At 68.0% G+C, this 223,492-nt stretch carries 217 protein-coding genes and 2 tRNA genes (2 of these 219 only partly in view); 74 read left to right on the forward strand and 145 right to left on the reverse strand.

What is annotated here, in order from left to right:
* Both XAN126_RS0113300 and XAN126_RS26355 read left to right on the forward strand, forming a co-directional pair.
* Positions 1-144, forward strand: partial view of an isovaleryl-CoA dehydrogenase gene (locus tag XAN126_RS0113300; protein WP_024279077.1) — the final stretch only. Its footprint begins 1,029 nt before the window's first position; only the last 144 of its 1,173 coding nucleotides appear in the window; its start codon lies beyond the left edge, outside the window; it ends in the stop codon at positions 142-144.
* Between the two features lie 167 nt (positions 145-311).
* A complete protein-coding gene (locus XAN126_RS26355) occupies positions 312-653 on the forward strand; it encodes a hypothetical protein (protein WP_024279078.1) in 342 nt (113 codons plus the stop codon).
* 79 nt (positions 654-732) lie between these two features.
* On the opposite strand, the gene XAN126_RS0113310 is transcribed toward XAN126_RS26355, so the two are convergent.
* The 5 genes from XAN126_RS0113310 to XAN126_RS0113330 all read right to left on the reverse strand — a co-directional run bounded on the left by XAN126_RS0113310 (position 733) and on the right by XAN126_RS0113330 (position 6,447).
* Positions 733-1,389 carry a TMEM175 family protein gene (locus XAN126_RS0113310; protein ID WP_024279079.1) on the reverse strand — a complete coding sequence of 219 codons (657 nt, stop codon included), beginning with the start codon at positions 1,387-1,389 and terminating at the stop codon, positions 733-735.
* 64 nt (positions 1,390-1,453) lie between these two features.
* Positions 1,454-2,254: a xanthine dehydrogenase family protein subunit M gene (locus XAN126_RS0113315; RefSeq protein ID WP_024279080.1), complete on the reverse strand. Its 801-nt coding sequence runs from the start codon at positions 2,252-2,254 to the stop codon at positions 1,454-1,456.
* Positions 2,255-2,263: 9 nt separating this feature from the next.
* The gene (locus tag XAN126_RS0113320; protein ID WP_024279081.1) at positions 2,264-4,642 is read right to left on the reverse strand and encodes a xanthine dehydrogenase family protein molybdopterin-binding subunit; all 2,379 of its coding nucleotides are present in this window, start codon (positions 4,640-4,642) and stop codon (positions 2,264-2,266) included.
* Between the two features lie 76 nt (positions 4,643-4,718).
* Entirely contained in the window at positions 4,719-5,237 is a 519-nt protein-coding gene (locus XAN126_RS0113325) for a (2Fe-2S)-binding protein (RefSeq protein WP_024279082.1), read from the reverse strand.
* Between the two features lie 145 nt (positions 5,238-5,382).
* Positions 5,383-6,447 (reverse strand): bile acid:sodium symporter family protein, encoded by a 1,065-nt coding sequence (locus XAN126_RS0113330; protein ID WP_024279083.1) that lies wholly within the window; start codon positions 6,445-6,447, stop codon positions 5,383-5,385.
* Between the two features lie 363 nt (positions 6,448-6,810).
* On the opposite strand from XAN126_RS0113330, the gene XAN126_RS0113335 reads away from it, so the two are divergent.
* The 8 genes from XAN126_RS0113335 (at position 6,811) to XAN126_RS0113370 (ending at position 14,495) form a co-directional block, all read left to right on the forward strand.
* Positions 6,811-7,728, forward strand: coding sequence for a branched-chain amino acid ABC transporter permease (locus tag XAN126_RS0113335; RefSeq protein ID WP_024279084.1), 918 nt, complete (start codon positions 6,811-6,813; stop codon positions 7,726-7,728).
* Complete coding sequence (gene livM, locus XAN126_RS0113340; protein WP_024279085.1) at positions 7,728-9,182, forward strand: high-affinity branched-chain amino acid ABC transporter permease LivM; 1,455 nt, start codon at positions 7,728-7,730, stop codon at positions 9,180-9,182. Before XAN126_RS0113335 ends, livM begins: the two co-directional genes overlap by 1 nt.
* The gene (locus tag XAN126_RS0113345; protein WP_024279086.1) at positions 9,182-10,117 is read left to right on the forward strand and encodes an ABC transporter ATP-binding protein; all 936 of its coding nucleotides are present in this window, start codon (positions 9,182-9,184) and stop codon (positions 10,115-10,117) included. The genes livM and XAN126_RS0113345 overlap by 1 nt, the downstream gene beginning before the upstream one ends.
* On the forward strand, positions 10,114-10,878 hold the full coding sequence (locus XAN126_RS0113350; RefSeq protein WP_024279087.1) for an ABC transporter ATP-binding protein: 765 nt from the start codon (positions 10,114-10,116) through the stop codon (positions 10,876-10,878). The genes XAN126_RS0113345 and XAN126_RS0113350 overlap by 4 nt, the downstream gene beginning before the upstream one ends.
* 1 nt (position 10,879) lies before the next feature.
* Positions 10,880-11,338 carry a DUF6867 family protein gene (locus XAN126_RS26360; RefSeq protein ID WP_024279088.1) on the forward strand — a complete coding sequence of 153 codons (459 nt, stop codon included), beginning with the start codon at positions 10,880-10,882 and terminating at the stop codon, positions 11,336-11,338.
* A gap of 124 nt (positions 11,339-11,462) precedes the next feature.
* Complete coding sequence (locus tag XAN126_RS0113360; protein ID WP_024279089.1) at positions 11,463-12,563, forward strand: branched-chain amino acid ABC transporter substrate-binding protein; 1,101 nt, start codon at positions 11,463-11,465, stop codon at positions 12,561-12,563.
* Positions 12,564-12,823: 260 nt separating this feature from the next.
* On the forward strand, positions 12,824-13,924 hold the full coding sequence (locus XAN126_RS0113365) for a branched-chain amino acid ABC transporter substrate-binding protein (protein ID WP_024279090.1): 1,101 nt from the start codon (positions 12,824-12,826) through the stop codon (positions 13,922-13,924).
* A gap of 157 nt (positions 13,925-14,081) precedes the next feature.
* Complete coding sequence (locus tag XAN126_RS0113370) at positions 14,082-14,495, forward strand: rhodanese-like domain-containing protein (RefSeq protein WP_024279091.1); 414 nt, start codon at positions 14,082-14,084, stop codon at positions 14,493-14,495.
* On the opposite strand, the gene XAN126_RS0113375 is transcribed toward XAN126_RS0113370, so the two are convergent.
* The 12 genes from XAN126_RS0113375 to XAN126_RS0113430 all read right to left on the reverse strand — a co-directional run bounded on the left by XAN126_RS0113375 (position 14,477) and on the right by XAN126_RS0113430 (position 24,255).
* Positions 14,477-14,935 carry a type II toxin-antitoxin system RatA family toxin gene (locus XAN126_RS0113375; RefSeq protein WP_024279092.1) on the reverse strand — a complete coding sequence of 153 codons (459 nt, stop codon included), beginning with the start codon at positions 14,933-14,935 and terminating at the stop codon, positions 14,477-14,479. The genes XAN126_RS0113370 and XAN126_RS0113375 overlap by 19 nt on opposite strands.
* A 1-nt stretch (position 14,936) precedes the next feature.
* On the reverse strand, positions 14,937-15,890 hold the full coding sequence (lipA, locus tag XAN126_RS0113380) for a lipoyl synthase (protein ID WP_024279093.1): 954 nt from the start codon (positions 15,888-15,890) through the stop codon (positions 14,937-14,939).
* 124 nt (positions 15,891-16,014) lie between these two features.
* Complete coding sequence (locus tag XAN126_RS0113385) at positions 16,015-16,293, reverse strand: GlsB/YeaQ/YmgE family stress response membrane protein (protein ID WP_024279094.1); 279 nt, start codon at positions 16,291-16,293, stop codon at positions 16,015-16,017.
* A gap of 94 nt (positions 16,294-16,387) precedes the next feature.
* The gene (lpdA, locus tag XAN126_RS0113390) at positions 16,388-17,803 is read right to left on the reverse strand and encodes a dihydrolipoyl dehydrogenase (protein ID WP_024279095.1); all 1,416 of its coding nucleotides are present in this window, start codon (positions 17,801-17,803) and stop codon (positions 16,388-16,390) included.
* The gene (locus XAN126_RS0113395; protein WP_024279096.1) at positions 17,796-18,431 is read right to left on the reverse strand and encodes a nucleoside 2-deoxyribosyltransferase; all 636 of its coding nucleotides are present in this window, start codon (positions 18,429-18,431) and stop codon (positions 17,796-17,798) included. Before XAN126_RS0113395 ends, lpdA begins: the two co-directional genes overlap by 8 nt.
* A gap of 98 nt (positions 18,432-18,529) precedes the next feature.
* The gene (locus XAN126_RS0113400) at positions 18,530-18,766 is read right to left on the reverse strand and encodes a DUF465 domain-containing protein (RefSeq protein WP_024279097.1); all 237 of its coding nucleotides are present in this window, start codon (positions 18,764-18,766) and stop codon (positions 18,530-18,532) included.
* Positions 18,767-18,913: 147 nt separating this feature from the next.
* On the reverse strand, positions 18,914-20,269 hold the full coding sequence (locus XAN126_RS0113405) for a pyruvate dehydrogenase complex dihydrolipoamide acetyltransferase (protein ID WP_024279098.1): 1,356 nt from the start codon (positions 20,267-20,269) through the stop codon (positions 18,914-18,916).
* 31 nt (positions 20,270-20,300) lie between these two features.
* A complete protein-coding gene (locus XAN126_RS27190; RefSeq protein ID WP_024279099.1) occupies positions 20,301-21,008 on the reverse strand; it encodes a class I SAM-dependent methyltransferase in 708 nt (235 codons plus the stop codon).
* A complete protein-coding gene (locus XAN126_RS0113415) occupies positions 21,005-22,396 on the reverse strand; it encodes a pyruvate dehydrogenase complex E1 component subunit beta (protein ID WP_024279100.1) in 1,392 nt (463 codons plus the stop codon). Before XAN126_RS0113415 ends, XAN126_RS27190 begins: the two co-directional genes overlap by 4 nt.
* Positions 22,397-22,401: 5 nt before the next feature.
* Positions 22,402-22,758, reverse strand: coding sequence for a hypothetical protein (locus tag XAN126_RS0113420; protein ID WP_024279101.1), 357 nt, complete (start codon positions 22,756-22,758; stop codon positions 22,402-22,404).
* Positions 22,759-22,768: 10 nt separating this feature from the next.
* Complete coding sequence (gene pdhA / locus XAN126_RS0113425) at positions 22,769-23,779, reverse strand: pyruvate dehydrogenase (acetyl-transferring) E1 component subunit alpha (protein ID WP_024279102.1); 1,011 nt, start codon at positions 23,777-23,779, stop codon at positions 22,769-22,771.
* 161 nt (positions 23,780-23,940) lie between these two features.
* Positions 23,941-24,255, reverse strand: a complete 315-nt coding sequence (locus tag XAN126_RS0113430) for a septum formation initiator family protein (RefSeq protein ID WP_024279103.1) — start codon at positions 24,253-24,255, stop codon at positions 23,941-23,943.
* Between the two features lie 124 nt (positions 24,256-24,379).
* Here XAN126_RS0113430 and recO point away from each other — a divergent pair, with 124 nt between their 5' ends.
* On the forward strand, positions 24,380-25,111 hold the full coding sequence (gene recO / locus XAN126_RS0113435) for a DNA repair protein RecO (RefSeq protein ID WP_024279104.1): 732 nt from the start codon (positions 24,380-24,382) through the stop codon (positions 25,109-25,111).
* On the opposite strand, the gene XAN126_RS28345 is transcribed toward recO, so the two are convergent.
* Positions 25,099-25,350, reverse strand: a complete 252-nt coding sequence (locus XAN126_RS28345) for a hypothetical protein (protein WP_155982305.1) — start codon at positions 25,348-25,350, stop codon at positions 25,099-25,101. The two genes, recO and XAN126_RS28345, sit on opposite strands and share 13 nt — an antisense overlap.
* A 293-nt stretch (positions 25,351-25,643) precedes the next feature.
* Here XAN126_RS28345 and parC point away from each other — a divergent pair, with 293 nt between their 5' ends.
* Positions 25,644-27,881 (forward strand): DNA topoisomerase IV subunit A, encoded by a 2,238-nt coding sequence (gene parC, locus XAN126_RS0113440; protein WP_024279105.1) that lies wholly within the window; start codon positions 25,644-25,646, stop codon positions 27,879-27,881.
* Positions 27,882-27,884: 3 nt separating this feature from the next.
* Positions 27,885-29,681 carry a chloride channel protein gene (locus XAN126_RS0113445; protein WP_024279106.1) on the forward strand — a complete coding sequence of 599 codons (1,797 nt, stop codon included), beginning with the start codon at positions 27,885-27,887 and terminating at the stop codon, positions 29,679-29,681.
* Between the two features lie 15 nt (positions 29,682-29,696).
* On the opposite strand, the gene XAN126_RS0113450 is transcribed toward XAN126_RS0113445, so the two are convergent.
* Both XAN126_RS0113450 and XAN126_RS0113455 read right to left on the reverse strand, forming a co-directional pair.
* The gene (locus tag XAN126_RS0113450) at positions 29,697-31,184 is read right to left on the reverse strand and encodes a sensor domain-containing diguanylate cyclase (protein WP_024279107.1); all 1,488 of its coding nucleotides are present in this window, start codon (positions 31,182-31,184) and stop codon (positions 29,697-29,699) included.
* A gap of 72 nt (positions 31,185-31,256) precedes the next feature.
* On the reverse strand, positions 31,257-32,399 hold the full coding sequence (locus XAN126_RS0113455; RefSeq protein WP_024279108.1) for an AI-2E family transporter: 1,143 nt from the start codon (positions 32,397-32,399) through the stop codon (positions 31,257-31,259).
* Between the two features lie 243 nt (positions 32,400-32,642).
* Between XAN126_RS0113455 and XAN126_RS0113460 the strand changes: the two genes are divergently transcribed.
* A complete protein-coding gene (locus tag XAN126_RS0113460; RefSeq protein ID WP_024279109.1) occupies positions 32,643-32,834 on the forward strand; it encodes a hypothetical protein in 192 nt (63 codons plus the stop codon).
* 102 nt (positions 32,835-32,936) lie between these two features.
* Here the strand turns inward: XAN126_RS0113460 and XAN126_RS0113465 are convergent, their stop codons facing one another.
* A complete protein-coding gene (locus XAN126_RS0113465; protein WP_024279110.1) occupies positions 32,937-33,734 on the reverse strand; it encodes a hypothetical protein in 798 nt (265 codons plus the stop codon).
* 183 nt (positions 33,735-33,917) lie between these two features.
* On the opposite strand from XAN126_RS0113465, the gene XAN126_RS0113470 reads away from it, so the two are divergent.
* The gene (locus XAN126_RS0113470; protein WP_155982306.1) at positions 33,918-34,241 is read left to right on the forward strand and encodes a hypothetical protein; all 324 of its coding nucleotides are present in this window, start codon (positions 33,918-33,920) and stop codon (positions 34,239-34,241) included.
* 190 nt (positions 34,242-34,431) lie between these two features.
* Complete coding sequence (locus tag XAN126_RS0113475; RefSeq protein WP_024279112.1) at positions 34,432-34,782, forward strand: cupin domain-containing protein; 351 nt, start codon at positions 34,432-34,434, stop codon at positions 34,780-34,782.
* Between the two features lie 82 nt (positions 34,783-34,864).
* Here XAN126_RS0113475 and rpsI read toward each other — a convergent pair whose 3' ends face one another.
* The 3 genes from rpsI to XAN126_RS0113490 all read right to left on the reverse strand — a co-directional run bounded on the left by rpsI (position 34,865) and on the right by XAN126_RS0113490 (position 36,452).
* Positions 34,865-35,344 carry a 30S ribosomal protein S9 gene (gene rpsI, locus XAN126_RS0113480; protein ID WP_038193505.1) on the reverse strand — a complete coding sequence of 160 codons (480 nt, stop codon included), beginning with the start codon at positions 35,342-35,344 and terminating at the stop codon, positions 34,865-34,867.
* 1 nt (position 35,345) lies between these two features.
* The gene (gene rplM / locus XAN126_RS0113485) at positions 35,346-35,807 is read right to left on the reverse strand and encodes a 50S ribosomal protein L13 (RefSeq protein WP_024279114.1); all 462 of its coding nucleotides are present in this window, start codon (positions 35,805-35,807) and stop codon (positions 35,346-35,348) included.
* Between the two features lie 198 nt (positions 35,808-36,005).
* Complete coding sequence (locus XAN126_RS0113490; RefSeq protein ID WP_024279115.1) at positions 36,006-36,452, reverse strand: PaaI family thioesterase; 447 nt, start codon at positions 36,450-36,452, stop codon at positions 36,006-36,008.
* Positions 36,453-36,551: 99 nt separating this feature from the next.
* Here XAN126_RS0113490 and XAN126_RS0113495 point away from each other — a divergent pair, with 99 nt between their 5' ends.
* From XAN126_RS0113495 to XAN126_RS27195, 3 genes are all read left to right on the forward strand, one after another.
* Complete coding sequence (locus XAN126_RS0113495; protein ID WP_029877155.1) at positions 36,552-37,376, forward strand: enoyl-CoA hydratase; 825 nt, start codon at positions 36,552-36,554, stop codon at positions 37,374-37,376.
* 54 nt (positions 37,377-37,430) lie between these two features.
* Entirely contained in the window at positions 37,431-38,501 is a 1,071-nt protein-coding gene (locus tag XAN126_RS0113500; protein WP_024279117.1) for a rhomboid family intramembrane serine protease, read from the forward strand.
* An 83-nt stretch (positions 38,502-38,584) separates the two neighbouring features.
* On the forward strand, positions 38,585-40,054 hold the full coding sequence (locus XAN126_RS27195) for a hypothetical protein (protein ID WP_155982307.1): 1,470 nt from the start codon (positions 38,585-38,587) through the stop codon (positions 40,052-40,054).
* 125 nt (positions 40,055-40,179) lie between these two features.
* On the opposite strand, the gene XAN126_RS0113510 is transcribed toward XAN126_RS27195, so the two are convergent.
* Positions 40,180-40,389, reverse strand: a complete 210-nt coding sequence (locus XAN126_RS0113510; RefSeq protein ID WP_024279119.1) for a DUF2842 domain-containing protein — start codon at positions 40,387-40,389, stop codon at positions 40,180-40,182.
* Between the two features lie 145 nt (positions 40,390-40,534).
* Here XAN126_RS0113510 and XAN126_RS0113515 point away from each other — a divergent pair, with 145 nt between their 5' ends.
* Complete coding sequence (locus XAN126_RS0113515; protein WP_024279120.1) at positions 40,535-41,617, forward strand: COX15/CtaA family protein; 1,083 nt, start codon at positions 40,535-40,537, stop codon at positions 41,615-41,617.
* Here XAN126_RS0113515 and XAN126_RS0113520 read toward each other — a convergent pair.
* Both XAN126_RS0113520 and XAN126_RS0113525 read right to left on the reverse strand, forming a co-directional pair.
* The gene (locus tag XAN126_RS0113520; protein WP_024279121.1) at positions 41,614-42,309 is read right to left on the reverse strand and encodes an LrgB family protein; all 696 of its coding nucleotides are present in this window, start codon (positions 42,307-42,309) and stop codon (positions 41,614-41,616) included. The genes XAN126_RS0113515 and XAN126_RS0113520 overlap by 4 nt on opposite strands.
* Entirely contained in the window at positions 42,296-42,736 is a 441-nt protein-coding gene (locus tag XAN126_RS0113525; protein ID WP_024279122.1) for a CidA/LrgA family protein, read from the reverse strand. The genes XAN126_RS0113520 and XAN126_RS0113525 overlap by 14 nt, the downstream gene beginning before the upstream one ends.
* 97 nt (positions 42,737-42,833) lie before the next feature.
* On the opposite strand from XAN126_RS0113525, the gene XAN126_RS0113530 reads away from it, so the two are divergent.
* Positions 42,834-43,733: a LysR family transcriptional regulator gene (locus XAN126_RS0113530; RefSeq protein ID WP_024279123.1), complete on the forward strand. Its 900-nt coding sequence runs from the start codon at positions 42,834-42,836 to the stop codon at positions 43,731-43,733.
* A gap of 91 nt (positions 43,734-43,824) precedes the next feature.
* On the opposite strand, the gene XAN126_RS0113535 is transcribed toward XAN126_RS0113530, so the two are convergent.
* The 3 genes from XAN126_RS0113535 to XAN126_RS0113545 all read right to left on the reverse strand — a co-directional run bounded on the left by XAN126_RS0113535 (position 43,825) and on the right by XAN126_RS0113545 (position 46,534).
* A complete protein-coding gene (locus XAN126_RS0113535) occupies positions 43,825-45,129 on the reverse strand; it encodes an O-acetylhomoserine aminocarboxypropyltransferase (RefSeq protein WP_024279124.1) in 1,305 nt (434 codons plus the stop codon).
* Between the two features lie 71 nt (positions 45,130-45,200).
* Positions 45,201-45,740 carry a CoA-binding protein gene (locus tag XAN126_RS0113540; protein ID WP_024279125.1) on the reverse strand — a complete coding sequence of 180 codons (540 nt, stop codon included), beginning with the start codon at positions 45,738-45,740 and terminating at the stop codon, positions 45,201-45,203.
* Between the two features lie 17 nt (positions 45,741-45,757).
* A complete protein-coding gene (locus tag XAN126_RS0113545; RefSeq protein ID WP_024279126.1) occupies positions 45,758-46,534 on the reverse strand; it encodes a TatD family hydrolase in 777 nt (258 codons plus the stop codon).
* Positions 46,535-46,685: 151 nt separating this feature from the next.
* Between XAN126_RS0113545 and XAN126_RS0113550 the strand changes: the two genes are divergently transcribed.
* Complete coding sequence (locus XAN126_RS0113550; protein ID WP_197024037.1) at positions 46,686-47,282, forward strand: biotin transporter BioY; 597 nt, start codon at positions 46,686-46,688, stop codon at positions 47,280-47,282.
* A 9-nt stretch (positions 47,283-47,291) separates the two neighbouring features.
* On the opposite strand, the gene XAN126_RS0113555 is transcribed toward XAN126_RS0113550, so the two are convergent.
* From XAN126_RS0113555 to XAN126_RS0113580, 6 genes are all read right to left on the reverse strand, one after another.
* The gene (locus tag XAN126_RS0113555) at positions 47,292-47,801 is read right to left on the reverse strand and encodes a hypothetical protein (RefSeq protein ID WP_024279128.1); all 510 of its coding nucleotides are present in this window, start codon (positions 47,799-47,801) and stop codon (positions 47,292-47,294) included.
* A 92-nt stretch (positions 47,802-47,893) separates the two neighbouring features.
* Positions 47,894-49,447, reverse strand: a complete 1,554-nt coding sequence (metG, locus tag XAN126_RS0113560; protein WP_024279129.1) for a methionine--tRNA ligase — start codon at positions 49,445-49,447, stop codon at positions 47,894-47,896.
* A gap of 58 nt (positions 49,448-49,505) precedes the next feature.
* Positions 49,506-50,537 (reverse strand): DNA polymerase III subunit delta', encoded by a 1,032-nt coding sequence (locus tag XAN126_RS0113565; RefSeq protein WP_024279130.1) that lies wholly within the window; start codon positions 50,535-50,537, stop codon positions 49,506-49,508.
* Positions 50,534-51,232 (reverse strand): dTMP kinase, encoded by a 699-nt coding sequence (gene tmk, locus XAN126_RS0113570; protein WP_024279131.1) that lies wholly within the window; start codon positions 51,230-51,232, stop codon positions 50,534-50,536. The genes XAN126_RS0113565 and tmk overlap by 4 nt, the downstream gene beginning before the upstream one ends.
* Positions 51,229-52,467: a D-alanyl-D-alanine carboxypeptidase family protein gene (locus XAN126_RS0113575; protein WP_038225174.1), complete on the reverse strand. Its 1,239-nt coding sequence runs from the start codon at positions 52,465-52,467 to the stop codon at positions 51,229-51,231. Before XAN126_RS0113575 ends, tmk begins: the two co-directional genes overlap by 4 nt.
* 198 nt (positions 52,468-52,665) lie before the next feature.
* A complete protein-coding gene (locus XAN126_RS0113580; RefSeq protein ID WP_081762636.1) occupies positions 52,666-53,526 on the reverse strand; it encodes a septal ring lytic transglycosylase RlpA family protein in 861 nt (286 codons plus the stop codon).
* A gap of 351 nt (positions 53,527-53,877) precedes the next feature.
* Here XAN126_RS0113580 and XAN126_RS0113585 point away from each other — a divergent pair.
* Both XAN126_RS0113585 and XAN126_RS0113590 read left to right on the forward strand, forming a co-directional pair.
* A tRNA-Ser gene (locus tag XAN126_RS0113585) sits at positions 53,878-53,967 on the forward strand.
* Positions 53,968-54,497: 530 nt separating this feature from the next.
* On the forward strand, positions 54,498-54,926 hold the full coding sequence (locus tag XAN126_RS0113590) for a hypothetical protein (protein ID WP_024279134.1): 429 nt from the start codon (positions 54,498-54,500) through the stop codon (positions 54,924-54,926).
* 31 nt (positions 54,927-54,957) lie between these two features.
* Here XAN126_RS0113590 and XAN126_RS0113595 read toward each other — a convergent pair whose 3' ends face one another.
* The 4 genes from XAN126_RS0113595 to XAN126_RS0113610 form a co-directional block, all read right to left on the reverse strand.
* Complete coding sequence (locus XAN126_RS0113595; RefSeq protein ID WP_024279135.1) at positions 54,958-56,052, reverse strand: TIGR03032 family protein; 1,095 nt, start codon at positions 56,050-56,052, stop codon at positions 54,958-54,960.
* A gap of 137 nt (positions 56,053-56,189) precedes the next feature.
* The gene (locus XAN126_RS0113600) at positions 56,190-56,993 is read right to left on the reverse strand and encodes an SDR family oxidoreductase (RefSeq protein ID WP_024279136.1); all 804 of its coding nucleotides are present in this window, start codon (positions 56,991-56,993) and stop codon (positions 56,190-56,192) included.
* Between the two features lie 81 nt (positions 56,994-57,074).
* A complete protein-coding gene (locus XAN126_RS0113605) occupies positions 57,075-58,229 on the reverse strand; it encodes an MFS transporter (protein WP_024279137.1) in 1,155 nt (384 codons plus the stop codon).
* A gap of 164 nt (positions 58,230-58,393) precedes the next feature.
* On the reverse strand, positions 58,394-59,362 hold the full coding sequence (locus XAN126_RS0113610) for a GlxA family transcriptional regulator (protein WP_024279138.1): 969 nt from the start codon (positions 59,360-59,362) through the stop codon (positions 58,394-58,396).
* A gap of 231 nt (positions 59,363-59,593) precedes the next feature.
* Here XAN126_RS0113610 and XAN126_RS0113615 point away from each other — a divergent pair, with 231 nt between their 5' ends.
* From XAN126_RS0113615 to XAN126_RS0113635, 5 genes are all read left to right on the forward strand, one after another.
* Complete coding sequence (locus tag XAN126_RS0113615; RefSeq protein ID WP_024279139.1) at positions 59,594-59,995, forward strand: MarR family winged helix-turn-helix transcriptional regulator; 402 nt, start codon at positions 59,594-59,596, stop codon at positions 59,993-59,995.
* Between the two features lie 131 nt (positions 59,996-60,126).
* Positions 60,127-61,308 carry an acetyl-CoA C-acetyltransferase gene (locus XAN126_RS0113620; RefSeq protein ID WP_024279140.1) on the forward strand — a complete coding sequence of 394 codons (1,182 nt, stop codon included), beginning with the start codon at positions 60,127-60,129 and terminating at the stop codon, positions 61,306-61,308.
* Between the two features lie 8 nt (positions 61,309-61,316).
* Positions 61,317-62,714 (forward strand): MATE family efflux transporter, encoded by a 1,398-nt coding sequence (locus XAN126_RS0113625; protein WP_051460602.1) that lies wholly within the window; start codon positions 61,317-61,319, stop codon positions 62,712-62,714.
* A gap of 476 nt (positions 62,715-63,190) precedes the next feature.
* The gene (lldP, locus tag XAN126_RS0113630; protein WP_155982308.1) at positions 63,191-64,882 is read left to right on the forward strand and encodes an L-lactate permease; all 1,692 of its coding nucleotides are present in this window, start codon (positions 63,191-63,193) and stop codon (positions 64,880-64,882) included.
* Between the two features lie 212 nt (positions 64,883-65,094).
* The gene (locus XAN126_RS0113635; protein WP_038226231.1) at positions 65,095-65,841 is read left to right on the forward strand and encodes an FCD domain-containing protein; all 747 of its coding nucleotides are present in this window, start codon (positions 65,095-65,097) and stop codon (positions 65,839-65,841) included.
* Here the strand turns inward: XAN126_RS0113635 and XAN126_RS0113640 are convergent.
* The 23 genes from XAN126_RS0113640 to XAN126_RS0113750 form a co-directional block, all read right to left on the reverse strand.
* A complete protein-coding gene (locus XAN126_RS0113640; RefSeq protein WP_024279144.1) occupies positions 65,838-66,467 on the reverse strand; it encodes a 2-dehydro-3-deoxy-6-phosphogalactonate aldolase in 630 nt (209 codons plus the stop codon). The two genes, XAN126_RS0113635 and XAN126_RS0113640, sit on opposite strands and share 4 nt — an antisense overlap.
* Before the next feature lie 17 nt (positions 66,468-66,484).
* Positions 66,485-67,390 carry a 2-dehydro-3-deoxygalactonokinase gene (locus tag XAN126_RS0113645; RefSeq protein WP_024279145.1) on the reverse strand — a complete coding sequence of 302 codons (906 nt, stop codon included), beginning with the start codon at positions 67,388-67,390 and terminating at the stop codon, positions 66,485-66,487.
* A 6-nt stretch (positions 67,391-67,396) separates the two neighbouring features.
* Positions 67,397-68,179, reverse strand: coding sequence for an amino acid ABC transporter ATP-binding protein (locus XAN126_RS0113650; protein ID WP_029877161.1), 783 nt, complete (start codon positions 68,177-68,179; stop codon positions 67,397-67,399).
* A gap of 262 nt (positions 68,180-68,441) precedes the next feature.
* On the reverse strand, positions 68,442-69,311 hold the full coding sequence (locus XAN126_RS0113655; protein ID WP_348550908.1) for a transporter substrate-binding domain-containing protein: 870 nt from the start codon (positions 69,309-69,311) through the stop codon (positions 68,442-68,444).
* 9 nt (positions 69,312-69,320) lie between these two features.
* Positions 69,321-69,974: an amino acid ABC transporter permease gene (locus XAN126_RS0113660; RefSeq protein ID WP_024279148.1), complete on the reverse strand. Its 654-nt coding sequence runs from the start codon at positions 69,972-69,974 to the stop codon at positions 69,321-69,323.
* A gap of 13 nt (positions 69,975-69,987) precedes the next feature.
* Positions 69,988-70,662: an amino acid ABC transporter permease gene (locus XAN126_RS0113665; RefSeq protein ID WP_024279149.1), complete on the reverse strand. Its 675-nt coding sequence runs from the start codon at positions 70,660-70,662 to the stop codon at positions 69,988-69,990.
* The gene (locus XAN126_RS0113670) at positions 70,659-71,837 is read right to left on the reverse strand and encodes a LacI family DNA-binding transcriptional regulator (RefSeq protein ID WP_024279150.1); all 1,179 of its coding nucleotides are present in this window, start codon (positions 71,835-71,837) and stop codon (positions 70,659-70,661) included. The genes XAN126_RS0113665 and XAN126_RS0113670 overlap by 4 nt, the downstream gene beginning before the upstream one ends.
* A 152-nt stretch (positions 71,838-71,989) precedes the next feature.
* Positions 71,990-72,466: a transcription elongation factor GreA gene (greA, locus tag XAN126_RS0113675; RefSeq protein ID WP_024279151.1), complete on the reverse strand. Its 477-nt coding sequence runs from the start codon at positions 72,464-72,466 to the stop codon at positions 71,990-71,992.
* 118 nt (positions 72,467-72,584) lie between these two features.
* Positions 72,585-73,082, reverse strand: coding sequence for a heme-binding protein (locus XAN126_RS0113680; protein ID WP_347881306.1), 498 nt, complete (start codon positions 73,080-73,082; stop codon positions 72,585-72,587).
* Positions 73,083-73,186: 104 nt separating this feature from the next.
* A complete protein-coding gene (locus XAN126_RS0113685; RefSeq protein ID WP_024279153.1) occupies positions 73,187-73,819 on the reverse strand; it encodes a response regulator in 633 nt (210 codons plus the stop codon).
* Positions 73,816-75,393, reverse strand: coding sequence for an ATP-binding protein (locus tag XAN126_RS0113690; RefSeq protein ID WP_024279154.1), 1,578 nt, complete (start codon positions 75,391-75,393; stop codon positions 73,816-73,818). The genes XAN126_RS0113685 and XAN126_RS0113690 overlap by 4 nt, the downstream gene beginning before the upstream one ends.
* Positions 75,394-75,547: 154 nt before the next feature.
* On the reverse strand, positions 75,548-76,456 hold the full coding sequence (locus XAN126_RS0113695) for a LysR substrate-binding domain-containing protein (protein ID WP_024279155.1): 909 nt from the start codon (positions 76,454-76,456) through the stop codon (positions 75,548-75,550).
* A 38-nt stretch (positions 76,457-76,494) separates the two neighbouring features.
* Positions 76,495-78,084: an alkyl hydroperoxide reductase subunit F gene (ahpF, locus tag XAN126_RS0113700; RefSeq protein WP_024279156.1), complete on the reverse strand. Its 1,590-nt coding sequence runs from the start codon at positions 78,082-78,084 to the stop codon at positions 76,495-76,497.
* 167 nt (positions 78,085-78,251) lie between these two features.
* Positions 78,252-78,815, reverse strand: coding sequence for an alkyl hydroperoxide reductase subunit C (ahpC, locus tag XAN126_RS0113705; protein WP_024279157.1), 564 nt, complete (start codon positions 78,813-78,815; stop codon positions 78,252-78,254).
* 304 nt (positions 78,816-79,119) lie between these two features.
* Positions 79,120-79,569 carry a MarR family transcriptional regulator gene (locus tag XAN126_RS0113710; RefSeq protein ID WP_051460869.1) on the reverse strand — a complete coding sequence of 150 codons (450 nt, stop codon included), beginning with the start codon at positions 79,567-79,569 and terminating at the stop codon, positions 79,120-79,122.
* 117 nt (positions 79,570-79,686) lie between these two features.
* Positions 79,687-80,391 (reverse strand): ABC transporter ATP-binding protein, encoded by a 705-nt coding sequence (locus XAN126_RS0113715; RefSeq protein WP_024279159.1) that lies wholly within the window; start codon positions 80,389-80,391, stop codon positions 79,687-79,689.
* Complete coding sequence (locus XAN126_RS0113720) at positions 80,388-81,170, reverse strand: ABC transporter ATP-binding protein (protein ID WP_029877164.1); 783 nt, start codon at positions 81,168-81,170, stop codon at positions 80,388-80,390. The genes XAN126_RS0113715 and XAN126_RS0113720 overlap by 4 nt, the downstream gene beginning before the upstream one ends.
* Positions 81,170-83,053, reverse strand: coding sequence for an ABC transporter permease (locus XAN126_RS0113725; protein ID WP_024279161.1), 1,884 nt, complete (start codon positions 83,051-83,053; stop codon positions 81,170-81,172). The genes XAN126_RS0113720 and XAN126_RS0113725 overlap by 1 nt, the downstream gene beginning before the upstream one ends.
* 264 nt (positions 83,054-83,317) lie before the next feature.
* A complete protein-coding gene (locus tag XAN126_RS0113730) occupies positions 83,318-84,514 on the reverse strand; it encodes an ABC transporter substrate-binding protein (RefSeq protein WP_029877165.1) in 1,197 nt (398 codons plus the stop codon).
* Positions 84,515-84,566: 52 nt separating this feature from the next.
* Complete coding sequence (locus XAN126_RS0113735) at positions 84,567-85,151, reverse strand: amino acid synthesis family protein (RefSeq protein ID WP_024279163.1); 585 nt, start codon at positions 85,149-85,151, stop codon at positions 84,567-84,569.
* On the reverse strand, positions 85,148-85,732 hold the full coding sequence (locus XAN126_RS0113740) for an amino acid synthesis family protein (protein WP_024279164.1): 585 nt from the start codon (positions 85,730-85,732) through the stop codon (positions 85,148-85,150). Before XAN126_RS0113740 ends, XAN126_RS0113735 begins: the two co-directional genes overlap by 4 nt.
* Positions 85,725-86,645 (reverse strand): UPF0280 family protein, encoded by a 921-nt coding sequence (locus tag XAN126_RS0113745; RefSeq protein WP_038226238.1) that lies wholly within the window; start codon positions 86,643-86,645, stop codon positions 85,725-85,727. Before XAN126_RS0113745 ends, XAN126_RS0113740 begins: the two co-directional genes overlap by 8 nt.
* Positions 86,646-86,703: 58 nt before the next feature.
* Complete coding sequence (locus tag XAN126_RS0113750) at positions 86,704-88,185, reverse strand: 6-hydroxynicotinate reductase (protein WP_024279166.1); 1,482 nt, start codon at positions 88,183-88,185, stop codon at positions 86,704-86,706.
* A 305-nt stretch (positions 88,186-88,490) separates the two neighbouring features.
* Here XAN126_RS0113750 and XAN126_RS0113755 point away from each other — a divergent pair, with 305 nt between their 5' ends.
* From XAN126_RS0113755 to XAN126_RS0113775, 5 genes are all read left to right on the forward strand, one after another.
* Positions 88,491-88,976, forward strand: a complete 486-nt coding sequence (locus XAN126_RS0113755) for a (2Fe-2S)-binding protein (RefSeq protein ID WP_024279167.1) — start codon at positions 88,491-88,493, stop codon at positions 88,974-88,976.
* Complete coding sequence (locus tag XAN126_RS0113760; protein WP_024279168.1) at positions 88,973-92,521, forward strand: molybdopterin cofactor-binding domain-containing protein; 3,549 nt, start codon at positions 88,973-88,975, stop codon at positions 92,519-92,521. Before XAN126_RS0113755 ends, XAN126_RS0113760 begins: the two co-directional genes overlap by 4 nt.
* Before the next feature lie 316 nt (positions 92,522-92,837).
* Positions 92,838-93,170 carry a ferredoxin FdxA gene (fdxA, locus tag XAN126_RS0113765; protein WP_024279169.1) on the forward strand — a complete coding sequence of 111 codons (333 nt, stop codon included), beginning with the start codon at positions 92,838-92,840 and terminating at the stop codon, positions 93,168-93,170.
* 18 nt (positions 93,171-93,188) lie between these two features.
* Positions 93,189-93,962 carry a ferredoxin--NADP reductase gene (locus XAN126_RS0113770; protein WP_024279170.1) on the forward strand — a complete coding sequence of 258 codons (774 nt, stop codon included), beginning with the start codon at positions 93,189-93,191 and terminating at the stop codon, positions 93,960-93,962.
* Positions 93,963-94,066: 104 nt separating this feature from the next.
* Entirely contained in the window at positions 94,067-95,266 is a 1,200-nt protein-coding gene (locus tag XAN126_RS0113775) for an amidohydrolase family protein (protein WP_024279171.1), read from the forward strand.
* Between the two features lie 5 nt (positions 95,267-95,271).
* Here XAN126_RS0113775 and XAN126_RS0113780 read toward each other — a convergent pair whose 3' ends face one another.
* The 7 genes from XAN126_RS0113780 to secG form a co-directional block, all read right to left on the reverse strand.
* Positions 95,272-96,198, reverse strand: a complete 927-nt coding sequence (locus tag XAN126_RS0113780; RefSeq protein WP_024279172.1) for a DMT family transporter — start codon at positions 96,196-96,198, stop codon at positions 95,272-95,274.
* 206 nt (positions 96,199-96,404) lie between these two features.
* Positions 96,405-97,775, reverse strand: coding sequence for a glutamate--cysteine ligase (locus XAN126_RS0113785; protein ID WP_024279173.1), 1,371 nt, complete (start codon positions 97,773-97,775; stop codon positions 96,405-96,407).
* Positions 97,776-97,949: 174 nt separating this feature from the next.
* Positions 97,950-98,816 carry a 3-deoxy-8-phosphooctulonate synthase gene (gene kdsA / locus XAN126_RS0113790; RefSeq protein ID WP_024279174.1) on the reverse strand — a complete coding sequence of 289 codons (867 nt, stop codon included), beginning with the start codon at positions 98,814-98,816 and terminating at the stop codon, positions 97,950-97,952.
* A 212-nt stretch (positions 98,817-99,028) separates the two neighbouring features.
* On the reverse strand, positions 99,029-99,346 hold the full coding sequence (gene sugE, locus XAN126_RS0113795) for a quaternary ammonium compound efflux SMR transporter SugE (RefSeq protein WP_024279175.1): 318 nt from the start codon (positions 99,344-99,346) through the stop codon (positions 99,029-99,031).
* A gap of 132 nt (positions 99,347-99,478) precedes the next feature.
* Positions 99,479-100,351, reverse strand: coding sequence for a VOC family protein (locus XAN126_RS0113800; protein ID WP_024279176.1), 873 nt, complete (start codon positions 100,349-100,351; stop codon positions 99,479-99,481).
* 224 nt (positions 100,352-100,575) lie between these two features.
* Positions 100,576-102,204 (reverse strand): CTP synthase, encoded by a 1,629-nt coding sequence (locus XAN126_RS0113805; protein ID WP_024279177.1) that lies wholly within the window; start codon positions 102,202-102,204, stop codon positions 100,576-100,578.
* A gap of 113 nt (positions 102,205-102,317) precedes the next feature.
* The gene (gene secG, locus XAN126_RS0113810; RefSeq protein ID WP_024279178.1) at positions 102,318-102,767 is read right to left on the reverse strand and encodes a preprotein translocase subunit SecG; all 450 of its coding nucleotides are present in this window, start codon (positions 102,765-102,767) and stop codon (positions 102,318-102,320) included.
* 454 nt (positions 102,768-103,221) lie between these two features.
* On the opposite strand from secG, the gene XAN126_RS0113815 reads away from it, so the two are divergent.
* Positions 103,222-104,037 carry an FkbM family methyltransferase gene (locus XAN126_RS0113815; protein WP_197024039.1) on the forward strand — a complete coding sequence of 272 codons (816 nt, stop codon included), beginning with the start codon at positions 103,222-103,224 and terminating at the stop codon, positions 104,035-104,037.
* 33 nt (positions 104,038-104,070) lie between these two features.
* Here XAN126_RS0113815 and XAN126_RS0113820 read toward each other — a convergent pair whose 3' ends face one another.
* The 4 genes from XAN126_RS0113820 to XAN126_RS26370 form a co-directional block, all read right to left on the reverse strand.
* Positions 104,071-105,369, reverse strand: a complete 1,299-nt coding sequence (locus XAN126_RS0113820) for an NCS2 family permease (protein ID WP_197024040.1) — start codon at positions 105,367-105,369, stop codon at positions 104,071-104,073.
* Positions 105,370-105,429: 60 nt separating this feature from the next.
* On the reverse strand, positions 105,430-106,071 hold the full coding sequence (locus XAN126_RS0113825) for a trimeric intracellular cation channel family protein (RefSeq protein ID WP_038226243.1): 642 nt from the start codon (positions 106,069-106,071) through the stop codon (positions 105,430-105,432).
* Positions 106,072-106,154: 83 nt separating this feature from the next.
* Positions 106,155-108,296 carry a sodium-translocating pyrophosphatase gene (locus XAN126_RS0113830; protein ID WP_024279182.1) on the reverse strand — a complete coding sequence of 714 codons (2,142 nt, stop codon included), beginning with the start codon at positions 108,294-108,296 and terminating at the stop codon, positions 106,155-106,157.
* Positions 108,297-108,488: 192 nt separating this feature from the next.
* The gene (locus XAN126_RS26370) at positions 108,489-111,992 is read right to left on the reverse strand and encodes a DUF3971 domain-containing protein (protein ID WP_024279183.1); all 3,504 of its coding nucleotides are present in this window, start codon (positions 111,990-111,992) and stop codon (positions 108,489-108,491) included.
* Positions 111,993-112,251: 259 nt separating this feature from the next.
* Between XAN126_RS26370 and XAN126_RS0113840 the strand changes: the two genes are divergently transcribed.
* Positions 112,252-112,725, forward strand: a complete 474-nt coding sequence (locus XAN126_RS0113840) for a peroxiredoxin (RefSeq protein ID WP_024279184.1) — start codon at positions 112,252-112,254, stop codon at positions 112,723-112,725.
* 101 nt (positions 112,726-112,826) lie between these two features.
* Here the strand turns inward: XAN126_RS0113840 and XAN126_RS0113845 are convergent, their stop codons facing one another.
* The 3 genes from XAN126_RS0113845 to XAN126_RS0113855 are packed head-to-tail and all read right to left on the reverse strand — an operon-like array spanning position 112,827 to position 115,581.
* Complete coding sequence (locus XAN126_RS0113845) at positions 112,827-113,603, reverse strand: heme ABC transporter ATP-binding protein (protein WP_024279185.1); 777 nt, start codon at positions 113,601-113,603, stop codon at positions 112,827-112,829.
* A gap of 2 nt (positions 113,604-113,605) precedes the next feature.
* A complete protein-coding gene (locus XAN126_RS0113850; protein WP_029877169.1) occupies positions 113,606-114,691 on the reverse strand; it encodes an iron ABC transporter permease in 1,086 nt (361 codons plus the stop codon).
* Positions 114,688-115,581, reverse strand: a complete 894-nt coding sequence (locus tag XAN126_RS0113855; protein ID WP_024279187.1) for an ABC transporter substrate-binding protein — start codon at positions 115,579-115,581, stop codon at positions 114,688-114,690. The genes XAN126_RS0113850 and XAN126_RS0113855 overlap by 4 nt, the downstream gene beginning before the upstream one ends.
* Positions 115,582-115,958: 377 nt before the next feature.
* On the opposite strand from XAN126_RS0113855, the gene XAN126_RS0113860 reads away from it, so the two are divergent.
* The 3 genes from XAN126_RS0113860 (at position 115,959) to XAN126_RS0113870 (ending at position 120,232) form a co-directional block, all read left to right on the forward strand.
* Positions 115,959-118,166 (forward strand): TonB-dependent hemoglobin/transferrin/lactoferrin family receptor, encoded by a 2,208-nt coding sequence (locus XAN126_RS0113860; protein ID WP_024279188.1) that lies wholly within the window; start codon positions 115,959-115,961, stop codon positions 118,164-118,166.
* Positions 118,167-118,207: 41 nt separating this feature from the next.
* Positions 118,208-118,543, forward strand: a complete 336-nt coding sequence (locus tag XAN126_RS0113865; RefSeq protein WP_024279189.1) for an antibiotic biosynthesis monooxygenase — start codon at positions 118,208-118,210, stop codon at positions 118,541-118,543.
* Between the two features lie 183 nt (positions 118,544-118,726).
* Positions 118,727-120,232, forward strand: coding sequence for a carboxypeptidase M32 (locus XAN126_RS0113870; RefSeq protein ID WP_024279190.1), 1,506 nt, complete (start codon positions 118,727-118,729; stop codon positions 120,230-120,232).
* 66 nt (positions 120,233-120,298) lie between these two features.
* On the opposite strand, the gene XAN126_RS0113875 is transcribed toward XAN126_RS0113870, so the two are convergent.
* The 3 genes from XAN126_RS0113875 to XAN126_RS0113885 form a co-directional block, all read right to left on the reverse strand.
* A complete protein-coding gene (locus tag XAN126_RS0113875) occupies positions 120,299-121,537 on the reverse strand; it encodes a M23 family metallopeptidase (protein WP_081762844.1) in 1,239 nt (412 codons plus the stop codon).
* 155 nt (positions 121,538-121,692) lie between these two features.
* On the reverse strand, positions 121,693-122,967 hold the full coding sequence (locus tag XAN126_RS0113880) for an alpha/beta hydrolase (RefSeq protein ID WP_024279192.1): 1,275 nt from the start codon (positions 122,965-122,967) through the stop codon (positions 121,693-121,695).
* A 101-nt stretch (positions 122,968-123,068) separates the two neighbouring features.
* Positions 123,069-123,728 carry a protein-L-isoaspartate(D-aspartate) O-methyltransferase gene (locus XAN126_RS0113885; RefSeq protein WP_024279193.1) on the reverse strand — a complete coding sequence of 220 codons (660 nt, stop codon included), beginning with the start codon at positions 123,726-123,728 and terminating at the stop codon, positions 123,069-123,071.
* A 141-nt stretch (positions 123,729-123,869) separates the two neighbouring features.
* Between XAN126_RS0113885 and recG the strand changes: the two genes are divergently transcribed.
* Both recG and XAN126_RS0113895 read left to right on the forward strand, forming a co-directional pair.
* On the forward strand, positions 123,870-125,963 hold the full coding sequence (recG, locus tag XAN126_RS0113890; protein WP_024279194.1) for an ATP-dependent DNA helicase RecG: 2,094 nt from the start codon (positions 123,870-123,872) through the stop codon (positions 125,961-125,963).
* 92 nt (positions 125,964-126,055) lie between these two features.
* Entirely contained in the window at positions 126,056-126,445 is a 390-nt protein-coding gene (locus XAN126_RS0113895) for a YbaN family protein (protein ID WP_024279195.1), read from the forward strand.
* A gap of 11 nt (positions 126,446-126,456) precedes the next feature.
* On the opposite strand, the gene XAN126_RS27200 is transcribed toward XAN126_RS0113895, so the two are convergent.
* From XAN126_RS27200 to XAN126_RS0113960, 13 genes are all read right to left on the reverse strand, one after another.
* Positions 126,457-127,635, reverse strand: coding sequence for a GGDEF domain-containing protein (locus XAN126_RS27200; RefSeq protein WP_024279196.1), 1,179 nt, complete (start codon positions 127,633-127,635; stop codon positions 126,457-126,459).
* 153 nt (positions 127,636-127,788) lie between these two features.
* Positions 127,789-129,612 (reverse strand): glutamine--fructose-6-phosphate transaminase (isomerizing), encoded by a 1,824-nt coding sequence (gene glmS / locus XAN126_RS0113905; RefSeq protein ID WP_024279197.1) that lies wholly within the window; start codon positions 129,610-129,612, stop codon positions 127,789-127,791.
* A 163-nt stretch (positions 129,613-129,775) separates the two neighbouring features.
* Entirely contained in the window at positions 129,776-131,125 is a 1,350-nt protein-coding gene (gene glmU, locus XAN126_RS0113910) for a bifunctional UDP-N-acetylglucosamine diphosphorylase/glucosamine-1-phosphate N-acetyltransferase GlmU (RefSeq protein WP_024279198.1), read from the reverse strand.
* A gap of 104 nt (positions 131,126-131,229) precedes the next feature.
* Positions 131,230-131,808 (reverse strand): flavodoxin family protein, encoded by a 579-nt coding sequence (locus XAN126_RS0113915; RefSeq protein ID WP_024279199.1) that lies wholly within the window; start codon positions 131,806-131,808, stop codon positions 131,230-131,232.
* 110 nt (positions 131,809-131,918) lie between these two features.
* Positions 131,919-133,055, reverse strand: coding sequence for a GTPase Era (gene era, locus XAN126_RS0113920; protein ID WP_024279200.1), 1,137 nt, complete (start codon positions 133,053-133,055; stop codon positions 131,919-131,921).
* Complete coding sequence (rnc, locus tag XAN126_RS0113925) at positions 133,055-133,792, reverse strand: ribonuclease III (protein WP_051460874.1); 738 nt, start codon at positions 133,790-133,792, stop codon at positions 133,055-133,057. Before rnc ends, era begins: the two co-directional genes overlap by 1 nt.
* On the reverse strand, positions 133,762-134,514 hold the full coding sequence (gene lepB / locus XAN126_RS0113930; protein WP_024279202.1) for a signal peptidase I: 753 nt from the start codon (positions 134,512-134,514) through the stop codon (positions 133,762-133,764). The genes rnc and lepB overlap by 31 nt, the downstream gene beginning before the upstream one ends.
* 157 nt (positions 134,515-134,671) lie before the next feature.
* Entirely contained in the window at positions 134,672-135,079 is a 408-nt protein-coding gene (gene acpS / locus XAN126_RS0113935; protein ID WP_024279203.1) for a holo-ACP synthase, read from the reverse strand.
* Entirely contained in the window at positions 135,076-135,846 is a 771-nt protein-coding gene (locus XAN126_RS0113940; RefSeq protein WP_024279204.1) for a pyridoxine 5'-phosphate synthase, read from the reverse strand. The genes acpS and XAN126_RS0113940 overlap by 4 nt, the downstream gene beginning before the upstream one ends.
* 26 nt (positions 135,847-135,872) lie before the next feature.
* Positions 135,873-138,083, reverse strand: coding sequence for a bifunctional (p)ppGpp synthetase/guanosine-3',5'-bis(diphosphate) 3'-pyrophosphohydrolase (locus XAN126_RS0113945; protein WP_024279205.1), 2,211 nt, complete (start codon positions 138,081-138,083; stop codon positions 135,873-135,875).
* A gap of 187 nt (positions 138,084-138,270) precedes the next feature.
* Complete coding sequence (locus XAN126_RS0113950; protein ID WP_024279206.1) at positions 138,271-139,245, reverse strand: quinone oxidoreductase; 975 nt, start codon at positions 139,243-139,245, stop codon at positions 138,271-138,273.
* A 68-nt stretch (positions 139,246-139,313) separates the two neighbouring features.
* Complete coding sequence (locus XAN126_RS0113955; protein WP_024279207.1) at positions 139,314-140,069, reverse strand: SDR family oxidoreductase; 756 nt, start codon at positions 140,067-140,069, stop codon at positions 139,314-139,316.
* Positions 140,066-140,821 carry a TerC family protein gene (locus XAN126_RS0113960; protein WP_024279208.1) on the reverse strand — a complete coding sequence of 252 codons (756 nt, stop codon included), beginning with the start codon at positions 140,819-140,821 and terminating at the stop codon, positions 140,066-140,068. Before XAN126_RS0113960 ends, XAN126_RS0113955 begins: the two co-directional genes overlap by 4 nt.
* Positions 140,822-140,993: 172 nt before the next feature.
* On the opposite strand from XAN126_RS0113960, the gene XAN126_RS0113965 reads away from it, so the two are divergent.
* The gene (locus XAN126_RS0113965) at positions 140,994-142,172 is read left to right on the forward strand and encodes a UbiH/UbiF family hydroxylase (protein ID WP_024279209.1); all 1,179 of its coding nucleotides are present in this window, start codon (positions 140,994-140,996) and stop codon (positions 142,170-142,172) included.
* A gap of 31 nt (positions 142,173-142,203) precedes the next feature.
* Here the strand turns inward: XAN126_RS0113965 and XAN126_RS0113970 are convergent, their stop codons facing one another.
* Both XAN126_RS0113970 and XAN126_RS0113975 read right to left on the reverse strand, forming a co-directional pair.
* Positions 142,204-143,160, reverse strand: a complete 957-nt coding sequence (locus XAN126_RS0113970) for an AEC family transporter (protein WP_024279210.1) — start codon at positions 143,158-143,160, stop codon at positions 142,204-142,206.
* 96 nt (positions 143,161-143,256) lie between these two features.
* On the reverse strand, positions 143,257-144,072 hold the full coding sequence (locus tag XAN126_RS0113975; RefSeq protein ID WP_024279211.1) for a gamma-glutamylcyclotransferase family protein: 816 nt from the start codon (positions 144,070-144,072) through the stop codon (positions 143,257-143,259).
* Between the two features lie 142 nt (positions 144,073-144,214).
* Here XAN126_RS0113975 and XAN126_RS0113980 point away from each other — a divergent pair, with 142 nt between their 5' ends.
* Together XAN126_RS0113980 and hspQ are read left to right on the forward strand one after the other, a co-directional pair.
* Positions 144,215-145,255, forward strand: coding sequence for a CoA ester lyase (locus XAN126_RS0113980; RefSeq protein ID WP_024279212.1), 1,041 nt, complete (start codon positions 144,215-144,217; stop codon positions 145,253-145,255).
* A 200-nt stretch (positions 145,256-145,455) separates the two neighbouring features.
* Positions 145,456-145,779: a heat shock protein HspQ gene (gene hspQ, locus XAN126_RS0113985; RefSeq protein WP_024279213.1), complete on the forward strand. Its 324-nt coding sequence runs from the start codon at positions 145,456-145,458 to the stop codon at positions 145,777-145,779.
* Between the two features lie 96 nt (positions 145,780-145,875).
* On the opposite strand, the gene XAN126_RS0113990 is transcribed toward hspQ, so the two are convergent.
* Positions 145,876-146,802 carry a peptidylprolyl isomerase gene (locus XAN126_RS0113990; protein WP_024279214.1) on the reverse strand — a complete coding sequence of 309 codons (927 nt, stop codon included), beginning with the start codon at positions 146,800-146,802 and terminating at the stop codon, positions 145,876-145,878.
* 383 nt (positions 146,803-147,185) lie between these two features.
* Here XAN126_RS0113990 and rpmF point away from each other — a divergent pair, with 383 nt between their 5' ends.
* Together rpmF and XAN126_RS0114000 are read left to right on the forward strand one after the other, a co-directional pair.
* The gene (rpmF, locus tag XAN126_RS0113995) at positions 147,186-147,371 is read left to right on the forward strand and encodes a 50S ribosomal protein L32 (protein WP_024279215.1); all 186 of its coding nucleotides are present in this window, start codon (positions 147,186-147,188) and stop codon (positions 147,369-147,371) included.
* A gap of 405 nt (positions 147,372-147,776) precedes the next feature.
* Positions 147,777-148,184, forward strand: a complete 408-nt coding sequence (locus XAN126_RS0114000; RefSeq protein ID WP_024279216.1) for a hypothetical protein — start codon at positions 147,777-147,779, stop codon at positions 148,182-148,184.
* 94 nt (positions 148,185-148,278) lie between these two features.
* Here XAN126_RS0114000 and phaR read toward each other — a convergent pair whose 3' ends face one another.
* On the reverse strand, positions 148,279-148,968 hold the full coding sequence (gene phaR, locus XAN126_RS0114005; protein WP_024279217.1) for a polyhydroxyalkanoate synthesis repressor PhaR: 690 nt from the start codon (positions 148,966-148,968) through the stop codon (positions 148,279-148,281).
* A gap of 298 nt (positions 148,969-149,266) precedes the next feature.
* Between phaR and XAN126_RS0114010 the strand changes: the two genes are divergently transcribed.
* Both XAN126_RS0114010 and phbB read left to right on the forward strand, forming a co-directional pair.
* Positions 149,267-150,445: an acetyl-CoA C-acetyltransferase gene (locus XAN126_RS0114010; protein ID WP_024279218.1), complete on the forward strand. Its 1,179-nt coding sequence runs from the start codon at positions 149,267-149,269 to the stop codon at positions 150,443-150,445.
* A gap of 223 nt (positions 150,446-150,668) precedes the next feature.
* Positions 150,669-151,391: an acetoacetyl-CoA reductase gene (gene phbB / locus XAN126_RS0114015; protein ID WP_024279219.1), complete on the forward strand. Its 723-nt coding sequence runs from the start codon at positions 150,669-150,671 to the stop codon at positions 151,389-151,391.
* Positions 151,392-151,463: 72 nt separating this feature from the next.
* Here phbB and XAN126_RS0114020 read toward each other — a convergent pair whose 3' ends face one another.
* Both XAN126_RS0114020 and XAN126_RS0114025 read right to left on the reverse strand, forming a co-directional pair.
* Complete coding sequence (locus XAN126_RS0114020) at positions 151,464-151,937, reverse strand: thioesterase family protein (protein WP_051460604.1); 474 nt, start codon at positions 151,935-151,937, stop codon at positions 151,464-151,466.
* An 88-nt stretch (positions 151,938-152,025) separates the two neighbouring features.
* Positions 152,026-152,937, reverse strand: a complete 912-nt coding sequence (locus tag XAN126_RS0114025) for a methyltransferase domain-containing protein (RefSeq protein ID WP_024279221.1) — start codon at positions 152,935-152,937, stop codon at positions 152,026-152,028.
* A 163-nt stretch (positions 152,938-153,100) separates the two neighbouring features.
* Here XAN126_RS0114025 and XAN126_RS0114030 point away from each other — a divergent pair, with 163 nt between their 5' ends.
* Both XAN126_RS0114030 and XAN126_RS0114035 read left to right on the forward strand, forming a co-directional pair.
* Complete coding sequence (locus XAN126_RS0114030; RefSeq protein WP_024279222.1) at positions 153,101-154,396, forward strand: glycerate kinase; 1,296 nt, start codon at positions 153,101-153,103, stop codon at positions 154,394-154,396.
* A gap of 261 nt (positions 154,397-154,657) precedes the next feature.
* Positions 154,658-155,278: a GNAT family N-acetyltransferase gene (locus XAN126_RS0114035; protein WP_024279223.1), complete on the forward strand. Its 621-nt coding sequence runs from the start codon at positions 154,658-154,660 to the stop codon at positions 155,276-155,278.
* A 139-nt stretch (positions 155,279-155,417) separates the two neighbouring features.
* On the opposite strand, the gene XAN126_RS0114040 is transcribed toward XAN126_RS0114035, so the two are convergent.
* On the reverse strand, positions 155,418-156,212 hold the full coding sequence (locus XAN126_RS0114040; protein ID WP_024279224.1) for an invasion associated locus B family protein: 795 nt from the start codon (positions 156,210-156,212) through the stop codon (positions 155,418-155,420).
* Between the two features lie 320 nt (positions 156,213-156,532).
* Between XAN126_RS0114040 and XAN126_RS0114045 the strand changes: the two genes are divergently transcribed.
* Positions 156,533-158,368, forward strand: coding sequence for an extracellular solute-binding protein (locus XAN126_RS0114045; protein WP_081762845.1), 1,836 nt, complete (start codon positions 156,533-156,535; stop codon positions 158,366-158,368).
* Between the two features lie 4 nt (positions 158,369-158,372).
* On the opposite strand, the gene XAN126_RS0114050 is transcribed toward XAN126_RS0114045, so the two are convergent.
* Complete coding sequence (locus XAN126_RS0114050; RefSeq protein ID WP_024279226.1) at positions 158,373-158,861, reverse strand: hypothetical protein; 489 nt, start codon at positions 158,859-158,861, stop codon at positions 158,373-158,375.
* Positions 158,862-159,308: 447 nt separating this feature from the next.
* On the opposite strand from XAN126_RS0114050, the gene XAN126_RS27790 reads away from it, so the two are divergent.
* Positions 159,309-160,154 carry an SH3 domain-containing protein gene (locus XAN126_RS27790; RefSeq protein ID WP_081762640.1) on the forward strand — a complete coding sequence of 282 codons (846 nt, stop codon included), beginning with the start codon at positions 159,309-159,311 and terminating at the stop codon, positions 160,152-160,154.
* On the opposite strand, the gene XAN126_RS0114060 is transcribed toward XAN126_RS27790, so the two are convergent.
* The 3 genes from XAN126_RS0114060 to XAN126_RS0114070 all read right to left on the reverse strand — a co-directional run bounded on the left by XAN126_RS0114060 (position 160,130) and on the right by XAN126_RS0114070 (position 162,301).
* On the reverse strand, positions 160,130-160,567 hold the full coding sequence (locus XAN126_RS0114060) for a type II toxin-antitoxin system HicB family antitoxin (protein WP_024279228.1): 438 nt from the start codon (positions 160,565-160,567) through the stop codon (positions 160,130-160,132). The two genes, XAN126_RS27790 and XAN126_RS0114060, sit on opposite strands and share 25 nt — an antisense overlap.
* Before the next feature lie 81 nt (positions 160,568-160,648).
* The gene (locus tag XAN126_RS0114065) at positions 160,649-161,950 is read right to left on the reverse strand and encodes a DNA polymerase IV (protein ID WP_024279229.1); all 1,302 of its coding nucleotides are present in this window, start codon (positions 161,948-161,950) and stop codon (positions 160,649-160,651) included.
* Positions 161,951-161,974: 24 nt separating this feature from the next.
* On the reverse strand, positions 161,975-162,301 hold the full coding sequence (locus XAN126_RS0114070) for a DUF3572 domain-containing protein (RefSeq protein WP_024279230.1): 327 nt from the start codon (positions 162,299-162,301) through the stop codon (positions 161,975-161,977).
* Positions 162,302-162,414: 113 nt separating this feature from the next.
* Here XAN126_RS0114070 and XAN126_RS0114075 point away from each other — a divergent pair, with 113 nt between their 5' ends.
* The 5 genes from XAN126_RS0114075 (at position 162,415) to XAN126_RS0114095 (ending at position 166,319) form a co-directional block, all read left to right on the forward strand.
* Positions 162,415-162,783 (forward strand): response regulator, encoded by a 369-nt coding sequence (locus XAN126_RS0114075; RefSeq protein WP_024279231.1) that lies wholly within the window; start codon positions 162,415-162,417, stop codon positions 162,781-162,783.
* 323 nt (positions 162,784-163,106) lie between these two features.
* On the forward strand, positions 163,107-163,646 hold the full coding sequence (locus tag XAN126_RS0114080) for an RDD family protein (RefSeq protein WP_155982309.1): 540 nt from the start codon (positions 163,107-163,109) through the stop codon (positions 163,644-163,646).
* Positions 163,647-163,725: 79 nt separating this feature from the next.
* On the forward strand, positions 163,726-164,475 hold the full coding sequence (locus XAN126_RS0114085; protein WP_024279233.1) for an arginyltransferase: 750 nt from the start codon (positions 163,726-163,728) through the stop codon (positions 164,473-164,475).
* Between the two features lie 32 nt (positions 164,476-164,507).
* Positions 164,508-165,179 carry a MarC family protein gene (locus XAN126_RS0114090; RefSeq protein WP_024279234.1) on the forward strand — a complete coding sequence of 224 codons (672 nt, stop codon included), beginning with the start codon at positions 164,508-164,510 and terminating at the stop codon, positions 165,177-165,179.
* 102 nt (positions 165,180-165,281) lie between these two features.
* Entirely contained in the window at positions 165,282-166,319 is a 1,038-nt protein-coding gene (locus XAN126_RS0114095) for a 3-hydroxyacyl-CoA dehydrogenase NAD-binding domain-containing protein (protein ID WP_024279235.1), read from the forward strand.
* Between the two features lie 96 nt (positions 166,320-166,415).
* On the opposite strand, the gene eno is transcribed toward XAN126_RS0114095, so the two are convergent.
* Positions 166,416-167,699, reverse strand: a complete 1,284-nt coding sequence (eno, locus tag XAN126_RS0114100) for a phosphopyruvate hydratase (protein ID WP_024279236.1) — start codon at positions 167,697-167,699, stop codon at positions 166,416-166,418.
* 284 nt (positions 167,700-167,983) lie between these two features.
* Between eno and queF the strand changes: the two genes are divergently transcribed.
* Positions 167,984-168,436, forward strand: a complete 453-nt coding sequence (gene queF / locus XAN126_RS0114105) for a preQ(1) synthase (protein ID WP_024279237.1) — start codon at positions 167,984-167,986, stop codon at positions 168,434-168,436.
* Positions 168,437-168,529: 93 nt separating this feature from the next.
* The gene (locus XAN126_RS0114110; protein ID WP_051460605.1) at positions 168,530-169,540 is read left to right on the forward strand and encodes a DUF1835 domain-containing protein; all 1,011 of its coding nucleotides are present in this window, start codon (positions 168,530-168,532) and stop codon (positions 169,538-169,540) included.
* A gap of 18 nt (positions 169,541-169,558) precedes the next feature.
* Here the strand turns inward: XAN126_RS0114110 and XAN126_RS0114115 are convergent, their stop codons facing one another.
* The 3 genes from XAN126_RS0114115 to dnaE all read right to left on the reverse strand — a co-directional run bounded on the left by XAN126_RS0114115 (position 169,559) and on the right by dnaE (position 175,007).
* Positions 169,559-170,572, reverse strand: a complete 1,014-nt coding sequence (locus XAN126_RS0114115) for an AI-2E family transporter (protein ID WP_024279239.1) — start codon at positions 170,570-170,572, stop codon at positions 169,559-169,561.
* Positions 170,573-170,651: 79 nt separating this feature from the next.
* Positions 170,652-171,476 (reverse strand): sulfotransferase family protein, encoded by an 825-nt coding sequence (locus XAN126_RS0114120; RefSeq protein ID WP_024279240.1) that lies wholly within the window; start codon positions 171,474-171,476, stop codon positions 170,652-170,654.
* Positions 171,477-171,542: 66 nt separating this feature from the next.
* Positions 171,543-175,007, reverse strand: coding sequence for a DNA polymerase III subunit alpha (dnaE, locus tag XAN126_RS0114125; RefSeq protein WP_024279241.1), 3,465 nt, complete (start codon positions 175,005-175,007; stop codon positions 171,543-171,545).
* A 148-nt stretch (positions 175,008-175,155) separates the two neighbouring features.
* On the opposite strand from dnaE, the gene XAN126_RS0114130 reads away from it, so the two are divergent.
* On the forward strand, positions 175,156-175,593 hold the full coding sequence (locus tag XAN126_RS0114130) for an EamA family transporter (RefSeq protein WP_024279242.1): 438 nt from the start codon (positions 175,156-175,158) through the stop codon (positions 175,591-175,593).
* A gap of 9 nt (positions 175,594-175,602) precedes the next feature.
* Here the strand turns inward: XAN126_RS0114130 and thiL are convergent, their stop codons facing one another.
* From thiL to groES, 12 genes are all read right to left on the reverse strand, one after another.
* Positions 175,603-176,598: a thiamine-phosphate kinase gene (gene thiL, locus XAN126_RS0114135; protein ID WP_024279243.1), complete on the reverse strand. Its 996-nt coding sequence runs from the start codon at positions 176,596-176,598 to the stop codon at positions 175,603-175,605.
* Position 176,599: 1 nt separating this feature from the next.
* On the reverse strand, positions 176,600-177,109 hold the full coding sequence (gene nusB, locus XAN126_RS0114140) for a transcription antitermination factor NusB (protein ID WP_024279244.1): 510 nt from the start codon (positions 177,107-177,109) through the stop codon (positions 176,600-176,602).
* A gap of 5 nt (positions 177,110-177,114) precedes the next feature.
* A complete protein-coding gene (gene ribH, locus XAN126_RS0114145) occupies positions 177,115-177,606 on the reverse strand; it encodes a 6,7-dimethyl-8-ribityllumazine synthase (RefSeq protein WP_024279245.1) in 492 nt (163 codons plus the stop codon).
* Between the two features lie 52 nt (positions 177,607-177,658).
* A complete protein-coding gene (locus XAN126_RS0114150; protein WP_024279246.1) occupies positions 177,659-178,273 on the reverse strand; it encodes a riboflavin synthase in 615 nt (204 codons plus the stop codon).
* Position 178,274: 1 nt separating this feature from the next.
* On the reverse strand, positions 178,275-179,423 hold the full coding sequence (ribD, locus tag XAN126_RS0114155) for a bifunctional diaminohydroxyphosphoribosylaminopyrimidine deaminase/5-amino-6-(5-phosphoribosylamino)uracil reductase RibD (RefSeq protein ID WP_024279247.1): 1,149 nt from the start codon (positions 179,421-179,423) through the stop codon (positions 178,275-178,277).
* The gene (gene nrdR, locus XAN126_RS0114160) at positions 179,420-179,950 is read right to left on the reverse strand and encodes a transcriptional regulator NrdR (protein ID WP_024279248.1); all 531 of its coding nucleotides are present in this window, start codon (positions 179,948-179,950) and stop codon (positions 179,420-179,422) included. The genes ribD and nrdR overlap by 4 nt, the downstream gene beginning before the upstream one ends.
* Positions 179,951-179,977: 27 nt before the next feature.
* Positions 179,978-181,291: a serine hydroxymethyltransferase gene (glyA, locus tag XAN126_RS0114165; RefSeq protein WP_024279249.1), complete on the reverse strand. Its 1,314-nt coding sequence runs from the start codon at positions 181,289-181,291 to the stop codon at positions 179,978-179,980.
* Positions 181,292-181,574: 283 nt separating this feature from the next.
* Positions 181,575-182,420 carry an energy transducer TonB gene (locus XAN126_RS0114170; protein WP_024279250.1) on the reverse strand — a complete coding sequence of 282 codons (846 nt, stop codon included), beginning with the start codon at positions 182,418-182,420 and terminating at the stop codon, positions 181,575-181,577.
* On the reverse strand, positions 182,417-182,923 hold the full coding sequence (exbD, locus tag XAN126_RS0114175) for a TonB system transport protein ExbD (RefSeq protein ID WP_024279251.1): 507 nt from the start codon (positions 182,921-182,923) through the stop codon (positions 182,417-182,419). Before exbD ends, XAN126_RS0114170 begins: the two co-directional genes overlap by 4 nt.
* A gap of 6 nt (positions 182,924-182,929) precedes the next feature.
* A complete protein-coding gene (gene exbB / locus XAN126_RS0114180; RefSeq protein ID WP_029877185.1) occupies positions 182,930-184,009 on the reverse strand; it encodes a tonB-system energizer ExbB in 1,080 nt (359 codons plus the stop codon).
* 390 nt (positions 184,010-184,399) lie between these two features.
* On the reverse strand, positions 184,400-186,031 hold the full coding sequence (gene groL / locus XAN126_RS0114185; protein ID WP_024279253.1) for a chaperonin GroEL: 1,632 nt from the start codon (positions 186,029-186,031) through the stop codon (positions 184,400-184,402).
* A gap of 107 nt (positions 186,032-186,138) precedes the next feature.
* A complete protein-coding gene (gene groES / locus XAN126_RS0114190; RefSeq protein ID WP_024279254.1) occupies positions 186,139-186,453 on the reverse strand; it encodes a co-chaperone GroES in 315 nt (104 codons plus the stop codon).
* A gap of 396 nt (positions 186,454-186,849) precedes the next feature.
* Here groES and XAN126_RS0114195 point away from each other — a divergent pair, with 396 nt between their 5' ends.
* The 4 genes from XAN126_RS0114195 to tgt all read left to right on the forward strand — a co-directional run bounded on the left by XAN126_RS0114195 (position 186,850) and on the right by tgt (position 190,221).
* Positions 186,850-187,128, forward strand: a complete 279-nt coding sequence (locus XAN126_RS0114195; RefSeq protein WP_029877186.1) for an usg protein — start codon at positions 186,850-186,852, stop codon at positions 187,126-187,128.
* Between the two features lie 236 nt (positions 187,129-187,364).
* Positions 187,365-187,967 (forward strand): exopolysaccharide biosynthesis protein, encoded by a 603-nt coding sequence (locus XAN126_RS0114200; RefSeq protein WP_024279256.1) that lies wholly within the window; start codon positions 187,365-187,367, stop codon positions 187,965-187,967.
* Positions 187,968-187,981: 14 nt separating this feature from the next.
* Positions 187,982-189,070 carry a tRNA preQ1(34) S-adenosylmethionine ribosyltransferase-isomerase QueA gene (gene queA / locus XAN126_RS0114205; RefSeq protein WP_024279257.1) on the forward strand — a complete coding sequence of 363 codons (1,089 nt, stop codon included), beginning with the start codon at positions 187,982-187,984 and terminating at the stop codon, positions 189,068-189,070.
* Positions 189,067-190,221 carry a tRNA guanosine(34) transglycosylase Tgt gene (tgt, locus tag XAN126_RS0114210; protein ID WP_024279258.1) on the forward strand — a complete coding sequence of 385 codons (1,155 nt, stop codon included), beginning with the start codon at positions 189,067-189,069 and terminating at the stop codon, positions 190,219-190,221. The genes queA and tgt overlap by 4 nt, the downstream gene beginning before the upstream one ends.
* Before the next feature lie 191 nt (positions 190,222-190,412).
* Here the strand turns inward: tgt and XAN126_RS0114215 are convergent, their stop codons facing one another.
* The 15 genes from XAN126_RS0114215 to XAN126_RS0114285 form a co-directional block, all read right to left on the reverse strand.
* Positions 190,413-191,303, reverse strand: coding sequence for a phytoene/squalene synthase family protein (locus XAN126_RS0114215; protein ID WP_024279259.1), 891 nt, complete (start codon positions 191,301-191,303; stop codon positions 190,413-190,415).
* 3 nt (positions 191,304-191,306) lie between these two features.
* Positions 191,307-191,687: an Mth938-like domain-containing protein gene (locus XAN126_RS0114220; protein WP_024279260.1), complete on the reverse strand. Its 381-nt coding sequence runs from the start codon at positions 191,685-191,687 to the stop codon at positions 191,307-191,309.
* 10 nt (positions 191,688-191,697) lie between these two features.
* Positions 191,698-192,792: a protein translocase subunit SecF gene (gene secF, locus XAN126_RS0114225; protein ID WP_024279261.1), complete on the reverse strand. Its 1,095-nt coding sequence runs from the start codon at positions 192,790-192,792 to the stop codon at positions 191,698-191,700.
* Between the two features lie 13 nt (positions 192,793-192,805).
* Positions 192,806-194,413 (reverse strand): protein translocase subunit SecD, encoded by a 1,608-nt coding sequence (secD, locus tag XAN126_RS0114230; RefSeq protein WP_024279262.1) that lies wholly within the window; start codon positions 194,411-194,413, stop codon positions 192,806-192,808.
* A 38-nt stretch (positions 194,414-194,451) separates the two neighbouring features.
* A complete protein-coding gene (gene yajC / locus XAN126_RS0114235; RefSeq protein ID WP_024279263.1) occupies positions 194,452-194,802 on the reverse strand; it encodes a preprotein translocase subunit YajC in 351 nt (116 codons plus the stop codon).
* Between the two features lie 293 nt (positions 194,803-195,095).
* Complete coding sequence (gene surE, locus XAN126_RS0114240) at positions 195,096-195,863, reverse strand: 5'/3'-nucleotidase SurE (RefSeq protein ID WP_024279264.1); 768 nt, start codon at positions 195,861-195,863, stop codon at positions 195,096-195,098.
* Between the two features lie 190 nt (positions 195,864-196,053).
* Positions 196,054-197,559 carry a serine--tRNA ligase gene (gene serS / locus XAN126_RS0114245; protein ID WP_024279265.1) on the reverse strand — a complete coding sequence of 502 codons (1,506 nt, stop codon included), beginning with the start codon at positions 197,557-197,559 and terminating at the stop codon, positions 196,054-196,056.
* Positions 197,560-197,769: 210 nt separating this feature from the next.
* Positions 197,770-198,579, reverse strand: coding sequence for a twin-arginine translocase subunit TatC (gene tatC, locus XAN126_RS0114250; protein ID WP_024279266.1), 810 nt, complete (start codon positions 198,577-198,579; stop codon positions 197,770-197,772).
* Complete coding sequence (gene tatB, locus XAN126_RS0114255; protein WP_024279267.1) at positions 198,579-199,088, reverse strand: Sec-independent protein translocase protein TatB; 510 nt, start codon at positions 199,086-199,088, stop codon at positions 198,579-198,581. Before tatB ends, tatC begins: the two co-directional genes overlap by 1 nt.
* Positions 199,089-199,148: 60 nt before the next feature.
* Positions 199,149-199,385: a twin-arginine translocase TatA/TatE family subunit gene (locus tag XAN126_RS0114260; protein WP_024279268.1), complete on the reverse strand. Its 237-nt coding sequence runs from the start codon at positions 199,383-199,385 to the stop codon at positions 199,149-199,151.
* Positions 199,386-199,452: 67 nt separating this feature from the next.
* On the reverse strand, positions 199,453-200,577 hold the full coding sequence (locus XAN126_RS0114265; RefSeq protein ID WP_245272255.1) for an ABC transporter ATP-binding protein: 1,125 nt from the start codon (positions 200,575-200,577) through the stop codon (positions 199,453-199,455).
* On the reverse strand, positions 200,561-201,304 hold the full coding sequence (scpB, locus tag XAN126_RS0114270; protein WP_024279270.1) for an SMC-Scp complex subunit ScpB: 744 nt from the start codon (positions 201,302-201,304) through the stop codon (positions 200,561-200,563). The genes XAN126_RS0114265 and scpB overlap by 17 nt, the downstream gene beginning before the upstream one ends.
* On the reverse strand, positions 201,301-202,125 hold the full coding sequence (locus tag XAN126_RS0114275; RefSeq protein ID WP_029877189.1) for a ScpA family protein: 825 nt from the start codon (positions 202,123-202,125) through the stop codon (positions 201,301-201,303). Before XAN126_RS0114275 ends, scpB begins: the two co-directional genes overlap by 4 nt.
* 48 nt (positions 202,126-202,173) lie before the next feature.
* Complete coding sequence (gene nagZ / locus XAN126_RS0114280) at positions 202,174-203,187, reverse strand: beta-N-acetylhexosaminidase (protein WP_024279272.1); 1,014 nt, start codon at positions 203,185-203,187, stop codon at positions 202,174-202,176.
* Positions 203,184-203,678 carry a DUF6653 family protein gene (locus tag XAN126_RS0114285; protein WP_245272256.1) on the reverse strand — a complete coding sequence of 165 codons (495 nt, stop codon included), beginning with the start codon at positions 203,676-203,678 and terminating at the stop codon, positions 203,184-203,186. Before XAN126_RS0114285 ends, nagZ begins: the two co-directional genes overlap by 4 nt.
* Positions 203,679-203,845: 167 nt before the next feature.
* On the opposite strand from XAN126_RS0114285, the gene XAN126_RS0114290 reads away from it, so the two are divergent.
* The 3 genes from XAN126_RS0114290 (at position 203,846) to XAN126_RS0114300 (ending at position 206,012) form a co-directional block, all read left to right on the forward strand.
* On the forward strand, positions 203,846-204,241 hold the full coding sequence (locus tag XAN126_RS0114290) for a YciI family protein (RefSeq protein ID WP_024279274.1): 396 nt from the start codon (positions 203,846-203,848) through the stop codon (positions 204,239-204,241).
* Positions 204,238-205,491: an RNA polymerase sigma factor gene (locus XAN126_RS0114295; RefSeq protein WP_024279275.1), complete on the forward strand. Its 1,254-nt coding sequence runs from the start codon at positions 204,238-204,240 to the stop codon at positions 205,489-205,491. The genes XAN126_RS0114290 and XAN126_RS0114295 overlap by 4 nt, the downstream gene beginning before the upstream one ends.
* A gap of 83 nt (positions 205,492-205,574) precedes the next feature.
* Positions 205,575-206,012 (forward strand): VOC family protein, encoded by a 438-nt coding sequence (locus XAN126_RS0114300; RefSeq protein WP_024279276.1) that lies wholly within the window; start codon positions 205,575-205,577, stop codon positions 206,010-206,012.
* Between the two features lie 24 nt (positions 206,013-206,036).
* On the opposite strand, the gene XAN126_RS0114305 is transcribed toward XAN126_RS0114300, so the two are convergent.
* Positions 206,037-207,938: an ABC transporter ATP-binding protein/permease gene (locus XAN126_RS0114305; RefSeq protein WP_245272376.1), complete on the reverse strand. Its 1,902-nt coding sequence runs from the start codon at positions 207,936-207,938 to the stop codon at positions 206,037-206,039.
* Positions 207,939-207,998: 60 nt separating this feature from the next.
* Positions 207,999-208,376: a metalloregulator ArsR/SmtB family transcription factor gene (locus XAN126_RS0114310; protein WP_081762641.1), complete on the reverse strand. Its 378-nt coding sequence runs from the start codon at positions 208,374-208,376 to the stop codon at positions 207,999-208,001.
* 149 nt (positions 208,377-208,525) lie between these two features.
* On the opposite strand from XAN126_RS0114310, the gene XAN126_RS0114315 reads away from it, so the two are divergent.
* The gene (locus XAN126_RS0114315; protein WP_024279279.1) at positions 208,526-209,134 is read left to right on the forward strand and encodes a TIGR00730 family Rossman fold protein; all 609 of its coding nucleotides are present in this window, start codon (positions 208,526-208,528) and stop codon (positions 209,132-209,134) included.
* Positions 209,135-209,744: 610 nt separating this feature from the next.
* Positions 209,745-210,542 carry a hypothetical protein gene (locus tag XAN126_RS0114325; protein WP_024279280.1) on the forward strand — a complete coding sequence of 266 codons (798 nt, stop codon included), beginning with the start codon at positions 209,745-209,747 and terminating at the stop codon, positions 210,540-210,542.
* 155 nt (positions 210,543-210,697) lie between these two features.
* Here XAN126_RS0114325 and XAN126_RS0114330 read toward each other — a convergent pair.
* The 4 genes from XAN126_RS0114330 to mgtE all read right to left on the reverse strand — a co-directional run bounded on the left by XAN126_RS0114330 (position 210,698) and on the right by mgtE (position 213,083).
* A tRNA-Arg gene (locus XAN126_RS0114330) sits at positions 210,698-210,774 on the reverse strand.
* 73 nt (positions 210,775-210,847) lie between these two features.
* Positions 210,848-211,153, reverse strand: coding sequence for an ETC complex I subunit (locus XAN126_RS0114335; RefSeq protein ID WP_024279281.1), 306 nt, complete (start codon positions 211,151-211,153; stop codon positions 210,848-210,850).
* Positions 211,154-211,267: 114 nt separating this feature from the next.
* Positions 211,268-211,522: a hypothetical protein gene (locus XAN126_RS0114340; RefSeq protein WP_024279282.1), complete on the reverse strand. Its 255-nt coding sequence runs from the start codon at positions 211,520-211,522 to the stop codon at positions 211,268-211,270.
* A 130-nt stretch (positions 211,523-211,652) separates the two neighbouring features.
* Positions 211,653-213,083, reverse strand: coding sequence for a magnesium transporter (gene mgtE / locus XAN126_RS0114345; protein ID WP_024279283.1), 1,431 nt, complete (start codon positions 213,081-213,083; stop codon positions 211,653-211,655).
* Between the two features lie 242 nt (positions 213,084-213,325).
* Between mgtE and XAN126_RS0114350 the strand changes: the two genes are divergently transcribed.
* Positions 213,326-213,724, forward strand: coding sequence for a hypothetical protein (locus XAN126_RS0114350; RefSeq protein ID WP_024279284.1), 399 nt, complete (start codon positions 213,326-213,328; stop codon positions 213,722-213,724).
* On the opposite strand, the gene XAN126_RS0114355 is transcribed toward XAN126_RS0114350, so the two are convergent.
* Positions 213,684-215,309 carry a glycosyl hydrolase family 17 protein gene (locus XAN126_RS0114355; protein ID WP_024279285.1) on the reverse strand — a complete coding sequence of 542 codons (1,626 nt, stop codon included), beginning with the start codon at positions 215,307-215,309 and terminating at the stop codon, positions 213,684-213,686. The two genes, XAN126_RS0114350 and XAN126_RS0114355, sit on opposite strands and share 41 nt — an antisense overlap.
* Before the next feature lie 137 nt (positions 215,310-215,446).
* Between XAN126_RS0114355 and XAN126_RS0114360 the strand changes: the two genes are divergently transcribed.
* From XAN126_RS0114360 to gltA, 4 genes are all read left to right on the forward strand, one after another.
* Entirely contained in the window at positions 215,447-216,025 is a 579-nt protein-coding gene (locus XAN126_RS0114360) for a hypothetical protein (protein WP_245272257.1), read from the forward strand.
* Between the two features lie 318 nt (positions 216,026-216,343).
* A complete protein-coding gene (locus tag XAN126_RS0114365; protein ID WP_245272258.1) occupies positions 216,344-219,043 on the forward strand; it encodes a glycosyltransferase in 2,700 nt (899 codons plus the stop codon).
* 98 nt (positions 219,044-219,141) lie between these two features.
* Positions 219,142-219,792: a molybdenum cofactor guanylyltransferase MobA gene (mobA, locus tag XAN126_RS0114370; RefSeq protein WP_024279288.1), complete on the forward strand. Its 651-nt coding sequence runs from the start codon at positions 219,142-219,144 to the stop codon at positions 219,790-219,792.
* A 169-nt stretch (positions 219,793-219,961) separates the two neighbouring features.
* On the forward strand, positions 219,962-221,272 hold the full coding sequence (gltA, locus tag XAN126_RS0114375) for a citrate synthase (protein WP_024279289.1): 1,311 nt from the start codon (positions 219,962-219,964) through the stop codon (positions 221,270-221,272).
* Positions 221,273-221,355: 83 nt separating this feature from the next.
* On the opposite strand, the gene lpxB is transcribed toward gltA, so the two are convergent.
* The 3 genes in view from lpxB to lpxA are tightly spaced (at most 3 nt apart) and all read right to left on the reverse strand, a layout consistent with a single transcriptional unit that may run on beyond the window.
* Positions 221,356-222,552, reverse strand: coding sequence for a lipid-A-disaccharide synthase (lpxB, locus tag XAN126_RS0114380; RefSeq protein ID WP_024279290.1), 1,197 nt, complete (start codon positions 222,550-222,552; stop codon positions 221,356-221,358).
* The gene (gene lpxI / locus XAN126_RS0114385) at positions 222,549-223,472 is read right to left on the reverse strand and encodes a UDP-2,3-diacylglucosamine diphosphatase LpxI (RefSeq protein WP_024279291.1); all 924 of its coding nucleotides are present in this window, start codon (positions 223,470-223,472) and stop codon (positions 222,549-222,551) included. Before lpxI ends, lpxB begins: the two co-directional genes overlap by 4 nt.
* Positions 223,473-223,475: 3 nt before the next feature.
* Positions 223,476-223,492: the 3' portion of an acyl-ACP--UDP-N-acetylglucosamine O-acyltransferase gene (lpxA, locus tag XAN126_RS0114390; RefSeq protein ID WP_024279292.1), read on the reverse strand. It continues 790 nt past the right edge of the window; the window shows 17 of its 807 coding nt (coding positions 791-807); its start codon lies beyond the right edge, outside the window; the stop codon is at positions 223,476-223,478.

Raw genomic sequence — 223,492 nt, forward strand, 5'->3', positions numbered from 1 at the left:
CAGACCCTCGGCGGCAACGGCTACATCAACGATTATCCCACCGGCCGCCTGCTGCGCGACGCCAAGCTCTACGAGATCGGCGCCGGCACCAGCGAAATCCGGCGGATGCTCATCGGCCGCCAGCTTTTCGACAAGACCGCCTGATACCGCCGCTGCGGCGAAGCTCCCGTCAGCGTGTCTGGCGGGAGGTCGACCGGCGGATTATCGTAGGGGCGGGTCTGCGCACCACGACGCCCCACGGTCGCGCGCTCGGCGGCGGAAGCAACGGCTCCCGTCGCCTGTCGAAGTGACGAACCGAAGGATGGAATGCCATGAAGAAGATCATTCTGGCCGCTACCGCTCTCTCTCTGGCTCTGGCCCCCGCCGCCGCTTTCGCGCAGGGCGTGGTGAAGGGTGCCGAGCAGGGCGCCAATGCCGGCGCTTCGGCCGGTGATAAGGCGGCTGGCCCGGTGGGCGCTGGCGTCGGCGGCACGGTCGGCGGTGTGGGCGGTGCGGTCGCGGGCGGTGTCGCCGGCGGCGTCAAGGGCACCGGTACCGGCGCGGCGCAGGGCGCCCGGGAAGGCGAGAAGGCCGCCGGCCCGGTGGGCGCGGTCGTCGGCGGCACGGTCGGCGCGGTCGGCGGTGCCGTGGGCGGCGTCATCGGCGTCAAGTGATCGCGCGTGAAGTGATCGCCACGTGATTGAATGAGAGGCCGGCGCGGGGCATCCTCTGCGCCGGCCTTTCTTTTTGTGGTCAGTCCGGTTCGCCGTAGCCGCCGCGCGGCCAGAAGGGCAGGCGCGCCAGCGCGTTGAGCAGGTAGGCATACATCCCCTGCCCTGGCGCGACGAGACTGATGAGCACCGAGAGAATCGCGGTCGCAATGAACAGCGGCAGCACGCCGCCGGCGGCGCTTCGCAGCGATCGGTGGCGCGGCTCCACGTCCAGATAGCGGATGGCGATGGTCAGAACGGCCAGCATGGTCATGTTGCCCGCATAGACCACCACCGCCGGCGCCAGCCCGCCATAACGCCCCACCAGCCCCGACGAGAACGGCACGGTGGTGACGAAGAACAGGAACAGCAGCGCAAGGCGCACCGTGTGCCGGTCCACGGTCTCGCTGGAGGGCCGGATCTCGATGCCGCTGCGCCAGAAAGCGCCGAGGACGAAGAAGGAAATCACATAGGTCAGCATCTGGTGCGACAGCGAGACCAGATGTGCCGTCAGTTCCGCCGCCGAGGTGAGCGGAAGGTCGTCCGGCAGGCGGATGTCCAGCACCAGCAGGGTCATGGCGAAGGCGAAGATGCCGTCGCTCAGAGCATCCACGCGCGCCTTGGGGAAACGGCCGCGCCGGAGGGGGCGGCCCGCCGGATCTGACGTGGCATCTGCGGTGAATTGCTGTTCGGAGCTCATGATGCCCGGCCTCGGCGCGACGGCTCATCGCCGCCGCTTCGCCTTAAGCCGGAGCGTGCCGCTGTCACCCGGAGATGGCGCCAACCGCCCGCTTGAGCATCACCTTGGCAAGCTGGGCGCGATACTCCGCACTGCCGTGCAGGTCGCTCATGAGGTTCGACGGGTCAAGCGCGAGGCCGGAAACCGCCTGGACGGTGAAATCCGAGCCGAGGATGTCCCCCGCCTCGGTCCACAGGAACACGCCGGACTGCCCAGCCCCCGTCACCGCCACCCGCACCTCGGCCGCCGTCTTGGCCACGAACACGCCGGCCATGGCATAACGCGAAGCCGGGTTGCGGAACTTGGCGTAGCCGGCCTTCTCCACCTTGGGGAAGTCCACGCGGGTGATGATCTCCCCCTCTCCCAGCGCCGTCTCGAACAGGCCGCGGAAGAAATCGGACGCGCCGATGGAGCGGCGGTCCGTCACCACGGTGGCGTTGAGCGCGAGCACGGCGGCGGGATAGTCGGCGGTCGGGTCGTCATTGGCGAGGGAGCCGCCGATGGTGCCCCGGTTGCGCACCGCCACGTCGCCGATCATGCCGGCAAGGTCCGCGAGCGCCGGGATGGCGGCCCGAACCAGTTCGGAAGCGGCGACATCCGCATGGCGGGTCATGGCGCCGATGGAGACGCCCTCCGTGGTTGTGCAGATGCCGGACAGCTCCGGGATGCGGGAGAGGTCCACCAGCGCGGTCGGCTGGGCGAGGCGCTGCTTCAGGGTCGGCAGCAGGGTCTGCCCGCCGGCCAGCGCCTTGGCCTCCGGATCGGCGGAGAGCAGCGCGGCGGCGGCGTCGATGGCGTCGGGACGCTGATAGTCGAAGGCGTACATGGCGTCCTCCTATTCCGCAGCAAGACGGGAAGCGCGCGCCTGCGCGATGGCCCACACCCTGGAGGGCGTGGCGGGCATGGGCACGTCCTCGGTGCCGAGCGCGTTGGTGAGCGCGTTGATGACGGCGGGCGGCGCGCCGATGGCTCCGGCCTCGCCGCAGCCCTTGATGCCGAGCGGGTTTGAGGGGCAGCGGGTCTGCGTCATGCCCACCGTGAAGGAGGGCAGGTCGCCGGCGCGGGGCATGGTGTAGTCCATGTAGGAGCCGGTCACGAGCTGGCCGTCCTCGTCATAGGTAACTCCTTCCATCAGCGCCTGGCCGATGCCCTGCCCGATGCCGCCGTGCACCTGCCCCTCGACGATCATCGGATTGATGATCTCGCCGAAATCATCGATGGCGACGAAGGACTTGATCTCGACGACACCGGTCTCCGGGTCCACCTCCAGCTCACAGATGTGGCAGCCGGCGGGGAAGGTGAAGTTGGTGGGATCGTAGAAGGCCCCCTCCTTCAGCCCCGGCTCGATCTCGGAGGTGGGGAATTTGTGCGCCACATAGGCGTTGAGGGCCACCTCGGCGAAGGCCAGCGAACGGTCGGTGCCGGCGACGGTGAATTTGCCGTCCTTGAACTCGATGTCCCCTTCCGAGGCCTCCAGCATGTGGGCGGCGATCTTCTTCGCCTTGGCCTCCACCTTGTCGAGCGCCTTCACGATGGCCGACATGCCCACCGCGCCGGAGCGCGAGCCGTAGGTGCCCATGCCGAACTGCACCTTGTCGGTGTCGCCGTGCACCACGCTCACCTGATCGATGGGGATGCCGAGGCGGGCGGAGACGAGCTGGGCGAAGGTGGTCTCGTGCCCCTGCCCATGGCTGTGGGAGCCGGTGAGCACCTCCACATTGCCCGTGGGGTTCACGCGCACTTCCGCGCTTTCCCACAGGCCGACACCGGCGCCGAGCGAGCCCACAGCCGCCGAAGGAGCGATGCCGCAAGCCTCGATGTAAGCGGACAGGCCAATGCCGCGCAGCTTGCCGTTGCGCTCGGATTCGGCGCGGCGGGCCGGGAAGCCCTTGTAGTCCGCCACCTCCAGCGCCTTGTCGAGGGAGGCGACGTAATCGCCCGCGTCGTAGCACATGATGACGGGCGTCTGGTGCGGGAAGGACTTGATAAAGTTGCGGCGGCGGAACTCGGCCGGGTCCTCCCCGCGCTCGCGCGCCGCCTTCTCCACGATGCGCTCCAGAAGGAACGTCGCCTCCGGCCGCCCGGCGCCCCGATAGGCGTCCACCGGGGCGGTGGTGGTGTAGACGGCGTCCACCTCGCAATAGATGGCGGGGATGGCGTACTGGCCCGACAAGAGGGTCGCATAGAGATAGGTCGGGATGGAGGAGGCGAAGGTGGAGAGATAGGCGCCCATGTTGGCGCGGGTGTGCACCCGGAAGCCGATGATGTGCCCGGCCTCGTCCATCGCCAATTCGGCATGGGTGATGTGGTCGCGCCCGTGGGCGTCGGAGAGGAAGGCCTCGGAGCGATCCCCCGTCCACTTCACCGGCCGGCCCACCTTCTTCGCCGCCCAGGCGCAGACCGTCTCCTCCGCATAGATGAAGATCTTGGAGCCGAAGCCACCGCCCACATCAGGGGCGATGACGCGCAGCTTGTTCTCCGGCGCGATGCCAACGAAGGCGGAGAGCACGAGGCGTGCGACGTGCGGGTTCTGGCTGGTGGTCCAGAGGGTGAAGGCCTCGTCGCCGGAATCATATTCGCCGATGGCCGCGCGGGGCTCGATGGCATTGGGGGCGAGGCGGTTGTTGACGATATCGATGCTCGTCACCTTCGCCGCGCGGGCGAACGCCGCCTCGGTGGCAGCCTTGTCGCCCAGCTCCCACTCGAAGGCGGTGTTGCGCGGGGCGCACTCGTGAATCTGCTCGCCGTCCGTGGCCGTGGCGAGGTCCGCAACGGCAGGGAGAAGCTCGTATTCCACCTCCACCGCCAGCGCGGCGTCCTTCGCCTGGTTCAGCGTCTCCGCGATGACGACGGCCACGTGGTCGCCCACATAGCGCACCTTCTCCTTCGCCAGCGCCGGATGGGAGCCCATCTTCATGGGGCTGCCATCCTTGGAATGGATCATCCAGCCGCAGATGAGGTCGCCCAAGCCGTCGGCGGCGATGTCCGCGCCGGTGAGCACGTCCACCACGCCCGGCATGGCCTTCGCCGCGGTGGCGTCGATGTGGCGGATGCGGGCGTGGGCATAGGGCGAGCGGACGAAATAGGCGTAGGTCTGCCCGGGACGGTCGAGATCGTCCGTGTAGCGGCCCTTGCCGGTGATGAAGCGGTGGTCTTCCTTGCGCCGGACCGCGGCGCCGATGGGCGTGACGGAGCTGGAAACGCTGGCGTTCATCGGGATCCTCCCGGCGCCGCCCTTTGCGGGCGCGCAATGTCTGGGAAATGCGTGGCGGACGGGGTGCGACAGCCGCCTACTCGGCGGCGCGCGGCGCCTCGGCGGAGCCCATGGCGGCGGCGCCCGCGGCCACCGACTTGACGATGTTGTGATAGCCCGTGCAGCGGCAGATGTTGCCGTCGAGGTTCTCGCGGATGGTCGCCTCGTCGAGGTTCGGGCCGAAGCGGGCCACGAGATCCACCGCGCTCATGATCATGCCCGGCGTGCAGAAGCCGCACTGCAGGCCATGGTTTTCGCGGAAGGCCTCCTGCATGGGGTGCAGCTTTCCGCCGGTCGCCAGCCCCTCGATGGTGGTGACGGACGCGCCGTCCGCCTGCGCGGCGAGCACCGTGCAGGACTTCACGGCTACCCCGTCGATATGGACGACGCAGGCCCCGCACTGGCTGGTGTCGCAGCCCACATGCGTTCCCGTCAGGTCCAGCGTCTCGCGCAGGAACTGCACCAGGAGAGTGCGCGGATCGATCTCGGCTGAGACGGACTTGCCGTTCACGGTCAGACGGACGGGGACGCGAACGATGATCGTCGCCTCGGACATGCCTCACCTCCCTGAGCCGGCGCCTCTCCGGCGCGGGGTTCGTCCCCGCGTCCGGCTATCACGGCGGCCGGCCGTTTTTCATTCCTCCAATGTGGGACCGCGCCGGTGACGCGGTCAAGACGGGGGTGCTCCGATGGGGAACCCGTCACGCTCTCGTGCGCGCAGGCTCCGGCAGGGGCAAGGTGTCGTCCTCGGCGATCAGCGAGGGCTCGCTCTCCTCTGCCTCCATCATCGCCAGCGCATCGGTCCGGGAGGCGAAGCGGTTGGCGATGACGCCGACAATGACCAGCTGGAGGAAGTGGTAGAGCATGATGGGCGTGATGATGAGCGACAGGGCCGGCGCCGCGCCGAACATCACGTGCGCCATGGGCAGGCCCGTCGCCAGCGACTTCTTGGAGGCGCAGAAGGCCACCGCCACCGTGTCCGGCGCGGAAAAGCCCATCAGCCGGCAGACACCGCGTGTCAGGGCGTAGACCACCGCGAACAGGCCGACGACGGCGACGATCACTTCGGCCAGCAGCAGCGGGCTCAGGCCGTTCCACACGCCGGAGACCACGCTGTCGCAGAAGGAATTGTAGACGATGGCGAGGATCACCACGCGGTCCGCCGCCTTCACGAAAGCCCGGTGGCGCTCCACCGTCTTGAGCAGGAGCGGGCGCAACGCCTGCCCGATGGCCAGCGGCAGGAGAACCAGCGTCACCAGTTTCAGGATGACGGCACCGAGATCCATCCCGCCGCCCACCGCGTGGAGATACCACGCCATCAGGGCCGGGGTGGCGAACACGCCGATGAGGCTGGAGATCGAGGCGTTGAAGATGGCGACGGGCACGTTGCCCCGCGCCAGCGAGGTCATCGCCACCGACGATGACACCGTGGAGGGCAGCGCCGCGAGGAAGAAGAAGCCGATGGCGAGCGGCTCGGGGAACAGACCGCCGGCCAGCGCCAGCGTGCCCGCGACCACGGACGGGAAGACGAGGAAGGTGGTGGCCTGCACCACGAGGTGCAGGTCCCAGCGCGCGGCGCTCTCGATCAGTCGCCGTGGAGACAGCGAGACGCCGTAGAGCAGGAAGATAACCGCCACGCCCCACGTCGCCGCCTTGTCGGCGTGGAGGATGCCGCCGGTGACGCCGGGCCTGGGCCAGACGAGGGCAAGGACGACGGTGGTGGCGAGGGCGACGAGAAAGGGATCGAGCTTCAGTCGTGACAACATGAGCCGTGTGACAAGGCGTGGGGATGATGTCCCCTCCCCGCGGCCGCTTCCCGTCCCCATCGGAACCCGCTGCGCCTGAGGCGCGGAAAGGCTCCGCTTCTTCCGCCACCCGGCATCTGAGATGCCCGGCTACGGCTGCGCCGATCTTGGTGTCGACAATATACCAGGACGGTATCTGCCTGCGCCCGCCCCTGCAAGAGCGAAATAAAGGCAGGCGAAGCTTGGCAGAAAGCTCCCGTTGACGGGCTTCGCGACGCAATTGTGTCGGCCGAGGGGCCGGGTTATGACTCTCCAATACGGCAGCGCACAATCATCGGGCACGATGAGATAAGAGGCGCCCGAACAGAGGGGTTCAAGCGGCGGATGGATGTCTTCCTCCAGCAGCTCATCAACGGATTGACCCTGGGGTCGATCTACGGACTGATCGCCATCGGCTACACGATGGTCTTCGGCATCATCGGAATGGTGAACTTCGCCCACGGCGACGTGTTCATGGTCAGCGCCTTCATCGCGCTCATCTGTGTTCTGGTGCTGACCACCCTCGTCGGGCTGAGTTCCATCTTCGTCATTCTCGCCATTACCCTCGTGGTGGCGATGCTGTTCACCGGCCTCGTGAGCTGGACCATCGAGCGGGTGGCCTACCGGCCTCTGCGCGGTTCGTTCCGGCTGGCGCCGATGATCTCGGCCATCGGCATGTCCATCCTGCTCTCCAACTTCGTGCAGGTGGCGCAGGGCCCGCGCAACAAGCCGCTGCCGCCCATGGTGACGGACGTGATCGTCGTCATGGAGAACAACGGCTATCAGGTCACGCTCGCCTACAAGCAGATCATCATCATGGTGGTGACGGCGGTGCTGCTGGCGGGCTTCTGGTATCTTGTCCAGAAGACCTCCCTCGGCCGCGCGCAGCGGGCCTGCGAGCAGGATCGCAAGATGGCGGCGCTGCTGGGCGTGAACGTGGACCAGACCATCTCCCTGACCTTCGTCATAGGCGCCGCGCTCGCCGCCGTCGCCGGCGTGATGTACCTGATGTACTACGGCGTGGTGAACTTCTCCGACGGCTTCGTGCCGGGGGTGAAGGCCTTCACGGCCGCCGTGCTGGGCGGCATCGGCTCGCTGCCGGGAGCGGTGCTTGGGGGCATCCTCATCGGCCTCATCGAGACCTTCTGGTCCGCCTATTTCTCCATCGAATACAAGGATGTGGCGGCGTTCTCCATCCTTGTGGTCACGCTCATCTTCCTGCCGCAGGGCCTGCTCGGCCGGCCGGAAGTGGAGAAGGTGTGATGGCGTCCGATCCGGCCGCCGAAACCACCCCGCCGCCTGCGGACGCGCGCCCCTCCGCTGTGGCCGGCGCCCTCAAGGACGCCATCGTCAGCGGCCTGCTGACGGCGCTCCTGCTGACGCCGCTGGTGGGTTTCCGCGCCAGCGAATCGGGCACCGGTTCGCTGGTCCTCACCTACCGGTTCGGCCTCGTCGCCATCTTCGCCGGCATCGTGATGGTGGGGCGCTTCCTGCTCATGGTCACGGTGTGGAACCCGAACCGGCCGCCCCGCCGCGTCTCAACCACGCCCGGCGCCATGGCCCGGCTGGGAACGCTGGCGGCGCCGGCGGTGAAGCCGGTGTTCTTCAGTTTCGCCATCCTCTACCCGTTCCTGTCCATCCTCATGGCCGGCGGTCTCAGCCCGAGCCGCTACTGGGTGGACCTCGGCATCTATGTGCTCACCTACGTGATGCTGGGATGGGGCCTCAACATCGTGGTGGGCCTCGCGGGCCTGCTCGACCTTGGCTACGTCGCCTTCTATGCGGTGGGCGCCTACACCTTCGCTTTGCTCTCCACCAGTGTGCCCATCAACGACTTCTTCGCCGGCACGCTGGGCGACGGATTCTGGACGGCCTGGGCGTTCTGGATCTGCCTGCCGGTCTCCGGCATCCTCGCCGCAATGTGGGGCGTCATCCTCGGATTCCCGGTGCTGCGGCTGCGGGGCGACTATCTCGCCATCGTCACTTTGGCCTTCGGCGAGATCATCCGCCTCGTGCTCATCAACTGGGTGTCGCTGACCAATGGCGGCGCGGGCATCTCCTCCATCCCGCCCATCACCTTCTTCGGCGTGCCGTTCGATTCTACCGAGACCGGCTTCGCGAGCATCTTCGGGCTGGAGTTCAACTCCATGCACCGGATGATCTTCCTCTATTTCGTCATCCTGGGCCTCGCCGCGCTCACCGCCGTCGTCACCATCCGCCTGAGGAAGATGCCGGTGGGCCGGGCGTGGGAAGCGCTGCGCGAGGACGAGATCGCCTGCCGCTCGCTGGGCATCAATACGACGCTGACCAAGCTTACCGCCTTCGCCACCGGCGCCATGTTCGGCGGCTTTGCCGGCGCCTTCTTCGCCGTGCGCATCCGCTTCGTCTCGCCCGAGAGCTTCACCTTCATGGAATCGGCGGTGATCCTCGCCATCGTCGTGCTCGGCGGCATGGGATCGCAGATGGGCGTCGCGGGCGCGGCGATCCTGCTCATCGGCGGCATGGAGCTGCTGCGCAACCTCTCCTTCCTGAAGGCCGATTTCCTGTTCGGCTCGGATTTCGACCCGTCCCTCTACCGCATGCTCATCTTCGGCTTCGCCATGGTGGCGGTGATGGTGTGGCGTCCGCGCGGCCTTGTCTCCAGCCGCATGCCCACCGTTTTCCTTAAGCAGCGCAAGGCAGTGTCCGGGTCTCTGGTGAAGGAAGGGCACGGCTGATGGCCGGCGAGCCCCTCTCCCCGGCTCGGGCCTGGGAAACCAACCAGATCCTGAGGGTCGATCACCTCTCCATGCGCTTCGGCGGCCTCGTCGCGGTCAACGACGTCTCCTTCTCCGCCGGGCGCGGCGAGGTGACGGCGGTGATCGGCCCCAACGGCGCCGGCAAGACCACGGTCTTCAACTGCATCACCGGCTTCTACAAGCCCACCACCGGCCGCCTCGCGCTGTTCCACGGCGGCCCGGCGAGCGCGGCGGAAGTGGACGGCGTCACCGCCTCGGGCCTTCCCTGGGGCAAGTCGCAGGCCGGCGCACTCTATCTGCTGGAGCGCCTGCCCGACCACAAGGTCGCCTCCTGGGCACGCGTGGCCCGCACCTTCCAGAACATCCGCCTGTTCTCGGGCATGACCATTCTCGAGAACCTGCTCGTGGCGCAGCACATGTCGCTGACCACCTCGGGCCTCATGAATCCCGTCGCCATCCTGAACCTGCCGTCCTGGCAGCGGAAGCAGAAGGGCGCCGTGGACCGCGCGCTTTACTGGCTCAACAAGATCGGCCTCGTCGACCGCGCCGACGATCCGGCCGGCGATCTGCCCTATGGCGACCAGCGGCGCCTCGAGATCGCCCGCGCCATGTGCACGGACCCGGTGCTGCTCTGCCTCGACGAGCCCGCCGCCGGCCTCAACCCCCGGGAATCCGCGGCGCTGAACGAGCTGCTGCTCTCCATCCGGCGCGAGCATCAGGCGTCCATCCTGCTCATCGAGCACGACATGTCGGTGGTGATGGAAATTTCGGACCACGTGGTCGTGCTGGAATATGGCTCCAAGATCGCCGACGGCACGCCCGATGAGGTGCGCAACGACCCGCGCGTCATCGCCTCCTATCTCGGCGTCGAGGATGAGGAAGAGGCCGTCGCCGTGGTGGAGGCCGGGGCATGAGCCAGACCGCGACCGATTCCGTCGCCGCCCCCGCCGCGCGCAGGGCGCCGCTGCTGAGCGTGTCGGGCGTCACCGCCTATTACGGCAACATCATCGCGCTCAAGGGCGTGGACATCGAGGTGAACGAGGGGGAGATCGTCACCCTCATCGGTGCCAACGGAGCCGGCAAGTCCACTTTGATGATGACCATCTGCGGCAGCCCCCGCGCCCGCGACGGCCGCATCGTCTATGCCGGGCGGGACATCACCAGCCTGCCAACCCACGAGATCATGCGGCTCAAGATCGCCCAGTCTCCGGAAGGCCGGCGCATCTTCCCGCGCATGACCGTCTACGAGAATTTGCAGATGGGCGCCGCCATCGACGGCAACGCCCATTTCGCCGAGGATCTCGAGCGCATGTTCACGCTGTTCCCGCGCCTCAAGGAGCGTATCGAGCAGCGCGGCGGCACGCTCTCCGGCGGCGAGCAGCAGATGCTGGCCATCGCCCGCGCGCTCATGAGCCGGCCGCGCCTGCTGCTGCTTGACGAGCCCTCCCTCGGCCTCGCGCCCTTGGTGGTGCGGCAGATCTTCGATGCCATCCGCATGCTCAACCGCACCGAGGGGCTAACCGTGTTCCTGGTGGAGCAGAACGCCTTCCACGCGCTGAAGCTCGCCCACCGCGGCTATGTGATGGTCAACGGCCTCGTCACCATGTCCGGCACCGGCGCGGAGCTGCTCGCCCGGCCGGAGGTGCGCGCCGCCTATCTGGAAGGGGGGCGCTGACGTGACCGCACTCAACGCCGCGCGCGATCCCGGCCGCGTCACCTCGCCCATGCTCATCGCCCCGCTGGTGGCCTTGGTGGTGCTGCTGGCGGCCCTGTTCATCTGGCCCCACGAGTTGATCGGCGCCTCGCTGGGCGATTTCCTGCTGGTGACGCTGTTCCTCGGCGGCGGGGCGGCCTGGCTCACCGGCAAGGCGGTGGCGCGCTCGTGGGAATCCTACGTCCATCTCGTCGCCTATTGCGCCTTGCTCGCCTGCGCGGTGCGCTTCTGCCACTTCGCGCTGTTCCAGGCGACGCTGTTCGATCTGGAGCCGCTGGTAGTGGAATTCGTGCTGCTGGCCTCCATCGCGACGCTCGGCTTCCGCGCCATGCGGCAGCGGCAGATGACGGTGCAATACGGCTGGATGTACGAGCGCGAAGGCCATGTGGCGTGGCGTCCGCGCCGGCCTGACGGAGACTGAAGGGCGGGCGCGGTTGCCCTCATGAGAGGGATCGACTCGACCCGTGATTGCGGCACAATGCGCCGCCAACGGATTCACCCCGGCCGGTCGTGACGCCGGCAGGGTGCAGAAGGGGAGACAAGGCATGAAGAAGCTTTTGATGGCGTCGCTGGCGCTCGGCGCCGGCCTCGCCCTGGCGGCGCCGGCCCAGGCGCAGGTGAAGATCGCCGTCGCCGGCCCCATAACCGGCGATCTCGCCGCCGTGGGCGCCCAGCTGAAGAACGGCACCGAGCAGGCCATCATCGATATCAATGCCTCCGGCGGCATTCTCGGCCAGAAGATCGAGTTCCTGGTGGGTGATGACGGCGGCAAGCCGGAGCAGGGCAAGTCGGCCGCCAACAAGCTCATCACCGACGGCGCCAAGTTCGTCATCGGCCACTACAATTCCGGCGTCTCGATCCCGACCTCGCAGGACTATGAAGAGGCTGGCGTGCTGCAGATCAGCCCCGCCTCCACCAACCCGACCTTCACCGAGCGCAAGATGTGGAACACCTTCCGCACCTGCGGTCGCGACGACCAGCAGGGCGCGGTGGCCGGCGCCTATATCCTGAAGAACTTCAAGGGCAAGAAGATCGCCGTCGTCCACGACAAGACGCCCTACGGCAAGGGCCTCGCCGACGAGACCCAGAAGACCCTCAACAAGGGTGGCGTGAAGGAAGTCCTCTACGAGGGCATCAACCCGAAGGAGAAGGACTATTCGGCCCTGGTTTCCAAGATCAAGGCGACCGGCGCCGATCTCGTGTACTTCGGCGGCCTCTATCCGGAAGCCGGCCTGATCGTGCGCCAGATGCGCGACCAGGGCATGAAGACCGTGCTGATGGGCGGCGACGGCATGATCGACAAGGAGTTCTGGTCCATCGCCGGCGACGGCGCCACCGGCACCCTGACCACCTTCGGTCCCGACCCGCGCAAGAACCCGGCGGCCAAGGCCATCGTGGAAAAGTTCAAGGCCAAGGGCATCGATCCCGAGGGCTATGTGCTCTACTCCTACGCCGGCGTGCAGGTCATCAAGCAGGCGGCCGAGGCGGCCAAGTCCCTCGACCCCAAGAAGGTGGCCGAGAAGATCCATTCGGGCGTGAAGTTCGATACGGTGCTCGGCCCGCTCACCTTCAACAAGAAGGGCGACATCGAAAAGCTCGACTATGTGGTCTACGTCTGGAAGGACGGCACCTACAGCGAGCTGTGAGGCCGGGCTTTCCCCTCCTCGCATGACCAAAGCGAAGCCTGCGCCCCTCGGCGCAGGCTTTTTCTTTTGGGCCGGGCCCGCGCTCTTCGAGCCCAATTTTCGGCATCATCTCCGGCCGTGCCGCGCTTGTCTTCGAAGCCCGCTTTGGCAATCATGCTGACACAAGGGCAAGGCGCTTCTCCAGCGCCGGAAGCCCGGCGTGCGAAGGCCAGACCAATGGCCCCGCGCCAGACCTCCACACTCATTTCGAGGGGATCGGGATGAACAGGCTTACCTTCGCCGCGCTCGCCGTCTGCGCCGGCCTCGCTTTTGCGCCGGTCGCTAAGGCCGACGTGAAGATCGGGGCGGCCGGGCCGCTGACCGGCTCCATCGCCGCCTTCGGCGCGCAGATGAAGACCGGCGTCGAGCAGGCGGTGAACGACATCAACGCCGCCGGCGGCATCAACGGCCAGAAGATCGTGCTTCTGGTGGCTGACGACGGCGGCAAGCCCGAGCAGGGCGTGGCGGCGGCGAACAAGCTCATCACCGACGGCGCGACCTTCGTCATCGGCCACGTCAATTCCGGCATCTCCATTGCCGCGTCATCGGATTATGCCGATGCCGGCGTGCTGCAGATCAGCCCCGCCTCCACCAATCCCGCCTACACCGAGCGCAAGCTGTGGAACACGTTCCGCACCGCCGGTCGCGACGACCAGCAGGGGCCGGTGGCGGGCGCCTTCCTCGCCGAGAAGTTCAAGAGCGGCAAGATCGCCATCGTCCACGACAAGTCGCCCTACGGAAAAGGCCTCGCCGACGAGACGCAAAAGGCCCTCAACAAGGCCGGCGTGAAGGAAGTGATGTATGAGGGCATCAACCCCGGCGAGAAGGACTATTCGGCCCTCGTCTCCAAGATGAAGGCGGCCGGCGTCGACGTGATCTACTACGGCGGCCTGCACCCCGAGGCCGGTCTGATCGTCCGCCAGATGCGCGATCAGGGCCTGAAGACCGTGCTGATGGGCGGCGACGCGCTGGCCGACAAGGAATTCTGGTCCATCGCCGGCACCGGCGGCACCGGCACGCTGATGACCTTCGGTCCCGACCCGCGCAAGAACCCGGCGGCCAAGGGCATCGTGGCAGCCATGACCGCGAAGGGCATCGATGCCGAGGGATACGTGCTCTATTCCTATGCCGCCATGCAGATCATCAAGCAGGCGGCCGAGGCGGCGAAATCCCTCGACCCGCAGAAGGTGGCTGCGCAGATCCACACCGGCATGACCTTCCAGACGGTGCTCGGCCCGCTCTCCTTCGACAAGAAGGGCGATATCACCAAGCCCGACTTCGTGGTCTATGAGTGGCAGGACGGCGGCTACAGCGAGCTGTAGGCCGCCTGTTCCCTTCTCCCCTCGCGGGAGAAGGTGGATCGCGGCGCAAGCCGCGAGCCGGATGAGGGGGCTCACCGCCCCCTCCCCCTCACCCCCGGCCCCTCTCCCGCGAGGGGAGACGGGAGCACGCCCTGCGGGACTTAGCCGGAGGACGCCCATGCCCCAGACCATCACACGCGGCTACAAGGCCCTCCTCGCCGAGGCGAATGCGAAGGTGGAGACGGTGACGCCGCAGGAGGCGCTGCGCCGCGCCGGCGAGGGCGCGCTGCTGGTGGATCTGCGCGACCCGCGCGAATTAGAGCGCGAGGGGCGCGTGCCGGGCGCGTTCCATTGCCCACGCGGGATGCTGGAATTCTGGATCGACCCGGAAAGCCCCTATTTCAAGCCGGTGTTCGGCGAGGACCGGGCGTTCGTCTTCTTCTGCGCCGGCGGCTGGCGCTCCGCGCTCTCGGCCGCGACGGCGCAGGACATGGGGCTGAAGCCGGTTGCCCATGTGGAAGGCGGCTTCAAGGCGTTGCGCGAGGCCGGTGCGCCGTTGGAGGCGCCGTCCGCCTACCCGACCGTCCTGTAGACCTCGTCCGCCCGCTTCTCGAAGGCATCGGCGAAGCGGCGGAAGGCGGCGTCGAACATGGCGCCCATGAGCATGCCCAGCGTGCGCGAGCGGAATTCGTAGGAGATGAAGAACTTCACGTCGCACGCGCCGTCGCCCTGGGGCACGAACTCCCAGCGGTTGTCGAGGCGGCTGAAGGGGCCGTCGAGATATTCCACGTGGATGACGAGGCGCGGCCGGTCCAGCGTCACGCGCGAGGTGAAGGTCTCGCGGATCAGCTTGTAGGCCACCGTCATGTCCGCCACGAGGATTTCCACGCCCTCGTCGGACTTGGTACGGCGCTTCACGCGGAGCGCCTGGCAGAGCGGCACGAACTCGGGGTAGTGCTCCACGTCCGCCACCAGGTCGAACATGTCTGCAGCGGAATGCCTGACGCGCCGGCTGTTGGAGAAAGAAGGCACGTCAGGCCCGTCCGAGCCGCGCCGCGCGGTTGGCGCGCAGCTTCTCGAAATCGTCACCCGCGTGGTGGGACGAGCGGGTGAGTGGGCTCGCCGAGACCATCAGGAAGCCCTTGGCATAGGCCACGGTCTCATAGGCCTTGAACTCGTCCGGCGTCACGAAGCGCTCCACCTTGTGGTGCTTGCGGGTGGGCTGGAGATACTGGCCGATGGTGATGAAATCCACGTCCGCCGAGCGTAGGTCGTCCATGAGCTGGAGCACCTCGGGGCGTTCCTCGCCGAGGCCGACCATGATGCCGGACTTGGTGAAGATGGACGGGTCCAGCTCCTTCACCTTCTGCAGCAGACGCAGGGAATGAAAATAGCGCGCACCCGGCCGCACCGAGAGATAGCGCGAGGGCACCGTCTCCAGATTGTGGTTGAACACGTCGGGCCGCGCCGCGACCACCACTTCCAGAGCCCCGTCCTTGCGCAGGAAGTCGGGGGTGAGGATCTCGATGGTCGTCTTCGGGCTCGCCTTGCGGATGGCGGCGATGGTGCGGGCGAAATGCTCGGCGCCGCCGTCGGCGAGGTCGTCCCGGTCCACCGAGGTGATGACGGCGTGGGAGAGGCCGAGCTTGGCGATGGAATCCGCCACCTTCTGCGGCTCGTCGCGGTCGAGGGCATCCGGCAGGCCGGTGCGCACGTTGCAGAAGGCGCAGGCGCGGGTGCAGGTGTCTCCCATGATCATGAAGGTGGCGTGCTTCTTCTCCCAGCACTCACCGATGTTGGGGCAGCCCGCCTCCTCGCACACGGTGACGAGGCCATGCTCCTTCACGATGCCGGCGGTCTTCGACCAGCCGGCCGAGCCCGGCGCCTTCACCCGGATCCACTCCGGCTTGCGCAACACCTCGGTTTCCGGCCGATGCGCCTTCTCCGGATGGCGGGGCCGTTCCCGCGTGTCGATCACCGTGACCATGTGCGAACTTCCATACCCGGCAGCGCGCCCTTACGGCACCTGCATCCTTGCAACATAGTGCCCCGCGCCGCTACCCGGAAGGGACGGCGCCGCAGGGCCGGCATACCCCAGCGCGGACCTTCCGTCAGCGCGACCTGATCGCCCGCCACACCCAGAGCAGGATGATGGCGCCGACGATGGCGGCGATCAGCGTGCGGAAGAAGCCGTGCACCGGCACGTTCAGCACACCGGCCAGCTTGTCGCCGATGAAGGCGCCGGCAACGCCGACGATGAGGTTCGTCAGCAGGCCATGGTTGCTCGCGGTCACCCGCTCCGCCACCCATCCGGCGATGACGCCGATGATGATGAGCGAGAAGAAGCCGACCCCCGGCTGGCTCAGGAAGGCATAGGTCTGCTGGTCCATGATGGTCCCCTCGCACGCGCCCGCAGAAGCGCGGACGCAATCCGATCATGCCGCCTGCGGCGCAGCTTGGCGAGATCGCTCCCGCCGACCGTGCTCACACGTGGATCGCACGCCCGTAGGCCGCCATGACGCTCTCGTGCATCATCTCGGACAGGGTCGGGTGCGGGAACACGGCGTGGATCAGGTCTTCCTCGGTGGTCTCCAGATTCATGGCGATGACGAAGCCCTGGATCAGCTCGGTCACTTCCGCGCCCACCATGTGCGCGCCCAGCAGTTCGCCGGTCTTGGCGTCGAAGATGGTCTTCACGAGGCCGTCCGGCTCGCCGAGCGCGATGGCCTTGCCGTTGCCGATGAAGGGGAAGCGGCCGACCTTGATCTCGCGACCGGCCTCCTTGGCCTTCTTCTCGGTGAGACCCACGGAGGCGATCTGCGGCGTGCAATAGGTGCAGCCGGGGATCTTCAGCTTGTCCATGGGGTGGGTGTGGAGGCCCTTGATGGTCTCGACGCAGATCACGCCCTCATGCTCGGCCTTGTGCGCCAGCATGGGCGGGCCGGCGATGTCGCCGATGGCATAGACGCCGGGCACGCTGGTGCGGCCATAGCCGTCGGCGACGATGATGCCGCGCTCGATCTTCACGCCGATGGCCTCCAGTCCGAGGCCCTCCACATTGCCCACCACGCCCACGGCCGAGATCATCCGGTCCACGGTGATGTCGTGCTTGGCGCCCTTGGAATCCTCCACATGGGCGGTGAGGCTGTCGGCGTGCTTGGTCACGCCCGTGACCTTGGCGCCGGACATGATCTTCATGCCCAGCTTCTCGAAGCGCTTGCGGGCGATGGCGGCGATTTCCTCGTCCTCCACGGGGAGGATCTGCGGCAGCACCTCCACCACGGTCACGTCCACGCCCATGGTGCGGTAGAAGGAGGCGAACTCGATGCCGATGGCGCCGGAGCCCATGACCAGCAGGCTCTTGGGCATCTTCTCCGGCACCATGGCCTCGAAATAGGTCCAGATCAGCTTCTTGTCGGGCTCGAGGCCGGGCAGCGCGCGCGGGCGGGCGCCGGTGGCGACGATGATGTGCTTGGCGGTGTAGTCGCCGCCGCCCTTGGCATTCTTGGGCGGGTTCGGGCTGGCCTCGACCTTCAGCTTGCCGGGGGCGGTGAAGGTGGCCTTGCCCCAGATCACGTCCACCTTGTTCTTGTTGAGCAGGAAGCCCACGCCGGTGGCGAGCTGGGAGGAGACGCCGCGCGAGCGCTTCACCACGGCGGCGGCATCGAAGCCGATCTTCTCGGCGGAGAGGCCGTAATCCTTGGCGTGCTCCATGTAGTGGTAGATCTCGGCGGAGCGCAGCAGCGCCTTGGTGGGGATACAGCCCCAGTTGAGACAGATGCCGCCGAGGTGGCTCTTCTCCACCACCGCGGTCTTGAAGCCGAGCTGCGCGGCGCGGATGGCGGCCACATAGCCGCCCGGCCCGCCGCCGATGACGATGATGTCGTAGGTATCAGCCATGGAAGGTCTCCTCGCCGCGCGCTGTTGCGGCGGGCTCTGGTCGTGATGGGGATCGGGGCGTCCCGAGGCGGCCGCCGGCGTGGGCTTCGGCGAGGCGCACAAGCGCCTCCTCGAACAGGGAAAGGTCGCGGAAGGGATCCTCGGCCGGAACTTGGGCCTGGATCACCGGCAGGCAGAAGGCATGCAGCGCCTCAGCCAGCATGAGATTGTCGAAATGGCCGAAGTCCTCCACATGGAGGCCGTCCGCCATGAGGCTGTCCGGCCCCTCCGGCGCCGCGCCGATGGTGGCGCGGGCGCGGTGCTTCAGCTCGCCGGGATGATTGGAATAGGCCGCCACCGGCTTGCCGAGGGCGAAGGCGAAACCCACCTCGAAGGCGGTGCCGGGATCGGCGCTGATGCCGCGAAAGGGTGTGAGGTTGGCGAGCACCGCGTCGGCGGTCCGCATCATGATCACATTGGCGGAGAAGATCGCGGTGGCGGAAATCCCGCCCGCCGCATCGAGGGCGATCTCGCCATCGAGGGGAAACAGGCCCGTGAACCCGTGGCAGGCGCAAAGCTCCACCTTGCGCCGGCCGATCTCGCGCGCATCGTCGAGGAACACCTCCGGGCCGGCGAGATAGAGCTTCATCGGGTGGGCTTGTCCTTCCGTTCCCCGTTCGATCCCTCCCCCGCAAGCGGGAGAGGGGTCAGGCTGCACCGGGGCGGGAACCCTGCCCCCTCAGCCCCTCACTTGGTCAGGATGGCGAAAAGCTCATCCTTGAGGCGCATGCGCTCGCGGCGCATGGCTTCCATCTCCTCGTCGCCCGTGGGCTCCACGTCGGTCTCGGCCCGGTGCACCTGACGGTTCACCTCGTGATAGGCCTCGTGGAGCTTGGCGAAATGAGCGTCGGAGAGCTTCAGCGCCTGGATCTTCTCGGCATATTCCGGGAAGTCGGCGGCGAGCTCGTGGGGCGTGTGGCTCATTGTTGTTCCTTTCTCGGGTCGAACGGCGCCGGGCGCCGCTGCCCCGCAGCTACACTGCTCCGCTGCGGCAGGATTTGATCTGCCGCAGCCCGGTCCGGCCGGCGGAGGCGCAGGCCTCGCGCCGGCGAAGTCGCGTCAGCTGTGACCTCAGACCAGCATCGCCATGGGCTTCTCGATGAAGCCCTTGAACGCGCTGAGGAGTTCCGCGCCGAGCGCGCCGTCCATCACCCGGTGATCGCAGGTCATGGTGACGGTCATCTGGGTGACGACCTTCACTTCGCCGCCCTTCACCACCGCCCGCTGCTCCGAGGCACCCACCGCGAGGATGGAGGACTGCGGCGCGTTGATGATGGCGGTGAAGTTGCGCATCCCCATCATGCCGAGGTTCGACACGGAGGTGGAGCCGCCGGAATATTCCTCCGGCTTCAGCTTCTTGGTGCGGGCGCGGGCGGCCAGATCGCGCATCTCGTTGGAGATGGTGGAGAGGGTCTTCTGCTCGGCCTTCTTCACGATCGGGGCGTAGAGGCCGCCGTCGATGGCGACCGCGACGCCCACGTCCGAGTGCTTCATGCGCAGGATGCGGTCCTCGGCCCACACGGCGTTGGCCGCCGGCACCTTCTGGAGCGCGAGCGCCAGCGCCTTGATGATGAAGTCGTTGACCGAGACGCGGTAGGACGGCTTGCCATCCTTGTCCTTCGACGCATTGGCATTGACCTGCTCGCGCAGGGCCATGAGGTCGTCGAGGTCGCAATCCACCGTCAGGTAGAAGTGCGGGGTGAGCTGCTCGCTCTCCACCAGACGGCGCGCGATGGTCTTGCGCATGCCGTCGAGCTGCACTTCCTCGTAGGTGCCGGCCTCGAACATGGCCTTCACCTGATCCGCCGTGGGACCGGTGAGAGCAGCTGTCGCCTTGGGCGCGGGAGTCGCAGCCGCAGGGGCCGCAGCAGCCGCAGCCGGGGCGGGCGCCGCGGCCGGCTTCGCGCCGGGCTGTGCACCTTCCAGATCGCGGGCGACGATGCGGCCATGCGGGCCGGAGCCCGACAGGCTGCCGAGGTCGATGCCCTTGTCCTTGGCGATCCGGCGGGCGAGCGGCGAGGCGAACACACGACCGCCCTGCCCGTTCGACGCCGGGGCCGTCGCCCCCGGAGCGGGCGCGGCCGCAGGAGCCGGGCTCGCGGCAGACGCAGCAGCAGGCGCGGGAGCAGCGGCCGGGGCCGGCGCGGCAGCGCCCTTGCCGGCGGCAGCGGTCGCCACGTCCTCGCCTTCACCGGCAAGGATGGCGATGAGCTGGTTCACCGGCACGTCCTGCGAGCCTTCCGGCACCAGGATCTTGGCGAGCACACCTTCGTCGATGGACTCGACTTCCATGGTGGCCTTGTCGGTCTCGATCTCGGCCAGCACGTCGCCGGACTTGACCGTGTCGCCTTCCTTCTTGAGCCACTTGGCGAGGTTGCCCTTCTCCATGGTGGGAGACAGGGCCGGCATCAGGATTTCGATGGGCATCTTCTTGGCCTTTCGAAAAAAGCAAAAACCCTCAGCGACGCCGGACGAAGGCGAGCATCTGCTGCTGGCGGGGATGGGACCAGTCGCCGATGATCTTCATCTCCCAATTGGGATCGCCGGCGAGCGCCGTGGAAAGCTGTGCCTGGGTATAGTGGTACGGGTCCTTGTCCGGGAACGTCACCACCCCACCCTTGCCCTGCTTCACCTGCTGCCCGAACTTGCCGTCGGGCACGAGGAAGCATGTCACGAAGAAGATACCTCCGGGCACGAAATGGGGGGCGATCCGGGCGAGGCAGTCAACCAGATACGGCATCGGCAGGTGACTGAAGACTGACTGGGCGATACCCATGTCAAACTGCACACCGAACCCACCGACATCGAAGCTGTCAGACACACTCAGGTGGTCACGCGGCAGCTTGGCATCGAGCCCCGCCGGGACGATCTCCTGGGCGTATCCGGCCTCCAGCAGGTCGCCGCTGAGGTCGATCCCGTAATACCGGTCGGCATCGAGATAGGCGACGAACTTGACCCCGCCGCGCAGGCTGCCGCAGCCGATGTCCACCAGCCGGTGGTGCGGCTTAAGCCCCTGCTTCACAAGAAAATCCCGCTGCAGCCGGCCGACCTCTTCCCAGAGGCCGCCGATGACTTCGCGGTGCTGTCCCTGCTGCACGTGGCGCGCCACGTGATCGAGGTCGTAATAGGTGGTCGGAGCGGTTTCCGACCGGTTTCCGGCGGTCATTTGTAGGTCACCGCCTTGACCGCCTCGATCACCTCCGCAACCGACGGCAGCGCAAGCTTTTCGAGGTTCGCGGCATACGGCATCGGCACGTCCTTGCCGGTGACGCGCAGGACCGGAGCGTCAAGGAAATCAAAGGCCTTGTCCATGAGCTGGGCGGCAATCTCGGCGCCGATGCCGGACTGCGGCCAGCCCTCTTCCACCGTGACGCAGCGGCCGGTCTTCTTCACCGATTCCACGATGGCCGGTACGTCCATGGGACGAATGGTGCGCAGGTCGATGACCTCGGCGTCGATGCCCTGCTTCGCCAGTTCCTCTGCCGCCTTAAGGGCATAGGTCATGCCGATGGAGAAGGAGACGATCGTCACATCCTTGCCCGACCGCGCGATGCGTGCCTTGCCGATGGGCAGCACGTAATCGTCGAGCTTCGGCACCTCGAACGTGTGGCCGTAAAGGATCTCGTTCTCGAGGAAGATGATGGGGTTGGGGTCACGGATGGCAGCCTTCAGCAGGCCCTTGGCGTCGGCCGCGGAATAGGGCGCGATCACCTTCAGGCCGGGCACGTTGGAGTACCAGGCGGTGTAATCCTGGCTGTGCTGGGCGGCGACGCGGGCAGCAGCGCCGTTGGGGCCGCGGAAGACGATGGAGCAGTGAACCTGACCGCCGGACATGTAGAGCGTCTTGGCGGCGGAGTTGATGATCTGGTCGATCGCCTGCATGGCGAAGTTGAAGGTCATGAACTCCACGATGGGCTTAAGTCCCGCCATCGCCGCGCCGACGCCGACACCGGCAAAGCCGTGCTCAGTAATGGGGGTGTCGATCACACGGCGGGCGCCGAATTCCTGCAGCAGGCCCTGGGTGATCTTGTAGGCGCCCTGATACTCGGCCACTTCCTCGCCCATGACGAAGACGTCGCCGTCCCGGCGCATCTCCTCGGCCATGGCGTCGCGCAGGGCCTCGCGGACCGTCTGGGTGACGAACTCGGTGCCAGCCGGCACTTCCGGATCGGGCTGCACGGTCACCTGCGGCGGAGCCGCGACAGCCGAGGGGGGCGGAGAGACAGGGGCGACGGGCGCCGCAGCAGCGGCCGGGGACGGCGCGCTCTCGGCGGCCTTGGCGGCGGGAGCGGGGGCGGCGCTCGCATCCTCGCCTTCGGCCAGGATGGTGGCGATGGGCGTGTTCACCGCCACGTCCTGCGCGCCTTCCGGCACCAGGATCTTGCCGAGGATACCCTCGTCGACGGCCTCCACCTCCATGGTGGCCTTGTCGGTCTCGATCTCGGCGAGCACGTCGCCGGACTTGACCGTGTCACCTTCCTTTTTCACCCACTTGGTGAGGTTGCCCTTCTCCATGGTGGGAGACAGGGCCGGCATGAGGACTTCGATGGCCATGGCTGTCAGCTCTTGCTCGGCGCGGGAGCGGGGACGGACGGCGTGGCGCCGGCCGGGGCCGCGTGATCGCGCTTGAAGGTGAGGTTGGTGTAGGCGGAGATGGCCGCGATCGCGATGGTCACGGAAACGAAGAAGGCGATGGCCGCCTTGCCGGAGCGCACCCGGTCCGCATCCTCGGCGGCGCCGGAGCGGCCGACGGCGAAGGGCCAGAGCGCAAGCAGAAGGTAGCTCCCGGTGCCGACGGGGCGCCCCGCCGCCCGCTCGGCAGCAAGGGCGGAGCGGCCGCCGCGCACGGCGACGACCCAGGCGCCGATGGCGGCCAGCAGCGCCGCCCCGGCGATCACATGGAAGAGTTCGGCCACGAGCCGGGCCTCAGCGCAGGATGTCCGTGTAGAGCTCGGCGACATCGGGCTCCGGATCGCTGCTGGCGAAGTCTGCAGCCGCGTTGACGATCTCGCGGACGTCGGCATCGATCTTCTTGAGATCGTCTTCGGTCACCTTGTGGCCGTCGAGGAGACGGGTGCGCACCTGCTCGATGGGATCGTGCTCGGTCCGCATCTTCTGCACCTCCTCCTTGGACCGGTACTTTGCCGGGTCCGACATGGAGTGGCCGCGATAGCGGTAGGTCTGCATCTCGAGGATGTAGGGGCCGTTGCCCTCACGGGCGAAGGCGAGGGCCCGCTCGCCGGCAGCCTTCACCGCCTGCACGTCCATGCCATCCACCTGCTCGCCGGGGATGTTGAAGGAGGTGCCGCGCTTGGAGAAGTCCTGCTGGGCGGAGGCGCGGGAGACCGCGGTGCCCATGGCGTACTTGTTGTTCTCGATCACGTACACGACCGGCAGCTTCCACAGCTCGGCCATGTTGAAGCTCTCGTAGACCTGGCCCTGGTTGGCCGCGCCGTCGCCGAAATAGGTGACGGAGACGTTGCCGTTCTCCCGGTAGCGGTCGGCGAAGGCGAGGCCGGTACCCAGCGACACCTGCGCGCCGACGATGCCGTGGCCACCGAAGAACTGTTTCTCGATGCTGAACATGTGCATCGAGCCGCCCTTGCCCTTGGACAGGCCGCCGCGGCGGCCGGTCAGCTCGGCCATGACGCCCCTGGCGTCCATGCCGGTGGACAGCATGTGCCCGTGGTCACGGTAGCCGGTGATGACCTGATCGCCCGGTTTCATCGCCATCTGCATGCCGACGACGACGGCTTCCTGGCCGATATAGAGGTGGCAGAAACCGCCGATGAGGCCCATGCCGTACATCTGGCCGGCCTTCTCCTCGAAGCGGCGGATGAGCAGCATCTCGCGATAGGCTTCGAGGTCCTGATCCTTGGTGAAGGGTACCGGGCCGGACGGCACGGCGGTCCGGGGGGAAGTCTTCTTGGCGGCCATCGGCATCCTCAGGAAGCTCTGGAACTGCGCCTCTCTAACGCACAGCCGAGCCGCCTGAAAGCGGGAAATTTTCGATGCTGCAACGCAACACGTTGCAAACTCTTATGGATCAAGGGCTGAACTTGAATATGGTTCAAATGCTATATGAACCAGTTTATAGTTCATTTGGTGCGAAGCAGCACAAGATCTTTCGTATTTATGAAGTTCAACTGCCGCCGCGCCTCCTCGTCCAGCAGGTCCGGATCGAGCTGGCTGGGGGCGAGAAGGGACACCTTGTTCTCCATCGCCTGCCGCTGTGCCTTGAGGCCGGCGAGCTCGGATTCGAGTGCCTTGGTCTCCTGCTCGTAGTTGCGACGCGCGAGGAGCCCGTGGTCGCCGATATAGGCATGATAGGCGAAGTACCCGATAAGCGCCGCAGCCCCCACGTGGAGAGCGAGCGTCGCAAGGATGGTCTGGAGGCGCGAGCGGCTTTGCATGGGCGCATCCTGCCGGTTTTAGGTTTCCGCCCTGTTAAGGCTGACGCTTCGGAGCGCCGGAGTTGCACCCGGCGCCATCCGCGCCTCAACTGGGGGAGGAAGTGCCACACGGGAGCAGAAGTCGTTGGAGTGGACGGACGAGGGCATCGTGCTTGGGGTCAGGCGGCACGGCGAAGGCAATGCCATCGTCGAGTTGTTGACGCGCCAGCGGGGACGCCATCTCGGCATGGTGCGTGGCGGTGGCTCGCGCCGGCTTGCACCCGTCCTCCAGCCCGGCAATTCGGTGAGCGCCACATGGCGTGCCCGACTGGATGAGCACATGGGCAATTATGCTCTGGAGGCCTCAGTGGTCCGCGCCGGCATGCTGATGGAGGCGCCCCACGCCGCCTTCGGGTTCACCCACATGGCGCAATTGCTTCACCTGCTGCCGGAGCGAGATCCCCACGAGGAGCTGTTCCTTACCCTCGGGGCCATTCTCGATGCGTTCGGCGAGGCAGACACGGCCGGCATGCTGGTGGCGCGGTTCGAGCTGGCCATGCTGTCGGAGCTGGGATTCGGACTGGAGTTGGAGACATGCGCGGCAACCGGCCGGCGCGATGATCTCATCTATGTCTCGCCGAAGAGCGGGCGGGCGGTGTGCCGCGAAGCCGGGGCGCCCTATAAGGATCGCCTCTTTCCCCTACCGCCCTTTCTCCGGACGGGCGCACCATCCGCCATGGATGATGTGGAATCGGCGCTGGCGATCACCGGCCATTTCCTGCTGGTGCGGGCTTTGGAGCCGCGCGGGCTCGGCTTTTCCGAAGCCCGCGCGGCGTTCCTGGCATCGTGGCGGCGAAGCGCCGATCACCAGCGGTAGTAACGGGGCGCGACCCAGACGTTGCGGCAGCGCGTCACCCAATGGGGGCGCCCGTTCCACCAGCGGCGCACCTGCCAACAGCGCCGCACCCAGCGCACATCCTCGACCTTCGCCTGTTCATGGGCGGCGCCGGCAAAACTTCCCGCGCTACCTGCAAGTGATCCGGCCGATGCAGAAGGGGCCGGACCAAGAAGCGCCAACGCAACGACTCCCCCCGCCGCAAGAGTTGCAATCTTCATGGACCTTCTCCTCTTGACGCGAACGTAGAGAAACGCTCGCGGATCGATGCTGAAACGTCGCAGGGGCGGGAGTTTGTTCCGGGAGTGACATCTAAAGCGTGTGCTTTGCCGCAGATTATGGCCTTCTCCGGTACATGCATGCCGTATTACGCGACGGCACGCCCCAGACTTGACGATCCGTTCAGTCTTGCGGCGAGATCGCGGCCTGGACGGCTGCGGAACGCGGGACACCGGATACCGCCGGGCCGGTGGCGCGGGCTTGTCGTGCGCCTGCGCGCGAGGTACTGCGGGGCATGGCCACCCGCACACTTCCGCCCGGCGACGGGAACATCGAGAAAGTCACGCTGAAGGAGGCGCTGGAAGAGCGCTACCTCGCGTACGCCCTCTCGACCATCATGCACCGCGCGCTGCCCGATGCGCGCGACGGATTGAAGCCTGTCCACCGGCGCATCCTCCACGCCATGCGGCAGTTGCGGCTCGATCCCGGGCAGGGCTTCAAGAAGTCCGCCCGCGTGGTCGGCGACGTGATCGGCAAGTTCCACCCGCACGGCGACCAGTCCGTCTATGACGCGCTGGTGCGTCTCGCGCAGGACTTCGCCCAGCGGTATCCTTTGGTGGATGGCCAGGGCAATTTCGGCAATGTCGACGGCGATAACGCCGCGGCCATGCGATACACCGAGGCCCGCCTCACCGAGACCGCCCGGCTGCTGCTGGATGGCATCGACGAGGACGCGGTGGATTTCCGCCCGACCTATGACGGGTCGGAGGAAGAGCCGGCCGTTCTGCCCGCTGCCTTCCCGAACCTGCTGGCGAATGGCTCGCAGGGCATCGCCGTCGGCATGGCCACCTCCATCCCGCCCCACAACGCGGCGGAGTTGCTGGATGCCGCACTCCACCTCATCGACCATCCGGACGCGCTCGCCTTCGACCTGCTGAAGTTCGTGCCCGGCCCGGACTTCCCCACCGGCGGTGTGCTGGTGGAGGATCCGGTCGGCGTGGCGGAGGCCTATGCGACGGGCCGCGGCTCGTTCCGCGTCCGTGCGCGCTGGGAGAAGGAGGACACCGGCCGCGGCGGCTATGTGGTGGTGGTGACGGAGATCCCCTACGGCGTCGCCAAGTCCCGCCTCGTGGAGAAGATCGCCGAGCTGCTCACCGACAAGAAGCTGCCGCTGCTCGCCGACGTCCGCGACGAGAGCGCCGAGGACATCCGCCTGGTGCTGGAGCCGCGCACCCGCACCGTGGATGCCGAGGTGCTGATGGAGAGCCTGTTCAAGCTCACCGAGCTTGAGGCGCGCATCCCGCTCAACATGAACGTGCTAGTCAAGGGCCAGATCCCCAAGGTGCTGTCGCTGGCCGAGGCGCTGCGCGAGTGGCTGGACCACCGCCGCGACGTGCTGCTCCGCCGCTCGCGCTACCGGCTCGACCAGATCGCCCACCGGCTCGAGGTGCTGGGCGGCTACCTCATCGCCTATCTCAACCTCGACGAGGTGATCCGCATCATCCGCGAGGAGGACGAGCCGAAGGTCTCGCTGATGCAGACCTTCGAGCTGACGGACGTGCAGGCGGAAGCCATCCTCAACATGCGGCTGCGCTCCCTGCGCCGCCTGGAAGAGATGGAAATCCGCAAGGAGCACGACGCCCTCTCCAAGGAGCAGGACGGACTCAACCGGCTCGTCGCTTCCGAGACGGCGCAGTGGAAGGCGATCTCCAAGGAAATCCGCGAGACCCGCAAGACCTATGGCCCCGAGACCGCGCTCGGCCGGCGGCGGACCACCTTTGCCGCCGCGCCGACCGTGCATGAGGACGCCTTCACCGAGGCGCTGGTGGAGCGCGAGCCCATCACCGTCGTCGTCTCCGCGAAGGGCTGGATCCGCGCGCTGAAGGGCCATGTGGCTGACGTCTCGAACCTGCAGTTCAAGGGCGACGACAGCCACGGCCACGCCTTCTTCGCGGAGACCACCTCAAAGGTGATGGTATTCGCCTCCAACGGCCGCTTCTACACGCTGGATGCCTCCAAGCTCCCCGGCGGGCGTGGCCACGGCGAGCCGGTGCGCCTGATGATCGACCTGGAGCAGGAGGCGGAGATCGTCTCCGTCTTCGCCTATCAGGCCGGGCGCAAGCTGCTGGTGGCGTCGAAGCAGGGCCGCGGCTTCGTGGTGCCGGAGGACGATTGCCTCGCCAATACCCGCAAGGGCAAGCAGGTGCTCGTCACCGACCCGCCGGACGCTGCGCTGGCGGTGCGCTTCGTCGATGGCGACTGGGTCGCGGTGATCGGCGAGAACCGCAAGATGCTGGTCTTCCCGCTGAACCAGATTCCCGAGATGTCGCGCGGCCGTGGCGTGCGCCTGCAACGCTACAAGGATGGCGGCCTCAGCGACCTCAAGGTGTTCCCGATGGCCAGCGGCCTGACCTGGGAGGACACCTCCGGGCGGACATGGACGGTCACCGATCTCATCGAGTGGCAGGGCGAGCGCGCTTCGGCGGGCCGTCTGCCGCCCAAGGGGTTCCCCCGCACCAACACGTTCGGCTGAGGCATGAACGCGCCCTCCCCCGAGACCGGGCGCGCACCGGCTCCTGACGAACGGGCGGCGCTCCGGCGCCTCGTCGATCAGGCGCAGTCCATCGTCCGGGCGCGGGAAACCTCGCTGGTCCTCATCGCCGCCGTCATGGGCGTGCTGGCCGGGGTTGCGGCCAGCCTCATGAGCGCGACCACCCAGTGGATGCACGAGGTGCTCTACTGGCTGGCACCGGGTGAGCGGCTGTCCTCCTCCCCTGCCCTCGCGTTGCCCTGGCTGATCCTGGTTCCCGCCGTCGGCGGCGCGGCGATGGGACTGATCGCGGTCGCGCTGAAGCGCTGGCGCAGGCACCCTTTCGTCGATCCCATCGAGGCCAATGCACTGCACGGTGGGCGCATGTCGCTCACCGACAGCATCATCGTCGCCCTGCAGACCATGGTGTCCAACGGCTTCGGCGCGTCGCTCGGGCTTGAGGCCGGCTATTCGCAGATCGGCTCGGGCATCGCCTCCCGGCTGGGTCTGACCTTCAAGCTCCGGCGCAACGATCTGCGCATCCTCGTCGGCGCGGGCGCTGCGGCGGGCATCGGTGCGGCGTTCGATGCGCCGCTGATGGGCGCCTTCTACGGCTTCGAGATCGTCATCGGCTCCTATTCCATCCCCGCGGCAGCCCCGGTGCTCGCCGGGACGGTCTCGGCAGTGATGACGGCGCGGCTGCTCGGCGCCCATGTGGAGCCGCTGCACATGCCCCTCGACCCGAACCTCGGGCCGGTCGACATCCTCCCCATCCTGTTCCTCGGCCTCGCCGCTGCGGCGGTCGCCATCGTCATCATGCGCCTCGTGACGACGGTGGAGACGCTGTTCGGCATGAGCCGCATTCCCGCGCCGCTGCGGCCCATGGTGGCCGGCATCGGCATCGGCGCGCTGGCGCTCTACAGTCCGCAGGTGCTCTCCGATGGCCACGGAGCGCTCCATACCCAGGTGGGCAGCGCGGTGACGGCTTCCGTCGCTATCGTGTTCGGCCTGAAGATCCTCGCCTCCGCCCTCTCCATCGGCTCCGGCTTCCGCGGCGGCCTGTTCTTCGCCTCGCTGTTCCTCGGCGCTCTGATGGGCAAGCTCTATGGCGGGCTGCTGGCCGTCGCCTTCCCGGGCTTCCACCTCGATCCATCGGTGGCGGCGGTTGTGGGCATGGGCGCGCTGGCGGTGGGCGTCATCGGCGGGCCGCTCACCATGAGCTTCCTCGTGCTGGAGATGACGCGGGACATCTCCCTCTCCGGCTTCGTGATGGCGGCGGCGGTCGTTACCTCCCTGACCGTGCGGGAAACGTTCGGCTACTCCTTCTCCACGTGGCGCCTGCATTTGCGCGGCGAGACCATCCGCGGTGCGCAGGACGTGGGCTGGATGCGCGACCTGACGGTGGCCAAGATGATGCGCACCGACTTCCCCACCTTCCCTCAGGATGGCACCCTGGACGCCCTGCGCGCCCGCTACGCGCTGGGCTCGACCCGCATCGTCGTGCTGGTGGACGCGGCCGGCGGCTATGGCGGGCTGCTCCGCCTGTCCGAGGCCTACGCCAGTCTCGAGACCGGCGAGACGGCGGTGTCGGGGTTGGCGACCCAACGCGACCACGTCTTGCTCCCGGCAATGAACGTCAAGGAAGCCGCCCTCGCCTTCGACGCCGCAAAGGCGGAAGACCTCGCGGTGGTGGACGACCGCGACAACCGCCATCTCCTGGGGCTGTTGGGCGAATCCCACGTCCTGAAGCGCTATGCCGCCGAACTGGAGCGGGCGCGCCGGGGCCTCGGCGCGGAAGACTGACGCGCCAGACCGGCCTCAGGCGGCAAAAGCCTCGAGCCGGGCCACGCGGTTTCGCCCGGCCCTCTTCGCCGTATAGAGGGCGGTATCGCTCCGTGCGATCAACTCCCCCGGCCCGTCGTCCGCCCTCTGGACGGCGATGCCGACGCTGACCGTGATTTCGATGGCCAAACCATGGGTCACGATGGCGTTGGCCGCGACGCCCGCCCGAATGCGCTCGGCCACCAGTTCTGCCCCCGCCGACGGCGTCTCCGGCAGGACGACGACAAATTCCTCCCCGCCATAGCGACAGACGAAATCCCCCGGCCGGCACGCCGCACGCTGGACGCGGTGGGCGACCTCGGCGAGCACGGCGTCGCCCATGGCGTGGCCGTGCGTGTCGTTCACCCGCTTGAAGTGGTCGATATCGATCATCAGCACAGCAAGCTCACGCTGCTCACGCCGGGAGCGCTGCATTTCCACCTCCAGCGTGAGGTCGAGCGCCCGTCGGTTGGGCAGGCCGGTGAGGGAGTCCGTAATGGCCATCCGCTCCAGCTGGCGCTCCATCTCCCGGCTGCGGCGCAGAGAGGTGGAGAGCGCCGCGACGGTCAGCGCCAGCAGAAGCGATATCGTGAGCGTGAGCGCAAGAGTGATGGCTGCTCGCAGATACCACCCGCCGAACTGCTGGCGCGCAGAAACGCCAACGGTCACGGAGAGCGGATACCCCTTGACCAACACCGTCCGCAGGAACCTGCGCTGGCCATCGATCTGTGATGTTTCCACCCTCCAGTCGTCCGGCATCGCTGACGCCTGCCGCTGGAGGATGTCGGGCGTCACCTCATCTCCCGCGTTGCCCCGGCCATCGGTAGAAGGATAGCGCAGGACGACGGTGCCGTCGGTCCGGGTCAGCCGGACGATGCCGCCGGGCGGCAGCTTCACCCGCTCGAACATCTGCTGGAAATAGACGAGGCGAATAGAGGCCACCACGACACCCGCGAATGACCCGTCCGATCCATTTATCCGCCGGCTGATTCCAATGGCACGCTCGGGGCTCGAGAGCCGGGACAGGAAGGGCCGGCTGACGTAGACGCCGGCGTTCGGGTTGTCCCTCTGCACACGGAAGTAGTCCCGATCGGCGAAATTGATGCCGCTCAGGTCCTCTTCGGAATCGTCGAACAGGACATTGCCCTGCGCATCCAGCACGAGCATGACACCGAAATCATTGGCATCGCCCGCACGGCGAAACAGGACGCGTTGCCGCAGCGCCGCAGGAAGCGCCATCAGTGTCGGCTCGCGCAGTGCCTCGGCGAGACCGGTCAGGCTGGATTCAACCAGAAGGAAGTCGCGTTCGATCGCTCCCGCGAGCACAGAGATTGTGTTCGCGGTATAGCGTTCGCCGTCGTGCCAAGTTTCCTGGTAGGAGCGCCACAGAGCAAAGGACTGCATCCCCACGATGGCGAGGATGAGTGCACTCGTGACAAACCGGAGCAGACGGCCGGAGGAGAGGTGTTTGAGAACCTTGTCCATCAGCCTTACCTGGGCCGCATCTATACCATCCCAGCCGTCACGTTATCAGCCAGAATCACCATTTCGCGACTTTTATTCCGCAGCCGGCCTGTCGATGCGGCGTTCCTCCACCTCCGCGGAGCGGACAGGCTCCGCCTCGAGCCAGTGCAGGATGAGCGTGTAGCCAAGCGCCAGCACCACGGGGCCGACGAACAGGCCCAGCACCCCGGAGGACAGGAGCCCGCCGATCGCGCCGATGAAGACCACCAGCATCGGCACGTCCACGCCGCGCCCCAGCATGATGGGACGCAGGACGTGCTCTATGAGCGAGACGCCCGTGCACCAGACGGCGAAGATCACCGCCGGCACCGGATCAAGCAGTGTGAAGGCGTAGATCGCCACCGGCACCAGAACGATGGCCAGCGGCAGTTGCACGATGGCGATGATGAGGCAGAGCAACGCCAACAGGCCCGCGGCCGGGATATCGGCGGCGAGAAAGCCCAGCCCAGCCAGCAGCGACTGGATCAGCGCGACACCGATGATGCCCTTGCTGACGCTGCGAATGGTGCGCACCGCGAGGTCGGCATAGCCCAGCCCCCCGGAGCCGGCGAGGCGGGTGACGACATCGCCCGCAATGCGCTGGCCGCTGGTCGCATTGGCCATCAGAACCGCGGCCACGAAGATGGCGACGATGAATTCCAGTATCCCGAGCAGCACGCCGGTTGCCGACCCGAGCATCCATTTGCCGGCCCAGGTGAGTTCGGAGGCGATCGAGCTGATCGCTTGATCGAGGTTGGTCGAGGCGAGCATCCAGAAGCTGTAGAGCGGATCGCCCACGAGAAACCAGCCGCGGACAGTCTCTGGCGGCGGCGGCAGGCGCAGCGTGCCATCCGCCATGTGGTGGGCCAGAAGCTTCAGGCTGTTCACGAGGGTGTCGGTCAGCAGCATCGCCGGCAGCACCAGCAAGGTCAGCGCGAGCAGGACAAAAAGCGTGGCGGCCGCCGCCGTCCGGCCTTTGAGGGCCGCGCACAGGCGGAGGAACAGCGGGTGGGAGGCGATGGCGATGATGAGCCCCCACAGGATGGAGGTCAGGAACGGCTGGACGATGGTGAAGCACCAGCCGAACAGCAATGCCAGCGTGCCGAACCTCAGCGCCAGCTGAAGGACGGGCCCGAACGTTTCGCTGCCGTCCCTGGCGGGGGGGCGGTCCTGACGCCTGTCGTGGGGTCGTTCCATGATCCTGTCCAGATGGACTCTCCCTGCCACAGACCCGCTCCAGCCTACCCTGAGAGAACCCCTTATGCGCCTGGCTTGCAATGGCAGCCAGCCGACATTTGCCCTTGGTGTCGCGGTACGGACGCTACGTCAAGTCGCCTGCCTCTTCCGCATGGCAGGCCAATTGCATCGTGGATTCAGGGCCACGGTCTGCCTGTTCTGGCTGTAGCCCCCGAAGCAACAAGGACAAGGCGAGGACACAGCATGTCCGACCACAAGGTTACGGTCGAGCAACTGCCGAGCGGCAAGTGGGCGTGTTTTCTTCACGTGGAAGGACACGATGAACCCATCAATCTCGGCCGGGAATTCAAGAACGACGAGCAGGCGGAAAACTGGCTCAACGTGTCGGAATCCGTCACTGCGATCGAGATGATGCTGCGGAAGGTCAAGAAGTAGGACCTGCCGACGACGACAAGCCGACGCCGGCTTGGCTCGAAGGCGACAGGGCTGTCGCGGTTCACACAGCCTGTCGGGGCTCGAGCATGCAATCCGCCGGCTTCACTTGGTGCAGCCGGCGGACGCGGAAATGTTCTCGGGCGTGCCCCAATCGTTCTGGGGCAGGTTCTCGTACGGCGGGCCGAACTCCTGCTTGATCATGGTGAAGGCCGAGGGCAGCCCGGTCTGCTGATCGAAATCGATGATCCAGAAATAGTCGTAGGTGTCGCCCGGCCAGTCGTCCGGCATCTTGATGCCGGCGAGGTCCATGAGGTCGAAGAGGGTCGTGGCCTTGGTGGGCACCGGCCTGCCCGGGTGCTTCTCTTGCACCTTCGCCCGCTGCGCCGGCGTCAGCTCGATATCGAGGCGCGGGCGGGCGATGTGGTCGTGCTCCCAGTCCATGATCAGCGTGCCGCCTGCCCATTCCGGCTTGGTGAACACGTCGTGCACCGCCTGCCGGTTGCGCTCCGCGAGCTTGTCCTGGCGGATGATCAATTTACCGTCCACCATCTCCGGCATCACCGAATAGAAGACGACCGGCTGCTTCCACGAATCGGCGACCGGATAGATGGTTTCCAGCGTGTGCAGCGAGAGCCCGAGGATCGCGGTCGGCACCTCTCCCGGCCGCAGGAGCGACTTCTTGGCGTCCTTGCCGAGGTAATAATCCACCAGGGCGCGGGCGCGTTCCTGGCCGACGCTGCAGAGCTGGAGTGGCCCGCCCTTCTCTCCGTGCCGCAGGAGAATGACCCGCGCCGGAACCGCGGCTGCCGGCAGCGCCGACAGAAGGCTGGTGGAAAACACGGCCGCGAGCGCAAGGCCGCCAGCCAAGATCGTCCGTTTGAGGGATTTGATCGTCTGCATCACTGCCTCTCCCAATACGGCGACGCTAGCCGAGTCCACCCGCCTTCGCCATGTGACCGGGTGCCGGACCCTGCGCGCCACGAGCGCCGATCGAGCCCCTTCACACGCCGCCTCGAACATGCTTCAAGGCGGCAGCCGGGAGATTTTGGGGTCCGGCCGATGCGGGGCGCTGCAATGGCAGAGATGAGCTTGGGGACGAATGGGCTGGCGGGCGGCGTGTTGCTCGCGCTCATCGCCATGGCCGGCGTCCAGGCGGTGGCCCAGAGCTCGCAGCAGCGCATCGTGGTGACGCCCCGCGTGATCCAGCTGCCTGTCATCCCCCAGGGCAATTATCTCGACCCCGGCCCCGGGCCCGCCATTCGTCCGGACGTCAAGATCGGCGACGACCGCAACGAAGACTACGTGTTCCCGCCCGACCTGACCGGCGGATACGGCTCCGGCCCTCCCGGCGACCCGACCAACAACGGTCAGTGGAGCCCGCTGGATGGCGACACCCCGAGCTTCTGAGACGGTTCGCGATTTTTGAGACGATGGCCGGGCCTCAACCCGGCCATTTCCGTTTGCGGCACCCGAGCGTTCGTCGTCCGCCGGGTTTGACGACGAGGGACGGCGCCACGTATCCCTGAAGGCAGAAGGCTGCATCGGCAGCCCCCGGCGGCAACTTGAGCCGCACGGCATGTGCTTCTGGGAGCCGCCAATGACCGCCGCGCCGAACTACATGATCTCTCGCCTGGACGAGATCCCGGCCGTGCCCTGCCCCTGCGGTTTCGCACGCCGTGCATTCGGGACGGACGACAACAGACTGGCGACCGTGCACCTCACCGACATCACCGAGGATGCGCGGGTGCACTACCATAAGCACATGACCGAGATTTACGTGATCCTCGAAGGCGAAGGGGAGATGGAGCTCGACGGCGAGCGCGTGCCGGTCTCGCCGCTCACGTCCATCTTCATCAAGCCGGGCTGCCGGCATCGCGCCATCGGCCGCCTGCGCATCCTGAACATCCCGATCCCCGCCTTCGACCCGGAGGACGAGTGGTTCGACTGAACCGGGACCATGAGGCCAAAAAGAAAGCGGCGGGGACTGGCCCCGCCGCTCTCGAAAAACATCGAACCGTGAACCGAAGCGATCAGCGCTTCGAGAACTGGAACGAACGGCGGGCCTTGGCGCGGCCGTACTTCTTGCGCTCGACAACGCGGCTGTCGCGGGTCAGGAAGCCGCCCTTCTTGAGGGGGCTGCGCAGCTCGGGCTCGTAATAGGTGAGCGCCTTGGAGAGGCCGTGACGCAGCGCGCCGGCCTGGCCGGACAGACCGCCGCCGGAGACGGTGGCGACCACGTCGTACTGGCCTTCGCGGGCGGCGACCTGGAACGGCTGGTTGATCATCAGGCGCAGCACGGGACGGGCGAAATACACCTCGATGTCCCGGTCATTGACGGTGATCTTGCCGGTGCCGGGGCGAACCCACACGCGGGCCACGGCGTCCTTGCGCTTGCCGGTGGCATAGGCGCGGCCGAACTTGTCCAGCTTCTGGACATGAACGGGAGCTTCGGGCTGGGCCGAGACGGTCGCTGCGCCGAGAGCGTCGAGGGACTGGAGAACCTCGGCCATGTCAGTTCCTCACGTTCTTGCGGTTGAGAGCCGCCACGTCGAGGGCGACCGGCTGCTGGGCCTCGTGCGGGTGGGCAGGGCCCTTGTAGACGCGCAGGTTGCCCATGATCTTGCGGCCGAGCGGGCCGCGGGCGAGCATGCGCTCCACCGCCTTCTCAATGACGCGCTCCGGGAAGCGGCCCTCGAGAATGAACTTCGCGGTGCGTTCCTTGATGCCGCCCGCATAGCCGGTGTGATGGTAGTAGACCTTCTGGTCCTTCTTGCGGCCCGTGAACACCGCCTTCTCGGCGTTGACCACGACGACGTTGTCGCCGCAATCCACGTGGGGGGTGTAGATGGGCAGGTGCTTGCCCTTCAGGCGCATGGCGATGATGGTCGCGAGCCGGCCGACAACAAGGCCGCTGGCGTCGATCACCACCCACTTCTTCTCGATTTCGGCGGGCTTGGCCGAATACGTCGTCATGGGATCATTCCGAATGAGAAGTCGGACGGCCCAGCCCATGAGGACCGAACGGCGTCCGACGATGGGGTGCTTCTAGAGGAGCACAGCGCGCACGTCAACGCATTCGGGATGCCAAAACACATGCGAAAACAAACGGTTATAAAAATGGTGCAATAACACCGTCAAAATTACCGCGTTTTCGCATTGCCTTGACGTCGATCAGCCCTTCGGCCGATCCGGGATCGAATAGGTGGCGACGCAATGAGCGACCAGTTCGTCGTCCCCCGGCCCCCGAATGCCCACCTCCCCAACCGCGAGACGCTTACCCAGCTTGATGATGCGGGCGTCGCCGAAGAGCGGCCCCGGGGCCGGCTTGCGCAGGAAATTGATGGAGAGATTCGTCGTGACCGCGAGCGCGACTGGCCCGATCTGCGCCAGGAGCGCCACATAGACCGCCACATCTGCCAGCGCCATCATGGCCGGACCGGAAATGGTGCCGCCCGGGCGCAGATGGCTCTCATCGGCATCCAGCCGCACCGTCGCGGTCTTCAGGCCCACGCGCTCCACATGGTGCGCGCGGCCCGGGCCGAAGGCTTGCGGGAACTCCGCCGCGAGGAAGGTCTCCAGATCCTTCACCGTCATCACCGCATCGCGCGCCGCAGTCATCCCGTCCATTCCCCTTCCCTGCCCCGGCTCGCGCCGGCCGACGCTTGTGAATAGGATAGCGGCCGGAACGTCAAATCCGGAAACACCAAGGGAAATACCGTGCCCGCAACTGCCGCCGCCGTGAATGCCCCGCTCCCTGCCCCGGTCTCCCGCTCCGACGATGCGGGCGTGGTGACGCTCACCCTGTCGCGGCCGGCGCAGCGCAATTCCCTGTCCGAGGCGATGATGGCGGCGCTCACGACGGCGCTGGCCGAGGTCGCGGCGGATTCGTCTGCCCGCGCGGTGGTGCTGGCGGCGGAAGGGCCTGTCTATTCCGCAGGGCATGATCTGAAGGAGATCCAGTCCCATCGCTCCGACCCGGACCGCGGACGCGCCTATTTCGAGGATGTGCTGAAGCGCTGCGCCACGCTGATGACGGCCATCGTCCGCCTGCCCCAACCGGTGATCGCGGCGGTCGAGGGCATGGCGACGGCGGCCGGTTGCCAGCTGGTGGCGAGCTGCGACCTCGCGGTCGCTGGAGACAAGGCGCGCTTCTGCACGCCGGGCGTCAATATCGGCCTGTTCTGCCACACGCCCATGGTGGCGCTCTCGCGCAACCTCTCGCGCAAGCACGCCATGGAGATGCTTCTGCTCGGCGACTGGACCGAGGCGGACGACGCCCTGCGCATGGGCCTCGTCAACCGCGTTGAGCCGGCCGGCGACGCTCTTGCTACAGCGCAGGCCCTCGCCCGCAAGATCGCGGACAAGTCACAGGTGCCGGTGAAGCTCGGCAAGGCCGCCTTCTACGCGCAGGTCGAGCTGGGCCTCGACGACGCCTATACCTACGCCTCGCGCGTCATGGCGGAGAACATGCTGGCGCGCGATGCGGACGAAGGCATCTCGGCGGTACTCGCCAAGCGTGCAGCCGTGTGGGAAGACAGGTAGACACCTGCTGCGGCTCCGCTTCGGCGACGCAATTTCCGAAGCGGAGGGACACAGATGCAAGGGCAGAAGCAAGGCTTTTTCGAACAGCCTCACGCCGCCACCTATCTGCTGATCGCCTTAAATGTCGCCGTCTTCGGCATGATGACTCTGCGCACGGGTGCCGCCGCACCTGCCGGGCGGGATTTGTGGCAGGCCGGCGCGCTCTATCCTTTGGTGCTGCCGCGCGGCGAATACTGGCGGCTCGTGGCGCATGGCTTCCTCCATGCGAACCCCATGCATCTGTTCACGAACATGCTGTGCCTTGCCCTGTGGGGCGGTCATCTCGAGCGCCGGGTGGGTGCCACTTATTTCATCGTGATCTACGCCATCGCACTGCTCGCAGGCGGGTTTGTCAGCCTCGCCACGCACCACGGCCCCTATCTGTCGGTGGGCGCATCAGGCGCGGTCTCGGGGGTGCTGGGTGCGCTGTTCTGCCTCTGGATACTCGGAAAGGTCGAGCTTGGGGCGAGCTTCTTCATCATCAACATCGGCCTCAACATCACCTTGTCGTTGAGCACGCGGGGCGTTGACTGGGGGGCACATCTCGGCGGGTTCACCGCCGGCCTCGTGGCCTGCGCCGTCATCGATCTGATCGAACGGGGCAATGCGCGCGTGTTCGCCTGCAAGTTCCCGGAAGGGCTGAAGCTCAACGTGCTGATCCTCGCCGTGGTCGGCCCTATGGCCGCGGCTCCGTTTGCACCGCCAATTCCCGCCACGCCCGCGGCCTTCGCACTTGCGGCAGGCATCGTCCTTCTGGCCCTGACAGTCGCAGTGAAGGCGATCGATCTCGTTCTGACGCGCCGGCATGGACTGGCAATCGCCGCCTTCATCCTTGCGTTGCCGAACACGGTGGCCGCGCTTGCCATTTTCGACCGGCTGGCGGAGACGATCTGCGCCGCATCCGGGAACGCGCCGGCGTTGGCAGCACTGTGCAGCCACGCAGGCCTGCTGCCGACGCTCGGAGCCGCAGCCATGCTTGCTCTGTCGCTCGGCCTCTCGACCCGCAGCATTGCCAAGGGCGTGACGGACCTCGGCTTCGTCGCGCCCGGCCTCAGGGGCGAACGACGCCGGCGGCTCGGCCTGTGACGCCGTTTACACTCCATAAACCATGATCTGGCTCTCTGGGTGAGACTGGCGCGTCTTGCGTCCGAATCGCGGGAGGGCCGCGCATGTCTCAGCTGGAGACGACGCACCTTGGAATGACGCAGACCGACACGGCGGGGCCCGATGTCGGGCTTCGGCGTGCGCGGCTGGCGTGGCGCCCGGGCATCTGGCAGGCCGCGTGGATCGTCTTCGCCCTCATCGCACTCGCCAGCTTCCTGCCGCTGCGCTTCTGCGCCACCACCACCCTCGCGTTCGAAGTGGGCACCCAGCCGCCCGCTGGCGCCATGCGCGGCGTGGCGCAGATGCTGGGCTCGAGGGAATTGGCCTATGACGCCGTGCGCCAACTGCCGGATGATGACGTGCGCCGCATCGCCGCCGGTGGCTTGACGGGATGGCTGGGCATGACCCGCGCAGGCACCGAAGGACGCTCCGAGAGTGTCGCCGCCGCGTGGCGCCTCATGGAAAATCTGGAGGTATCGCCGGCCCAGGGTGGGCGCGCGTTGCGCCTTACCGTCACCGCTGCGACGCCCGGCCTCGCCGTGCGGGCGGCAGACGCCTACGTCTCCGCATTCCTCTCCCTCGATCGCGCCACGCGCGAGGCGCAGGAGGAGCCTTCCCTGCTGCCGGCGGCACGCCGGGGCGAGGCCGGGCGTGCCTCTTTCGTGCCCCAGCCGCCCGGGCCACTCGCCCTCGGGTTGCTCGCGGCCGTTGCCGCCCTGCTGGTCATTGCGCGACGCACCGTGAACCGCCCGGCAGAAGCCGAAGGCGTGGTGGATGGCGCCGTTCTTCCGGTCGAACTCAATGACAGCCACCGCATCACCTGGATCGGCGGCCCGGAGGGCGCCGGCCTCGATGCGGATGCGGCGGTCGCGCGCCTCGCCGCCCATCTCGCGACCTCGCGCGGGTCGACGCGCCTGGTTCTACTGACCTCCGACGACCTGCCCGAGGCCTCCGCCACCTGCGCGGTCTCCCTGGCCCGTCGCCTGTCGGAGGATGCCGGGGTGGCTCTGGTGGCGTTGGATGGCAGCGCCGAGAGCCTTGCCGCCCTCGTGTCGGACCCATGGGCGCCGGGCATGAGCGAACTCCTGTTCGGCGTCGCAGGCTTCGGCGAGACCATCCATCGGGACGCCCGCTCCCGGGCCCACGTGATCCCGCCTGGCCGGGACGTGCTCTCCGGCTCTGCTGTGGTGGGCGCCGAGCGGCTCGCTTTGGTGCTGGAAGCCCTCAAGCGGACCTACGATTACGTGGTGGTCGCCGCCCCCAGCCTGTCGGCGGCCCGCGGCGGTCGCCGCATCGCCGGGCTTGATCCGCTCGTCGTCTGCCTGAATGCCGACGATGCACCGCCGACAGCCGCCGTCGAAACGTTCGACGCCCTCGCGGAGAAGAAATTCGGCCGAGTGGTGATGCTCTGCCTCGCCTCCCGCCGGACCGTGGAAGAGGCGCCGGAGAGCGAGGATCACCTCGCCGTGCCATCCCTTGATGCCCAGGAAATCGATCCGCCGCAAATGCCCGAACGGCTCGCCGGCGCGGCCTGATCCAACCTTCGCTATCGCGCGACAAAGGCCCGGCCCCGCCGGGCTTTTTTGCGTTTCGCCCTCAAACAGGCAGGGCGAATGCTCGCCTGAAACCTAAAGAAACGGGCGCAAGAGACTGTGTAACCTCATTTTTTGTCCGGACGCTCCATCCAGCGAATGATGAGAGCCGCCGGGAGAACCCACAGGCTTCCCAGAAGCACGTAGCAGACGGTCTGAAGTGCCCAGTGCAGCTCGGTGACCCGGCCCTGAGCCAACGCCATGGCCATCAGCGCCCAGACGACGACCAGCACCAGCATCAGGACCGTACCGATAAGCTTGCGCAGGCGTTGGGGCATTCGCGATCACTCCCTGGCCGCAGGGGCTGCTGGCGTGCCGAAGCGGCATGCGGCACCCGCTCCCTTGCGCGGCACACAGGCTCTCTATAACGGATCGATCCGGAGGGGCCACGCAGCAAGACCGCGCACGCGGAGTCGAGATCACATGTCGCACGCCGAAGCCGTTACCCTGATCGCCGACCGTCCCCGCCCCGGGATCAAGGCCGTCCGCCTCTGGCTCTATTTCGTCGCGGCACTGATCGTTGCCATGGTGGTGGTGGGCGGCGCGACGCGCCTCACCGAATCCGGCCTCTCCATCACGGAATGGAAGCCTGTCACCGGCGCCCTGCCCCCCATGTCGCAGGGCGACTGGCAGGCGGAGTTCGACCGCTACAAGGCCATTCCCCAGTACGAGATCCTCAACAAGGGCATGGGGCTGGAGGCGTTCAAGCGCATTTATTGGTGGGAATGGGGCCACCGGCTGCTCGGCCGGGTCATCGGCTTCGCTTTCCTGCTGCCCTTTCTCTATTTCGCCTTCCGCGGCGTGCTGCGCGGATCGCTGCTGGCGAAGTGCCTCGGGCTGTTCGCCCTCGGCGGGCTGCAGGGTGCCGTCGGCTGGTGGATGGTGGCGTCGGGGCTCACGGAGCGGGTCTCCGTCAGCCAATATCGCCTCGCAGTCCATCTCACCCTCGCCTGCATCATCCTCGCCGCCATCGTCGCCGTCGCGCGATCGCTCGCCGGCGAGGGGCGGCAGGCGGTGACTGGCCGCGCGCGGCTGACGGCGCGCGTGCTGGTGGCCCTCGTGCTGGTGCAGATCTTCGCCGGGGGACTGGTGGCCGGGCTCGACGCCGGCATGGCCTACAACAGCTGGCCGCTCATGGACGGCCACTTCATTCCCGCCGCCGAACAGCTCGGCGCCATGTCGCCGTTCTGGCGCAACCTGTTCGAGAATGCGCTGACGGTGCAATTCGATCACCGCATGGTGGCCTACGCTCTGTGGGCGCTGGCGCTTGTCCACGCGCTCGATGCCATGCGGGGCGACGGGCGGGCGGCAAGGCGGGCATGGATTCTGTTCGCTCTGGTGACGGCGCAGGCGACGCTGGGCATCCTGACGCTGATCCACCAGGTGCCCATCGATATCGCTTTGGCGCATCAGTTCGGGGCGACCATCGTCCTGATCTTCGCCGTGGTGCATGTGAGCGGCCTCGGTGCGCCCGAGGCCGCCAAGGCCGTGACCGCGGCCGCCTAGACCAGCGCCGCCACGATCGGCGCGATCATCACGTTGAACAGGCCTGCCAGCACCATCACGAGACCGGCGATGGAGCCTTCCTCCCCGCCGATCTGGTGCGCCCGGGCAACGCCGGCACCGTGGGCGCCCATGCCGAACAGGGCGCCGCGGGCCAGCGAAGAGCGCAGCGGCATCACCTTCAGCACCACCTCGCCCAGCGCCGCACCGCAGATGCCGGTAAGGATGACGAACACGGCGGTGAGGTCCGGCACGCCGCCGATGTCGCTGGAAACCGCCATCGCGAAGGGAGTGGAGGTCGACCGCGGCATCAGGCTGAGGCCGATGGAATCGCTCAGTCCCAGAAGATGCGCGAGGGCCAGCGCCGTCCCCATGGCGAGGGTGCTCCCCACCGCGACGCCGACCAGCAGCACCGGCCAGTAGCGACGGATGAGCGCGCGCTGCTCATAGATGGGAATGGCGAAGGCGACCGTCGCCGGCCCCATCATCAGCAGCAGCCAGCGGGTGCCGGCGATGTACTCGCCGTAGCCGGCGTGCAGGCTGAGTGCCACGGCACCGACGCCGATGGGCGTCAGCAACAGCGGCGAGGTCCACCAGAACCGCCAGCGCCGGCCGATGGCCCGCGCCGCAAGATACGAGCCGATGGTGACGGCCGACCAGAACAGTGCGGCAAACAGGGGGTTATGCATCCACATGGCGCGCCTCCCCCGACAGACGCTGGGTCCAGCGCCAGCACAGATCGACGGCGAGCGCGGTGCCACCCATGACCGTGACCGTGCCGAGCAGGATCACCGCGGCGATCTTCAGTCCATCGAGGCCGATGAGTTCCTTGTGATCCAGCACGGCCATGACGGCGGGCACGAAGAACAGCAGCATCTCCGCCAGCAGCCAGGACGCCCCACGCCGCACGCTGGCCGGACGCAGCCAGCCGCTCGCCAGAAGCGCCAGCACCACCACCATCCCCACGATGCCACCCGGCACCGGCAGCTTAACCAGCCGCACCACCCCCTCTCCCGCCATCCAAAAACCGGCGAGCACGGCGAGTTGAGCAATCATGTTGCGATGCAGCGCGAGGCGGACGGTACGAAGCAAGTGATTGGGGGCAGAGCGATTCTGGGACATGGCTGGCACCTCCAGTGCCGATGCCAGTAAGATAGTATGCAGCGCAGCATGATGAAAATGAATTGATTGCATAAAGAGCATTCCATATAGGCATCATATGGAACTTCGGACGCTCAGGGCCTTCGTGGAGGTGGTGCGGCAGGGCGGCTTCTCGCCGGCCGCCAAGGTGCTCAATGCCACCCAACCCACCATTTCCAAGGCCGTGAAGCAGCTGGAGGACGAACTCGGCGTTCCCCTGCTCGATCGCATCGGCCATCGCAGCCAGCTCACCGCCGCGGGCGAGATCGTCTACCGCCGCGCATTGACCCTGCTCGCGGAGCGCGAAGGCCTCGTCGCCGAGCTGGACGATCTGAGAGGCCTCAGGCGCGGCAGCCTGCGCCTCGGCCTACCGCCGCTTGGGGCGAGCACGCTGTTTGCGCCCTTGTTCGCCGTCTTCCGCTCCCGCTATCCCGGCATCGAGATCCGGCTGACCGAGCATGGCTCCAAGCGGCTGGAGGAAATGCTGATCGAGGGCGAGGTGGAGCTGGCCGGCTCCCTGCTCCCCGCCAAGGAGGGGTTCGACGGGCAGGGCGTGCGGTGCGAGCCGCTGATGGCCGTGCTGCCGGTGAGCCACCCTCTGGCGGGGCGGGAGCGGGTGACCATGGCCGATCTGGCGGGCTTCCCCTTCATCCTGTTCGAGGGCGGATTCGCGCTCAATCAAGTGCTGGAGGACGCCTGCGCTCGCAACGGCTTCGCGCCGCAGATCGCCGCGCGCAGCGGGCAGATCGACTTCATCGTGGAGATTGCGGGCGCGGGCCTCGGGGTGGCGTTCCTGCCGAAGACCATCGCCTACCAGCGCCGCACGCCGGCGGTGCGCTTGTCGGAACTCGCCGAGCCCGGCACCGAATGGCACATGGCCATCGTCTGGCGAAAGGGCAGCTACCTCTCCCACGCCGCCCGCGCCTGGCTGGAGCTGACGCGGGAGGTCTATGGAGACGGGGACGGTCCGTCCGGCTGAACGTCATAGCTCTAAAAAAAACCGCGCGGGCCCTTGGGAGCCCGCGCGGATCGAAGATCAGATCTTCGCCCAGATCAGATCTTAGCCCAGGTCAGATTTTGGCCAGCGCCTGATCGAGGTCGCCGATGATGTCCGCCACGTCCTCGATGCCGATGGACAGGCGCACCACCTCCGGCCCGGCCCCCGCCGCCGTCTTTCCGTCGTCGGTCAGCTGGCGATGGGTCGTGGAGGCGGGATGGATGATGAGCGAGCGGGTGTCGCCGATGTTGGCGAGATGCGAGAACAGCTCGACGTTCGACACCAGCTTCACGCCCGCCTCATAGCCGCCCTTGAGGCCGAAGGTGAAAACCGCGCCGGCGCCCTTGGGCAGGTATTTCTGCGCCAGGGCATGATACTTGTCGGTCGCAAGGCCGGGATAGCTCACCCAGGAAACCTTGGGGTGCGCGGCCAGCCACTGCGCCACCTTCAGCGCATTCTCGCTATGCCGCTGCATGCGCAGGGCGAGCGTCTCGATGCCGGTGAGGATCAGGAAGGCATTGAAGGGCGACAGCGCCGGCCCGAGGTCGCGCAGGCCCAGCACGCGGGCGGCGATGGCGAAGGCGAAATTGCCGAACGTCTCGTGCAGCACCATGCCGGAATATTCCGGCCGCGGCTCGGTCAGGAAGGGGTAGCGGCCCGAGGCCGACCAGTCGAACGTGCCCGCATCCACGATCACGCCGCCGATGGAATTGCCATGGCCGCCCAGGAACTTGGTGGCCGAATGCACGACGATGTCGGCACCGTCCTTGATGGGCTGCCAGAGGTAGGGCGTCGCCAGGGTGTTGTCGACGATGAGCGGCACGCCCGCCTTCTTGGCGATGGCGGAGATGGCGGCGACATCGGTCACCACGCCGCCCGGATTGGCGATGGATTCGATGAAGATCGCCTTGGTCTTCGGCGTCACCGCCCGCTCGAACGAGGACACATCGTCCGGGTCCGCCCACACCACGTTCCAGCCGAAGCTCTTGAAGGCGTGGGAGAACTGGTTGATCGAGCCGCCATAGAGCTTGCGCGAGGCGATGAACTCGTCACCGGGCGTCAGCAGCGTGTGGAACACCAGATGCTGGGCCGCATGGCCGGACGCGACAGCAAGGGCCGCCGTGCCGCCCTCCAGCGCCGCGACGCGCTCTTCCAGCACCGCATTGGTCGGGTTGGTGATGCGGGTGTAGATGTTGCCGAACGCCTGCAGGCCGAACAGGGAGGCGGCGTGATCCACGTCGTCGAACACGAACGAGGTGGTCTGGTAGATCGGCGTCGCCCGCGCGCCCGTGGTAGGGTCCGGCTGGGCGCCCGCGTGGATCGCGAGGGTCGCGAAACCCGGCTCGTGCGGGGCGGCGGGGGTCTTGTCGTCGGACATGGGCGCTTTCTCCGTCAGTGCCAACCTTCTATGCCGGCGGGCTTCGATAGATAATTCCGTACTTCTACCGATTAGATTGATTTCGATCCACGCGGTGCGATGGAAAGCCGCTGCACCCCGCTGCCCAGCCGCTGGGGGCGGCGGGCGGAGATGGTGCGGGAATTGACGCCGGTCCAGCCGATCTCGCCGGAAAGGCGGCCATATTCGATCTTCGGGCAGCGGTTCATCACCACCTTGAGACCGGCGGCCTCGGCGCGGGCGGCGGCTTCGTCGTTGCGGACGCCAAGCTGGGTCCAGAACACCTTTGGCAGGGGATCGAGCGCCAGCACCTCGTCGAGAACGGCGGGCACATGCTCGGGTGCGCGGAACACGTCCACCATGTCGATGGCCTCAGGCACATCCTTCAGCGACGCGACGAAGGTGAGTCCCACCACGGTCTTGCCCGCCTGCCCCGGATTGACCGGATAGACGCGATAACCGCGCTCGGACAGGTATTTCATCACGAAATAGGACGGCCGCGCCGCATTGGCGCTGGCGCCGACGATGGCGATCGTCTTCACCTCGGAGAGGACCGAGCGGATATAGGCGTCGTCGTAGCGATCGTGGTTCACCACGTCTCCTCCCTCGTTCAGCGCCGGGCCTTAGAAAACAAGGTGTAGAAATTCCGGGTGGTTGCGGCGGCAAAGGCTTCGAAAGGCTCGCCCCGCGCCTCGGCCAGCACCTTCGCCGTCTCGCGCACGAAGGAGGGCTCGTTGCGCTTGCCGCGATGGGGAATCGGCGCGAGGAACGGGGAATCGGTCTCCACCAGAATGCGGTCGGCCGGCACATCGCAGGCGATGGCGCGCAGATCCTCGCTCTTCTTGAAGGTCACGACGCCGGAGAAGGAGATGTAGCCGCCCAGCGCCAGCGCCCGGCGGGCGAGGTCCGGCCCGGCAGTGAAGCAATGCAGCAGGAAGGGAAAGGCGCCCCTCGCGCTCTCCTCCTCGAGAATGGCGGCCACGTCCTCATCCGCCTCGCGGGCGTGAATCACCAGCGGCAGGCCGGTCTCGCGCGACGCTGCGATATGGGTGCGGAAGCCGTGCTCCTGCGCCTCGCGCGGGCCGAGGTCGTAGTGATAGTCCAGCCCCACCTCGCCGATGGCCACCACCTTGGGATGGCGGGAGAGGTCCACCAGGTCCTTCACCGTGACATCGGTTTCCTCGCCCGCCTGATGGGGGTGGGTCCCCACGGAACAGCTCACGCTGTCGAACCGCTCGGCGATGGCGATGATCTCGTTGAAGCGGCGCACCCGCGTGGAAATGGTGACGAGATGAGTGACGCCAGCCGCCTCGGCGCGCGCCACCACGTCCGGCAGCTCGGCGGCGAAATCGGGGAAATCGAGATGGCAGTGGCTGTCGACGAGCATGATGATCCCACGGACGTTCCGCGCTTCACATAAGCGCATCGGCCCTCCCCGTCGAGGCACCGGGCCATGCGCACAGCGCACGGCCGGGCCTTGCCGGACTGCTCCGGCAAAGGTATCGCGGGGGCCTATACGGGCCCGGCCGGCTCGTCCCATGGCGAGACCCTTCATGCTCAAGACCCAGCCCCCGCTCCGCCCTGCGCTCGCCCGCCTCGCTGATGCGTCCAACGTCTGGGCGATCGCTTTGCTCGTCGTGGGCGTAGCCCTGCTGGCCTGGAGCGCCCAGCTGTCTATCCCCATCCAGCCGGTGCCCATCACGCTGCAGAGCTATGTGCTCATCTCGCTTGCCGCCCTCATGGGCTGGCAATTCGGCGGGCTGACCGTCGCGATCTATCTGCTGGCCGGATTGATGGGGCTGCCGGTGTTCTCGGGGGGGCGGAGCGGGCTCGCCATGCTCACCGGCACCTCCGGCGGCTTCGTCGTCGGCTTTCTCGTCACGACGCTGCTGGTGGGCTGGCTTCAGGAGACCTGGGCGCGGCTGCGCCCGCTGCCGCTGTTCGGCGTTCTCGCCCTCGGCCATCTCGTGCTGATGGTCATGGGCGCCGGCTGGCTCGCGACGAAGATGGGGCCGGTCTTCGCTCTGGAGAAGGGCTTCCTGCCCTTCCTGCCGGGTGCCGCGGTTAAGACCGTCGCGGCGCTCGCCACCGTCATCGCCATGGAGCGCCTCGCCGGCACCCCGCGCCAGCAGTGAGTCGCGCGGCTACTGGGCCGCGCTGATCTCTTCCTTGAGGGCGTCCGCGTCCGGGGCGGGCATGGTGATGGGCTGCACACGCTCGCCGGGGCGGCCGGGATTGGTGACGATGGAGGCTTCCAGCGACACCGTGACGTTCCCGCCCGAGGTGTTGAAGATGTAGTCCAGCCGGAAGGCGGCATCCTGGCTCTGGCCGTTGGTGCGCTTCATCGCCTCATCAGGCGGAAGGCGTTTCTCGGCAATGAGTTGGGCCGGCTGATCGACCGTGATGTTGTACTGGCGGGCACGCCGTGACGTCGCGATGCGGGCGCGCACGAGGGTGGCGTCGGCGCCGGCGAGCTTCACCTCGATGCGCGGCACGGCGGGGCCTTCCGGCACCGGCGGGGACATCTGAGTCGGCATGGCCGGGGGGATGGGATCATAGTTGGGAGAAGGCGCCGGAGCGCGGTCGTAGCTGCTGGAGCAGCCGGCCAGTGCCAGCGCCACCGCGGCCACCGAAACCCATCTCACGCCCGTCATTCCCACCGCTCCAGTTCCCCCAGCCCCGCCTGCTGTAAACTACAAAACCCTAGCAAGGTTAAGATATTTCCGGTTCCCGCCCATTCCGGGGCTCAGGTGGCGGCTTCCGGCTCCACATAGCGCGGGAACACGCCGACAGGGGTAGGCAGGGCCAGGCCGGCGGGCAGGCGGAAGGCCGGAGCGAGCCGGTCGAAGCTCCGCTCCGCGGCGGGAATCGCCACCAGGTCCAACAACTTGGCGGCGCTCTCCGGCATCACCGGCTGGACCATGATGCCCACCTGCCGGATCACCTCGGAGGTGACCCATAGCACCGTCTCCATGCGGGCGGGATCGGTCTTGCGCAGGGCCCAGGGGGCCTGGGCGGCGAAGTAGCGGTTGGCTTCCGCGACGACGGCCCAAACTGCGTTGAGATACAAGTGGATAGCCTGCGCTTCCATGGCCTCGCGGCTCTTTTCGAGCATCCCGCCGGCGAGGGCGAGCATGGCCTCGTCCTCCGGCGAGAGGGGGCCGGGGGTAGGCACCAAGCCATTGAGATTCTTGGAGATCATCGACAGCGAGCGCTGGGCGAGGTTGCCCAGGTCGTTGGCGAGGTCGGCGTTGATGCGGTTGACGATGGCCTCGTGGCTGTAGGAGCCATCCTGGCCGAACGCCACCTCCCGCAGGAAGAAATATCTAATGGCATCAACGCCATAGGTGGTCGCGAGGTCGAACGGGTCGATCACGTTGCCCACCGACTTCGACATCTTCTCTCCGCGGTTGAAGAGAAAGCCATGGCCGAACACGCGCTTGGGCGCCTCCAGCCCGGCGGACCAGAGAAATGCCGGCCAGTACACCGCATGGAAGCGAATGATGTCCTTGCCGATGACATGCACGTCTGCCGGCCAGTACTTCGCGAAGTCGCCATCCACGTTCGGATACCCGAGCGCGGTGATGTAGTTCGTCAGCGCATCCACCCACACATACATGATGTGCTTGGGATCACCTGGAACGGGGATGCCCCAGTCGAACGTGGTGCGGGAGATGGAGAGGTCCTGAAGGCCCCCCGAAACGAAACTGACAACCTCGTTTCGGCGGGTGTCAGGCGCTATAAACCCCGGGTTTTCGGCATAGTAAGTGAGCAGTCGGTCCTGATAGGCCGAGAGGCGGAAGAAGTAGCTCTCCTCCTCCACCCATTCCACAGGCGTTCCCTGTGGGCCGAGCCGAACGCCGGTGTCATTCAGTGTTGTCTCACTTTCCGCGTAATAGGCTTCATCCCGGATGGAATACCAGCCCGCATACGTGGATTTATAGATATCCCCATTCGCCGCCATCTTTTCCCAGATGGCCTGCGTGGAAATGCGGTGCCGCTCCTCCGTGGTGCGGATGAAGTCGTCGTTGGAGAGGTTGAAGGTCTCCACCATCGCCTGGAAGCGGGGAACGTTTCGCTTGAGCAGCTCGCGGGTGGTCACGCCGGCGCGCTGCGCGGTCTGCAGCATCTTGATTCCGTGTTCGTCCGTACCGGTGAGGAAGCGCACGTCATAGCCGTCGAGCCGCTTGAACCGCGCCATGCAGTCGGTCGCGATCGCCTCGTAGGCATGGCCCATGTGGGGCACGCCATTGGGGTAGGAGATGGCGGTGGTGATGTAGAACGGCGGCTTGACGGACATCGGAAGGCTCGGACGATTTCCCCGACCCCCGGGACTGCGGCTTCAGCTTGCGGCAGCTTCAGCGCACGGCCTCGGCCAGATCGGCAAAGATGCGGAACACCAGCGCCTTGCGATCGAGATTGAAGACATCCGCCTCGGTCGCGCTGCGCCGCACCTTCTCCCACACCTCGCCGAGGCGGACAAGGCGATGGCGGGGCACGTCCGCGTGCGTGGCCTGCGCGGCCACATAGTCGCTCACCGCCTCGACGAAGAGATCGAGCCCGTCGGCCCGGTCGCCCTGAAGCCGTGTGCCCAGCGCGTGCAGGTCTTCCGGGCGAGGACGGGGCAGCTGATCCAGCGCCTTGAGGGTGGCGAGGCGCACCTCCATCCCCTCCCCCCGCGCCAGCGTCAAAGCGCGCCGCACGCTGCCGCCGGAGGCCTGCGCGGCGGCCGGAAGCTCGGCGGCGTTGAGGTCGCCGATCTCGGTGGAGAGATGGTCCAGCGCCGCCAGCACGTCGCCCTCTCCCAGCGCCCGCAGCCGCAGCAGGCGCGAGCGCGAGCGGATGGTGGCCAGCACCTTGCCGGGGGCGTGGGTGATGAGCAGGAACAGCGCGCGCGGCGGCGGCTCCTCCAGCGTCTTCAGCAAGGCATTGGCGCCGAAGGCGTTCAGTTCGTCCACCGCATCGACGATGCACACCCGCCAGCCGCCGGCCGCCGCCGTGGCGCCGAAGAAGCTGCGCACCCGGCGCACCATCTCGGCCGGGATGATGGTGGGGATCTTCTCCTCCCCCGCCTCCGGTGCCCGGCGCAGCACCAGCATGTCGGGATGGCTCATGGAGGCCACCTGCCGGAACACCGGATGGCTCGGCGACAGGCTCAAATCATGGGCGCCCGGTTCCGGGCCGCCGGCCAGCACCACGCGTGCGAGGCGATAGGCGAGCGTCGCCTTGCCGATGCCCTCCGGCCCGCCGATGAGCAAGGCATGGGGCAGGCGCCCGGCGCGGAAGTCGCCGAGCAGGTCGGCCTCCACCGCCGCATGGCCGAACAGGCGGTCCTGCTCACGCGGATGCGGCGCACCCGGCAGAACGTCGCCGGCGATCTCCGTGCTCATGCGCCCGCGCCCGCGATCGCTTGGGCACCTGCGAGGTCTTGGGCGCCTGCGAGGTCTTGGGCGCCCAGCCCGAGGCGGGCCGCCACCACGTCGGCGATGGCGGCGGCGACCGCATCGGCAGCGGCCGAGGCATCGATGAGGGCGCAGCGCGCCGGCTCCGCCTGTGCCCGCGCAAGGAAGGCGGCGCGCACCGCTGCGTGATAATCGCCGCCCTCTTTCTCGAACCGGTCCGCCGCCGCGCCCGCCGCGCGTCGCGCGGCGCGGGCCAGGCCGATCTCCGGCGGCACGTCCAGCACGAGGGTGAGGTCCGGGCGCACGGTGCCAACCGAAAGCGCCTCAAGGGAATCAAGAAGGCTCGCGTCCACGGCGCCGACCGCCCCCTGATAGACGCGGGTGGAATCGATGAAGCGGTCGCACACCACGATCTTGTCCGCCGCCAGCGAAGGCGCGATCAGGCCGGCCACATGGTCGGCCCGCGCAGCGGCGAACAGCAGCGCCTCCGCCGCAGGCCCGAGCGGCTCGGCCGCGCCGGAGAGGATGACATGGCGCAGCGCCTCCGCACCGGGCGTACCGCCGGGTTCGCGCGTCTCCACCACGTCGAGCCCGAGGCCGCGCAGATGCTGCGCCAGCCGCCGCGCCTGGGTGGACTTTCCGGTGCCCTCCCCGCCTTCGAGGGTGATGAAACGCCCGCTCATTTGCCGACCTTCGCCAGCACCTTCTTGAAGAGATCGCGCACGCCATCGCCCATCAGCGTCATGCCGCCATCGAGGGCGCGATCCGTCAGCGAGCCCACGGGCACGTCCTCGGCGGTGTAGAGCGGAATTTCCAGCGCCTTCACCTGTCCGCGCGTGACCTGCATGCGGCCTACCTCCGTGCCCTTCGCCACCGGTGCGCGCAGCGGCCCGGTGTAGACCACCTTGGCAGTGACGCGCTCGTTGCCCGAACGCGGCGTGAGGATGGAAACCGCCCCCTTCGCCACGAGCCCGACCGAGCCTTGCGTGCCGCCGAACACCTGCGCGCGGCCGATCTCCTGATCCGCCGTGAAGATCTGGCGCTGGCGGAAGGACTGGAAGCCCCATTCCAGCAGCTTGCGCGTCTCTTCCAGCCGCTCCTTCTCGCTCTTCGCGCCGAGGGTGGCGACGATGAGGCGCTGGCCGTTCTGCACCGCCGAGCCGAGGGCGTGGTAGCCCACATCCTTCACCCAGCCTACCTGAAGGCCATCGGCGCCGATGCCCGCGTCCAGCAGCACGTTGCGATTGCGCTGCTTGATGCGGCTCCACTCGATGTTGGGGCGGGCGAAGACGGGGTAGTACGTGGGATAGGTGCGGATGACATGGGCGGCGAGCAGGCCGAGGTCGCGGGCCGTGGACACCTGGCCGGGATCGGCGAAGCCCGTGGCGTTGTGGAACTCGGAATTCGCCATGCCGATGGCCTTCGCCTCGGCATTCATCATCTGGGAAAACTCGCTCTCGGTGTTGGCGACGCCCTCGGCCAGGGCGATGGCCGCGTCATTGCCCGAGACCACCAGCGCGCCAGCGAGTAGCTCGCCCACGGGGGCCGGCTTGTTCACCTCGGCGAACATGGCCGCCCCGCCGGAGGGACCGCCGCCGCGCTTCCAGGCGTTCACGCTCACAACGAAGGGCGTATCGAGGGCGATCTTGCCGGCCTTGAGCTGGGAGAAGACGACATCCGCCGTCATCACCTTCACCAGCGTGCCGGGGGCGAAGCGCTTGTCGGCGTCCTTCTCGTAGAGAATCGTGCCGGTCTCGAAATCGATCAGCACGGCGGAGGGAACGGAGGTCTGGAAGCCCTGCGCCGGCTGGGCGGCGGCGGGACGGGGCGTGGTCAGTACGCCGACCACAGCCAGCGCGATGGCCGGAAAAGCGAGAGCGCGAACAAGACGGGAGGCGAAGCGGGAGGACACGGGCATCTGGCTCCACCGGATACGGCACGCGGAAGGCGCCGCTCCCTGCCGCGGCGCGGCTTCGGGGCACGACGTCCCATTCGGCCGGATCATCGCGAAGCGCCGGCTCCGGGTAAAGCCCTTGGGGAATCGAGTTGGGGGGATATCTTCAGCTCGGGTGTGCGCCGAGCCGGATCAACGCCCGGAGACTCAGCGTTCGGAAACTCAGCGCTCTCCCGGCACCCCGGCAAAGCCGAGGCCGGAGACGGGCGCGGCGCCCTGCGACCAACCCGCGCTGGCCACCACCTGGCCCGAACCGCTGGTCTGGCCGAGATCATAGGGCCGCGACGGCGGCACCGGCGCCTCGTCCGACGGCGGGGCCGAAGCGGCGACACGACGCAGCGGCGGGCCTTCCGGCACGAACGGCTTTGCGGAAGCGACGCGCACGGGCGAGCCCTCGATCAGGTCCGCCGGGGTGCCGTCGGTGCGCAGGGTGGAGGCGAGCTTGATGTCGTCGTCATCATCCAGCGGCGCGCGGCCGAGATACTGCACGCGGACCTTGGTCATGCCCTTCTGGGCGAAGCCGAGCAGCTCTGCCGTCTTGTAGGACACGTCGATCAGGCGATCGCCCACATAGGGCCCGCGATTGTTGATGCGCACCACGATGGAGCGATCATTGGACAGGTTCGTCACCCGCACATAGGACGGCATGGGCAGCGTCTTGTGGGCGGCGGAGATGGAGCCCATGTCGAAGATCTCGCCATTGGCGGTCTTGCGGCCGTGGAAATCCTTGCCGTACCAGGAGGCCGTGCCCTCGGCTATGTAATTGGGGTTCTCGGCCGGCACATAGGTGCGCCCGCCGATGGTGTAGGGCTTGCCCACCTTGTAGTTGCCGCCGCCGCGCGGCACCGGATCCCCCTCCGCGACCACGCGCGGGCTGGTGGAGACGCCCCAGATGGGATCGATCTTGCTGCCGAGGGATTCGACCGAGCCGCAGCCGGCGATGGCGATCAGGGAGGAGAGAACCGCAACGGTCCGCACGCCCCGGATGGATGGCGCTGCCCCCGCGCCGGTGACGGCGCGCATGAGGTGACCGATCCTGTTCCGCTGCGTCCTCGCCGATCCCGTCATCATCCGTGCCCGGTTCCCCGCTTTTGCTGCCGCCGGCAGAGACAGAACGCACCGTGCCGCGATCAGCATGGACCCCGGCAGATTCCGTCAACAGGGGGTCCAATGACGGCAAAAATGGGGCGCAGCTGCGGCTATGGTTAACAAACGGCAATATTGCCGCCCATCATGATACCTTGAACAGCCCCATCCGGCGCCCCGCAGTCGGTCTCGCGCGCCCCGCCCCCGCCTCCCGCGCCGCCCCCTCTCGACGCGCCCGCGCACCTGCTCTAGATGGGACCATCAAGCGTCCGCCCCGCGAGCGGGCCTGGAAGGGTGGCCGAGTGGTTTAAGGCAGCGGTCTTGAAAACCGCCGTGGGGGTGACCTCACCCAGGGTTCGAATCCCTGCCCTTCCGCCATTTCACATTGATTTTATTTATGAATTTCTGATTTCGAAAAACCTACTAGCGATCTACTGCCGGAAATCAGATGGACGAAACGGGTTTATGCGGGCGTCAGATGCGCCGAAGCCGATCACGAAAATGCAATTAACTGTCGTGTGCTTCGGCGAAGCTGTGCTTATAGATACTATTGCGCCGTGAATACGTATCGAAAATTAAATCAAAATAGAAAAACAATGAATTGATATTTTCACAGTCAATAACGCAGTCGACAACTAATATTTAACAATATAGTCCGATAAATTTTGAATAAACGTCGGGTGATAACTTTACAATAAGCTTGCACAATCCAGATTTATAAAGTTGTCGCAATTTTTAGCATGGGAAACTGGCGTATTTCCAAAATAATTTCCCGTACATGAAGGCAAATAGTACATTTTCAATGATTGTGAATTGGACGATTACGCCTTTAAGGTTGGCATTCCGGCGCCCTGACCATATATGCCCACAATAAGTTGCCGATGGTGGCTTCGCATGAGGAAGCGGATTTGAGCGAAGAAGCGAAATGGGCTTTCATCACCGCGCTTGACGACGAACTGTTGAAAGGCGGCGCAACAATGTCGGAATGGTGCGCCTTCATCGTCCGCGATTGCGATTATGCTTTCGTCGGCGGCGCGAACCTCGCAACCGTCATAGCTGCTACCGCCGCAATCGAAACCTATCTTCGCGCCGAATATGCAGGCGGGAAGCGCATTCGCCTTGCGGATTTGGTTGACAGCGCCCCTATCGAACAAGGGCTTCGCGACGACATTCACAAGCTACGAAAGTATCGCAACACATGGGTTCACGTGGCAACGCCTGAAGACGACGAAGCCATACTACAAAATCCCGAAGCCTATGAAGAACAACTAGAAGAATGGGCGAGACTGGCGCAACGCACCTTGCGCCGGACCATCTATGAAAGCCAGTGGATATAAAAACCCCACCATCGGCTAAGCGGAGCTGCGTTCAATGACGATTGCCGGAATCTAGCACCCCATCCGGCGCTTCAATCGTCAGCAGGCTCGAAAGGTCCGCCCCACTCTCCGGGGCGGCCATGGGGCAGGTGGTGCCGGGGAGGACGGCCACGTCGAACAGCTCGCGGATGGCGCCTTCCAGGCGGATCCATTCCACCACATCGCCGGTGGCGAGCTTGATGATCTGGACGCCGCACCAGGGGGTGCCGCCGCGGCGCGCGATCTCGTCATCGATGGGCATGCCATTGAACGACAGGTGCCGCGGCAGAGAGAGCGTCACCACCGCGTGCCCGGCGTGGATGGAAAGGCCGCGCAGGAAGCCCGGGCAGAAGGCGACATCCTCCTTGGCGCCGGTCAAGGGATCGACGCGCACCAGATAGCCCCGCGCGGAATCCAGCATCCAGATCCACCCGCCATGGACGCGCGGCGAATGGGGCATGGAGAAGCCGTCGGCGATGACCTCGTGGTCGTCCACCCGGATGAGCAGGCCCCCGCCGACCCGATGCTCGCGCCAGCCGTCCACCACGTCGGTGGCGGAGACCGCCGTCACGTAGCGCACCCGGCCGTCCTCCAGCGCGAGGCCGTTGAGGTGGCAGCGATCCTCGGCGGCGAGGCGGGAGATGAATTTCGGCTTCCACACCGGCTTGAAGGAGTGGCGGTGGCTGATCGTGGCGAGGCAGCTGAACTTGGTGTTCACGAACACGATGCGTCCGCTCGCCTCCACCGCGATCTCGTGGGCGTCCACGTCGCCGGTGACGAACGCCGTGCGCGGCACGTAGAGGCGGTCGAAATGCCCGTTCGCCCGCTCGTCCGGGCCGAGCACGTTGGCGAAGCGCCAGATCTGGTTCAGCGAGGCGAGATAAAGCTCGTCGCCGCGCGGGGCGAGCCCCATGGCCCGCACGAAATTGCGCTGGTGGAAGGAGAGGTTGTCGTTGCCGAACTGGCCGACGAGAAAGAGCTGCCCGCTCTGGTAGGAGGAGAAGGCGAGGCTCACCCGGTGCTGCGCCAGCCACGCGGCGAAGGTGCGCGAACAGGTGATCTGGGTCTGGTCTGTCTCGACAGGAGCTGCCTCTTGCGCCTGGCCCATTGTATCCACCCGCTCCGGCCGTGGGATCTGTGCGTTGCCGTGGCCGGAGAGTGAAGCCGGTTTTTCCAGCTGAGGCCAGACCGCAGCACCGCAGCGCACAGCTTAGAACTGCACGCGCCCCGTGGCGCCGCGCCGCATCAGGCGGCGCGATAGCGCGGGGCCGGGGCGGAGCCGCCCAGATGCTGGGCCATGGCGCGGCGGGCCGCCTCATAGGCCAGCCATTCGCCGCCGTCCTGCAGGGCCGGGATGGTGACGATCTCGCCGGCATCGAGGCCCGCGAGTGCGGCGTCCACCATCTCCTCGGCGGACATCACGATCTCCTTCGGCAGGTTCGCGTGGCCACCGACGCCGGGGATGTTCCAGAACTCGGTGGCCGTCGCCCCCGGCAGCACCGCCTGCACGCGCAGGCCGCGCGCCCCCAGTTCGTGCTGGAGCGACTGGGTGAGCGCCAGCACATAGGCCTTGCTCGCCCCATAGACGCCGTTCAGCACCTCCGGCGCCAGCGCCACGATGGAGGAGATGTTGATGATGGTGCCCCCGCCCCGCGCCACGAAGGCCGGCGCAGCCGCGTAAGTCAGGCGGGTCAGGGCGGTGACGTTGATGGCGATCATCTCCTCCATGCGCGCGACATTGCTGTCGAGAAGCGGCGTCGCGGCGCCGAAGCCGGCATTGTTGACCAGCAGGGAGATGCCGGCGTCGTCGCGCAGCAGCGCCTCGATGCGGTGGAGGTCGGCGGCGGCGGTGAGGTCGGCGGTGATGGTCTGCACCGTGCGGCCGGTCGCGCTCCCGATGCGCGCCGCCACCGCCTCCAGCCGCACCGCATTGCGGGCGACGAGGATGAGGTCGTAGCCGCGGCACGCCAGCCGCTCCGCATAGATGGCGCCGATGCCACCAGAGGCGCCGGTGATCAGCGCGATGCCCTTGTTCCGTTCCGTGTTCATGGCCGATCCCCGGTCGTTGGTGCGAGACAGAGGGAGCCTAGGCGTCGTGCGCCATGTCTTGAATGTCGAAGAAGCGGCAATTCAGGACACGTTTGCGCGGCGCCGATCGAGCACGAGGGCGATGATCTCGGACGCCGCTGCGGTGGCGCCAATGGCCCAGATGAGCCCGCCGGCAACGAGGCCGGCACCGATGGCCGAGCCGAGGGAAAAACCAAGATACATGGTGGAGGTGTTCAGCGCGAGGGCGACCGGCGCCTGCGCCGCCGGCCCGGCCCCGATGAGCCGCGCCAGCTGTGCCGGATAGAAGGACCACACGCTGAAGCCCCACCCCACCACGCCGGCCAGCACCGGCACGAGGGCGAGCTGCGGGGGAAGCCGCGTCGCGAGCGCCAGCGTCAGGAAGGAGAGCCAGAGCACCACGAGGGAGCCCACCACCACCCGGCGCGAGCCGAGCCGGTCGTTGAGGCTGCCACCCACGGTGACGCCCACAGCCGCCGCGACCCCCCAGGCGGACACGCTGGCGCTGATGCCGGCGGGGCCGAAACCCAGCACCTCGGCGAGATAGGGCGCGATGTAGGGATAGGCGACGAAGGCCCCGACCGACCAGAACAGCGTGACGCCGAGCAGGCCGAGCACCGCCGGCTGGCGGACCACGCCCAGACGCTCCGACAGGCTCGCCACCGCCACGTTCGATCCCGCATCCCTGCGAATGCCGAGAAGGATGCCGCCGATGGCGACGAGCCCCATGGCGGCGACACCGAGGAAAGTCGCCCGCCAGCCGAAGGCGTGCCCCACCACCGACCCGAGCGGCAGGCCGAGGGCGATGGCGAGGGTCATACCGCCGCTGACGATGGCCAGCGCCCGCCCCCGCTTCTCCGGCGCCGCGATCACGCCCGCCAGTGCATTGGCGCCAGGCACGTAGAGGCCGGAGGCGACAGCCATGGCCATGCGCGCGATGAGCAGCGCCGCGAAGGAGGACGAGAAGGCTGCGGCGAGGTTCGCCGCCGTGAACAGGCCCATGGCAAGCAGCAGCGCGCTGCGCCGCCCAAGGCCGGCCGTCGCCACGGTGGTGATGGGCGATGACACCGCCATCATCAGGGTGAAGACCACAACGAGGGTCGCGGTGGCCGACAGGCTCATGCCGAGATCCGCCGCAATAGTCGGCAGCAGCGGCGCGATCATGAAGCCCTCGGTGCCGATGGCAGCCGTCCCCAGCGCGAGGAAGACTGCAGGCATCAGGGAGGACGTAACGGGGGACGTTGCCCGTGCGTCAGCGCGCGCCAAAGCGGCCGCAGGCAGGGGGACGTTTTCGCAAGAACCGGCCATCACGGCCTCCAGACACATCGTGGGATGGCTGGAGCCTAGGCGCGGGCATTTATGTCTCAAATGACATGTAAACGTCAATTCGCGCCATGCGCCACGCCGTCCTTCTCCCCTTCGATGTAGCGCAGGCTGCGGCGCAGGCTCTGGGGCGGATGGCCGAAGTGGCGCAGGAAGGCGCGGCGCATGCGGTCACGGTCGTCGAAGCCGGTGTCGCGCGCCACCACGTCCATGGCGTGGCGCCCCTCCTCCAGCATGGCCTTCGCCGCTTCCAGGCGCAGCCGCTCCACCGCCTTGGCGGGGGATTCGCCGGTCTCCTCGCGGAACACGCGGCTGAACTGGCGCGGGCTGAGGCTCGCCGCCTCCGCCAGCTCCTCCACGGTGAGGGGATTGCGCAGGTTTTCCTTGGCGTAGGTCAGCGCGCGGCGGACGCGATCGGAGCGCGGCTCCAGCTCCAGCAGGGTCGAGAACTGCGCCTGCCCGCCGGGCCGGCGATGGTAGACCACGAGCTTGCGGGCGATGGCGCGGGCGAGCGCGGCGTCGTGGTCGTCCTCCACCAATGCGAGGGCGAGATCGATGCCCGCGCTCATGCCGGCCGAGGTCCAGATGTTGCCGTCGCGGATGAAGATGCGGTCGTCGTCCACGCGGATGGCGGGGAAGCGCTCCTGCAGCGCCCGTGCGTGCGCCCAGTGGGTGGTGGCCGCCCGGCCATCCAGCAGGCCGGCCTCGGCGAGGCGGAAGGCGCCGGTGCAGATGCCGGCCACGCGGCGCGATTGCGCGCCCGCTTCGGCGATGTAGGCGCGCAGCCGCTCGGGCGTCGGGGTGGGCACCAGTTCGCCCAGCACCACGAGCGTATCGGGAAATGGACCGAGGGGCTGCGTGGTGACAGAGACCCCGAGCGAGGAGGAAACGCCGCCGCCCCTCTCCGACATGAGCGTGAGGGAATAGGCCGGCCGCTCCAGCACGGTGTTGGCGAACTCGAAGGCCGACACGGCCGCGAGCCCCATGACCTGGAACCCGTCCTCGACGATGAAGCCGATGTGCCGCATGACCTGCTCCCACGTCCCGTTTCGCCGCTTAAGGCAATCTGGGACATGGAGACCCGAATGCAAGCGGCCCCGCACGGCCGGTCGGACCAAACGGGGCAGATGGCCGGAATCGTCGCGTTTTCGTCCGTCGGCGCCGGGCTCAGGCCTCGAGCTTCGTCTACGCCAGGGGCAAGGTTCGGATGCGACGGTGGAGGCTGGACGAGGTGCTAGTACGGGTATATACACGTAACCATGGACACCCCATGCCACTGCGCCCGCCTGCGCCGGGCGACGCGCCGTATCAGCGCCATCTACGACGAAGGCTTCGCGCCGCTCGGCATCAACGTGGCGCAGTATTCGCTGCTGCGTTCCGTCCGCGACAAGGGCGAGGTCAGCATGACCGAGCTGGGCCGGATGCTGGAGCTGGACCGCTCCACGGTGGGCCGCAACGTGCGGGTGCTGTCCAAGCACGGCCTGGTGGAGATGCGGCGCGGCAAGGACGACCAGCGCGAGGCCTGCATCGCCCTCACCCCACAGGGCACCGAACTCCTCAAGACCGCCGCCGAGGCCTGGCGCCGGAGCCAGAAGACGATCGAGGACCGGCTGGGCAAGGACCGGCTCGAACAGCTGCGCGATCTCCTCGCCGCCCTCTGAAGCGAAGGGGTCGCTTGTCCATGCCCCAAACGGGTATCTACCCGTGTCTCGTTGATCGCCCGGCCCTGCCGGTCGCCTGAAATTCCCGCGACGCCGGCTGGCCCGCGCATCGTCCAATGGAGGAGGTCGTCATGACCACGGACATCGTCATCGCCCACCCGGTGCGTACCGCCATCGGCGCCTATAACGGCACGCTGAAGGGCACACCGGCCACCGAACTCGGCGCCATCGCCGTGCGCGAGACCCTGCGCCGCTCCGGGCTCGATCCCGCATCCATCGGCACGGTGGTGATGGGCAACGTCATCCAGGCCGGAAACCGCATGAACCCCGCGCGGCAGGCGGCGATCCATGGCGGCCTGCCGGTGGAGGTGCCCGCCATGACGGTCAACCGCGTCTGTGGCTCCGGCGCGCAGGCCGTCGTCACCGCAGCGCTGGAGATCGCCGCCGGCGTGCATGAGGTCGCCGTCGCCGGCGGCATGGAGAACATGGACCGCGCCCCCTATCTGATGGACGGCGGCCGCTGGGGCTATCGCATGGGCCCGGCGCAGATCCTCGACAGCATGCTTACCGACGGGCTCGATGACGCCTTCTCCGGCAAGCATTCCGGCTGGCACACCGAAGATCTGATCGAAAAGCTCCAGATCACTCGCGCCGAGCAGGACACCTTCGCCGCCCGCTCGCAGCAGCGCTTTTCCGCCGCACAGAAGGACGGCCGGTTCGCCGACGAGATCGTCCCGGTGGAGGTGAAGGGCCGCAAGGGCACAGAATCCTTCGCCACGGACGAGGCGCCCCGCCCCGACACCACATTGGAGACGCTGGCGAAGCTGCGCCCGGCCTTCCGGCCGGAGGGCACCATCACCGCCGGCAATGCGCCAGGGCTCAACAGCGCGGCCTCCGCCATGATCGTCGCCGAGCGCGGGTTCGCGGAGGCGAAGGGCATCACGCCGCTGGGGCGGCTTGCCGGCTATGGCGTCGCCGGGGTCGAGCCGGGCCTGTTCGGCCTCGGCCCGGTGCCGGCCGTGCGCAAGGCGCTGGCGCGCGCCGGCTGGTCCCTCGGCGACATCGAGCGCATCGAGATCAACGAAGCGTTCGCCGCCGTGCCCATCGCCGTCGCACGCGAGCTGGGCCTGCCCGAGGACATCGTGAACGTGGAGGGCGGCGCAGTGGCGCATGGCCATCCCATCGGCGCCACCGGGGCCATCCTCATCACCCGCCTGCTCCATGCCATGCGGCGCGACGGGCTGAAGAGCGGTGTCGTCACCCTCTGCATCGGCGGCGGACAGGGCATCGCCCTCGCCCTCGAAGCGCTCTGAGGCCAGCCATGTACCGCGCCCCGACAGACGAAGCGGCCCCCGCCGTGCAAAACCCCGCGCCCCCGGCCGCCGATGCCAGAACCCGGCGGCTGGTGGAGGCGCCCATCGTGCCGCTTCTCATCAAGCTGGCCTGGCCCAACGTGCTCATCATGCTGGCGCAGGCCTCGGCCGGGCTCATCGAGACCTTCTTCGTGGCCAAGCTCGGTACGGCGGCGCTGGCGGCCATGGCGCTGGTGTTTCCCGCCGTCATGCTGATGACCACCCTGTCGGCCGGCGCCCTGGGCGGCAGCATCTCCTCCGCCGTGGCGCGGGCGCTCGGCTCCGGGCGGCAGGCGGCGGCGGATGCGCTGGTGCTGCACGCGCTGGCCGTGAGCCTCGCCTTCGGGTTCGCCTTCGCCGCCCTGTTCCTGCTGTTCGGCCGGCAGATCTACGGCGCCATGGGCGGTTCGGGGCCGGAGCTGGAGGCGGCGCTCATCTATTCCAACATCGTCTTCCTCGGCACGCCGCTGACCTGGGCCATGAACGGGCTCGCCAGCGTGGTGCGCGGCACCGGCAACATGCTGCTGCCGGCCTTTGTCATCTGCGTCGGCGTCGCGCTGCTCGTCCCGATTTCGCCGCTGCTGATCTTCGGGTTCGGCCCCATCCCGGGATTCGGCATCGCCGGCGGCGGGCTGGCACTGATCGCCTACTATCTCGGCGGAACGCTGGTGCTGGCCGCCTACATCCTGTCCGGGCGCAACCCCGCCCGCTTCCGCTGGGTGCGGCTCGACTGGCGGGTGATCGGATCGGTCATGCGGGTCGGCGCGCTATCGTCGCTGCAGTCGCTCCAGACCAACGTCATCGTCGGCGGAGCGACGGCCCTCGTCGCCTTGCAGGGCGGCGTCGATGCGGTCGCCGGCTTCGGCACGGGCGTGCGGCTGGAATATCTGCTGATCCCGCTCATCTTCGGCATCGGCGCGCCGATGGTGGCGCTGGTGGGAACCAATCTCGGCGCCGGCCGCGGCGATCGCGCGCTCCATATCGCGCTGGCCGGCGCGGGCCTTGCCTTCGTGGTGACGGAAACCGTGGGGCTCGCCGCCGCATTCTTCCCGGAGGCGTGGCTGTCCCTGTTCAGCGCCGAACCGGCCATGGTCGCCACCGGCAGCGCCTATCTGCGCATCGTCGGGCCGTTCTACGGCTTCTTCGGCATCGGGCTCGCGCTCTATTTCGCGGCGCAGGGCACGGGGCGGCTGTTCTGGCCGGTGGTGGCCGGCTTCCTCCGCGTCGCCATCGCCCTCGGCGGCGGGCTGATCGCCCTGCGGCTCACCGGCTCCATCGAGGCACTGTTTGCCGCCCTCTCCGTGGCGCTGATCGTCTACGCCGCAACCGTCCTGACGGCGGTGAAGACGGGGGCGTGGCTCCGGTAGGAGCTTGCCCTCACCGCACCGTCCCAACCGTCGCCCGCGCAGAGAGGGCCGCGAGACCGCCTCGTTCCGCCATGAGCCAGCCTGAACAGTGAGCCCGACTGAACAGGGCCGGGCCGATGCCGCCTGCCGTGGCGGCGCGGATCATCGCCACCCTCGCGTCGGGTGACGACGGGAAGCCCTCCCCCGCCCCAAACCTTTCCCCACTGCCCCGCGCCCGTCCTGTCCAGATGCGTCGCACGCTCCCCTCCCGGGGGGAAGGTCTCCGCGCGCGCGATCCAGCCCGCCCCCCCTGAAAGGCTCCTCCGTCTGGGCCGACGCCGCGCACCCGCCGCACCCTGAAGCCTCGAGCGTTTGGTCATTTTGGTTGGACCAAAATATTCGATTGCAATTCCATTTGACTTCCATTTCTGAATTAGGTAGTACCAATTCAAACTATCTGCTATTTTGGTAGTACCAAATAACAAGAGGGGGATAACGTGGGGGCTTGGAACCAGATTTATGACCCGATGGGGAACATGTGGCTGTCGAGCCTCGGCGCCGCGATCCCGATCATCTTCTTTTTCGTCGCGCTGACCCGGCTCAAGCTGAAAGGTTATGTGGCCGGGACCATCACGGTTCTTCTTGCGCTCGGCGTCGCTATCCTGCTCTACGGCATGCCGGTGCAGATGGCCCTGGCCGCTGGCGTGTTCGGTTTCTTCTACGGATTGTGGCCGATCGCGTGGATCATCATCGGCGCGGTCTTTCTCTACAAGATTTCCGTTGAGACAGGCCAGTTCGAGATCATCCGGCGTTCCATCCTCTCCGTTACGGAAGACCAGCGCCTGCAGCTGCTCCTCGTGGGCTTCGCCTTCGGCGCCTTCCTCGAGGGCGCGGCGGGCTTCGGGGCACCCGTGGCCATCACCGCCGCCCTGCTCGTGGGCCTTGGCTTCAGGCCGCTCTATGCCGCCGGCCTCTGCCTGATCGCCAACACCGCGCCGGTCGCCTTCGGTGCCATGGGCATCCCGATCATCGTCGCCGGTCAGGTCACGGGGCTCGATCCCTTCCACATCGGCCAGATGGCCGGGCGCCAGCTTCCCTTCCTCTCAGTGCTGGTGCCGTTCTGGCTCATCCTCATCATGGACGGCACGCGCGGCGTGCGCGAGACGTGGCCCGCGATCCTCGTCGCCGGCGGCTCCTTTGCCACCGTGCAGTTCGTCACGGCGAACTTCGTCGGCCCCGAGCTGCCAGATATTACAGCGGCGCTCGCCACCCTCATCACCCTGCCGCTGTTCCTGCGCTTCTGGCAGCCCCGCCGCATCTTCCGCTTCGAGACGGAAGCGAAAAGCAAGGGCGGGCTGGACCACGGCGCCACTCCGGCGCCCGCCGTCGCCGCCATCGAGCCGGCCGTGACCTACACCGCCGGCCAGATCGCCCGCGCCTGGTCGCCGTTCCTGATCCTTACCGTGTTCGTGACCATCTGGAGCATCCCGCCCTTCAAGGCCCTGTTCGCGCCGGGCGGCGCCCTTGACGCGATGGTCGCCCATGTCAGCGTGCCGTTCCTGCACAACATGGTGGTCAAGCTGCCGCCCATCGTCACCGCCGCGAAGCCGTTTGCCGCCGACTACAAGTTCGACTGGCTCTCGGCCACCGGCACGGCGATCTTCCTGTCCGCCATCGTGTCGGTCGTCTTCCTCGGCATGAAGCCGTCGCGGGCGGTGGCGACCTTCGCCTCGACCATCAAGGGCCTGCTGATCCCGATCTACTCCATCGGCATGGTGCTGGCCTTCGCCTTCATCGCCAACTATTCGGGGCTGTCCTCCACCCTCGGCCTCGCGCTCTCGGAAACCGGGCCGAGCTTCACCTTCTTCTCGCCCTTCCTCGGCTGGCTCGGCGTGTTCCTCACCGGCTCGGACACCTCGGCCAACGCGCTGTTCGCCTCGCTGCAGGCCACCACCGCGCACCAGATCGGCGTGAGCGACGTGCTCCTCGTGGCGGTCAACACCACGGGCGGCGTGACGGGGAAGATGATCTCGCCCCAGTCCATCGCCATCGCCTGCGCGGCGGCCGGGCTGATCGGCCGGGAGTCGGACCTGTTCCGCTTCACGGTCAAGCACAGCCTCGCGCTGGCAGCCATCGTCGGCATCATGACCACCATTCAGGCCTACCTGACGCCGTGGATGATCCCATAGACGGCGAGGAGCGGAAGACTTCGACTGCCTGGGCCATCGTCCCGGTGCCTCGCAGCACCGGGACGATGCGCGTTGCGGGCTGGAAGTCCGTGCGACGGTCCGACATAGTGGGCGCGATCGCAGCCGGCTGGTCCGGCCCGATCCTCATCTGATCGGACCAAGGCAGGCTTTCACCGATGGCGTCGGGCCCCTCCCCTTCCTCTGCGCAGCGCGTGGCCGACCGGGTCGAACTCGCCATCGAGGCGCTGATCGAGGCGCGCGGCCTTGGCGTGGGGGACCGGCTTCCCTCCGAGCGCGCCCTCTCCGAAATGCTGGGCGCCTCGCGCAACACCCTGCGCGAAGCCCTGATGCGCCTTGGCGCGCGCGGGCGCATCACCATCCGCAAGGGCGGCAACATCATTGCCGAGCCGGCCGAGGCGCGCTGGACGGCCGCCACCATCGCCGATCCGCTGGCGTCAGTGGTGGCGGGCAATCCCGGCTTCGGCCATGACGTTCTGGAAGTGCGCCGGGGGCTGGAGGGCCAGGCGGCCTACCACGCCGCCCTCAGGGCGACGCCGGACGATCTCGACGCCATCCGGCGCTGCATCGACCAGCTCTCGGCCTATCACGAGAAGGGCGACGCGGTGGCCGAGGCCCGAGCCGACGCCGCCTTCCACCTCGCCATCGCCGATGCCTCGCACAATGCTGTGCTGCGCTCGGTCATGTCGAGCATGTTCGGGCTTTTGCAGAGCAGCATCTCCGAGAGTCTCGACAAGCTCTATATCGTGCCCCGCACCTATGAGCGGCTCTCCGCGCAGCACCAGACGCTGATGGACACCATCGCCGCTGGAGACGCCGATGCGGCCCGCCGGGCCTCCGACGATCATCTGGCCTTCGTCGCCCAGACCATCCGCACCATCGACGAGGAACGCGCCCGCCGCGAACGCGCCGACACCCTGCGCCGGACGGCGGGGATTTAGCGGCCGAACACGTCGCGCGCCGTGGCCACCAGTGCGTGCGCGTCGGCAGCGATGGCTTCCACCGCCTTGCCCGGCTTGAACAGCGCCGAGCCGATGCCGAAGCCTTCGGCCCCGGCCGCGCGGTAGGCGGCCATGTTGGCGGTGTCGATGCCGCCCACGGGCAACAGGGGGATGTCGGTGAGCACCGCGCGCCACGCCTTCACGAGGTGGGGCGGGATGCCCTCGGCGGGGAACAGCTTGAGGGCGTCGGCTCCCGCGGCGCGGGCGGCGAAGGCTTCGGTGGGGGTGGCGACGCCCGGCGTGCAGACGAGGCCGGCCGCCTTGGCGGCGCGGATCACGGCGAGGTCCGCATGGGGCATGACGATGAGCTGGCCGCCCGCCGCCTTTACCGCCGCCACATCCTCCGGCGTCAGCACCGTGCCGGCGCCGATCAGCGCCCGGTCGCCGAAGGCGGCGGCGAGGATGCGGATGGAGTCCAGAGGCTGCGGCGAGTTCAGCGGCACCTCGATGATGGTGAAGCCCGCCCCCACCAGCGCCGCGCCGATGTCCAGCGCCTCGTCCGGCTTCAGCCCGCGCAGGATGGCGACGAGAGGACAGGCGGCAAGGGCGTCCTTGAAGGTGGGCATGGATCGCACTCCTGAAATCAGATGAAGCCGGCGGCTTGCGCCACGGCGTGCTGTCCGACCGGGCCGCAGCCCTCCGGCGCGCGGGTGTGGGGCAGGCCGAGAAGGGTCGCGGCTTCGGCATAGCGCGCAGCAAGGGCGGGGTTGGCGACCAGCGCGAACGGTTCGCCGGCCGAGGCATCGCGCAGTTCGGCACCGATGAGAAGGCCGGAGAGCATGTCCGCACTGTCCGCCCCTTCGAGCCGCCCGGTCAGGCCCAGCGCACGCAGCGAGAACAGCCGGCCGAGCAGGGCCCCCGGTCCTTCGAGTTCCGCCGCCGCTTCCACACCCCGGCGGAAGCCTTCGGCGGAAAAGGCCCCCTCCTCCATCATGCGGCCGAGGATGGTATGGCCCTTGAGCGCGGCGAACACCTCGCCCGTCATGTAGGTGGCGAAGGTGGCGATGCGGCCCGCCTCCACCCGCACCCATTTGGAATGGGTGCCCGGCAGCACGAACAGACCGTCCGCGACGCCGAGGCGTGCGAGGGCGCCGAGCACTTCAACCTCCTCGCCGCGGATCACGTCCGGCGTTGTCTCGTCATCCTTCAGCACACCGGGCACGATGGCGATGCGGCCGAAGCGGGGCTGGGCCGGCACCGCGGCGAGCGCGGCGGCGAGGTCCGGCAGGCCGGCGGGGCAGCGGGCATAAGGCGCTTCCATCCAGCCCTGCCGACTGCCCACCATGCCGGAGAGCAACACCGGCAGCGGGCCGTGGTCGTGCACCCACTCGCCGGCGATGGCCGTCAACACGTCGGGAAAGCTCAAGCCGCCCAACGCCATGATGCCCTGCCCGCTCGCCCGGCTGGCAAGCACCCGTCCGTCCGCCGCCATGAGATAGGCGCGGAGCGAGGAGGTGCCCCAGTCGCAGGTGATGAGCGCGGGTGTCATCTGGCGTCAGTGGTGCAGGATCTGGCCGAGGAAGGTGCGCGTGCGATCGCTCTTCGGGTTGGCGAAGAAGGTGGCGGGCGGCCCCTCCTCCACGATCTCGCCCTTGTCCATGAAGATCACCCGGTCGGCCACCTGCCGCGCGAAGCCCATCTCGTGGGTCACGCAGATCATGGTCATGCCGTCCTGGGCCAGGGAAATCATGGTGTCGAGCACCTCCTTCACCATCTCGGGGTCGAGGGCGGAGGTGGGCTCGTCGAACAGCATCACCTTGGGTGCCATGCACAGGGCGCGCGCGATGGCCACGCGCTGCTGCTGGCCGCCGGAGAGCTGGCCGGGATATTTGTTCGCCTGCTCCGGAATGCGCACGCGCTCCAGATATTTCATGGCGATGGCCTCGGCCTCCTTCGGCGCGAGGCCGCGCACCTTGCGCGGGGCGAGGGTGCAGTTCTGCAGCACGGTGAGGTGCGGGAACAGGTTGAAGGACTGGAACACCATGCCCACCTCGGCGCGCACCTTGTCGAGCCCGCGCGAGGAGGTGCCGACCTGCGTGCCATCCACCACGATCTCGCCGCCCTGGTGATGCTCCAGCGCGTTGATGCAGCGGATGAGCGTGGACTTGCCGGAGCCCGACGGCCCGCAGATCACGATGCGCTCGCCCTGATGCACGTCGAGGTTCACGGCCTTCAGCGCGTGGTAGGTGCCGTAATATTTCTCCACGCCCGCCATGCGGATCATGACGGTGCGCGCGTCGCCGGCGGGCGTGCTGTCAGCAGGGGCGGGAGTGAGCATGGCAAGGCCCTTCTCGTGTCTGTCGATGTCCGCGTCAGATGCCGGACTTACCTGTGCCGTCATGCCCCGGCTTGTCCGGGGCATCCACGTGGCCGCTCGAGCGGCGCCTCAATCGAAAAGACACCCCCGGCCGTCCCGTGGATCCCCCGGAACCCGGCAGTTGCCGGGTTCCGCCCCTGCGAACGGAAGTCGGCAACAGCCGACTTCCGGACAAGCCGGGGGATGACGGTTGTGAAGGCGGGGATGACAGCGCCTCAGCCGCTCAGAACGTCGGCATGGTCGGCAGCGGCACCTTGAACCACTTCTGATTGATGGCGTCGAGCTCGCCATTGTTCTTCACGAAGTAGAGGAAGGTGTTGATCCACTGCAGAAAATCGGTGGAGCCCCGGCGCACGGTGATGCCATTGTACTGGCTGCGCAGGGTGATCTTCTTCTCGATGCCCATGTCCGGATTAGCTTGGGCGATGTTCGCGCCGATGAGGTTGTTGGCGCCGAGCAGGTCCACCTGGCCGGAGAGGAAGGCCTGCACGGCGGTGGCGTCGTCGTCGAAGCGCATGATGGTGGCGCCCTTGGGCACGGCGGCGGTGAGCGCGGTGTCCTGGGTGGAGGCGCGGGCGACCGCGATCTTCTTGCCCACCGTCTGGTCCATGCTCTTGATCTCGGTCTTCTTGGGACCGATCAGCTGGATCTCGATGGTGGAATAGGGGATGGAGAACATCACCTGCTTGGCGCGCTCGGGGGTGATGCCGAACACGGCGATGAGCACGTCCACCTTGTTGGTGAGCAGATAGGGGATGCGGTTCGGCCCGGTCACCGGCACCAGCTCCACCTCGACGCCGAGATACTTGCCCATGAGGCGGGCGACGTCGGCGTCATAGCCTTCCGGCTTGCCCTGGGTGTCGAGCAGGCCGAAGGGGGCCACGTCCACCAGCATGCCGACCGTGAGCTTCTTCTTCGACAGGATGTCGTCGATGCTCTGCGCGGATGCGCCGTGGGAGAGGCCGGTGGCGGCGAGCGCCGCGAGGCCGAGCGCCGCGACGGCGCCGCGCGCGCTCTTCAGGATGGTGCCGAAAGTCATCGTCTCTTCCTCCATCTGCGCCGCATGCGGGGCGGCCTTGGTCTTGAGGGTCAACCTGAACCGTCACCGCGACACGGTGCCGAAACGCTTTTCGAGGTGGCGGGCATAAAGCGAGAGCGGCCAGCACAGGGCGAAGTAGATGGCTGCGACGATGCCGAACACGAGGAAGGGTCGGAAGGTCGCGTTGTTCACGATCTGCCCGGCGCGGGTCAGCTCCACGAAGCCGATGATGGAGGCGAGCGACGTGCTCTTCACCAGCATCACCAGGAAGCCGACCGTGGGCGCCACCGCGATCTTCGCCGCCTGCGGCAGGATGATCTCGCGCATCCGCGTCACATAATGCAGGCCCAGCGCGGTGGAAGCCTCCCACTGGCCCTTGGGAATGGCCTGGATGCAGCCGCGCCAGATCTCGCCGAGGAAGGCGGCGGCGTTCAGCGTGAGGCCAAGCGCGGCGGCGGCGAGCGGGTCCACTGAGGCGCCGACAAGGGTGGCGCCGAAGAAGACGAGGAAGAGCTGCATCAGGAGCGGCGTGCCCTGAAAGACGAGGATGTAGGCCCCCGCCGTCGCCCGCAGCCACTGCCACGGCGCGGTGCGCGCCAATGCCACGAGCAGCCCCAGCGCCGATCCGCCGACAAAGGCGATGGCGGAGAGCAGCAGCGTCCAGCGCACGGCGGAGAGGAGGAAGACGAATTCGGCGGAGGTGAACTGGCGGATCATGTCGCTCCCCTCCTCAACGTGCGGCGTCTGTCCGCGCGAACACAGCGCGGTAGATGAGGGCGAAGGCGCCGGCGAACATCAGCGACATGGCGAAATACATGCCCGTCACCACGATGTAGATCTCGAACGAGCGAAAGGTCTGTGACTGCAAATTATTCGCCACCGCCGTCAGCTCTTCGGCCGAGATGGCGGAGACGACGGAGGAGGTCAGCATCAAAAGGATGAACTGGCTGGTGAGGGACGGATAGATCGCCTTCAGCGCCGGGAACAGCACCACATAGAGGAAGATCTGGAGCCGCTTCAGGCCCAGCGCTAGCCCGGCCTCGATCTGCCCCTTGTGGATGGTCTCGATGCCGGCACGGACAATCTCTGTGCAATAGGCGCCGGCATTGATGACCATGGCGAGCAGCGCTGCCTCGTTCGCATCAAGCCGGATGCCGGCACGCGGCAGGCCGAAGAAGATGATGAAGATCTGCACCAGGAAGGGCGTGTTGCGGATCACCTCCACATAGACGTCCACCAGCCAGCGCACGGGGCGCGGCCCCTGCGTCTTGCCAAGCGCGCAGAGCACCGCCACGGCGAGCCCCAGCAGCATGGCGAGGCCCGAGAGGCGGATCGTCAGCCACGCGCCGAGCAGCAGCTCGGGCCAGGCGTTGAATACGTCTCCGAACTGGAAGACGTAGTTCATCTTGCGCCTCCTGTCGGGCGATGGGCGGGCGTGCGGCGGACGGCGGGTGTATCGGCAGCTTTCCCCGCGCCGCACGACTGGCGGATGACGAGGCGCGGCGGCACGATGATTTCTTCCCGCGGGCGCTCGGGATGGGCGATGCGGCGCAGCAGCAGGCGCGCGGCCTCGCGCCCGACCACGCGGGGATCGGTGGTGAAGGTGGTGAGCGCCGGGCGGTGCAGGCCCGCCTCGTCCACGTCGTCGCAGCCCACCACGGCCACGTCCCGGCCCGGCACGAGACCGTGCTCGTCGAGGGCGAGCATGACGCCGAAGGCCACCACGTCGTTGTAGCAGACGATGGCCGAGGGAACGTCGCCCTTGGCCAGAAGTTCACGGGCCAGGAACTCCCGCGCGGCGGCATAGCCGGAGGAGCGGTCGATCACCGCGCAGGGCACCACAGGCCCACTCTTCAGCTTGTGGCGGCGCAGGGCGCGGTGGAAGCCGGCCATGCGCTCGGTGAGCGGCGCAATACGGCGCACGCCGCCGATGAAGGCGATGTTGCGATGCCCGAGCGAAATCAGGTGCTCAGTGATGAGCTCCATTCCGGCGCCATAGTCCGGGCCGACATAATCGGCGGGAAAACCCTCCACGCGGCGCTGCGCGAGCACGCAGGGCATGCGCGCGCAGGCCCCCTCCTCCAGCGCATCGGCGCGGGTGTTCTCGGATGCGACCACCACCAGCCCGTCCACGCCGTGCTCCTGCATCCGCAGCAGCACCTCGCGCTGGCGGGTGGCATCTTCCGCAGCGTTGCCGATGAAGGCCATGTAGCCTTCGGTGCCCAGCACCTCGTCGATGCCGGCGGTGAACTGGGCGAAGTTGGGGGTGATGATCTCGCACAGCACGAGCCCGACCGTGCGCGAGGCGCCCGAGCGCAAATTGGCGGCGCTGCGATTGTAGACATAGCCGAGGCCGGCCATGGCCTCCTCGACCTTGGCGCGGGTTTCCGCCTTCACCAGCGGGCTCTTGCGCAGGACGAGGGAGACGGTAGCGCGGGAGACGCCGGCATGGACCGCCACATCCTTCAGCCGCACGCGCAGGCCACCGGCGAGCGGCGCCTCTTCCGGCAGATCGGCCGGCTCGGCAGCATCGCGGGCGGCCGGCAAGCGGCGGCCCTGTGGCCCCTTGGCACCCTCCACGCGCAGCCTCCTCGCCGGCAACGAGTTCTTAACGAACTTCTCGACGGCCCATGTCTAGGAGACTGCGCAGGGTGTGGTCAACGAAAATTTAGATCGATCTAAATGCTGCGCCGCAATGCCCGCGGCCGGCGCGCCGAAGCGTTGCGGGCGGGTCAGGCGATGGCGATGACTTCCACCTCGCGCCCGGCCACCAGCGCCACATCGCCCACGGCCTTGCCCATCACGGCGGCGGCGAGCGGCGAGACATAGGACACGGAGCCCTTGGCCGGATCGGCCTCGTCCTCGCCGACGATACGAAAGGTCTGGCGGCGGCCGTCCTCGCGGTCGAGGGTCACGGTGGTGCCGAACTGGACGGTCTCGGGATTGGGAGGAGTCTCGATGAGCTGGGCGGTGGCGCGGCGGGCGCCGTAATAGCGCAGGTCGCGGGTGGCGCGGGCCATGGCCATGCGGTCGGCTTGCACGTCGCCCATCTGCGCCTCGGAATAGGCGGCGCGCGCCTCCGCCAGCGCCGCATCGAGCGCGGCAAGGCCGCTCGCCGTCACGAGGTTCGGATGCGGCGAGATGGGCCGGTCCGGCAGGTCGGCGGCGGTGGCTTCGAGGTCGGTCTCACGCGTGAAGGCAACGGACATTCAAAAGCAAATCCCGGAGCTTGAGGCATCGTCCCCCAAAGTCAGGAGGACCATTGACCTAAGCATCCGGGACCAAGCTTGCAACCGGCCGCCGTCACACGGCAGCCGGTTGCCCATCTCACTTGAGCTGGGATTCGACCTTGGCGATGGCGGCGAGCGCGCAGGCCTCGTCGAGGTTGCCGCCGGGGGCGCCGCCGATGCCGACCGCACCGATGGTCTCGTTGCCCACCTTCACCGGCACGCCTCCACCCAGCACCAGAAAGCCGTCGATGGCCACGAGCTGCGCAGAGGCGGGGTTCTTCTGCACGTTCTCGACGATCACCGTGGTCGGGGTGCGGGTGGAGGCGGAGGTGAAGGCCTTGCGGCGCGCCGCCTCGACCGTGTGCGGGCCGGCATTGTCGGCGCGGGCGAAGGCCCTCAGGACGCCGGCGCGATCCACCACCGCCACCGACACGTTGTAGCCCTGCGCCGCGCAGGCCGCGACACCCTCGCGGGCGATGTCGAGGGCGATCGCCAGCGGCATGTTCCGCTCCTGCAGCGCTTGGGCCGCGACGGGGCCGGCGAGCGTGGCGAAGGTGGCGGAGGCAGCGGCGGCGAGGAGGAGGCGTTTCATCATGGGCCCTTTCTTGGCGGCCGCGCGAGCGACCGGAGATTTTTCCGCGCCGGGCGATGGCGCTGAGCCTCTCTAGGCCGGGAGAGCCGCGCGCTGAATCCGTCGCCTCACCGGGCGGGATCGGTAGAACTACCTAGGACGCGGGCGTTGAGCGTGGCGTTGAGTGTCATGCGCACGAAGTCCGCGACGGAGGAGGTGCCGAGCTTTTCGGCGATGTTCGCCCGATGGGCGTCGATGGTGCGCGGGGAAACGCTGAGCGCGGCGGCGACTTCCTTGGTCGCCCAGCCGCGGCACACCATGTCCAGCACCTCGCGCTCGCGCTCGGTGAGGCTGGCGAGGAGGGAAGCCGCCTCGCGCCGCTCCATGAGGGCGTCGAGGGCGCGGGCGGCGGTGCCGAGGGCATCGAGCAGCACCTGCTCGTCCACCGGCTTGGTCAGGAAGTCCACCATCCCGGCGCGGAACGCCCGTCGGCAGGCGTTGACGTCGCCATGGCCGGTAATCATCACCGCCGGCCAGTCGATGCCGCGCGCGGCCAGCTTCTCCTTGAGCTGGATGCCGGAGATCATGGGCATCCTCAGGTCGAGCAGGAGGCAGCCGGGGCGCTCCGAGTCCACATGGGCGAGGAAAGTCTCGGGGTCGGCGAAGGCTTCCACCGTCATGCCGTAGGTGGAGAGAAGCAGCGTGAGGGCCTGCCGCACGGCGGCATCGTCATCGACGAGATAGACGCGGGGAGCGCTCACTGCGCCGCCAGCCGGCGTTCGGCCAAAGCGGGAAGGCTGATGAGGAAGGATGCCCCCTCCCCCGGCCGCGCCTCGGCCTCGATGGTGCCGCTCGCCCGCTCCACCAGCGTGGCGCACAGGGAGAGGCCCAGCCCCATGCCCTCCCTCTTGGTGGTGAAGAAAGGCTCGAACAACCGGGGCAGGACGTCCGCCGAAATGCCCTTGCCGGTATCGCTGACGCGGATCGCCACCGTCTCGCCGGCATCGAAGGTGCGGATCAGGATGCGCTTGTCCGGTCCGTCGCGTTCCTCGAGGCTGTCCGCCGCGTTGCGGATTAGATTGTGCAGCACCTGCTCCAGCTCCACCGGGTCCGCGTTGGCCAGCGGCATGGGGCGTTCCAGGTCCAGTTCCAGCGTGATGCCGCGGCGGGCGAGGTCGGCGCGGGCGAGGGTCGCGGCGTCGTCCACCACGTCGCTGATGTCCACCGCCGTGCGCTCGCTGGCCCGGCGGGCGATGTAGTCGCGCATCCGCCGGAGGATCTCACCGGCCCGGCGCGCCTCCCGCACATTGGCGTCGAGCGCCTCGGAGAGCCGCACGGGGTCGCCCTCTGGACCGGACAGGCGCAGCGCCGCCTGGCTCTGGCTCAACAGGGCGGTCAGCGGCTGGGTGAGTTCGTGGGCGATGCCGGAGGCGAGCTCGCCCAGCGAATTGACCCGCGCGGCATGGGCGAGCTGCGTCTCGCGCTCCAGCAGGCGGCTGCGCTCCTCGGCCAGCGCGGCGAGCTGCTGGGCATGGCGCGCCTCGTGCCGCTGGATCAGCGTGTACCGCCCGGCGAACAAGGCGAGGAGCGAGAACAGGGCGAAGGCCGCGACCGGCACCGGGGCGACAGCCCTGTAGAAGGAGACCGGCCGCTCGATGCCGAGATTGACCGGCTGGGTGGTGCTGTCCGCCGGGCGGAAGAAGGTGAGCGTCGCGAAGGCGCCGGGCTCGGCCACGGGCGGGCGACCGGTCAGCGCGTAGGGCCCGAGGCTCAGGCTGATGCGGTCGCTGGAGAGCCGCTCCTCCGGCGTCAGCAGGCCGTTGGGATCGATCTCCAGGATGATGGCGAGGCGCCGGTCGCTGCCCGCGCGCTTGCCGAGGAAATAGTGCTCGGGGTGATCGGCTTCCACATAATAGCGCGCCTCCCCCGCCCTCTGGCCGAAGACGAGCTGGGCGAACCGGGGCATCACCGTGCCCTCCATCTCGCCCGGCACGGCGACCAGCGTCTCGATGACCTGATCGGGGGTCATCTCCAGCACCCGGATGGAGAGGATGCGGCGGTAGTAGCGCATGATGCCCGTCGCCACCTGCCGGACCGTCTCGGCCGGCGGCGGATCGCTCGCCTGCACCAGCGCGGCGAGGCTGGTGAGATGGGCGTCGTGCTGGGCGACCCGCTGGGACAGGAGCCGATGCAGGGCGACGCCCTCGGCCTCGACCTCCGCATCGGCACGCGAAAGGTTGCTCCGGATCATCAACATCGCGAAAACCGCGACGAGGCCGATCCAGACCAGAAGGAGAGCAGCGACGGACCTGAACGCGAAGGTACGCCGGATCACTGCTTCGACCTCCCTCCCCCTGGGGGCTGATTTGCCGGCTCGAACTTCAGCCTTCTAGCACCGGTTGAAGGGCGCGGAAATCGACGAGGGGCGTGCGCGCGGAAATTTCAATACGGCCGGTAAGGGGTGCCGCAACGGCACAATCGAGGGCCGCTCAGTGGCGCAGGGTCAGCAGATCTTCCGGCAGGCCGCGGCAGATGTCGGCCACCTGATGCAGCAGTTGCCCCAGCGCCGAGGTCTTGCGCCAGAGCAGCGCGATCTGCCGGCTGGGGCGGGAATCCGAGAAGGCGAGCAGGTGGATGTTCTGGGCCGGAGGCACCGGATTGCGCGTCGCGAGCATGGGCAGAAGCGTGATGCCGACGCCTGCCGCCACCATCTGGCGCAGGGTTTCCAGGCTGGTGGCGCGGAACTCGGACTTCTCCCGCGCGCCGGACTGGTGGCACACGTCCAGCGCCTGGTCACGCAGGCAGTGCCCCTCCTCCAGCAGCATCAGGTTCTGGCCAGCAAGCTCCGCGACCCCCAGCGTGTCCCGCCCGGCGAGGCTGTGCCCCCCCGGGACCGCGAGGAGAAAGGGCTCCTCGAACAGGAACTCGCTGTGGAAATGGCTGTCATGCACCGGCAGTGCGAGGAAAGCCGCATCCAGCGTGCCGAGGTTCAGCCGCTGGATGAGGTTGGCGCTCTTTTCCTCGAACAGCAGCAGCTCCAGCTCGGGAAACCGCTGGCGGATCAGCGGCACCACATGGGGCAACAGATACGGGCCGAGGGTGGGGAACACGCCGAGCTTCAGCGCCCCGCCCTCCGCATGGCGGCTGCGGTGGGCCGCCTCCTTGAGCTGCTCCACCTCCGTGAGGATGCGTCGCGCGCGTTCCACCGCGTCGCGGCCGGCGGGGGTGAGCATGGCCTTGCGCGGCGTGCGCTCGATGAGGGCGACGCCCAACTCCTCCTCCAGCTTGCGGATCTGGGTGGAGAGGGTGGGCTGGCTGACACTGCACAGCTCCGCCGCCCGGCGGAAGCTGCGGGTGTCAGCGAGGGCGAGGAGATATTGCAGCTCGCGCAGGGTCATGATGTCCGCCCCGCCGCCGGCCAGGTCAGGCGGCCCAATCAGGCGGCCCTGACGGCCGTCTCCTTCTCCTCGGCGGGCGCGCTGGTGCGGATCAGGTGATCGAAGGCGGAGAGCGACGCCTTCGCCCCCTCGCCCAGCGCGATCACGATCTGCTTGTACGGCACGGTGGTGCAATCCCCGGCCGCGAACACGCCGGGCACCGAGGTCTGGCCATGGGCGTCGACGACGATCTCGCCGCGCGGGGAGAGGTCCACCACCCCCTTCAGCCACTCGGTGTTGGGCAGGAGGCCGATCTGCACGAAGATACCTTCCAGCTCCACCGTGTGGATGTCGCCGGTGTTGCGGTTCTCGTAGGTGAGGCCGCTCACCTTCTGGCCGTCGCCCAGCACCTCGGTGGTGCGGGCGGAGGTCAGGATGGTGACGTTGGCGAGGCTCTTGAGCTTGCGCTGGAGCACATCGTCAGCGCGCAGCTGGCTGTCGAACTCGATCAGCGTGACATGGGAAACGATGCCGGCGAGGTCGATGGCCGCTTCCACGCCGGAATTGCCGCCGCCGATGACCGCCACGCGCTTGCCCTTGAACAGCGGGCCGTCGCAGTGGGGGCAGTAGGCCACGCCCTTGTTGCGATAGGCGTCCTCGCCGGGCACGTTCATCTGCCGCCAGCGGGCGCCGGTGGCGAGGATGACGGTGCGCGAGCGCAGGCTGGCGCCGTTGGCGAATTCGACCTCCACCACGTCCTTGCCCGGGACGAGCTTGACGGCGCGCTGGAGGTTCAGGATCTCCACCTCATACTCGCGCACATGCTGCTCCAGCGCGGCGGCGAGCTTCGGCCCCTCGGTGTAGGGGACGGAGATGAAATTCTCGATGGCCATGGTGTCCAGCACCTGCCCGCCGAAGCGCTCGGCGGCGACGCCGGTGCGGATGCCCTTGCGGGCGGCATAGATGGCGGCCGTCGCGCCGGCCGGGCCGCCGCCCACCACCAGCACGTCGAAGCGGTTCATCTCGCCCATGCGCTTGGCATCACGGGCGGCCGCTCCGGTGTCGAGCTTGGCGACGATTTCCTCGATGCCCATGCGGCCCTGTCCGAAGATCTCGCCGTTGAGATAGACGGTGGGCACGCTCATCACCTGCCGCGCATCGACCTCAGCCTGGAACAGCGCGCCGTCCACGGCGACGTGCTTCACCCGCGGGTTCAGCACGGCCATGAGGTTCAGCGCCTGCACCACGTCCGGGCAGTTCTGGCAGGACTGGGAGAAATAGGTCTCGAACACGAAGTCGCCGTCGAGCGCCTTCACCTGCTCGATCACCGCCTCCTCCACCTTGGGCGGATAGCCGCCGACCTGGAGCAGCGCCAGCACGAGGGAGGTGAATTCGTGGCCCATGGGCAGGCCGGCGAAGGTGAGGGAAATGTCGTGGCCGGGGCTAGACAGGGAGAAGGACGGCACGCGCGCGCCCGGCTCCTGGTGCTCCCGCACGGTGATCTTGTCGGACAGCTCGGCGATATCGGCCAGAAGCTCGCTCATTTCCTTCGACTTCGGCCCGCCATCCACTGCGGCGGTGATTTCGACGGGACGGACCACGCGCTCCAGATAGGCCTTGAGCTGGGTCTTCATGGCAGAGTCGAGCATGGCAATCCTCCGGCAGAAAAGCACGCCGGATCAATGAGCCGGCGGGGTACAAAAGGGCCACGTCCGCCGCTGGCCAAAGGCCGCGGCGGACGGTCGGGGCGCCTCCCTTTCGGGAGCCGGTGGGGCCTCAAGGCAAACGCCTCAAGGCCGGATCGGGTCGTAAAACCTCAGATCTTGCCGACGAGATCGAGGGAGGGCGCCAGCGTCTTCTCGCCTTCCTGCCACTTCGCAGGGCAGACCTCGCCAGGATGGGAGGCGACGTACTGGGCAGCCTTGATCTTCCGCAACAGGTCGGCGGCGTCACGGCCGATGCCTTCGGCGGTGACTTCCACGGCCTGGATGACGCCGTTCGGGTCCACCACGAAGGTGCCTCGGTCGGCGAGGCCCTGGCCTTCGCGCATGACGCCGAAGTTGTTGGTGATCACGCCGGCCGGGTCGCCGAGCATGGTGTACTTCACCTTGCCGATGGTCTCGGAGGAATCGTGCCACGCCTTGTGGGTGAAGTGGGTGTCGGTGGAGACCGAGTAGATTTCGACGCCGAGCTTCTGGAACTCGCCATAGTGATCGGCAAGGTCCCCCAGCTCGGTCGGGCAGACGAAGGTGAAGTCGGCCGGGTAGAAGAAGAAGACGGCCCACTTGCCGGCAAGATCGGTGTCCGAAACCTGGATGAACTTGCCATCCTTGAAAGCCTGCGTCGTGAAAGGCTTGATCTTAGTATTGACGAGCGACATGGCAATTCCTCGATGGGGTGTTTGCGCTACGACGGGCCGAAGCCATCGCAGTGCAACATATGGGTGCCGACGCCATATGTGAAATAGATAAGTTGCGCGATATCGATAGCCTCACTCTATCAGTCTGGCCGCAAGAACTCTGATTTCGCGCGGGAAACAAGAGGTTGGCTGCCGAGCGCCCCACGGCCCGGCTGACGTTGACGCGCTGCGACAGAAGCGCGCATTTTACCATCGACGAATGAGAGTGCGCGGCCGTGCTCGTGCGGATCGAAGGCGCGCGCCGAATCCCGCCCTGGGAGGGCGCCTACCGCAGCCGGTCCAACAGCTTCAGCAGCATGGCACGCTCGGCGGCATCCAGCGGCGCGAGCGTTTCCTCGGTGATGGCGAAGGCGTTCACGCTGGCGCGGGCAACCGCCTCCTCGCCGGCAGCGGTGAGCACCGCCACCAGCAGCCGGCCGTCCTCGGTGTCCGGGCGGGTCGCCACGAAGCCGCGGCGGACGAGGCGGTCCACCACGCCCTTGATGGTGGCGGCATCCATGGCGGTCAAACGCCCGAGCAGGTTCTGCGAGCAGGGGCCGGTCTCGGCCAGCTTCGACAGGGCCGCCCACTGGGTCATGGTCAGGTCGTCGCCGATGCGCGCGGCGAAGATGGCGGCGTGGCGCTGGCCCACCTGCCGCAGGATGAAGCCCACCTGCTCGTCCAGCACATAGGGCGCGTTCGCCCGCGAGCGGCGCACGGGGCGTCGCACCTGCATGGGGGGCGTGGATTTGGGCGGTGTGGATTTGGGGGGCGTGGCATCGGCCACCTCGGGCGTTGCCACCTTCCGGGGCGCGCGGGGCGTCCGCAGGGCCTTGGGCTCCAGCGCCATGGCTCAGACCGCCAGATAGGCGTCGCGGATTTCCGGATTGGCCTCCAGATCCGCGATGGTGCCGGAAAAGCGGATGCGGCCCTTCTCGATGATGTAGGCGCGATCCGAGATCAGCTTGGCGAAGTGCAAATTCTGCTCGGAGATGACCACCGAAAGCCCCTCCCCCTTCATGGCGAGGATGGCGTCGGCCATCTGCTCCACGATCTTGGGCGCGAGGCCTTCGGACGGTTCGTCTAGCAGCACGAGGGAGGGGTTGCCCATCAGGGTGCGCCCGATGGTGAGCATCTGCTGCTCGCCGCCGCTCATCTGCCCGCCGGGGCGCTTGCGCATCTCGCCGAGGTTCGGGAACAGCTTGTAGAGCATGTCCGGCGTCCAGGTGGCGACGCCGGGGCGCGGCGCCTGCCGGCCCACCTCGAAATTCTCCTCCACCGTCAGATGGCTGAAGATGCGCCGGTCCTCCGGCACGTAGCCGAGACCGCGCCGCACGATCTCGTAGGTCGGCAGGCGCGAGACGTCGGCGCCGTCGAACATCACCGTGCCCGCGCGCTGGGGCACGAGGCCGACGATGGAGCGGAAGGTCGTGCTCTTGCCGGCCCCGTTGCGGCCGAGCAGCGCCACCACCTCGCCGGCGCCGATCTCAAGGCCCACGTCGTAGAGGATATGGGCCGGGCCGTAGTGGCTGTTGAGGTTCGAGACCTGAAGTTTCATGCCGCAGTCCCCTCGCGGTGCCGTGCGTCGTAGAGCAGTCCTTCGCCGAGATAGATGGCGCGCACCTGCGGGTCGCGCCGCACCTCGGCCGGGGTGCCGCGGGCGATGAGCTGGCCGCGGTTGAGCACCATCACCTCGTCGGCGTGCTCGAACACCACGTCCATGTCGTGCTCGGTGAAGAGCACGCCGATGCCCTTGGCGCGGGCGATCTCGGCGGTGAGGCGCATCAACTCGACGCGCTCGCGCGGCGCCATGCCGGCGGTGGGCTCGTCCATGAGGAGGAGGCGCGGCTCATTGGCCAGCGCCACCGCCAATTCAAGACGCTTCAGGTCGCCATAGGCCAGCTCGCCACACGGCCGCTCCGCCTGGGTGGTGAGACCGACCAGCGCCAGCAGCGCATCCGCCTCCGCCCGGCAGGCCGCACCGGCGAAGCCGAACACGCGGGAGATGCGCCCGTGGAAGGACAGGAGCGCCACCTGCACGTTCTCGCGCACCGTCATGGAGGCGAAGGTGGCGGTGATCTGGAAGGTGCGGCCGACCCCGAGCCGCCACACAGCGCGCGGCGGCAGGCCCTTGATGTCCTTCCCCTCGATGCGCACCGTGCCGGCATCGGGCGGAATCTGCCCGTTCAGCATGTTGAAGCATGTGCTCTTGCCGGCCCCGTTCGGGCCGATGAGGGCGAGCATCTGGCCCGCCTCCACCGTGAAGGACACGCCCCGCACCGCATGGACGCCGCCATAGGACTTCATCAGGTCTTTGACTTCGAGCAGCGGGCTCATCACGCGGCCTCCGCCTTGGTGGCGCCGACGGTTGCGCCGTCGCCCTTGCGGGGCCAGCGGTGGCGCAGATCCTCGATGAAGCCCACGACCCCCTTGGGAAACGCGAGCACGATGACGACGATGACGCCGCCCAGCACCAGCTTGGAAAGGTCGGTCTGGCTCATCAGCCAGATGGCCAGCGCCTTGTATAGCACCGCACCCACCACCGCACCGGAGACCGTCTCCACGCCGCCGAGCAGCACCATCACGAGGCCGTCCACCGAGGTGGGAATGGCCATGTAGTCGGGGAAGACCGAGCCCTTGAGGAAGGCGAACAGCGCACCCGCGAGCCCCGCGAAGGTGCCTGCGACGATGAAGGCGGCCCACTGCATCCGCTGCCGGTTGAGGCCGATGGCCTCGGACCGCAGCGCGCTGTCGCGCACCGCCCTCAGCCCATAGCCGAAGGGCGAGAACACCAGCATCCTGAGCAGGCCGACGCCCACCACGGCAATGCCCAGCGCTAGCCAGAAGAAGCCGGCCGGGCGCGAGGCCCAGGTCGCCGGCCAGATGCCGAGCAGGCCATTGTCGCCGCCTGTCACGTCCACCCACTGGAAGGCGATGGACCAGGCGATCTGCGCGAAGGCCAGCGTCAGCATGGCGAAATAGACGCCCGAGAGCCGCACGCAGAACCAGCCGAACAGCACCGCCCCGGCCAGCCCAAGCAGCGGGCCGACGATGAGCGCCGCCTCCATGGGCGCGCCCAGGTATTTGACAAGGAATGCCGCGCCATAGGCGCCAAGGCCGAAATAGGCGGCATGGCCGAAGGAGGCGAGGCCGCCCACCGTCATCATGAAATGCAGGCTGGCCGCGAACAGCACGTAGATGAGGATTTCCGCGCCCACCGTGAGGGCATAATTGCCGAGGAGGAAGGGCAGCATTGCCGCCGCGACCACCGCCAGCGCCACCCCTGCCCGCTCAACTTGCGTGAACGGCCTCCAGGGCCGGATGGTGAGGCCGGCGGCGGCGCGGGGCGCGCTCTCCGGCTTGCCGAACAGGCCCCAGGGCCGCACCACCAGCACCACCGCCATCACCAGGAACACTGTGATGAGCGAGATCTGCGGCAGGATGAGGATGCCGAAGGCGTTCAGCTCGGCGACGATGATGGCCGCCACGAAGGCGCCGAACACCGAGCCGAGGCCGCCGATGACCACCACCACGAACACCTCCACGATGATGGAAAGGTCCATGGCATGGGTGACGGTGGTGCGCGGGATCTGCAGCGCGCCGCCGAGGGCGGCGAGGAAGACGCCCAGCGCGAACACGCCGGTGAACAGCCATTTCTGGTTCACGCCCAGCGCCGCGACCATCTCACGGTCCTGCGTCGCCGCGCGCACCAGCACGCCCCAGCGGGTCTTGTGGAACAGCAGCCAGAGGATGCCGAGCACCACTGGGCCGAGGGTCATCATGAAGAGGTCGTAGGTCGGCACCATGCGGCCGAACAGGCTGATGGCGCCGGTGAAGCCGGGGGCGCGCGGGCCGAGCAGGTCTTCCGGCCCCCAGATCACCACCACGAGATCCTGCACCATCAGCGTCACGCCGAAGGTGGCGAGGAGCTGGAAGAGTTCGGGCGCCTGATAGATGCGCCGGAGCAGCACCATCTCCATCAGCGCGCCGAGGATTGCGACGATGATCGCGGCTGCGACGATGGCCCCCCAGAAGCCGAGCGGGCCGGCAAAGCGCGTCGTCAGCGTGTAGGCCACATAGGCGCCCAGCATGTAGAAGGCGCCATGGGCGAAGTTCACGATGCGCGTGACGCCGAAGATGATCGACAGTCCCGACGCCACCAGAAACAGCGACGCGGCGCTGGCGAGCCCGCTCAGGGCCTGGACCAGAAGAAATTCCACGGCTTCAGCCTCTCGTTCACCTGCTGGAAGTTTTGATCTTCTTGGGCCACCCGCCATCGAGGGCAGGGGCCGGATGCGGGGGCGGCTGACTGGCGCCGCCCGCGCCGTTTTGCCTCCCCTCTCCCCTTGCGGGAGAGGGGCTGGGGGGGAGGGGCAGGCGCCGGGCGAGAAAGCCGGCACCGGAAACCCGATGCCCCTCCCCCTCACCCTGCACTCTCCCGCAAGGGGAGAGGGTTCACACCGTGACGGGCGGAAAAATCCGCCTCAGTTCGCCGGGCGCAGCTTCGCGGCTTCGGCCTCGGGCGGCAGGTAGTCGGCGCCGGGGCGGAACTGGAAGTTCACCATGATGCCCTGCCCGTCCTTCTGCGAGGTGGTGCCGATATAGGCGCCCATGGTCGACTGGTGGTCGGCCGCCCGGTAGACGACATCGCCGAAGGGGGTGGAGACCTTGAGGTTCGCCATCGCCTTCACGAGGCCGGCGGTGGAATAGTCGTCCGTCGCCTTCAGCACCGCCGCGATGGACTTCACGGTCGAGTAGCCGACGATGGAGCCGAGGCGGGGATAATCCTTGTGGAGCTGCTGGTAGGCGTCGAGGAACGCCTGGTGCTCGGCGGTCTTGATGCCGTACCAGGGATAGCCGGTCACGATCCAGCCCTCTGGGGTCTCGGTCTTCAGCGGGTCGAGATATTCCGGCTCGCCCGTGAGATAGCTGACCACCACGCGGTTCTTGAAGATGCCGCGGGTGTTGCCCTCACGCACCAGCTTCACGAGGTCGCCGGCGAAGGTGGCGTTGAGGATGGCCTCGGGATTGGCGGCGTCGATGGCCTGGAGCACCGGGCCGGCGTCGATCTTGTTCAGCGGCGGCCACTGCTCGGCGACGAACTCCACGTCCGGCTTGCGCTTCTTCAGGAGTTCCTTGAACACCGCGACGAAGGACTGGCCGAACTCGTAGTTGGGGGCGATGGTCGCCCAGCGCTTGGCCGGGAGCTTCGCCGCCTCTTCCGCCAGCATGGCGGCCTGCATGTAGTTCGAGGTGCGCAGGCGGAAGGTGTAGTCGTTGCCCTTGGACCAGACGAGCGCGTCGGTGAGCGGCTCGGCGGCCAGGTACATCACCTGCTTCTGCTTGGCGAAGTCGGCGAGCGCGAGGCCGACATTGGAGAGGAAGCCGCCGGCGATCATCACCACGCCGTCGCGCGAGACCAGCTCGTTGGCGGCAGTGAGCGCATCGGCCGGCTTGCCGCCGTCGTCCTTGGAGATGATGACGAGCTTCTTGCCCTTGATGCCGCCGGCATCGTTCACTTCCTTCAGCGCCAGATCCATCCCCTTGCGATAGGGATCGAGAAAGGCGGGCAGCGCCGAATAGGAATTGATCTCGCCTACCTTGATCTCGCCCTGCTGCGCCCGCGCCCCGCCTGCGGCGAGGAGGAGAGCGGCGAGGGATGCCGCGACCAGCTTCTTCATGTCCATTCCCCTTTTATGATGTCCCATGAACCGTCCGCGCGCGGGGCGTGGCCTATCTCAGCCCGTCCTCGCCCTTGATCTCGTCCTTCTTCAGCCCGCCGACGCGCGGCAGCGGCCGTCCGGAATCCGTGACCGCCACGGCAACCACGATCTCGTTGGCGCGCGGAGCATCCGACACGCTGACGATCATGCCGTCGAAATGGCTGCGCACGAAGGCCGCATCCTTGTGGCCCAGCGGAATGTCCAGATCCGCCCCGAGGCCGCCCCGCCGCTTGGACGAGGGGATGAGCGCCGCGCCCTTGCCGAGTACCGCGCGCACCGGCGCCCCCATCTTGGGGTGCAGAAGGGCGGCGGCGTGCTCCAGCTCGCCATTCTCGCCCACCAGCGCCGCCTTGCCGTAGCTCTCGGCGGAAGGCCCCTCGATGCCGAGGGCCTCCACCGCCTTCTTCGTCAGAAGCCCACCCAGCTCCTCGCCCATGGCGATGAGGTCGGACAGGTCTTCCACATAGCGGCCGGCGAACGGATTCTCGATCACCGCGATGGCCGCCGCGCGCCGGGTGGGCGGGGAGACGGGGCGGCCCATCTCGGTCCGCGTCTCCTCGACGATGGTGACGATCTTGCGGATGTTCGCGCTCATCGCAGGCCATCCTCGCCCTTGATGGCCTCCGCCGCGAGGCCGCCGACGCGGGCATGGACGCGCGGGCCGCAGGTCATGACCAGCACGAGGGCGATCTCGTCGGCCTTGGGGGCATCGGACACGCCCACTTCCATGGCGTCGAAATGCGAGCGTACGTAGGAGGCGTTCACATGGGTCACCGGCACGTCGAGCCGCGTGCCCGGCCCGCCCACCTTCTTGGTGGAGGGTACGATGGCCTTGGCATCGCCCAGCGCCTCGCGCATGGCGTAGCCGCCCGGCACGTGCCAGAGCGCGCCGTGCTCGATCTCGCCGGCGGCGCCGACGATGGCGCCCTTGCCGTAGCCGTCGATGGCCTTGGCGTCGCCGCCGAGGGCCGCCAGCAGTTCCTTGGCCATGGCGGCGCCCAGCGGCTTCAGGTCTTCCATGAAGCCGGCGATGTCTTCCACATAGCGGCCGGCGAAGGGGTTCTCGATCACCGTCACGATGGCGCCGCGCTTGCGCGGGGCGGCGGCGGCGGGGCCGCCCTCGTGGAAGATCTCCTCCAGAATGCGGACCTGCTTGCGGATCTTGACCTCAGGCATGGGCGACGCCTCTTTCTTGTTCTGCGGCAAGGGAAATCGGACGGGATGACAGGGGTGCATCCCCCACCGGACAGGTGGAGACGCTGGCGCCCTGCAGGTGCAGCGCGACGGCGGTGATGAGCCCGCGCGCCACCAGCGCGCCAGCGCAGGCGAGGCCTTCGGCCAGAGCCTCGTCCCGCTCGGCGGGCGTCAGTTCAGGCACGTGGCGCGTCACTTTCAGCAGGCCGAGGTCGCTGTCGGGCAGCACCTCGCGCGCCGGGACGCGGACGATGCCGGGATGGCCCGGCAGGTTCACCGCATTGGCGATGACGGTCGCCGCCGCATCCGCCGCCGCAGCGGTAGGCGCCAATACGGTCACGGCATCGGCGATGCCGAGGGAAAAGCTTCGCCCGCGCCAGCCCGAGGTAGCGATGCCGCGCACCAGGCCATCCGCCGTGATGCGGGCGGAACCGACCACGCGCGGCCGGTCCGGCCGGTCCACGATGCCCGCCACCAGCTCGTTGCCGGGCGCGAGATAGAGGGCGATGTCGCCGCCGTTGTTGACGAAGGCGCGGTTAAGCCCCGGCCGCACCATGGCGGCGAGCACTTCTTCCGCGACCGCCCCGGCGACCGCCGCCATGGGGGTGATGAAACCGGCGCGCGCATGGGGCGACACCGCCGCCCACATGCGACGCGCCACCGGGCCCTGAAGGGGGCAGGACCCGGGATGGGCCGGCCGGCGGAGCAGGGAAAGCTCGCCGCACAACGTGTCCAGAAGGCCGGCGAGGCGTTCGGTCGCCGCGCGATAGGCGGTGGCCACCACGTCGGCCGGGCCGTCGGCCTCGATCACGAGATCGATGGGGCCGTCATTGAGATGCAGCCGACGCCCGTCCGCCAGCAGCCCCGCCTGCGGCAGGCGCCGCTGCACCGGCATCGCGGGCGTCGCGACGCGGGGCGCTGGAGCGGGGATGTCGGCGGGGCGCAGCATCATTTCAGCCCTGCGACCGGGCCGAGAGCGGCCACGGAATATCGGAGAAGGGCGCCATCTCGCGCACCGCCTCGCGCTCGATCACCGAGGCAGCGGGGCGCACATGGTCCATGTGGCCGCCGAGCGCGGCATAGGCGGCGAGCGGCAGGGTGAACTCGATGGGCGCCACCAGCGCCGGGGTCGGCACATAGCCGAAGCCGTTCTCCGGGACGCGGGTGACATCCACCATGAAGGTGATGCCGCCGCCCGGCCAGACATAGACCGGCGCGCCGCCGCAGGTGACGCGGGTGATGGAATCCTTCACCGAGCGGGTGAGCCGCACCGGATTTTCCGTCACCCCCGCGCGCAGCGAACCACCGGCCCCGGCCATGAACAGTACGGAGGAGAGCGCCGGCTCGCAATTCTCGCGGATGCGTTCCACCGAGGGATAGAGATCGGCAGGGACCTCGGTCTCCACGGGCACCAGATGCTCGTCGAGAACGTAATAGCCGTAATGCTCGCCGGTGGTGGAGACGAGGAGCAGACGCAGGCCCGGCCACGCCGTCTTGGGGTCGAATGCGCCGAGGATGGATAGCGGATCGGAAATGTTGGTGCCGCCCCAGCCGAGGCCTGGCTCGGCCACCTGGAAGTAGCGGCCGGGGGTGGAGCGGCGACCCTTCATGCGGATGCCGGTGTCGCGGATGCCCAGCAGCTTGCCGGCCTGATGCTCGGAGAGGACGCCGGTGATGTGGTCGTCCACCACCACCACCTCGTCCACCTTGCCGTGCCACTGCTTGGCGAACATGCCGATGGTGGCGGAGCCGCAGCCCACCCGCATCCGCGCCTCTGCCGCGCCGTTGACGATGGGTGCCTTGCCGGCCTGCACCACGAGGGTGGCGCCCCCGTCGATGGCGAGTTCCACGGCCTTGCCGTTGCACAGCTCCAGCAGCGCCTCACAGGTGACGCGGCCTTCCTTCTTTGAACCGCCGGTCAAGTGATGCACGCCGCCGAGCGACAGCATCTGCGAGCCGTATTCCGAAGTGGTGACATGGCCCACCGCCTCGCCGTCCACCCGCACCGCCGCCTGCTCGGGGCCGATGAAGCGGTCGGTGTCGATCTTCACCTTGGCGCCGGCGTAGCTGAAGATGCCTTCGGTGACGACCGTCACCATGTCCACGCCGTTCACCTCGGCGGAGACGATGAAGGGAGCCGGCTTGTAGTCGGGATAGGTGGTGCCGGAGCCCACGGCGGTGACGAAGGCTTCGCCGCCGGCCACCAGCCGGCCGTCCCAGTCGCCGCCGCGATCGAAGGGCACCACCTTGCCGCCCTGCGCCAGCGTGCGATCGAGCACGATGTGGGGATCGACGCGGATCAGCTCGCCGTCGCGGTTGGCGTAGCGGTCGCAGGCGCCGGTGAGACCGGGCCGGATGTAGCACATGACCGGGCACGCATCGCAGCGGATCTTGTCATCCTCGGCGCGGGCGGTGATGGTGGACTCTTCGGCCATGGAACCCCGGCTCCGGCCCCGCAGCGGGGGCATCCGATTTCATATGTACACTAATGAAAATCGGGACAGCCCCGAGTGTCAAGCACAAGGAACGGGCAGGCCGCACGAAGAGGCAGCATTACTTCCATTGTTTTGCACTTGCAGCATTTTCCCGCCGTCTCCGCGCTTCGGGCAGCCGCCGGGAGCCTGCGTTTTGAGCGTCCCCCGCGCTTGACGCTCGATCATTAGTATAGAAACAATCCACTCTGTGGCGGGCCGGTCCCGGTCCCGGTTTCTTGCGGCAAAGGCTGAGCGGTCCCTTCGAGATGTCCGCCCCCATCCTACTCCAGGTCAACGGCGAAACCCACGCCTTCGCGCTGCCGCGCGAGACGCCGCTGATCTACGTGCTCCGCAACGATCTCGGGCTGAACGGCCCCAAGTTCGGCTGCGGCCTCGGGGAGTGCGGCGCCTGCACGGTCCTGATGGACGGCCGCGCCACACGCTCGTGCGTCACCACGCTGGGCACGGCCGAGGGGCGCGCGGTGACGACGCTGGAGGGGCTCGCGACGCAGGGCACGCTGCACCCGGTGCAGGCCGCCTTCATCGCCGAGCAGGCGGCCCAGTGCGGCTATTGTCTCAACGGCATGATCATGACCACGGTCGCTTTCCTCGCGCGCACCCCCTCCCCCACCGAGGCCGAGGCCCGCGCGGCGCTGCGCTACAATCTGTGCCGCTGCGGGACGCATGTGGAGATCCTGCGCGCCGTGCTGCGGGCCGCCGCCGTCACGGGTGAAGCGGAGGCGCAGTCGTGAGCGAGCCGCGTCCCGATCCCGTGGCGCTTCTCGCCGCCTCCGGCAATCTCGCCATCCTGCGCCCGGCGCAGGTGGTGCACGGCCTCGTGCCCAGCGCCGTGCCGAAGGAGGGCGCGCTCGACCTGTTCCTGCTGGTGGACGACCAAGGCGCCGTTAGCGCCTTCAACGGCCATGTGGACCTCGGCACCGGCATCCGCACGGCGCTGGCCCAGATCGTCGCCGAGGAGCTGGATGTGGCGCTCGATCGCGTCACCATGGTGCTCGGCCACACCGGCGTCGCGCCCAACCAGGGCGGCACCATCGCCTCCGATTCCATCCAGGTCTCCGCCCGCCCGCTGCGCCACGCGGCGGCGCAGGCCCGCGCCCATCTGGTGGCGCTCGCCGCTGAGGCTCTGGGCGTTCCAGCGGATGAGCTGGAGGTCGAGGAGGGCATCGTCCGCCCCAGGGACGGCCGCAACACCGGCCTCTCCTATGCCGACCTGCTCAAGGGCCGCGCCGACCGTCTGATGCTGCATCAGGAAACGGCGGTGAAGCCGGCGAGCGAACACCGCATCGTCGGGCGCCGCGTGCCGCGGGTGGACATCCCCGCCAAGGCCACGGGCACCTTCACCTATGTCCACGACGTGCGCGTGCCGGGCATGTTGCACGGCCGCGTGGTGCGCCCGCCCTATGCCGGCATCGATGCCGGCCCGTTCGTGGGCAAGAGCCTGATCCGGGTCGACGAGCACTCCGTCGCCCATATTCCGGGGGTTGTGGCGGTCGTCACCATGGGCGACTTCATCGGCGTCGTCGCCGAGCGCGAAGAACAGGCCGCCGAGGCCGCCCGCGTGCTGAAGGCCGAATGGCGCGACACCCCTGCCCTCCCCGACCTCTCCCGCACCGAGGAGGCCCTCCGCGGCGCCGAGAAGGCCAAGACCCGCCTCCTCCACGAGCAGGGCAGCCTCGACACCGCCCGCGCGGACGCCGCGCAGGTGCTGGAGGCGACCTATGTCTGGCCCTACCAGATGCACGCTTCCATCGGCCCCTCCTGCGCCGTCGCCGACGTGCGCGAGGACAGCGCGACCATCTGGGCAGGCACGCAGAATCCCTACTGGCTGCGCACTGACATCTCCCTTCTGCTCGGCCTGCCCGAGGAGGACATCGAGATCGTCCGCTTCGAGGCGGCCGGCTGCTATGGCCGCAACTGCGCGGACGATGTGGCGGCCGACGCCGCCTTGCTCTCCCGCGCCGTGGGCCGGCCGGTGCGGGTGCAGCTCACCCGCGAGCAGGAGCACGCCTGGGAGCCCAAGGGCGCCGGCCAGCTCATGGAGGTGAAGGGCGGCATCAATGCCGATGGCACGCCCGCTTTCTACGACTTCCTCACCCGCTACCCCTCCAACGCCGCCGTCACGCTGGCGCTGCTGCTCACGGGGCGGGTGCCGGCGGACAATCCCGTCTACGAGATGGGCGACCGCACGGCGATCCCGCCCTATGCCTATGACGTGATGCGCGTGGCGGTGGACGATGTGGCGCCCATCGTGCGCGCCTCCTGGCTGCGCGGCGTCTCGGCTTTGCCCAACAGCTTCGCCCACGAGAGCTATGTGGACGAGCTGGCCGCCGCCGCCGGCGTGGACCCGGTGGATTATCGCCTGCGCCATCTCCACGACCCGCGCGCCGTGGACCTGGTGAAGGTCACCGCCGAGCGCGCCGGCTGGCAGAAGCGCACCGGACCGCGGCAGGAGGTGGTGGAAGGCGACATCGTGCGCGGGCAGGGCTTCGCCTATGCCCTCTATGTCCACTCCAAATTCCCCGGCTACGGCGCCGCCTGGTCCGCCTGGGTGGCGGATGTGGAGGTGAACACCGCGACCGGCGACGTGGCGGTGAAGCGCGTCACGGTGGGCCAGGATTCCGGGCTGATGATCAACCCGGCCGGCATCGAGCACCAAATCCACGGCAACGTCATCCAGTCCACCTCCCGCGCGCTCAAGGAGCAGGTGACGTTCGACGAACAGGCGGTGACAAGCCGGGAATGGGGCGCCTACCCCATCCTCACCTTCCCGGAAGTGCCCGTCATCGACGTGGTGCTGATGCCCCGGCCGGACGATCCGCCTTTGGGCTCGGGCGAATCCGCCTCGGTGCCCAGCGCGGCGGCCATCGCCAATGCCATCTTCGACGCCACCGGCGTGCGCCTGCGCGAGCCACCCTTCACGCCGGACCGCGTGCGCGCGGCCCTCGCCGGCGAGGCGCCGCCCCGCCCGGTGAAGGAGAAGACGCGCAAGCCGTGGCTCGCCATGGCGGGCGCCGCGCTCGCCGGTGCGCTCGGCATGGCGACGCTGGCGCTGCCCATTCGCGGCGCCATCGCGCCCATCGCCCCGCCCGATCCTTCGGCTTTCTCCGCCGACATGATCGCGCGCGGCAAGGCGCTGGCTGCGCTGGGGGATTGCGCGGTGTGCCATACGGCGGACGGCGGCATCGCCAATGCCGGCGGACGGCCGCTGCACACGCCGTTCGGCACGGTCTATTCCACCAATCTCACGCCGGATGTGGAGACGGGCATCGGCGCATGGTCCTATGCCGCCTTCGAGCGCGCCATGCGCGAGGGCATCGGGCGGGACGGGCGGCACCTCTATCCGGCTTTCCCCTACACCGCCTTCAGCCGCATCAGCGATGCCGACATGCAGGCGCTCTACGCTTTCCTCATGTCCCAGCCCGCGGTGACGGCGGCCCCGCCCGAAAACCGGATGACCTTCCCCTTCAACATCCGCCCGCTGATGGCCGGCTGGAACTTCCTGTTCCACCGCCCCGGCCAGCTTCAGGCGGAGCCGGCCCAGTCTCCGCAATGGAATCGCGGGCGCTACCTCGTGGAAGGCCTCGGCCATTGCGGCGCCTGCCATACGCCGCGCAATGCGCTGGGCGCGGAGAAGGGCGGCGCGGCCTACCTTGCCGGCGGCTTCGCGGACGGGTGGGAGGCGCCGGCGCTCACGGGACTGTCCAAGGCGCCCATTCCGTGGACCGAGGACGAACTCTTCACCTATCTGCGCACCGGCTTCTCCCGCTTCCACGGCACCGCCGCCGGCCCCATGGCGCCGGTGGTGCATGCGCTGTCCGAGGCGCCGGACGCCGACGTGCGCGCCATGGCGGTCTATCTCGCTTCGCTCTCCGGCCCCGCCATCGCCGACCCGGTCGCGGCGGCGGCGACGCTGGAGGCGAAGGCCGAAGCCTCGCTCCGCCCCATGGACACGGTGGGCGGTCGCCTGTTCGCCGGTGCCTGCGCCGCCTGCCATGCGCCGGAGGGGCCGACCTTGTTCGGCGCGCGGCCGGCGCTGGCCCTCAACACCAATGTGCATGCGGCGCAGCCGGACAACCTCATCCGCGTTATCCTCGAAGGCATCCCGAAGCCCGCCGCCCCGGAGCTGGGCGACATGCCCGCATTCCGCGACAGCCTCGACGATGCACAGGTGGCCGACCTCGTGCGCTACATGCGCGCCAAATTCGCCCCGGATGCACCGGCGTGGGAGGGGCTTGAGGGGACGGTGGCCCGGCTGAGGGCGGCACCTACGCATTAGAGTAGGGCACCATCCGTGTGAGCCCGCTCTTGGCTCTTTAGCCGTCATGCCCCGGTTCATCCGGGGCATCCACTTCGCCACACGCACGGTGCCTGACCTGAAGGACCGACCCGTCCCACGGTGGATCCCCCGGACAAGCCGGGGGATGACGGAGACGACGAGCGAGGTCGTCGGAGCCGGATGCCCCTCCCCCTGCCCAAAATATCCCGCCCCGCTGCCCAAAAGAGCCGCATCCTGCCCGTGACAAGCCGTTGACAGCCTTCGCGGCCCGACTCTATTTTCATTTGTACACAAACAATATGCCGAGGGCGTTCCCATGGCCTATGTCGTCACCGAAGGCTGCATCCGCTGCACCTACATGGATTGCGTCGCGGTATGCCCGGTGGATTGCTTCTATGCCGGCGCGAACATGCTGGTGATCCACCCGGACGAGTGCATCGACTGCGGCGTCTGCGAGCCGGAATGCCCGGCGGCGGCCATCTTCCCGGACAGCGACCCGCGCGCCGCCGAATGGACCGCGCTCAATGCCGAATATGCGGCAGTGTGGCCCAACATCACCGAAAAGGGCGCGCCGCCGGCCGACGCCGATGCCTGGAAGGACACGCCGGACAAGCGCGTCCTCCTCTCCGCCGATCCTGCCAGCCTCTAGAACCTCCCCGAGACCACCATGAGCAATTTCTTCGAGGAGCAGGTGCTGAGCGTCCACCACTGGACCGACCGCCTGTTCAGCTTCACCACCACCCGCGATCCCGGCTTCCGCTTCCGCACCGGCGAATTCACCATGATCGGCCTGAAGGTGGACGGCCGTCCGCTGCTGCGCGCCTATTCGGTGGTGAGCCCGGCCTGGGCGGAGACGCTGGAATTCTTCTCCATCAAGGTGCCGAACGGCCCCCTCACCTCCCGCCTCCAGCACATCCAGGTGGGCGATGCCATCACGGTCGGCCGCAAGGCCACCGGCACGCTGGTGATGGACAATTTGCTTCCCGGCAAGAACCTCTATCTGCTCGGCACGGGCACGGGCCTCGCGCCCTTCCTCTCGGTGATCCGCGATCCGGAGACCTACGAGCGCTTCGAGAAGGTGGTGCTGGTGCACGGCTGCCGGAATGTGGCCGACCTCGCCTATGAGGAGCTCATCACACAGGAGCTGCCGGCCCACGAATTCCTCGGCGAGGAGATCGCCGCCAAGCTCCTCTATTACCCGACCGTGACCCGCGAACCCTTCCGCAATACGGGGCGCATCTCCACCCTGCTGGAGAGCGGCAAGCTCTGCGCCGACGTGGGCCTGCCGCCGCTGGATGCCGCTGTCGACCGGGTGATGATCTGCGGCTCGCCGGCCATGATGGTGGACCTCAAGACGCTGCTGGAATCCCGCGGCTTCGCCGAGGGCTCGGGCAGCGAGCCGGGCCATTTCGTGATCGAAAAGGCCTTCGCCGAGCGGTGAAATCCGCCCCGCGCCCGGTTTTCAGAGGCCCGTCGCGGGCGTAAACTTCATATGCCTACAAACAGAAAGGCGCGCGTCGCCGCGCCGCCTCCGGAGACGAGAGCATGGCCCACGACGCGCCAACCGGTCCCGCCGGCCCCACCAAGCTGGTGATCCGCAACATCGGCCTGCTCCTCAGCGGCGACCTCACAAAGCCCATTCTGGACGCCGACACGGTGGTGGCGCTGGACGGTCGCATCACCGCCATCGGCCGCGAGAAGGACGTGGACACCGAGGGCGCGACCACCCTCATCGACGCCAACGGCACCACCCTCACCCCCGGCCTCATCGACAGCCACGTCCACCCCGTGGCCGGCGACTGGACGCCCCGCCAGAGCCAGATCAACTGGATCGATTCCTCCCTCCACGGCGGCGTCACCACCATGATCTCGGCCGGCGAGGTGCATTATCCCGGCCGCGCCCGCGATGTGGTGGGGGTGAAGGCCCTCGCCATCACCGCCCAGCGTGCCTTTTCCGCCTTTCGCCCCTCCGGCGTGAAAGTGCATGCCGGCGCGCCGGTCATCGAGAACGAGATGGTGGAGGACGATTTCAAGGAGTTGGCCGCCGCCGGCGTGAAGCTGCTCGGCGAGGTCGGGCTCGGCGGCGTGAAGGATGGCCCCACCGCCCGCAAGATGGTGGGGTGGGCCCGCAAGTACGGCATCCAGTCCACCATCCACACGGGCGGCCCCTCCATCCCCGGCTCCGGCCTCATCGACAAGGACGTGGTGCTGGAAGCGGACACGGACGTGGTGGGCCACATCAATGGCGGCCACACCGCGCTGCCCGACAACCAGATCCGCTGCATCTGCGAGGGCTGCAAGCGCGGGCTGGAGATCGTCCATAACGGCAACGAGCGCTCGGCCCTCTACACGCTGCGCCTCGCCCGCGAGCTGGGCGAGCTCCAGCGCGTCATCCTCGGCACGGATGGGCCTGCCGGCTCCGGCGTGCAGCCGCTCGGCATCCTGCGCATGGTATCCATGCTCTCCTCCCTCGGCGAACTTCCGGCGGAAGAGGCCTTCTGCCTCGCCACAGGCAACACGGCGCGGATGCGGGCGCTCGATTCCGGCCTGATCGAGGTGGGGCGCGCGGCGGATTTCGTGCTGATGGACAAGGCGCAGCACTCGCCCGGCACCACGCTGCTGGACAGCGTGCGCCTCGGCGACCTACCGGGCGTGTGCATGACCATCATCGACGGCATCGTGCGCACCCAGCGCTCGCGCAACACGCCGCCCGCCACGCGCATGCCGGTGATCGTGAAGGGCTGAGGCCCTTACACCACCGGCGGGGCCGGGTTGGGTCGCAGCACCAGCAGCACGCCGGCGAGCACCAGCGCGATGCCGCCGGCGGAGACCAGCGTCCAGTGGTAGCCCTCGAACACGGTCGAGATGGCGAGCGCCACCAGCGGGAACACCACCGTGCCGTAGCCGGCGCGGTTGGCCCCGATGCGCCGCACCAGCATGTTGTAGGCGGCAAAGCCCGCCAGCGTCTGGACGATGATGAGGCAGGCGAGGGAGCCCACATAGACGGGGCTCCAGTCGAACCGGAACGGCACGCCGTGGACGAGGGCAATCCCCAGCAGCACGAGCATGCCGTAGAAGAAGCCCCAGGTGGTCAGCGAGGCGATGGGATATTGCCGCCGCCCGGCGACGCCGGTGAGCAGGCTGCCGACCGAGAAGAAGAAGGTGCCGGCCAGCCCCAGCGCCAGCCCCTCCCCGGCCCCGTCGATGCCCTTGCCTTCCGAAAGGCTGGGGCCGAACACCAGCGCAAGCCCCACCACGCCCGCCACCGCGCCGCCGAGGATCTGGCGGCGCAGCGGCACCCGCAGGAACAGCGCGGAGAGGACGGGGATGATGATGGCCGACAGAGCGAAGATGACGGACATCAGCCCCGAGGGCAGGTGGTAGCCGGCATAGTAGAAGCTGACGAAATTGAGCGAGAACAGCGTCGCGCCGAGCCCGGCGAACAGCAGATGGTCGCGCCAGCCGAAGGCGAGCCGCCCGCCTGTGACGAGCACGAAGCCCAGCATCACCGAGCCGGCCACGGCGAAACGCCAGACGCCGGAGACCTCGGGGGCGACCACGCCGAGCTGCAGCTTCAGCGGCAGCCAGCCCGTGCCGAAAATGAGCACGCAGACCGCGTAAAGCAGAAGCTCGCGCGGGCCGAGCGGTCCGTCGGTGCGGGGCGGTGGGGCATGCATGGAGTGGAATCCGGAGGGTGGTGCACCCTATGGGGTCACCCTGCCCCCGGCAACGCACGACGGGCGCGCGACCAGCCTGAGCTGAGCCACGGCGAAGGGCGGAAGATCAGCGCCTGAGCGGCCCGGCGCGGGACGATTCCCAGCCATGACCTTGGCGCATGGCAGCCCCGCGCAGTGCGTCGCCGGGATGCCGGCGGTGTCTTGGATCAGTAGGCGAGCGCGTCGAACGCCGGCTCCACCGAGCCATTCCACGGCCCGTGGTACAGCTCCAGCAGCTCCTCCGCCGGGGCGCGCCCGGTGAGCACCGCCTGTTCCAGCGGCTCCAGGAATCGCGTTTCGTCGCGCCCCAGCCGGTCATGGAAGCCGCGCCGCTTGAGGCCGGCCTGCGACAGCTTGAGGACTTCCCGCGCGATCTCGCGCAGCGGCCGGCCGCGGATTTCGGCCTTGAGGGCGAGGCGGGGCACGTCGTCCCGCAGCGTCTGGCGCTCCTCGGCGGTCCAGCCCTTCACCAGATCCCAAGCCGCATCGAGGCTCTGCTGGTCATAGAGCAGGCCCACCCAGAAGGCCGGCAGAGCGCAGAGATTGATGGAGGGGCCGGCGTCGGCGCCGCGCATCTCCAGGAAGCGCTTCAGGCGCACCTCGGGGAAAATGGTGGAGAGGTGGTTGATCCAGTCGGAGAGCGTTGCCGTCTCGCCCGGCAGCAGCGGATGACGGCCGGCGAGAAGATCGCGGAACGAGGTGCCCGCCACGTCCACGTAATAGTCGCCGCGCTTCACGAAATACATGGGCACGTCGAGGGCGTAGTCCACATAGCGCTCGAAGCCGAATCCCTCCTCGAAGGCGGAGGGCAGCATGCCGGAGCGCGCATTGTCGGTGTCGCGCCAGATCTCAGAGCGGAAGGAGAGGAAGCCGTTGGGCTTGCCCTCGGTGAAGGGCGAGTTGGCGAAGAGGGCGGTGGCCACCGGCTGGAGCGCCAGGCCCACGCGCATCTTCTTCACCATGTCGGCTTCGGAGGAGAAGTCGAGGTTCACCTGCACGGTGCAGGTGCGGAACATCATGTCGAGGCCGAGGGTGCCCACCTTCGGCATGTAGTTGGACATGATCTTGTAGCGGCCCTTGGGCATCACCGGCGTCTCGGAGCGCGACCACTTAGGGCTCATGCCGATGGCGAGGAAGCCGATTCCGAGGGGCGTCGCCACTTCGCGCACCTGCGCGAGGTGAGCGTTCAGTTCCGAGCAGGTCTCGTGGATGGTGCGCAGCGGCGCACCCGAAAGCTCGAACTGGCCACCGGGCTCCAGCGAGATGGCCCCGCCGCCGGTGACATCAGCGAGGCCGATGATGGTCTCGCCTTCCATGATCGGCTCCCAGCCGAGCAGGGAGCGCATGCCCTCCAGAAGCTTGCGGATGCCCTTCGGCCCCTCATAGGGCACGGGCTCGTGACGGCCCATGGTGAAGGGGATCTTCTCGTGCTCGGTGCCGATCCGGAAGGACCGCTCGGGTTTCGCGCCCTCTTCCATCCAGGCGACGAGTTCGCCGCGGTCGGAAATCGGGGTCGCGTCGAGCGTGTCGCGGGCCATCAGGAAGCTCTTCAAGCGGAGGGGCGCGAGACCATACACGGCACCTCGGTCAAGGCAAGCGCATGGGGTCGGCACGGAAGGTGGCGGGGAAAGGCGGAACTTCAGGCAGGCAAAAAGGCAGGGCCGGCCCTGTTCCGCACGCCGCACCGCACGGAAGGAAGGCCAAGGTTCCGCTCAGATGGTGACGGGATTTGCTTTCGCAACCGCGTCGAACGCCTGAAGGGTGGTAATCAACGCCTCCAGCTTCGCCAGGGGCACCATGTTCGGCCCATCGGAGGGCGCCTTGTCCGGGTCAGGATGGGTCTCGATGAACACCGCCGCGACGCCCACGGCCACCGCCGCGCGGGCCAGAACCGGCACGAACTCGCGCTGCCCGCCGGAGGAGGTGCCCTGCCCGCCCGGCTGCTGCACGGAATGGGTGGCGTCGAACACCACCGGCGCGCCGGTGGTCTTGGCGAGGATCGGCAGGCCGCGCATGTCGGAAACAAGCGTGTTGTAGCCGAAGGAGACGCCCCGCTCCGTCACCAGCACGCGGCCATTGCCGGCGCCGGTGAGCTTGTTGACCACGTTCGCCATGTCCCACGGTGCGAGGAACTGACCCTTCTTCACGTTCACCACCCGGCCCGTGCGGGCGGCGGCGACGAGAAGGTCGGTCTGGCGGCACAGGAAGGCGGGAATCTGCAGCACGTCCACCACCTCGGCGGCGGCGGCGCATTGGTCGATCTCGTGCACGTCGGTGAGCACCGGCAGGCCGAGGCTCTCCTTGATCTCGCCGAACACCGGCAGCGCCGCCTGAAGCCCGAGGCCGCGGGCGGCGGAAAGGGAGGTGCGGTTCGCCTTGTCGAAGGAGGTCTTGAAGACGAGGCCGATGTTGCGACGCGTTGCGATCTCCTTGAGCGCGGCGGCGACCTCCAGAGCGTGGGCGCGGCTCTCCATCTGGCAGGGGCCGGCGATGAGCGTCAGCGGCAGGGCATTGCCGAAGCGCACGGGGCCGGCCTCGACGATGCTCTGCGGGGCGACGGGCGGCGGTGCGACGGTCATGGGCGATCCCTCAACGGCTCATGGAACGCCGCCAGCAGACCGGAAGCGTCCTTAAGCCTCAGAATAAATTCAGCTTTCCGGCCGCTGCACAGAGCGACGCGGCCGGAGCGCGCCCTTGATAGAGCATTTTCCCCATTTCGCTAAATCGCGAATGCGCGCGGTCCGGCGCTGCGAGCAGGCCGGACCGCGCAAAGGCCGATCGGGAAGGCCGTTCAGTGCGTGACCAGCTTGAGGCCGACGATACCGGCGGCGATGAGTCCGATGGACGCGAGGCGCAGTAGGTCGCTCGATTCGGAGAAGAACAGGATTCCGGCGACCGCCGTGCCCACCGTGCCGATTCCCGCCCACACGGCATAGGCCGTGCCGATGGGGATGCCCCGGAGCGCGAGGGACAAAAGCAGCAGGCTCACCCCGATGGTGCCGAGTGTGAACAGGCTCGGCCAGAGCCGCGTGAACCCTTCCGATTGCTTCATTCCGATGGCCCACGCGATTTCGGTGAGGCCGGCGATGAACAGATAGACCCATGCCATGGGCAGACACCACGAGAGGCGGGGTCGTCCCCGCCGCGCGACAAAGGAGGGTCACGGTCGTCCGTGCCGAGGGGCGGAGGGCTCCGCCCGGTCCGATGTAATATGATTTTCCTGATAGTAAAACTGATACCCTCAGGCCGGCGTCAGCTCAAACACCAGCGTGGCCCCCAGCGCGGCACGCGGCGGCACGACGACGATGCCGTCGATGGCCTCTTCCACCATGCGGCGCGCGGCAAGCGAGCGGCGCAGTTCCGGCGCACCGGGGGTGGAAAAGCGGATGGCCGCGAGGCGCAGGCCGGGTCCCCCCGGCGCGGGTACGCCATAGCGCTCGGTGAACATCTCGCGGGACATCACGTCGATGGAGCCGCGCGGCGTCTGCGCCACATACCAGGCATCGAGCGCGCGCTGCACCGAACAGCCGGAAAACGTCTCAAGAAACGCCTGGTGCTCGGCCGGCGCATCGGCCACCAGCACCACGCCGGCGACAGACGTCACCTGATTGGAATGGCGCTGGAGATCCGGCGACCAGAAATTCTCGGGATTGAGCTGGGTGCAGGCGAAAGCGCCGAAATCCGGGCTCGCAGGATCGCGGGCGAAGGCGAGGCGGAAACCCACGTCCACCTCCTGCCCGTCCGGCCGGCGCGCCTTGCGGGCGAAATCGAAGATGTCGAAGCCGCCGAAGCCATCGGCATCGAAGGCAGCCTTCTCGTGCCCTGCGTCCGAGCCCTCCAGCACCAGCATGGAGAGGCCTTCGCCGATGCGGGCGAGGAAATCCTGGTTGAACGCGCCGAAGGAGAAGGCCTCGCCCTGCGCGGCGGGAATCTTGTCGGGCTCCGCGATCTGCAGCAGCTCGATGAAGAAGCCCGGCGTCTGGATGATGCGGTTTTCCGTGCCCCACGGGTGCCGGTTTCTCGCCCCCACGGTGAAGCCCAGAAGGTCATAGATTTCACCGGCCGCGTCGAGATCGCGGACGAGGTGCACCACGTGGTCGAGGCCGCGTCGCATGGCTTCTCCTCTCATCGGGCCGATGCTGCGCCCCCATCGGGCGCGCATTCCGCAACGGCAGAATCATGGGAAGGAACGCTACGGCAAGGGGCCGCGCGTCGCCTGATTGGCGGGCGCATCCCCCCGGCGGCCCGGCTGGAGCTTAGTGTGTTTTGACGCGACGTGGCTACCGCCCGGAGGAAGAAAACCCGGGACGGCGCCCTAAGCCATTGCAAAGAAACGGCTCAGACGAGCCGGCTCTGATCCTTGGCAGCGCGGATGAACGAGGCGAACAGCGGGTGCGGCTCGAACGGCCGCGACTTCAGCTCCGGATGGAACTGCACGCCGATGAACCACGGATGCTCCGGATATTCCACGATCTCCGGCAGCAGCCCGTCCGGCGACATGCCGGAGAACTTCAGCCCGTGCTGCTCCAGACGCTCGCGATAGGCGGTGTTCACCTCGTAGCGGTGACGGTGGCGCTCGGAGATGTCGCGCCGGCCATAGACGCCTTCCACCTTGGTCTCGGGCTCCAGCACCGCATGGTAGGCGCCAAGCCGCATGGTGCCGCCGAGATCGCCGGCGGCGTTGCGCCGCTCCAGCTCGTTGCCGCGCAGCCATTCGGTGAGCAGGCCCACCACGGGCTCGGGGGTGGCGCCGAACTCGGTGGAATTGGCCTTCTCGATGCCGGCGAGGTTCCGCGCCGCCTCGATGACCGCCATCTGCATGCCGAAGCAGATGCCGAAATAGGGCACCTGCCGCTCGCGGGCGAACTGGGCCGCGCGAATCTTGCCCTCGGCGCCGCGCTGGCCGAAGCCGCCGGGCACGAGGATGCCGTGGACGTGCTCCAGGAAGGGCGCGGGGTCCTCGCGCTCGAAGGTCTCGCTCTCGATCCAGTCGAGATTGACCTTCACCTTGTTGGCGATGCCGCCGTGGGCGAGCGCCTCGATCAGCGACTTGTAGGCGTCCTTCAGGCCCGTGTACTTGCCGACGATGGCGATGGTGACCTCGCCCTCGGGGTTGCGCACGCGGGTCTCGATGTCTGTCCAGCGCTTCAGATTCGGCGCGGGGGCCGGCTCGATGTTGAAGGCGGCCAGCACTTCCTTGTCGAGGCCTTCCGCGTGGTAGGCGGAGGGCACGGCGTAGATGTTGTCGACGTCCCGCGCCTCGATCACCGCCGTCTCGCGCACATTGCAGAACAGCGAGAGCTTGCGGCGCTCCTCGCGCGGGATCTCGCGGTCGGTGCGGCAGAGCAGGATGTCCGGCTGGATGCCGATGGAGCGCAGCTCCTTCACCGAATGCTGGGTCGGCTTGGTCTTCAGCTCACCGGCCGAGGGGATGTACGGCATCAGGGTGAGGTGGATGAAGATGGCGTGGCCGCGGGGCAGCTCGTTCTTGAGCTGGCGGGTGGCCTCGAAGAAGGGCAGGCCCTCGATGTCGCCCACCGTGCCGCCCACCTCGATCAGCACGAAATCGAAGCCCTCGTTGCCTTCCAGCACGAAGTCCTTGATCGCGTTGGTGACGTGGGGAATCACCTGGATGGTGGCGCCGAGATAGTCGCCACGCCGCTCCTTGGCCAGGATGTCCTGGTAGATACGGCCGGTGGTGATGTTGTCCTGCTTGGTCGCCGGATGACCGGTGAACCGCTCGTAGTGGCCGAGATCGAGGTCCGTTTCGGCCCCGTCATCGGTCACGAACACCTCGCCATGCTGATACGGGCTCATGGTGCCCGGATCGACGTTCAGATAGGGGTCGAGCTTGCGCAGGCGGACGGTGTATCCGCGCGCCTGGAGAAGAGCGCCGAGTGCTGCGGAGGCGAGGCCCTTGCCCAGGGAAGACACGACGCCGCCGGTGATGAAGATGTAGCGCGCCATGGGCCTCGACCTTACCTAATGCAAACGCGATTCGGCGAGGGCGAAACCGGGACCGGCCTCACCTCGCCTGTGGAGAAGAAACGGCGCGGCCGAAGCCGCGTCGCGTCAATGGATCACTTGGACTGCGGAACCTGGGGACCGGACGGCGCCGCGGGCTCGGCCGGGGTGGCAGAAGCCGGAGTGGCAGGAGCCGGGGCAGAGGTACCCTGCGGAGCGCCGCCCTGCGGGGCCTGCTGGCGCAGCTGGTCGAGAATCGACCCGCCGCTCTGCGGCACCTGCGGCCCGCCCTGGTTCTGCTGCGCCGGCGGCAGGATGGAGCGCGGGGCGCGACCCCAGCCGGCCACGATGGTCAGCGACAGCGAAGTGATGAAGAAGATCAGCGCGAGAATCGCGGTGGCGCGGGTGAGCACGTTGGCCGTGCCGCGCGCCGTGAAGAAGCCGCCGCCCGAACCGCCGCCGCCCCCGCCGATGCCGAGGCCGCCGCCTTCCGAGCGCTGGATGAGCACCACGCCGATCAGCGCGAGCACAACCATCAGGTGAATTACGATGAGAACCGTCTGCATGGAATCCATCACGTTCGCGCCAGAGCGGTGCCCCGGCGCGCAGGTCGCGGGTCTCCTACACGATCGGGCGCCCGGAGGGAAGAGCGGGACAGCGCCGCCTTGGCGGCACGTTCAGCAAACGTCAAATTCAGGAACACGCCCTGTGAAGCCGAAGCTTATTCTGTGTAGAACTTAAGTTTACAGCCGTTCAGATCACGCCATTCGAATTGCAAAACGCAAAAATATCTAGTGATCAGACCTAATCGGCGGAGAATTTCGATTCAAATATCGCGAACCCGAACTCAGCAGGCTAGTTTCAGACTGTTCGGCGATGCTCAGTCTTGGCTGGTATTCGAGTAACCGCGGGGCGGCGCGACCATCTATTCAATCCGCTCGGGGATAATTCCGTCAGGACTACTTACGCATTCGCTGCCAAGCCGGCCTGCGCTGCAGGCCTGTGTCGGAGATGGTGCACATGGATTTGTCTCGCAAGTGGCACAATTCAATGGCTGGGCTTCTCGCCATCCTGTCCTTTGACAACCGGTGGGAAGTCGTGGCCACGCGGGTGCTGTTCCGCGGCACGGGAATGATCACCTACCGCAAAAACGGCATGGAGTTTGTCATCGACCACCACGGCGGGGACGAGAACGGTACGCGATTGTGCCTGACCAGCCCGATGTATCGTCTTCTGATACCGCAGCTGGGGCTCAAGAGCCCATTGACGCTCATCGATCTCGGCGCCAACGGGGGTGGTTTCCCCCTCCTGCTGGCCGACATGGGCTTTAAATTCAAGAAGATTGTCGCCGTCGAGATGAACCCGCGCGTGTTCGCGCGCATGCAGCTTAATCTCGTCCAGAATTTCGACGCGAAGCTTGAGTTGTTCAACCGTGCGGTGAGCGGCGCGGCCGGGACCATCAGGGCAGAACTCGGGCGGGGAAGCACGGGCGAATCCCTCGCCGGCGCGGCCGGCCATAGCTCGCACGGAACGCTTCGCGCCACCTCCGTGGGGGCCATGACGTTCGACGACCTGATCGCACAGTCGCTGGACGCGGACGAAGTGGCCGATCTCTGCAAGATGGATATAGAGGGATCGGAGTACGACATCTTCGCTATGGGGCACTGCTCGGCGCTGAGGCGGTGCCGCAACCTCATCATCGAAATCCACGAGGTCGCAGGCAAGCAGCCCGAGGAGGTCATCTCGGCGATCACCGCACTGGGATTTGCGGAGATCCCCCGTCCTGCGGGGGCCGATCCTACTGTCTATTCCTTCCGCAACCTTCACCTGGCCTGAGGTCCAGGGGAAGGCCAGCCCTTCCCGTGCCGCCTATTCGATCGCCAGCAGCACCGCCGACGCGATCGCGATCACCCACACCGCGCCGCTGATGCGCCGCCAGCGGCCGGCGATGAGGTTCACCACCACATAGGTGATGAAGCCGAGGCCGATGCCCGTGGCGATGGAGAAGGTGAACACCACCGCCAGTGCCGTGGCCGCGGCGGGGAAGGCCTCGGCTGCATCGTCCCACGGCAGGTCGCCCATGGCGCCGACCATGGCGAGGGCCACCACCAGCAGCGCCGGCGCGGTCGCGTATCCCGGCACCGCCAGCGCCAGAGGTGCAAAGAGCAGGCAGGCGAGGAACATGAGCGCCACCACCACGGCGGTAAGACCGGTGCGCCCGCCCGCCTCGATGCCCGCGGCGCTCTCGATATAGGAGGTGAGCGTGGAGGTGCCGAGCGCCGAGCCGACGATGGCGCCGCCCGAATCGGCGATGAGCACCCGGCCGAGGCGCGGCACGGACCCGTCCTCCCGCATCAGCCCGCCCTTGTAGAGGGTGGCGATGAGCGTGCCCATATTGTCCAGGAGCACGAGCAGGAACAGCGCCGCGATCACCCCGGTCATGGACAGCCGCAGCACGCCGGCGATGTCGAGCTGGAGCAGCGTCGGCGCCAGCGAGGGCGGAGCCGAGACGATGCCGGAGAAGGAGACGAGGCCGAACGGCACGCCGGCCAATGTCGCCGCCGCGATGCCGATGAGGATCGCCCCCGGCACGCCCCGCGCCGCAAGGCCGCTCATGAGCAGGAAGCCGCCGCAGGCGATGAAGGTGGGCGGGGCGGCAAGGTTACCCAGCGCCACCAGCGTCACCGGGCTCGCCACCACCACCCCCATGCCCTTGAGGCCCAGGAGCGCGAGGAACAGGCCGATGCCCGTGCCCATGCCGAGCTTCAGCGACATGGGGATGGAATTGAGCAACCATTCGCGCACCCTAAACAGGCTGAGAGCGAGGAACAGCACGCCGGAGATGAACACCGCCCCCAGCGCCTGCTGCCACGGCACGCCCATGCCCAGCACCACGGTGAAGGTGAAATAGGCATTGATGCCCATGGCCGGCGCGACGGCGATGGGATAGTTCGCGATGATCCCCATCATGGCCGAGCCGAACGCCGCCGAGAGGCAGGTGGCGGTGAAGGCCGCCCCCGCGTCGATCCCCGCCTGCGCCATGATCTGCGGGTTCACCACCACGATATAGGCCATGGTGAGAAACGTGGTGATGCCCGCCACCACCTCGGTCGGGATGGTGGTGCCGTGCGCTTCCAGCTGGAAGACGCGCTCGATCAGTCCGCGCATGTGAACCGCCCTGCCCTATCCAAGCCAGAGGCTAGCAGCAACGTTCGCGCCGTGCAGGCGCTAATGCAGGTCCTTGGTGTAGACGAATTTCGGCATGCTCCAGCCGAAGCGCAGGGCCAGCAGGCGCAGGGTGAGGCCGGCGGCCATGGCGATGGCCATGGTGAGCGGCTGCGGCAGCCCGGCCAGCGGCCCGGCCACGTAGAGCAGCCCCGTGAGGATCGACACCGTCGCATATAGCTCAGCGCGGAACAGCAGCGGCACCTCGTTGCACAGCACGTCGCGCAGCACGCCGCCGACGCAGCCGGTGATCATGCCCGCCGCGATCACCACGATGACGGGCAGGCCGAGCCCGATGGCCACGTTGCAGCCGATGACGGTGAACACCACGAGGCCCACGGCGTCCAGAAACAGGAACACCTGCCGCAGATGGTCCATGACGCGGGCGAGGAAGACGGTGCCCAGCGCCGCCCCGCCGGTGACGATGAGATAGGAGGGGTGCGCCACCCACGAGAGCGGGTAGTTGCCGAGCAGCACGTCCCGCACGGAGCCGCCGCCCAGCGCGGTGACGCAGCCGAGCAGGAACACGCCCACCCAGTCCATTTCCCGCCGTCCCGCGGCGAGCGCGGCCGTCATGGCCTCGGCCACGATGGCGACGAGATAGAGGATGTGGAGCAGGGTTTGCGGCGAGACGTACGAACTCAGGATAGGCCCCCGCGCAAAAACGCCGCCTGCCCCGGCAGGGACAGGCGGCAGCCTTGGTGTCGTCCCCGGCGAACCGGGGCGGTTCAGTGCCCCAGCACCGCCAGCAGCAGCAGCGCGACGATGTTGGTGATCTTGATCATCGGGTTCACAGCAGGTCCCGCCGTGTCCTTGTAGGGATCGCCCACGGTGTCGCCGGTCACGGAGGCCTTGTGGGCTTCCGAGCCCTTCATGTGGCGCACGCCATCCTTGTCCACGAAGCCGTCCTCGAACGACTTCTTGGCATTGTCCCACGCGCCGCCGCCCGAGGTCATGGAGATAGCGACGAACAAGCCGGTGACGATGACGCCAAGCAGCATCGCCCCCACCGCCGAGAAGGCCGCCGACTTGCCTGCCACGCCGCCGCCCGCCACGAAGTAGATGGCGAAGTAGCAGAAGATGGGCGAGAGCACCGGCAGCAGCGAGGGGATGATCATCTCCTTGATGGCCGCCTTGGTCAGCATGTCCACCGCGCGGGAATAGTCCGGCTTCTCGGTGCCGGCCATGATGCCCGGCTTTTCGCGGAACTGCCGGCGCACTTCCTCCACGATGGCGCCTGCCGCGCGGCCCACCGCCGTCATGCCCATGGCGGCGAACAGGAAGGGCAAGAGGCCGCCGAACAGCAGGCCCACCACCACGTAAGGGTTCTCGAGCGAGAAGTTGGGCGTGACGCCGGCGAAGTAGGAGCCCGGCGCCGCCTGCGCGATGAAGAACTTGAGGTCCTGGCTGTAGGCGGCGAACAGCACCAGCGCGCCGAGGCCGGCGGAGCCGATGGCGTAGCCCTTCGTCACCGCCTTGGTGGTGTTGCCCACCGCGTCGAGCGCGTCGGTGGACTGGCGCACCTCCTTGGGCAGGCCCGCCATCTCGGCGATGCCGCCGGCATTGTCCGTCACCGGGCCGAAGGCATCGAGGGCCACGATCATGCCGGCGACGCCGAGCATGGTGGTGGCGGCGATGGCGATGCCGAACAGGCCGGCGAGGCCGTAGGCGCACAGGATGCCGGCGATGATGACGATGGTCGGCAGCGCCGTCGATTCCAGCGAGACGGCGAGGCCCTGGATGATGTTGGTGCCGTGGCCCGTGACCGACGCCTGGGCAATGGACACCACCGGGCGATAGCCGGTGCCGGTGTAATACTCGGTGATGACCACGATGGCCCCCGTCACCGCGAGGCCGACGAGGCCGCACAGGAACAGGCTCGTGCCCGAATAGGCCACCCCCTGGATCGGCCCGAAGCCGGGCAGCAGCCAAGTCACCACGGCAAGCGCGATGATGGAGAAGCCCGCCGTCGCCATGAGGCCCTTGTAGAGCGCGCCCATGATGGAGGAGTTCGCCCCCAGCCGCACGAAATAGGTGCCGGCGATGGAGGTGAGGATGCACGCCCCGCCGATGGCCAGCGGATAGACGATCATGGTGGCGAGCGTCGCCGGATTGGCGGCGAAGAAGATGGCCGCGAGCACCATGGTGGCGACCACCGTCACCGCATAGGTCTCGAACAGGTCGGCCGCCATGCCGGCGCAGTCGCCGACGTTGTCGCCCACGTTGTCGGCGATGGTGGCCGGGTTGCGCGGGTCGTCCTCGGGAATGCCGGCTTCCACCTTGCCGACGAGGTCGCCGCCCACGTCCGCGCCCTTGGTGAAGATGCCGCCGCCGAGACGGGCGAAGATGGAGATGAGCGAGGCGCCGAAGCCCAGCGCCACAAGCGCATCCACCACCGTGCGGCTGTTCGGCGCGAAACCGAGGAAGCCGGTGAGGATGAGGTAGTAGACGCTGACGCCGAGCAGCGCGAGGCCGGCCACCAGAAGGCCGGTGACGGCGCCCGCCTTGAAGGCGAGGTCGAGGCCGCCGGCCAGCGAAAGCGTCGCCGCCTGCGCGGTACGCACGTTCGCCCGCACCGACACGTTCATGCCAATGAAGCCGGCGAGGCCGGAGAGGATGGCCCCCAGCGCGAAGCCGATGGCCACCAGCCAGCCGAGGAACACGCCCACGAGGATGAAGATGACGGCACCCACGATGCCGATAGTGGTGTATTGCCGGCGCAGATAGGCCTGCGCGCCTTCAGCGATGGCGGATGCGATCTCCTGCATCCTGGCGGTTCCCGGGTCCGCCTCCATCAACCCCTTGATCGTCCATACGCCGTACGCCACGGCCAAGAGGCCGCAGGCGATGATGAGCACCAGAGCCAGCATCTATCCCACCCTCAATTCGTTTCCTGCCAATTATGTTTATGGGCCGGGAGTGTGAGGGGTGCCGTGGGCCATCGCAAGGGGCGTTTGGGCAAAGCGTCGCACCTTAGGACGGTTTCATGAGACCGTCGCACGATTGCCCCATGGGCGGGGCTTCCACTTTCGCCTCCCCCGTCCGCCGGGGCATCGGAAGGGCTATCGCGTCGGCGGCGTTCCGGTCGAATCGCGGAATTCGAAGATCTTGCGCAGGAAGCCCGGCGCCACGGCCGAGATGGGGTTGATGCGCAGGGTCGGACCGGTGGACAGCGGGCCGACGACCTCGAAGGTCACGCCCACCAAGCCCTCATTGGGTCCGCCGCCGAGGAACAGGCCAATGACCGGCAGCTTGGAGAAGATGTTGTTGAGGGCGTAGGCCGGCACGAAGGTGCCGCGCATGTTGATGCGGTCGGCGGCGAAATCCAGCGAACCGTCGAAGGTCGCGCCCACGGAGGGGCCCCAGATGGCGCCTTCCTTGAAGACGATCTTGCCGGTGGAGCGGGAGAACTGGGCCTGCGCCTTCTCGAAGGCGGCGGTGCCGTTCTCGATGCGGCCTGAGCTGTCGCGGGCGGCGCTGGAGAGGCGCTCGAGGCCGGGCTCGCCCTTGATGGAGAAGTCGCTCAGGTGCAGCACGCCTTCCTGCGGCGTGTTGTCGCTGCGCGGGGGATCAACCACCAGCCACGCCTCGCCGCCCTGCATCTTGGCGTAGATGTCGAGGAAGCGGAACAGCGCGCCGGCGTCCGAAGTGGTGATCTGCAGCGCCCGCTCGCGGCCCTGCCAGGTGCGCATCTCGCCGGCCACCGTGCCTTCCCGGCCCGTCTTGGCGGTGAGGGTGAAGTCGCGCATCTCGACGCCGCGCCGGGTGGTGGAGAGATCGAACTGGCGCAGCACCTCGCCGTTGTTGCCGGTAAGCGCACCGATGCGCGCCTCCACGTCCACGTCCTGCGACTTGCGCTTGTCGGTTGGGGGGCCGCTGACGAGGCTCTTCATGATGCCACGGGCATCCATCACCTCGCCGGTGATGCGGATCTTCAGCACCGATCCGACCCGCTCCGCCTTGGCCGAGGCCTTGTCGCCATCCGAAAGCTGGAAGGTCGGGAAGTTCGCGCCCATCAGGTCGCCGCTGTCGGCGAGTTCCATGCTGCCCTTGAGCAAAGTGCCAGAGCCATCGATCACCATGTCATCGAGGCGGATGGAACTGCCCTTGTCGTTCACCGTGAAGCGCGCCTTGAGCGGCTTTCCGGCGGGCTTGCTGAGGCCGGGGATGAGATCAGAGATGCGGGCCTGGGTCAGGTCCGATTCGATGCTGGCGCGCGTGTCCTTGTTGTTGGTGGTGCCCACGAGGCGCACGCCCACCGGGCCGCTCACGCCGGGAACGTCCACGCCGAGCTTGCTGCGGGCGGCGTCGTCGAGGGTGGCGGAGACGCGGATGTCGGAATCCGCCGCGTCCTTCTTTTTCTCGTATTCGAAGGCGAGCGGCGCGCCGGCGAGCTTGCCCTCGCCGCGCAGCACAATGCCGGCAGGCGAGGCGAAGGCCTTCACCGTCGCCCCCTCCAGCCGCTGGCCCTTGAACACCTTGTCCACGCCAAAGTCGGTGAGGCTGGCTTCCAGCGAATAGTCGAGGTCCTCTGGCAGCGGCACCTTGCGGAAGATCATGTTCACCTGCAGCAGCGCCGAGAGCCGGCCGCGCGTGGTGGAGGGATCGAAGGCCGTGCCCTGCGGCCCCTTCAGCGGCTCCATGCCCAGCACCTCGATGCCGGCGTCGGCAGGGCCGTTGAAATTCACCCGGATCTGCGCAGAGGGCTCGCGCGGGAAATAGTCGGGAATCAGCATCACGCCGTCGCTCACCGCGATCTTGCGGTTCTGCGGCGTCACCACTGTGCCGTCGGGCATGGTGATGCGCACCGAGCGGCCGGTGACGAGGATGGCGAGGCTGGAATTGGTGATGGGCGGCAGGCCCTTCACCGGCCGGATCGTCACGCCCTTGCCGGTGATGGTGAAGCGCACCCCGTCCTCGGGGAGCGGCACCTGCTTCTGGCCGATGAGGTCGAGCGGCAGCTTCACCGCGACCGCGATGCCTTCCGCCGTGCCGCCGGAGACGTTCTCCACCGCGAACTGACGGGCGGGAGGCGCAATGTTCACCGGCCAGAAGCGCTTCACCGTCGCCACCGGCATGGGAGAGGCGACGCCGTCGAACTTCAGGTAAGGGATCGGGACGCCGAAATCGAACAGCGCCGTGAAGCTGAAGCTCGCGGTGGAAGCGCCCAGCAGGCCCTGGTCCACCACGATCTGGCGGCTGGGCGGATCGAACCGGCCGGACACGTCCACCTTGGTGATGACGAGGGGCGGCTCGGGCATCTCCGGCCCCTGAAACACGACCTGCTTCGGCCCCATCTGGAACGGCCACGGCTCCTGCGCCTTGGCCGGCACGTGGATCTCGCCCGCCAGCTCGATGATGTTCTGGCTCTTCACCGCCTCGATGGGAGCGACCACGATTACCCGGCGCGCCACATCCAGCTTGGCCGCGATGCGAGCGCGGTCGATGACAAAGCGCTCTTCCGGGTCCTCGCCACTGCCGAGCGCGCCGGCGCCGAGGTCGAGGCTTGCGTCCGCGGACGTGAGCGCGCCGTCGAGGGCGAGGCGGGCGGAGAAGGAGGCGTTGAGGGGGGTGTCGATATAGAAGCGCCGCTGGTCCTGCACGAAGGCGTGCAGCAGGTCGCGGGTCGAGACGTTCCGGATGGCCACGTCCATGGCGCGCTCGCCATTGCTGACCGGGCTGATGCGCGCGACAGCGGTGGCGACGCCCTGCGGCGACTGGGTGGTGAAGGTCAGCACCGCGCCGCCACCCGGCGGCCGCGCGAGCCGGACGCTCATGTGCTGGAAGACGATTCGGCGGCCGGCGCCCTCGTTCTCCACGATCACGGTGCCGTCCTTGAGGCCCACGTCCGCGAGCGCGCCACCGTCGAAGCCGGCGGTTTCGAGGTCCGCCATCCAGCGGGCAAGCGCGACGGGCTTGAGCGGATCGAAATCCGCGCCAGCGGCATCGGCGGCCTGTTGCGCCTTGTCCGGCGGCGAGGCGGGAGCGGAGGCCGGGGCCGCAGTCTGGGATGCAGCGGGCGCCGCCGCGGAGCGGGCGGTGGGGCTGGCGGGGATCGCCTTGGCGCCACGGCCGGTAGCCACCGCCACCTGACCGGTCGGGGCGATTCGCACCGTCATTTCCGCGCCCACGAGGTCGATGCGCCGCGCCTTGGGCATGAGCGAGAGGATGGAGCCCTCCAGTTCCACCTCGGCGCTCGGCGCGCTGGCGACGAGCTGGCCGTCGGGGCCGGTGACGCGGATGTCGTGGACCACCACGGCGGTGGCGCCATGGCCCACCGTCTCCATGGTGGTGGCGCCGATGCTGACCTTGTGGCCGCCGCCGATGCGCTCCTCCAGCGCCCGCTCGATATAGGGCGTGGCGAGGTTGGCGGTGACCATGCCGGTGGCGATGAGCACGTAAAGGGTGACGGCAGCGACGCCGCCGAGGGCGATCAGGACGAGGCACAGGCCGGTAAAAAGGCGCGCGGCACGGCTGCGCGGCGTCAGCGCACCGACAATGCCCCGGAAGCGGGACCGCTTAGGCTCGCGCCGCGCCCCCGCCGGCCTCTCCTGCCGAAACTCCATTCCGTCTGGACCTTCCCTCTACCGCTTCGGCCGTTCCCGGCCGTTCGTCCGCAACCCGGCGATGGTCCCGCGGTGCCCTCCGGAGTGCGCTTCGATTCGCCTCCGGCCCGCAAGAAATGAGCCTAACCTGCCCTTGTCTCGTAAAGATGAGGTGGATCAACTCCCTTGATGATACCATCTGGCCCAAGAACGCGGCCATCTTGTGGGCTTGCATTTGAGCAGCCCCGTATGGCGCCGAACACGTCGAAAGGAAGGCGAAATGTCCAGTTTCCCGGAGGTTGGCGCCAAGGCGCCCGCTTTCTCGCTCACCCGTGATGGGGGCGGTACCGTTTCATTGAAGGATTTCAAGGGCCGCAAGCTGGTGGTCTATTTCTACCCCAAGGCTGACACGCCTGGCTGCACCAAGGAAGCCATTGCCTTCAACGGCCTTAAGGCGGAATTCGCCGCTGCCGACACCGACATCCTCGGCGTCTCCGCCGACGAGGTGAAGGCGCAGGACAAGTTCCGCGACAAGTACAGCCTCGGCTTCGCGCTGGGCTCCGACCCCGACAAGGCCATGCTGGAAGCCTATGGGGTCTGGGTGGAAAAGAGCATGTACGGGCGCAAGTACATGGGCGTCGAGCGCGCCACCCTCCTCATCGGCCGCGACGGCAAGGTGGCGAAGACCTGGCCCAAGGTGAAAGTGGACGGCCACGCCGCCGAGGTGCTGAAGGCGGCGCAAGAACTGGGCTAAACCCAGTTTAAAGCTTCAACCACGCTGGGCTGAGCCCAGTTCATGGCTACGGGCACGCTGGGCTGAGCCCAGCTTCCGGCCACACCCCGCCGCGCCCGCGCCTACTCCGCCGCCAGCACGTTCTGCGGCAGGATGAAGGGGCCGGGCGGGGCCACCCCGATTCGCAGGCGGATGCCGAAGGCGTCCGCCAGCACCGGCTCGGTCAGCACCTCCGCCACCGGCCCCGCCGCGCGGACCCGCCCTCCCGCCAGCACCACGATCTCGTCGGCCACCATGGCGGCGAGGTTGAGGTCGTGCAGCACCGCCAGCACGCCCCCGCCAGCGTCCGCATGGGCGCGGGCAATGTTGAGCACGGTGAGCTGGTGGGCGAGATCGAGGCTGGCGGTGGGCTCGTCGAGGAAGAGATAGCCCGGTGCATCCGGCTTTCCCGCATCCAGCTGGGCGAGAATGCGGGCGAGTTGTACACGCTGCCGCTCGCCACCCGACAGGCTGTCATAACGCCGGTCGGCGAAACCGGGCAGGTCCACCCGCGCCAGCAGGCGCAGGATGCGGGCGCGGTCATGCCCCTCCCCGGCCATGAGCCCGGCGGTGATGACCTCGGCGGCGGTGAAGGGAAAGGCCACCTCCGCCGCCTGCGGCAGCACCGCCCGGCGCCGCGCCAGTTCCAGCGGCCGCATGTCATGGATGGAGACACCGTCCAGCGTCACCCGGCCCGTGGCGAGCCGGTGCTCGCCCGACATGGCCTTCAGCAAGGTCGACTTGCCGGCGCCGTTCGGCCCCACCAGCACGGTGACGCACCCCGGCCGAACGGTGAGGCTCGCGCCATCCACGAGGCGACGGCCGGAGGCCGTGACGGTGACGTTCTCTGCGCGATACATGCTCATCCCACGAAGGCGCGACGCTTCAGCAGCAGCCACAGGAAGAAGGGCGCCCCGACCAGAGCGGTGACGACGCCCAGCGGCAGTTCGGCGGGCGCCGCGATCATGCGGGCGAGGATGTCCGCGCCGAGCAGCACCGCCGCCCCGAGCAGCGCCGAGGCCGGCACCAGCGCGCGATGGGACGGCCCGATCACCAGCCGCGCGAGATGCGGCACCACCAGCCCGACGAAGCCGACGACACCCGTCGCCGCCACCGCCGCCCCCACCCCCGCCGCGACGGCGACGACGGCGATGCGCTTCAGCCGCTCCACCGAGACGCCGGCATGAAACGCCTCCGCCTCGCCCAGCGCCAACGCATCGAGCCCGCGGGCGAGGCCGACGGCGATGGCCAGCAGCCCCAGCACGAAGGGGGCGGCGAGCGCCGCCTTCATCCAGGTGGCGCCGCCGAGGCTGCCGAGCGTCCAGAACAGGAAATCCCGCGTCTGCTGCTCGGAGGCGAGGAATACCATCACCCCCGTGCCGGCGCTCGCCAGCGCTCCGAGGGCAAGGCCGGCGAACAGCAGTGTCGCCACCGAAGTGCGCCCGTCATGCTCGGCGAGGCGGGCGATGACGAGGGTGGTGACGAGCCCGCCCGCGAAGGCGGCGAGCGGCAGCCCCACCACCTGCAGCGGCTGCGGCAGCAAGGCGACAAGCGGCGCGCCGAACACGACGAATGCCACCGCCGCCAGCGCCGCGCCCGGCGCCACGCCCACGAGGCTGGGATCGGCGAGCGGATTGCGGAACACGCCCTGCATCAGCACCCCCGCCACGGCCATGCCCGAGCCGGCCAGCGCGCCGACGAGCGCGCGGGGCAGGCGCACGTCCAGCACCACGATGCGCTCGCGCAGGGAGCCGGCCGGCGGCGCGCCGGTGATCCAGTCCCACAGCACGACGAATACCCGGCCGGGGGCGATGGTGAACGGGCCGATGGCCAGCGCGCCCACGAAGGCCGCAACCGCCAGCACGGCGAACAGGGTCAGCCCCGCCGTCACCGGACGCCCGCGCGTTTCCGCCTCCGCCGTGGCCATGGCAACACCTTCCATGCTCATTGGTCCGGCTCCGCGCTCCAGGGTCGGGCCGGCAGCTCCGGCAGCTTCGCGCCCGGGTGCAGCGCCGCCGCGAGATCGCGCGCCGCGCGCGGCGTCCGGGGGCCGAAGCCGAGCAGATAGGAACCGGGCAGCGCCACCAAGCGCTTGTCCCGCGCGGCGGGCGTTCCGGCGAAGGCGGGCAAAGCGAAGACGGTGGCGGCATCGAGCGCCTGCCCGCCCCCGCGCATCACCACCACCGCCTCCGGCTCCGCCGACATGGCGGCCTCGTCCAGCGCCGGCTTGAAGCCCTTGATCTCAGCCATGGCATTGGTGAGGCCCGCGAGTTTCAGAATGGCGTCGGCGCTGGTGTCCGAGCCGCCCACCACCGCCGCGCCGCCCGAAGCGGAGAGCACGAACACCGCGCGCGGCCGCTCCGGCAGCGCCTTCACCATGGCATCGAGGGCGGCGAAGTCGTCAGAGACCTCGGCTGCGAGCGCCCTGCCCTTTTCCTCCGCCCCCACTGCCTTGGCCACAGCGGCGATCTTGTGCAGCACCGCCTCCCTGTCGTGCCCGTCCGGGATGATGACGACCGGCACCGAGGCCTGCTGCAGCACCTCCATGGTGGAGGGCGGCCCGGCGCCTTCCATGGCGAGGATCAGCGTGGGCCCCACCGAGAGCACGCCCTCCGGCGACAAGGCGCGGGCATAGCCCACACCCGGCAACGCGCGGGCGGCGGCGGGGTAGCGGCTGGTCTGGTCCACCGCCACCACGCGATCGCCCATGCCGAGCGCGAACAGGATCTCTGTGACCGCGCCGCCGATGGAGACGATGCGCGGCGCCGCCGCCTGCGGCTGGGCCGCAGCAACACGCGGCGCAAAGCCGGCGACGGCAAGAAGGGCAGCGACGACCACGCCAAGGCTGACAAGACGCGCCGCAACACGGCACGCGCGGATAGCTTTCTCACGCCGGATCAACATGGAATTAGAGCAACTCCATTTTCTGATGGCGAGTCTTCATGAGACCGATTCGCCTTTATTTTATTTATTCCAATATCGAGCGGGCACATATCTACGTGCCAGACACGCAACAGTCTCTGACGTTATTTCAGTTCATTGGCAAGTTTGATGTATTCTTCTTGACGCTTCCGTGGCGCGACGGTAGCCAAATCGTGTCAGGCAAGAAGCCCGCGCAGGAAATCGCCTGCTCAGGCAGCACGCCTGCGGCCCGCCACGTCCCCGGCTTCCGGATCGACGCCAGCCAGCCTCCGAACATCAGCCGGGAGAGGATTATGGCGGGAGAACCGCAGCGCATTGCCGTGTTCAAGGGCGAAGGGCATCGCCGCGGGAAAGAGGCGCTGCTCGCGGGCGTCGCGCTCTGCGCCGTCCTCATGGCCACGCCCTTACGCGCCCAGAGCGCACCTGAGGCCGGCGCGACCGACGACACGACGACCATCTCTCTCGACACCATCACGGTCGCCGCCAGTCTCACGGAAGAACGCGCCATCGATGCGCTGGCTGCCATCAGCGTGGTGCGCCCGGACGATCTCGAACAGCTGATGCCGTCGCGGACGCAGGACGTCTTCTTCGGCATGCCGGGCACCACCGTCATCCAGAACGGCAATTCCACGCAGGCTTCCATCAACATCCGCGGCATGGAGGACTACGGCCGCGTCGCGGTGTTCATCGACGGCGCGCGGCAGAATTTCACCCAGCTCGGCCACGGCACCGGCGCCGGCTCCTTCTTCTTTGAGCCCGGCCTGCTGGCGGACGTGGACGTGGTGCGCGGCCCGGTGGCCAACATCTACGGCTCCGGCGCCATCGGCGGCGTGGTGACCTTCCGCACCAAGGACGCCAACGACATCATCAGGCCCGGCCAGACCTGGGGTGTGGAATCCGCCGGGGAATTCGGCTCCAACGGGCCGATGGGCTACGCTGCCCTGTTCGCGGCGGCGAAGGTGAACCCGAACATCGACCTGTTCTTCGGCGGCACCTACCGCTCGCAGGACGATTATACGGACGGCAACGGCAACGAGGTGCCCGGCACCGGCTCCGACATCTGGACCGGCGTCGCCAAGCTCACCTTCCGCCCCGCGGACCACCACGAGGTGAAGATCACCGGCCTCAATTACGACGCCGACTACACCACCTACAACGCCGCGCTGGTGAACAACGCGCTTCCCGCCAACTCGACCCAGTACGGCACCACCGTTCTCAACCAGACCCTGACGGCGAGCTGGAACTACACCAACCCCGACGACAACATTTTCGACTGGCGCAGCCAGATCTACTGGAACCGGGTGAAGCAGAGCCAGCTGAAGGTGGCCGGCACGCCCAGCTCCATCACCGGCTCCATCGGCGACCCCCGCTATTTCACAATCGACACGCTGGGCTTCGACCTCAACAACACCTCGCGCTTCACCTTCGCCGACATCCGCAACGCCATCACCATCGGCGGCGACTATTTCCACGACGACGTGGACAATGTGGACAATTACGGCTTCGGCGACGGCTACAACCCGTCTGGCGAGCGGGGGGTGGGTGGTGCCTTCATCCAGTGGAAGGCCAACTATTCGACGTGGTTCGAAGCCATCGGCGCGCTGCGCTACGACACCTACAATCTCAGCGGAGACGGCGTTTCCACCAGCGGCGACCACCTCTCGCCCAAGATCACCGTTGGCCTCACGCCCTGGCAGTGGGTGACGCTCTACGGCACCTTCGCGGAAGGTTATCGCGCCCCGGCGGTGACCGAGACCCTGGTGAATGGCGCGCACCCGCCGAACATCCCGCTCGTCTTCTGTCCCGACGGCAGCTATGGCGTGTTCTGCTTCGTGCCGAACCCCTATCTCCGGCCGGAAATCGGCAAGAACAAGGAAATCGGCCTCAATCTCCGGTTCGACGACATCTTCACCAAGGGCGACAAGTTCCGCGCCAAGGCCAACGTCTACCAGAACGATGTCGAGGACTACATTGAGCTGGTCGGCTACGATAAGACGATCTACGGCACCTATGCCAACTACCAGTACCAGAACATCGCCAACGCCCGCCTGCGTGGCTTCGAATTCGAGAGCAATTACGACGCCGGCGTCTGGTTCGCAGGCTTCAACGCCACTGTGTCGGATGGCGAGAACACGAACAACGGCCAGCCGCTGGCCAACGTGATGCCCAACAACATCGCCGCGACGCTGGGCGCCCGCTTCCTCGAGAACAAGCTCACCGTCTCGGTGCGCTGGCAGTGGGCGGCGGCCAAGACAGCGGCAGACCTGCCGTCCGACTCGCCCTACGAGCCGACGCCGAGCTTCAACCTCGTGAACGTCTATCTCGGCTACCAGCCGGACCCGAACGTGCTGGCCCAGCTCTCCGTTGAGAACATCTTCAACGAGCAGTACGTTCAGTACCAGCAGTTCCTGCCGAGCGCCGGAATCACGGCGAAGGCCGGCCTCAAGTTCAAGATCGGTGCCGACACCATCGCGGCGGCGACGCCCTACCCGGTCAAATAGGCGGCCGGCCACCCTTTCCATTGCCCATACGGAGTGTCGACATGTTCATTGCCACCAACAGGTTCAAGGTCAAGCACGGGTCCGAAGCCGAATTCGAGCGGGTCTGGCGCGAGCGCGACACCTACATCGCCGCCGTACCCGGATTCGTGGCTTTCGATCTGTGCCGTGGGGCGGAAAAGGAGGAATATACCCTCTACATCTCTCACACCGTGTGGAGCTCCAAGGCCGATTTCGAGGCGTGGACCAAGTCCGAGGCCTTCCGCCTTGCCCACCGCGACGCGGGTGCGTCATCCAACCGCGTGAACTATATCGGCGGTCCGGAGTTTGAAGGATTTGAGTCGGTGCTCTCGCTCACCCCCGGCGAGAAGGCGGCCTGAGGGCCCACCGACCCGAACCACGGTGTTACCTCCAGCCCGGCCGGACACGATGTCCGCGCCGGGCTTTTCTTTGCAACCCGCGCCGCAGGCCCCGCCCTTTCCATGCCCGCTCTGCTTGGCTACCGTCTTGGCCCTTTTCCCGGCCCTTGAATTCTCCGGCCCCAGAGCCAACAGGATCGCGCCATGACGGCCTATTCCGACCTCGCCGCCCATTTCGACCGTGCCGCGGCGCTCGCCAACGGCATCGGCATCCTCCAGTGGGACAGCGACACCATGATGCCCAAGGGCGCCGCCTCCACCCGCGCGGAGAGCCTCGCCCTCTTGCGCGTGCTCCACCACAACATGGCGACCGACCCACGCATCGGCGACTGGATCGCCAATGCGGAGAATGAGGATCTGGGCCCGTGGGAGCGCGCCAACGTGCGCGAGATTACCCGCAGCTTCACCGTGGATACGGCCGTGCCCGCCGACCTCGTGGAAGCTTCCAGCCGCGCCTCCTCCCGCTGCGAGATGGCCTGGCGCAAGGCGCGTGCGGACGCGGACTTCCCGGCCCTCCTGCCCTATCTGGAGGAGGTGCTGCGGCTCCAGCGCGAGATCGGCCGGGTGAAGGGCGAGAAGCTCGGCCTCTCCCCCTATGATGCCCTCCTGAACGGCTACGAGCCCGGCGGCCGCTCGGCCCGCATCGACGCGCTGTTCGACGACCTCGCCCAATTCCTGCCCGGCTTCACCGAGGAAGTGCTGGAAATCCAAGCCCGCCGTCCCGCTATGCCCGCGCTCGAAGGCCCCTACGCTGTGGAGGCGCAGCGCGCGCTCGGGCTGGAGATGATGAAGGTGGTCGGCTTCGATTTCGAGCGCGGCCGGCTCGATGTCTCCACCCATCCCTTCTGCGGCGGCGCCGACAATGACGTGCGTATCACCACCCGCTACGACGAGAGCGACTTCTCCCGCGCCCTCATGGGGGTGCTGCACGAGACCGGCCATGCGCTCTATGAGCAGGGCCGCCCGCAGGACTTCATCCACCAGCCGGTGGGGCAGGCCCGCTCCATGAGCATCCATGAGAGCCAGTCTCTGCTCATGGAGATGCAGGCCTGCCGCAGCCGGGAATTCCTGACTTTCGCCGCCCCGCGCATGCGCGCCGCCTTCAACGGCTCCGGCCCGGCCTGGGAGGCGGATGCGTTGTGGCGGCTCTACACCAAGGTGGAGCGCGGCTTCATCCGGGTGGATGCGGACGAGGTGACCTATCCCGCCCATGTCATCCTGCGCTACCGGCTGGAAAAGGCGCTGATCGGCGGAGATATGAAGCTCGCCGACCTGCCCGGGGCCTGGGCCGAGGGCATGAAGTCCCTGCTCGGCGTGACGCCGCCCGACGACCGGCTGGGCTGCCTCCAGGACATTCACTGGCCCGGCGGCGGCTGGGGCTATTTCCCCACCTACACGCTGGGCGCGATGACCGCCGCGCAACTGTTCGATGCCGCCTGCCGCGCCGATCCCGGCATCCTGCCCGGCATTGCCAAGGGGGACTTCGCGCCCCTGCTGGCGTGGCTGCGCGTCAACGTCCACGGCCAGGCCTCGCTGCTGGAGACGGACGAGCTTCTGACCCGCGCCACCGGCCGGCCGCTCGATGCCTCCGTGTTCAAGGCCCACCTGCGCCGCCGCTATGGCGGCGAGATGGAGCATCCGGCTGCCTGATCGACCGTCCCAACGCAAAACGGCCGGGCAGATGCCCGGCCGTTTTCGTTTGAGATCAAGTTGCTATCAGAGACCGGCGACGTAGCGGCTCGGATCGACGGGCGTCGACCCCTTGCGGATCTCGAAGTGCAGCTGGGGCGAGGAGACGTTGCCGCTCTGGCCGGCCTTGGCAACGATCTGGCCGCGCCGCACGGTATCGCCGCGCTTTACCGTCAGCTCGCTGTTGTTGGCATAGGCGGTCACGTAGCCGTCCGCGTGCTTGATGAGCACGAGGTTGCCGTACCCCTTCAGCTCGTTGCCGGCATAGGCGACGGTGCCGTCCTCGGCAGCGCGCACCGCAGTGCCTTCAGGGACGGCGAAGTTCACGCCGTCATTGTGGGCACCGCCGGGCTTGGGACCGTAGGAGGCGATGACGCGGCCGCGCACCGGGGCGCGGAACTGGGGACCGGAGCCACCGGCGCGCGGGGCGTCGTCGGCATCGATCACCGGCGACACCTTCGCGGCGGTCTCGACCTTCGGCTCGGGTGCGGCCGACTTGGACACCGCCGCAGTCGGCGCGGAACCGGCGGGCTTGGCCGCAGCGGTCTGGGTGGGCTTCGCCGCGGGGGCGGCAGCCGGTGCCGGAGCAGGCGTGGCGGCGATCGTCGCGGGCTTGGCCGAGCCGGGAACCTGCAGCGTGCTGGCGACCGGAGCCGCCGCGGCAAGCTGCGGTGGCTTGGCGGCAGCGGTGGACTGGGCAGCAGCCTGCGCAGCCTTGGCATGCGACGCGCCATTGCCGCCGGGCGGGATAATGAGCGTCTGACCTGTGCGAACGGTGCCGCCGGCGGGAATGTTGTTGGCGATGGTCAACGAGGCCACCGAGACGTTGTACATGCGCGAGATGGACCCGAGGGTCTCGCCGGCCACCACCACGTGGGTCCCGGCAGCCGGGCCGCGGGCGGCCGGAGCCGCAGCGGGCGTCGCCGCCGCATAGCCGGGCGCTCCGTACAGCGGCTGACCGCCACCGGTTGAGGCATAGGATGAGGCCGGGTAACCGGGCGCCGCCGCCTGGCCCGGCGGCGGGGCCGGCATGGCCTCCACCCGACCGGAGCCGAGCGAGCCGGTGACGTCCCCGTTGCCGGCGGGCGGATAGCCGCCCGGATGCCCCTGGTAGCCCGCGACGGGCGCCCCGGCCGGTGGCTGGGGCGAGTCGGCGGCGAAGCGGATCGTATCCGAACTACAGCCTGCAACCGTTCCGGACACGAGCCCGATCAGTGCCAGCCGCGCGAAGACGTTACGCCCGTGAGTCCCGCAGGAAGTACGCATGTGACCGAACTCGCACGCAAACATTACGGCCCGCAGTTAAGGGTCCCATGCGTAAACGGCGGCTTAAATGACGTATCTTCGGCATGGTGCTGCCGAACTTTCGACTCCCGCGTGACAAACCTGCAACAGGTCGGCGACCCCGACCTGCCGTTTGGTCAGTTGCCCTTGGGGAGCGTAACCACGTTGGCGCCGCTCTCGGCGGTGTCCGACACCGAGCGGCCCAGCTGGTTCACATGCTGGTTGTAGTGGGAGCGGGTGTTCTCATCCACCACGGCGACGGGCGCGGCGATGACGAGGCCGGCGGCGGTGCCGACGGTCGCGGCGGCGTCCGAGGTCGCCTTGATGATATGCTCGCCGACGCCGACGCGGGAGTCGGTCATGGTCTGCCCCTCCGCAAGGCGGGCGCCGATGGCCTGCACCACCTTCGGGCTGGCGGCGAACTTGCCGTGGGCGAGGGGATCGTTGGTCCTGAGCTTGGTCAGGTCCACCACGTTTATGTTGTTCTTCTCGAACTCGGTGCGGAACGGCTCCTGCTCCGGATCCACCGCGCCGACACGGGGAACGTCACCCCACACCCGGCGGGAGACGGCCAGCGCCTTGTCGTCCTGCGAGACGAACAGGGTGAAGGCCGGGCGCTGGCTGGTCTTGCCGATCTCGTTGAAGAAGGTGGAGAAGACGTCCACGTCCACGTCCGGCGCCGCCAGCATCACATACTTGATCTTGGGCAGGATGCGCCCGTTGCGGATCGCCATCTGCCGCAGGGCTTCCAGCGTCACGACGTTGCCCATGGAATGGGCGAGGATGGAGATCTCGCCCACGTTCGGGTCCTTGGCCATGAAGGTCAGCAGCCGCTCGAGGGAATCCCTGGAGAAGGACGTGCTTTCACGGTCATAGCCGTAGGCGAGCAGGCTGCCGCGCGAGGGCCAGGTGAACAGCACCGGCGTCACCGGCGCCTCGGAATCGTGGATGATCTGGGCGAAGCGGAACACCGCGTCGTCGAAGCGCTGGTTGTAGCCGTGCACGAACACCAGGGCCTGCCGGCCGGGCGTGCGGCTGATGCGGTTATGGAACCACACGGTCGCCTGATCCTGCGTCAGGTCGACGAGCTTGGTGGTGACGAAGTCCGTCGCCGGGTTGCCCGGAATGCTCCGGGGCCACTGCACGTCGCCGATCTTGCGGGCGCCGTCGGGCGGTATGGAAACCTCGATCTCGGCATAGCTCGGCGTGCGGGCGCGCTCGCCGTTGAAGATGTCCGGGCCATCGGACCGCTCGCGGACGGTGGCGACCACCATGTCCACGCGGGACGTGCCGGGAATCGTATCGGGCACGGGAATGAGCGCGCCATCGGGGCGCCCGGCGCAGCCTGAAAGCAGGCCGAGCAGCAGCGCGCACGCCAGTAACTGCCGCCCGCGGCCGGAAACGCCCTTCAATTCTCGATCCCCCGGAACGCAACTGTCGATCCCGATAGCCGAGGGCTCGGGCTCCTGCAACGGGCTTCGGCACCAGGGTACGGTGAAAGCGATGCTTTCGCTCAGAGTGTGGCCGCGGCGCCCGGAACGAGCGGTACAAAGCGCACCTTCATCAGGTCGGTGCGGCTGCGGCCCGACTGCTCCTTGACGATGCGGACGAGCGTCTGCACCTCCTCCGGCGCGCCGAGGGGCGCGACGATGACGCCGCCGAGCTTGAGCTGATCCATCAGCGCTGGGGGGATGTCGGGTGCCGCGGCGGTGACGAGGATGCGGTCGAACGGCGCGCGGGCCGGCATGCCGTTCATGCCATCGCCCACATAGGCGGTGACGTTACGCAGGCCGAGCACCTCGAAGCGCGTCTGCGCCTCGCTGACGAGGGAGCGATAGCGGTCCACCGTCACCACGCGGGCGGCGAGATGGGAGAGCACGGCGGCCTGATAGCCGGAGCCGGTGCCCACCTCCAGAACCGTCTGGTCAGCCGTGACGCCAAGGGCTTCCGTCATGGCGGCGACGAGGCTCGGCTGCGACATGGTCTGGCCGCAGGCGATGGGCAGCGCCACGTCGTCATAGGCGTGGCGGCGCATCATGGGATCCACGAACAATGGTCGCGGCACCAGCTCGATGGCGCGCAGCACCGCGAGATCCCTGATCCCACGCTGGCGCAGCCGGAGGATGAAAGCCGCACGTTCCGCCTGCTCGCCGTCGCCCTCGCCGGTACTCATCCCGGTGTCCATCTCCGCCTAACTGTTGAAACCTATAGCAGATTGCCGCCGATCTCCAGCCGGTGCCTTTCCACCATCTTCCCATCCGGCGCGCCGCCCCGGCTTGCGCCGCAACGGCCGATCGGACACCCTCGCGCCGCCATGCGCCCCGACGTCCTGTCCCCCCTCTTCGCAACCCTCGACAGCCTCTCCGGCATCGGCCCCAAGCTGATGAAGCCGTATGCGCGCCTGCTGGGCCGGGACATGCCGCGGGTGATCGACCTGCTGTTCCACATGCCGTCCGGCTTCGTTGACCGCCGCGCCCGCCCCCTGCTCGCAGAGGCCGTTCCCGAGACCGACGTGACGGTTGAAGTGACGGTGGACGCCCACCAGCCGCCGCCGCCCGGCAGCCGGGCGCCGCACCGCACCTATGTGTCCGATGCCAGCGGCGACATGGTGGTGGTGCATTTCAAGATCGAGCCCGCGCGCATCGAGCGGATGCTGCCGGTCGGAGCCAAGCGCTGGTTGTGCGGCCGCATCTCCATCTATGACGGGATGCGGCAGATGACCCACCCGGACCGCATCCTCGATGCCGCCGGAGTCGAGCGGCTGCCGGCGGTGGAGCAGGTCTATCCGCTGGTGGAGGGCCTCGCCTCCGGGCATCTGCGCCGGGCCATCGAGGCGGCGCTTCAGCGCGTGCCCGACCTGCCCGAGTGGATTCCGGACGACGTTCGCGCAGCGCGGGGCTGGCCGTCCTTCCGGGAGGCGCTCATGCGCCTGCACAAGCCGGCCTCCCCCCACGAGGCGACGCCGGCCGGCGGGCCGTGGCGCCGGCTCGCCTTCGACGAGTTGCTGGCCCACCAGCTCACCCTCGCCCTCGTCCGGGCGCAGGAGGAGAAGGCCGGCGGGCGCGCCACCATCGGGGATGGACACATCTCGGCTCGGCTCGCCGCCGCCCTCCCCTTCACGCTCACCGGCGCGCAGGAGCAGGCCATCGCCGCCATTCGCGCCGACCTTGCGGCCGACACGCGGATGCTGCGCCTGCTCCAGGGCGACGTGGGTTCCGGAAAGACGGTGGTCGCCCTGATGGCCGCCGCCACGGTGGCCGAGGCCGGCCGGCAGACGGCACTGATGGCGCCCACCGAGATCCTCGCCCGCCAGCATCACGAGACCATCGCGCCGCTGGCCGCCGCGGCCGGGCTCTCCACGGCCATCCTCACCGGCCGGGAGAAGGGGCGTGCCCGCGAGGCCGTGCTCACGGAGCTGGCCTTCGGCCGCACCGATCTGGTGGTGGGCACCCATGCACTCATCCAGGACGACGTGATCTTCCGCGACCTCGCCCTCGCCGTGGTGGACGAGCAGCATCGCTTCGGCGTCGAGCAGCGGCTGACGCTGGCCCGCAAGGGCGAGGCGGTGGACATGCTGGTGATGACGGCGACCCCCATTCCCCGCACCCTCGTCCTCACCCTGTTCGGCGACATGGAGTCCAGCGAGCTGCGGGAGAAGCCGCCGGGCCGTCAGGCCATCGACACCCGCGCCTTGCCCCTCGACCGGCTGGATGAGGTGGTGGCAGGCGTCGGCCGGGCATTGGCATCCGGTGCCCGCGCCTACTGGATCTGCCCGCTGGTGGAGGAGACCGACACCTCCGACCTCGCCGCCGCCACAGAGCGCTACGAGACGCTGCAATCCGTCTTCGGCGCATCGGTCGGGCTGGTGCACGGGCGCATGTCCGGCGCCGCCAAGGACGAGGCCATGGCCCGCTTCGCCCGCGGGGAGACGCGGCTGCTCGTCGCTACGACGGTGATCGAGGTGGGCGTGAACGTGCCGGAGGCCACCGTCATGGTCATCGAGCATGCCGAGCGCTTCGGCCTCGCCCAGCTGCACCAGTTGCGCGGGCGGGTGGGGCGCGGCGACAAGCCGTCCGTGTGCCTGCTGCTCTACCGTCACCCGCTGGGCGAAACCGCGAAGGCCCGCTTGGCCATCCTGCGGGAGAGCCAGGACGGGTTCCGCCTCGCGGAGGAGGATCTGCGGCTGCGCGGCGAGGGTGACGTGCTGGGCACGCGGCAAAGTGGCCTGCCCGGCTTCCGCCTCGCCCGCATGGAATGGCACGGCGGCGAGGTGGAGGCCGCCCGCAACGCGGCGGCGGCGCAGGTGCGGGCCGATCCCGACCTTGTCGCCCCCGGCGCGCGGGTGCTGCACACGCTGCTGCACCTGCAGGAACGGGATGCGGCCGTGCGCTTGCTCTCCGCCGGATGAGGCGCCATGGTCCCGCGATGGCCGCCGACGACGATGCATCTGCCCCTCCTCCGCCTGCCCCGACGGCGCAGAGGGAGCTGACGCAGAGTGAGATGCTGGCGGCAGGGCGCTGGAGCCGCGACGCCATCTATCGCAAGCTGCTGTTCGCGGCGGGGTTCGTCTTCCTGGTCATCGGCGCCATCGGCATGGTGGTGCCCATGCTGCCGGGCACGGTCTTCCTGATCCTCGCCGCCTGGTGCTTCACCCGCTCGTCGCCGAAGTTCGAGGCGTGGCTCCTCAATCACCGCTGGCTCGGCCCCGGCGTGGTTCGGTGGCGGGAGACCGGGGCCATCCCGCCCCTGGTGAAGCTGTTCGCGCTGGCAAGCTTCGTCGGCACCTTCACCGGCAGCTGGTATCTCGGCGCGCCGATCTTCGTGCTCGCGTTCCTCGGCGTGCTGTTCATCCTGCTGGCGATCTTCATCGCGACCCGGCCGAACCGGTAGCGCGAGCTCTCTCAACGACGCAGGGGCACCACGTTGTCGGGCAGGAATTCCTCTTCCGCGCAGCAGACCCGATTGCGGCCGGACCGCTTCGCCTCGTAGAGGGCGGCATCCGCCCGCTCGAACGTAGCCGCGAGCGGCTCGGCCCGCGAAGCCAGCGCGACGCCGATGCTGACGGTGAAGGGCGGCACGTCCGTCTCCTCATGGCCGATGATGGCGAGGCGCACCGATTCCGCCTGCAGCCGCGCCATCTCGGGCGAGGCGCGCTCCAGCAGGATGGCGAACTCCTCGCCCCCCACCCGGCCGATGAGCGCCGATTGCGGCAGCGTGTGCTGCAGCATGCCGCCGAAACCGCGGATGGTCTGGTCGCCCACGCCATGGCCGAACGTATCGTTGATGGCCTTGAAGTGGTCGATATCGATGAGCAGCAGCGCGAATGGCGCCGCCCCGGACTGCCTGTGCACCAGATCTGAAGCGCGCTGCTCGAACCCGCGGCGGTTCAGGAGGCCGGACAGGGCGTCCGTATCCGCCACCTCCTGCGTCTCCCGCACCAGTTCCAGCACGGAGATCACCAGAATCAGGAATCCCGTCGCCACCATCAGGAGGCCGGTGCTGACCTGGGCCACCACCGCGAACGGCGTGTCCATGTAGTTGATCTGGTGCGGCCCGGTATGCAGGCTGACGGCCAGCGCGGCCTTGAGCGGCACGTGCATGCACAGCAGCGCGAACAGGCCGGCGAGCAGGAGATCACGCAGCCGGCGCGGGCTGTCCCGCAGAACCACCCAGCAGCTCGCTGCCGTCGCGACCACGAACGGCAGTTGATAGCTGACCACCCGGACGAACATGTTCACGGTCAGTTGCAGCGCCAGCGCGGCGCTGAGCACCGTCACGACGCCAAGGACCGCGACCAGCCCCAACGGGATGGGCTTGCGGTAGAGCACGGCCAGCCCCGGCACCATCAGGATGAGGCACGTCGCGAAGGAGAGGTAGATCACCGGCGCGAACAGGACGATCCAGCCGGTGTAGGACTGCGCCAGCATCGCCAGCGGCGTGATGACGATGGCGCCGAAGCTGGCGGCGAACCAGAGCGGCGCCGTGTAGCCGCGATGAAGCAGCGCCAACGCGAGATAGCTCGCGGCGAACAGAGCCGCCACCACGGCATTCATGAAGATAGGGAACGTCGCAGCAGGCATTGACCGGCGTCCGCACCCAGGCTCGAGCGTTGGTTGTGTGAGAAAATGAAGGACCCGAATCGATATCGGCGCAACAGATTTCGAGGGGCACGGGTGGATTGTGCCACCCGCGCCGGACCAGGCCACCGTCGCCGACTATTCCACCGTGACGGCCTATTCCACGGTGACGGACTTGGCGAGGTTGCGCGGCTGGTCCACATCCGTGCCCATGATGACCGCCGTATGGTAGGCGATCAGCTGGACCGGGATGGAATAGACCATCGGGCACACGGTCGCCGGCATCTCGGGCAGGATCAGCTTCTGCACCGCATTCACCGGCGCCGCCTCGGCCCCCTTGGGGTCGGTGACGAGGATGATCTTGCCGCCGCGCGCCGCCACCTCCTCCATGTTGGAGACGGTCTTGTCGAAGATGCGGTCGTGGGGGGCGATGACCACCACCGGCATCTTCTCGTCGATGAGGGCGATGGGGCCGTGCTTCAGCTCGCCGCCGGCATAGCCCTCGGCGTGGATGTAGGAGATTTCCTTGAGCTTCAGCGCCCCTTCCAGCGACAGCGGATAGTTCGTTCCGCGGCCGAGATAGAGCACGTCCCGGGCCTTCGCGAGGGTGCGGGCGAGCACCTCGATCTCCGGGGAGAGCTTCAGCGCCTCCGTCATGAGGCGCGGCACTTCCATGAAGGCGCGCACCAGCTTGTGCTCGTCATCCGCCGACAACACGCCCTTGGCGCGGCCGAACGCGACGGACAGGCAGGCCAGCGTCGCCAGCTGGCAGGTGAACGCCTTGGTGGAGGCGACGCCGATTTCAGGACCGGCGAGAATGGGCAGCACCACGTCCGCCTCGCGGGCGATGGTGGAGGTGGGCACGTTCACCACGGCCACCACCTTCTGCCCGCACTCCTTGGCGTAGCGCAGGGAGGCCAACGTGTCCGCCGTCTCGCCCGACTGGGAGATGACGATGGTGACGCCACCCGGCGCCAGCGGCGTCTCGCGGTAGCGGAACTCGGATGCGATGTCGGTGGAGACCGGCACGCGGCCGAACCGCTCCAGCCAGTATTCCGCCACTGCGCCCGCATAGAGCGCGGTGCCGCACGCCGTGATGGAGATGTGTTGCACCTCCTTCGGGTCGAACGGCAGCTCGGGCAGGCAGACGGTCTCGGTGTCGAGATCGAGATAATGGCCGAAGGTGTGGGAGATGACCTCGGGCTGCTCGTAGATCTCCTTCGCCATGAAGTGGCGATGGTTGCCCTTGTCCACGAGCAGGGCGCCGGCCGGCACCTTCTGCACCGCGCGCTCCACGATGCGCCCCGTCTCGTCGCGGATTTCCGCGCCCTCGCGGGTGAGCACCGCCCAGTCGCCCTCTTCCAGATAGGCAATGCGATCGGTGAACGGGCCAAGGGCGATGGCGTCCGAACCGAGGAACATCTCGCCATTGCCGTAGCCGATGGCGAGCGGAGAACCGCGGCGGGCGGCGATCAACAGGTCGGTCTTGCCGTCGAACAGGAAACCGAGGGCGAAGGCGCCCTTGAGGCGCGGCAGCACGGACGCCACCGCCGCCACCGGCTCCTTGCCGGAGAGCAGCTCGCGGTCCACCAGCTGGGCGACGACCTCGGTGTCCGTGTCGCTCCTGAAGGTGACGCCTGCGGCCTTCAGCTCTTCCTTCAGCTCGCGGAAATTCTCGATGATGCCGTTGTGGACCACCGCCACGCGCTTGGTGCCGTGGGGATGGGCATTGCGCTCGGAGGGCTTGCCATGGGTCGCCCAGCGGGTGTGTCCGATGCCGGCGTGGCCCTTGAGCGGGTGCTTGTCGAGCTTGGTCTCGAGATTGCGCAGCTTGCCTTCGGCACGGCAGATCTCGAGGTGCCCGTTCTCCAGTGTCGCGATGCCGGCGGAATCATAGCCGCGGTATTCCAGGCGCCGGAGGGATTCGACCACCTTGTCCGCGACGGCGCTCTTCCCCAGAATGCCGACGATCCCGCACATGCGATCTAGCTCCGATGTTGGCGGCGCCCCGGTTGGGCCCGGCTGATTGTCGCGCCCAAGGTGCACTGCAAAAACTGAATGGACCGTTCCTAACCCGCAAGTCCTAACCTCCACGGGGCCGGAGCCGGAATCACATCGCCTTTCCGTTGGTGTCAGGCGAAAGCTACTTCTTCTTCGCGTCGGCCCGGGCGGCGCGGAAATCCCTCGCCCAGCCGTCCTTCACCACCTGCCGGCTGCGGGCGATGGCGAGGGCATCCTCCGGCACATCCGAGGTGATGACGGCGCCGGTGCCCACATAGGCCCCCGCCCCGATCTTCACCGGGGCCACCAGCGCCGAATTGACGCCGATGAAGGCACCCGCGCCGATCTCGGTGCGATACTTGGAGAAGCCGTCATAGTTGCAGGTGATGGTGCCGGCGCCGAGATTGGCGCCCGCGCCCACATGGGCGTCGCCCACGTAGGAGAGGTGGTTCACCTTGGCGCCGCTCTCGATATGGGCGGCCTTGGTCTCCACGAAATTGCCGATGCGCACGCCCTCATCCAGCCGCGTGCCCGGCCGCAGCCGCGCGTAGGGACCGATCGAGACGCCCGGTGCAAGCTGCGCGCCTTCGAGGTGGCAGAAGGCGTGGATCACCACGTCGTCGCCCACCGTCACGCCCGGCCCGAACACCACGTTGGGCTCCACGATCACGTCGCGGCCAAGCACGGTGTCGGCGGAGAAGAACACCGTCTCCGGCGCGATCAGCGTAACGCCTTCGGCCATGGCGGCGAGCCGCAGGCGCTTTTGCAGAATGGCTTCGGCCTCGGCGAGCTGGATGCGGCTGTTGACGCCGGCCACCTCGTCCACATCCGCCTTTGCCGCGACCGAGGCGCGCCCGTCGGCGCGGGCGATCTCGACGGCGTCGGTGAGATAAAATTCGCCCTTGGAATTGGCGTTGCCGATGCGGTCGAGGATGGAAAGCGCATCCTTGCCCGAGAGCGCCATCAGCCCGGCATTGCAGAAGCGAACCGCCTTCTCGGCGGCGGTCGCGTCCTTCTCCTCGCGGATGGCGACGAGTTCGTCGCCGGAGGTGACGAGGCGGCCGTAGCCGGTGGGGTCTTCCGGCTCGAAGCCGAGCGCGGCGACGGCAGCGCCCTCGGCCAGCGGGGCGCGCAGACGGGCGAGGGTTTCGGGACGCACCAGCGGGGTGTCGGCATAGAGCACGAGCACGTCGTCGGCGCCCTGTTCCAGCGCGGCGCGGGCGGCGAGCACGGCGTGGGCGGTGCCGAGCCGCTCGGTCTGCACGAACACCTGCGCGTCCGGCACGATGCGCGTCGCCTCGGCAGCCACATCCTCGCGACCGGGGCCGACCACCACGGCGGTGCGGGTGGCGCCGGCGGCACGGGTCGCCGCCAGCACATGGTGGAGCATGGTGCGGCCGGCGACCTTGTGGAGCACCTTGGGGAGGCGCGACTTCATGCGCGTCCCTTCCCCGGCGGCGAGCACCACCACGAGCAGGCTCCGGTCACTCATCGCGATTCCTCCGCGGCGCTAACGTTCCGCCCCCATTACCCCGCCGCCGCAGCAAGCGGAAGCGGGGAAGACGCGAGACGCAGGCGCGCCGCAGATGGCAATTTTCAGGCGCCGCTGGTCCAGCGCACGGTCGCCTCGGCAACGCGGCGGCCGAGATGGGCGGCGGTGCGGCGGTCGGTGGCGGGCGGCACCACGTCCGGGCCTTCATCGATGTTGGACTGGGCATAGGCGCCGGCGAAGCCGCCGAGGCGGTTCAGGTCTTCCAGCGAGCCCTTGGAATTGTTGTTGCCGGGATGGAGGCCGAGGCCCACCCAGACCATGCCGTGCTGCTGCGACAGGCCGAACATCGCATGGATGCCCTGATGCTTGTCACCGTTCTGCGCGCCGGAATTGACGAAGCCGGCGGCCAGCTTGTCCTTCCACTTCATCTCGAACCAGCGCTTGGAGGACTTCTCCGCGAACGCCTGGAAGCCGGCGGAGACGTTGCCCATGTAGATCGGCGCGCCGAAGATGATGGCGGCGGCGCCGTCCAGCACGTCCCACTTCTCGTCCACTTCGTCCACGGAGACGAGGACGCCCTCGACCGCATCGACTTCCTTGATGCCGGCGAGCACGGATTCAGCCAACACCTTGGTGTGGCCGTAGCCCGAGTGATACACGATCGCGACGACTGGCTTCGACATGACACGTCTCCCCGTTGGGTTCGCCACCGGTTATGCCGTGCATGAATGCCCACATCCAGCCGTAAGATCGCAATCCAGCCTTGCGCTTTCGCAAACGCACGGCGCCATGCTTAGCCGCCCTTGGGAAACTCCAGTCCCATCTCGCGGTAGCGCTCGGGATCATCCGCCCAGCTTTCGCGCACCTTCACGAACAGGAAGAGATGCACGGGCTGTTCGATGATCTCGGAGATCTCCTTCCGGGATTCGGTCGAGATGGTCTTGATGGTGTTTCCACCCTTGCCGAGCACGATCTTCCGCTGGCTTTCGCGCTCCACGAAGATCGTCTGCTCGATGCGGACGGAGCCGTTGCGCAATTCCTTCCAGCTCTCGGTTTCCACCGTGGAGCGGTAGGGCAGTTCGTCGTGCAGGCGCAGGAACATCTTCTCGCGGGTGATCTCGGCCGCGAGCATGCGCATGGGCGCATCCGAAACCTGATCCTCGGGATAGAGCCAAGGGCCTTCCGGCACCGTCTCGGCGAACCAGCGGCGGACGTCGTTCACGCCGTCGCCGGTGAGCGCGGAGACCATGAACACCCGGTCGAACGGCGCCCGCTCGGTGATCGCGGCGGCGAGCGCCAGAAGGCTGTCGCGGCGGATCAGGTCGATCTTGTTGAGGATCAGCGCGCGCGGCTTGCGGATGTCCTTCAACTGGCCGAGCAGCGCCTCGATATCCTCGTCGAGACCGCGGTTGGCATCCACCAGCAACGCGATCACGTCGGCGTCGGCGGCGTGGGTCCAGGCGCTCGACACCATGGCCCGCTCCAGCCGGCGCTTGGGCGCGAAGATGCCGGGTGTGTCCACCAGCACCACCTGCGCCGCGCCGTCCAGCGCGATGCCGCGCACGATGGAGCGCGTCGTCTGCACCTTGTGGGAGACGATGGACACCTTGGTTCCGACCAGCGCATTGGTCAGCGTGGACTTGCCGGCATTGGGAGCGCCCAGCAGAGCGACGAAGCCGCAGCGTGTCGGACCTTGGAGCGGCGCAAGAGGAGCGCGCTCGGCGCGATCCAGCTCGTCGTCGAAATCATCGTCCTCGTCGTCCTCCGGAAGATCGTCGTCCGGAAGATCATCGGAGAGTTCGTCCTCGACGATATCGTCTTCGGCGACATCCTCGTGCGGCGCGGCGGCGGCGAGGGCCTCCTCTTCCGCAACGGCAGGGTGTTGATCCGGGGCGGCCGTGTCGGCGCCCGCCTTCTTCCTCGGTGCCATCAGGCCTCGTCCTTCTCCCAAACGCCCTCACGGACGAGGAAGGCGGCAGCGGCCGCCTTCTGTGCATTCTGCTTGGAGGCGCCATCCGCCTGCGCCGAAGCCAGGCCCGGCAGGTCCACCGCCACGGTGAAACGGGGCGCGTGGTCCGGGCCGGAGCGCATCACCTCGCGATAGACGGGCGGCGGCAGGCCGCGGGCCTGCGCCCATTCCTGCAGCACGGTCTTGGCATCGCGCAGCGGCCGGCGCGGGGCCTCCAGCCGCGGACGCCAGAACCGCTCCACCAGTGCGTGGGCCGCCTCATACCCGCCATCGAGGAACACCGCCGCCACAACGCCCTCGGCCACGTCGGCGAGGATGGCGCGGCGCTTGTGCGCGCCGGACTGGCTTTCGCCGGGGCCGAGGCGGATGAACGGGCCGAGGTCCATGTCCTCGGCGACCTCGGCGCAGGCTTCCTCGCGCACCAGCTCGGCGAGCCGGCGCGACAATTCCCCCTCCTCGCCTTCCGGGAAGGCGAGATAGAGCATGTGCGACACCACCGAGCCGAGCACGTGGTCGCCCAGGAATTCCACCCGCTGGTAGGAGCGCAGGCGCGGCGCCTCGCCCTTCACGGCGCTGATGTGGGACAGGGCCAGCTCAAGCATCGAGCGATCGCGGAAGCGGTAGCCGATCCGCTCCTCGAGATGGGCGAGATCCTGCCCCGCCCCGTTCAATGCACCCGTGTGAACAGCCGATCCCATCGCACCGTCCAAGGCCATGTCCAAACCTGCCACGCAGAAGCGCCCTCGTCGATCGAGAAGAAGATCAGCTGCGCCTTGCCGATGAGATTCTCGAACGGAACATAACCCACCTGGCTCAGCACGCGGCTGTCGGCGGAATTGTCCCGGTTGTCGCCCATCATGAAGAAGTGCCCGAGCGGCACTTCATAAACGGGCGTGTTGTCGTAGAAGCCGTTGTCCACCAGGTCCAGCGTCTCGTAGGAGACGCCGTTCGGCAGCGTCTCGCGCCAGCGCTTCACCGGCACCTTGCGGCCGGAGCCGTCGTCCTCGCTCACGTCCGACAGGCGCTCGCGCTGCACCGGCACGCCGTTGATGTGCAGGAGACCGTTGATCATCTGGATCTTGTCGCCGGGCATGCCGACCACGCGCTTGATGTAGTCGGTCTCGTTGTCCTTCGGCAGCTTGAACACCACCACGTCGCCGCGGGTCGGCTCGGACCCGAAGATGCGGCCGGCGAACAGATTGGGCGAGAAGGGAATCGAGAAGTGGGAATAGCCGTAGCTGTACTTGGAGACGAACAAATAGTCGCCGATCAGCAGCGTGTCCTTCATCGACCCGGAGGGGATGTTGAACGGCTGGAAGAGGAAGGTCCGGATCACCAGCGCGATCAGCAGCGCGTGGACAATCACCCGGACGGTTTCGAGAAAGCCGCCGTCCTTCTTGGAATCGCTGGTCGCGGTCATCGGGTGTCCAAGGTTTCCCAAATGAGGCGCAGGGTACGACAAACTGCGCCGAAACTGAGGAGATACCGGCAGATGCGCGCCGGTCTCGAAAGGCAAGACCGCCCCTATAGAGGCTTCCCGGCCTCCCGGCAACGCACGCCCTCGACCTCCTCCAGCGTCAGGCGCCGGAGCGGGGCACCGCCGAGATGATGACATAGGCGGCGGTGAGCGGTCCCTCGTCGGTGAGGGAAAGGTGGATATGTGGCTCGTATCCCTCCGGCACCATCTGCGCGAGCCGCTGCGCCGCGCCGCCGGTCAGCACCAGCGTCGGCTGGCCGGACGGCAGGTTGACGACGCCCATGTCGCGCCAGAACACGCCCCGGCTCAGCCCGGTGCCGAGCGCCTTGGCGCAGGCCTCCTTGGCCGCGAAGCGCTTGGCATAGGTCTCCGCCCTCAGCTTCCGCCGATCCGCCTTCGCCCGCTCGACGGGCGTGAAGACGCGGTTCAGGAACCGGTCGCCGAACCGCTCGATGGATTTGGCGATGCGGCGTGCATCGGAGAAGTCGGAGCCGATGCCGAGGATCATGCGGCCTCGCCCGCTGCGGCCGCCCGCCCGGCGGCGATGGCCGCCCGCATGGTGTGGATGGCCGCCTCCAGCCCGACGAAGATGGCCTCGCCGATGAGGAAATGGCCGATGTTCAGCTCCACGATCTCGGGAAACGCCGCGATGCGTTCTGCTGTCGCGTAGTCGAGCCCGTGGCCGGCATGGACCTCCAGCCCCAGCGCATTTGCCTGCCGCGCGCCGGCCTTGAGACGCACGAACTCGGCTTCCGCCTCGGCCGTGCGGCCTTCCGCAACCGCGTCGCACCAGCCGCCGGTATGCAGTTCCACGATATCGGCGCCGAGCGCGGCCGCCGCGGCGATCTGCCTCTCCTCAGCCGCGATGAAGAGCGAGACGCGGATGCCCGCCGCCTTCAGCCGGGCGATGCGCGGGCCGAGTTCGGTCGCAAGCCCCGCCGCGTCGAGCCCGCCCTCGGTGGTCCGCTCCTCCCGCCGCTCCGGCACGAGGCAGCAGGCGTTGGGGCGGACGGAGACGGCGATGCCGACCATCTCCTCTGTGGCGGCCATCTCGAAATTGAGCGGCAGGTCGATCTCGGCCTTCAGCCGCGTCATGTCGGCGTCGCGGATATGGCGCCGGTCCTCGCGCAGATGGGCGGTGATTCCGTCGGCGCCCGCCGTGGCGGCGAGACGGGCGGCGCGCACCGGATCCGGCAGCAGGCCGCCCCGCGCGTTGCGCACGGTCGCCACGTGGTCGACGTTCACCCCGAGCCGCACCGGCTTCAGCACCGCCATTTCGCTTGCTCCCATCCGCGCCGGCCTCAGCCGTTCACGCGCTCCACCTGCGAGACCACCTCGCGGGCCTTGAGATCGGCGATGATGGCGTTGAGGTGCCTGAGGTCGAACACCTCCACGTCGATCACCATCTCGTGGAAATCCGCCGAGCGGGCATGCATCTGCAGCCCGTCGATATTGCCGCCCCGGTCGCCGATGGCACCGGCGATCTGCGCCAGCGAGCCGGGTTCGTTCCGGGCGGTGACGATGATGCGGGCGGGGAAGCGCCCGTCGGACAGCTCGTCCACATCCCACCGCACGTCCAGCCAGCGCTCGGGGGCATCCTCGAACCCCTGCAGCGACGCCGACTGGATGGGATAGATGGTGATGCCCTCGCCGGGCGTGAGAATGCCGACGATGCGGTCCCCGGGCACGGCCCCGCCGTCCGGCGCGAAGCGCACGGGCAGGTCGCCGTTGATGCCGCGGATGGGAATGGCGTCGAGCCGTTCCGACGTGGCGCCCTCGGGAATCTTGAATTTGAGGTTATGGCCGCGCTTCAGCTCGAACCAGCCCTCGCCGCTGGCGGCGCGCTCCGCCCGCTCCTCGGGGCGGGGCGGCACCCAGTCGGGGTAGACGGCGCGGATCACGTCGTCGGTCTTGATCTCACCCCGGCCGATGGCGGCGAACACATCCTCCGCCGATGCGCGGGCGAGCCGGGGCGTAGCCTTGGCCACCCCATCCTCGGTGAAGGGCTTGCCGACGCGGGTGAAGGCGCGTTCGGTGATCTTGCGGCCGAGGCCGGCATATTGCGCGCGCACGGCGGCACGCGTGGCGCGGCGCACGGCGGCGCGCGCCTTGCCGGTGACGGCGATGGTTTCCCACGCCCCCGGCGGCGTCTGCGCCTTGGAGGTGATGATCTCCACCTCGTCGCCGTTCTTCAGCTCCGACACCAGCGGCGCGATGGTGCCGTTGATCTTGCAGCCCACGGCAGTGTTGCCCACGTCGGTATGCACGGCATAGGCGAAATCGATGGGCGTCGCCTTGCGCGGCAAAGCGATGAGCCGCCCCTTGGGGGTGAAGCAGAACACCTGATCGTGGAACAGCTCGAGCTTGGTGTGCTCCAGGAATTCCTCCGGCGAGAGCCCCTGCGACAGGTTCTCGATGGTCTTGCGCAGCCAGGCATAGGCGCGGCTTTCGTGGGAGAGCATCTCCCCCGGCGCGCCCGAGGCGTCCTTGTAGAGGGCATGGGCGGCGATGCCGTATTCGGCGATCTCCTCCATGTCCTTGGTGCGGATCTGCATCTCGACCCGCTGGCGGCGCGGGCCGACCACCGTCGTGTGCAGGGAGCGGTAGTCGTTGGGCTTGGGGGTGGAGATGTAGTCCTTGAAGCGGCCGGGCACGATGGCCCACTTGGTGTGGACGACGCCCAGCGCCCGGTAGCAGTCCTCCACCGAGGAGACGAGCACGCGGAAGCCGTACAGGTCCGACAATTGTTCGAAGCCGATGGCCTTGCGCTCCATCTTGCCCCAGATGGAAAAAGGCCGCTTCTCCCGCCCCTTGACCTCGGCGACGATGCCGCGCCGCTCAAGTTCGTCCTTCAGCTCCCGCTCGATCTCCTGCACCACAGGGCCGTTGAACTGCCTCAGCTCGGAGACGCGGGTGGTGATGCTCTCATAGGCTTCCGGGGAGAGCTGGCGGAAGGCGAGATCCTCCAGCTCCTCGCGCATGTCCTGCATGCCCATGCGGGCGGCGAGCGGCGCGTAGATGTCCAGCGTCTCCTGCGCCACCCGGTCCCGCTTCTCCGGCGGCACCCATTTCAGGGTGCGCATGTTGTGGAGGCGGTCGGCGAGCTTGACGAGGAGCACCCGCACGTCGTCGGCGATGGCGAGCAGCAGCTTCCTGAGATTCTCGGCCTGCTTCGCCTGCTTGGAGACGAGGTCGAGCTTCTTGATCTTGGTCAGCCCCTCCACCAGAGTCGCGATCTGGTGGCCGAACAGCCGCTCGATCTCCGCCTTGGTGGCGCTGGTGTCCTCGATGGTGTCGTGCAGCAGGGCCGAGACGATGGTGGCATCGTCCAGCTTGAGATCGGTGAGGATCGCCGCGACTTCGAGCGGGTGGGAGAAATAGGGATCGCCGGACGCACGCAGCTGACTGCCGTGCGCCCTCATGGCGTAGACATAGGCGCGGTCGAGCAGCGCCTCGTCGGTGTTGGGATTATACCGTCGAACGCGCTCGACGAGTTCGTATTGGCGCATCATGGCCGGAACGATCCGTCGCAGCACGGCGGAGCGGGCTCAGCGCGCCCACCCCATCCTTGTTGAACCGTAGATATCATGCGGAGGGGCAGGATGCGCAAGTCATTGTCACTGCATGGGTGTGGGAATGTCGCGCATGCCTTGATCCGCCTCTCTCCCCCTCCCCATACGGAAGAGGGAGGCGCCAGTCTCATGGCAGAAGCAGCGTCGCCCCGGTGGTGTTGCGGCCTTCGAGGTCGCGGTGCGCCTTCTGCGCGTCCTTCAGCGCATAGGTCTGATGGATCGGGATCTTTACCGCCCCGGTCAGCACCGCCTCGAACAAATCGTTGGCGGTGGCGATGAGATCGGCGCGCTTGGCGACGAAGGTGGCGAGCGTCGGACGGGTCGCGAACAGCGAGCCCTTGGCCGACAGGTGCAGCAGGTCGAAGTTCTTGATGGCACCGGAGGCGTTGCCGAAGCTCACGAACAGGCCGAGCGGCTTCAGGCAGTCGAGGGAGGCGGGATAGGTCGCCTGCCCGACGCCGTCATAGACCACGTCGCACAGCTTGCCGGAGGTGATCTCCTTCACCCGGTGAACGAAATCCTCGTCCCGGTACAGAATCACCTCGTCGCAGCCATTGGCGAGGGCAAGCTCGCCCTTGTCCTTGGAGCCGACAGTGCCGATCACGGTGGCGCCGAGGTGCTTGGCCCACTGGCACAGGATGAGGCCAACGCCGCCGGCGGCCGCCTGCACGAGAATCACGTCGCCCGGCTTGATGTGGTGGGTGCGGCGCACGAGATACTGCGCCGTCATGCCCTTGAGCATCATGGCCGCGGCGGTGCGGTCGTCGATGGCGGCGGGCAGGTGGACGAGCGCAGCGGCGGGGACGTTCCGCACCTCCGCATAGGCGCCGATGGTCATGGCATAGGCCACGCGATCGCCGGGGTGGAAATCGGTCACGTCGGGACCGACCGCCTCGACGACGCCGGCGCCCTCATTGCCGGGAATGAAGGGCATCGTGGCGGCCTTGTAGAGGCCGGTGCGGAAATAGACGTCTATGAAGTTGAGGCCGATGGCGGTGTGGCGCACCTGCACCTGGCCCGGCCCCGGCGGGGGAACCACCACCTCTTCATAGGTCAGCACCTCGGGACCGCCCGTCTGATGCACCTGAACCGCATGGACCATGACCACCACCCCCTATCCTCCCGAGATGGCCCGGATCATAGGGCGGGCCGGGTGGGCCGCAAGCGGCCTCAGCGGCCTCCCGAGATCTTGAGCACCGCGCCCGTGGTATAGCTCGCGGCCTCCGACAGCAGGAACAGCACCGCCTCGGCCACCTCCTCGGCCGTGCCGGGCCGGCCGATGGGGATGGAGGGCGCGAGTCGCTCCAGCCGCCCGACGACCCCGCTCGCGTCGTGGATGTCGGTAGCGATGAGGCCCGGGGCGATGGCGTTCACGCGGATGCCCTCGCGAGCCACCTCCCGCCCGAGACCCAGGGTGAAGCTGTCGATGGCGCCCTTGCTGGCGGCGTACCAGACATATTCCCCGGCCGAGCCGAGCGTCGCCGCCATGGAGGAGAGGTTGACGATGGCGCCGCCCTTGCCGCCCCGCGCGGTGGACATGCGCCGTACCGCCTGCTGCGCCACGAGGATCGCCCCCGTCACGTTGAGATCGATGACGCGGGCCATCTCGGCCGGGTCGGCATCGGCGAAGGGGCCGGCGCGGCCGGTGATGCCGGCATTGTTCACGAGGTCGGTGACGGCACCAAGATTGGCGTCCACCTCCTCATAGAGACGCGTGATGTCCTTCGGCCGGGCCATGTCGCCCTTGACGACCAGCACCTGCGCCCCGAGCGCCCGCGCCTCGGCGGCCACATCGTCCGCCGCCGCCGCGTCGCGGGTGTAGTTGATGGCGATGCGCCCGTAGCCGGCTTCCGCCGCGCGCCGCACACAGGCCGCGCCGATGCCCCGGCTGCCGCCCGTGACCAGCAGAACCTTGTCCGCGTTCATTGATCGCCTCCCCTGTGCAGCGCGATCCGCCGCCTGCGCCTGCCGGCGGCGGCGACGTTCAGCACCTCCACCATCACCGAGAAGGCCATGGCCGCATAGATGTAGCCCTTGGAGATGTGGGCGCCGAAGCCGTCGGCCACCAGCGTCACGCCGATCAGCACCAGGAAGGCGAGCGCCAGCATCTTGGTGGTGGGGTGGGTGGCGATGAAGGCGGAGAGCGGGCCGGAGGCCACGAACATGATGCCGACCGCGATGATGACGGCCAGCACCATGATGGCGAGGTGCTCCGCCATGCCGATGGCGGTGAGGATGGAATCCACCGAGAAGACGAGATCGAGCAGGATCACCTGCACCACGATCCCGGCGAAGGCCCGCTTGGCCGCGCCGGCGATGGCCTCCTCGCTCGGTTCGTCCTCGCCTTCGAGGGCGCCATGCATCTCGGACGTCGCCTTGGCGATCAGGAAGGCTCCGCCGCCGATGAGGATGATGTCGCGCCAGGAAAATTCGTGGCCGAATACCGTGAAGAGCGACTGCCGAAGGCCGATCAGCCAGGACAGGGCGAACAGCAGCCCGATGCGCAGCAGCAGCGCCGCGGAAAGGCCGATCTGCCGCGCCCGCAGCGCCTCGGCGGCCGGAAGGCGCTGCACCACCAGCGAGATGAACACGACATTGTCGATGCCGAGCACGATCTCCATCGCCGTCAGCGTCACCAGCGCCGCCCAGGCTTCCGGCGACGTGATCCAGTCCAACATCGGCGCACTCCCCTGCCCCAGATTCGCGAAGGCTGATCGCAACGCGGCGGGACCGCAAGTGCACCTGCGCTGGTCCGGGGCTTCCTCCCGCACGTATCCGCGGCATCTCCGCAGCTTTCGCCGCGGCAGACTCGGCTCTAGTGTCCCCCGATCCGACCATGAGGAGGCAGCGATGGAACACGACGTGATGCACGAGGTGGTCGTCGTCGGCGCGGGCCCCGCCGGGCTTGCCACCGCCATCGGCCTCGCCGCACGTGGTGTGTCGACCGCGCTCGTCACCGGCCCCGATCGCGGTGCGGATCACCGCACCACGGCGCTGCTGGAAGGCTCGGTGCGCATTCTGGAGGAGTTCGGCGTCTGGTCGCAGATCGCGCCTCGCGCCGCGCCGCTGCGCGACATGCGCATCGCGGATGCCACCCGCCGTCTGGTGCGCGCGCCGGAAGTCACCTTCCGCTCGGCCGAGATCGGCCTCGACGCCTTCGGCTACAACATCGAGAACGACGCCCTGCGCAACGGCCTCCTCGCTGCGGCTATGGAGATGCCGAACCTCCACATCGCCCGCACCTCCGTGGAGCGCATCGATTTCGGGCCGGATGCTGTGACGCTGAACCTTGCGGACGGCACCCGCCTCGCCGCCCGGCTGGTTGCCGGAGCGGACGGGCGGCAATCGACGGTGCGTGCCGCCGCCGGCATCAAGATGCGCAACCGCGCCTATCCGCAGGTGGCCTTCACCGCCACCGTGCAGCACACGCGGCCCCATGAGGACACCTCCACCGAATTCCATACCGAGAGCGGCCCCTTCACTCTGGTGCCGCTGACGGGCGACCGCTCCTCCATCGTCTGCGTGGTCACCGAGCGCGAGGCCATCCGCCTGCTCGGCCTCAGCGACGAAGCGCTGGCGCGGGAACTGGAGGCGCGCGCCTCCTCCGTGCTCGGCCGGTTCGAGATGGAAGGCGGTCGCGGCGCCTTCCCGCTGGCGGCGGAGACGGCGGAAAGCCTCGTCGGCGACCGCATCGCGCTCTTGAGCGAAGCCGCCCACATCATGCCGCCCATCGGTGCGCAGGGGCTGAATCTCGGCCTCAGGGATGCGGCGGCACTGGTCGCTCTTGCGGCGGACGCGGTGGCGACGGGGCGCGATCCCGGCAGCCGCGAGGTGCTCGCCCGCTATGCGGACAAGCGCCAGCGCGACATCAGCGGCCGCATGACGGCCGTCGATCTCCTCAACCGTTCGCTGCTGTCCGATCTCGTGCCGGTGCAGAGCGTGCGCGGCTTCGGCCTGTACCTGCTCGATCGCGTCGGCCCGCTGCGGCGCAGGCTGATGCGCCTCGGCATCGGCGACAAGGCTGCATAAGGCTCGCGGCGTAAGGTTGGCCGCGTGAGCCTCAGAACAGGCTGAGCGGGATCAGGTGCTCGCGCAGCAAATAGAGCATCAGCGTCACCGTCACGACCGACGACAGGGTGCCGAGGAGGACGGCGGTGGACGCCTCCTCCACGAACACATGGTATTGCCGCGCCAGCACGAACACGTTCAGCGCCGGCGGCAGCGCGGCCATGAGCAGCAGCGTCTGCTCCCACACCGGCGAGAACGGCCCGAACACCGAGAGCGAGACCAGCGCCACGAACGGGTGGACGAACAGCTTCAGGCTCAGGAGCGGCGCGAGTTCCACCGGCACCCGCTTCAGCGGCCGCAGCGCCACGGTCACGCCAAGGGTGAACAGGGCGCAGGGCGCGGCCGCGTTCTTCAGATAGTCCAGCATCCGCGAGAGGGCGTCCGGCTCCTTGAACTCGAACGCCGCCGCCAGCACGCCCAGCAGGGTGGCGATGTTGAAGGGGTGGGTGAGCACCCTTTTGGCAATGAGCACGAAGGTGTGGCCGAGGCTCTCCCCCCGCCCCCGCGTCGCCATAAGCAGCGGCACGACGGTGAAGAAGAACATGCTGTCGGTGGCGAAGATAAGCGCCGCGGGGCTGGCGGCGGCCTGCCCGAAGGCGGCGAGCGTCAGGCCCGGCCCCATGTAGCCCACATTGGCATAGGCGCCGGCCGTGAGCGCGATGGCCGCCTCGCCGATATTGCCCTTGCGAAACCAGAGGCCGACGCCCAGCGCCAGCAGGGACATGGTGGCCGTGGAGGCCAGCACGGCGAGGATGAAAGCGGGATTCGCCAGCTCGTGGAACGGCGTCTGCGCCACGATGCGATAGAACAGCGCCGGCAGCGCCACATAGATGATGAAGAAGGAGAGCCAGGCGAGCCCCGCCTCCGGCAGCTTCACCCTGCGGCCGCAGAAATAGCCGAGGAGGATCAGGCCGAAGAACGGAAAGGCGAGGCCGAAGAGGTCGCTCATGATCGCCGGAGGCTGGCCGGAAGGCGGGGAAAGGAGGCAACAGAGTGCCCCCTTCCTACAAATCCCTGCGAAGGATGAAAAGCGCGGGCACGCCGATCAACGCGGCGGCGTTGCTGGCTTGCCCATCAGATGCCGCACCGCATAAAGCTCCGGATAGAGCCGGTTGCGGAACTGGCTCGCCGCCGGCTCCACCGTAGCAAGCAGGCGATCGATGGCACCCGAGCGGGGCGTGTCGGCCCAGGCGCGGCGGGCGATGGGGCGGTCGTCGAGCCAGAAGGGGCTCCAGTCGAGCGTGGTCTCGATGAGTTCGCGGGCGAAGTCCGGCCCTTCGTCGAGAGAGCCCTGCATCACCACGTCGATATAGGACTGGAGCAGCGGGAAGCTCACGTCCGGCCGCTGGAGGTCATCCGGCCCCTTGCCGGCGGATTCCTTGGGCACATAGACCCAGATCTTGCCGACGCGCGGCAGGCCTTCCCAGTCGATGGCCTCCACATGGGCCTGGTCCAGCTCCACCCGGTCATAGCCGCCCTCGCGGGCGTCGAAGGATGCAAGCTCGGCTTCGTCCTTCACCGGGAAGATGACGCCGTTGATGCTGCCCGGCTCCTCGCCCGGCATCCGCGGCCGGATGCCGAGGGCGGTGAACCCCGCCGTGCCTTCCCGCGGAGTGAAGCGCGATGCCCACGAGCGCACATAGCCGAAGCTGCCGGCGATTCGGGCGGCGATGGCCGGTACGGGGCGGCCGGACGTCGCGGTCCGGGACGGTCCGCTGATGAGCGAGCCGTAGCCGAACAGGAACTCTCGCGGGGCATTGGCGAGGCGCTGGCCCCAAAAATCCTTAGCCGCCGCTGGCAGGGTGGAAGAAGCCGCCAGCCCGGCGAGACCGCCGAGCACACCGCGCCGCGTAATTGTCATGCCTCGATTCCCCCTGCCCGACGGGCGCCAGCCCGATCGCCCTGAAGTCGTGTTGCGCAGGCCGGCCACCTATGCTGCATTGCAATCAACAGGTTCTGCGGGGGGTTATATGCCCCCTGCCTGCATCCACACGGGGGGACTCATGAAGCTGCCGCGCCAATTCTTCAAGCCGCTCGCCATCGGCGCGCCCGCACCATATCGCGAGCTGCCGGTGCGACTTGAGCGCATGATCCATTTCGTGCCGCCGCACCTGGAGAAGATGCGCGCCAAGGTGCCGGATATTGCCAAGCAGGTGGACGTGGTTCTCGGCAATCTGGAGGATGCGATTCCCTCCGATGCCAAGGAAGCCGCCCGCAAGGGCTTCATCGAGATGGCCAAGGCCACCGATTTCGGCTCCACCGGCCTGTGGACCCGCATCAATTGCCTCAACAGCCCGTGGGTGCTGGACGACATCATCGAGATCGTCAGCGAAATCGGCAACAAGCTGGACGTCATCATGCTGCCCAAGGTCGAGGGCGCCTGGGACATCCACTATCTCGACCAGCTCCTCGCCCAGCTCGAGGCGCGCCATTCCATCGGGAAGCCCATCCTCATCCACGCCATTCTCGAAACCGCCGAGGGCGTGAAGAATGTGGAGGAGATCGCGGCGGCTTCGCCGCGCATGCACGGCATGAGCCTCGGCCCGGCCGACCTTGCCGCCTCGCGCGCCATGAAGACCACCCGCGTCGGCGGCGGCCACCCGGACTACAAGGTGCTGGCCGACCCGGACGGCGACAAGCCGCGCATCGGCTACCAGCAGGACCTCTGGCATTATACCGTCGGTAAGATGGTGGACGCCTGCGCCGCCAACGGCATCAAGCCCTTCTACGGCCCGTTCGGCGACTTCGCCGACCTCGCCGCGTGCGAGAGCCAGTTTCGCAATGCCTTCCTCCAGGGCTGCGTCGGCGCCTGGTCGCTGCACCCCACGCAGATCGAGATCGCCAAGCGCGTCTTCTCGCCGGATCCGGGCGAGGTGGCGTTCGCCCTCAAGATTCTCGAAGCCATGCCGGATGGCGCGGGCGCGGTGATGATCGACGGCAAGATGCAGGACGACGCCACCTGGAAGCAGGCCAAGGTGATCGTCGACCTTGCCCGCATTGTCGCAGCCAAGGACCCGGAAATGGGCAAAGCGTACGGATTGTGAGAGAATTGATTAACCAACAGCCGCGGCGAAGGTAGCCGCGGCTCTTCCACCCGGTATCGGGCTGAGCGGAAAAAGTCAGGAAGAGGCGGGATATGGCCAGCCAGGACAAAGCGCGCGCAAAGCCCGCAATCGTTGCTCCCATTGGCGACGGCATCCCCGAAGACCCCACGCATTACGCTGCGTCAGAACTCGGTGCCGGCATGCGGCAGGCGAAATTCCGCATCGGTGAGGTGGTGCGCCACAAGCACTTCCCCTTCCGGGGCGTGGTGTTCGATGTGGACCCTGTGTTCGACAACACCGAGGAGTGGTGGCTCTCGATTCCCGAGGACATCCGCCCCCACAAGGACCAGCCCTTCTACCATTTGCTCGCCGAGAACGCGGACAGCGAATACGTCGCCTATGTCTCCGAGCAGAATCTGGAGCGCGACCCCTCCGAGGAGCCGGTGCGCCACCCCAAGGTCACCGAGGCGCTTTCCGAGGATGGCGCCGGCGGCTGGCGGGTGCGGCCCGATCTGGTGAACTGACGAGCAGTTCACGCAGCGCTTGAGTCAATAAAAAACCCCCGGCCACAAGCCGGGGGTTTTTCTTTTGGAGAGAAAGCGACGGCGTCTGCCGCCGGCTCACTTCTTGGCGGGATCGGCCGCAGGCGCCGCCGGAGCGGGGGCCGCGGGAGCGGCCGGGGCGGCGGTCTTCTCGATCTTCGCGTCGGCGCGCAGCTTCGTCACCATGTCGGCCTGCGCCTTGCGGACGAGATACTGCTCCACCTGGTCCTCGACCTGCTCATAGGACGGCACGGCCTTCTGGCGCTTGTCCTCAACCTTGATGACGTGCCAGCCGAACTGGGTCTTCACCGGATCGGAGACCTGACCCTTCTCCAGCTTGAACGCCGCCGCGGCGAATTCCGGCACCATCTGGTCCTTGGTGAAATAGCCAAGGTCGCCGCCGTCCTCGGCGCTGTCCTTCGAATTTTCCTTGGCGAGCTTGGCGAAGTCCTCGCCGGCCTTGGCCCGCTTGGCGATGTCCTTGGCCTTGGCCTCGTCGTCCACCAGGATGTGACGGGCATGGACTTCCATGTCGGCGGGCGCCGACTTCACCAGCTCGTCGTAGGTCTTGCGCTTGAGCTCGGCGGAAACGGCCTTCTTGGCCTCCTGCATCATGAGCGCTTCCATCAGCGCCTTCATGCGGGCGTAGGCGAGGCGATTCTGGAACTCGGGGGTCTGGTCGACCTTCTGCGCCTCGGCGGCCTTGGCGATGAGGGTCATGTCGGTCAGGAACGACAGGACATATTCATCGCGCGCCGGGCCGCGGACTTCGGGCGGCAGGCCGGAGCCAATGTCCTCGATGGCGATGTTCAGCTCGCTCTGGCGGATCGGCGTCCCGTTGACGGTGACGAGGACCGGATCGGCGGCGGGCGCCGCCGCAGGGGCCGCTGCAGGTGCAGCCGCGGGTGCCGGGGCCCCCTGCGCCAACGCCGCCCCAACGGAAGCCGCGGAAACCGAGGCCGCGAGCAGGGCGGCGAAGAGGGAAAGCTGAGCGGAACGCTTCATGGGGCCGTTTTCCTCGGATATGTGTCGTCGGATGCGCCGATGCGCGCGCAACCTTGCTCACGTGTCCTCCTCTGACAAGAGGGCATTGTTGCGGCATACCCGCGACCGGAAAACGCACGGCGGGGCTTTCGTTCCCGCGCGCGAGCCTGTATAAGGCGCGCCTTCAATCGGGAATGCTGGCCCACGGGCGAGCCCCGCGCACTGCCCTCACGCAGTTCGCAACCGGGCTCGAGACGAACGCGTACAGGCTTCGTCATCCGTCTTCGGGCTCGGCGCGCACCGATCACAAGTTCGAAAAGCCGCAAGGGCGCCAGCCGGCGCGCTCGCATGTTGCGCCAGTTGGCAGTTCAGTTGGCTCGTTACGCCGTTCAGGAGTTTGGACAATGGCTGTCCCGAAGAGAAAGACCTCGCCGTCCCGTCGCGGCATGCGCCGTTCGGCCGACGCGCTGAAGCAGCCCACCTATGTGGAAGACAAGGATTCGGGCGAGCTGCGCCGTCCGCACCACGTCGACCTGAAGACCGGCATGTATCGCGGCCGGCAGATCCTGAAGCCCAAGGCCGAGGCCTGAGCTTCACGTCGCGGTGGCCCTCACGGCCGCCCGCTGCAGCGCCGGCGCACGCCGCCGGCGCGCCTACCCTCTTCAGGGGTGATTCCCGCCGCTGCAACTGCTGAGCGATTCGCTCTTCCCTGCGGGCGGCCGATTGAATCCCATCATCATTCATTAACGCTGACCGGCGCGCGACATCGCGCCCGTGTCGTTGCATGCGCGATGCAGATGCCCCGTCGCGGCCCTGCCCAGCGCTTGATTCTCCCGGCGCCGGCCCCAAGCGGTCGGCTGGCGGGCGCAATCCCCCGACGCCTCCGCATTCGTGACATTCGGCGCCCGATGTGTCATCGCATCGGCGGAGCCGGGACGGCGCCATGGGCGAAGGCCCTGGGCATTTTCCCGGCTGAGCGGCCCCGAGGAGCACCAATGCTGACGCCCGTCCCGTTGCTGATCGTCCCCCTCGCTCTCTACAACATCATGGTCTTTCTGATGCCCGGCACGGAATGGACCACCGTGCTCACCACGGTCGAGATGATGTCGGGCGCCCACTGGACGATCACCCTCGCGGAAGGGTTCATCGCTCTGAGCCTGTTCTTCCTGTTCTTCGAGATTCTGAAGTCGACGCGCATCAGCTCGCGCTCGATCATCGATCACATGCTGTCGATGCTGGTGTTCGCGGCGGGCCTGGCCGAATTCCTGCTGGTGCGCCCGGCCGGCAACTCGGTATTCGCGATCTTGCTGTGCATCATGCTGCTGGATGTGGTGGCCGGCTTCTCGGTCTCGATCCGCGTCGCCCAGCGCGATTTCACGGTCGATCCGCGCGGGCAGCAGTAAAAAGCCCGGCACCGCGGCCGGACTTGAACCGGCCCTCGCGAATCCCTTCGGTCCAAACCGCCGGCCCCCGCAATGGGCGGCCGGCGTCGGCTTCTCAGCTCCCGCTGCCTTCCTTCGGGCTGCGGATCTCGCTCGGCGCATCGTTCTTGGCGACGAGCTTGGGCTCGGGCTTCGGAACGAGCTGCTCCAGCTTCGCCTGCATGTCGGCCATCTGGCGCTTCAGGGCGTCAAGCTCGTCCACCCGCTCGGGCTGCGGCGCAGGCTGCGCAGGTGCAGCAGCAGGAGTGGTCGCGGTCCCGGCCGGCTCATCCCCCTTGGGGAAAGGCAGGAACATGTGGAAGGCGCGCTCGAACACTTCCATGTTGCGACGCACCGTCTCGTCCAGGCCGGCAAACGGAGCGCCCGGCACCGGAAAGGGCGTCCCCGCGAGCGTCTGGGAGAGGTGATCGCGGAACTTGCCCTGATCCTTGGTGAAGCTGTCGATGGACGCTTCCAGGTACCGCGGAACCAGCATCTGCATGCTGTCGCCGTAGAAGCGGATGATCTGGCGCAGAAAAGCGATGGGCAGAAGGTTCTGCCCCTTGTTTTCCTGCTCGAAGATAATCTGCGTCAGTACCGAATGGGTGATGTCCTCGCCGTTCTTGGCGTCGTACACCACGAAATCCTCGCCTTCCTTCACCATGTTGGCGAGGTCTTCGAGCGTCACATAGGTGCTCGTCCCCGTGTTGTAGAGACGGCGGTTCGCGTATTTCTTGATGGTGACTGGCTCTTGCGTTTTTGCCATCGTCCGGTCATCCGTTTCCTTGGGCGGAACGGCAGGTTAAGGCGTTTCCAAGTGCAGAGCTACCACTTTGTGTGCGCTGCCCATCCCTCCTTTCGCAGCGCAGACTCCGACCTTTGCCGAAGCGCGCCGGGCCTGCGGCCGACCAAGGTTGAATAGCTGCTTTTGACCGGCCCCCTTGCCATGCGATGGGTCATTGACACATGGTCCGGCCCGGACACGATAGAGGTCAAGCCTTCCCACTCGCCATTCGGCAAAGAGGCGCGGAGCCACCCGCCCGATCTTCCCAGGAGAGACTTCCATGAAGGACGAGGTCGTCATCGTCGCCGCCGCGCGTACCCCTGTCGGGTCGTTCAACGGCGCGCTCGGCACGCTGCCCGCGCATGAGCTCGGTGCCATCGCCATCAAGGCCGCCCTCGAGCGCGCCGGCGTGGCGCCGGCCGCCGTGAGCGAGGTGATTCTGGGCCAGGTGCTCACCGCCGCCCAGGGCCAGAACCCCGCCCGCCAGGCCTCGATCAAGGCCGGCGTGCCCATCGAGGCGCCCGCCTATGAGGTGCAGATGGTGTGCGGCTCGGGCCTGCGCTCCGTCGCGCTGGGCGCCCAGGCCATCGCCAACGGCGACAGCGAAGTCGTGGTGGCCGGCGGCCAGGAATCCATGAGCCAGTCCACCCACGCCGCGCATCTGCGCAACGGCGTGCGCATGGGCAATGCCGACTTCGCCGACACCATGATCAAGGACGGCCTGTGGGATGCCTTCAACGGCTACCACATGGGCGTGACCGCGGAGAACGTGGCCAAGGAATTCCAGATCACCCGCGCCGAGCAGGACGAGTTCGCCGTCGCCTCCCAGAACAAGGCCGAGGCGGCCCAGAAGGGCGGCAAGTTCAAGGACGAGATCGTCCCCGTCACCATCTCCAGCCGCAAGGGCGACGTGGTGGTGGATCAGGACGAGTACATCCGCCACGGCGCCACCATCGACGCGATGCAGAAGCTGAAGCCCGCCTTCGCCAAGGACGGCACCGTGACCGCCGGCAACGCCTCCGGCATCAATGACGGCGCCGCCGCCGTGGTGCTCATGAGCGCCGCCCGCGCCAAGGCCGAGGGCAAGACGCCCCTCGCCCGCATCGTCTCCTGGGCGCAGGCCGGCGTCGATCCGTCCGTCATGGGCACGGGCCCGATCCCGGCCTCCAAGCTGGCGCTGGAGAAGGCCGGCTGGTCCAAGGACGATCTCGACCTGATCGAGGCCAACGAGGCGTTCGCCGCCCAGGCCATCGCCGTCAACAAGGGCCTCGGCTGGGATACCTCCAAGGTCAACGTGAACGGCGGCGCCATCGCCATCGGCCATCCGATCGGCGCCTCGGGCACCCGCATCCTCGTGACCCTGCTGCACGAGATGCAGAAGCGCGATGCCAAGAAGGGCCTCGCCACCCTCTGCATCGGCGGCGGCATGGGCATCGCCATGTGTCTCGCACGCGATTGAGTTGCCTCGCGCGCGACTGAGCGCGTCGTTTTAGGCAACCGGACGGGAGGCCGCGCCCCAGGCCGACCTGTCTGGAACAGGGCCGCGACCTTCGATCGCGGCCCTCCGTTTCCGAACGGAAACACCGACTTGCTACACACCGCCCGAGCGTGGCTCGACCCGCTTCGGCTGGGTGGGGGAGTCTTCAGGTCGAGCCAATAGCGTGAAGTGAAGGAGGGAAACCATGGGACGCGTCGCATTGGTCACGGGCGGCACGCGGGGTATCGGCGAGGCGATCTCGGTGGCTCTGAAGGCCGCCGGCCGGACCGTTGTCGCCAGTTTCGCGGGCAATGAAGAGGCCGCCAAGGCCTTCACCGAAAAGACCGGCATTCCCGCCTATAAGTGGGACGTGTCCGATTTCGAGGCCTGCAAGGCGGGTATCGCCAAGGTGGAGGCCGAGGTCGGCCCGATCGAGGTTCTCGTCAACAACGCCGGCATCACCCGCGACGGCCAGTTCCACAAGATGTCGCTTGAGCAGTGGAACGCGGTGATCAACACCAACCTCAGCTCCGCCTTCAACATGACGCGCAACGTCATCGAGGGCATGCGCGACCGCAAGTTCGGCCGCATCGTCTGCATCTCGTCCATCAACGGGCAGAAGGGCCAGTTCGGCCAGACCAATTATTCGGCCGCCAAGGCCGGCGAGATCGGCTTCGTGAAGGCCCTCGCGCAGGAAACCGCGAAGCTTGGCATCACGGTGAACGCCATCGCCCCCGGCTACATCGCCACCGAGATGGTGCGCGCGGTGCCGGCGGAGGCCCTGGCCAAGATCGTGGCGACCATCCCGGTCGGCCGCCTCGGCGAGCCGGAGGACATCGCCCGCGCGGTGGTCTTCCTCACCTCCGACGACGCCGGCTTCATCACCGGCTCCACCATGACCGTCAACGGCGCGCAGTACATCTGCTGATCGCGCCACCCGGCGAAACGCGACGGCCCGCGCTCCATCCGGATGCGGGCCGTTCGCGTTTCAGATCGTCACTCAGACAACCAGCGTCTGCAGCAGTGCCCGCACCGGCTCGGGAATGGGGACCGGCCGCTGGGTCGCCCGCTCCACATAGACATGGACGAAATGCCCCTGCGCCGCCGCGCTCGGGTCGTCGCCCTGGAACAGGGCGATCTGGTAGCGCACCGAGGACGAGCCGAGCTTCGTCACCCGCATGGCGGCCTTGACCGGAGCCGGATAGGTGAGGCTGCGGAAATAGATGCAGCGCGTCTCCACCACGAGGCCAATGACCGGGCTCGTCTGCGGGTCGAGCAGCCCCGCCGAGACGAGATGCTCGTTCACCACCGTGTCGAAGTAGGAATAATAGACCACATTGTTCACGTGCCCGTAGACGTCCACGTCCATCCATCGGGTCGTGATGGGCAGCACATGCCTGAAGCCGTCGATCGTCACGGGCTCCTCGCGCACCGCCGTGGCCCCTCCTGCGCCCGTCCCTGCCCCACCGCTCATTCCAGCCTCCCAATCGCATCCGCCGTCATTTAGAGGGAGCGGATGGGCGAGGCCAAGGGCGAGAAGCAAGGCAATGCAGGCCGGAGTGTCAGCCGGGCTCGTCGCCGGGCCGCAGCGGCTGCTCCGGCACCTTGAGGGCGTCGGCGAGGCGCATGCGCGCGGTGCCGGGGCGCAACGGCTTCTGCTGGCTCTCGTGTGGCGCCCAGCCGGAGAGGAACACGATCTCGAACGTCGCGCGGACCTTGCCGTCGGGATCCGCGAAGCGCTCGGCATAGACTTCCGCCGCGCGCAGCAGCGTCGCCCGGCGCAGCGGCACACGGCGGCGTTCGTTGAGCGCGTTTGCCCCACCCATGCGCCGCAAGTCCGAAAACAGGGTGAAGGGCGAGGAATAGCGCACCACCACGCGATCCACGTCCGTCACCGGCAGGGCGAATCCCGCCCGCTGCAGCAGGGCGCCAAGATCGCGCACGTCGGCAAACGGCGCGACGCGGGGCGAGAGGCCGCCCGTGGTCTCGCTCTCGGCAATGGCGAAGGCCTGCCGCAGCTCGGTGAGGCTGCTGCCGCCCAGCAGCGCAGCCATGAACAGCCCGTCCGGCTTGAGCGCCCGCCGCACCTGCGCCAGCACACCGGGCAGATCGTTCACCGACTGGAGCGCCAGCGCCGAGACCACAAGATCGAGGCTTCCGGCGGCGAACGGCAGAGCCTCCTCATCCGCCACCACGGCGGGCGGGACGAGATCGCCGACCAACGGCGCGGCGCGGATCAGGCGCTCCACGGCCGGGTGCCCGGATAGGGCGGTGGCGAGCGCCACGGTCGGCGTGCCGAGGTCCACGGCGGTCGCGAAGGTCCGCTTCACGGCCGAAAGCCGGTCCGCCACATCCTCTGCCGCTCGCTCCAGCAGGAAGGTCTCCGGCCCCTGGCCGGCGGCGCGGGCGAGGCGCCGGCGCAACAGCGGGCGATCGAAGACGAGATGGGGCGCGGTGTCGGCGGGGGCGGTCATGGCCCGCATATAGGCGCTCGGGGCTGGGGATGCACGCGCCCGGCGTTTCTGCCCGTCCGGGGAAAGCAACCTTTCCCGCCGCGCTTATTGATCGGCGCCCGGCGAGCCGCTACAGGCCACGGACCTTATAAGACTTTCGCACAAGCGGACGGGAGAGCGCCCCATGGAAAAGGCAACCGGCACGACGGCAACCGGCACGGCCACGGCCTCCGACAGGGAGATCCTGCTCGCGCTCTTTGAAACCGCCCTCGCCGCCGCTCTGCCGGAAGGCAAGTTCAAGGACCGCCTCCCCGCCCCGCCCGACGCAGCTAAAGGCGGCCGCACCATCGTCATCGGCGCCGGCAAGGCCTCCGCACGGATGGCCCGCGCCTTCGAGGAGGAATGGGGTCGCCCCTGCGAGGGCCTCATCGTCACCCGCTACGGCCATGGCTGCGAGACGAAGCACATCGAGATCGTCGAGGCCGCCCACCCCGTGCCCGACCAGGCCGGGCTCGACGCCGCCCGCCGCATTCTGGAGCTGGCGCGCAGCGCGGGGCCGGACGATCTCGTGGTGTGCCTCATGTCCGGCGGCGCCTCCTCGCTGCTCACCCTGCCGGCGGAGGGACTGACGCTCGCCGACAAGCAGGCGCTCAATTCCGCGCTCCTCAAGTCCGGCGCGCCCATCGGTGTGATGAACCGGGTGCGCAAGTCCATGTCGGCCATCAAGGGCGGGCGCCTCGCCGCCGCCATCGCGCCGGCACGGGCCGTCACCTACCTCATCTCCGACGTGCCCGGCGACGACCCCGCCGCCATCGGCTCCGGCCCGACCATTCCCGAGGCATCCGACCCCGAGGCGGTGCTCGGCCTGATGCGGACCTGGGGCATCGAGATCACCGACAAGCTGGAGCAGGTCATCCGCGCCAATACGGTTTCGGGCGACGCCATCCCCGGCCAGGAGGTACACATGATCGCGACGCCCCTCATGGCGCTGACGGCGGCCGAGGAAAAGGCGAAGACGCTCGGCCTCACCCCGCTCATCCTCGGCGACGCAATCGAGGGCGAGGCACGGGAGGCCGGCAACGTCTTCGCCGGCATCGCCCGCTCCGCCTCCGAGCACGGCCTGCCGGCCGCCGCGCCCTGCGTGCTGCTCTCCGGCGGCGAGACCACGGTGACGGTGCGGGGCAAGGGACGCGGTGGGCGCAGCGTGGAATTCCTCCTTGCCCTCGCCATCGCCCTCAAGGGCCGGGAGGGCGTCTCCGCCATCTCCTGCGACACGGACGGCGTGGACGGCACCGAGGACAATGCCGGCGCCTGGTTCGACGCGGCGCTGCTCGCCGATGCCGCTGCGCGTGGGCTGAAGCCCGACGATTACCTCGCCAACAACGACGGCTACAGCTTCTTCTCCGCCCTCGACCGGCTGGTGATGACCGGGCCGACGCTGACCAACGTCAACGACTTCCGGGCGATTCTGGTGCGTTGACACCGGCGGCATCGATTGCGGCGGGCGTGTGCGTGCACGCGCCTGTTGCAGCGCAGCAGAGCTGCAGCGGACGCATGGCTCATTTAAATTGAGCGATATCAAAATGCTGATCGGTCTGGCCACCAAATCGGCATGGCTTTGCCGTATTGGTCAACGTCAGCCCTATTGACCTTTGCTGCGCTGCACATAGTTTGAGGCACGAACAAACCGGGGGCGACCGGGAGGAAACCGGAGGTTTTAGACGCCAGTCTGGAGACCACTATGACCGATGAGGTCGCACCGGGGATTATCCGGAAGCTTTGGACCGGAGAGGCCGGACAGTTCCGGGACCATCTCCTCAGGCTCGACACGGAGAGCCGCCGGTTCAGGTTCGGCTCCGCAGTATCCCCTGAATTCATCGAACGCTATGCGTCGCGGGTGTTCCGCACCGGAGCCATCGTACATGGCTGCTTCGTCGACGGCGAGCTGCGTGCCGCCGCCGAGCTCTATCCCATGGGTGACGTGCTGCCTGGTGAGGCGGAAGCCGCCTTCAGCGTCGAGACCGCCTATCAGAACCACGGCCTCGGAACGCTGCTGCTCGACCGGGTGATCCTCTCCGCGCGCAATCGCGGCATCCGCTCGCTGTTCATGAGCTGCCTCGCCCACAATCGGCGTATGCAGCAGATCGCGCGCAAGTACGACGCCGAGCTGAAGTTCGAGCACGACGAGGTCACGGCCGAACTGGTCGCGCCCTTCCCCACTGCGCTCTCTCTGGCGCAGGAAGCGGCGGCGGATGCCCAGGGCATGGCGGGCGCTGTGCTCCAGGCCCAGCGTCTCGCGACCGGCCGCCTGCTCGACATGTTCCTTCCCGCGGCGCCTGAGCCCGTGCTCGAACCGCACTGACCTGACCCGTCTGCCCCGACGTGAGACCCGGCCCTTCGCAAGGAGGGCCGGCAAACAAAAACCCCCGGCAGTGCCGGGGGTTTTTCGTTTCAGCCAGACACCGGCCGGATTGCTCCGGCCGGAAATCACTGGCCGGCGATCACTGGCCGGTCTTGGCCTTCTCGAGTTCCTGGCCCTTCTTGAGGAGGGCGGCCTTGCCCTGCTCTTCCTGCTGCTGGGCAGCGGCGCGGGCTTCTTCCATGCGCTTGCGCTCCAGCTCCATGGCGACCTTCGCGTCCATGCCGGGACCGTCATAGGCCTTGCCGAAGTCGGTGTTGGAGATGGGCAGGCTGAGGGTGCGGCCGGTGCCGTTCACCATCTGCAGATAGACCGCATTGGCCTTGCGCAGCTTGGCGACGAAGGTGCCGTCGACCTCGAGGTCGCCGATGCAGGTCGCGCCGCCGCCCTGGATGGGCTGGCACAGCACGAACGGGATGTTCACGGGATCCTTGTCGAGGGTGATGCGCAGGCCGGGCTGCAGGCGCATGCCGAGCGGCACGGAGATGTTGATGTGCTTCTTCGGCTCATCCTGCATCTCGATGATGTCGACTTTGGCGATCGCCTGGCTCTCGACACCGAGCACCTGGGTCAGCACGCAGACCTGCTTCTTCCGCTCGGGCACTTCCTGGCAGATCTTCTGCCACGGCGAGGCGGAGAACTTCACGTCGGGCTCGCCCTGCGGCGCCTGGCCCTGCTGGGGGGCACCGGCCGGAGCCGGGGCGGCGGCGGCGGGAGCGGCCGGCTTGGCGGCAGGCGCTGCGGGCTTGGCGGCGGGCGCAGCCGGCTTGGCCGTGGAGGGCTGGGTCTGGGCAAAGGCCGGACCGGCGAGCGCCACGGTGATCAGCGTGGCGGCGACGGACGCCGTGAGCCGCGCGGTGGAATGGGTCTTCGTCATCGTGGCCTTTCCTGTGGTCTCTGCCGCCGGGCTCCCGCATGCGCAGGCGCACACGCGCGCCGGAGCACCCCGCGCCCCCTCTCGGACACCGGCTCTCTCCTGCCCAATTGAGGCGAGAAGGTGACAAACCGGCCGTCATCTTCACATCTGGCGGCGGGCGCTAGATTGCGGAGGAATGCGGCCAACTGACGGCGCATTCTGCAACCCAAGGGAAATGCTGATACGCGGCCGCCCGCGAGCCCCATATGATGGCACGCGAATCATGGAGCCGCCTTTGCCAGGCTTGGCTTCATATGAAGCCATGCAGCATCGGAGGCGCCATGATGACCGGCTGCGGATACGCCGCGCGCCTGACGAGGACGGCTCCCGCGGTCGTCGCGCTCCTGCTGCTGGTTTTCGGCGCCACCAAACCGGCGGTCGCCCAGGCGCTTGACAAGGCGTCCGCCATCGCGATGCGGGGAAAGCCGGCCCTGCCCCCCGGCTTCACCTCCCTCGTCTATGCCAATCCCAACGCGCCCAAGGGCGGGCGGCTCACGCTCTCCCTGCTCGGCACCTTCGACAGCCTGAACCCGTTCATCGTGAAGGGCACGTCGCCCGCCGTCCTGCGCGGCACGGTGACGGAGAGCCTGATGGCGCGTTCGCTCGACGAGCCCTTCACCCTCTATCCCCTGATCGCCCGCACCGTTTCCACGGACGAAAAGCGGTCCTTCGTCGAATTCGGCCTGGACCCGGCCGCCCGCTTTTCCGACGGCAGTGCGCTGACCAGCGCGGACGTGCTGTTCTCGTTCGCCCTCATGCGGGACATGGGCCGGCCGAACCACCGGCTCTATTACGGCAAGATCACCAAGGCGGAAGCGCCGGACGCGCACACGGTGCGCTTCACCTTCGCCGAGCCGGACCCCGAGCTGCCGCTCATCATGGGGCTGATGCCGGTCTTCAGCGAGCAGGCGACCGACCGGGCGCGGTTCGAGGAGACCACCCTTACCCCGCTCCTCGGCTCCGGCCCCTACAGGGTCTCCAACGTCAACGCCGGCGCGGCGCTGACGCTGGAGCGCAATCCCGACTATTGGGGGCGGAACGTCGCCTTCAATCGCGGCCTCTATAATTTCGACCGGCTCGACACCGTCTATTTCCGCGATGCCAACAGCGAGTTCGAGGCGTTTCGAAAAGGTCTGATCGACGCCCGGTTCGAAAGCGATCCCGGCCGATGGGAGACGGCCTACGATTTCCCGGCCGTCCGCAGCGGCGAGGTGGTGAAGGAGACCATCCCCACCGGCATTCCCAAGCCCTATTCCGCCTTCGTCTTCAACACGCGCCGCCCGCTGCTGGCAGACATCCGGGTGCGTCGGGCGCTCATCGAGCTGTTCGATTTCGAATGGCTGGACCGCAGCTTCTATCACGGCCTCTACCACCGGACGGGCAGCTTCTTCGAAGGCTCGGCGCTGTCCAGCCTCGGGCGGCCGGCGGATGCCAGCGAACGCGCGCTGCTCGCTCCGTTCCCCGGCTCCGTGGTGCCCGATGTGCTCGCCGGCACGTATCGGCCGCCGGTCTCCGACGGATCGGGCCGCGACCGCACCCGGCTCAAGGCGGCGCTCGACCTTCTGGAACAGGCCGGCTTCGTGCTGCGCAAGGGCGCGCTGGTGGATGCGGGGAACGGCCGGCCGTTCGCGCTGGAACTCATGGTGGTTACACGCGATCAGGAGCGCCTCGCCCTCGCCTGGCAGGCGCAGCTGAAGCGGGCGGGCATCACGCTCAATGTGCGCAGCGTGGATGCGGTGCAGTTCGACACCCGCCGGCAGGCCTATGATTTCGACATGATGCCCTACGCGTGGTCGCAATCCCTGTCGCCGGGCAACGAGCAGACCTTCTATTTCGGCGCCGCCGCCGCCGACACGCCGGGCAGCCGCAACTATATGGGCGCGAAGGCGCCGGCCATCGACGCCACCATCGCCGCCCTCATCGCCGCGCGGGACGAGGAGGCGTATGTCGCCGCCGCGCGGGCGCTGGACCGGGTGCTGATCTCCGGCGCCTATGCGGTGCCGCTGTTCCACACGCCCGGGCAATGGCTCGCGCGCTGGACACGCATCGCCCGGCCCGAACGGGCCTCGCTTTATGGCACCCTGCCGGAAACGTGGTGGCGGGTGCCGGGCAAATGAGGCGTCAGGCCGGCACGGAGGCGGGCCGGGCCCGCGCGGCCAGCGTTCCAACGATCACGAAGGCCAGCAGCACCACGCCCTGAGCGATGGCGAACGGCGGCTCCGACTGGGTGGGCGCCAAAGCCGCCAGCGCCGGCACCTTGGCGAAGGCCTGCGCGACGGCGACGAACACCAGAAAATAGAGGCTCGCCACGGCGGCAGCCGCATAGACCGGGCGCCATACGCCGGCACGGCCGGCACCGTAGAGCGCATAGGCGGCCACCAGCACCACCAGGAGCGCGATGGCGCCCACCACGTGCGACGGCTTCACCCCCGAGAACGGAAAGAGAAAGCCGGTCGCGCTCGTGAGAAAGGCGAGAGCGAGAAAGGCGGCGGTGATCCCCGCTCCCGCCCGTTCGCCCCGCATCAGGGCGAGTGTGACCGGAATCCCGAGAACGATGGCGATCAGGCTGATCCAGGTGTGCAGGCCGGTGAGTGTGGTCGGGTCGAACATGTCTGCCCTCTCGCTGTGCTGGATCATGATGCCGGAGCGTCAAGCTTTCCGCACGCCCCGTCTTTGCGGCTCGGCATGCGTCGACAGCCAGTTTGGAGGTGCGCAAAAACATCCGGCTTGGGCTGGACAGCGCCATCGCAACGCAGCACGTTATGCCGCAAGGGCAAATATCGGCCGCAATTGGCGAAGAAGCTTCGGCGCGCTGGATTGCGGTAGTACCTTGCGGCAATACTTGGTCCGCTGTACTTGGTCGCAACTACGAAATGGTGTGAGGATGCACGCCGCTTAGCGCCGAATGCGCCGGCAACCGCCGCGAAATCCAAAAACGCGGTGAATACAAGGAGTTCGGCAGGGACCATCGGGTCAGGGGATGGTTCGGCCGTGAGTGTCTTCAACGCCGCCACCCGCCAGTGCTGGCACGGGAGGCTCCGTTGGGAGGTGAATTCGATGGCTCGCCCTGGACTTGCGGCGCGCGGCCGGGATGAATTCGAGGCCACCCGCCCCGAATACCCGATGCGCTATCGCACAGAGACCGCGCAGAACCAGCGCCCCACCATTCCGGCCCGCATCGGTGCCGGCAGACGCCCTCGCCGCAGTTCCAAACGCCGCGACGGGCTCATGCTCTGGCGGGTGCTCGGCGTTTCCGCCGCGGTGCTCATCTTCGGCATGGGTGGTTTGCTGGCTTACAATCTTGTTTCTCCGCGCTCCGACACCTCACAGGCCGCAGCCGTTCCAACCCAGCCGACACCAGCTCCCCCCCTCGCCGCCCCTGCCAGCGCAGCCGCAACGACGGCGCCGAAACCCGCGACGCCAGCTCAACCCAAGCGCATTGCAGACACAGGGCACGGCCAGTCCGCCATCAAGGTGGCCTCCATTCTCGGTGCTGGCGGGGAGACTGCCGCCCCTGTTCCGGCCGAAGCTGGGCCGACGGCCGCCGACTTTTCCCGACCTGCCTTCCTTGAGCCCGTCAACGACACGGATGAGGAAACCCTCCCGGCGAGCGCCGTGGAGACGGTGGCCGAACGCACCCCGCCCGACGCCGCCGCGCCGCTGCCCGCGCCCCGACCTGTGAAGATGGCCTCTGCCGACACCGCGGCGTCCGACGACGATTCCGCCACATCCGCCCGCATCCGCTCGGCGGTCACGCTGCGGTCCGGCCCGCGCCGCTCGGCCTCGGCCATTGGCACGCTGGAGGGGGGCACGAAGGTGAAGCTCTATTCGTGCAAGAGCTGGTGCGAGGTCTCGACCGGCGACAAGCGCGGCTGGGTCTACAAGTCGTCGGTGGACCGCTGAACCGCCGCAGCTCCACCGTCCGTCATTTGGTGCGCCGCAGACTTTGCCTTGTCGGTGGGCACTTCCTCCGGTGATACCCGGCCGCTGAGGGGCACCTGACCTTCGGCCGACGGCACGCCCGGCGAGGACTTCTCCTCTTCGTCCGCCTGCTCTGTGGCCGTCTGGAGCGGCAACGGGACCAGAACGGCGATGCCCCGCCCCATCCAGTCCGGCTGCCCGGTATCCAGCATGTCCATGTTTAGCGGGGTGGGGAACGGTGCATTGCGGTCTGTAATCTCCGTTGCCACCACCTCGGCGGCCCGGCTCACGGCCGCGGCGAGCGTCTCGCCATCCGCCTGAAGCCCCGGAAAGTCCGGGAAACTCAGACGAAACCCGCTTTCTTCCTCTCGGATGATGCCGATCACGTGGTTCATGGCGCGTCCTCCTGAAGGAGAAAAGCGCAGGGGTGCCTTCCGCGTTCCGCGTGCACGGCACGGCCCGCGATGTGAGAGCCGTCACTTCTTCCGGTTGCGACGATCGGTGGTGGCGTCGAGGAGGATGCCGCGCGAGACCGCGCCGCGGCCGAACTTGGCCCGCAGCGTATCCATGGCGGTCTCGGTGGCCTTGAGGCGCTGGCTGGTGGTGTCCACGAGATCGGCCGGGTCTGCATCGGCGATGGGGCCGAGGTCCGAGACGCCGACGCCGATCAGACGGAAAAGCGTTCCGTCCGTTTCCTTCACCAGAAGCTCATGGGCGGCCGCGTTGATGCGGGCGGCAAGGCAGGTCGGGGCGTCCAGCGTGCGCGAGCGGGTGCGCAGGCGGAAATCGGCGCTTTTCAGCTTCAGGGTCACGGATCGCCCGGCGATGCCGGCGCGCTTCAGGCGGTCGCTCACTTCCTCGGAGAGCGCATAGAGCGTCTGCTCCAGCGGGCGCAGGGCGCCGATGTCACGGTCGAAGGTGGTCTCTGCGGACACGCTCTTCGCCTCCCGCTCCGGCTCCACCTTGCGGGTGTCGAGGCCGAAGGCGAGGCGCGAGAGCCGCAAGCCCTCCGCGCCGTAGCGGCGGGCGAGGTCGGCCGGTTCGGCGCGCTGCAGATCGCCGATGGTGGAAAAGCCATCCCGCGCCAGCTTGCCGCCGAAGGCCGCCCCCACCCCCCAGATGAAGGTGACGGGGCGTGGCGCCAGGAATTCCGCCGCCTCGCTCTGGCCGATGACCGAGAAGCCGCGCGGCTTGTCGAGGTCCGAGGCGATCTTGGCGAGAAACTTGTTGGCCGCGAGCCCCACCGAGACGGTGATGCCCACCTCCCGCTCCACATCGCGGGCGAAACGCGCGAGCGTCCGGGCGGGGCTGGCCTGATGCAGGGCCTCGGTGCCCGAAAGATCGAGGAAGGCCTCGTCGATGGAGAGCGGCTCCACCAGCGGGGTCAGCGCCTTCATGCGGGCGCGGACCTCCCGGCCGACCTTCACGTATTTCTCCATGTTGGGCTTCAACACCACCGCATCCGGGCACAGGGCCAGCGCCTTGAACATGGGCATGGCCGAGCGCACCCCGTGGATGCGGGCGATGTAGCAGGCGGTGGAAACCACCCCGCGCTTGCCGCCACCGATGATGAGCGGGACGTGCGCGAGGTCCGGATTGTCCCGTTTTTCCACTGCCGCATAGAAGGCGTCGCAATCCACATGGGCGACGCTGAGGCTGTGCAGTTCGCCATGCCGCACCACCCGTGGGCTGCCGCATGCGACGCACCGCAGGCCGCGCGACCCGGCAGCGGCGGGAACGTCCGAGAGGCAGTCGCGGCAGAGGCCGGGCGCGGTCATGGCTTCAGAAGGCGATGCCGCCGGCTACATGGGACGGCGGACGATGGCGTCCGGGTCGACGGGCGGCGAGAGGATCTCGTGGGCAGCGGCCACATGGCGCGGATCGAGACCCTTTTCGGCGGCGAAGGCAAGGAGAAGAGGCTCGTCGTTGAGCACGAAGGCGAGCACGCCGGCGCCGAAATCGCGCCGGCCCGCCGCCTCGCGCAGGTTGGCGGGGGTGAGGCCGGTCTCGGCGAGGAATCGCACGAGGCGCTCGCCATCGGCGGCGATGAAGGAGAGGGCGGAAACCGCCACCTCCTGCGCCGCATCACGCTGGGCCTTGAGGCCCCTTGGTTTGTCCTGAATGGGCATTTGCGCTTCCGCAAGGATTGGGGTCTAGCTGTCGGCGGCATTCCAGCACGTTCGCCGCGTGCTGCGAAGGGTGGCAGGATGCGGCGAAGTCGGGCCGGGTTTCGGGGGACGCGATGACCAAGACGGTGATGATCGTGGAGGACAACGAGCTCAACATGAAGCTCTTCCACGATCTCCTGGAGGCGCACGGCTATCGCACGGTGGAGACGCGCTCCGGCGTGGAGGCGGTGGAGCTGGCCCGCGCCAACCGGCCAGACCTCATCATCATGGACATCCAGCTGCCGGAGATTTCCGGCCTCGATGTCACCCGCAAGCTGAAGGCCGATCCCGAATTGCGCGCCATCCCGGTGGTGGCCGTCACCGCCTTCGCCATGAAGGGAGACGAGGAGCGCATCCGCGCCGGCGGCTGCGAGGCCTATCTCTCCAAGCCCATCTCAGTGGCGCGCTTCCTCGAGACGGTGCGCCAGTACACCGGCGGCTGAGGTGGGGACAGCCGAATCACCGGCTTTTCCTTTCGCCCCGTTGTGCTAGTCTTCGTGGCTTCCAGATGCGAGGCGGAAGGTGCGCGGCCGGCCATGCCGGTCCAGAGGCCCTTTCGCTGCCAGACAACCCTACGGAGTGCTCAGGTCCGCCGCATCTCCTGGGTCCGTGGGGTTTGGCCGGTGGGTGAGCGTCGCGGGAGGCCTCCCCGCCCGCTCCCCGCCGGCCAGCCTATCCTCTCGCGTCCTGCTCTCCCGGTCATTGCGTCCCCTTGCGTCGCCCGCGCGTCGTCACCACGTTTGCGGGCTGAAGGAGTTGCATTGCCATGAGCACCACCGGCGACACGTCTCGCGAGCCTGCCGACACCGATATCGCCTATCGGCCGCACGCGTTTGATCCGGTGACGCAGCCGGAACTGTTCGAGGGCGTCCTCTCCCGCCGCATCATCGCCTTTCTCGTGGATGCGCTGATGGTCATCGGGCCGGTGGTGCTGTTCGGCGTGTTCGTGTTCGTGTTCGGCATCGTGACCCTGGGCCTTGGCTGGCTGCTGTTCTGGCTGACCGGACCGGTCTTCATCGTGTGGGCCGTCGCCTATTATGCCTTCACCCTCGGCTCGCCCGCCTCCGCCACCCTCGGCATGCGACTCATGGAGATCGAGCTGCGCACTTGGTACGGCGCGCCCTGCTACGCGCTGCTCGGCGGGGTGCGCGCGGTGTGCTTCTGGGTGTCGGTCTCGGTGCTGACGCCGTTCGTGCTGCTTGTGGGCCTGTTCAACGACCGGCGCCGGCTGCTGCACGATTTTCTCTGCGGCACGGTGGTCATCAACAGCGCCGATCGGGCCGAGGCGCTGCGCCGCATCCGCTGAAATTTCACCCTCCCGGCGACTGCGCCTTTGACGGGCCTGCACGCAGGCGCGATGATCCTGGTTCAGAGGCCAGATCCCCGTGAGTGAGCACCCCCGCGACACACCACAATTCTATCTGACGGCGCCCTCCCCCTGCCCCTACCTCCCGGGCAGGGAGGAGCGGAAGGTGTTCACCCACCTGGTCGGCGACCGCGCGGCCGCGCTCAACGACGTGCTGACGCAGGGCGGATTCCGCCGCAGCCAGTCCATCGCCTATCGCCCCGCCTGCGAGGGCTGCAAGGCCTGCGTCTCGGTGCGCATCTGCGTGGCGGATTTCCAGGAAAGCCGCAGCTTCCGGCGGGTGCAGGCGCACAACGCCGACATCGTCGGGCAGGTGAAGCCGCCCACGCCCACCTCCGAGCAATACAGTCTCTTCCGCACCTACGTGACCTCCCGCCACGGCACTGGCGGCATGGCGGACATGAGCGTGCTCGACTACGCCATGATGGTGGAGGACACGCACGTCCACACCCGGCTTATCGAATACCGCAAGCGCGGGCCGGACAGCCGCATCCTCGACCGCGGCACCGGAGACCTGATGGCGGTAGCCCTCACCGACATCCTCTCCGATGGTCTCTCCATGGTCTATTCTTTCTACAATCCGCTGGCGCAGGACCGCTCGCTCGGTACCTACCTGATCCTCGACCATGTGACGCGGGCGCGGCAGATGGGCCTGCCTTACGTCTATCTCGGCTATTGGGTGCAGGGGTCGCGGAAGATGGACTACAAGCGGCGCTTCCTGCCGCAGGAGCGCCTCTCGCCCCATGGCTGGGAGCGCATCGAGGACTAGAGCCGGGGCAAGGCACCGCGCAGGGGGGCCGGATGCATCTGACCAACGCGGTCAACATCTTCATCACCGTGTTCGCGGCGCTCTTTCCTATCGTGAACCCGCTCGGGACGGCGCCCATCTTCCTCACCTTCGTGCGCCGCTGCTCGCCGCAGGTGCGCGAGCGCATCGCGCGCAGCGTGGCGATCTACGGCTTCCTGCTGCTGTTCGGGTCGCTGGCCATCGGCGCGCAGATCCTCCTGTTCTTCGGCATTTCCCTGCCAGTGCTGCGGGTCGCGGGCGGGCTGGTGGTGGCGGTGGTGGGCTGGAACATCCTGCATGAGGATGAGAACGCTCCCGACAAGGCGCAGGGCGTGGAACTGGATGAGGCGCACGCGCAGGACCAGGCCTTCTATCCTCTCACGCTTCCCCTGACGGTCGGACCCGGCTCCATCGCCGCGACCGTGGCACTCGCGGCCGGGCACACACCCACCTGGAAGACGGACCCGCTGTTTCAGCTCTCCACCGTGCTCGGTGCGCTGGCCGGGCTCCTGGCGGTGTCGCTGACGGTCTATTTCTCGTTCCGCGAGGCGCCCACGCTGGAGCGGGTGCTGGGCAAGACCGGTACCAACGTGCTGGTGCGCCTGTTCGCCTTCATTCTGTTCGCCATCGGCGTCCAGATCATCTGGATGGGCGTGGAGGCGCTCGTCACGCAGTTGCCGCGCTGAGGGCAAACGTCGGGACAATCCTGGCATACCTCTAGGGCGGTGCAGCGCGCATCCGCATGCTGCTAGAACTGTGCATCTCCCCTGCCGCTCCGGAGCTGCACCATGTCCCATCTCAATCCCCCCATCCGCCGCGTCGCCGTGATCGGGGCCGGCACCATCGGGGCCAGCTGGGCCGCGCTCTTCCTCTCGCGCGGGCTGGAAGTGGTGGTGAGCGATCCCGCCCCCGGCGCGCGCGAGGCGACGCAGGCGCTGATTTCCGGGGCCTGGCCGGTGCTGTCCCAGCTCGGCGGCGAGGACTGGATCGACCCCGCCGCGTGGCGCTTCGAGCCGGACCCGGTGGCCGCGGTGGAGGGCGCCGATTTCGTGCAGGAGAATGCGCCCGAGCGCTACGAGGTGAAGCAGAAGCTGTTTCCCGCCCTTGATGCGGTGCTGCCGCCGGAGGTGGTGATCGCCTCGTCGTCATCCGGCCTGCTGGCGAGCCGTATCTCCGAGGGCTGCCACCACCGCGAGCGCTGCCTCATCGGCCATCCCTTCAACCCGCCCCATCTGATCCCGCTGGTGGAGGTGGTGGGCGGTGCCCATGCGAGCCGCGACGCCATCGCCCGGGCCATGGCTTTCTACCGCTGGCTCGGCAAGCACCCCATCGAGATCCGCAAGGAAGTGCCCGGCCATGTGGCGAACCGCCTGCAGGCTGCCCTGTGGCGCGAGGCCATCCATCTGGTGGCGGAGGGCGTCGCCTCTGTGGAGGATGTGGACGCCGCCGTATCCGAGGGCCCCGGCCTGCGCTGGGCGCTCATGGGCCAGCACATGACCTTCCATCTCGGCGGCGGCGCGGGCGGGCTCGGACAGTTCATAAACCACCTGCTGCCGGCGGTGGAAACGTGGTGGGACGACCTCGGCGCCCCGGCCATGACGCCGGAGCTTCAGGCCGCGTTGGTGGCCGGCGTGGAAGCCGAGGCCGCCGGCCGCTCCATGACGGATCTGGCGCAGCGGCGCGATGCGCTGCTCACCCAGTTCGTCGCCCTCAAGCGCGCCGCCGATGTACGCGACGAACAGGCCGAGATCAGCGCGCGGCTGGATGAGGCGCTGGAGGAGAGCTTCCCCGACAGCGATCCCATCGCCGTGCGTGGCGACGACTGAGAGAACGATAAAAAAGGAAAAGGCCGCCGCGAGCCCAAGCCCGCGGCGGCCTTTCCTATTTCCGTCACTGCCGCGCACGCGCGCGGCACGGAGAGATCAGGCGAGCGACTTGATCGCGGCCTTGCCGGCGTAGCGGGCCGAGTCGCCCAGTTCCTGCTCGATGCGCAGCAGCTGGTTGTACTTGGCGGTGCGGTCCGAGCGGGCCAGCGAGCCGGTCTTGATCTGCCCGCAGTTCGTCGCCACCGCGAGGTCGGCGATGGTGGAATCCTCGGTCTCGCCCGAGCGGTGGGACATGACGGCGCGATAGCCGGCCTTGTGGGCCATTTCCACCGCGTCCAGCGTCTCGGTGAGGGAGCCGATCTGGTTCACCTTCACGAGGATGGCGTTGCCCACGCCGTCCTTGATGCCGCGCGACAGGCGCTCGACATTGGTGACGAACAGGTCGTCGCCCACCAGCTGGCACCTGGAGCCGATGGTGTCGGTGAGGAGCTTCCAGCCGGCCCAGTCGTCCTCGGCCATGCCGTCCTCGATGGTGACGATGGGATAGCCGGCGACGAGTTGGGCCAGGTACTTCACCTGGGCCTCGATGTCGCGCACCTTGCCCTCGCCCTCATAGTGGTAGGCGCCGTCCTTGAAGAACTCGGTGGAGGCGCAATCGAGGCCGATGAACACGTCCTCGCCGGGCTTGAAGCCGGCCTTCTCGATGGCGCCCATCACGAAGTCCAGCGCCGCCTCGGCGGAGGCGAGGTTGGGGGCGAAGCCGCCCTCGTCACCCACATTGGTGTTGTGGCCGGCGCTCTTCAGGCCGCTCTTCAGCGTGTGGAAGATCTCCGCGCCCCAGCGCAGGCCCTCGGCGAAGGAGGAAGCGCCGGCGGGCAGGATCATGAATTCCTGGAAGTCGATGGGGTTGTCCGCATGGGCGCCGCCATTGACGATGTTCATCATCGGCACCGGCAGCACGCGGGCGTTCACGCCGCCCACGTAGCGGTAGAGCGACAGGCCGCTCGCCTGCGCTGCGGCCTTGGCCACCGCCAGCGACACGCCGAGGATGGCGTTGGCGCCGAGGCGGGCCTTGTTGGGGGTGCCGTCGAGCCCGAGCAGCACGGCGTCGATGTGGGCCTGATCCTCGGCCTCGTAGCCGCCGACGGCGTCGAATATCTCGCCGTTCACCGCGTCCACGGCCTTGGACACGCCCTTGCCGAGATAGCGGCTCTTGTCGCCGTCGCGCAGCTCCACCGCCTCGTGGGCGCCGGTCGAGGCGCCCGAGGGAACCGCAGCGCGGCCGAGGGAGCCGTCTTCCAGCACGACGTCCACCTCGACGGTGGGATTGCCGCGGCTGTCGAGAATCTCGCGGCCGATGATATCCACGATGGCGGTCATGAAGGTCCCTTCCTTAGTGTCCCGCGTGGGGGCGTCCCGTGGCGGCGAGCGGCGGCGGCCTGATGGCTGCCCGCGGGGCCGTGACGGCCCCCTCACCCTTCAACCTCGCCCGCCCCCGGGAGTGGAAGGCGAGGCGCCCTCCAGGCGCCGTGCTTCTAGCGCGAACCTTCGCTGATGCGAAGGGGCTTGATCGCAAAGAGGTGATCGGTCGCAAAACCGCCCGACGGCGGTTGAACATTGCCGGCCCGAAAGCTATGCCGCCGATCCATTCCCAAGGAAGCGTGATGACCGACCGCCCGTTGCAGCTCGGCGCCCAGAGTGCCCTGCCCCCGTCCCCCGAGGAGGCGGTGCTCGACCGCGTGCCCAATCCCCACCCCGATGCCGATTACGTGGCGCGCTTCACCTGCCCCGAGTTCACATCGCTCTGCCCGGTGACGGGCCAGCCGGATTTCGCGCACCTTGTCATCGACTACGTGCCCAATTTGCACCTCGTGGAATCCAAGTCGCTCAAGCTCTATCTGGGCAGCTTTCGCAACCATGGCGCGTTCCACGAGGATTGCACGGTTGCGGTCGGCAAGCGGCTGGTAACGCTGCTGGAGCCGCGCTTCCTGCGCATTGCCGGCTATTGGTATCCGCGCGGCGGCATTCCCATCGACGTGTTCTGGCAAACGGGTAAGCTGCCGGACGGCGCCTGGCTTCCCGACACGGGGGTTGCGCCCTATCGCGGTCGCGGGTGAAGCTGGGGCTGACGGTCGCGAGAGCCGGCCGACGGGGGGATGAACGAGACGGCTGCGGCGAGACCGCTGCGCCGACAACCCGAGGGCATCAGCATGCCGAAGCTCATCGTGACCAACGGCGACAGCGCGGCCGAGCGCCTGCGCGAGGCCGGGATCAAGGGCCATATCATCCCGTGGCGGGACATGCTGCATGATGGGCCGGTGCCCGCCGCCACCCTGCTCGACGACGTCTCCGACGTCAGGGCCGACTTCCTCTCCTCCGCCCTCGGTCTGCCGTTCGACGAGGTGCGGGCCGATTTCGCCCATCGCGACGCGCAGATGGAGGTGCATTCGGCCTATGGCGAAGTGGAGCTGTGGTTCGAGCATGATCTCTACGACCAGCTCCAGCTGATCCAGATCCTCGACTACCTCGCCCATGAGCCCGAGCGCATGGGGGTAAGCCTGGTCCAGGCCTCCCACTACCTCGCGGTGATGGAGCTTGAGGACCTGCGCGCCCTTGAAGCGCAGCGCACTCCCGTCACCCATGTCCAGATGGAGACCGCGCGACAGGCGTGGGAGGCGTTCACCGCGCCGACGCCGCGCCCGCTTTCCACCTTCCTCGAACGCCCGCACGAAGCGCTGCCCTACCTGTCGCCCGCCCTCTCCCGCCTCGTCTGCGAGCTGCCGGCGCCGGGCAGCGGCCTGTCGCTCACCGAGGAGCGCATCTTGCGGCATCTGGCCGGCGGGCCGATGAAGGTGGCGCATCTCTATGCGGCGGTCCATTCCATGGATCAGGCGCAGTTCCTGGCCGACCTGCCCTTCTTCCTGCGCCTTGATGGCCTCGCCTTCGCCCATGAGCCGCTCGTGACCGGCCTGCCCTTCCGCTCCAGCGAGGCGCCGAGCCTGAGCTTCACGCCCGGCGAGGACGGCGCGGCGGAGCGCAGCTATCGGGCCTATGCTGCGGCCGAGGTCTCCCTCACGGCCGCCGGATCGGCGGCGCTCAAGGGGGCCTTCGACCACGCGGCCAACAATGGGGTCGAGCGCCATCTCGGCGGCACGCGCATCTGTGCCGGCGCCATGTGGCGCTATGATCGGGCGGCGGGGCGGCTGGTGCTGCCGAACTGAGCGGAGACGGCGGCGACCTCAGGCCGCTGCGTCCTCCTCTGCGACCTGCTCACTGTGGGCCTTGAAGGCGGCGAAGGCGACCACGGTCAGCGGCGTGGCCAGCACCACGCCCAGCGCGCCGAAAATGCTACCGAAGGCCACCACCGCGAACAGCGTCACCGCCGGCGGCAGGGACACCATGCGCTGCTGCAGCAGCGGCGTGATGATGTTGCTCTCCGCCTGCTGGACGCCGACGAAGACGAGCAGCGTCCACAGCCCGGTGTCCGCGCCCATGGTCAGCGCGATCAGCACCGCCGGAGCGGCCGCCATTACCGGCCCGATCATCGGCACGAATTCCGCGAGGCCGGCGAAGAGGGCCAAAGCCAGCGAAGAGGGCACGCCCACCACCGTGAGGCCGATGAAGGTGAGCACCCCCACCACCACCATGGCGATGAGCTGCGCCTTGAGGAAGTGCCTGAGATCCTCCGACACCATGGCAAGCCGCCGCGCCGCCGCCGGCCGCTCCGAGGGGCGCCACAGCGACAGGAACATGCGGCGGTAGAGGTCCGGCGAGACGGCGAAATAAATGCCGCCCACCACCACCAGGAACACCCCCAGAACCACCTGGAACAGGTTGGAGGTGAAGCCCTGCACGACCGAGAGAAGCGTGTCGCTGGAGGGCGCCGCCGCCTCCGCCCGCTTGAGGAGATCGTCGCCGAGACCTTCCAGATGGAAACGCTGCTCGAATTCGGCCCAGGCCGAGGGCAGCTCATTCACCAGCTGCGTCACCTGCACCTGGATGGTGGAGCCGAACAGATAGAGCGCGAGCCCGAGCCCGCCGAAAACGAGGATCCCCACGGGGATCACCGCATACCGTTCGGGAAAGCGCGTCCACTTGGCGAAGGGCTCGGCAAGCGCATGGAGCGCCAGGGAGACGAGGCACGCGGCGAACACCTGGAGGATGACGTCGTAGATCTTCCACGACAGCCATGCGAGCGCGATGACGATGCACGCGATGGCGACACGCCGTGCCACGTCCCGGTCCGAAACCATGGTGCCCCCAGATGCTCGCGGATGTTCGATGCGTTTGCGGCTTCATAGCGCGAAACGCCACCGTCCGCGCACCGGAAAGTCAAAGGGGCCGGAACACTGCCCGGACCAGATCGAGGCGGCGGCAGGCCGCGCGATCCTGCGGATCGACCATCAGCCGCTGCATGGCGTCGAATGTCTGCGCGGCGAGCAGGCCCCGCCAGGTGGTGCGGGAGGGCGGCGGCAGCGCGTGGTGGCGCAGGCTCGGCTTCAGCGTGCCGTCGATCTCGGCGAGGCTTTCCGGCGGAAGCTCAGGCCATTGTTCGCCCAGCTGGCGCCCGGCGCGGTCCATGGTGCCGCGCCAGTCGGCCATCAGACCGTCGAACGAGATGACGGTGCGGGGCATGCCGCGCGTCGCGATCTCGGAATCGAGCGTGTAGCGCAGCCAGATGCCGAGCCCCTTGCCGAGGTCGAAGCCGTCGCGCTTGGTGAGGGAGGCGGCCACCTCCACCGGGTTGCGCAGGGCGAGAAACGGCACGATGCGGTAGCCCGCCTTCTTCAGCACCGGGTCATAGATGGCCATGAGGCGGGAAATGCGGGGGTCCTTGAGAACGATGTCGGGCGCATCGCCGTATTCGTCGGCGAGCGCGCGGCGCACCTCATCGAGAAGGCCCGAGCTGCGGCCCGCCGCCATCACATCCCCGCCCATCACCTTGCGGGAGGACCATTTGTGGCCGCAGGCCTTCAGGATGCGTTCGTCAAGGTCCATGAAGACCTCGCTCTCCCAGAAGCCAGCCTCATTGGCTTCTGTGGCGGCCATGAGGGTCTTCGGGGCCGAAAAGCCCATCAGGTTGATGATGCGGGTGAGCGCCGATGTGCCGCTGCGGTGCATGCCCAGCACCAGAACGGCGCGCTTGTATGTCGTCACGGAAGGCTCCTTGAACGACAGGGCCGCCCGCTCCCGCCGATTACGGAAGGTCTGATAGACGCACCGTCACGCGGCTTCAACCGCCACGACACCGGGAATGGCCTTGATGGCCCCGGCAATCTGCGGCGACACGGAATATTTGCCGGGCAAGCTTACCTCCACCTCGGCATGGGCGTCGTCGACCAGCAGGATCAGGCTCACCTCGCCGGCCCCGCTGCCCCCCGTCTTTCCATCCGACAGGCGGCGCGCGATGCCCTCGATGGGCTCGGGCGATCGCAGGAAGATGCGCAGGCCCTTCTGGTGCTTCGCCGTGACGGGATCGAGCTTCTCGCAGGAATTGATGCGCACGCGCACATCCTCGCCGTTCATCTCGGCGGCGACCATCATGAGCAGCGGGGTGCCGGGCTCCAGCAGGTCGCGGTAGTGCGCGAGTCCCTCGGAGAAGATCACCGCCTCGTAGTGCCCCGAGGGGTCCGAGAGCCCGACGATGCCCATGCGCGTGCCGGACTTGGTGCGCCGCTCCTGCTTGGAAACCACCGTCGCCGCCAGCCGCCCGGCCGCCGCGCCGGAGCGCACGGCGCGGGAGAAGTCGGCAAAGGACTGCACCCGCATCTTCTTCAGCGCCTCGGCATAGTCGTCCAGCGGATGGCCGGTGAGGAAGAAGCCGATGGAATCATATTCCCGTTGCAGCCGCTCCGAGGGCAGCCAGGGCGACGCCTCGGGAATGGGAAGGGAGGCTGCCGCGGCGGGGCCGGAGCCGAACATGTCGTTCTGGCCGGACTGGGCGTTGGCCTCCACCCGTTGCGCCTCGGCCACGATGGGCTCGATGGCGGCGAAGGCGCGGGCGCGGTTCTTCTCCAGCACATCGAAGCAGCCGGCGGCCATCAGGCTTTCCAGCGTGCGCTTGTTGACGAGCTTCACCGGCAGGCGCGCCGCGAAGTCGCCGAACGAGCGGAACGGCCGGTCGCCCCGCGTCGCCACCAGCGCGTCCACCGCCGCCTCGCCCACGCCCTTGATGGCGGCCATGGCGTAGATGATCTTGCCGTCCTTCACGCCGAACTCGCGGGCGGACAGGTTGATGTTCGGCGGCACCACCTCGATGCCGAGGCGCTGCGCCTCCTGCCGGAATTCCGCGAGCTTGTCGGTGTTGCCTTTATCGAGCGTCATGGAGGCGGCGAGGAACTCGGTGGGGTAGTTCGCCTTCAGCCATGCCGTCTGGTAGGCCACGAGCGCATAGGCCGCCGCGTGGGACTTGTTGAAGCCGTAGTCGGCGAACTTCGCCAAGAGGTCGAAGATGGTGTCGGCCTGCGCCTTCTCGATGCCCCGCCCGGCGGCGCCGGAGACAAAGCGCTCGCGCTGCTTCTCCATCTCGGCGCGGATCTTCTTGCCCATGGCGCGGCGCAGCAGGTCGGCTTCGCCCAGCGAATAGCCCGCCATGGCCTGGGCGATCTGCATCACCTGTTCCTGATAGATGATGACGCCGAACGTCTCCTTCAGGTACGGCTCCAGCATGGGGTGGAGGTAGTCCGGCGTCGCCCGGCCGTGCTTGCAGTCGCAATAGACCGGGATGTTGGCCATGGGCCCCGGCCGGTAGAGCGCGACGAGGGCGACGATGTCCTCGATGCGGTCGGCCTTCATGTCCACCAGCGCGCGGCGCATGCCCGCGCTTTCCACCTGGAACACGCCCACCGTCTCGCCCTTGCCGAGCATGTGGTAGGTCTTGGGATCGTCGAGCGGGATCTTGGAGATATCGAGCTCGATACCCCGCTGGTGCACCAGCTTCACCGCCTTCTCGATGGTGGTGAGCGTCTTGAGGCCGAGGAAGTCAAACTTCACGAGGCCGGCCTGCTCCACCCATTTCATGTTGTACTGGGTGACCGGCATGTCGGACCTGGGATCGCGATAGAGCGGCACCAGCTCGTGGAGCTGGCGATCGCCGATCACGATGCCGGCGGCGTGGGTGGAGGCGTGGCGGTTCAGCCCCTCCAGCTTCACCGCGATGTCGAAGGCGCGCTTGACCACCTCTTCCTGGTCGCGCGCCGCCTGAAGGCGCGGCTCGTCCTCGATGGCCTGCTTCAGGGTGACGGGATTGGCCGGGTTCTGCGGGACGAGCTTGCACAGCTTGTCCACCTGCCCATAGGGCATCTCCAGCACGCGCCCCACGTCGCGCAGCACGCCGCGCGCCTGGAGCGTACCGAAGGTGATGATCTGCGCCACCTGCGCCCGGCCATAGCGCTCCTGCACATAGCGGATCACCTCGTCGCGGCGCTCCTGGCAGAAGTCCACGTCGAAGTCGGGCATGGACACGCGGTCCGGGTTCAGGAAGCGCTCGAACAGGAGGCCGAACCGGAGCGGATCAAGGTCCGTGATCTGGAGGGAATAGGCCACCAGCGAGCCGGCGCCCGAGCCACGCCCCGGCCCCACCGGAATGTCGTGCGCCTTGGCCCACTTGATGAAGTCCGACACGATGAGGAAGTAGCCGGGGAACTTCATCTTGGTGATAACCGAGACCTCGTAGGCGAGGCGCTCGTGATAGGCGGCCTCGTCCAGTCCCGGCGCCGGCCCGTGCTTGGCGAGGCGGGCCGCGAGCCCCTCCTCCGCCTGCCGCTTCAATTCTGCGGCCTCCGCCTCCAGCGGGTCGGAGCCCTCGGCCTTCTCATCCGCCGTGGTGAAGCGCGGCAGGATGGGCTTCACCGTGCGCACGCGATAGGCGCAGCGCTTGGCGATCTCCACCGTGTTCGCGGTCGCCTCGGGCAGGTCCGCGAACAATTCCAGCATCTCGGCGCGGGTCTTGAAGCGGTGCTCCGCCGTCAGCCGCCGCCGGTCGCCTTCCGAGAGCAGACGCCCCTCGGCGATGGCGAGGAGGCCGTCATGGGCCTCGAAGTCGGATTTTGCCGCGAAGAAGGGTTCATTGGCCGCCACCAGCGGAACGCCCTTGGCATAGGCGAGCTCAAGCAGCGCCGGCTCGGCCAGCCGCTCGGGATCGGCACCGTGGCGCTGCACCTCCACATAGAGCCGGTCGCCGAAGAGGGAGGCGAGCAGGTCCAGCCGGTCGGCCGCCATCTCCGGATGGCCGCCGACGATGGCGCGGTCCAGCGGGCCGGATGGGCCGCCCGTGAGGCAGATGAGGCCGGTGTTCGCCTCGGCCAGCCATTCGGGCAGGATGCGCGGCTCGTCCTCGCTCGCGGTTTCGAGGAATGAGCGGGAGACGAGGCGCATGAGGTTGCGCCAGCCCGCGTCATCCTTGGCCAGCAGCACCACGCGGGGCTTCTTCGGCCGCAGGCCGCCGCGCGGCCCGGCCGCATCCGGCAGATCGAGCGCCAGCGACACGCCGGGAATGGGCTGGATGCCCGAACCCGACATCTTCTCGGAGAACTCAAGCGCGCCGAAGAGATTGCCAGTGTCGGTCAGCGCGATGGCCGGCTGATAGTCCGCCTTCGCCAGATCCGCCAGCTTGCCGACGGAGAGCGCGCCCTCCAGCAGCGAATAGGAGGAATGGACGTGCAGGTGGATGAAGCCGGGATCGGACATGAGGCTCGGAGCGCCGTTCACTGAGCGGGGATTCGTTCTCCCTTAAGGTAGCCCCGATTGCCGCCCGGGAAAGGGTGTGCGGCATCCGTGCCCGCTATCCTCCGGCCACCGGGGCGCTATTCTCGCGGGAAATCCAATCGGAGCCGGTATGACGCGGGCGCTTCTCGCCAACTGGGTGTTCTGGGCCGTCCTCTCGGCCGCCTTCGCCGCGCTCACGGCCATCTTCGCCAAGGTGGGCGTGGCGGGCGTGGATTCCGACTTCGCGACGCTCATTCGAACGGTCGTCATCCTCGCACTGGTGACGGCCATCGCCCTCGCGCGCGGCGCATGGCAGCCAGTCGCGAGCGTGTCGGGACGCACCTGGACGTTCCTTCTGCTGTCCGGGCTTGCCACGGGGGCCTCGTGGCTCTGCTACTTCCGCGCGCTGAAGATGGGCGATGCTGCCCGCGTGGCGCCGGTGGACAAGCTCAGCGTCGTGCTGGTGGCCGTGTTCGGGGTGATCTTCCTGGGCGAAAAGCTGTCGGCGGTGGCAGCGCTGGGCGTCGCGCTCATCGCGGGAGGAGCCGTGCTGGTGGCGCTCGGCTGAGCGGAGCCGTCAGAAGTGGCTGTAGCTGCCGCTGCCGAGGTCGAGCGGGTGGCCGCCCGCATCCGTCACGTCGAGGCCGGAGCCTTCCCGCGTCTCGCCGATCAGCGCTACGGGCACGCCGGCCTGCGCCGCATCGAGGGTGAATTGGGGCACAGCCGCATGGGGCACGCAGGCGAGGATCTCGTAATCGTCGCCGCCTGACAGGGCCACGGCGAGCAGGCCCGGATCGGCCTTTACCACCGCCGCAGCCGCAGCCGAGAGGGGGACGCGCCGCGCCTCCACCTTCCCGCCGCAGCCGGAGGCGGCCAGCATCTTGGCGAGGTCGCCGGCGAGCCCGTCGGACACATCCATCGCCGCCGCAGCGTGCCGGCGCAGCACCCGGGCGAGCGCGAGGCGCGGCTGTGGGTTCAGATAGCGGTCCAGCAGATGCGCGCGCTGCTCGCCAGACAGGCCCGCGAAGGCCGGGGCGTCGCCGTCCTGTCGCAGCCTGAGGCCGAGGGCGGCATCGCCGATGGTGCCGGACACAAAGATGGCCATGCCCGCCTGCGCCCCGGTGCGCGGCACGAACTCACCCTTGGGCACCGCGCCCAGCGCCGTGATGGTGATCGTCACCGGGCCAGGGGTGGAGACCGTATCGCCGCCGAGGATGGGGCAGGAGAAGGCCTCCGCATCGGCCCCGAGGCCCGTGGCGAAGGCCTCCATCCATGCATCGGGCGTGCCCTTGGGCAGGGCGATGGCCATCAGGGCGCCGATCGGCGCGGCGCCTTTGGCGGCGAGGTCGGAGAGGTTCACCCGCAACGCCTTGCGGGCGATGGCGGCGGGTGGATCGTCGGGGAAGAAATGCACCCCGGCGACCACCGCATCCTTGGTCAGCACAAGGTCGCAGCCTTCGGGCGGCGACAGCAGCGCGGCGTCGTCCAGAAGGCCGAGCGCGCCCTGCGACCCGGCGATGGGGCGGAAGTAGCGGGCGATGAAGCGATCCTCGCCCGAGCCGCCGCCCTCCATCTCAGGAACCCCGGAATTCGTCGGGCCGCAGCTCGTGCGCCAGCGCATCGAGCACGGCATTCACCATGCCGGTCTCGTCGCGGTCGAGGAAAGCGCCGGCGACATTCACATATTCGGTGATGACGACGCGGGCGGGCGGGTCCTTGGCCATCAGCTCAAAGGCACCGGCGCGGAGCACGGCACGCAGCACCGCTTCCACCCGCTTCAGCGGCCAGCCCTTGGAGAGGGTGCCGTCCACCAGCGGATCGATCTGGCGCTGGGCGTTCAAAACGCCTTCCACCACCGAGCGGAACAGCCGGCGGTCGGCTTCGGGGAATTCGATGCCTTCCACTTCCTGCCCGAGCCAGTGGCTCTCGAACTCGGCGAGCACGTCGTTGAGGGGCGTCGCGGCGAGGTCCATCTGGTAGAGCGCCTGCACCGCGCCGAGGCGGGCCGCGCTCTTCTTCATGGGCTTCTGCGGCGCGGTCTTCTCGGCCTGGCTGCTGGACTGGCTTTTGGCTTGGTCGCTCATGACGGTCACGCTTCCAGCCGGCGTTTCAGCCGCAACAGGCTGAGCGCGGCCTCGGCGGCGCCGCCGCCCTTGTTGCCTTCGGAGACGCGGGCGCGCTCCCAGGCCTGCGCCTCGGTGTCCACGGTGAGGATGCCGTTGCCCACCGGCAGAGCGTGGGCCATGCCCAATTCCATCAGTCCGCGCGCGGATTCGCCGGCCACGATGTCGAAATGGAAGGTCTCGCCGCGGATGACCACGCCGAGGCCCACCACCGCGTCCACCGGCTCGCCGCCCTCTTCGTATGCGGCGAGGGCGATCTCGGCGGCGACGGGAATCTCCAGCGCGCCGGGCACGGTGATGACCGCCACCGTGACGCCGGCAGCCTCCAGCGCGGCGCGGGCACCGGCGAGGAGTTCGTCGGCCAGCGCCTCGTAATAGCGGCCTTCGACGATGACGACGCGGGCGCCTTCAAGCGCGGCATCGGCTTCGACGGCGGTTTCCCTGCGCGTCGTGACCATGGGCATTCTCCGAAACTTGAACGGCGCACGGCGCCGGAATTGGGCGTGAGCCCTACCCGGCCCGGGGGAACTCCGCAAGCCGGGCGGCGTAGCGGGCCATCAGGTCCGCCTCGAAATTCACCGTGTCCCCCGCCTTCACGCCGCCCCAGGTGGTGACCGCCAGCGTATGGGGAATGAGCAGGCAGGAGAAGGTGTTGCCGTTGACCTCGTTGACCGTCAGCGAGGTGCCGTCGAGCGCCACGGAGCCCTTGGCCGCGACGAAGCGCGCCAGCCTCTCCGGCACCTCGAACACGAAGCGCGTGGTGGTGCCCAAATCCTCCCGCGAGACCACCTTCGCCGTGCAGTCCACATGGCCGGACACCATGTGCCCGCCCAGCTCGTCGCCCATCTTGAGCGAGCGCTCGAGATTGATGCGCTGGCCCTCGTCCCAGCCCGCGACCGTGGTGATGGCCAGCGTCTCGGGCGCGGCATCCACGGTGAAGAGCGTGGCACGCGGGCCACCGGCCATCACCGAGGTGACGGTCAGGCACACGCCCGCATGGGCGATGGAGGCGCCGATGTCGATGCCGGCGGCGTCGAAGTCGGTGGCGACGGTGAGGGTCTTCACCTCCCCCTTCGTCTCCACCTTCACGAGGTCGCCCATGTCGGTCACGATGCCGGTGAACATCTCAGCGTCTCCACAAGCGGACGAGGTGGTCAGCGCCGAGTTCCGTGCGCTCCACCTCGGCAAATCCCACCGGCTGGGTCAGCCGGATGAGCGGACGGCCGGCCAAAGCGGGGTAAGCGTCCGGCCCCAGAATGACGGGGCTGCGGAACACCGCCACCTCGTCCACCACCCCCGCGTCCAGGAAGCGGGCGGCGGTGGTCGGCCCCCCTTCAACCATCAGGCGGGTGAGGCCGAGCAGGCCCAGCAGCTTGACCACGGCGGGAATATTGACGTGCCCATCCGCCCCGCGGGGCGCGCGCAGCACCTCGACGCCGCGCTCGTTGAGGGCCGCCGCGCGGTGGGCGGGGGCGTCCTCGGCGGCGATCACCCACAAGGGCACATCGCAGGCGGTGCGCACCAACGCCGCGGTGAGCGGAATGTCCAGCTCGGCATCCAGCACAAGGCGCACCGGCGAGCGGTTTTCATAGCCCTCCAGCCGGCAGGTCAGCATGGGATCGTCGGCGAGCACGGTGCCGAGGCCGACAAGAATGGCATCCGTATGGGCGCGCATGAGATGCGCCCGCGCCCGTGCCTCGGCGCCGGTGACAACGGCCGGATTCGGTCCGGCATGGGCGGCCTTGCCATCGGCGGAGACCGCCATCTTCACCAGCACATGCGGCCGGCCCTCGGTGACGCGGCGGATGTGGCCGGCATGGTCGAACAGGGCCTGCTCGGCCCCGACGCCCACCGTGACCCAGATGCCGGCGGCGCGCAGGCGGGCGACGCCCCTGCCCTTCACCCGGTGGTCGGGGTCCTCGATGGCGGCGACCACGCGGGCGACACCGGCATTGATGACGGCATCGGCGCAGGGCGGCGTGCGGCCGTGGTGGGAGCAGGGCTCCAGCGTGACATAGAGCGTCGAGCCGCGTGCCAGCTCACCGGCGGCGGCGAGCGCCTGCGGCTCGGCATGGGGGCGGCCGGTGGCGGCGGTGGCGGCGCTGGAGACGACGCGCGGCACGCCGTCCACATGCTGCACCACCACGGCACCGACCGAGGGATTGGGCCAGGTGCGGCCGAGGCCGGTCTGGCCGACCTTCAGCGCCTCGGCCATGAACAGCTCGTCCTCGCGCGGCGAAAGGACGGGCGCAGATGGCACCGGACGGCCGCTCATTCCCCGCTCCGCGGGGTCGTGGGCCGGGCGCGCGCCTTTTCGACCACCGGCTCGGGATCGTCGGCGCGAGGTTCACCCTCGTGGGAGAGTTCGGCGAGGGCGTTCTCGAAATCCTTCGCCTCGCGGAAGTTGCGATAGACCGAGGCGAAGCGAACGTAGGCCACGTCGTCGATCTGTTTCAGCCCCTCCATGACCATCTCGCCGATGGTCTCGGAGGTGATGTCGCCCTCGCCGACGCTTTCCAGCTGGCGCACGATGCCGTTGAGCATCCGCTCTACGCGCTCATTGTCCACCGGGCGCTTGCGCAGGGCGACGCTGACGGACTTCTCCAGCTTCTCCCGCTCGAACGGCACGCGCCGGCCGGAGCGCTTGAGCACCATCAGCTCGCGCAGTTGCACCCGCTCGAACGTGGTGAAGCGGCCGCCGCAATCGGGACAGATGCGGCGGCGCCGGATGGCGGTGTTGTCCTCCGTCGGCCGGGAATCGCGCACCTGCGTCTCAAGGCCGCCGCAATAGGGGCACCGCATCCTTCACGCCTTCCCGGTCTTCGATCCTCAGGGATAGATGGGGAAGCGGGCGAGCAGCGTCGAGACCTTCTCGCGCACGGCTGCCTCGACGAGGCTGTCCTCGTCCGAGCCCTTCTGGGAGAGCACGTCGAGCACCTCGGCGATGAGGTTGCCCACCTGCTGGAACTCCGCCACCCCGAAGCCGCGAGAGGTGCCTGCCGGGGTGCCGAGGCGCACGCCGGAGGTCACGAACGGCTTCTCGGGGTCGAACGGGATGCCGTTCTTGTTGCAGGTGATGTGGGCGCGGCCGAGGGCAGCCTCGGAGACCTTGCCGGTGAGGTGCTTGGGGCGCAGGTCCACCAGCATCAGGTGGGTATCGGTGCCGCCGGAGACGATGGCGAAGCCGTGGCCCTTCAGGGTCTCGGCGAGCGCCTTGGCGTTCTCCACCACGTTCTTCGCATAGAGCTTGAACTCGGGCCGCAGCGCCTCGCCGAAGGCCACCGCCTTGGCGGCGATGACATGCATCAGCGGGCCGCCCTGGATGCCGGGGAAGATGGCCGAATTGATCTTCTTGGCGATGTCCTCATCATTGGTGAGGATCATGCCGCCGCGCGGACCGCGCAGGGTCTTGTGGGTGGTGGTGGTCACCACATGGGCGTGCGGGAACGGGCTCGGATGGGCGCCACCGGCGACCAACCCAGCAAAATGCGCCATGTCCACCATCAGCAGCGCGCCGACGGAATCGGCGATGGCGCGCATTTTCGCGAAGTCGATGACGCGCGGATAGGCGGAGCCGCCGGCCACGATGAGCTTCGGCTTGTGCTGGTCGGCGAGCTGCGCCACCGCCTCGTAGTCGATGCGCTGGTCGTCCTCGCGCACGGTGTAGGGCACCGGCTTGAACCACTTGCCGGACATGTTCACCGGCGAGCCGTGGGTCAGGTGCCCGCCGGCCGCGAGGTTGAGGCCGAGGAAGGTGTCGCCCGGCTGGAGCAGAGCGAAGAACACGCCCTGGTTCGCCTGGCTGCCGGAATTGGGCTGCACGTTGGCGAAGGCGCAACCGAACAGCTTCTTGGCGCGCTCGATGGCGAGATTTTCGGCCACGTCCACGAACTGGCAGCCGCCGTAGTAGCGCTTGCCCGGATAGCCCTCGGCATACTTGTTGGTGAGCACGGAGCCCTGCGCTTCGAGCACGGCGCGCGAGACGATGTTCTCGGAGGCGATCAGCTCGATCTCGTCCCGCTGGCGACCCAGCTCCGCTTGCACCGCGCCAGCGATCTCGGGATCGGTCTCGGCGAGAGAGGCGGTGAAGAAGCGGTTCATTTCCTCCGTGACGGAGGAGCGGTTCGCGTCCTGCGAGGCCATGGGCAGGTCTCCGGTGATGGCGTGGAGGCTCCGGACAAGGGCGGCAGGCGCCCGGCCGGAGCGGACCCTGCGCTTATCACAGGGCGAAGGTGAAGTCCAAAGCCGGCTGGTGCGGCGTGTGGGCTCGGGGCCGCTGGAAGGGCCGGGCTGGGGGGTGCCGGCGGCAGGCGAAAGCGGGGCGAACGGTCATGAAGGAAGGCCAACTGGCGGTCGCCCCCCTCGTCCCCTCCCCTCCATCATGGCCGGTCTTGTCCCGGCCATGATGGAGCGCCCGTTGTCTCCTTCAGTTGCGGAAGTTGATCGCCACACCGAAGCTCATGCCCTTGCCGTCGGGCGGTGCCGGAAAGGGAGAGGCGCGCCGGGCCATGGCCACCGCCTCTTGGTCCAGCACCGAATTGCCGGAGGAGCTCGCCAGCGACACGCCGGTCACCGCGCCAGAGCCGGAAATCGAGATGCTGATCCCCGGCCGCCCCACGTTCGAGCCCTGCGGGCGTTTGAAGCGGTTGAGATGGGCGAAGGCGCGCGATTTCCAGTCCGCCAGCGCGGCCGAGCGGGCGGCTGCGGCCCCCGGCGAGGGGGCGGCGGTGGTCTGGGCGGTGGGCGCCTCCGAGCGCGGCGCGGCGGTGGTGGTGGGAGCGGTCCGCCGACGGGTGGGCTTTGCCTCCTTCTTCGGCTTCTCCACCTCCTTGGGCCGGGGCTTCTCCTCCTCCACCTTCTTGGGTTCGGGCTTGGGCAGCACCACCTCGGCCTCCGCCGGTGCGGGCGGGGTCTCCGGCATCTTCTCGACCGTCTCGGTCACCTGCGGCTCGGGCGGCGGCGGCTCAGCCTCCTCCGGCTCCTCCTTGGCGTCGGGCACGGGTTCCGGCGCCTGGATCATCTGCGGGCCGGGCGCCACTTCTTCCTGGGACGGCTGGCTGACCGCCATGGGCGCCAGCTCGATCATGATGGCGGCGGGCGGCGACTGCTCGCCCGGCGCATCCTTGTTCCAGTTCAGCGCCACATAGACGGCGGCGGCATGGAGCGCGACCACCACCAGCACACCCGCGGAGAGCCGCAGGATCGTGTTGCGCAGGTGGTAGCGGTCGAAGTCGTGCCAGTGGTGGTGGTGGTGGTGGTGAACCGCGCTCACCGGGCCGCTCCGGGGGCTCCGGCAGATGCGGGCGGGGTGGCAGAAGGCGGGGTGGCAGCGGACGGGGGCTGCGTCGCCGGCGCGGGTTCGCCGCCTTCCAGGCCGACGAGGGCGACCTTGAGATAGCCGGCGGTGCGCAGGAGGTTCATCACCTCCATCACGTCGCCATAGGGCACCGTCTTGTCGGCGCGCACGAACACGCGCTGCTGGCGGTCAGTGTTGGTGCGCCCGTCCAGCATGGCGCCAAGGCCGGTGCGGGAGACGGGATCATCGCCCAGCGCCAGCGTGAGGTCCTTCTTGACGGAAAGGAACAGCGGCTTGTCCGGGCGCGGCTGCGGCTGAGCGTTGGAGGCGGGCAGGTCCACCTTCACGTCCACCGTGGCAAGGGGCGCCGCCACCATGAAGATGATGAGCAGCACCAGCATCACGTCGATGAACGGCGTGACATTGATCTCGTGGTTTTCGGCGAGGTCGTCCCCGCCATGATCGAGCTTGGCGGCCATGGGTGCTCACTCCGCGGCGGTGCGCAGGCGCGGGGCCTCCACCTCGGCCGCGGCGCGGTCGAGGTCGCGGGAGAGATGGCGCATCACCTCGGCGGACGTGTCGGCAAGGTTCGCCTTGTAGGCAGCGATGGCGCGGGCGAACACATTGTAGATCACCACCGCCGGGATGGCCGCGACGAGGCCGATGGCGGTGGCGAGCAGCGCTTCAGCGATGCCGGGCGCGACCACCGCGAGATTGGTGGTCTGCGCCTTCGAGATGCCGATGAACGAATTCATGATGCCCCACACGGTGCCGAACAAGCCCACGAAGGGCGCCGTGGCGCCGATGGTGGCGAGCACGCCGGTGCCGGCGGTCATGCGCCGGCCGGCCTTGGCCTCGATGCGCGAGAGGGCGATTGCGACGCGCTCCTTGATACCGTCCACAGGCAGGCCGGCGGATGCGTGCCACTCGGCGAGCGCGGCACGCACGGTGGCGGTGGCCGGGCTATTGGCCTTGGGCATCTCGGCCGCAGCATCGGACAGGGTGACGGCACCGCGGAGCGCCTTCAGCGTGCGGGAGACCGCGCGGCGGGCGAACAGCAGTTCGATGGATTTCGCGAACCACACGCTCCAGGTGAGGACGGAGGCGAAGGCGAGGCCCAGCATCACCGCCTTCACCACCATGTCAGCGGCCATGAACATGCCCCAGGGGGACAGGTCATGGGGCAGACGTGCGTCGGCGACGCTCTCGGGCGCCGGCACGGAGGGGGCAGACTCAACCGGCTTGGGTGCCCACGGAGCGGGCGCAAACTCGGCTGGAGCGGCGGCGGAAGGAGCGGCGGCGGAAGGGGGCGCCTCGGAAGGCGCGGTCGTCGAGGGCGCGGCCGTGGAAGGAATCGCAGCCGGGGTGGGCGCCACCGCGGCAGCAGGCGCCGCGTGCTGGTGCGTCTCGGCGGGAGGAGCCGGCTGCGCCAGAACGGCGGCAGGCCCTGAGGTCACGGCCAGCAACAGGCCCAGTGAAAGCACAGCCGCACCCCTGGGCGCCAGCGAAGAAGCACGGAAAACAGCACGCCCGGCAGACGTGCGCGAGATCAAGCGAACAGGCATCGCGCATCACCAATAATCAAAACGGACAGGCTGGCGATCCCTCCGCCGGGAATAGCTGGCTCGCGACCTTATACTCCCATTCGCTGCAGAAGCTAACCCGTGCCCCCCAACATTGTCGGCAAAGCCCTGTGATATAGAGTTATTTCAATCTGGCGCAGGGGAAACTCCAGTACCGGACGCCACCTGCCCCAACGTCAAATAACAGGCCGGACGCAAACGAAAACGGCCGGGCAAATGCCCGGCCGTTCCGTTCGCTCGCCACCCGCAAATGCCGGGCAGCGTCAGAGGCTTGCTTTACCTCAGAAGTCCATGCCGCCGCCCGAGCAAACCGGCTTGCCGGTTTGCTCCCTTCGCGCAAAGGGCCGGACGGCGCCAGAGGCTTCCTCGACCTCAGAAGTCCATGCCGCCGCCCGGCATGGCCGGGGCGGCCGGGCCGGACTTCTTCGGCAGTTCGGCGATGAGGGCCTCGGTGGTGATCAGCAGGCCGGCGATGGAAGCCGCGTCCTGCAGGGCGGTGCGCACGACCTTGGTGGGGTCGATGATGCCCGACTTCACCATGTCCACATATTCGCCGGTCTGGGCGTTGTAGCCGAAGGTGTAGTCGTCGGACTCGAGGATCTTGCCCACCACGACGGAGCCGTCGTCGCCGGCATTCTGCACGATCTGGCGGGCCGGGGCCTGGATGGCGCGGCGGACGATCTCGATGCCGGTCTTCTGGTCGGGGTTGTCGACCTTCAGGCCGTCCAGCACCTTGATGGAGCGCAGCAGGGCCACGCCGCCACCGGGGACGATGCCTTCTTCCACCGCAGCGCGGGTGGCGTGCAGGGCGTCGTCAACGCGGTCCTTCTTCTCCTTGACCTCGACCTCGGTCGAGCCGCCCACGCGCACCACGGCGACGCCGCCGGCGAGCTTGGCGAGGCGCTCCTGGGCCTTCTCGCGGTCATAGTCGGAGGTGGTGGTCTCGATCTGGGCGCGGATCTGGGCGATGCGCGCCTCGATGTCGGCCTTCTCACCGGCACCGTCGACGATCGTGGTGTTCTCCTTCTCGATCACCACCTTCTTGGCGCGGCCGAGCATGGAGAGGTTCACGCTGTCGAGCTTGATGCCGACTTCCTCGGAGATCACGGTGCCGCCGGTGAGGATGGCGATATCCTGCAGCATGGCCTTGCGGCGATCACCGAAGCCGGGCGCCTTCACGGCCGCGACCTTGAGGCCGCCGCGCAGCTTGTTGACCACGAGGGTGGCCAGCGCCTCGCCTTCCACGTCCTCGGCGATGATCAGCAGCGGACGGGCCGACTGCACCACCGCCTCGAGCACGGGCAGCAGCTCCTGCAGGCCGGCGAGCTTCTTCTCGTTGATGAGGATGTAGGGCTCCTCGAACTCGACGCGCATCTTCTCCGCATTGGTGATGAAGTACGGAGAGAGATAGCCGCGGTCGAACTGCATGCCTTCCACGACATCCAGCTCGGTCTCGGCGGTCTTGGCTTCCTCGACGGTGATGACACCCTCGTTGCCGACCTTCTTCATCGCCTCGGCGAGGAACTTGCCGACCTCGGCGTCGCCATTGGCGGAGATGGTGCCGACCTGGGCAATCTCGTCGTTGGACGTCACCTTGCGCGAGTTGGCGGCAAGATCCTTGACGATGGCGTCCACCGCGACGTCGATGCCGCGCTTCAGGTCCATCGGGTTCATGCCGGCGGCAACCGCCTTGGCGCCTTCCTTCACGATGGCCTGGGCCAGCACGGTGGCGGTGGTGGTGCCGTCGCCGGCGAGGTCGTTGGTCTTGGAGGCGACCTCACGCACGAGCTGGGCGCCGAGATTCTCGAACTTGTCCTCGAGCTCGATCTCCTTGGCCACCGACACACCGTCCTTGGTGATGCGGGGGGCGCCGAAGCTCTTCTCGATCACCACGTTGCGGCCCTTGGGGCCGAGCGTGACCTTCACGGCGTTGGCGAGGATGTCGACGCCGCGCAGAACCTTGTCGCGCGCGTCTACGGAGAATTTCACGTCCTTGGCAGCCATGTGGCGTGCTCCTTCAGATTGGGACGATTAAACGGGATGGCGAATGCCGCGGGATCGGGCGCCTGGGGCTGCCTCGGCCCTGCGACTGAAAATCAGGCCGCCTGAGTTCAGGCCGCTTTCTTGGCGCCGGCCGCGTTCTCGATGACGCCGAGGATGTCGCTCTCCTTCATGATGAGGAGATCCTGGCCGTCGATCTTCACTTCGGTGCCGGACCACTTGCCGAACAGCACGATGTCGCCAGCCTTGACGTCGAGCGCCACCAGTTCGCCCTTCTCGTTACGGGCGCCGGGACCGACCGCGACGACTTCGCCCTGCTGCGGCTTCTCCTTGGCGGTGTCGGGGATGATGATGCCGCCGGCCGACTTCTGCTCGGCCTCAATGCGCTTGACGACCACGCGGTCGTGCAGGGGACGGAAACCCATAGGGAAACCTCCGGTTCGATGTTGTCCATCGGGGTTGCCTGTTTTGAAGGCGCCGGGAACCCCTCCACCCGGCCCGACCGCGATCTAAGGGCGGGAAATTGGAGCCGCAAGGGGGCGGCTCAAAAAATTTAGCACTCAAGGGAACTGAGTGCCAGCAGCCCGTCTCCCTTCAGTTTGAGCGGAAGACGGGCGGCTCACCAGGCACGCACGGCGCGAGCCCGGGCGCGACCCGGCGCTGTCAGCAGTCCGGATCGAAGGCTGCTAGGGCATTGTTTTTGCAGACGGAAACCATTCTTTAGCCTTGGCCCCGGCAAAGTGTGTAGCCGACAATGAAGTGTCCGGTCCCGTCTTCCCCAGCCCTGTTGGCGGCGGGGCCGCGGATTGGAGGTGTGACCCATGGCTGCCAAGGTGTCGCGTGACTTCGTCCTGCAGATGGAAGGCTACGGCCTCGCCACGGCCGAGATCCTTTATCGCATGCCCGACCACCCCGGCCTGCTCCAGACCTTCCTCTGGCAGGACTACGACCTGTGCCCGCGCTTTCCGGAGCTGAACAAGTTCCTGGAATTCTGGCGACGCGAGATCGCGGGGCCGCTCCATTCCGTGCGCGTCGCCCATTCCGGCCTCATCAAGCCCGCCGAGTTGCGGTCCGTGGACGGAATGTTCCTTTTGAACTGATGTGGAGCAATCTCCCTGCGTCAGGGACTTTCCGTATCAGTCAACGGTCTTTATGGTTTCGATCGGGCGGTGAGGACATGCACGTCCCCGCGGGGGTGGGGCGTGCATGTCCGCTCAATTCCATGTGCGGCGTGATGGGAACAGCGCAGGCCTGACCCAGCGGAATTTTTGCGCCCCAGTGCCCTCCCGCTGCCGTTTTCCGGTTGTAGCTGAAGCGTCCATTCCATGAGGGCGCCTTGGATCACCGCACGCCACGAACCTCCGAACTCCTGGCCGCCGTGCTCGCCGCGCAGGAGGGGGATCAGGTCGCCATCGGCGATCTTGTGAACGCGCTGCGCAATCGCGCCTTCGGCATTCTCTTCCTCATCTTCGGCATACCCAACTGCATCCCCATGCCGCCGGGCATCCCGGTGGTGTGCGGCATCATCCTCGGCCTCATCGGCCTGCAGATGATGCTGGGCCGGCAGGAATTGTGGCTGCCGGCGTGGATCGCCCGCCGCACCTTCTCCCGCGCCATGCTGGAATCGATCGTCATCCGCTCTCGGCCGTGGATCGAGCGGTTCGAGCGCGTCTCCCGCCCCCGCTTCGAAGAGTTCGCCGGCCCCACGGCCCGGCGGATCGTGGGCGCGACCGTGGTGGTGCTGGGCTTCATCCTGTTGCTGCCCATCCCCTTCCTCGGCAATCTGCCACCGGGATTTGCCGTCTGCATCTTCGGCCTCGGCCTCGTGGAGCGGGACGGCCTCGTCATCCTCGCCGGCTTCGGGGCGACGATCCTCGGGCTGATGGTGACAGCGCTGATGAGTTGGGCCATCTACCAGGGCGCCATTGCCATCTTTTGAGACTTCCCCCCTCCATGCGTGTCGACGCCTTCGACTTCCACCTCCCCGAGGAGCGCATCGCCCTGCGCCCCGCCGAGCCGCGCGATACGGCGCGGATGCTCGTCGTCCGCCCCGGCGCCACGCCGGAGCTGGAGGACCGCATCGTGCGCGACCTGCCGGACTTCCTGCGGCCCGGCGATGCGGTGGTGGTGAACGACACCCGCGTCATCCCCGCCGCGCTGGAGGGCGTCCGCTCGCGCGAGGGCGGCTCGGACGTGGCGGTGGAGGCGAACCTCATCAAGCGTCTCGCGCCGGACCGCTGGCGCGCCTTCGCCAAGCCGGGCAAGCGCCTGCGTGTCGGCGACCGCATCCGCTTCGGCGGCGAGGGCGGCGCCTGCCTGCTGGGCACGCTCGATGCGACCGTTGCGGCCAAGGAGGACGACGGCTCCATCGTCCTCACCTTCGATTTCGCCGGAGACGTGCTGGACGAGGCGGTAGCGGCCGTGGGGCACATGCCCATCCCGCCCTATATCGCCGCCCGCCGCCACGAGGATGCGCGGGACAAGGACGACTACCAGACCCTGTTCGCCCGCGTGGCCGGCTCGGTGGCGGCGCCGACCGCGAGCCTGCATTTCACGCCCGATCTCCTCGCCCGCACGGCCGCCGCCGGAGCGGCGCTGCACAAGGTGACGCTGCATGTGGGCGCGGGCACCTTTCTGCCGGTGAAGGCCGATGACACCTCCGGCCACACGATGCACGCCGAGTGGGGAGAGGTAACGCGCGAGACGGCGGACGCCCTCAATGCGGTGAAGGCGAAGGGCGGGCGCATCTTCACCATCGGCTCCACCTCCACCCGGCTGATCGAGAGCGCGGCGGGAGAGGACGGCGCCATCCGGCCCTTCGTGGGGGAGACGGACATCTTCATCACCCCCGGCTACCGTTTCCGCGCGGTGGACGGAATGCTCACCAACTTCCACCTGCCACGCTCGACGCTGGTGATGCTGGTGGCGGCCTTCATCGGCCATGAGGCGCAGAAGCGCGCCTATGCCCATGCGATTGCGGAAAATTACCGCTTCTATTCCTATGGCGATGCGTGCCTGCTTCTGCCACAAGGCGGCGCATGACGTCCGACACGCCTGCCGACACCTTTTCCTTCACCCTCTCCGCCACCGACGGCGCCGCCCGCACCGGCTTCGTCTCGACACCGCGCGGGCGCATCCGCACGCCGGCCTTCATGCCGGTGGGGACAGCCGCGACGGTGAAGGGGCTCTATTTCGACCAGGTGAAGGCGGCAGGCGCCGACATTGTGCTCGGCAACACCTATCACCTCATGCTGCGCCCCGGCGCCGAGCGGGTGGCGAAGCTCGGCGGCCTGCACAAATTCATGCGCTGGGACGGGCCGATCCTCACCGATTCCGGCGGCTTCCAGGTGATGAGCCTGTCCTCGCTCCGCAAGATGAGCGAACAGGGCGTCACCTTCCGCTCCCATGTGGACGGCGCCTATCACGAGATGAGCCCGGAACGCTCGGTGGAGATCCAGGGCCTGCTTGGCGCCGACATCCAGATGCAGCTCGACGAGTGCGTGCGCCTGCCCTGCACCGACGAGGAGGCCGAGCGCGCCATGCGCCTGTCGCTTCGCTGGGCCGAGCGCTCCAAGCGTGCGTTCGAGACGCAGCCCAAGGGCCGCGCGCTCTTCGGCATCGTGCAGGGCGGCGCCGTGCCGGCGCTGCGGGTCGAGTCGGCCCGCGCGCTCGCGGACATGGACTTCCCCGGCTATTCCATCGGCGGCCTTGCGGTGGGCGAGCCGCAGGAGGTCATGCTCGCCATGATCGAGACGGTGGCGCCGCATCTGCCCACCACCAAACCGCGCTATCTCATGGGCGTCGGCACGCCGGACGACCTTCTGGAGAGCGTCGCGCGCGGCATCGACATGTTCGACTGCGTGATGCCCACCCGCTCCGGGCGGCACGCTTTGGCCTTCACCCGCTTCGGCCGCATCAACCTGAAGAATGCCCGCCACGCGGAAGACCCCCGTCCCCTCGACGAGGAGAGCGACTGCCCGGCTTTGCGCGACTATTCCCGCGCCTATCTCCACCACCTCGTGCGCTGCGAGGAAATGCTGGGTGCCATGCTGATCTCGTGGGCCAACATCCACTACTACCAGCAGCTCATGGCCGGCGCCCGCGCCGCCATCGCGGCGGGTCGGTATGGGGACTATGTGGCGGAGACGAAGGAAGGCTGGGCGCGGGGCGACCTGCCGTTGTGGGAAGGCTGAAGGGCGGGCGCGGGACGGCCGGCTCCCTGGGCTCCCCACCCTTCCTTTCCAGAGCCGTCATCGCCCGGCTCGTCCAGACGATCCACGGAATGGCAGGGTCGGCTCTCGGTTGACCGGCAGCCTTCAGGCGGCGGCGTGGATGCCCCGGATGAACCGGGGCATGACAGCGTGAGGGGACGACAAGGCCCCTCTCAGAACCAGATGCGTCCGCGCACGGCCTGCTGGGCGGCCCACCACATGGCGAACTGACGGCGGAAGGGTGAGAGGCCGGCCGGCTGGCGGAACGGGTTGCGCACCTTGGCCAGCGCCTTGAGATCACCAGCCACCAGCGCCAGCGGCAGGAAAGGCGCGGCGATGGAGGTGGCGGCATAGGTCTGCCCCGCCGCATCGCGCGCCGCATCGAGGTGCCGCGCGGCCACCGCGCGCAGGTCGGCGAGCGCCGCCAGCAGGCCGGGCGTGACCGTGCCCGACACGGCCTCCTCCCGCCCGACGCCATGGCGGGCGAGGACATCCAGAGGGATGTAGCATTGCCCGCGCGCGGCATGGATGGGGAAGGCGCGCATCAGGCCGGTCATGGCGATGGCGACCCCGCCGTGCCCCGCAAGGTCGCCGGAGCGGCCCACGTCCGGCAGCAGAATCAAGGCCGAGAGCTGGAGCAGCGCCGAGGCGGTCTCGCCGGCATAGCCTTCCAGATCGTCGACAGTGGGCATGGGATCGTCATACAGGTCGAAGACCCGCGCATCGGCCATGGCGATCAGGCTTTGGCGCGGCAGGCGGAAGCGCGCGATGGTGTCGATGAGCGCGGCGGCAATAGGATGCCCGGCGACATCGCCCCTGCCCTCCCCCTCGATCACCTCCCGCCACCAGGCGAGTCGCACCTCGCCGGGCAGCGCCTCGCGCACCACCTCGCGCACGCGGGCGACATCGAGATTGTAGGCGTAGAGGGCGAGCAGGTGCCTGCGCTTGTCCTGGGGGGCGAACAAAGCGGCGAGGAAGCGGTCGCGATCCTGCGCCTGCACCTGCGCGGCGCAATAGGCATAGGCCTCGTCGAGCGCCTTGTCTCCGAGCGCCGGGTTTTCCATGGCTCAGACCGCGATCAGCGCCGCGCCCACCCGCCGGCCCTCGGCGAGGAGCACGTTGTAGGTGGCGGCGGCGGACGGGGTGGGCATCAGCTCAAACCGGATTCCGGCCTCGCGCAACACCTGCTTCAGCGGTTCCTTCAGATGCGCGGGATCCTTACCCGTGCCGATGAGGAGCAATTCGACAGCCCCGGCATCCGCCACCACGGGCGCGAGCGAAGCGGCATCGATCTCGGCCACGCGCAGCGGCGCCCAGCCGCGGATGCCGGACGGCAGCGCGAGGATGGAGCCGGCATGGGACATGCCGGCGAAGTGGAAGAAGGTGTCGCCATAACCGTCGATGGCGACCTGCCGCGGCAGGAAGGGCGCGCCGTCCGGGGCGGCCACCACCGGCGCCTCAGGCCTTGGCCGGGCGGGCGGGGCCGGCCTTGCCGTTGGGCTTTCCGTTCTTGCCCTTGCCGCCCTTGGCCGACACGCCGGTCGCGGGCGCGACCTCGGGCGGGACTCCGGCGGCGGCGTCCTTCGCCTCCAGCTTCACCAGCTCGTCCAGCTCCTTCACTTCCGGATCAGCCGCGTCCTTGGACGGCAGGCTGACCGTGGAGGCGCGCAGGCCGAGATGGATGAGGATGGGAGCGGCGACGAAGATGGTGGAATAGGTGCCGATCACCACGCCCACCGTCATCGCCAGCGAGAAGCCGCGCAGCACCTCGCCGCCGAAGAAATAGAGCGCGAGGGTGGCGAAGAAGGTGGTGGTGGAGACGATGATAGTTCGCGAGAAGGTCGCGTTCACCGCGATGTCGAGCAGTTCGGGCAGCGGCAGCTTCTTGTAGCGGCGCAGCATCTCGCGGATACGGTCGTACACGACCACCGTGTCGTTGAGCGAATAGCCCATGATGGTGAGGATGGCGGCGATGGACGTCAGGTCGAAATCGATACCGAACGCCGAATAGATCATCAGCGTGACGAAGATATCATGCAGCGTCGTCACGATGGCGCCGACGGCGAACTGCCACTCGAAGCGGAACCAGAGATAGGCGAGCACCGCCACCGCGCCGAGCACCAGCGCGAGGATGGACTGGCGCACCAGCTCGCCGGACACGCTCGGGCCGACCGTCTCGACGCGCCGGACCGTGTAATCGGTGCCGAGCACGCCGTTCACCTTGGCGAGGATGGCCTGCTGGGCCTCGTCCGTGGTGCCGAAGGCGCCGATGCGGATCAGCACGTCCCGCGGCGAGCCGAACTCCTGGATCTGCACGTCGCCCACGTCGAGGTCGGTCAGGTGCTCGCGCAGCGCGCCGATGTCGGCCTGCTGCTGGCTGGTCTGCGCCTCGATGAGCGTACCGCCCTTGAAGTCGATGCCGAGGTTGAAGCCGTGGATGGCGAACAACAGGCACGCAACGATGGACAGCGCCGCGGAGAACGGGAACGTCCAGTGCCGCAGGCGCATGAAGTGGATGTTGGTCTGCGCCGGGATGTAGTCGATCAATGGCATGTGCGGCGCACCTTCAGATGGGCAGCTTCGCCGGCCGCCGCCACTTCACCCAATAGGCGATCATGAGCCGCGTCAGGGTGTAGGCGGTGAACATGGTGGTCAGAAGGCCGAGGATGTAGGTGACGGCAAAGCCGCGCACCGGACCCGACCCGCCCATGAGGAACAGGATGACCGCCGTGGCGAGCGAGGTGATGTTGGCGTCGAGGATGGTGCCCAGCGCGTTCACGAAGCCCTTGTCGATGGCCGAGATGGCCGACCGGCCTTCCCGCGCCTCGTCGCGCATGCGCTCGAAGATGACGACGTTGGAGTCCACCGCCATGCCGATGGTGAGCACGACGCCGGCGATGCCCGGAAGGGTCAGCGTGGCGCCGAGCACCGACTGGAGCGAGAACATCAGGATGATGTGCACGGCCAGAGCGATGAGCGCGAACAGGCCGAACAGACCGTAGACGGCGAGCATGAACACGGTGACGAGGCCGCCGGCCACATAGGCCGCGGTCTTGCCCGCATGGATCGAGTCGGCGCCGAGGCTCGGGCCGACCGTGCGCTCCTCCACCACCTTCAGCGGGGCCGGCAGGGCGCCGGCGCGCAGCAGGATGGCGAGGTCGTTGGCCTGCTGCACGGTGAACGCGCCGGAAATCTGGCCCGCGCCGCCGAGGATGGGCTCGCGGATCACCGGGGCGGAGATCACCTGATTGTCGAGCACGATGGCGAACGGCCGGCCGACCGCTTCCTGCGAGACGGTGGCGAAGCGCTTCGCGCCATTGTTGTTGAAGCGGAAGGAGACGATGGGCTCGCGCGAGTTCTGGTCGAAGCCCGGCTGGGCATCCACCAGATCCTCGCCGGAGACGCGCACCTGCTTTTCCACCAGATAAGGCTGGCCGTCCTGGCCCTTCAGCACTTCCGATTCCGGCGGCGCGCGGCCTTCCAGCGCCTGCTGCGGCGACATGGACTGGTCCACCATGCGGAAGGAGAGCTTGGCGGTCTGGCCGAGCAGGTTCTTCAGCCGCTGCGGATCCTGAAGGCCCGGCACCTGCACCAGGATGCGGTCGAGGCCCTGGCGCTGGATGTTGGGCTCAACCGTGCCGAGCTGGTCGATACGGCGGCGGATGATCTCGATGGACTGGTCCACCGCCGAGCGCATCTTGGCGGAGAGGCCGGCATCGGTCAGCTGCACCGTTACGACACCGTCGGCGCCGGACGAGACGGTCATGTCCATCTCGCCCGAGGAATTGCCGAACAGGGCGTTGGTCACGGGCGCGGCGAGCTTCTTCAGCTCGGTGACGGCCTTCTGCGTGTCGTTGGGGTCACGCAGGCGGAGCGTCACGCCGGTGTCGCGCAGCGCGAGGTTGGAATAGCCGATCTTCTGGTCCCGCAGCACGCGGCGCACCTCGTCGCGCACCTGCTCGGTGCGCTCCTTGCGGAGCGCCGGCCCGTCCACCTCGAGGAGGATGTGCGAGCCGCCCTGCAGGTCGAGGCCCAGCGTGACCCGGCTCGACGCCAGCCACGACGGCAGGTGGTCGAGCATGCCCGGGGAGAGCACGTTGGGCAGCGCGAACAGGAACCCGATGGCGATGGTGATGAGGATCGCCGCGGTCTTGAGACGGGAGAAGTGCAGCATGTCGCGCGCGGTCTTTCAGAAAGCGTGAGGCGGCCGGATCAACCGGCCGAGGCCTCGTCCTTGGCCGGTTCGCCCTTGGCGCGGACGGTGACGATCTGCGAGCGCATCTGCCGGATGCGGACGTTGTCCGCGATCTGCAGCTCGACCTCCTCGCCGCCCTCGATCACCTTGGTCACCTTGCCGACCAGGCCACCGCCGGTGACAACCACGTCGCCGCGGCGCAGGGAGTTGACCATCTCCTGATGCACCTTGGCCCGCTTCTGCTGCGGCCGCAGGATCAGGAAGTACATGACCACGAAGATCAGCAAGAACGGAGCGAGCTGAATGAGCATGTCAGCCCCGCCGCCGGCTCCCGTGGCGCCTTGGGCGAAAGCGGGCGTGATGAACATCTCGATCCTCGTTCGTCTGTGAAGGGAATCCGCATTCCGCCGGGGTCCGGCGAAGCGGCGGGACTATAGCTGCCGCCCCGTCGAATGCAAACGCGGGGCCTGTTGGTTCACGCAGCTGTTGAAAAGGCAGGGCGGGCAGGACCTCCTCGCCTGTCCTCTTGCGAGAGAGGGGCCGGGGGTGAGGGGGCTGGCGCAGCAAGCCAAGCGCCTGAGCAAAGGGAAAAAACCCCTCACCCGTCTCGCGGCCGCGCCGCGATCCTCCCTCTCCCGCAAGGGGAGAGGGAGTTACCGCCCTATTTCCCGTCGAACAGCAGCGCGAGGCGGGTCATCCAGGGCTCGTCGGTCTGGTCGAGGCGCAGCGGCGTGACCGAGATGCGGCCTTCGTCCAGCGCGCGCAGGTCCGTGCCGGGGGAGGTCTCGTAGATGCGGCGCTCGAAGGCGATCCAGTAATAGGGGTTGTTGCGGCCGTCGCGGCGCTCGTCGATGCGCATCAGGCGCTGGTCGCGCTTACCCTGCGCGGTGGCGGCGATGCCGGTGATCTCATCTGGCGCGCGGTCGGGGAAGTTCACGTTCATGACGATGCCGGAGGGAATGCCCTCGTCCAGCAGCATCTGGATGATGCGCGGCGCGTGGGTCTCGGCGGTGACGAAATTCGGATTTTCCCGCGTGCGCATCCCGAAGGCCTGCGACAGCGCGATGGAGGGAATGCCGAGGATCGTCCCCTCGATGGCGCCCGCGACAGTACCGGAATAACTCACGTCTTCCGCGATGTTCTGGCCGCGATTGACGCCGGAGAGCACGAGGTCGGGGGGATTGTCGATGAGAAGATGCCGCACCGCCATAATGACGCAATCGGTGGGCGTGCCCTTCACCGCATAGCGCCGCTCCTCCACCTGCCGCAGCCGCAGCGGATCGGACAGCGAAAGCGAGTGGGCGACGCCCGACTGGTCGAACTCCGGCGCCACCACCCACACGTCGTCCGTGAAGGTGCGCGCGATGGCCGCGCAGCTGTCGAGGCCCGGCGCGTGGATGCCGTCGTCATTGGTGACCAGAATGCGCATGGCGTGTTCCTTTGGCCGGCACCGTCGGCTCTCGCCGTTCCCGGGCCGTCACCCCCCGGCTTGTCCGGGAGATCCACGGTTAGGCCGGGAGCCGATATGCCGAGATCGCTCCGGCGGAGGGGTGGATGCCCCGGACAAGCCGGGGCATGACAACGTCATGGGGCGGAGACGGCCGTGAAGGCCCCTGCCCCTACTTCAGCTTCTCGATCATCTTCAGCCCGCCCATATAGGGCAGCAGCGCGTCCGGCACGGCCACGGAGCCGTTCTCCTGCTGGTACGTCTCCAGCACCGCGACGAGGGCGCGGCCGACCGCCACACCCGAGCCGTTGAGGGTATGGACGTAGCGCGGGCCTTTCCCTTCCGCCGGGCGGTAGCGGGCATTCATGCGCCGGGCCTGGAAATCGCCGCAGACGGAGCAGGAGGAGATTTCCCGATAGGCGTTCTGCCCCGGCAGCCAGACCTCGATGTCGTAGGTCTTCTGCGAGGCGAAGCCCATGTCGCCGGTGCAGAGCGTGACGACGCGATAGGCGAGGTCCAGCTTCTGCAACACAGCCTCGGCGCAGGCGAGCATGCGCTCGTGCTCCTCGGCGGACTTTTCCGGCGTTGTGATGGAGACCAGCTCCACCTTGGTGAACTGATGCTGGCGGATCATCCCCCGCGTATCCCGCCCCGCCGCGCCGGCCTCGGCCCGGAAACAGGGCGTGCAGGCGGTGAGGCGCATGGGAAGCTCTTCCTCGGAGAGGATGGACTCGCGCACGAGGTTCGTCAGCGGGACTTCGGCAGTGGGGATGAGCCAGAGGGAGGCAGAATTGCGCGCAACCTCTCTGGCAATGGACGTGCCCTCTGCAAAAAGCGCCTGCGCTCTCAGTTCCACCTCAGAGTGGGCAGGATCCCCCAAGGTCCGCAGACCATCGCCGGGAAGATTCCGCCAAATGATGTCTCGGACCTGATCTAGCGTGATGTGGTGCCGGGCTAAGCCTTCGTTAAACGCGGCAATATTCAACGCCGAAAACTGATCATCCTCAAACTTCGGCAGCTGCGCTGTCCCGAACATTGCATCATCCCGCACCAAGATCGGCGGGTTGACCTCCATGTACCCGTGCTCGCCCGTATGCACATCGAGAAAGAACTGCCCCAGCGCCCGCTCCAGCCGCGCCAGCGGGCCCTTGTTCACCACGAAGCGCGCGCCGGAGAGCTTGGCGGCGGTTTCGAAATCCATCTGGCCGAGGCCTTCGCCCACCTCGAAATGTTGCTTCGGGGTGAAGCTGTAGGTGCGGGGCGTACCGAAGCTGCTCTTCGGCACATTGTCGTGCTCATCGGCGCCCTGCGGCACCTCGGCGAGGGGGGCGTTGGGGATGGCGGCGAGTTCGCCGTTCAGCTCCGCCTCGATGCTTTTGGCTTCCGCCTCCAGCGCCGGCACGTCTTCCTTCAGCTTCGCCACTTCGGCCATGAGGGCCGAAGCTGTGGCCTCGTCCTTCTTCGCCTTCGCCTGCCCGATCTCCTTGGAGGCGGCGTTGCGGCGGGCGAGCAGGGTTTCGAGCTTGGTCAGCGTCTCGCGGCGCCGGGTGTCGAGGTCGAGGAGCCTGGCGACCAGAGCTTCCGCTGCCGCCTTGGCGTCAGCGGAATTGTTGCCGCGGCGCGCCAGCGCGTCGATGAGGCCGGCCGGTTCCTCGCGGATCCATTTGATGTCGTGCATGGCAAGCTCCGCCGTGGCCTTAGGGGCCATTAAAGGCAGCACTTCGCGCCCTCTCCACCGTCATCCCCCGGCTTGTCCGGGGGATCCACGCATCCGCGTAGACCGACGCCCGGCGGCGCGGTGGATGCCCCGGACAAGCCGGGGCATGACGGCGGTTCAAAGGAGAACCCGCGCGCCCAAGAATTCCAATAATCCGGGAAGGCCCCGCCGTCAGTCCGCTGTTGCGGCGTCGGCTGCGTTGCGCGCCGCTTCCGCTATCAGCCGACGCTTCTCGACGACGCCCACCAGATAGACGGACACCTCGTAGAGAAGCAGCGTCGGCAGGGCAAGGGAGAGCTGGCTGATGACGTCCGGCGGGGTCAGCACCGCGGCGAGCACGAACACGCCGACGATGGCATAGCGCCGCGCCTTCACCAGCATCTCCCGCGTCACCACGCCGATCTGCCCGAGCAGGGTGAGGATGACCGGAAGCTGGAAGCAGATGCCGAAGGCCAGAATCAGCGTCGTGATCAGCGAAAGGTATTCGGAGACCCGCGGCAGCAGGGAAATCTCGGCCTTCCCGTCGCCGCCCACCTGCTGCATGCCGAGGAAGTAGGTCATGGCCAGCGGCATGGCGACGAAATAGACGAAGGCCGCGCCGATGAGGAAGCAGATGGGCGTGGCGACGAGATAGGGCCGGAAGGCCGCCTTCTCGTGCTTGTAGAGCCCCGGCGCCACGAACATGTAGACCTGCGTCGCCACCACCGGGAAGGAGATGAAGGCGGCGCCGAACATGCCGAGCTTGATCTGGGTGAACAAAAACTCCTGAGGCGCCGTGTAGATGAGCTTCACCCCGGTGCCGAAGCCGGAGGCGAATTCATAGGGCCACAACAGGATGTTGTAGATCTGCTTCGCCAGCATGAAGCAGGCGATGAAGGCCACGAGGAACGCCACCAGCGACTTGATGAGGCGCGAACGCAGCTCGATCAGGTGCTCGATGAGCGGGGCCTTGGAGGCGTCGATCTCGTCCTGATCGCTCATCACGCGCTCTTGGTCTCGCCCGCGGCGGGCAGGCTCTCGGGAGCCGGCTCAACGGCTACGGCAGACGGCGCAGCCGGCGCGGGGGGCACGGCGGCCTCCACCGAGCGGCGGATTTCGGCGCGGATGGCGGCCATGGGGTCGGGCAGTTCCACGGGTGGGGGCAGGTCCGGCAATGCCGCCGGGGTCGCGGGGGCCGGCGGGGTCGGATTCGCGCCCTCCACCGTGGAGCGAATCTCCTCGCGGATGGAGCGCAGCGGATCGAACATGTCGGACGTGGCGAGGGTGGAGCGGGCGGTCTCGGTGACGTCGCTGATTTCCTTGCGCATGTCGGCAAGGTCCGCCTCGCGCAGCGCCTCCTGGAACTGCCCCTGGAACTCGCCCGCCATGCGGCGCAGCTTCGTGACGGTGCGTCCCACGGTGCGCAGCACCGTAGGCAGCTCCTTGGGACCGATGACAATCAGCGCGACAATGCCGATCAGCATCAGCTCGGACCAGCCGATATCGAACATGAGCCCGTCTGTCCGGCGGTGGTGCCGCCGCCCTCTTCAAGAGTTAGAGGCAGAGGTCCGTCAGACGGGCTTCTTCTCGGCTTCGGGCGCGCTCGACGTCTGGTGCGGCAGCGGGCGCGGCGCCTCGGGAGCGGCCGGGGGAGCCTTCACCGGCTCGTCGTCGTCGGCCATGCCCTTCTTGAAGGACTTGATGCCCTTCGCCACGTCGCCCATCAGATCGGAGATCTTGCCGCGACCGAACAGGAGGAGCACCACGGCCAGCACCACGATCCAGTGCCAGATGCTCATCGAACCCATCTAACCATCCTCCAAGGATATTCTTTGTGCCCCAGCGGCAGGCCGCAGAGCTATTCGGACGGCGACACTAGGCTCCGCCCGCGGCGAAAACAAGGACTTCACCGGGATCGACCAGAAGCCCCGTCTCGTCGCCCTTCTTCACGTTTCCCGCGTCCCGGAGGCGCAGCACCAGGGGGCGCTCCAGCCCGTCCGCGATCACTTCCACGAGATCAAGCTCGCCCAGAAAGCGCCGCTCAAGCACCCGCCCCGGCACGCCGCGCCCGGCCGGCGCGAGCGCAATGCCCTGCGGCCGGATGGCAACGATGGCCGGTCCCTCGGGCAGCTCCGGCGCCGCGAACCGGCCAATGGGCGTGTCCGCCATGCCGCCGGCGATTCTGGCCTCGATCTCGTTCAGCTCGCAGAAGAATCGCGCCACGCCGAGGTCCGCCGGGTGACGGTAGAGTTCGGCGGGCGCGCCGAGTTGCACCAGTTCGCCCTTGCGCAGCAAGGCGATGCGGTCGGCGAGGCGCATCGCCTCCTCGGGATCATGGGTGACGATGATGACCGTCGCCTTGGCCTCGCGCAGCACCGCGAGCGTCTCCGCCCGCACCTGGTCGCGCAGGCGGCGATCGAGGCCGGAGAAGGGCTCGTCGAGGAGGAGGATGCCCGGACGCGGCGCCATGGCGCGGGCCAGCGCCACGCGCTGCTGCTGCCCACCGGAAAGTTCGTGGGGATAGACCTCGGCGAGATCGGCGAGGTCCACCCGCGCCAGCGCGAGGCGCGCCTCCCGCGCCGCCTCGGCCCGCTTCAGGCCGTTGAGGCCGAACATCACGTTCTCAAGGTTGGTGAGGTGCGGGAACAGGGCATAGTCCTGGAACACCAGCCCCACCCCGCGCCGCTCCGGCGGCACGAAGGCCCCCTGCCCCGCCACCACCTCGCCGTCGATGAGGATTCGGCCGGCATCCGGCTGCTCGATGCCCGCCGCGAGGCGCAGCAGGGAGGTCTTGCCGCAACCCGACTGGCCGAGCAGGCACAAAACCTCCCCGGGTTCCACCGCGAGGCTCACGCCGCGCACGGCGGCGACGTCGCCATAAGCGAGCTCAACGGCCTCGAAGGAGAGGCCCTTGGCGAAGGCGGCAGGGGTGCGGCTGCGGGTCATGCCCAGGGTCTCGATCTCGTCAGCCAGAACCGCCTCCTCACGCGTCGCCATCATCTTCGGGCGCGCTCGCGCCCGGCTCCTCGTCCTCCGGCGGGGGCGAGAGGTGGAAATCCAGCATGTCCGGCTCCAGCGCCTCCTCGTCCTCCCGCAGGCCCGGATCGTCGGACGGCAGCGGAATGGCGAATCCGGCGGGGATGCGCCCGTCGATGAGGCCGGCGCCCTTCAGCTCGTCGAGGCCGGGCAGATCCTGCACCGCATCGAGGCCGAACTGCACGAGAAAGGCGGGCGTGGTGCCATAGGTCACGGGCCGCCCCGGTGCCTTGCGGCGGCCGCGCAGGCGCACCCATCCGGTCTCCAGCAGCACGTCGAGCGTGCCCTTGGAGGTGGAGACGCCGCGAATCTCCTCGATTTCGGCGCGCGTGACCGGCTGGTGGTAGGCGACGATGGCCAGCACTTCGATGGCCGCACGCGAGAGCTTGCGCGCCTCCGGCACCGGCCCGGCAACCACGCGGGCGAGGTCCGGCGCCGTGCGCAGCATCCAGCCGCCTGCCGCCCGCACGATGTTGACGCCGCGCCGGGCGTAATCGGCAGTCAGGGCCTCCATCAGCGCGGCGATGTCGGCGTCGGCGGAGAGGTACGGCTTCATGGCCTTGGCGTCCACCGGCAGCGGCGAGGTGAACAGCAGCGCCTCGATGGCCCTCAGATCGCGCGCGAAGGCATAGGCGCGCTCATCCTCCGGACGCACGTCGAACAGGTCGATGCGCGGGACGGGACGGGTCATCTCTCCTCTCCGGGGGCCGCATCGGGCGCGTCGAACGGCAGCAGCGGCTCCGGCTCCACCGCGGGTCGCGGACGCAGCCACAGGGCGGCGAAGGGGGCATCCTGGCGGATATCCAGCATCCCCTCCCGCACCATCTCCAGGCTGGCCGAGAAGCTCGACGCGAGCGCAGTCGCCCGCTGCTCGGGCGTCGTCATGTAATCTAGCAGGAATTGGTCCAGCCGCATCCATTCGCCCACCACCTCCGCCCCAAGCAGACGCTCCAGCCGGGCGCGGGCCTCGGCGAGCGACCAGACGGTGCGGGTCTTGAGCGTGACGTGGGACAGCGCCTTGGTCTGGCGCTGGCGGGCATAGGCGGAGAGCAGGTCGTAGATGGTGGCCGTGTAGACCGTGTAGAGCGGCTCTTTCGAGGGCGGCGGCAGGGCGCGGGCGAAGGCGTCGCGGCCCATCTGCGGGCGCGCCATCAATTGCGCGGCGGCGCGGCGGATGCGCTCCAGATGCCTCAGGCGCCGGGCGAAGGCGGCGGCCATCTCCTCCGCGCTCGGCCCCTCCTCCTGCGGTGGAGCCGGCAGAAGCAGGCGGGATTTCAGGTAGGCGAGCCACGCTGCCATCACCAGATAGTCGGCAGCCAGCTCCAGCCGGCCGCGCCGGGCCTCCTCGATGAAGGCGAGGTACTGGTCGGCAAGGGCGAGGATGGAAATTCTGGAGAGATCGACCTTCTGCGTCCGCGCCAGCGCGAGGAGCAGGTCGAGCGGCCCCTCGAAGCCGTCCACGTCCACCACGAACGTCTCGTCGGACGTGGCCGGAGCGCGATCGGTGCCGATCTCGAAGGCGTCCGGACCGGACTCGCCTGAGGTCGACCCCGTCACAGGTCAGCCCACCATCTTGAGCTGGGCCGCCACGACGGCACGCAATTCCTTCGCATCCACCGGATCAGGCGTCACCCGGAGGGCCAGCGCCTTGGCGGCACGGGCATAGGCCTCGCCGGTCAGCACGGGCGCGGAGGCGGCCACCTTCTCCATCTCCTCCATCTTGCCGTTGCAGTGGAGGAGCATGTCGCAGCCCGCCGCCAGCGCATCACGGCCACGGGTTTCCATGGTGCCGGCGAGCGCGCCCATGGAGAGATCGTCGCTCATCAGCATCCCGTCGAAGCCGATGGAGCCGCGCACCACCTCGGACAGCACCACCGGCGAGGTGGTGGCGGGACGGTCCGGGTCGATGTCGGCATAGACCACATGGGCGGTCATGCCGAGGGGCAGGTCCGACAAGTCACGGAAGGCGGCGAAGTCCATGCCTTCCAGTTCGCCGCGCGTGGCGGTGACGACGGGCAGCTTCTCGTGGCTGTCCACCGGCGCGCGGCCGTGGCCGGGGATGTGCTTCAGGACGGGCAGCACCCCGCCTTCCATCAGCCCCACCGCCGCCGCCCGCGCCAGCGCCGCCACGGCGATGGGCTCGGTGCCATAGGCGCGATTGCCGATGATGCCGTGGCCATCGGGATGGCGCAGGTCCGCGCAGGGCAGGCAGTCTACGTCGATGCCGAGGGCGTAGAGGTCCGCCGCGATGGCCCGCGAACTGAGCCGCACCGCTTCCAGCGCCGCTGTCGGATCGGAGAGGTACAGGTTGCCAAACGCCTCGGCGGGGGGATCGTCGGTCCAGTGCGGCGGGCGCAGGCGCTGCACGCGGCCGCCTTCCTGGTCGATGAGGACCGGCGCCACCCAGCCCACCGCCTCGCGCAGGTCGGCGACCAGCGCGCGCACCTGGTCGGGGTCCGCCACGTTGCGGGCGAACAGGATGAAGCCCCAAGGCTCCGCATCCCGGAAGAAGCTGCGCTCGGTGGCCGAAAGGTTCGGGCCGGCACAGCCGGCGATGAAGGCGCGCGAGGTCATGTATCCGGCCTATAAGCGGGCATCGGCGCCGTCAAGCGGGCGTCACTGAAGACCCAGACCATCCTGTCCAGCAGCCACAGCTTCGCAAGCATGGCCACCGCGAGGCCGGCGACCGCAAGCGGCAGGTCTAGGAGCACCAGCCCGACGAGCAGGAGGATTGCTCCCGCCGCTCCGAGGAACGTCAACGCCCTGACGACGGGCAGATGATGCGCGAGGGCCGGCTCCCCGCCCCGCACCAGCCAGATTTGTTCCCCCAGGACACCTCGGGACATCCAGTTGTCCGTAGAGGCCGGGGGCGCGAAGATGCGGGGGTTGACCCACGTCCAGATCACGATGGCGCCAACGGGCACCAGCGCCCACCAGCCGATCCACACCCGGCTCCAGGCGGCAGCCGCAAGCAGCGGCAGGATCGCCACCCTCGACCAACCGCTCCAGGGATTCGCGTGGCGGTCCCAAGTGGCAGGGGTCATGCCCATGGCCCGTTCGGCCATTCGAAAGCCAGTCCAGCCCGGCATGGTCGGCAGTCCGTGTTACCCGGAGGCGGACCCTATCATCCCGGACGGGGCTCGGGCGAACCCGAGCGCGCATCTTTTTGCCCCGGCCTGTCGGGGGTGGTCATACTGGCTCGTCCTCGTGACGAACCAAGGGAGCCTTGCCCATGATGTACGCCATCCTCTGCTACCATGAAGAAGACGTCGTCTGCTCCTGGAGCAAGGAAGAGGACGACTCCGTGATGGCGAAGATCGCGGTGGTGCAGGAACGGCTTACCAAAGCCGGCAAGATGGGCGCATCCCTGCGCCTCCTGCCCACGACAGCCGCCACGACCGTGCGCAAGACGCAGGAGCCGCCTCTCGTCATCGACGGGCCATTCGCCGAGACCAAAGAGCAGCTGTTGGGCTTCTATCTTGTCGATGCCGAGGATCTCGACGACGTGCTCGCCATCGTGAAGGACCTCGCCGAAGCCAATCCCGGCGGTACCTATGAGATTCGCCCAACGCGCGCCTACTTTCCCGACCGGCGTGAGGCCGGAACCGGTGAGAAGACCGGCACATGACCACGCCCGCCCTCACCGACCCGGACTGGATCAACGGCACCCTCACCGCCGCCCGGCCGCAGGCGGTGGCGGCGCTGCTGCGCTATTTCCGTGATCTCGACACCGCCGAGGAGGCGTTTCAGGAAGCCTGCCTGCGCGCGCTGCGCACGTGGCCGGTGAACGGCCCGCCGCGCGATCCCGCGGCCTGGCTCATCCTCGTCGGCCGCAATGCCGCCCTGGACGGGGTGCGCAAGCGGGCGAAGCACGACCCGCTGCCTCCGGACGACCAGCTCTCCGACCTCGACGACGCCGAGGCGCCGCTGGCCGAGCGGCTGGACAATTCCCACTATCGCGACGACGTGCTGCGCCTGCTCTTCATCTGCTGCCATCCGGAATTGCCGGCGACGCAGCAGATCGCGCTTGCCCTGCGCATCGTCTCCGGCCTCACGGTGAAGGAGATCGCCCGCGCCTTCCTCGTCAGCGAAGCGGCCATGGAGCAGCGCATCACGCGCGCCAAGGGCCGCATCGCCCGCGCCGACGTGCCGTTCGAGGCCCCCGGCCCGGTGGAGCGCGCCGAGCGGCTGGGGACGGTGGCGGCCATGGTCTATCTCGTCTTCAACGAAGGCTATTCGGCCGGCGGCGAGCCCAGCCGGGCGGGCCTGTGCGACGACGCCATCCGCCTCGGCCGGCTGCTGCTGCGCCTCTTCCCCACCGAGCCGGAGATCATGGGGCTGGTGGCACTCATGCTGCTCCAGCACGCCCGCGCCGCCGCCCGCTTCGATGCGGATGGCCGGGCCATCCTGCTCGACCGGCAGGACCGCACGAGATGGGACCGCGAACGCATCGCCGAAGGGCTGGCGCTCATCGACAAGGCCATGCGCCACCGCCGCCCAGGCGCCTACCAGATCCAGGCGGCGGTCGCGGGCCTTCATGCCCGCGCGGCGACCCCGGAGGAGACCGACTGGGCGCAGATCGACGCGCTCTATGCGGCGCTGGAATTTCTCCAGCCCTCCCCGGTGGTGACGCTCAACCGGGCGGTGGCGGTGAGCAAGGTGAAGGGCGCGGAGGCGGCGCTCGCCATGATCGAGCCCTTGGCGCCGCAGCTCTCCGGCTATTTCCATTTCTTCGGCGCCCGCGGCGCCTTCCTGCTGGAGCTGGGCCGCCATCAGGAGGCGCGCAGCGCCTTCGATAGGGCCATCGCGCTGGCCAACACCCCGGCGGAGGCGGAGCACATCCGCGCGCAGATCGATCTCATCCAGTCACAGGCCTGAGGAAAAATACGGGCAGGCTGTCGGGATCGGCACTGCCCGCCCGTCATCACAACAGGCGCGCTCCGGCGCCGGAGGAGGAACGCATGTCCGACACTGCCGAGACCACCATGCCGTCCATCGATCCCGCCGCCATGCCCCCGGTGAAGGGCGGCGTCACGGCCTATGTCACTGTGGAAGGCGCCATGAAGGCCGCCGATTTCTACCAGAAGGCCCTCGGCGCGGAGCTCGCCTTCGCCATCCCGCCGGACGCGAGCGGGCGCACCATGCACGTCCATCTCTACATCAACGGCTCGTCGGTGATGCTGGCCGACCCCTACCCGGAATATTGCTCCGGCCCCGTGGAGAAGCTCGGCGGCTTCAACCTCTCGCTGCATGTGGGCGACACGGATGCCGCCTTCGCCCGCGCGGTGGAAGCCGGCGCGACGCCGGTGATGCCGCCGGAGGACATGTTCTGGGGCGCCCGCTACGCGCAGGTGCGCGACCCGTTCGGCGTGCTCTGGGCCTTCAACCAGCCGCGCTGAAGCCGGATCGAGGCGCGCGCGAAGTCAGCCGACCGCGCGCACGCGCTCCTCGTCCATTCCCTCCTCGTCGGGGTGGCGGGCGGGCAATGCCTCCAGCGCCTCCTCGGCCTGCGCCCGGGCGAGGGCCGCGGCGGCGTCCTCCGCCTCCCGCTGGCGGTTCCAGAGGGCGGCATAGAGCCCGCCCTTGGCCAGCAGCTCCGCATGGCAGCCGCGCTCGGCCACCTTGCCGTCGGCGAGGACGAGGATTTCGTCCGCGCTCACCACCGTGGACAGGCGATGGGCGATAACCAGCGTGGTGCGCCCCTCGGACACGCGGTCGAGCGCGTCCTGGATTTCCTTCTCCGTGTGGCTGTCCAGCGCCGAGGTCGCCTCGTCCAGCACCAGGATGGGCGGCGCCTTCAGCAATGTACGGGCGATGGCCACGCGCTGTTTCTCGCCGCCGGAAAGCTTCAACCCGCGCTCGCCCACCTCGGTCTTGAAACCCTTGGGCGTGGCGCGGATGAAGCCGTCGATGCGGGCGAGGCGGGCCGCCTCCTCCACCTCGGCCTCCGACGCCGCCGGGCGGCCGTAGCGGATGTTGTAAGCGATGGTGTCATTGAACAGCACCGTATCCTGCGGAACCATGCCGATGGCCGCGCGCAGGCTCTCCTGCGAGACCTCCCGCAGATCCTGCCCGTCGATGGTGATGCGCCCACCGGAGACGTCATAGAAGCGGAACAGCAGGCGCGAGAGCGTGGACTTGCCCGCCCCCGAAGGCCCGACGATGGCCACCGTGCGCCCCGCCGGCACCTCGAAGGAGATGCCCTTCAGGATTTCCCGCCCCTCGTCATAGGAGAAGCGCACGTCCTCGAACCGCACTGTGCCGCCGGAGACCACGAGGTCCGGCGCGCCGGGCCGGTCGGTGACTTCCGGGGCCACCTGCAGCACGGCGAACATGGCCTCGATGTCAACAATGGCCTGCTTGATCTCGCGATAGATGAAGCCGAGGAAATTCAACGGGATGTAGAACTGGATCATCATGGCGTTGACCATGACGAACGAGCCCACCGTCTGCCGCCCGGCGCGGATGTCCAGCACGCACATCACCATCACCGCCGCGAGGCCGATGGAGAAGATGAGCGCCTGTCCGGCGTTCAGCCACGCCAGCGAGGTATAGGTGTTCACCGTCGCCTTCTCGTAGCGCGCCATGGAGCGGTCGTAGCGGGCCGTCTCCCAACGCTCGGCGCCGAAATACTTCACCGTCTCGTAGTTGAGCAGGCTGTCGATGGCCTTGGTGTTGGCATCGGTGTCGCTCTCGTTCATCTCCTTGCGGATGGCGAGGCGCCACTCGCTGGCGACATAGGTGAACAGGGAATAGAGCACCACCGTCGCCGAGACGACCGCCACATACCGCCAGTCGAAGGCGAACAGCAGCACGCCGAGCACCATCACCAGCTCGACGATGGTCGGCGCCAGTTGCAGCGCCAGCATGCGCACGATGGTCTCGATGCCTGAGCGCGCCCGCTCCAGAACGCGGGTCAGCCCGCCCGTCTTGCGCTCCAGATGGAAGCGCAGGGACAAGGCGTGCATGTGCTCGAAGGTCTCCATGGCGAGCCGGCGCACGGCATTGAGCGCCACCTTGGCGAACAGGCCGTCGCGCAACTGGGTGACGCCAGCCATGAGGATGCGCCCGAGCCCGTAGGCCAGCGTCAGCGCCACCGGGGCGCCGATGACGAGAGCCCAGAAGCCGACATCCGGCGTCGCGGTCTTGCCGGCGGCCACCTCGGCGGTCAGGGCGTCGGTCGCCCATTTGAACAGGAAGGGCACCGCCATGGTGGCGCCCTTGGAGGCGAAGAGCAGGACGAAGGTGACGACCACGCGCGCGCGCAGGTCCGCCCGGTCGGCCGGCCACAGATATGGCCACAGGCCGCGCAGGGTGGAGAACATGGCGTCGGAGGAAACGGCGGCCCGCCGGGCTGCGGGCTTCTTGGATTGGGACATGATGGCCTAACTTTGGTCCGGTGCGCCGGGTGCACAGCAACCCGACGGACGGCGGAGCGCCTTGAACAGCGCATCGATCTCTTCAGCCAGCGCATCAAGCGCCGCCGTGTCGAGGCAGTAGCTGGACCGCTGCCCCTCGGTGCGGCCGCGGATCAGCCCGGCATCGAGGAGAACCTTCAGATGTTGCGAGACGGTGGACTGCGCAAGGGGCAGCGCCTTCACGATCTCGCCGCACACGCACCGCTCCTGCCCCGCCAGCGTCTCCAGCATGGCGAGCCGTGCCGGGTGGGCGAGCGCGCGGAGCCTTGCCGCAAGATCGGCCCGCGCCGTGCCTGTCTCGTCAGCAGCGATGGGGTCCGGGGCAGGAAAGGTGGGCGCGTTCATCGTTTATCGACGATAGACGATGAATGACCATCGAACAAGCTCTTTGCCCCCGCCCGCGTCACGCCGCCGTCGCGGGTGCGCACTATTCGCGCTCTATTCGCCCTCGGGCGGCCTGCCCTACCGGCCGCCAAGTTTGGTAAAGTGCGCGCATGGCCAGAATCGACAGCGTCTGTGTGTATTGCGGCTCCGCCACCGGCGGCGATCCGGTGTTTGCCGAAGAGGCCCGGCGTTTCGGGCGCATCCTTGCCGCCGAGGGCGTGCGCCTCGTCTATGGCGGCGGCGGCATCGGGCTGATGGGCGAAGTGGCGAGCGCGGTGGCGCTGGCCGGCGGTACCGTCACCGGCATCATTCCCCGCTTCCTCATGACCCGCGAGCGCGCCTTCGCCCACGAGGCGGAGATGATCGTCGTGGAGGACATGCACGAGCGCAAGCGGCTGATGTTCGAGCGTGCGGATGCCTTCGTGGCCCTGCCCGGTGGTGTCGGCACGCTGGAGGAACTGGTGGAGCAGCTCACCTGGGCCCAGCTCGGCCGGCACAAGAAGCCGATCCTCATTCTCAACACGGCGGGCTTCTGGGATCCGTTCGTGACGCTGGTGGATCACATGCGCGGCGCCGGCTTCATCCGCTCGGACACGCCGGTGGAGATGCTCACCGCTGACCGCGCCGAGGACATCCTCCCCCGCCTGCGCGCCGCTGCCGAGAAGGTGCCCGAGCGCGCGCTTCACGCGACAGACGGCACCATCGCCGGCCGCATGTAAGCTCCCGTCGGTCCCGCTGCGCGGTCAGCCGTTGGGCTGGTCCAGCGCGGCGATGGCGACCATGACCACGGAGCCGATCAGCATGATTGCGACGACGGTCTGCATCTCCTGAGCCCTTGCTGCACTGCGGCAGAACGAGCGTAACCCCAGAAGAATAATTGTTGCATTGCACAACGCGCAGGCCACGGATGTGCCACACGCAAGGCAGCGGTAGCATGGGCGGCGAACCCGGCCGCCGCGGCGGCTCGGCCTCGTTCACAGCTTCCGACCGCCGCGCGCGCCCGCGCCGCGCCGTCCTTGAAGAGGTCAGGCAAGAGGCTGTCGCCCAGGGGTATCGGGGCGCCGCTGTTAGGCTTGAGCAACAAGCCGGAATTGTGTGGCTCAACACCGTCGATGTTCAGCTTGAAAATCGGCGCCTGGACCAGTGTTGGCGCGAAACGGATCGCTGAGCGTCTTGATCCGCAGCAAGGGATCGACGACGGTATTGTTGTAAAAGTGGACCGACCATCGGGAACGAGGGGTCTATAAACCTGCCAAGAGTATTCAGGTCTGCTACGAATGCCCCTGTGGAAGTCGCGGGCTCCCTAACGGCCAGCCGAAAGGACCGATCATGAAGCGAATTCACGGCGTGTTGCCTGGCGTCTTCGCCGCTGCAGCGCTGGCCGCTGCGATCGCCTGTCCCCCCACGGCACAGGCGCAATCCAAACCGATGGTCAATTTGACCGACCCCTGCCCGATCAAGGCTGAGAACTGGCGCGGCCGGGCCTTTTACGAAATTCTGTTCATGTTCCGCCAGCCCGACGGTGGCGGGATCGGCAACTATTTTAACTCGCTCGGCAACGCGCTTCCCGAGCCCAACGACGCGATGGACGTGCGCTTCCGCGCTCTGGATGCTGAGACCCTCAGGAAGGATTACGGGGGCGACGGGGTCTTCTTCAATGGCCCGCGGCGTCTGGTGGCGAACACCGTAACCGGGATGTCCTGGGAAGGTTGCAAGCAGAGAGTGATCGCCGGGATCCCCTTGAACCTGGACGGCGTGTTCGAAGTCCCGAGCTTGGAAAAGTTCGTTTCCGGATCCATGCCGCCCTACAGGCCGATGGTCTCGAAACGGACCAGCTCCATGATCTTCAATGCGGGCGAAACGGTGTACGAGCTGATCACGCCCGAGGGCGCCGTCTACACCATGTTCAGTCTGTCCCTGAAGATCGACCCCAAGAACACCATCGAAAACCTGCCCACCCTGGGCGAGCGACTGACCTTGCCGACCGGATGGCAGTTCAGATCACGCAAGCTGGACAACGAGATGGTTCTAACGGCCACCGCCGATTCCAACCCACCCAATACCGTCGTTCTCGACCAGCTTGAGGGCAACTACCAGTACAACGCCGGCGCCAGCGCCAAAAATTAGCCTGTTCGCCACCCGGCGATGGCGGCCGGCCAGGATCCGCCAGCGGTATTCCGCCGTTCATCACGCTCCGGCTGCGATCTGCTCGCGGGCGCAGCCGCAGGCCTGTCGCGCGGTCGCAAGCGCGCGAACCGGAAGGATGGAAGAGAATCGGGACGTGGCGACCCCGGCAGGGCTCGAACCTGCGACCTAGTGCTTAGAAGGCACTTGCTCTATCCAGCTGAGCTACGGGGCCCCGATCCGCCTTTTACGGCGGGCGGCCGCACAGCGGAAGCGCCTTTCCCGGTAGGGATCGAGACGCTGCCGGCTCAGTGGGTCCACTGGCCGGTGCGATTGAAGGCGAAATTGTCGGAATAGGCCATGCGGCGGCGCCCGGCCTCATGCGGCTCGTACACGCGGTACGGGATGCCCCGCTTCTCGCAATAGGCCACCGCTTCTTCCTTCGTCTCGAAGGACAGGTGGATCTGGCTGCGCATGTCGGCCGAAGAGGTGTAGCCCATCAGGGGCTCCACGCGGCGCGCATGCTCCGGCTCGTAATCGAGCACCCAGTGCTTGGTCTTCGCCACGCCGGACTGCATGGCGTTGCGCGACGGCTTGTAGATGCGAGCGACCATGGTTCGAACCCGTCAGAATGCCGGACAGCCCCTGCCGGGCAGCCCGTTTCGTCTATAGTGAAGCCGAGCGGGCGAGGCAACCGAACACGGCGCCGCGCCCGGTTCCGAGATGCCTCAGCGCAGGACCAGACAGTCGGCGGCCGCCTGAGCCGATTGGGCGGCGGTGAGGTGGCTCACCTTGCCGGAGAGTACCAGCGAGCGGGTCTGCTCGGTGACGACCGCACGGCCGTCGGCGCCCTTCACCAGCAGGGGCGCGCTGGCCACGTAGATCGCGCGGGCATCGTTGGAAAGCTTGGCCGCGCAGCGTTCGGCGGCGGCCTTGTCGGCAAGAGCGGGAGCCGTCGAGAGGAGCCCTGCGGCCACTGCCATAACCGCCAAGTTCCGCGCTGTCTTCCGCGCTGTCTTCCGCATCCTGCTCACCCTTCACCGCATCCCGCCGACGCCCCGCGTCGGGCGCACCCTTTTTGAGGAGATCGCAGGCGAATGCAAGCCGGGCCGATCAAGTGGCGAACCACCATGTGGCGAGGCCGAGGAAGGCGAAGAATCCCACCGTGTCCGTCACCATGGTGACGAACACCCCCGAGGCCACCGCGGGATCCAGCTTGAGCTTCGCGATGACGATGGGAATGAGGATGCCGAACAGGCCGGCGGCGACCATGTTCAGGATCAGCGCCGAGGAGATCACCACGCCGAGATGGACGTTGGCGAACCAGAAGCCGGCGATGAGGCCGAGCAGGCACGCGAGCGTCGTGCCGTTCACCAGCCCCACCAGCACCTCGCGTAACACGATGCGGCGGGCGTTGTGGCTGGACAATTCCTTGGTGGCGAGGGCGCGCACCGCCACCGTCATGGTCTGGGTACCGGCATTGCCGCCCATGGAGGCGACGATGGGCATGAGGATGGCGAGCGCCACCATCTTCTCAATGGTGCCCTCGAACAGGCTGATGATGGAGGCCGAGACGAAGGCGGTGCCCAGATTCACCACCAGCCAGGGCAGCCGGCTGCGCGCGGTGAAGGCCACCGTGTCCGACAGTTCTTCGTCGCTGCGCACGCCGCCGAGGGCGCGCAGGTCCTCGTCCGCCTCCTCCTGGATCACGTCGACCACGTCGTCGATGGTCATGACGCCCACGAGCCGCCCGGCATCGTCCACGACAGGGGCGGAGACGAGGTTGTAGCGCTCGAACATGCGCGCTACGTCCTCCTGGTCCTCGGACGCTTTCACCACCTTGGCCTGCTCGGCCTTCACCGCGCTCATCAGCACCGGGCGGCGGGTGCGCAGCAGCCGGTCGAGGGGCACGGAGCCGACGAGCCGATAGGCGGGGTCCACGATGAACACCTCATAGAAGGTGTCCGGCAGGTCGGCGGTCTCGCGCATGTAGTCGATGGTGCGGCCGACGGTCCAGAACGGCGGGACGGCGATGAACTCCGTCTGCATCCGCCGGCCGGCGCTTTCTTCCGGATAGTCGAGGGAGCGCTGCAGGGCGACCCGCTCCGGCGCCGGAAGGTGCTCCAGAACCGCCGCCATCTCATCCTCGTCGAGATCTTCGAGGATGTAGACCGCATCGTCCGAATCAAGGTCGCGCATTCCGCGGGCGACGGTGAGCGGCGAGAGGCTGCGCAGGATGGAGAGGCGGACGGTCTCGTCCAGCTCGGTCAGGGCGGTGAAATCGAAGGCCGGCCCCAGCATCTCGATGAGCCGGCGCCGCTCGTCGGCGTCCAGCTCCTCGATGAGGTCGCCCATATCGGCTTCGTGCAGATCGCTCGCGAGCGCCTTCAACGCGTCCACGTCGCGGGCGGAGATGGCCTCCTCGACCCGGCTGCGGAAGGCGTCCGAGAGATTGCCTTCCTCGTCGCGCACCGTGAGAGGCGCGAGCGCGGCACCGGCCGGGTCGGCAGCCTCGGCGGCGGCCGGATCAGCATCGTCGCGCATGGGCTCCTCCCGGTGGGTCAGGCGGGATGGGCGCCCGCCTCCGGCGGGGAAGCAGGGCACGGGGTCTGGGGATGGCTGGGGGCCGGCCGCTTCGCGCGACGACGAAGGGGCAGGTCCCTCCCGCTGCGTCTAGTGATCCCTGCGGCGTTTGTGAAGCCTTCCGCGGGACATCACCCCTTTTCGCTGGACCGGGCGGTCTCCATGTCACTATGAACACCCCGGCCTGCCGGAGATATCGTCAGATGAACACCCTGCCCTATTCCGAGCGCCCGCTCTTCCGCCCGGGACCGCGCACGCTCAACTGGATGATTCCGCTCGGCATGGGCGCCGTCGGCTGGGCGCTCTACATGCGCTACATGGTGGTGGAGCCGACCCTCGTCTCCCTCGCCTGCGAGGCGGGGCTGGAAAGCGCCGGCTGCTACGGCCGCGCGGCCGTGCTGGCGCTGTCGGCGTGGAACGTGTTCGGCGGCGTGGCGCTGGTGGTGGCGCTGATCCAGCTTCTGGCACCGGGCCTCGCCACCTTCTCGGTGGGCATGGTGTTCGCGAGCTTCGCCCTCGTCTTTCACAACGAGGTCGCCGGCGCGCTGGCGGCGATGATGCTCATCCTCTCCTTTGCACGGCCTGGACCCGCCACAGCGTGAAGGCCATGACGAGGCAGAGCGCGCCGAACCAGACCGCCTGCCAGTTGGCGAGGGTCTCGTTGAGCGGCACATAGAGGCCGGCGACCAGCAGGCCCCACATGGCGATCATCTCGGCAAGACCCGCGCCATCGCGATCCGCCCGCCGCACGAGCAGGGGCGCGGCCACCGCCGCCACCAGCGCGGTGAGCGGGAACACCGGGAAATCCTTGTAGCGCGGATCGAACACCAGCTCGAACGCCACCGATCCCACCGCGATCGTGGCCAGCGCCAGCACCGCCGCGGCCGCGACGGCGGCACCCGAGGTCGCCGTCCAGCGGCGGGAATCGAGCGCCACCGAAAAGGGGGCGAGCCCCTGCCCGCGCACGATCACGGCCGGCATCGTCACCATGGCCGCGACGGCGGCGGCGAGGATGAGTCCGTTGCGTAGCCAGCCGACAAATCCGAGGCTTTCCAGCGGCAGCGCCGAGAGCGCAGCGCCGAGCGTCGCCCCGCCGAACAGGGCGATGGCGGCGATGGCGTACCATTCCATAGGCCGCACCGGCTCCTCGCGGCGGCGGGCGGCGGCGAGGGCCGAGCCGAACACCGCGACGACGGACAGCAGACCGACGGCGATATGCATGCGCCAGCCCGGGAAATCCTCCACCGGCTGGCCCCAGGCGAACTTGGGCAGGCGCGTGTCGGCGTCGATCACCCCCCAATGGCCGCCCACCGTGCCCTCGCTGCGCCGCTTCCACGGCTGGTCGAAGGCCTCGATGACGTTGACCCGGTAACCCTGGCGCTTGGCCAGCGCCACCACGTCGTGCATCACCCGCGCCTGGTTGGCGGGCGAGGGCAGCGCATCCTCGCGCATGCGGCCGGAGCTGGGCCAGCCGGTTTCGCCGATGAGGATCTCCTTGCCGGGAAAGGCCTCGGCCATGCGCTGGCGGATCTCGTCCACATGCGGGCCGGCGTCCTCGGCGGAGACCGGCAGGTCCTCCCAGTAAGGCAGGATGTGGATGGTGACGAAATCCACGTTCTCGGTCAGGCCCTTGTTGCGCTCCCAGAACTCCCAAACATCGGCATAGGTGACGGGCATGGCGCCCACCTCCCGCTTCACGCGGGCGAGCACGTTGGCAAGTTCGGTCGCTGACATCTCACCGCGCAGCAGCACCTCGTTGCCGACGACGACCGCCTTAACCACATCCGGATTTTCTTTCGCGAGGCGGATGCCGGTCTCAAGCTCGATGCGGTTGCGGTCTGCATCCGGCCCCAGCCAGATGCCGAGCAGCATGGTGAGGCCGTGCTTGCGGGCCAGCGCCGGCGCCTTGTCGAGGCCCATCTCGATGGAATAGGTGCGCACGCAGGACGTGATCTGCGCGAGGCGGACGAAATCCTCCTCGATCTGGGCCTCGGGAATCACCAACCCCTTCTGGAACGGCGACTGGCCATCACGGAACGGGGCATAGGAAACGCAGGGCAGCTTCTCGCCCGCGGCCAGTGGCGACGGGGGCATGTCCACCGGACGTCCGAGATAGGTCCACAGGCCGGCGATGACGCCGCAGACCAGGAGCGCCAGCACCAGAGGCAGCCGCATGGAGGAAGGCATCTCGTCTCCAGAGGTGAAGGTGTTCCCCGCGCCACATAGAGCGTTGGGCGGGCGGTGTGAAGCCTCCGCCTCGACCATAGCGGACGGTAGGCGAAAGCCACGCTCTCCATACGACATGTGCTGAAGGACGCGCCGTCATGCTGACAAATTCTCTCCCTTCTCCTAGGGTGTCGGGCGCGGCGCCCGCCGACCATTTTCTCGAGATCATGATCCTCATGCACCCCTACCGCCTCCCGCTGCTCGCGGCCGCAATCGTTTTCGCGTGCCTCTCGCCGGCCTCGGCCCAGACCCAGCCGGCCGACCAGAAGCCGCCGGCGGAGTTGCCCCCCGAGCAGAAGGCCGCAGCCGATCAGCGCCGCTCGGTCGAGGAGTTCAACGAGGCGGCGAAGCTGCCCGGCGCGGCCGGCCTGCCCGAATGCGTCTTCACCGGGCGGCGGATCGCCGCACTGATCTATAATGACGACGTGGACACCGCGCGGCGGCATCTCGAATTCTACGAACGCTTCGGCTGCCCCACCGAGCACCTGAAGGTGGCGGTGCGCTGCCTCGTGCGGCAGGGCAAGATCGACACGAAGGCGAATGAAAAGGTCGCGGCCCGGGCGCAGCAGTGCTGGGTGAATCCGGACTTTGTGGCCGCCGCCCCGGCCCCTGCAGCCGGCGCCACCCAGGGCGCGGGCCCTGCCGCCCCGGCTGCTCCTGGCGCAGCGCAACAATAAGATCATTGGCCAGACACCGACCTGACGCAGCGGCGTCGAAGAGGCGCCATGATCGGGATTTATCTCTCTGCCTGAGAGTGTTAGTGTCTCGACGCATTGCAGCGTAAATTTACCATTAACGCTGCAATACCGATCTGGGGGCAGGTCGAAAAGGTGCCCCGGTCCGTTCGCGTAAACGTCCTCTGGAACCTGTGCCTTAAGCCAGCGTTGGGTTCCGAATTCCCCTGATGGGTGGGCATCGCCATGCGTCCCGGTCTTGCTGCTGCGGCAGCGGTCATTGCGGTTGTGACCTCGTTCCACGCCGCGATGTGGCTTTCCATGCGTCCTGAGGCGAGCGCTCCGAACATCACGGACCGCTTCCAGAGCCTGTCCTTCGCGCCCTTCGCGCGCAACATGAGCCCTGAGGGCGATGCGCCCACCACCGAGGCGCAGGTGCGCTCGGACATGGCGGTGGTCGCGCCTTACAGCCGCGGCGTGCGCACCTATTCCTCCACCAACGGCAAGGAATTGATCGCCCCCATCGCGGCCGAGCAGGGGCTGCGCGTGACCGCCGGCGCGTGGCTGAACAAAGAGATTGACGAGAAGACGGGCGAACGCATCCTCTTGCATGACAAGAAGACCGGTAAGGTCGTGCTGAACCCAAAGACCGGCGAGCCGGCCACGGTTAAGGAAGAAAACGACCGCGAGCTTGAGAACGTCGTCAAGGTCGCCCGCCAGAACCGCAACGTGAACGCTGTCATCGTCGGCAACGAGACGGTCCTGCGCGGCGACATGTCGAAATCTGAACTCGCCGCCGTCATCCGCAAGGTGAAGCGTCAGGTCAATGTGCCCGTGAGCACTGGCGAGATCTGGAATACCTGGCTGGAGCCGGGCGCGCCCGAGCTTGTGGCCTCCGTGGACTTCATCCTCGCCCACATCCTGCCCTACTGGGAGGAGGTGCCGGCCGACCAAGTGGTGGACTACGCCATTAACGCCTACAACCGTCTGCGTGCCGCCTATCCCGGCAAGCGCATCGTGATCGGCGAGTTCGGTTGGCCCTCGCACGGCTACAACCGCGGCGCCTCCGTGCCTGATCCCATGGAGCAGGCCAAGATCATCCGCAATTTCGTCGCCCGCGCCGATGCGCTGGGCATCGAGTACAACATCATCGAGGCGTTCGACCTGCCCAAGAAGCAGAACGAAGGCTCGGTGGGTCAGTACTGGGGTGTGTTCGACGCGGACCGCACCCTGAAATTCCCGCTCACGGGCCCGATCTTCGAGAAGACCTATAACCAGACCGCCATCCTGGCGCTGCTGCTGGGCGTGCTCTTCACCCTGCCGCTGCTGCGCATGCGTGACCTCACCGTGACGCAGGGCCTCGTGCTGGCTGCCTCGGCCAACGGCGTCGCCGCATGGCTGGCGCTTGTGGTGGACTACTGGCTCAACCATTACGTCAGCGGCGGTGACTACCTCACCCTCGCCCTCAGCGTCGTGATGCTGGTGCCGCTGGTGTTCGTGCTGCTCTATCGCATCGAGGAACTGGCGGCGGTGGCCTTCGGCAGCGGTCCCAAGCGCCTCGTCGAGGAGCAGAAGCACGCCGCGCCCTCGCGCTTCCCCAAGGTCTCCATCCACGTGCCCGCCTATCGCGAGCCGCCGGAGATGCTGATCCAGACCATCGATGCCCTCGCCCGGCTGGAGTATCCCAACTACGAGGCGATCATCATCGTCAACAACACGCCGGACCCGGCGATGGTGGAGCCGGTGCGCGCCCACTGCGCCACGCTCGGCGACCACATCAAGTTCATCAACGCCGAGAAGGTGGCGGGCTTCAAGGCCGGTGCCCTGCGCATCGTCCTCGATGCGACGGCCCCCGATGCCGAGATCATCGGCGTCATCGACGCCGACTATGTGGTGACGCCCGACTGGCTGAAGGACCTCGTGCCCGCCTTCGACGATCCGACCGTCGGTCTCGTCCAGGCGCCGCAGGATCACCGCGATGCCCATCGCAGCCCGCTGCACGAGGCGATGAACGCCGAATATGCCGGCTTCTTCGACATCGGCATGGTGCAACGCAACGAGGACGACGCCATCGTTGTCCACGGCACCATGTGCCTCATCCGCCGCGCAGCCATGGTGGAGGCCGGCAACTGGTCGTCCGACACCATCTGCGAGGACACCGACCTCGGCCTGTCCATCGCCGAGAACGGCTGGAAGACCCACTACACCCGCAAGCGCTACGGCTATGGCCTGCTGCCCGACTCGTTCGAGGCCTTCAAGAAGCAGCGTCACCGCTGGGCCTACGGCGGCTTCCAGATCATCAAGAAGCATTGGCGCCGGTTCCTGCCGGGCAATTCCCGCCTGACCACGGCGCAGAAGCGGCACTTCGTGCTCGGCTGGATTTCCTGGCTCGGCTCGGAATCGGTGGGCGCCTTCATGGCCGTCGCCTCGCTGCTGTTCGTGCCTTTCGTCGCCTACTTCTCCATCTCGGTGCCGGCCCACGTGCTGACGCTGCCCATCCTCATCACCTTCCTGGTGTATGTGCTGCACTTCATCAGCCTGTACCGCCTCAGGGTGGAGACCACGCCGATGCGCATGCTCGGCGCGGCGGTGGCGGCCAGCGCGGTGCAGTTCACGGTGGCCAAGGCGGTGTTCGACGGGTTCCGCTACAAGGATCTCGCCTTCGCCCGCACCGCCAAGGGCAACAACTGGCTCGCCGGCGCGGCCCGCTCCTTCCCGGCCCTGCCGGAAGCCATCATAGGTGGCCTGCTGATCGCAGCGGGGACCTACATGCTGGTGGCGAACAACCTGCCGGGCTCCACCATCGTGAAGACCTCCAACGACTGGCGCCATATCCGCGAGATCAACCTCTACGGCATCGCCCTCTTGGTGCAGAGCTTGCCGTTCGTGGCCGCGGCGATCATCGGCGCCTTCGAGCCTTCGCGCCTCAATGACTTCGCCACCTGGCGGGCCATCGGCGCCAAGCTCTCGGCGGTGCCCCGCCGCCTCGGCCTCAACGCGCGCCGCGCCGTCGTGGACTGACCGGGGCCGCAGACCTGAACCGAACGCCCGGCCCTCGTGCCGGGCGTTTTCGTTTGTCCTCCACTGCGCCGCCCGGAACGGTGGCGTCCTGAGCAGCGATGCCCGAGCAGCCGACCAGCCCCCCGCCCTCCCCGGCTCCCCCCGCCCTGATCCTCGCCGGGGGCCTGGGCCGGCGGATCAACGCGCCGGCGCTGGGGGGGGCGCAAAAGCCGCTGGTGACACTGGGAGGCCGGCCCCTCATCGCGCACGTCATCGAACGCCTGAGACCGCAGGCCGGCCCCCTTCTCATCAACGCCAACGCCCCCGCCGGGACCTATGAGAGATTCGGCCTCCCGGTGCTGCCGGATACCGTCGCAGGCTATCCAGGACCGCTCGCCGGGGTTCTGGCGGGCCTTGACCATCTGGCGCAGATCGCGCCCGCCTCAAGCCTCGTCACCGTCGCCGCCGACACGCCGTTCCTGCCGCACGATCTCGTCGCCCGGCTGATGGAGCGGCACCGGGAAACCGGCACCGTTGTGTGCGCGGCATCGGGTGGCCAGCGCCATCCCGTCATCGCCCTGTGGCCGGCAGCGGCTCGCGCCGCGCTGCGGCAAAGCCTTGAGGCGGGACGGCTGAAAGTCGGGCTTCTCCTCGATGCCCTCAATGCCGTAACGGTGTCGTGGGATGGCCTTCCGGATGACCCATTCTTCAACGTGAACACGCCGGAAGACCTTGCCATTGCAGAGAAACGCCTCGCTGCCCGCCAATGAAGCATGGTCATGCTTGCGGCAGGATTGGGGAGGGTTTAGGACTGCAGGACGGCGGCTTCGCATTCGCGAAGATGCCGGAGCGGAGACGGACTTGCCGCTCGGAGACCGGACCGCCACCTCCGGCCCTCCGCCGAAAACGGGGTCTGTCCGCCCAAAGGATGAGGGATCCATGGACGCCACCACCAACACCGGGGCAAAAGCGGCCAAGCTAAGCTTGGGGGAGAAGAGCTGGGACCTTCCGATCCACGAAGGCTCCATCGGACCCGACGTGGTCGACATCTCCAAGCTCTACGGCCAGACGGGGATGTTCACCTACGACCCCGGCTTTACCTCGACCGCTTCCTGCGAAAGCAAGATCACCTACATCGACGGCGACGAAGGCGTGCTGCTCTATCGCGGCTACCCCATCGAGCAGCTCGCCGAGAACGGTGACTTCCTCGAGACCTGTTACCTTCTGCTCTACGGCGAACTCCCCACTGCGGCGCAGAAGGCGGAATTCGACAAGTCCGTGACCAATCACACGATGGTCCACGAGCAGATGACCCGCTTCTTCCAGGGCTTCCGCCGCGACGCCCACCCGATGGCCATCATGGTGGCTTCGGTCGGCGCGCTCTCGGCCTTCTATCACGACTCCACCGACATTTCCGACCCCACCCAGCGCCTGATCGCATCGATCCGCATGATCGCGAAGATGCCGACGCTGGCGGCCATGGCCTACAAGTATTCCATCGGCCAGCCGTTCGTTTATCCGAAGAACGATATCGACTATACGTCGAACTTCCTGCGCATGTGCTTCGCTGTCCCGTGCGAGGAATACAAGGTCAACCCCATTCTCTCGAAGGCGATGGATAAGATCTTTATCCTCCACGCCGATCACGAGCAGAACGCATCCACCTCCACGGTGCGCCTCGCCGGCTCCTCCGGCGCCAACCCCTTCGCCTGCATCGCCGCCGGCATCGCCTGCCTGTGGGGCCCCGCCCACGGCGGCGCCAACGAGGCGGCCCTCAAGATGCTGGCCGAGATCGGCTCCGTGGACCGCATCCCCGAATACATCAAGCGCTCGAAGGACAAGAACGATCCTTTCCGCCTGATGGGCTTCGGCCACCGGGTCTACAAGAACTACGACCCGCGCGCCAAGATCATGCAGCAGACCTGCCACGAAGTGCTGACCGAGCTCGGCATCAAGGACGATCCGCTGCTCGACGTGGCCGTGGAGCTGGAGCGCATCGCGCTTCACGACGACTACTTCATCGAGAAGAAGCTCTACCCGAACATCGACTTCTATTCGGGCATCACCCTCAAGGCGATGGGCTTCCCCACCACCATGTTCACCGTGCTGTTCGCCCTCGCCCGCACCGTGGGCTGGATCGGCCAGTGGAAGGAGATGATCGAGGACCCGAGCCAGCGCATCGGCCGTCCCCGCCAGCTCTACACCGGCGCCGCCCAGCGCGACTACGTGGCCATGTCCAAGCGCAAGTGAGCGCTGGAGGTCGTCTGAAAAAGGAAAACGCGGCCTTTGGGCCGCGTTTTTCGTTTGGGGATCTGTGTCGCTGCGCCGGCGCTTCAGCCCGGTGACGGCAGGGCTCCGGGGCGTCCGTCCCGCGCGAGGCGCAGCACCACCTCGGCCGCGCGCGCGCTGGGGCTTGGGCCGGCGATGCCGAAGATGTCGTCGAAGCTGGCGAACGCCGCCTCCTGCCGCTGCCGCGCCGGGCTGTCCTCCAGAAGACTGCCGAGGGCACCGACGAGCGCCGGCACCGTGCAATATTCCTGCAGGAACTCCGGCACCACATTCTCCCCCGCCACCAGATTGGCCAGGATCACCGTCGTGCCCTTCAGCACCCGCCGGCCGATCTGCGCCTCCAGCCAGCCGATGCGGTAGGCCGCGACGTGGGGAATGCCGGCGAGCGCCAGTTCCAGCGTCACCGTACCGGAGGCGGCGAGCGCAGCGTGGGCGGAACGGAAGGCTTCCAGCTTCTCCGCCTCGCGCGTCACAATGCGCGGCTTCAGCGGCCAGCTGGCGATGGTCTCGCGCACCAGCCCCTCCAGCCGCGGCAGGGTGGGCAGCACCAGTTCCATCTCGTGGGCGCGACCGACCTCGGCCAGCGCCGCGCCGAAATCCGCGCCGATGCGCGCAATCTCCCGCCGCCGGCTGCCCGGCAGCACCAGCACCAGCGGCGGCTTCGCTCGCCGCCGCTCGGCTTCGGCGGGCGACGGCCGCAACTCGCCCAGCCGCTGCAGCAGGGGATGGCCTACATAGAAGGTCGGCGGCCCGCCCAGCTTGCGATGGACCTCCGGCTCGAACGGCAGCAGGGCCAGAAGGGCGTCCACATAGGGCCGCATGGCCGCCGCCCGCCCCGACCGCCAGATCCACACGGTGGGCGAGACATATTTGACGATGGGAATGTTCGGGTTGCGCACCCGCACCCGCGCCGCCACGCGGTGGGTGAAGTCCGGCGCATCCACCAGCACCAGCACGTCCGGCGGGTCGGCCAGCACCGCCTCCACCGTCTCCTTCAAGCGCCGGAGGATGGTGGGCAGCTTCCCGACCACGGCGGCGATGCCGATGGCGGTCAGGTCCTCCATGGGATAGAGGCTTTCGAGCCCGGACGCGCCCATGCGCCGGCCGCCGACCCCCCGGAAGGATACGCCCGGCGCGGCCTCGACCAGCGCTTCCATCAGCGCGCCGCCCAGTTGGTCGCCCGATTCCTCACCCGCGACGATGAAGATTTTCGGTGCGCGCCTCGCGTCCTGTACGGTCACGTGCCACGCCCTCCGATACCGGCGACGAACAGGCCCGCCGCGTCTGCGGCCTCCACCAGCGCCCGCGCATCCGGCACGATGGCCCCGCCCGCCTCGAAAGCGATGCCGGCCAGGCCCACCTCCGCCGCGCGCGCCACGGTCTGCGGGCCGAGGGAGGGCAGATCCACCCGGCGGTCCTGGCCCGGCTTCGGCGCTTTTACCAGAACGCCCTTGCCGGCGGCGAAACGCAGACGGCCGGAGCGGCGCATCTCGCCGTAGCGCGCCAGCATCTGGTCGGTCCCCTCGGCCGCCTCGACCGCTGCCACCAGCCCGTCCACCACGATCACCCCCTGCCCCACGTCGAATGGGCCGAGGGCACGGATGACATCCAGACCACGCGCGATATCCGCCTGCTGAGTCTCACTGGGTGTGCGCGCGCCCAGCACGCCCTGCGGCAGCAGCAGGCGCGGGGCCACCTCGTGCGCGCCGACCAGGGTGAAGCCCTGTTCCGAAACCAGGCCCAGAACGCCGGAGAGGAGATGATTGTCGCCGCCCCGGAACAGGCGGGCAATGCGCGGCAGCAGCCGCAGCATGGTGAAATCAAAACCGAGGTCGCGCAAACGCGGGCGGGTGAGCGCACCCACCATCACCACCTCGCGCACCCCGCGCGCCCGCGCCCACGCTGTGACGGAGCCGAGCGAGCCGAGCCGGAACCAGCGGTGCGGATAGCGCTCCAGCGCCGGATCGGCAAATCCCTGGATAAGGAGCAGCACGACCTCGCGGCCCTCTGCCCCGGCCGCTTCCGCAACCGCCGCAGGAAAGGCGCCGCTGCCGGCGACAATGCCGAGCGGGGTCCGCTTCTGCGCCGCACAGGGGCCGGACGCATACGGGCGGCGCGCCGCCCCGGCACGCCCCTGCCCGTCTTCCCCCGGCAGGCCCACGGCTCAATCCTCCTTGATGA

It is taken from the genome of Xanthobacter sp. 126, assembly GCF_000526175.1.
In the GTDB taxonomy this organism is placed as follows: Bacteria; Pseudomonadota; Alphaproteobacteria; order Rhizobiales; family Xanthobacteraceae; genus Xanthobacter; species Xanthobacter aminoxidans.

Coding starts and splice junctions, on each gene's coding strand:
- XAN126_RS26355 (WP_024279078.1), top strand. CDS start 312: ATGAAGAAGATCATTCTGGCCGCTACCGCTCTCTCTCTGGCTCTGGCC.
- XAN126_RS0113310 (WP_024279079.1), bottom strand. CDS start 1,389: ATGAGCTCCGAACAGCAATTCACCGCAGATGCCACGTCAGATCCGGCG.
- XAN126_RS0113315 (WP_024279080.1), bottom strand. CDS start 2,254: ATGTACGCCTTCGACTATCAGCGTCCCGACGCCATCGACGCCGCCGCC.
- XAN126_RS0113320 (WP_024279081.1), bottom strand. CDS start 4,642: ATGAACGCCAGCGTTTCCAGCTCCGTCACGCCCATCGGCGCCGCGGTC.
- XAN126_RS0113325 (WP_024279082.1), bottom strand. CDS start 5,237: ATGTCCGAGGCGACGATCATCGTTCGCGTCCCCGTCCGTCTGACCGTG.
- XAN126_RS0113330 (WP_024279083.1), bottom strand. CDS start 6,447: ATGTTGTCACGACTGAAGCTCGATCCCTTTCTCGTCGCCCTCGCCACC.
- XAN126_RS0113335 (WP_024279084.1), top strand. CDS start 6,811: ATGGATGTCTTCCTCCAGCAGCTCATCAACGGATTGACCCTGGGGTCG.
- livM (WP_024279085.1), top strand. CDS start 7,728: ATGGCGTCCGATCCGGCCGCCGAAACCACCCCGCCGCCTGCGGACGCG.
- XAN126_RS0113345 (WP_024279086.1), top strand. CDS start 9,182: ATGGCCGGCGAGCCCCTCTCCCCGGCTCGGGCCTGGGAAACCAACCAG.
- XAN126_RS0113350 (WP_024279087.1), top strand. CDS start 10,114: ATGAGCCAGACCGCGACCGATTCCGTCGCCGCCCCCGCCGCGCGCAGG.
- XAN126_RS0113360 (WP_024279089.1), top strand. CDS start 11,463: ATGAAGAAGCTTTTGATGGCGTCGCTGGCGCTCGGCGCCGGCCTCGCC.
- XAN126_RS0113365 (WP_024279090.1), top strand. CDS start 12,824: ATGAACAGGCTTACCTTCGCCGCGCTCGCCGTCTGCGCCGGCCTCGCT.
- XAN126_RS0113370 (WP_024279091.1), top strand. CDS start 14,082: ATGCCCCAGACCATCACACGCGGCTACAAGGCCCTCCTCGCCGAGGCG.
- lipA (WP_024279093.1), bottom strand. CDS start 15,890: ATGGTCACGGTGATCGACACGCGGGAACGGCCCCGCCATCCGGAGAAG.
- XAN126_RS0113385 (WP_024279094.1), bottom strand. CDS start 16,293: ATGGACCAGCAGACCTATGCCTTCCTGAGCCAGCCGGGGGTCGGCTTC.
- lpdA (WP_024279095.1), bottom strand. CDS start 17,803: ATGGCTGATACCTACGACATCATCGTCATCGGCGGCGGGCCGGGCGGC.
- XAN126_RS0113395 (WP_024279096.1), bottom strand. CDS start 18,431: ATGAAGCTCTATCTCGCCGGCCCGGAGGTGTTCCTCGACGATGCGCGC.
- XAN126_RS0113400 (WP_024279097.1), bottom strand. CDS start 18,766: ATGAGCCACACGCCCCACGAGCTCGCCGCCGACTTCCCGGAATATGCC.
- XAN126_RS0113405 (WP_024279098.1), bottom strand. CDS start 20,269: ATGCCCATCGAAATCCTGATGCCGGCCCTGTCTCCCACCATGGAGAAG.
- XAN126_RS27190 (WP_024279099.1), bottom strand. CDS start 21,008: ATGACCGCCGGAAACCGGTCGGAAACCGCTCCGACCACCTATTACGAC.
- XAN126_RS0113415 (WP_024279100.1), bottom strand. CDS start 22,396: ATGGCCATCGAAGTCCTCATGCCGGCCCTGTCTCCCACCATGGAGAAG.
- pdhA (WP_024279102.1), bottom strand. CDS start 23,779: ATGGCCGCCAAGAAGACTTCCCCCCGGACCGCCGTGCCGTCCGGCCCG.
- XAN126_RS0113430 (WP_024279103.1), bottom strand. CDS start 24,255: ATGCAAAGCCGCTCGCGCCTCCAGACCATCCTTGCGACGCTCGCTCTC.
- XAN126_RS28345 (WP_155982305.1), bottom strand. CDS start 25,350: ATGAAGATTGCAACTCTTGCGGCGGGGGGAGTCGTTGCGTTGGCGCTT.
- parC (WP_024279105.1), top strand. CDS start 25,644: ATGGCCACCCGCACACTTCCGCCCGGCGACGGGAACATCGAGAAAGTC.
- XAN126_RS0113445 (WP_024279106.1), top strand. CDS start 27,885: ATGAACGCGCCCTCCCCCGAGACCGGGCGCGCACCGGCTCCTGACGAA.
- XAN126_RS0113450 (WP_024279107.1), bottom strand. CDS start 31,184: ATGGACAAGGTTCTCAAACACCTCTCCTCCGGCCGTCTGCTCCGGTTT.
- XAN126_RS0113455 (WP_024279108.1), bottom strand. CDS start 32,399: ATGGAACGACCCCACGACAGGCGTCAGGACCGCCCCCCCGCCAGGGAC.
- XAN126_RS0113460 (WP_024279109.1), top strand. CDS start 32,643: ATGTCCGACCACAAGGTTACGGTCGAGCAACTGCCGAGCGGCAAGTGG.
- XAN126_RS0113465 (WP_024279110.1), bottom strand. CDS start 33,734: ATGCAGACGATCAAATCCCTCAAACGGACGATCTTGGCTGGCGGCCTT.
- XAN126_RS0113470 (WP_155982306.1), top strand. CDS start 33,918: ATGAGCTTGGGGACGAATGGGCTGGCGGGCGGCGTGTTGCTCGCGCTC.
- XAN126_RS0113475 (WP_024279112.1), top strand. CDS start 34,432: ATGACCGCCGCGCCGAACTACATGATCTCTCGCCTGGACGAGATCCCG.
- rpsI (WP_038193505.1), bottom strand. CDS start 35,344: ATGGCCGAGGTTCTCCAGTCCCTCGACGCTCTCGGCGCAGCGACCGTC.
- rplM (WP_024279114.1), bottom strand. CDS start 35,807: ATGACGACGTATTCGGCCAAGCCCGCCGAAATCGAGAAGAAGTGGGTG.
- XAN126_RS0113490 (WP_024279115.1), bottom strand. CDS start 36,452: ATGACTGCGGCGCGCGATGCGGTGATGACGGTGAAGGATCTGGAGACC.
- XAN126_RS0113500 (WP_024279117.1), top strand. CDS start 37,431: ATGCAAGGGCAGAAGCAAGGCTTTTTCGAACAGCCTCACGCCGCCACC.
- XAN126_RS27195 (WP_155982307.1), top strand. CDS start 38,585: ATGTCTCAGCTGGAGACGACGCACCTTGGAATGACGCAGACCGACACG.
- XAN126_RS0113510 (WP_024279119.1), bottom strand. CDS start 40,389: ATGCCCCAACGCCTGCGCAAGCTTATCGGTACGGTCCTGATGCTGGTG.
- XAN126_RS0113515 (WP_024279120.1), top strand. CDS start 40,535: ATGTCGCACGCCGAAGCCGTTACCCTGATCGCCGACCGTCCCCGCCCC.
- XAN126_RS0113520 (WP_024279121.1), bottom strand. CDS start 42,309: ATGTGGATGCATAACCCCCTGTTTGCCGCACTGTTCTGGTCGGCCGTC.
- XAN126_RS0113525 (WP_024279122.1), bottom strand. CDS start 42,736: ATGTCCCAGAATCGCTCTGCCCCCAATCACTTGCTTCGTACCGTCCGC.
- XAN126_RS0113530 (WP_024279123.1), top strand. CDS start 42,834: ATGGAACTTCGGACGCTCAGGGCCTTCGTGGAGGTGGTGCGGCAGGGC.
- XAN126_RS0113535 (WP_024279124.1), bottom strand. CDS start 45,129: ATGTCCGACGACAAGACCCCCGCCGCCCCGCACGAGCCGGGTTTCGCG.
- XAN126_RS0113545 (WP_024279126.1), bottom strand. CDS start 46,534: ATGCTCGTCGACAGCCACTGCCATCTCGATTTCCCCGATTTCGCCGCC.
- XAN126_RS0113550 (WP_197024037.1), top strand. CDS start 46,686: ATGGCGAGACCCTTCATGCTCAAGACCCAGCCCCCGCTCCGCCCTGCG.
- XAN126_RS0113555 (WP_024279128.1), bottom strand. CDS start 47,801: ATGACGGGCGTGAGATGGGTTTCGGTGGCCGCGGTGGCGCTGGCACTG.
- metG (WP_024279129.1), bottom strand. CDS start 49,447: ATGTCCGTCAAGCCGCCGTTCTACATCACCACCGCCATCTCCTACCCC.
- XAN126_RS0113565 (WP_024279130.1), bottom strand. CDS start 50,537: ATGAGCACGGAGATCGCCGGCGACGTTCTGCCGGGTGCGCCGCATCCG.
- tmk (WP_024279131.1), bottom strand. CDS start 51,232: ATGAGCGGGCGTTTCATCACCCTCGAAGGCGGGGAGGGCACCGGAAAG.
- XAN126_RS0113575 (WP_038225174.1), bottom strand. CDS start 52,467: ATGCCCGTGTCCTCCCGCTTCGCCTCCCGTCTTGTTCGCGCTCTCGCT.
- XAN126_RS0113580 (WP_081762636.1), bottom strand. CDS start 53,526: ATGCGCGCCGTCACCGGCGCGGGGGCAGCGCCATCCATCCGGGGCGTG.
- XAN126_RS0113595 (WP_024279135.1), bottom strand. CDS start 56,052: ATGGGCCAGGCGCAAGAGGCAGCTCCTGTCGAGACAGACCAGACCCAG.
- XAN126_RS0113600 (WP_024279136.1), bottom strand. CDS start 56,993: ATGAACACGGAACGGAACAAGGGCATCGCGCTGATCACCGGCGCCTCT.
- XAN126_RS0113605 (WP_024279137.1), bottom strand. CDS start 58,229: ATGCCTGCAGTCTTCCTCGCGCTGGGGACGGCTGCCATCGGCACCGAG.
- XAN126_RS0113610 (WP_024279138.1), bottom strand. CDS start 59,362: ATGCGGCACATCGGCTTCATCGTCGAGGACGGGTTCCAGGTCATGGGG.
- XAN126_RS0113615 (WP_024279139.1), top strand. CDS start 59,594: ATGGACACCCCATGCCACTGCGCCCGCCTGCGCCGGGCGACGCGCCGT.
- XAN126_RS0113620 (WP_024279140.1), top strand. CDS start 60,127: ATGACCACGGACATCGTCATCGCCCACCCGGTGCGTACCGCCATCGGC.
- XAN126_RS0113625 (WP_051460602.1), top strand. CDS start 61,317: ATGTACCGCGCCCCGACAGACGAAGCGGCCCCCGCCGTGCAAAACCCC.
- XAN126_RS0113640 (WP_024279144.1), bottom strand. CDS start 66,467: ATGCCCACCTTCAAGGACGCCCTTGCCGCCTGTCCTCTCGTCGCCATC.
- XAN126_RS0113645 (WP_024279145.1), bottom strand. CDS start 67,390: ATGACACCCGCGCTCATCACCTGCGACTGGGGCACCTCCTCGCTCCGC.
- XAN126_RS0113650 (WP_029877161.1), bottom strand. CDS start 68,179: ATGCTCACTCCCGCCCCTGCTGACAGCACGCCCGCCGGCGACGCGCGC.
- XAN126_RS0113660 (WP_024279148.1), bottom strand. CDS start 69,974: ATGATCCGCCAGTTCACCTCCGCCGAATTCGTCTTCCTCCTCTCCGCC.
- XAN126_RS0113665 (WP_024279149.1), bottom strand. CDS start 70,662: ATGAACTACGTCTTCCAGTTCGGAGACGTATTCAACGCCTGGCCCGAG.
- greA (WP_024279151.1), bottom strand. CDS start 72,466: ATGTCCGTTGCCTTCACGCGTGAGACCGACCTCGAAGCCACCGCCGCC.
- XAN126_RS0113680 (WP_347881306.1), bottom strand. CDS start 73,082: ATGATGAAACGCCTCCTCCTCGCCGCCGCTGCCTCCGCCACCTTCGCC.
- XAN126_RS0113695 (WP_024279155.1), bottom strand. CDS start 76,456: ATGACCCTGCGCGAGCTGCAATATCTCCTCGCCCTCGCTGACACCCGC.
- ahpF (WP_024279156.1), bottom strand. CDS start 78,084: ATGCTCGACTCTGCCATGAAGACCCAGCTCAAGGCCTATCTGGAGCGC.
- ahpC (WP_024279157.1), bottom strand. CDS start 78,815: ATGTCGCTCGTCAATACTAAGATCAAGCCTTTCACGACGCAGGCTTTC.
- XAN126_RS0113710 (WP_051460869.1), bottom strand. CDS start 79,569: ATGCAGGTGCGACGCCCCGTGCGCCGCTCGCGGGCGAACGCGCCCTAT.
- XAN126_RS0113715 (WP_024279159.1), bottom strand. CDS start 80,391: ATGAAACTTCAGGTCTCGAACCTCAACAGCCACTACGGCCCGGCCCAT.
- XAN126_RS0113720 (WP_029877164.1), bottom strand. CDS start 81,170: ATGAGCCCGCTGCTCGAAGTCAAAGACCTGATGAAGTCCTATGGCGGC.
- XAN126_RS0113730 (WP_029877165.1), bottom strand. CDS start 84,514: ATGAAGAAGCTGGTCGCGGCATCCCTCGCCGCTCTCCTCCTCGCCGCA.
- XAN126_RS0113735 (WP_024279163.1), bottom strand. CDS start 85,151: ATGAGCGCGAACATCCGCAAGATCGTCACCATCGTCGAGGAGACGCGG.
- XAN126_RS0113740 (WP_024279164.1), bottom strand. CDS start 85,732: ATGCCTGAGGTCAAGATCCGCAAGCAGGTCCGCATTCTGGAGGAGATC.
- XAN126_RS0113745 (WP_038226238.1), bottom strand. CDS start 86,645: ATGCCGGTGCAGCGGCGCCTGCCGCAGGCGGGGCTGCTGGCGGACGGG.
- XAN126_RS0113750 (WP_024279166.1), bottom strand. CDS start 88,185: ATGGCCGAAGAGTCCACCATCACCGCCCGCGCCGAGGATGACAAGATC.
- XAN126_RS0113755 (WP_024279167.1), top strand. CDS start 88,491: ATGTCCGCCCCCATCCTACTCCAGGTCAACGGCGAAACCCACGCCTTC.
- fdxA (WP_024279169.1), top strand. CDS start 92,838: ATGGCCTATGTCGTCACCGAAGGCTGCATCCGCTGCACCTACATGGAT.
- XAN126_RS0113770 (WP_024279170.1), top strand. CDS start 93,189: ATGAGCAATTTCTTCGAGGAGCAGGTGCTGAGCGTCCACCACTGGACC.
- XAN126_RS0113775 (WP_024279171.1), top strand. CDS start 94,067: ATGGCCCACGACGCGCCAACCGGTCCCGCCGGCCCCACCAAGCTGGTG.
- XAN126_RS0113780 (WP_024279172.1), bottom strand. CDS start 96,198: ATGCATGCCCCACCGCCCCGCACCGACGGACCGCTCGGCCCGCGCGAG.
- XAN126_RS0113785 (WP_024279173.1), bottom strand. CDS start 97,775: ATGGCCCGCGACACGCTCGACGCGACCCCGATTTCCGACCGCGGCGAA.
- kdsA (WP_024279174.1), bottom strand. CDS start 98,816: ATGACCGTCGCACCGCCGCCCGTCGCCCCGCAGAGCATCGTCGAGGCC.
- sugE (WP_024279175.1), bottom strand. CDS start 99,346: ATGGCATGGGTCTATCTGTTCATCGCCGGCCTCACCGAAATCGCGTGG.
- XAN126_RS0113800 (WP_024279176.1), bottom strand. CDS start 100,351: ATGCGACGCGGCCTCGACCACGTGGTGCACCTCGTCCGCGATCTCGAC.
- XAN126_RS0113805 (WP_024279177.1), bottom strand. CDS start 102,204: ATGGCGCGCTACATCTTCATCACCGGCGGCGTCGTGTCTTCCCTGGGC.
- secG (WP_024279178.1), bottom strand. CDS start 102,767: ATGCAGACGGTTCTCATCGTAATTCACCTGATGGTTGTGCTCGCGCTG.
- XAN126_RS0113815 (WP_197024039.1), top strand. CDS start 103,222: ATGGATTTGTCTCGCAAGTGGCACAATTCAATGGCTGGGCTTCTCGCC.
- XAN126_RS0113820 (WP_197024040.1), bottom strand. CDS start 105,369: ATGCGCGGACTGATCGAGCGCGTCTTCCAGCTGGAAGCGCACGGCACC.
- XAN126_RS0113830 (WP_024279182.1), bottom strand. CDS start 108,296: ATGCTGGCTCTGGTGCTCATCATCGCCTGCGGCCTCTTGGCCGTGGCG.
- XAN126_RS26370 (WP_024279183.1), bottom strand. CDS start 111,992: ATGGAGTTTCGGCAGGAGAGGCCGGCGGGGGCGCGGCGCGAGCCTAAG.
- XAN126_RS0113840 (WP_024279184.1), top strand. CDS start 112,252: ATGTCCAGTTTCCCGGAGGTTGGCGCCAAGGCGCCCGCTTTCTCGCTC.
- XAN126_RS0113845 (WP_024279185.1), bottom strand. CDS start 113,603: ATGTATCGCGCAGAGAACGTCACCGTCACGGCCTCCGGCCGTCGCCTC.
- XAN126_RS0113850 (WP_029877169.1), bottom strand. CDS start 114,691: ATGAGCATGGAAGGTGTTGCCATGGCCACGGCGGAGGCGGAAACGCGC.
- XAN126_RS0113860 (WP_024279188.1), top strand. CDS start 115,959: ATGGCGGGAGAACCGCAGCGCATTGCCGTGTTCAAGGGCGAAGGGCAT.
- XAN126_RS0113865 (WP_024279189.1), top strand. CDS start 118,208: ATGTTCATTGCCACCAACAGGTTCAAGGTCAAGCACGGGTCCGAAGCC.
- XAN126_RS0113870 (WP_024279190.1), top strand. CDS start 118,727: ATGACGGCCTATTCCGACCTCGCCGCCCATTTCGACCGTGCCGCGGCG.
- XAN126_RS0113875 (WP_081762844.1), bottom strand. CDS start 121,537: ATGCGTACTTCCTGCGGGACTCACGGGCGTAACGTCTTCGCGCGGCTG.
- XAN126_RS0113885 (WP_024279193.1), bottom strand. CDS start 123,728: ATGAGTACCGGCGAGGGCGACGGCGAGCAGGCGGAACGTGCGGCTTTC.
- recG (WP_024279194.1), top strand. CDS start 123,870: ATGCGCCCCGACGTCCTGTCCCCCCTCTTCGCAACCCTCGACAGCCTC.
- XAN126_RS0113895 (WP_024279195.1), top strand. CDS start 126,056: ATGCTGGCGGCAGGGCGCTGGAGCCGCGACGCCATCTATCGCAAGCTG.
- XAN126_RS27200 (WP_024279196.1), bottom strand. CDS start 127,635: ATGCCTGCTGCGACGTTCCCTATCTTCATGAATGCCGTGGTGGCGGCT.
- glmS (WP_024279197.1), bottom strand. CDS start 129,612: ATGTGCGGGATCGTCGGCATTCTGGGGAAGAGCGCCGTCGCGGACAAG.
- glmU (WP_024279198.1), bottom strand. CDS start 131,125: ATGAGTGACCGGAGCCTGCTCGTGGTGGTGCTCGCCGCCGGGGAAGGG.
- XAN126_RS0113915 (WP_024279199.1), bottom strand. CDS start 131,808: ATGTCGAAGCCAGTCGTCGCGATCGTGTATCACTCGGGCTACGGCCAC.
- era (WP_024279200.1), bottom strand. CDS start 133,055: ATGGCACCGAGGAAGAAGGCGGGCGCCGACACGGCCGCCCCGGATCAA.
- rnc (WP_051460874.1), bottom strand. CDS start 133,792: ATGGGATCGGCTGTTCACACGGGTGCATTGAACGGGGCGGGGCAGGAT.
- lepB (WP_024279202.1), bottom strand. CDS start 134,514: ATGACCGCGACCAGCGATTCCAAGAAGGACGGCGGCTTTCTCGAAACC.
- acpS (WP_024279203.1), bottom strand. CDS start 135,079: ATGATCCTCGGCATCGGCTCCGACTTCTCCGATGCACGCCGCATCGCC.
- XAN126_RS0113940 (WP_024279204.1), bottom strand. CDS start 135,846: ATGGCGGTGCTGAAGCCGGTGCGGCTCGGGGTGAACGTCGACCACGTG.
- XAN126_RS0113945 (WP_024279205.1), bottom strand. CDS start 138,083: ATGATGCGCCAATACGAACTCGTCGAGCGCGTTCGACGGTATAATCCC.
- XAN126_RS0113950 (WP_024279206.1), bottom strand. CDS start 139,245: ATGGTCCATGCGGTTCAGGTGCATCAGACGGGCGGTCCCGAGGTGCTG.
- XAN126_RS0113955 (WP_024279207.1), bottom strand. CDS start 140,069: ATGAACGCGGACAAGGTTCTGCTGGTCACGGGCGGCAGCCGGGGCATC.
- XAN126_RS0113960 (WP_024279208.1), bottom strand. CDS start 140,821: ATGTTGGACTGGATCACGTCGCCGGAAGCCTGGGCGGCGCTGGTGACG.
- XAN126_RS0113965 (WP_024279209.1), top strand. CDS start 140,994: ATGGAACACGACGTGATGCACGAGGTGGTCGTCGTCGGCGCGGGCCCC.
- XAN126_RS0113970 (WP_024279210.1), bottom strand. CDS start 143,160: ATGAGCGACCTCTTCGGCCTCGCCTTTCCGTTCTTCGGCCTGATCCTC.
- XAN126_RS0113975 (WP_024279211.1), bottom strand. CDS start 144,072: ATGACAATTACGCGGCGCGGTGTGCTCGGCGGTCTCGCCGGGCTGGCG.
- XAN126_RS0113980 (WP_024279212.1), top strand. CDS start 144,215: ATGAAGCTGCCGCGCCAATTCTTCAAGCCGCTCGCCATCGGCGCGCCC.
- hspQ (WP_024279213.1), top strand. CDS start 145,456: ATGCGGCAGGCGAAATTCCGCATCGGTGAGGTGGTGCGCCACAAGCAC.
- XAN126_RS0113990 (WP_024279214.1), bottom strand. CDS start 146,802: ATGAAGCGTTCCGCTCAGCTTTCCCTCTTCGCCGCCCTGCTCGCGGCC.
- rpmF (WP_024279215.1), top strand. CDS start 147,186: ATGGCTGTCCCGAAGAGAAAGACCTCGCCGTCCCGTCGCGGCATGCGC.
- XAN126_RS0114000 (WP_024279216.1), top strand. CDS start 147,777: ATGCTGACGCCCGTCCCGTTGCTGATCGTCCCCCTCGCTCTCTACAAC.
- phaR (WP_024279217.1), bottom strand. CDS start 148,968: ATGGCAAAAACGCAAGAGCCAGTCACCATCAAGAAATACGCGAACCGC.
- XAN126_RS0114010 (WP_024279218.1), top strand. CDS start 149,267: ATGAAGGACGAGGTCGTCATCGTCGCCGCCGCGCGTACCCCTGTCGGG.
- phbB (WP_024279219.1), top strand. CDS start 150,669: ATGGGACGCGTCGCATTGGTCACGGGCGGCACGCGGGGTATCGGCGAG.
- XAN126_RS0114020 (WP_051460604.1), bottom strand. CDS start 151,937: ATGAGCGGTGGGGCAGGGACGGGCGCAGGAGGGGCCACGGCGGTGCGC.
- XAN126_RS0114025 (WP_024279221.1), bottom strand. CDS start 152,937: ATGACCGCCCCCGCCGACACCGCGCCCCATCTCGTCTTCGATCGCCCG.
- XAN126_RS0114030 (WP_024279222.1), top strand. CDS start 153,101: ATGGAAAAGGCAACCGGCACGACGGCAACCGGCACGGCCACGGCCTCC.
- XAN126_RS0114035 (WP_024279223.1), top strand. CDS start 154,658: ATGACCGATGAGGTCGCACCGGGGATTATCCGGAAGCTTTGGACCGGA.
- XAN126_RS0114040 (WP_024279224.1), bottom strand. CDS start 156,212: ATGACGAAGACCCATTCCACCGCGCGGCTCACGGCGTCCGTCGCCGCC.
- XAN126_RS0114045 (WP_081762845.1), top strand. CDS start 156,533: ATGATGACCGGCTGCGGATACGCCGCGCGCCTGACGAGGACGGCTCCC.
- XAN126_RS0114050 (WP_024279226.1), bottom strand. CDS start 158,861: ATGTTCGACCCGACCACACTCACCGGCCTGCACACCTGGATCAGCCTG.
- XAN126_RS27790 (WP_081762640.1), top strand. CDS start 159,309: ATGGCTCGCCCTGGACTTGCGGCGCGCGGCCGGGATGAATTCGAGGCC.
- XAN126_RS0114060 (WP_024279228.1), bottom strand. CDS start 160,567: ATGAACCACGTGATCGGCATCATCCGAGAGGAAGAAAGCGGGTTTCGT.
- XAN126_RS0114065 (WP_024279229.1), bottom strand. CDS start 161,950: ATGACCGCGCCCGGCCTCTGCCGCGACTGCCTCTCGGACGTTCCCGCC.
- XAN126_RS0114070 (WP_024279230.1), bottom strand. CDS start 162,301: ATGCCCATTCAGGACAAACCAAGGGGCCTCAAGGCCCAGCGTGATGCG.
- XAN126_RS0114075 (WP_024279231.1), top strand. CDS start 162,415: ATGACCAAGACGGTGATGATCGTGGAGGACAACGAGCTCAACATGAAG.
- XAN126_RS0114080 (WP_155982309.1), top strand. CDS start 163,107: ATGAGCACCACCGGCGACACGTCTCGCGAGCCTGCCGACACCGATATC.
- XAN126_RS0114090 (WP_024279234.1), top strand. CDS start 164,508: ATGCATCTGACCAACGCGGTCAACATCTTCATCACCGTGTTCGCGGCG.
- XAN126_RS0114095 (WP_024279235.1), top strand. CDS start 165,282: ATGTCCCATCTCAATCCCCCCATCCGCCGCGTCGCCGTGATCGGGGCC.
- eno (WP_024279236.1), bottom strand. CDS start 167,699: ATGACCGCCATCGTGGATATCATCGGCCGCGAGATTCTCGACAGCCGC.
- queF (WP_024279237.1), top strand. CDS start 167,984: ATGACCGACCGCCCGTTGCAGCTCGGCGCCCAGAGTGCCCTGCCCCCG.
- XAN126_RS0114110 (WP_051460605.1), top strand. CDS start 168,530: ATGCCGAAGCTCATCGTGACCAACGGCGACAGCGCGGCCGAGCGCCTG.
- XAN126_RS0114115 (WP_024279239.1), bottom strand. CDS start 170,572: ATGGTTTCGGACCGGGACGTGGCACGGCGTGTCGCCATCGCGTGCATC.
- dnaE (WP_024279241.1), bottom strand. CDS start 175,007: ATGTCCGATCCCGGCTTCATCCACCTGCACGTCCATTCCTCCTATTCG.
- XAN126_RS0114130 (WP_024279242.1), top strand. CDS start 175,156: ATGACGCGGGCGCTTCTCGCCAACTGGGTGTTCTGGGCCGTCCTCTCG.
- thiL (WP_024279243.1), bottom strand. CDS start 176,598: ATGGAGGGCGGCGGCTCGGGCGAGGATCGCTTCATCGCCCGCTACTTC.
- nusB (WP_024279244.1), bottom strand. CDS start 177,109: ATGAGCGACCAAGCCAAAAGCCAGTCCAGCAGCCAGGCCGAGAAGACC.
- ribH (WP_024279245.1), bottom strand. CDS start 177,606: ATGGTCACGACGCGCAGGGAAACCGCCGTCGAAGCCGATGCCGCGCTT.
- XAN126_RS0114150 (WP_024279246.1), bottom strand. CDS start 178,273: ATGTTCACCGGCATCGTGACCGACATGGGCGACCTCGTGAAGGTGGAG.
- ribD (WP_024279247.1), bottom strand. CDS start 179,423: ATGAGCGGCCGTCCGGTGCCATCTGCGCCCGTCCTTTCGCCGCGCGAG.
- nrdR (WP_024279248.1), bottom strand. CDS start 179,950: ATGCGGTGCCCCTATTGCGGCGGCCTTGAGACGCAGGTGCGCGATTCC.
- glyA (WP_024279249.1), bottom strand. CDS start 181,291: ATGGCCTCGCAGGACGCGAACCGCTCCTCCGTCACGGAGGAAATGAAC.
- exbD (WP_024279251.1), bottom strand. CDS start 182,923: ATGGCCGCCAAGCTCGATCATGGCGGGGACGACCTCGCCGAAAACCAC.
- exbB (WP_029877185.1), bottom strand. CDS start 184,009: ATGCCTGTTCGCTTGATCTCGCGCACGTCTGCCGGGCGTGCTGTTTTC.
- groL (WP_024279253.1), bottom strand. CDS start 186,031: ATGGCTGCCAAGGACGTGAAATTCTCCGTAGACGCGCGCGACAAGGTT.
- groES (WP_024279254.1), bottom strand. CDS start 186,453: ATGGGTTTCCGTCCCCTGCACGACCGCGTGGTCGTCAAGCGCATTGAG.
- XAN126_RS0114195 (WP_029877186.1), top strand. CDS start 186,850: ATGGCTGCCAAGGTGTCGCGTGACTTCGTCCTGCAGATGGAAGGCTAC.
- queA (WP_024279257.1), top strand. CDS start 187,982: ATGCGTGTCGACGCCTTCGACTTCCACCTCCCCGAGGAGCGCATCGCC.
- tgt (WP_024279258.1), top strand. CDS start 189,067: ATGACGTCCGACACGCCTGCCGACACCTTTTCCTTCACCCTCTCCGCC.
- XAN126_RS0114215 (WP_024279259.1), bottom strand. CDS start 191,303: ATGGAAAACCCGGCGCTCGGAGACAAGGCGCTCGACGAGGCCTATGCC.
- secF (WP_024279261.1), bottom strand. CDS start 192,792: ATGCCATTGATCGACTACATCCCGGCGCAGACCAACATCCACTTCATG.
- secD (WP_024279262.1), bottom strand. CDS start 194,413: ATGCTGCACTTCTCCCGTCTCAAGACCGCGGCGATCCTCATCACCATC.
- yajC (WP_024279263.1), bottom strand. CDS start 194,802: ATGTTCATCACGCCCGCTTTCGCCCAAGGCGCCACGGGAGCCGGCGGC.
- surE (WP_024279264.1), bottom strand. CDS start 195,863: ATGCGCATTCTGGTCACCAATGACGACGGCATCCACGCGCCGGGCCTC.
- serS (WP_024279265.1), bottom strand. CDS start 197,559: ATGCACGACATCAAATGGATCCGCGAGGAACCGGCCGGCCTCATCGAC.
- tatC (WP_024279266.1), bottom strand. CDS start 198,579: ATGAGCGATCAGGACGAGATCGACGCCTCCAAGGCCCCGCTCATCGAG.
- tatB (WP_024279267.1), bottom strand. CDS start 199,088: ATGTTCGATATCGGCTGGTCCGAGCTGATGCTGATCGGCATTGTCGCG.
- XAN126_RS0114260 (WP_024279268.1), bottom strand. CDS start 199,385: ATGGGTTCGATGAGCATCTGGCACTGGATCGTGGTGCTGGCCGTGGTG.
- XAN126_RS0114265 (WP_245272255.1), bottom strand. CDS start 200,577: ATGATGGCGACGCGTGAGGAGGCGGTTCTGGCTGACGAGATCGAGACC.
- scpB (WP_024279270.1), bottom strand. CDS start 201,304: ATGACCCGTCCCGTCCCGCGCATCGACCTGTTCGACGTGCGTCCGGAG.
- nagZ (WP_024279272.1), bottom strand. CDS start 203,187: ATGACCTCGCGCGCCTTCATCGCCGGCTGTGCCGGCCCGAACCTTTCG.
- XAN126_RS0114285 (WP_245272256.1), bottom strand. CDS start 203,678: ATGGCCGAACGGGCCATGGGCATGACCCCTGCCACTTGGGACCGCCAC.
- XAN126_RS0114290 (WP_024279274.1), top strand. CDS start 203,846: ATGATGTACGCCATCCTCTGCTACCATGAAGAAGACGTCGTCTGCTCC.
- XAN126_RS0114295 (WP_024279275.1), top strand. CDS start 204,238: ATGACCACGCCCGCCCTCACCGACCCGGACTGGATCAACGGCACCCTC.
- XAN126_RS0114300 (WP_024279276.1), top strand. CDS start 205,575: ATGTCCGACACTGCCGAGACCACCATGCCGTCCATCGATCCCGCCGCC.
- XAN126_RS0114305 (WP_245272376.1), bottom strand. CDS start 207,938: ATGTTCTCCACCCTGCGCGGCCTGTGGCCATATCTGTGGCCGGCCGAC.
- XAN126_RS0114310 (WP_081762641.1), bottom strand. CDS start 208,376: ATGAACGCGCCCACCTTTCCTGCCCCGGACCCCATCGCTGCTGACGAG.
- XAN126_RS0114315 (WP_024279279.1), top strand. CDS start 208,526: ATGGCCAGAATCGACAGCGTCTGTGTGTATTGCGGCTCCGCCACCGGC.
- XAN126_RS0114325 (WP_024279280.1), top strand. CDS start 209,745: ATGAAGCGAATTCACGGCGTGTTGCCTGGCGTCTTCGCCGCTGCAGCG.
- XAN126_RS0114335 (WP_024279281.1), bottom strand. CDS start 211,153: ATGGTCGCTCGCATCTACAAGCCGTCGCGCAACGCCATGCAGTCCGGC.
- XAN126_RS0114340 (WP_024279282.1), bottom strand. CDS start 211,522: ATGGCAGTGGCCGCAGGGCTCCTCTCGACGGCTCCCGCTCTTGCCGAC.
- mgtE (WP_024279283.1), bottom strand. CDS start 213,083: ATGCGCGACGATGCTGATCCGGCCGCCGCCGAGGCTGCCGACCCGGCC.
- XAN126_RS0114350 (WP_024279284.1), top strand. CDS start 213,326: ATGAACACCCTGCCCTATTCCGAGCGCCCGCTCTTCCGCCCGGGACCG.
- XAN126_RS0114355 (WP_024279285.1), bottom strand. CDS start 215,309: ATGCCTTCCTCCATGCGGCTGCCTCTGGTGCTGGCGCTCCTGGTCTGC.
- XAN126_RS0114360 (WP_245272257.1), top strand. CDS start 215,447: ATGCTGACAAATTCTCTCCCTTCTCCTAGGGTGTCGGGCGCGGCGCCC.
- XAN126_RS0114365 (WP_245272258.1), top strand. CDS start 216,344: ATGCGTCCTGAGGCGAGCGCTCCGAACATCACGGACCGCTTCCAGAGC.
- mobA (WP_024279288.1), top strand. CDS start 219,142: ATGCCCGAGCAGCCGACCAGCCCCCCGCCCTCCCCGGCTCCCCCCGCC.
- gltA (WP_024279289.1), top strand. CDS start 219,962: ATGGACGCCACCACCAACACCGGGGCAAAAGCGGCCAAGCTAAGCTTG.